This window comes from Fluviicola sp. (genome assembly GCF_039596395.1).
In the GTDB taxonomy this organism is placed as follows: Bacteria; Bacteroidota; Bacteroidia; order Flavobacteriales_D; family Crocinitomicaceae; genus Fluviicola.
The window spans coordinates 1,153,428-1,382,240 of record NZ_JBCNJT010000001.1; the positions used below are offsets into that span (position 1 = coordinate 1,153,428).

Consider the following 228,813-nt stretch of genomic DNA (forward strand, 5'->3'; position numbering starts at 1 on the left):
CGCCGTTAATGGTCCAGATCACCGTGTCGATCGGAGGAGAAACCATCGGGGAGAAATTTCCAAGCGGATTGACGATCAGATCGATTCCATGAAATTCTACCGGAATACCCTGACAAACAACAATGGAGTCGCCAGTAGGAACGGGTGTATTCATAGCAATGGAAAGCGATATGCTGTCGGGCTCTTCTGCAACGTCCTGTTCAAATGTAAAGCTTCCGATATTGATACAATATTGATTGACAGCCTGTACAAAATACTGGTATTCCTGGTTCAGGGTATGCGGTCCCGGGCCACTGAACGAAACTACGTTCCCGATTGTTGTGATAGTTGTTCCGGGATCGATGTTGGTGTAGTTGATAATTGCGCCTTCCGGGTAGCAAAAATGATAGTTGTTGTATTGCGGCCCGGGGTTATTGACATTGATACCATGATCGTCCGTTAAAAAAGGAAGATCCGGAATAGTTTCCTTGATTCCGTATATGGAGTCCATATCCATGTAACAGGCGTCGTCGCGCTCGTGCTCTATCCAGTACGTGCCAGTTGCAGAAATGATGTTTGTCTGTGTATGGGTTCCGTCGTACCAGGTGCTGGTGTAGCTTGGCCCGAAATGCGGGTATGTCAATGTGCGGTAGTACAATTCCGCTTCGCTGCAAAAATGAACGGTATCTCCGTTTGCAGAGAGTGTGACATAATTAGCAGCCTCGTATGCACTGAGATATCCTGCCAGAGAATCGGAAGTCGGTACGGAATAATAGTTGTAGTTCCCGTAATTGGCATTCACCTGGTTGCTTAAAAAAGAGTTCCGGCTTTGATCCCCCACCAAGTAAACATGATAAGGTTCCATAGCCAAATAGGGATTGAACGTAAAATTGTCGTATCCGAGGGAAGCTGCTACCGGAAGGAAATTCAAATCATCCGTATAACTTCCGCAAAGCAGCGGATTGTCATTTTGTTTCACCGCAACGCCTTTTCCTTCATCGTCCAGTTTACTTCCGAATTGTTTGATGTAGGTGCGGGAGCCGCTGTTGGATACTTTCAACAGGTAAGGATCTCTGAACCCGACAGAATTAAACAAAGTTTCCGTGCTGTCCTGTATTTGGGAAAGATCACATTTGAAATAACCGGTTACGTATATGCTGTTTCCGGGGTCAATGGAAAGGGTTCGTGCGGAAAGTTCATTGTCCGATCCGAGTGTATTGTTCCAGATGTATTGACCGGGATTGCTCGTTTTCAGTACGAAAATCTGTTTGTCATAAGGATTTTGGATGCTGTTGCTGCCATTGATGTCGTAGTAAAGCATGTTTCCCAGGAAATCCCCCACAACGATCGGTTCGTTATTCTGGTTGACTTCCACATCGTAAGGCATCACGTAGCCGGCTTTCATTAAGTTCATGAATTGGACCTGTCCTGCAGGATTCAGTTTACAGAGAAACCCGACATTTATCCCGTTATTGACATAGGTATTTGATGCAAACGTGAGGGTATTGGAAAACTGCCCGGTAAAGAAAATGTTATTCGAAGCATCAACCGCTACGGAAAGTCCCCGGTCGTCCAGGTTCGCATTTCCACTCAAAGACCAAACGGGTGCTCCGGCGGAAGTATATTTGGCAATAAACAAGTCAAAAGAAGGCTGGCCGGTATTTACATCGTTTGTGCTGGTGAAAGTATTGGCACCGATAGTTGCCGTTCCCTGGAATTCACCTGTGAGGATGACATTATTGGCATTGTCGACAGTTACTTTATAAGAGTTGTCGGGTGAACTTCCTCCTTCTTTTCTTGCCCAGAGTACGTTTCCTGCAGGATCCAGTTTTACGATGAAAATATCTTTGGAATTGGAACTGGAAACAAGCGTGGTGCTTCCAAAACTAACGCTTCCGAAAAACGAACCGGTAACGACGATGTTCTGATCGGGCCCAACTGCCAGGTCAACAGCCCGGTCCGCTCCCAATCCTCCGAATTGCTTTATCCAGATGATTGCTCCTGAAGCCGAATATTTGGCAACGTAAGCATCGGTGTTTCCCTGTGTGCCTGAAAGGGAAGTAGACGGCCCGAAAGATGTTTGCCCGGAAAAGTAACCTGCAACGTAGGATTCATTGGCGGTATTTAGCTCGATATCTACAGCTTCGTTGGTCGTTTGGCTGAATGTACTGGCTCCCCAGGTTTGGGACCAGCTCCAGGATACCGAAAAACAAAGTGAGCAAATAATGATGATTAGCTTCATGGTATTAGCGATTTTACAGGATAAAGACGCGGGAAACCACAAAAAGTTGGACAGGCGAAGAAGTCTTTTTTTCGCTGTAGTATTCGGGTTTAGCGTAGGGCTCAAAATAATAGTTCTCAACTTACTGTTATTAAATCCGTTAGTTTGGAAAAAAGGAAATAACGAATGTTGAAGAGCGTGTTCTATCCGGTCAATGCTGTAGGAAAGATAATCATTCCTGACTCACTAACAGACGGTTTTTGTTCAGAAAAGGTTGCCCGAACGAAAAAATCAGACACATCTTTCCGCTTTGTTAGAAGAATCACGAAATAATTGAAATGAATTGTTTTTTGCTGTCAAAAGCGGTATGATACCAATAAATCCATGTTGTAGTCACTGAAAATGAGTGAGTAGTCGAAAGACGCCCCGGCCTGGAAATGCTTCCCGATATTTCCCCGGAGGGCAAAAATGTTCCGAAGCTCCAAAATACGCATGGCGTAGGAAACGCTCACTTTCTGGAAGAGTCCCAGGTTTAAACCTGCGTCGACGTTCCAGTTCCGTTCTTTGTAAAACAGGAAGAAAGGCGCCAATTCGACTTTGCGTTTAAACAATCCGAAGTTATAGGAAAGGTTCCCGTAAATTTCCCGCTGGTCTTTGATCAGGTCTAATCCATTTACTTTGACCGAACTTGCAAAAAGGTTTTTGGTTGCGAATCCCAACGTTAACCCTTTTACCTGGTATTGAATGCCGAGATCCAGGTCGGCATTTAGTTTGAGCCGGGCCGAAGGCGGGGAGGAAATTTGCCCCAGTTTGTCCCAATTGATCGCATTGAAGTTGAATACTGTTCGTGCACCCAGGTTCAGCCTGCTGGATTTTCCCCAGCGGAACATGCGCGTATACCCGAGGTAAATAATATTCCGGCTGTAAAAAGAGTACCCGTCGTAGATGTATGAGGCATTGACCGAATTCTTGGCGTTCAGGTTGTAAATGTGATTGAAGTAGAGGTTTACCGGTTTTACCCACACTTCGTCATTTTCAGCAGGAACGTATTTGTACTTCGCATAGGCTCCGAATGATGCACGGGAAGAAGTGTCTTCTATTCCGGCTGCAGTATTGTAATAATGCATGTTCCGGAAATAAATATTCGGACGCAGGGTGTTTTGAGCGAATAATCCGGCTGATGCGGAAAAGAGAATAAGTATAAACAGGCTGAATGTTCTCATGGGTTTATTTTAACGCATTAAAATCGTTGAGCGTATTTTGGGTGTAAAGCCCCACGTCGGAAAGGTGCGTGCCTCCTAAATAGGTGTACAGCGTGACATCTCCGCCGGCGTTGCCAAGTCCTTCCATAGCATCTGTAGCATTGTAATAATAAACGATCTCGTCCGCATCACCGTGGTGCAAAAAGACTTTCCCGACCGGGTTCCAGCCACTGCTGAATGTGTTGCGGTTAATGACCTGGTTCATGGCTGCATCCGAGCCGTCAATAATGTTGGCAAGAAAATATGCTTTGAATGTCTGTGAAGGAATTTGGGAAGGAGTGAAGATGGCCGAATATTGATCATAAACCGGGTAGGAATAGAATTGATCAGTCGGGCGTTTCAATTCCGGGCTGAATTTGTTCAGACTGTAAAGTCCCCAGGAGAAAATATTGTTGGTAATCAACTCTTCATCTTTCCTGGAAAGAATATCGTCCATAAAACCTCTTAGATTGTAAGGCCCTGCCAATGATGAACTTGCCGTAACCGTAAATTCCGAAGCGTATTGTTCCTGGATAAATTTGTGTGCCGAAAGAGAAGCTCCGCCACCCTGCGACCAACCCGAAAGGAATAAACGATTGTCGTAGGTAATTCCTTTTTCCGCCAGGAATTGTTTTACTGCCAACAATCCGTCAATATTGGATTTGAACAATTCATCGTAAGCCAGGTAAGGATGTTCTTTGTTTTCGGTAGCTCCGAAACCGATGTAATCCGGGAGAAAGACAATGTATCCCGCCGAAGCCCATGCCAGGCCAATGTTGCGCGTTTCGATGAAATTATTGCCCTGGCCTTCGTAATTGGAAGGGGTTTCGTATTTGGATTCGTAGAAAGCACTTAAGTTGATGGGGATTTGCGTTCCGTGAAAATAGGCAATGAGGTACGCAGAATCCACATGCTCCGGAACAAGCAGCAGCCCGCGGGAATTGATCTGTTTTCCTTCGTAGATCGTCCGGTAGGTGATGGAATAATAATTCACACCGTTCTGCACAATATCCTGGGCGTCGAATTCATTGATCCGCGGTACAATTCCACTTTCGGGAATAGTGCCTTTCAGATTATACTCGATGAGTGTTCCGCGTTCCTTGTATTCAAGTTCAGCAATTTTCTTTTTGCAGGATTGAGTTCCAAGAAGGAACAAAATTACCAGTATCCGGGTAGAAAGCGTTTTCATAAGAAATATATACTTGCAACTAAATATAGGTTACAAGTAATTCATATACAAAAACAGAACTTGATTTTCAGGAATTTTAACCAAATAATTACCCGGGTCTATTTTTTTATTGGTACATCTTTTCGTTTAAACGTGAATATTAGTTTGTTGGTCGAAATTAAAAATCCGATGCACGCATAAAGGTGTATTTTTGCAGTGAATTTAATCTTCTGAAATGCGTAAGAGTCTGAAACCAGCAATGCTGGGCTTCATGGTAAGCCTGTATTCCCTTTTTTTTGTAAATCAGTTACATGCACAATGTTCCGTTGTTTCTGCAAACGGATATGTAGTCAATGTATCCATTATTCCTAAAACGATCGTGGTCAGTTCTTCGAATTGTCCGTGGGGATATAACTACAACGTGAATTTCGATTACAACATTTCGATTACAGGACCGGGAGCAGCGGCTCAGTACACGCTTCAGGCTTTGATCTATTGTGTGAACAACCAAATAAACGGAGCTTATTCATTGCCTTTGGGAGGAGGTTCAGGTTCTGCCGTAACGACTACCAATCCTTCTATTCCGCACAACGGAACGGCTTATGGCTACAATGCTCCTTACGTAAACTGTACCAATGCAACGGTTGCAACGATGCAATGTAATTCCATTGATCTGATTATCCAGGGACCTGGAATTCCTTACCAGCAAATTCATTGCAACAATACCATTTCGGTACTTCCGGTTGAATTCCTGTATCTGGAAGGAGAAAAGAAAGAAAACGGGAATTTGCTAACCTGGGCGGTAGAATCCGAAAGCCGGAACGATTATTTCACCCTTGAAACCAGTACAGACGGGACCAATTGGAAAGAATTTGCGAAAGTGAAAGGAGCCGGTAATTCGACTGAAGCAAAAACGTATACCTTCCTGGATACCAAGAACGGCAAGGAATCTACTTATTATAAATTGAGTCAAACGGATTTCGACGGAACCCGTAACGAACTGGCTTTAAAATTCATCCCGCAGAGCGAAGTAGAGTTCCGTGTGTATCCGAATCCGTCTTCCGACAGCAAAGTACATATTGATTTCTCCAACACTTCGGATGATGAATCCTCTGTGACTGTCAAAAACGAATTGGGACAAATCGTGTTTCAGTCCGGTTTGGAAGCAGCCGAGAGATCTGGCAAGAAGACCTATTACAGTACGGACCTGGATTTGGAACAACCTGCAGGAGTTTACCTGGTGGAAGTGTATTCGGGCAATCAAGTAGTGGAGCGGTCGAAGCTTGTTATCCGATGATAAATTATCAATGATGAATGATTCAATTATCAAGAAGGTTTAATTTCTTGATAATTCATAATTGATAATTCAGAGTCCTGACTCAATATTCCTAACTTCGGATCAATGAAAGAAAAAGCGATTGTTCTTTGGTCGGGAGGAAAAGACTGCAACCTGGCTTTGCATTTGGCTAAGGAGGAAGGTTATGAGATTACGGCATTGGTCACGTTCTATTCCAAATCGACGGAATTCAGGGCGCATCCGAAAACGTGGATGGATCTGCAATCCAGATCTTTGGGAATTCCACACCTTCTGCTGGAAATCGAAGAACCGTTTGCGGCCAATTACGAGATCCAATTGCGCAAACTGAAAAATCAACTGGGAATTTCAAGGGTTGTTTCGGGAGATATTTCAGAAGTACACGGAAACACCAATTGGGTCAGTGATCGCGCGGCAGCTGCCGGGCTGAATGTTTTTCTCCCGTTATGGCACAGGAAACGGGAAGAGGTGATGGATCTTTTGTTGAAATCACACTTCGAAGTAGTTCTGACACTCGTAAAATCTCCCTGGCTGAACGAATCAGTTGTGGGCAGAACGATCAATCCGGAATTAATAGAAACATTCAAACTTCTTGGAAAAGAAAACGGATTGGATTTGTGCGGAGAAAAAGGGGAATACCATACGATGGCAGTAAACGGTCCGGGATATCGCTCACGTGTTTCCCTGAATAAGTACGAAGTTGTTCAACACGAAGAAATGTCTCATATGACGAAAATTGAACTTTCCCTGGACGGCGATTACGAAGTTCCTGCGCTTGAAAAGCATAAAATCTGCGTGACCTGCGGAATCCCTTTTTCCTGTTATACACAGGGCTGCTGGTGTGCCGAATTGCCCATGATCATGCCGATGGAAAATATCACGGATTGTATGTGTCCGGTTTGTTTGAAAGCTGCGATTGATAAGAGATTAGGGCAAATACATAAATAGTAGGTGCGCGATTAATCGGGAATTAATCACAATACGCACCCAGACTTAATGTCTCCCACAAATGCGCAAATTTTTAGCTCGGCTACCGCACTCGCGTTGAACTGTATAAATACAAAATTTTACAGTGTTTACAGGGTAAGAGGCGACCGGTAAGCGCCTCCAACATTTGTGCATTTATGGGAAAATATAATAAAGTTTTTATTGTAAAATGGTTTGGGTGCGAATAATACATATATCCTGATTAATCGCGCACCTACTGGGTTTTATTCTATTTTTGTACTAATAAATTATTAGACTATTCTCAAATGACAATTCTTTTCGGCTGGAACCGTTTCCGACTTAAATCATTCACTTTCCAGGAGTTAAACCTTCCGGAACTCGAACAATTTCCAAATGCAACCTTCCAGGTAGCGCAATCTTACTTTCACCTGTTTTACATCCCGGTTTTTCCCATGGGGAAACGTTATGACCTGGTGATGGACAAACAGTTGTACCATGTTCCACCGAGTTTAATGAAAATGGTAAATCCGGAACAAATTAAGACGCGCGGAAAGTGGTACGCGTGGAGTTTACCGATCCTGGTATTGGCGATATTTCTCGGTATTAAGGTGAGTAGTTACCTAAAGGAGAGTCAAGCTCATGCAGATGCGATTGAATTGGCTCAGGCGGACCTGAAGTTCTTCGATGACCCGGAGGAGGGAGACCATATCTGGTTTACAAATGATGTCGATTTGAAATTTGATGCGGAAATATTCATCGTTGGAAAGAAAAAAATAACCTTGTTCGTAAACCTGATGCAACAATTGGATGAATTGGCACTGGAAAATGCGCGAAACGGAAAAGCATCTGTTGATGCAGATTCCATGCAGGTCCTGATCGACCAGCGAGAGGAATTACTGGATATTTCACCATTCTATGATTCTCTTATTCAGGAACATCCTTTTCAACCGGTTTATCGAAGAGTACTTCTTTTTGAATTACACCATTATCCGATTGATTATAAGTTTGTTGAAATGACCTACAAGGAGTACGAAGCTTTGAAAAAATCACTGGGAGACGGAGATACGAAAAAAGCGAAGAAAATCAAGATCCCTGCTTTTCATGAAATTACCGGTCAGGCACTTTTTGTACAGCCTGATTAATGTCGATTTGCCGCTAAAACAGTAGGCGCGCGATTAATCCGCATACCTACTGTTTACAGCTGTTATTCAATTAATTAACAATAACTTGCATTTTTATTAACAACGATCGAAAAAAAGGTCGTACCTTTGCGCCAAATTTTAGATTTATTTTATGACCTTTAAAGAACTCGGGTTAAGAGTTGAGGTTCTGCAGTCGATAGAAGCAATGGGTTTTGCAGAACCAACTCCGATCCAACAAAGTGCGATCCCGCACTTGTTACAATTAGAAAGCGATTTTGTCGGACTCGCTCAAACTGGGACAGGAAAAACAGCAGCATTCGGTTTGCCGTTAATTCACAAAGTAACAGACCGCCCCACTGAAACACAAGGTTTAATCATCGCTCCAACGCGTGAATTGTGTTTACAAATCTCCAAAGACTTAGAAGCATTTGCTCAATTCGATCGTCAGATTAAAGTAGTTGCCGTTTACGGTGGTACCGATATCCGTCGTCAGATGAGTGATATCAAGCGCGGAGCAACGATTATTGTTGCAACTCCGGGTCGTTTGGTGGATTTAATTAATCGTCGTGCCGTAAACCTGCAAACTGTTGAGACAGTAGTATTGGATGAGGCTGACGAAATGCTGAACATGGGTTTCAAAGAAGACATCGATGAAATTCTGGACGCAACACCTGATACAAAAAGTGTGTGGTTATTCTCTGCAACAATGCCGAAAGAAGTGGCTGAAATTGCTAAGAACTACATGACAGATCCTTTGGAAGTTTCCATCGGACACAAAAACCAAAGTAACGAGAACATCGAGCACATTTACTACTCGGTGAAAGAAAAAGACCGTTACGATGCATTGAAACGTTTGATCGATGCCAGCCCCGAGATTTTCGGATTGGTATTCTGTCGTACACGTAATGAAACTGCAACTGTTGCCGAGAAATTGGCTAAAGACGGATATAGTGCAGAACCGCTTCACGGAGATTTATCGCAGGCAATGCGTGACCGTGTAATGGAGCGTTTCCGTGAGCGTTCAATCCAGTTGTTGGTGGCAACAGACGTTGCAGCCCGTGGTATTGACGTAGATAATATTACTCACGTAATCAACTACAACCTGCCGGATGATATCGAGAACTACACGCACCGTTCAGGTCGTACAGCTCGTGCAGGCCGCCAGGGGAAATCGTTGGTATTGATCAACACACGTGAAGCTTACAAGATTAAAGCAATCGAGCGCCAGATCCGTATGGATTTCACTGCTGCTTTGATTCCTTCCGCTCAGGAAATTTGCGGAATCCAGTTGAATAAACTGATCGCAAAAGTAAAAGACACAGAAGTGAAGGAAAAAGACATCGAGCCTTTCTTAGAAGGAATGATGGCAGACTTTGCTGATTTGTCGAAAGAAGAAGTGATCAAAAAATTCGTTTCTGCGGAGTTTAACCGTTTCATCGAGTACTATGACCGTGCAGGAGATCTGAACGTGTCTTCAGGAAGAGGTGAGCGCGGAGACCGCAAGGAAAGAGGAGATCGCAATGATCGTTTTGACCGCAAGGACCGTTTCGAAAGAAGCGACAGGGGAGAACGCGGAGACCGCGGGCCAAGAGATTCAGGAAACAGAACACGTTTCTTTGTAAGTCTTGGAAAGCGCGACGGATTGAACCCGGGAGGTTTATTGCGTGTGATCTGTGACTCTACAGGTTTGAAATCAGCATCTATCGGAAGAATCGATGTGATGCCGAACTTCTCCTTCTTTGAAGCAGACAAAACAGACGAAGGAGCAATCCTTTCCAAAGTAAACGGTGCTGATTACGAAGGACACACGGTGAATGTGGAAATCACGCAGAAGAAAGACGGTGGTGAACGCAGAAGCGGTGGAGAACGCAAAGGCGGATTCTCAGGAGGAAAATCCGGAGGTTTCGGTGAGCGCAAATCTTTCGGAGGAAGTGAGCGTCGTTCATCCGGTGGTTTCAGAGGAAATTCCAGCTATGGGAAATCCGAAGGCCGTTCAGGTGGAAGTGACCGCAGAAGCAGCGGAAGCTCAGATCGCCGTTCTTCAGGAGGCGGACGTAAATTCAGTTCAAACAGCTACAAGTAATTAACAATTATCAATTATCAAGTGAGTGACTTCGGAATCTCGCTTGATAATTGATAATTAAAGAATTTATAATTCAAAAAATGGAAATTAGAAACATCGCAATTATTGCACACGTTGACCACGGAAAAACAACATTGGTTGACAAAATGATTGAGGCAGGAATGGTAATCAATGAGCGTGACCGTCCGACAGGAGAATTGATCATGGATAACAATGACCTGGAGCGCGAACGCGGAATTACTATCGTGTCTAAAAACGTTTCCGTTTCTTACAAAGGAACAAAGATCAATATCATCGACACTCCCGGACACGCCGACTTCGGTGGGGAGGTAGAGCGTGTATTGAACATGGCAGACGGAGTTTGTTTGTTGGTGGATGCTTTTGAAGGTCCGATGCCGCAAACACGTTTCGTATTAGGAAAAGCACTTTCAATGGGAATCAAACCATTGCTGGTTATCAATAAAGTAGATAAAGACAACTGTACTCCTGACGAGGTTCATGAGAAAGTATTCGATTTGATGTTCGAATTGGACGCAAACGAAGAGCAGTTGGAATTCCCTACCATTTATGGTTCTGCTAAAAACGGATGGATGTCAACAGACTGGAAACAGCCTACCGATTCCATTACTCCGTTATTGGACGAAATTTTGAACTATTTCCCTCCGCGTAAAATCGAAGAAGGAAATACACAAATGCTGATCACATCTTTGGATTTCTCTACATACGTAGGTCGTATCGCTATCGGTCGTTTGAACCGTGGTACATTGAAGGAAAACCAACAGATCGTATTGGCAAAACGCGATGGTTCTCAAGAAAAACACCGTGTGAAAGAAGCATTCGTATTCGAAGGATTGGAGCGTAAGAAAGTAACGGAAGTTCAGGCCGGAGATATTTGTGCGATCACAGGAATCGAAGGATTCGAGATCGGTGACGTAATCTGTGATTTCGAAAATCCGGAACCGCTTCCAACTATCGAATTGGATGAGCCGACAATGTCTATGACATTCTCGATCAATGATTCCCCATTCTTCGGAAAAGAAGGAAAATTCGTAACATCCCGTCACATCCAGGAGCGTTTGACCAAGGAATTGGAGAAAAACCTGGCAATGCGTGTGCACGATACAGATAAAGCAGATAAGTGGTTGGTTTACGGTCGCGGAGTATTGCATTTGTCTGTTTTGATCGAAACTATGCGTCGTGAAGGATATGAATTGCAAGTAGGGCAGCCTCAGGTAATTATCAAGGAAATCGACGGGCAGAAATGTGAGCCGATTGAAGAATTGACCATCGACTTACCGGAAGAACACTCCGGAACAGCGGTTGAAGCAGTGACTAAGCGTAAAGGTGAAATGACGAACATGGAGCCGAAAGGTGACCGTATGGTAATCCAGTTCCTGATCCCTTCCCGTGGAATTATCGGATTACGTAACTACTTGCTGACACAAACTGCCGGTGAAGCAATCATGACACACCGTTTCTTAGAATACCAACCATACAAGGGTGAAATTCCGGGACGTCAGAACGGTTCTTTGATCTCATTGGAATTGGGAACTTCGATTCCTTTCTCCATGAACAACCTGCAGGATCGTGGTAAATTCTTCATTTTCCCGAACGAAAATATCTACGAAGGACAGGTAATCGGTGAGAACTCCCGCGCAGGTGACTTGTGTGTGAACGTTACGAAAACGAAAAAGTTGACGAACATGCGTTCATCCGGAGCAGACGACAAAGTGCGTTTGGCACCACCGAAAGTATTCTCATTGGAAGAATGTCTGGAGTACATCCAGGGTGATGAGTACGTAGAAGTAACACCGCAAAACCTGCGTATCCGTAAAATCTTGTTGAAAGAAACAGATCGTAAGCGCGCTGGTAAGTAATTAGCAATGATCAATTACTAACTGATCAAGTGAATACCCTTGATTATTGATAATTAGATAATTAATAATTGAAAGCGTCCCGTATTTACGGGACGCTTTTTTTAATACACGAAACATGATCGAATCAAAACTCACATTGGACATTATTACCGAAACACTGAAAGGTGAAAAGTACGAAGAGCAGATTACCAAACAACTGGAGCATTTGGAAGAAGTGGAATACGAGCACACCGATACCGGGTTGTTGATTTTCATCGAATACAGGAAGGCTGCAAAAGAATTTTGGTTAACAGACAAACAGTTGTATGAAACTTTCGGTGAAGCAGAACATGAGTTATCGAAAGTTGCCTTGATTAATTCAGATCAAAATATTCATGCGGAAACATCGGTTCATTTCAAAAACGGGCTCATAGAGCGTGTGGAGATTTGGAATACTTTGGGAGATTATCCGGAAGAGGATTTGAAAACCTGGGAAGTGAAACGGATTGATTAACAATGATCAATTGCTTAATAATTGATCATTAAGACATTTATAATTGAAAAGCGAAGCCTAAGCTTCGCTTTTGTTTTATTCGTTTAATGACCTACAAAGCTCACTTGCTTGCGGGAAATTGCATTTCCGGTACTGATTTCAATCAGATAACTTCCGGATGGAAGATTCGTATTTACCTGAACTGAAGTTTGATTCGAAACCTTTAATGCTTTTTGTACTTTCTTCCCGGTCATATCATATAATTCGATGGAATAATTGAATTCCGGCTGTAAGCCCGAAATAGAGAAAGCTCCATTCGATGGATTCGGATAAACCGTCCAATTCAATGTTTCAGTCAAATCGGACACCGAAAGCATGGGATCAATAGTTACCATATAATCTTCTGCAACCAAATCTGACTGAATACCGGCAGAATCGATCGAAACGGCATTCGTAACGGTTAAATTCACAGCTCCATTCAGGTTAGATGTCAGAAAACTAACTCGTCCGATAATTCCGTATCCCGTAACATTGGAATGATCTGTTCTGCTGAAAGCCAAACTGAAGTGACTGTCATCATTCGAAGGAACTCCCAACCGAATAGCATTGCTGTTGACAGTTCCCAACCAATTCGCATCATTCATGCGTATTTGGAGACTTCCCGAAACAATACCTGTTGCAGTATAACCGACTTTAAAACCAAGCCCGTAAATATCTTCGAGCGGCAGAGCGGCCGTTCCCGCTAAAATATCAATGGTTACCAGCTGATTCGCGCCGTATGCTGTTGCAGACGAATTGAAATAAATACTTGCTTCTTCATCCAGGTTTTGTTCTTCCTGCTGCACAGGTTTTGCATGCAACTGACCGAAATTGTCGTAAACCGCAACGGTATCACTAACATCCACAGTTCCGTCTCCATTGCAATCCGCATAAGCCATGTTCAAACCGGCTCCTGTTCCTGTGCTCATGATAGAATCCCAGATTGGTGCAGGAAGTGCTTCCCATAAAGTTGAAATGGTATTTCTAGGCAGACCGGTCTGACCATAATTCAACCCGATGTTGAAGAAGTCATTTAAGTCAACTTCGGCGTTGTTATCACTATCTCCGGGCCATACAATCTGGCAGGTATCCATGAAAACCGTCAATGTATCTGTGTAAGAACACCCGGCTGCATTAAAACCTCTTACAACAACTTGTTGCGTAGCGTCAATGATGATTGATCCACCGTCATTGATGGTATCGTTCCAAACATAACTCACAGCATCTCCCGAACCGTAAAATGTTGCAGGTGTCAGGTAACAGACAGTAGTGTCAGATCCTGCGTGGACAACCGGGGTAATTGCAACGGTAACAGTATCGGTATTTGTACATCCCAATGAATCCGTTCCCGTAACAACATAGGTGGCATTCTCTGTGACTGAGAAAGCGGTTCCATCTGTAATTCCTCCTGACCAGGCATAAGAAACCCCGGTTCCGCTAGCTGTTAGAGTCGTCAATGAATCATTACAAATGTGCTGATCCGTACCTGCGTTGATAACTGGTTGTGGTAAAATGGTCAGGTACAAGGAATCGCTGATCACTTCGCGACAACCATTGGAAACAATACAGTAATAAGCTCCCGTATCAGACGGAGAGAAATTCGCAAGCGATAAGGTGATTCCGGTTTGACCGCTAAGAAGCGTCGTATCTTTTACCCATTGGAAAGCCAGGGAATCTCCTGTTGCTGTAGAGGTGTAATTAAACGTTGAAAACGGGCAAACATCGATTGAATCTACCGTAGAGGTCACAAAAATATCGTGGCAAACGGAAGTATATCCATAAAAATTACCGCAGTTCAGTTCCGTATTTATATTGAAATTGTAAACTAGTTCATGTTGTGTTGTCAGCGGATCTACCGCGAAAAATCGCAGGGAGTAACTATCCGAGAATCCGTAAAGTTTTCCGTTTGTTCCCATGAATACTGCTTTGGGATAGAATCCTGTGACATTTTCTTCGAAACTGAAGGCAGTCTGAATCGCATTATTAACCGGGTTCAAAGAAATGATAGCTCCGTCATAGTTTTGTCCACCGTATCGGAAGCTGGCATATAAATTTCCACCAGGGCCTTCAACGAACGATCCCATAGCATAACTGAAGGCGTTAAGGGTATAGATCTCCTCGAAAGTATTGGTAGCCGGGTCAAAAGAATAAATATATCCATCAGCACCGTTTACATCACCGGGAGTGATTCCGTATAGTTTTCCGTTGGAAGCCTGGACCACGGCATGTTTGTAAGGGAATCCATCGTAACTGCTGAAGCTATGTAAAAGGGTGTATGTTCCGGTTGTAACATCGAAACTGAATAATGTTCCGTACGTATTAGCACCTCCAAAATCGGAAACTCCATAAATCAGTCCGTCATCTCCTACGATTAGTTCGGCAGTGGTAGACACCATGGTATTGGTATTAACCGGGAAATTGTACACATTCGTATAGGTCGTTGCGCCCGGAACGTACTCCAGCAGGAATAATTCCAAAGAATTCCCGTTGTTATAAGTGGTATATAATTTCCCGTTAGGATGCAATACAAAGCTCTTTTCGATAGAATTCATTCCCGAATTCATATTCCAGATATCCATGTCTACCATCACTTCGATGCTATCCGTATCAATATCGTAGCGGTAAATGGTCCCATCGTTATATTTTCCTCCGCTTCCGATTCCGTATAGTTTGCGGTCTACCTGAACCAGGTTGGATGTAGAGCTTCCTACCAATGATTGGACGCTGAACCTGATTTCGGGCCTGATTTGAGTTCCATATCCCTGGTAAGAGAATAACGCGCCGCCATGATAATCGGAATCCTGACCTGTAATCCCATATAAACGATTATTGGATGCTAATAATAACCCGTTGCAAGGCATTGTTCCGCAGCCATCATTTGTTTGCCCGATCCCGCTGGCAAAATAAGCCACTGCCTGAATGTTGGTGCTATATTTAGCGATTGCTCCGTTTACGTACATATTTCCGGTGGTCGCAGTTCTGGAATAAAACATAATTTCTCCGTAGGCATTTTGAACCGGTGTTCCGTCAAGGGTAAAAGAAGAAGTAATGGTTTCAATAGCCGAAGTCGCAAGGGTGTATTTGATCAGACGGTTTTTGGTAAGTCCATAGAGTTTCCCGTCTGTGCTTGACTGAATAAATGATCCGATAGGAGTTCTGCTTGCGTAAACCAAGTCCAGGATTTTAGAGTAAGTAGAGGACACAGGATCAAAAGAAAACATAACTCCGTAATTCGAAGCACCGCCATACATCGTAAAAGCATACATTAACCCATTAGAAGCCTGGAACAAATCTGCCTGAGGAGTTGCACCGTTATTGGTACCGTCAAAATCCATCAGTTTGGTAAAAATACCTGTTGAAAGGTCGTAGTTAAAAATAACACCCTTGGCGTTAGCACCACCTGAACTGGTCATTCCGTATAATTTTCCGTCAGTTGCCTGGATCAGGCTTCCTTTTGGTTCTTCACCGTTTGCGGAACCGAAATCGAAGAGTTTCTGAACATTTTGGGTAGCAAGGTCATATTCGAAAATGACTCCCTTATCATAAACTCCCCCGTTTTTCGTCATTCCGTAAAGTTTCCCGTTAGAAGCTAAAACCAAAGAACCGTTCGGATTTTTCCCGTTCACACTATCGAAAGAATGTTTGATCCGGTAAGCCTCGGTGCTGATGTTGTATTCCCAAATCACTCCGTGGTCGTTATCTCCTCCTAAAGAAGTCATCCCGTAAAGGATACCGGTTACCGGTTCAATCGGGTTGGCATACACAGAAGCGCGCTCCTTGTACTTCGTAAAAGGTTTTATCTGGTGATTATTCCCCTGTCCGTCGGTTTTAACAATCGCTCCGAGGTTATACTGCGAACCAGTTCCGGTGGTGATATAAAAATCAACAGGAGCCTGAGCACGTGCGATTAAAAAGGAAAAGAATAAAATTGGAAGTAAGCTGATTTTTTTCATTATTCAGGTTTGATCAGAAGTTTAATTTAAGTGCTTCATTGTTAGCGGGAATAAAATTAATTAATTTATTGAATCTATCTGTTATTAATACCTGATTTTAACCTGATCATCCGCTTTCATTCAAGAGGAATGTTCTGTTCTGAATCAGGGAATTTTAACCGTTTGTAAAGGGATTATATTCGCCGGAAAAAGATTTACCAACTATATAAATGAATTCATACTGATGGATTTAACCCATTTTTAGGTTAATTTAGCCGGAAACAACCACGTTTGTACTCTTTAATCTAAATCAATGAAAACAAGCTTACTACTGATTACCTGTTTGTTAGCAACAACGTTAAAGGCCCAGACCTTTCATTGGGCGAAGCCTTTGGGCGGAACTTCCGATGACCAGGGACGTTCTGTTACAACAGATGCTTCCGGAAATGTATATACTACGGGAATTTTTAAAGGAACCGGTGATTTTAATCCGGGAACAGGAGTTGCCACTCTCACTTCGAATGGCGGTCAGGATGTGTTTGTGCAGAAAATGGATGCTGCCGGAAATTTCCTGTGGGCTAAGTCCTTCGGGGGATCCAGTGATGAATACTGCCACTCCATCGCTATTGATGCTGCCGGAAATGTTTACACAACCGGAAGTTTCGGAATGACGGTGGATTTTGATCCGGGGCCGGGAACTGCCAATTTCACCTCGGTAAATGGGAACCGGGTTTTTATACAAAAAATGGATGCCTCCGGGAATTTCGTATGGGCAAAAGCCTGCGGAGGCATTGAAGCGTTATCCATTTTTGCCGATGCTTCCGGAAATATTTACACAACCGGAGATTTCAGTTTTGCAGCAGATTTTGATCCGGGACCGGGAACAACTACGCTTACTCCGGCAGGTGACTACGACATTTTTGTACAGAAAATGGATGTTTCGGGGAATCTTCTCTGGGCAAAAGCCCTGGGTGGTTCGGGAAACGACTTTAGCCAGTCTGTGAAGACCGATGCCTCCGGAAACGTATATATCACAGGCTACTTTACAGGTACAGCTGATTTCGACCCGGGAGCAGGGGTTGCAAATCGTACTTCTGCCGGAGGTGACGATATCTTTGTACAAAAAATGGATGCTTCGGGAAATTTCATTTGGGCAAAATCCTTTGGTGGAACTTCGAATGACCATGCTTATTGCATTACCGTGGATGCTTCCGGAAATGCATGTACCACCGGAAACTATGGAGGAGTAGCGGATTTTGATCCGGGTACGGGAACAGCCAACCTTACTTCAAGTGGTAGTTTTTCGAATGCTTTTATACAGAAAATGGACGATTCCGGAAATTACCTGTGGGCAAAATCCTTCGGTGGAACAAATGATGAACGGGGATACTCGATTACGCAGGATGCTTCCGGGAACGTTTATGCGATCGGGTATTACTCCGGAACCGTGGATTTCGATCCGGGACCGGGAACGCTGAATCTTTCTTCAAACGCCAGCTTAGATCTTTTCATTGTGAAACTGAGTATTTCCGGAGGGCTGGTATGGGCGAAATCTTTCGGAGGGACCAGTTCTGAAATTGGTTACGGGATTGCTGTAGATACGCATGAAAATGTCTATACCACCGGATGGTTTGCTGCTACAGCAGATTTTGACCCGGGAACCGGAACTGCTAATCTTACTTCTGCCGGAGGAGGCGATGTGTTTGTACAAAAGTTGAGGCAATGTCTTTCAACATACGGAACAGACGTTGTTGCAACCTGCGGTCCGTATACCTGGATCAATGGAATTACCTACACGGCATCCAACAATACTGCGACGCATATTTTAACGAACGCTGCCACTTGCGATTCGATAATCACCCTGAATCTGACCATCCTTTCCAATACCGGCACGGATGTTCAAACAGCTTGCAATTCCTACACCTGGATCGACGGAAATACGTATACATCTTCCAACAATACGGCTACACATACACTAACCAATACTGCAGGCTGCGACAGTGTGGTAACACTGAATCTGACCATTCTTTCCAATACCGGCACAGATGTTCAAACGGCTTGCGATTCCTACACCTGGATCGACGGAAATACCTATACAGCTTCCAACAATACGGCTACGCATACACTCACCAACGCAGCAGGATGTGATTCCGTGGTAACACTGAATTTAACGATCAACCATTCCAATACCGGCACGGATGTCATCACTGCTTGTAATTCTTACACGTGGATAGATGGAAATACCTATACGGCTTCCAACAACACCGCCACGCATACACTCACGAATGCTGCAGGTTGTGACAGCGTGGTAACCCTGAATTTAACGATTCTCCATTCGAGTACCGGTACGGATGTTCAAACCACGTGTGATTCCTATACCTGGATTGACGGGAATACGTATACCGCTTCTAACAGCACTGCTACACATACATTGACGAATGCAGCCGGTTGCGATTCTGTTGTTACTTTGCAGTTAACAATCACTCACTCCAATACAGGCACAGATCTTGTCAATGCCTGTGATTCGTATACCTGGATTGACGGCAATACTTATACAACATCCAACAACACTGCAACGCATACATTGACCAATGCAGCAGGATGTGATTCGGTAGTTACCTTGCAGTTAACAATCCATCACTTCAACACCGGTACGGATATTCAAAACGCCTGCAACTCCTATACGTGGATTGACGGCAATACTTATACAGCCTCCAACAACACTGCGACACATACGTTGACCAATGCGGCAGGATGTGATTCGGTAGTTACCTTGCAGTTAACAATCCATCATTCCAACACCGGCACGGATATTCAAAATGTCTGCAACTCCTATACGTGGATTGACGGAATCACCTACACAGCATCCAATAACACTGCAACATATACTTTGACCAATGCTGCCGGGTGTGACAGTGTGATCACGCTGAATCTGACCATTCAGGGTGTTTCTGATACGACAACCGTTTTAAATGGGATTACCATTCATGCCAACAACGATAACGCGACTTACCAGTGGCTGAATTGTGATATTGACTACGCTGTCATTAGCGGAGCAACCAACCAGAACTTTACGGCTACGGCGAATGGAAACTATGCGGTTCAATTAACTGAAAACGGATGTACAGACACTTCTGCTTGCGTGGAAATTAAAACGGTGGGCATTCCGGAGAATGATTTCGGCAATGCGGTAACTATTTATCCCAATCCGACAGAGGGGAAATTCTTTGTGGACTTCGGGACGGTGCGTGAACAAGCTGAAATCTCAATCATGGATATAACCGGTAAAATAATTGAAACAAAATCTGTAACTCAATCCCAGATAGTAAAACTCACCATCAATGAGCCGGCAGGATTTTATTTGGTGAGCATTCGTTCCGGTGAAAGAGAGGCTGTTTTTAAAGTGATAAAAGAATAAAAATTTACTATACTTGTTAGGCTCATGCCTGGAGAACGTTATGAATAATACAGAGATAAAACCGAAAGAGATTTTATAGTCGGTCAATGAACAAGAAACAAGCTGGATCTAATAAGATGTATTCAAAAGACAAAATTATACTTGAGCAACTTACTGAAAATGACGCCGAATTCTTTTACGATATCACTTCACGTTTAAATTACGGAGATAACCCTTTTTTACCGTTCGAATCCCAGAAAGAATTTACAAAAAGAATAATTTCTTTCTGCGAATTCACATTTACTATAAGGATGAAAGATAATCCTGATATAATTATCGGGGAATGTGCTTTACATAGCTGGGATAAAGAAATGAAGGAAATAGAAATTGGAGGCTCTTTATATCCTGATTATTGGGGGAAAGGTTTGATGCGATCTGCATTTGACCTGTTGGCAGCAATTGCCAAACAAAATCTGGGTATAGAAATTTTGAGAGGACAAACTAAAATTAATAATGTAGCGGCAATAAGGCTTGTTGAAAAAATGGGGTTTGAAAAATACCGCATTGACGGCGATAATGTAATAATGCGAAAAATGATGTCCTAACTGCTATGACCGAAACAAAAGTTTATAGAGACAAACAGGATCGAACCAGTAAGGAATGGCAGCTTCTTTTGGACTATATTGACAAAGTTGCCGAAACCGGGCAGGAAGAATTTCATCCGCGCAGGGATTTGGGATTGGAAGTATGGGAACGGATCACCGTTTTACCCAACGAAATCGGGAAATTGACAGATGTGAAACATTTAATGCTTTACAATAGCCATTTAGAGCGGATTCCACCGGTTATTGCGAACATGCGATCGCTGGAAGTTTTCACACCTTATACTTCGCCAAGGCTGCGCTGGTTTCCCTATGAAATCACGAAATGCAGTAATCTGAAAGAAAGCACTATCAGTACGCGTAAATTATACGGTAATTATAAAATCAAGCTGCCTTTTCCTGATCTGACCCAGGCAAGAGTTGAATTCGAAGGATTAAAAACCACTTGTGGAATCTGTGAAAAAGTCCAGCAGGAAAATGAGTTGTATGAACAATATTGGGTTTCACTGAGAGTTGCTACAGACGTTGTTCCGTTGTTAATCAGTGTTTGCTCGGAAGCCTGTTTTTCACTCATTCCGAAAGGCGCGGATGGATATATCCCGGAACCGCACAAAGGTGGTCGGTACAAATAAACTTGTAATACAGGAATGTCACAAATCGCATTAATAATAAAACAACGTACGATTGATAACAGCACGCTTTTGGCTGTAAAGAATTTTTCCGGGCAAAGCTTGTCGCAGGTGAATGAGCGTATCCGGAGTGGAAGTCCCGTTTTTCAGGCGCTCCTGTTTGGTAATGATCACGACGAAATAGCTGATGTATTGTTGAAGATTGTAAACGTTCTTCAGATAGGGAAAGTAAAATTTGATCTCTATGAATTGGAGGAGAATGAAGTACTTGACAAAGGAAAACATCAGCACTACATCCTGTCTGTTGAAACCTTGAAGAATATCCTGGCGCGTTGATCGGTGTTTTAATCCCTGAAATGATGCGGAAATGATTCATCGGATGAGTTTGTAAAAGCCTTATTTTTGACTCATGAAAAATGGGAAAAGATTCAGCCGGTTACATCTTTTTGAATTCGAAGATTTCTCCTGGTTTCCCGATGTGATAAGAACAGGCGGCACGGACTATTTGCGTTATTTCCTTATCCGTACAGAACTTTATCAGCCCGTCATTCCATTGATCTATGAAACACTGAAAACTACGGGAGAAACCAAAATCATTGACTTGTGTTCCGGCGGAGGCGGCTACATGGAACAAGTGTGCGAAGGATTGAATAAACTTGAAAAAGACAACCCTTTTACCATCACGTTGACAGATAAATACCCGAATATTCCAACCTATCAGTTCATTCGAGAAAGAACCAACCATCAAATTGATTACAGCGATCTGAGTGTGGATGTTTTTCACGTTCCGGAAGACCTGCGTGGATTCAGGGTGTTGTTTTCAGCGATACACCATTTCAAGCCCGACCAGGTAACCAAAATCCTGGAAGATGCCGTTAAATCAAATGCACCTGTTGCCTTCTTTGACGGAGGTGAAAAAGGTGTTTTGGCCATTCTTGGCCTGTTGATCATACACCCGGTTGCGTTTTTAATTTTTACTCCTTTTTTCAAGCCTTTCAAATTGTCCAGGCTGCTTTTCACCTATATCATTCCGTTGATACCCTTATACACCATTTGGGATGGAGTTGTATCTGTTTTGAGAATGTATAAACCCGGAGAATTGCAGGAAATAGCAGAGGCTTTAAATGCTGGTAACTACGTTTGGAAAAGCGGGAAAACAAAAAACCGTTTTGGTATCCGTGCGGCTTATCTGGTTGGTTATCCTCTGAATAAGGAATAAGCGAATAGGTACTGCTGCCAATCCAATTCCATTGCTTTTTCTTATATTTGAAGGAAACCTTTGTCTTGTTGCAAAGCCACATTCAACAAAAAACCTATGGGATTACTCGATTTGTTTAAGAAAAAGAAAAACCGTTCTTCGTTTCCTGAAAACGAATTGGAACAATGCCTCATGCAGGCTTCGTCAGATGTTGCTGCTCAAAAAGAGTTCTACCAGAAATTGTTGTGGTCCCAATTGGTTGTGTTGACAGATAAAAATCCGGATATGGAGGACGGAATTCATACACTGGAAAAGAATACGCAATTACGGCTTGTGACTTTTGAGAACGGATATATTCCGGTATTTACTTCTCCGAACAGGATTTTCGACAATGGAATTGTGAAGGAAGAAGTACCAGTGATGGGAATCAAGGGACAGGATTTATTCGGAGTTGCAAAAGGAGCTACATTTGTTTTGAACCCGTATTCGGATTATGTAAAAGAATTGCTCCCGGAAGAAATCGAAAACCTGATGAATGGTACGATCTATGACAAAATTGATGCTTACGAAGCGGAAAAGGACCTCTTCGAAAGATTCAATCAATTGTTCAAAGAAGCCGGGAAAAAGCAGGAAGGCTTGATTGCCCTGGACGGGTATCACCTGAAGAAACTAAGCGCTGCCGAAAAATCGAGGCTGGAAGATTCGGTGAATGGTTTCCGGAAATGCCTCGAACTGGTTCCTGATAACTGGCAAAGCATGTTCCTGATGGGAAAAGCATTGCAGCGTTTGGAACGGCATGCCGATGCCCTGGAACAGATGGAAGCAGCCTTTAAACTGGAGCCTTCGAATCCTGCCCTTCCGATGGAGGCTTCCCTGGAAGCAATGCATCTCAAAAACCTCGATAAAGCCTTGTTCTATTCGGAAGAATCGTTGAGAATAAGGCCCAACGATTATGCCTTGATGGGAAATCATGCCATGAACCTGCTTCTTGCCCAAAGAGATGCGGAAGCTCAAAATATGATTCAGGAAGCACTTAGCATGCAGCCCGATGATACCATCAACCAAAACATCGATGCCACGATCAAAGATGTGATTTCCGGCAAACGGCCACGACCTGCTTTTGAGGATACGATAAAATAGAATCCCAATGATCCCTCATTTACCAATATACATTCCCGTAATTTTTGGGTTGACAACCATTGCTACTTTATGGATGTTCACCGTGGCAATGAAAAAATCAAGTTCTGAAGTCACTAAAAAAAGAGCGATACCGGTTTTAATTGGTTTGCTGATTTGGCTGGTCATCCAGGCAGCTTTGACTTTGACTAATAGTTATAACACAGATCCCGATTCTTTTCCGCCCAGGATTATGCTTCTTGGAATTTTTCCGGCAATCCTGGCCATTGTCCTATTGTTTTCCACACGAGGAGGGCGCCGGTTTATAGATAGTTTACCTTTAAGAAACCTCACATACCTGCACACTATAAGAATCCCCGTGGAAATCGTATTGTACTGGCTGTCTATTCAAAAGGCAATCCCTGAACTGATGACTTTCGAAGGGCGGAACCTGGATATATTTGCAGGAATTACAGCACCATTCATTGCTTATTTTGGAGTGGTAAAATCAAAGTTGAACAAACAACTATTACTGGCCTGGAACATCATCTGTTTAGGCTTGTTGCTGAACATTGTCATGAATGCATTGTTATCAGCACCGTCTCCGATCCAAAAATTTGCTTTCGACCAACCCAACATTGCAATCCTGAATTTTCCATTCAGCTGGTTACCAACTGTTATCGTTCCAATCGTGTTGTTCAGTCATTTGTCGGCAATCCGGCAATTGCTTCAAAGAAGCAGCAAATAATGAAACAACTTAAAATAAATTTTGGTTTTTGTTCACGCTGACATTGGGATTATGTGTGAAATCGCGGAAGTTGCATGGATAATTAAGTATGAATCAAGTTAAACGGCATGAAAGAACAGCATTCTATTGACAATTACAGCAGGAGTTTATTATACTCTCAAGAGATCGAAAAAGCCATAGCTAATCAACTTGGTCTTCCGGAGCTTAAAAGTGGCGGGGTAACTATCCGAAATGAAAAAGGCTGGCGGGAAAACGAAAAAGTAATAGACTACGTTTGGATTGTTCAAGTGTCCCGCTCTTTCGTTGGTTTTGGAGGCGTTTTTGCAATCAAATTTAAACAAAATGAATTCCGGGATTATTCCAATAAAGAGGAACTCATTCATGGGATTTTTGACTTGTCAGAAAAAGGCCTTGATCACTTTTATACAGAAAGTATGACAGGTACATTCGACGAGAAAACGAACCTTTTTCGTCTGAATTTATTGGCTGCCAATGAAGGAATTACGCTGGATGGTGTTAGTTATCAAATACGGATCATCGCCTGGAATATAGACTCGTTCATTCGGGTAAGCAATCCCAAAACGGATGATTGGAAAAAGTGGGAAGCTGAAATATGGGAGATGGGAAAACAATTGGCGAAAAAATCAGGTTATCAGGAATTAATAACTTTGTTTGAATAATTATAAAACACGGGAAGATATTGATGAAAATTCCAACTAATTTGTTAAACTAGCAATCTGAATGGCTACAATTGAACAACTATACCAAACCTTAGACGAGCGCAGAAGACCAGAAGATGTTGCGGAATTAGTGCAGAAACTTTTGGACGGCTCTTTGACACCTAAAGAAACAGCAATTCTTGAAAAAGCTGCTAAAGGTTCATTATCCAGGAATGCCTACGGCTATACTTCTATGCTGCAAACTTTTGCTGCGGCACAGGGTGCAGAATCCCAAATTGCCAAGGCTGTTGAGTTGTTTAAATTGAATAAAAACGATCAGGCGGATTACAACAACCCGAGAGATATCGAGGATTTTATCCGGGCCGTTTCACCGGTTCTTCACAAAACAGTTGGTGCCAACAACTTTATCGGAGATCGATTAAATAAAGAAAAGCGTAAAGAAGCAGGTCTGGATCTGTCGAAACGCAGTTATAATAAAAGATGGCGTTTATTGAAACGCATAGAACAAAAATTACAACGGTTTATTGGTGAAACGAAGAAGTCGGAAATCCAAAAAATCGCGAAACACGGCCTGGCACATACGTTAGATTTTGAAAACTTTTCATCGGACCTGAATACGGCTTGTTTTATTGCTTATTACAATGCCAGATGTAACCTGAGAAGTGTTTTTACAAATCAGAGCCAGGATCGGCCGTTTGATGAGATCAGCGAAATGCTTTTGAACAGATGCAGGACTACAGAAACCAAATTCGGGGGACTGTTCCGAAAAACGAAACCGGAAGTTGTTAATACCAATTGGTGGGCAATCGCTCAGATTTATACTAGCCAGGAAGTATTGTCGTATTTAACGGACGAACAAAAAGGAATGCTCCTGGGAAAATGGACAGGGATTTTACAGGAAATTGCCGGATTACTCGCAAAAGTCTGGGAAGAAAACGATATAAACAGGCAAACGATGATTGTGAAGAGAGGAAATGATTCTTCGACTTGGAACAATACTGCCGGAGCATGGAATAAAGCGCGGGACAACTGGATGAACCTGATTTATTCCATGGGACTTGATTTTGTTTTAGAAACAGTTTGTTTTGGAAAAGTTCTGAGATTGATGGCTGCAGATGTGGTTGCCTGGCATGCCTCAAGTGGTGGCAAACTCGACCCCAATACTCATGTTTGGAATCAATTACCTTTACCATGGGAAGTTTTTCAGAATAAAGCAGATTGCAATAAAGAACGGGTGATGAAGTGCTGTAAAGAAGCGGGTATTGATGCAGAAAAATCGGGGTGGGTGGCACCAAGAATTCATGGAATAGCAGCCTTTAAACCGACGCCGGAATTGGTGCATGGAGTTGTTGTTTCCAATCCTTTTTTGGCAACGGTACTTAAAAAGCACAGGTATTTTTCAGGAAAAAACGGAACGTGGTTTTTCCCAGGAAATAATTAGGATGAGTTAGCTCAGTGGCAGAGCATCCGGCTCTCGGTCCGGATGGACGCAGGTTCGAGCCCTGCACTTATCCTGGTTCTGATATAGCTCAGTGGTAGAGCACCCGGCTCTTAACCGGGTGGACGCAGGTTCGAGCCCTGTTATCGGAACAACAAATAAAGCGATTTGTCTTCGGATGAATCGCTTTTGCTTTTAATGGGTGAAATCGCTGCATGGATAAACATTTATCCTATGAGTGCCAGGTTCATCCTTGCTAAAAATGAACCAGATAGGTTTTTTACACTTTTAAAACACAAATTTCTTCCTGATTGGCATGCTGATTGTTAGTTTAGTCCCGAAGAAAAATTTAAAACACACAAACATGAAAAAGCTTCTTTTGATACTCGCTCTTGCATCAGGAACGGTATACGGTCAAACAGATCAACAACCTTCAAAATCTACTATTTCGGTAAACGGAACTTCCAAAGTTTCTATCATTCCGGATATGACGGAGCTGAATATTCATGTGTCTTCCCTGAAAATGAATATGGCAGACGCCACCAAAACATTGGGTGATCAGACTCAGAAGTACTTGAAGATACTCAAAGATTTAGGCTTCAAGGAAACAGATGTGAAGACTACTCACTTTTCAGCATCGAAGAACCGGATTTACCGCGAAAACGGGCCGGTTGACAGCGGATATGTGGTTTCACAAAACCTGACGGTCAAATTTGCCTACAACCAGGTTACTCTGCAGAAGATCGCAGCGCGTTTTTCAGAAGTGAAAGATCCGGTAGATTTCAATATCGGTTTCTACATTTCCGATCAATTGCGTGATAATACAGCAGCCGAGCTTCAGGCAAAAGCAGTTGCAGATGCACGTATGAAAGCAAATAACCTGTCAAAAGCTGCGGGAGTAAAAATGACCACGGTAAAAGCAATCGTTTATGGAAACGATGTTTCAAACCCGGTTTACTACAAGGACGTGCGCATGTTTGCCAACACGGAAATGGCTGCTGATGGAGCGAACCTGAGCTTTGCTCCGCAGGAAATGGAATTACAGGAAAACGTAACAGTAGTTTGGGTGATTGAATAACTACCTGATCATTGATAATTAAGCAACGACTTGTCTGCTCCGGCGGATGAGTCGTTTTTTTTGTTGGATACTGATGGGCTCTTATAAAGAAAGAATAAATTAAAAAACGATTGCTCCAATCCGGTTTTTACAACGATATTTAACCGTTCCAAAAATCTAAATAAAAAACCATGAAAACCAACTTTGAAAAACTGGAAGAGACCAAACACATGCTGGAATGGTTTTCCGGCAACCCGTATGAAGAAATTACCGGTACGCTGGAAAATATGTTTAAAAAGCAATCTGCCGGTACACAGATGCTTTCTTTTGAAGTGACCAGTGAGCCGCAATGGTTGACGGGAGGAAGAAAAACCGATGACGAAACGAAGGTCATTTTAGTCAGATGCGGAATGGCTGTTGCCTGCGATTTTACATTGAAGGATGACAACGGAGTGTATGATCTGAACGGCATTTTTACCTGGGTTGGGGTAAATTTGGATAATGAGCCGGCAACAAGGATTTGGATGGACCTGGACGGAACACTGGATGAATTCGGTTCGGAAGGAGCATTGAGGGAACGGGTATTTGAAATGGACAGGTAGAAAAGCGCAGTATCGTCTCAAAAAATCCTAACTTCGTCCCGAATAAAAACAACCAACTACATCGATCATGACAGCCGATCAGCGAATACTCTGGGATAAAGCGAAACAGTTCGATTTGGATCATCCGCCGAGTGAGTACGGTTTTTCAATCCGACTTGCGAAAGAGAATTATTGGACCAAAAGTTTCACCGAACGGGCAATCCTAGAATACAAGAAATTCATGTTTCTGGCTGCAACTTCCGACATGATGGTTTCGCCTTCCGCTATTGTGGATACAGTTTGGCACCAGCATTTGATTTTTACGCAGTCTTACCAGGAATTTTGCACCTTGCTCGGAAAACAGATCCAGCACATTCCTTCTACACACAACCGGGAAGATTTTCAAAAGTTCCGGCAGGCAAAAGAAAGAACAACTGTTCTCTATGAATCTGTTTTTGGCAAGCAGCCGCATGCGATCTGGCATTACAACGACATGTACGAGAGTTTAAACCTGCAAAAAGCAAAACTCAAGTTACGAAGCTTCATTATTATCGGAATAGGTGCTTTCATCGTCTTAACAGCTCCGTTTTATTTTTTGCTGAGACCGCTTTACATCACGATTGGAAATCCTGCCTTTATGCTCGGATTCATCTTTCTCGCAGGCATTACTTTCCTGGTATTGGAACTGTACAACCGGTCGCGGCTTAACCGAATAACCCGTCAGTTTGATCCGGAATCGTTTGTTTACGAACTACAACCTTATGAATTGATTTACCTCAAAACACAGAAACTTTCAAATGTCATTCATGGCGTAGTGAATGAACTGGTTAAAAACAAAACAATCGCCGTTCTCTCAAACAACACGATGGAGCTTTCAAAAAATGGACAGGCAGAATCGATAGAACAGCTTCACGTGACTTCCATGTTGAGCCTGCTTGGTCGCACGGTTTACCCGAAACTCATGTACCAGTTGGTCCGGAAACCGCTTTTTGGAAACATTGTTAACAGCATGGAAGCATTTAAGAAGTATTTCAATAAATCACTGAAATTCGGGAAGTTATTTTACTTCAATTTCAGTGTTCTCGCGGTTCTTTTATTACTGGCTTTCACGCGTTTGACAACCGGGATTTTGAGAGATAAACCCGTTGTGTTTATTGCAATTACGATCGTTGTTTTAGCCGCACTGATTTACCTTTATCTGAACCGGCTTACGCGGCTTGTTTGTACTAAGACCATTCCCGGCAGGTACCGGGAAGAGATTGTACCGACGCTGCATGATAAGAATAGTCCGGCATGGAGGTATTTCCTGTTGGGATCGGCCGTTTTAACAGCATCACTGGCAACCCTGATTGATTACTTCAACAATTCAAACTCAATTGGTGGCAGCGGAACTTCCGATATGGGAGGTGGCTGCGGAAGCAGTTGCGGTAGTTCTTGCAGCAGTTGCGGCGGCTGCGGCGGTTCTGGGGGAGGAGATTAAACCCGGAAGAATGATCACAATACTATTTTTAACTAGCTAAATACATCATGGTTGCAAGGAGAAAACCATCAAATGGACCGGTTGAACCGGGTTTGAAATTATACATAACGATTGCAGGGATAATCGGAGCTTTACTAACGGTTTATATTGCATACCGGGCTTCAATCAGTGAGCGAAACTTTTTTAGCATAGGCATGCTTGCCATGTTGGCGGGACTTTTGTTTGAAAGTTTTCGTGTATTGGAAAACAAGCGCTCGATTTTCGGGACTTTTATTTTTGCTTACCTGTTTAGCTTAATTGCTTTTATTCCGGGTAAACGCGAGCACAATTACAATTTTGAGCAACATCTGGAAGGATGGCCTTATTTCTTCCTGGTTATTTACGCCTTGTTTTTTGTAATCATTCATAAAGATCGCTTCACTGCTAAATTGAATGAGGGAATTACATTGGTGCTTTCACTTTCACTCATTTATTGGGCACTTGATTTCGGTGTTACCAGGTATCACAACTGGTTTTCAATCTCGGTGATGACTATTGGAATACTACTGTGCATGTTTTCCATCGCGCATGCAGTAACTTATATGCCTTTAACGAGAACCGTTCGTTTGACCTTAAGTATTTGGAGCAGCATCATTTTAAGTGCTTTTGCCATTGATAATATGGCTCACGTGTTCAGCAATCCGGAAATTGAAAATTCAAAATACCTGTCGGAAGCTGTGTTTACAGGGATTCAGTATTTTTTAGTGGGCGTTGCAGCGATTTATATCATGAGAAATTTCTTATTGCTGGTGTCCTTTTTGCCGAGTAAAAACGGAAACTACAAAAGAGAGATCAGAGAAGGTAAACAGGAACACATGGAGCGTTATTCGGATAAACAGGCGAGGATTGTTTATTCGGTTGTGTGTATTGTTTTTGTTGGGCTTGCTTATTGGTTAAATCACCGGTATCAGATATTGCCAGGGCATACGGCAATTTTGCTGGTATTCTTTGCAGGTACCATCATCTGGAGATTCCTGGATAAGCCCAGCGAGTATTGATACAGTCGGGAAAGATCCGGATATTTTCCCGTTTTTGAATTAATCATTTTTAACGGAGCAGTTTCGAAATCCAAAAATTATGTAAGTGTTTTCCGAGTGGATTCCCGCATATTCAACTATCAATTTGTTGGATATGAAAAAGTCTCTTATCGCTTTAAATCTGCTTGCAATTTTTTTAGTTGGATGTCAACCCAATAAAGAAGCTCCGAAGGATGAAAAAAACATGCTTCCGAAAAGAAAGCAACCGAAAACAATCGCTTACGAACTAAAGGATGCCAAACAATGGCTCCTGGATTCTACGCTCACAGATACCGAAAAAGAACTGGTTTTTGCTGTAAACCGCACAGATGCTTCCAATTTCAAACGGATGGATACGGTCATTGTGCCCAAAGACCGAAGCGGGGATGTGGCCTATTACTTCCCGTTTCCGTTGAGTGTTCCTTATTTGAAGGATGTCGACAAGATCATTTATTTTTCGTATCCCACACAAACGTTCGCAGCTTATGAATGCGGGGAATTGGTACGTACCGGTCCCACGAATATGGGCAGGGAAGATGCGCAAACACCAAACGGTCTGTTTTTCACCAACTGGAAAGCTAAAAAGACTATCAGTACGGTAAATGACGAGTGGGAGTTAAAGTGGAACTTTAATATCCTGAACAAAGGCGGAATCGGTTGGCACCAATACACCATGCCTGGATATCCGGCGTCTCATTCCTGTTTGAGGCTTGTAACAAAAGATGCAAAATACCTCTACAATTGGGCCGATCAGTGGGTATTGGCGGATAAATCAACGGTCCTGGTAAAGGGAACTCCTGTCATTGTCTTTGGAAGCTATGATTTTAAGGCGGAAAAACCCTGGCTGAAGCTGGTAAATGATCCCCATGCATTGGATATTTCGGAAAATGAGATCCGGCAGATCACGGAGCCGTTCTTAAATGAAATCCTGGCCGAACAGGAAAACCGGGTGAATTCAAAATTAAAAGTGCAAAATATAAAAGCAGATACTTAGTTTTGTTATCAATAAAAGAATAGTGATCGAAACATATAATTGATTGACTACCTTTTACCTTTTTCCATTTGAATTCATATGGGTTTTGCAGAAAAAGTAATCGCTTTCAATCGTCAATTGCACTTTCCGGGGAAATTACCGGAGGGCTTCGGTGTCCTGAATCCTTATTTGGATAACCCGGAAACGATGGAGGTGATGCAGCAATTCTATCAGAAATACTACAACGACGATCTGCAGCGGAAATTTATTGTCGGGATTAATCCGAGCAGGCACGGTGCTGGTGTAACCGGAGTTCCGTTTACCGATACCAAACGCCTGGAATCTGTTTGCGGAATTACCATGCATTCAGCGCATACGCACGAGCTTTCTTCTGTTTTTATCTACGATCTGATTGCAGAATATGGCGGTCCGGAAGCGTTCTACAAACACTTTTACATCAATTCGCCGTTTCCGTTGGCAATTGTAAAGCAGGCAAAGAACGGACAATGGCTGAATGCAAACTATTACGATGATCCGGCTCTTTTCGAGGCTGTGAAAGATTTTATGATTTTCTCCCTGGAAAAGCACATCGGTATGGGCTTAGATACTTCTAAAGTCTTTGTATTAGGGAAGAAAAATGCCGGTTTCATTCAAAAGCTGAATAAACAGGCTCGTCTGTTCGGCGAAATAGAAATCCTCGAGCATCCGCGCTTCATCCAGCAATACAAGCTGAAAGAAAAACAGGCGTATATTGATAAGTATCTGTTAGCTTTTGAGGGATAATTTCAACCTGCCAATCCAATCTCCTCAAATTCAAAAGTATTTACGTCTTTTTCATAACAGGAATTCCAACCTGCCGGATATTTTTGCTTCATAACTTAAATGAAAAACTACGTTATGCTCTCCAAAAAAACACGTCTTTTAAGTGCAGCCTTTTTCTCCTTGCTAATAAATGGTGTAAATGCACAATTGTTCCTGTCGGAAGACTTCAATGCCGTAAGCAATCCGGGATTACCGGCCGGCTGGACTTCTGAACCCGCAACTCAATGGGTTACGGGAGTTCCCAATACCATTGCTCCCAATGCCGTAAATGCGTTGTTTCATTCACTCAATGATGCCGCACACATGAAAGCGGTAGGTATTGACGGAATGCAGGCTACGGCCGATAATGCACTATTGTCTTCTCCGCTTGTTTCTCTTCCTTCTTCCGCGGGTAATGCCGTATTGAATTTCGATGTCGCCTACTTTTATTATGTCTCCAATAACAATCCTCCTGAGATTGAGTCTTTGGACCTGGTGGTATCAACGGATGGCGGTTCGTCCTGGTCGTCCATTTCGCTTGTTGGCCCTGTAAACGCATCTACCGGTGTATGGGAAACCAGGTCGGTACCTGTAGGAGCTTATGCGGGGCAAAACAACCTCAAATTCGGTTTCCGTTATAACAATCAGGGAGCGGCCCTGGTAGGCGCTGTGTTCGACAATATCCGGTTGGTGAACGGCACGGACGGTTCTGTTATCAGTGCGTTTGCCGGAGATCACCCGGATCCTTCTACCGGAACTGGTTATCAGCTTTCCGGATCAAATGCCACACTTACCGGGAAGGTTAAAAACACCGGTGCACTTACCATCAACAGTTATTACATCAAATACAAAGCAGGAAACGGCGCGGTGCAGTCATCTCCCTTAATTTCCACTCCGCTCGCGTCTATGGCAACTGCAGATTTCCCCTCAGGACTCACGGTTGCCATCCCTGCGAATGTCAGTTATTCTATTAAAGCATGGATAGAAACTTCCAACGATACGGACCATAGTAATGATACTGCCACAGCTATAACTGTAGGTGTTCCTGTTATTCCTTTAAAAAGGCCGGTGTTTGAAGAAGGAACGGGGACCTGGTGCGGATGGTGTCCGAGAGGCGCTGTGTATATGGACCATTTTGCGGCCACACATCCCAATGGAGTTGCGGCACAGATTACCGTTCATAATGAGGATCCCATGACACTTCCGGCCTACGACAATTACATGTTTAATTATGTGAGCGGTTTTCCCAATCTGGTGGTTGACCGCACGATTGTAAAAGACCCGATGACTATTGATACGGCTTTTAATACAGCACAAAACAATTTCGGGTTTGCAGATTTCACACTTGGTACACCGGTGATTACTGGAAATTCAGTTTCCGTAACGGTAACTATAAAACCGGTGGTGGACATTCCTAATCCCAAACTGGCGTTGGTGATCACCGAAAGTAATGTGAAAGGCTCAGGAACCGATTGGCCGCAAAACAACTATTATTCCGGCGGTGGAAGCGGCGTGATGGCAGGCTGGGAAAATGAAGCGGGCCACGTAGATGATGTGAATTTTCATTTTGTAGCACGAAGCATTACACCCGCTCCCGGGGGTGGGACTTTTAATTTACCGGCGACACTCATTGCCGGTACGGTATATACCAGTACATTGACCGCAACTTTGGACAATAACTGGAAAATGAATGACCTGCAGTACAACGCGCTGTTGATCAACGGGAACAATACTTCTATCATGAACAGTGCATTTACCGCGTTGCCTCACTTATCACCAACATTGGCAAATACCGCAGGTGTATCAAGTCTTGAAAATACGATCGAACAAATGGTGCTATATCCGAACCCGGCATCCGGTAAAAGCTTCCTTGCCGTTCAATTGAAAGAAGGCGGAAATGCCGTGTTGACCATCACTGATGCAGCGGGTAAACAAGTTCTGAGAACTACACAGCAAACCCAGGCAGGAAATAATATCCTTGAGATTGATAGCAGTGATTTTGCTTCGGGATACTACCTGGTACATTTGGCAACTGAAAAAGCAACCAGGTCTATCAAATTACAGGTGATTAAATAGCCTGTTTAAAGTTGGCAGCTGAATGTTCTGTAGAAAGCTGCTTGCCAATTAGTGCAGATAAGCTCGAAAACCCCGTCTTTCAATTGAGATTAATGGCGGGGTTATTACCATTTTATCCGTGAATGAAATATATTTGCCTCAACCGTCTTTGACCGTATGAATATTGTAAGTCTTCCGCATCCGAATAATTTCCTGGTAGTTGAACCTTTGAACTATCCAAATCCTTACGATTTCAGTATTCCGCACCGGCACGATTATTTTGAAATTATTCTCGTTCGCGAAGGAGGAGGGGAACAGCAGATCGATTTTACACAAACCGGTTTGCGGTCAAACAATGTTTATACTGTTTATCCCGGACAAATCCATCACCTGAAACGGGAAACAGCAGAAGGACTCATCCTGCAATTCCGAAAAGATATTTTCGATTTTATCTTTCCCATCAAATACCATTACCTGTATTTCCCGAATGCAGGCGTGCAATTGGAAGCAGGTACTTTTGAGCATTTGTATGAGATCACTCAAAGTATTTTAAATCTCACCAAAGAACCGCAATTGTCACCACTTTCCATCCATAAGTCATACAGTTACCTGCAAATCGTGCTGATAACACTTATCGAACAGCACCAGTTGCATGCTAAGAATAATGCAGGAAGTTTCGGTGGAGAATTCCTGCAACTGCTGGGGCAGCATATCCAGGAGAAAAGAAAAGTAGCCGATTATGCGGAATTCATGAACCTGAGTACCGACCGCCTGACCGCTTTGTGTAAGGAAACCTTCGGAACAACGCCTTTGAGGTTGATACACGAGTCATTGATACTGGAAATAAAACGCCTGATGGTTTCCGGGGATCTGACTTTAAAGGAAATTGCCTTCGAACTGAATTTCGACAGCACGGCCAATTTTAGTTCGTTTGTCAAAACAGCCACCACTTTTACACCTTCGGAACTGCAGGAACAATTAAAAAAGAGCCTGATTCCCTAAATTCAAAAGCTTTCACGTCTTTTTCATAATAAGAAAGGTGCTTTGATGACTTAACTTTGAATCTGTAATTCTTCATAAGTAAATACAACAGGTTTAGTACAGTTATTTACGTTGGTTAGTGGATAAGGACGGATAGTTAATCTGTCCTTTTTTTAATTGTATTGAAAAAAGAAACCAAATAGTTGCAGGAAATCAAATTTGTTTTATATTTGCAATTAAATGGTTGCGTAATGGAAACACGAAGAGATATCTTTCAGGCAATAGCGGATCCCACCAGACGGGCAATTATTGCACTGATTGCACTGCAGGCAATGACCCCGAATGCACTAGCAGAACATTTTGACTCTACGCGCCAGGCTGTGTCCAAACACCTGCGCATTTTGTCGGAATGTGACCTGATCGCTCAAAAACAACAAGGCCGGGAAATTTATTATTCACTGGAGGTGAACAAGATGAAAGAGATCGATCAGTGGCTGGAGCAATTTCGTGCTATTTGGGAAACTCAGTTCAATCAATTGGATGAGGTATTGGAAAAAATGAAAAAGCAAAGAGATGAAAAATGAACTGATATTTGACTTTGCAGTCGACAAGGAGAACCAAACAATTACCGTAAAACGCGAGTTTGACGCAGACCTGGAATTGGTTTGGGAAGCCTGGACAACTCCGGAATTCCTGGAGAAATGGATTGCTCCCAAACCGTGGAAGGCGGAAACCAAAACCATGGATTTCCGGGAAGGTGGTCATTGGCATTACGCGATGGTGAGCCCGCAGGGAGAAAAACACTGGACGCGTTACGATTACCAAATCATAGAATCTCGGAAAAGGATTGTGGAACTGAGAGGTTTCAGCAATGAAGCAGGAACAATTAATCCGGATTTTCCACGAACCGAGTGCACGAATCTTTTCAGGGAGTCTGATGGCCGTACATATGTTGAAATCAAAGCAGTCTATGGAAACCTTGAAGTACTGGAATACCTGGTGAAAAACGGTTTCAAAGAAGGCATGTCGGCAAGTCTCGCTAACCTGGACGAATTATTGGAAACATTCAAGCAATGAGACTGATCTTCAGATGTCTGGCAAAATTGCTGAAGTTGTTCTCAATAAGTATTACTTCCGTATTTTAAGAATATTGGCTGCCACTCGATAAAAGTTTGGGTACATTTATGGAATACCGGCTAAAGATTCATCTTGTTGAGGAGTAACCGGTATAACAACAGGAACATGGCATCAATTCCAAGACCGAAACATTGCGGACAAAACTGGCTCGATATGGCTCCGGTTCCCGGTGGCCGTATTTGCGCACAATGTGAGAAAAAAATCGTAGACTTTTCAAAATCCAGCTGGGCTGAAATTGAAAAACAGCAAAAAGAGCACAACAACAGCCTGTGCGGCATGTACCATCCCAAACAGTTGGAGAATTGGGGGAGGGAAATCCCTAAATCCGGGAATTCATTGTTAAAAGCGGCGGCAATTACCGGAATAACTGTTTCTATTGCCACAACTTCCTATGGACAAAACCATTCAGATAGTTTAGTCATTGAAGGAAGAGTGATCGATAAGGAAACCGGCGAAGAATTGCCGTTTGCGATTGTCCGGTTAAAAAGCAATTCCTTGAAAACAGCGACTGATATGGATGGGAATTTCAGGTTGGTTTTAAAAAATGTTCCGTCAACTTCGATGCCCGATACCCTGGAAATTGATTGTGTCGGTTATCCGAAAGAGGAACTTGTATTTAGGGATTTAAAAAAACTGGAGGATCCTCAAAATGACGTTCCGCTGAAAAATGGAAAATTGGATATAATGCTCCATTCAGAAAGTGAAATCACCACATTTTATGTACATATGCCCTCCCGTAAGGAACGCATGAAACGGAAAATCAGAAGCTGGTTCGGAAAATAGGAACGACTTATGCAACTATTCTTCCAGGATCTTTTTCCGGTGAGCAATTCCCCAGGAGGTCAGATGATTTATAATTGTTTTTAACGTAAGACCGTGTTCGGTCAATTCATATTGAACCGTAATCGGCTGCGTATCCAGGATGGTTCTGCTAATGAGTTTATTGACCTCCAATTCTTTCAGTTCCTTGCTCAGCATTTTGTTTGAAATACCTTCCACATCGTTGAGGATATCCGAAAATCTTCGCTTGTTGTAATAGCAAATGGAAGAGATAATGGCAATTTTCCACTTTCCGTTCAATACATCCATGGAGTCCTGAACGGCTCGCATTTCCTTTTTGTGTTCTTCTGTTCGTATCGGTTTACATTCCATAAAAGGTTACTCTGTTACTTCGGGGTTACTGTTACTTTTTGTAACAAAGTTACGAAAGTAAATAATTGCTGCCTAACTTTGTGGCATAAACACATACAAAGTAATATTAAAATGAACTTTACAAACAAAAACGTAGTTATTACCGGTGGAAGTACCGGGATCGGACTGGCAAGCGCAAAAGCATTCATCAACGCAGGAGCAAGTGTTTGGATCACCAGCCGGAGTGCTGACAACCTGAAAAAAGCAGCAGAAGAAATCAATAGCCCGAAATTGCATACGGTTGTATCTGATACCGCTAATCTGGCTGGTATTTCGGCTTTGGAAAAGGCTGTTTCGGAAAGCGGACAGAAAATAGATGTGCTTTTCCTGAATGCAGGAATTGCCCTGTTTGCACCCATTGAAACTGCCAGTGAAGCAGATTTTGATGCACAGTTCAATACCAATGTCAAAGGACCGTATTTCACGCTTCAAAAAATGATTCCGTTTCTAGCGGAAGGATCAGCCGTGCTGTTTACTTCTTCAACAGTTGCAACAGCAACCAATATCGGTACCAGCGGATATTCTGCTACCAAAGGAGCATTGAATAAAATTGCTCAAATTGCGGCGAACGAATTGGCAGAAAGAAAGATCCGTGTAAATATTGTAAGTCCGGGACCTACCGAAACTCCGGGCTTCGATAAAGCAACGCAGGGAACTTCCAGGGATTTGTTTGCAGGAGCTACAGCTATGCAGCGAATGGGTAGAGCAGAGGAGATCGCTAAAACCGTCTTATTCCTCGCTTCGGATGATGCAAGCTTTATCACAGGAACCGAACTGTTAGTGGATGGCGGATACATCAATTACGCGCTGAAATAAATTCTCAATCACCTGTGTTAGAATGCCGCAGAATTAATCTGCGGCATTTTTTTATGGAGTAAAATGGAAAAGTATGTTAATTTACTTTGTAATTCAAAGTACTTTAATAAATTTGGATTCTAGAATCATTTAAATCCATTCCAATGAAAATTTTAATAATCAACCCGCCCCATTTATCCATAGGAAGCAGAATGGCTAACGAACATTTACCGCCATTGGGCCTGTTGTCCATCGGAGGGCCGTTACTAGATGCCGGGCACGAGGTCACGCTGCTGGATGCCGATTACTACAATTATAAAATCCAAAAAGTAGTTGCTTTGATCCTGGAACAAAACCCGGATTCAATCTTGCTGGGACATTCCGGTTCTACTTCGGCGCAGCCAATCATTGACGAGATTACCAAACGCGTCAGACTGCAAAACGGACGTGTCAAGATCATTATCGGAGGCGTTTTTCCTACCTATCACTGGAAAGAAATCCTGGAAGACAATCCGCAAATCGACTACATTGTTTGTGGAGAAGGCGAGGAGATTGTCTTAAACTTGGTGGCGGCTTTGGAAAACGATTCAGATCCGGAAACTGTGAAAGGATTAGCATTCAACCGACATGGTGTACCGATTAAAACTGCGGCAGCAGATCTCATACAAAACCTGGACGATTACCACATCGGTTGGGAATTGATGAAAGGCTACAATTACACCTATTGGGGAAAACGGAAAGCCGTCGTGATCCAATTTTCAAGAGGTTGTCCGTATCCGTGCACTTATTGCGGACAGAGCTTGTTCTGGAAGAAGTGGCGGCACCGGAGTGCACAATCTTTGGCAGATGAAATGGAAATGCTGCACAAAGAATACGGGGTACTGGTCTTTAATTTCGCAGATGAGAATCCTTCTTCCAACCCGAAAGCCTGGCGGGAATTCCTGGAAGCCCTGGTGGCAAAGAACCTGAAACTGATCCTGGTGGGTTCCATTCGTGCGGATAATATTGTCCGGGATGCCGCCTTTCTTCACTTATACAAACAAGCGGGGTTCGAGCGCTTCCTGCTGGGAATCGAAAATTACGATGAAGTAGTGCTTGAACGGATTAAAAAAGCGGGAACGGTTTCCAAAGACAAAGAAGCCATTCAACTGCTGCGAAAATACAACATCCTTTCCATGGCGACATACGTAGTTGGTTTCGGGGAAGAAAAAACGCGCGATTTTTACAACAGCTGGAAGCAATTGGTTTCGTATGATCCCGACCAGATACAATTACTCTATGCAACTCCGCACAAATGGACACCCTATTTTGAAGAAGTGAAAGAAAAGGAAATCATCCTGACCGATCAGCGAAAATGGGATTACAAGCACCAGGTACTCAAAACGCAATACCTGAAACCCTGGAAAGTGATTTTGTATGTGAAGCTCATCGAGATCACCGTTCAATTGCGGCCTAAAGCGTTGAAACGGCTGTTTTTTCACAAAGAAGCAAGGTTGCGGAGTGCCATGCGCTGGTACACCAATATCGGCAGACGCGTTTGGTTCTGGGAATTATACCAGTTCTTTTTCGTCACGAAATTGCTGCGTCACAACGAAAAGGTAAAAATGAAGGACTTTTGGAAGTGATTCAGGGATTGCTTTAAAAAGTGTCGTACATTTATCGTATACTTTCGTATATCTCACCATAAATCAATGAAAGAACATACGTACCAACTGGAATTTAGTAAGGCTATTAAGGAGTCTTTACTTGTTTGGGTCACTTTAATTTTACAGGTAAGTCTTTCTTTTTTTCTTATCTGTAATGAAGGTGAAATGGTAGCTTTGATTATTTCAAATTTAGTCCTGTCTCTTTTCTCTATTCCAGGGCTGATCATTCATTTAAATCATTTGAACTATTCAAGAAATGCTAAATTGATACTAAGACGTGACACGATTACCTTCATTAATCGGGCAGAAGAGATCACTCTAAAAACTTTCGAAGTAATTAAAGTAGTCCTTCATCAAAGTCCGTCAGGTTCCAGGCTTCCCTGGTGGAATTTCAGTTGGTTCGAACTGATTGACAAGGAAGGTCAAAGCATTAAAGTGAGTTGTTACTTTTTGGAAATAGGTGAATTTTGGCAAGATACACTTAGTCACCGTGTTGATTCTAACAATTTTGTCCGGAAAGAAGTATTTTTTCCGTTGATGAAATAGACCGATTTGTTTTTCGACCTTTCCTTTTAAGATCTCCCGGGATTCTGTTACGAAATACCGGAATACGGTTAGGAAGAGCTGTACCTCCTTGTCGACTTTTGTATTTCAAATAAGAAATATAATAAGCAATGAAAAAAGTATTGATTACAGGAGCAAACAAGGGAATTGGTTTCGAAATGGCCCGGCAATTGGCTCGAAAAGGGTATTACATTTATATGGGAACCCGGGATCTCAAAAATGGATCGGAAGCCGTGAAAAAACTTCAGGAAGAAGGAATAAACAGTGTGGAGGCTATACAACTGGATGTCACTGATGCCGGTTCCGTAATGAGCGCGCGTGAACAAATCGGGCGAAAAACAGACGTACTGGATATCCTGATCAACAACGCGGGTATTAACGGAATTGAGTTTGAAGGCGATAAACCGTTGATGCACACCGCTCTTGGTACCGGCATAGCGAAATACAAAGAAGTCTATGAAGTAAATGTTTTTGGTGTTATCCGTACCACGCAAGCCTTTATAGACTTGTTGCAGAAATCCCCGGAACCCCGTATCGTGAATGTAAGTTCCAGCCAGGGATCTCTCACTTTGCACAGCGATCCTTCCTACAAATACTACCACGCAAAAGGAGCCGTTTATCAATCTTCCAAGTCGGCCCTCAATATGTATACGATTGCGCTGGCTTTTGAATTACGCGATACGAATTTTAAAGTAAATGCAGTAAGCCCGCCATCAACCGCTACCGATTTCAATCACCACCTGGGAACCAGCAGTGTGGAAGTTGGGGCCGAACACATTCTTCGATACGCAATCATGGATAACGATGGCCCGACAGGACGGTTTTTCTGCCTGGATAACAATCCGGAAAGTGGCGAAATTCCATGGTAAAACAAGCGGAATTTTATACATTCATGCAATGAAAAAGGACGCACATATTCCTTACAATTACGATTCATTGTCAGACTTACATCGGTTGCTGGGGTTGCCAAAACCCTTGCACCCTTTGATCAGTTTGATAAAAAATACCGGCAACCGGTTGGCTATAACCAATCTGCCTGATACGCATACCTCTGTTTTTTACAAACTATCGTTCAAGCAAGCCTTAAAAGGAAAATTGAAATATGGCCGGCAATACTACGATTTCGATGAGGGCGGATTGTTTTTTGTTTCACCGAACCAGGTAACGGCCAGGGCAGAAAATAACGGAGATTATTCGGGATATACGTTGATTGTTCATCCCGATTTCTTTTTAAACTACCCACTTGCAGCGAAGATCAAACAATACGGTTTTTTCGCTTATACGGCCAATGAAGCATTGCACCTGTCTGCTAAAGAAAAAGATACCATCATTTCCATTTTTGAAAATATCGAAGAGGAATTGCAAAGCCGGCTGGACGATTTTACGCAGGATGTGATCATTTCACAGATCGAATCGCTGTTGAATTACAGCAATCGTTTTTACAAACGGCAATTCCTGACCCGGAAATCGGTCCATATCGACCTGCTGCAAAAGATGGAACAATTGCTGGATAATTACTTCAACAACGAAAAAGGATTGGATCAGGGAATTCCGACCGTTCAGTATATAGCCGACCAATTGAATTTATCGCCCAATTATCTGAGCGATATGCTCCGCAGCCTGACCGGACAAAATGCCCAGCAGCATATTCAGAACAGGCTCATTGAAAAAGCCAAGGAAGTGCTTTCCACCACTCAATTATCCATCGGTGAAATCGCCTTTGGTCTGGGATTTGAACACGCACAATCATTCAGCCGCCTGTTTAAAAGCAAAACCAAACAAACTCCGCTGGAATTCAGGCAATCGTTTAACTGAAAAGTGGGTTTTTGAATCTGATCGGGGGAAATCAATCAACGGTTTCAAAAAAATACCGAATTTTACGCGCGCAATGATAAACGGAATTTTGAATCGTTTTTCAGCGTAACCTCATTCATAACATTCAATAATAACCCATTATGGTAATCAGAAAATCATACTTCAAAAATGAAAAACAGGACCGCGATTATTTTGAAAATTGGGTCAGTCAACTGGAAAAAGAGAATAACAGGAAGTATGAGCGTTACGAAATCGAAACATCATTGGGAAAAACGCATGTTTGGGGACTTCACACCAAAGAGGAACAGTTAGATACGCTGGTTATTTTTCCGGGTGCAAGAACCACATCCTTAATCTGGGATTTTGATAAGGGATTGGATAATCTCCACCATAAAATGCGCGTATTTATGGTTGAAACAAACGGACTGCCGAATTTAAGTAAAGGAGATACGCCCGATATTAAAGGCCTGGATTATGGAGTTTGGGCTTCGGAAGTCTTTGAAAAACTCCACATTGAAAAAGCATTTATAGCAGGAGCATCATTCGGCGGATTGGTTTGTATGAAACTGGGAATTGTTCATCCGGAGAAGGTGCATGCTGCGTTTTTGTTGAATCCGGGTTGCTTACAGCCTTTTTCTCTGACACTGAAAAATCTTTATTTCAACCTGCTGCCCATTATTAAACCCAGTAAAAAGAATGTGGCCAGATTCCTGGATAAAGCAGTCTTTTCAAAACCGAATCACCAATTATCGGAATTCTCAGAAAATATGCTGATCGATTATGAAGTTTTTGCGATAAGCCGTTACAAGGATAAAACGCAAAAACCGTATTACATGAACGAGCAGCTGGAGGAAGTGAAAGTGGACACTTACCTGCTTTTGGGAGATAAAGACTTGTTGTTTCCGTATCAGAAATCGGGAGATAATGCTAAAAGACAGCTGAAAAAACTGAAAGAGACAAAAGTGTATGAAAACGTGGGGCATGGAATTGAAACTTACGATAAAGCGCTCCGGTACATCGGAGAAAAAATCAAACACCTTCGTTCCTTTCAAAAAGCTGATAACGGGAATAACTAAGAGTTGTCATGTGTGAAAACGCTGCGAATATTACGTTTTGTACCTGCGAAGTGGAGCCGGAAACGATCCACAACAAAAACTCCCGCAGAAACAGGGGAAATAATGCCACTGAGCAGAGAAGTTACCGCTGGACTTTAAACAAAATCACCGGCTTGTCTGAGCAAACCATGGACGGCTTGCTGATGGAACCGGATCAGGCATTTAACCGGGAACTCACGGATGAAACTATTTTGACGGAACTGAACGATCGGAATTGCTTCGATTTTGAATACGAACCGAATGAAGGGGATAGCCTGACGCTTTCCGAAAAGCATTCAGGCAGGTTCATGTCGTTTTTGTTTGAGAACGGTAAATGGCGAATCGGCAGCCCGAACCCGTTTACGCATCGGATTACAACGGTTAATTCAGGAAGCGTTCGGTTTGAAAAATAATGAGAATGGATACAATCAGAGATATCACGATCAAAAGAACCGATTCAGACAATCCCGATTTCCGGCTGCTGGTTTCGGAACTGGACCGTTATTTGGCAATCCGCAACGGAGAAATGAATGATTTCTTTGCATCCTTCAACAAAGTGGATCAGATCAAACACGTGGTGCTCGCTTATGAAAACAATACCGTTGTGGGATGCGGGGCCATGAAAGAGTATGCTCCGGATTCGATGGAAATAAAACGCATGTTTGTGCCCCTGGAACAACGCGGAAAAGGAATTGCTTCGGCAGTTCTGAAGGAATTGGAAAGTTGGGCAAAAGAATTGGAATACCGAAAATGTATCCTCGAAACGGGCAATGATATGAAAGAAGCAATAGCTTTGTATCAGAAATGCAAATACAGCGTTATTCCCAACTACGGACAATATGCATCTGTGGCCGATAGTGTCTGTTTTGAAAAAAGAATAGAAAGATGATGTTGCTGGAACACCATACGCATGAATTGTTCGGGAAAATGCTCTTTCAGAAGGTAGTGGTAAAACCTCCTTTTGAATTCCCGTTTCCTGTTACTGATAATGCCTGCTTTCTGTACATGCAGCAAGGGAATATGCAGTATTCGTTTGACAATGAAGCGAAAGAATTTCCTGCAAAACATTCCCTGTTGTTAAATTGCGTCACTACCGACAAACAAATAAGCAACTCCGAAACAACCGATCCGGTAGAAATTGTGATTATCCATTTTCATCCTTCCATCCTGAAGAAAATCTACGATAAAGAATTACCGGAATTGCTCCTGAAACCCCAAAATATCATTTCCAATCAATCCATTGAACAGATAAACAATGATTTCCTGATCCAAAAATACATCGAGGGATTGATGTTCTATTTTGAGAATCCGTCCATATTCCAGGAAGATATCCTCATCCTGAAACTGAAGGAAATCATATTGCTGCTATCTCTCACACCGAATGCAGAAAAAATCCGCATCATTCTTTCCCAGCTTTTCTCCCGGGCTGCATATTCCTTCAAACAGGTCGTTGAAGCGCATTTGTTTTCACAATTAACCATCGAGGAACTGGCGCAGCATACGAACCTGAGTGTCTCGTCCTTCAAACGCGAGTTTGCAAAGTGGTATAACGACACTCCGGCCAGTTATATCAAAACCAAAAAACTGGAAAGGGCTGCCGAATTGCTTTTAAAATCTGATCTGCGTATAACAGAGATCGCTTTTGACTGTGGATTCAACGATGTGGCTAATTTCTCCAAAAGCTTCACGGACCAATTCGGATACTCACCGAGCAACTTCCGCCTGACGCAAAAAAACGCTTAAGCGATTAGTTGGTTCCCGTTTTTTAGCTTTTCTTCCTCTTTTTGACCGCCAATTCATCCCATATGGCTGTTTGAACCGAATTGCCAATTTTTTGAACGAATTCACAAAATAGATTGTGTTTTTCCGCGACACCTTTGCCGAGTCAATAATGGCAAAGTATCATTAAATCTTAAACATGGCGGGATTAAAAAAAGTGTTCGCAGGATCACTATTCGTGATGGGAATAATGTCGCTAACAAATCAATCAGTTATTATGAGACAGGCAAAAGTAAAAGAACAACAGGCGGCTCCGGTTTTTACAACAACCGATGTGAACGGCAAAACCATGAGTCTTGCAGATTTGAAAGGGAAGAAAGTGCTGCTGACATTCTACCGGAACGTAGGATGTCCGATTTGTAACCTGCGTTTTCATGAAATTCAGGAACAAGCGGCCTACTTCAAATCGAGAAACCTGGTAGTGCTGGCTGTTTACGAAAGTTCGGCAGAGAATATGAAAACCTATCTGGACGGAGAAAATCCGTATGCAGTGCTGATCCCGAATCCGGATCAAAGCCTGTATAAATTGTATGACATTGAAAGAAGTACCGGGAAAGTGTTCAAATCGTTGTTTCACGGAGCAATCGGCAAGGCAAAAGAAGGAAAGAAGTTATACAAAACCCCGATGAAACAGGATGGAAATGCGAATACGATCGGTGGAGATTTCCTGATCGATGAGAACGGAACGGTCAAAAAAGCTTATTACGGAAAGTACATCGGTGATCATTTACCGCTTGAACAAATCAAAGCATTCTTAAATTAATTGTTTCCGGATTCAGTTGTTTTTCAGATGCATAAACGCGCTCCGATCCGCATGTACGTGAGAGAAAAAGATGAGTCGCATGTCATCTGCGCAATCAGCGCCATCTGCGTGAAAAATTAATTGATCAATACCCGGAAGTACTTTAAACTAATTCATACATCAATCAAAAATCATAAAAAAATGGGATTAACAGGTTTAGGCATTTTTCATACCGTTATCGGTGTTATTGCCATCGTTGCAGCGATCGTGTCTTTCATCCGGTTCGGTAAAATCGATCTGAAACACCTCACCGGCAAAATCTATTTCTACTTCACAGCAATTACTTCTTTAACAGCATTGGGAATTTCCAAAATGGGTGGCTTCAATCCGGGACACATCCTTTCATTGGTCATCCTGCTTTTGATAGGTACTGCTTATTTATTGTCACTCAAGAAACCGGGAAAAAACGGTTCCAGGTACGTGGAGAATTTCCTGCTTTCGTTTAGCTTTTTCCTGTCCATGCTTCCTACCGTGAACGAAACCCTGACACGAATTCCGGTTGGACATCCCCTGGCCAAAGACATCACAGATCCGTTGATCGGTAAAACGCTGTTTGTGATTTTACTGCTCTTTATCGGTGGTTCCGTTTACCAGGTTTTCAAACAAAGGTCGGTCAACAGAAGTTAAAGACTAGTAAAAAACGGTATTTTGGAAAGCCATGCGCAAATCATTGTGCATGGCTTTATTTGATTAAATTAGTTGGTCATATGCTGGACGGGATTTACTATAACGGGGTGAAATTTTTTCGGTTCTATAAAGACGGAACATTACTGGACTGCCTGATAAAAGGAGAAGGAGACAGGAAACAGGTTGCCGGTTGGCTGAAGAAAGAAAACGTGATAAGCGGAGTCATCAAGGGACGATACACCAGTCGTAACGGGATTATCAGTTTTAGCACACCGGACCGTTTCGGCGACGGAAGAATGATTAATTATACCGGTAAGGCAAACGGTGGAAAGGAAATTCTCTTGACCAGTCTCAATCACAATACCGGGAGGAAAATAGTCAACGAACGATTTGTTCGATTGCTATAAACCGAAGACTTTGCTTCCTGCGCTATTTTATAGCTTTTTAGAAGCATGGTTAACATTCAATCACTAACTTAATGGTCTAAAAACAAAACGCATGGAAGTAAGATTGATTTGGGGAAATTATGTCTCCGCTGATTTGAAGAAAACAGCCGCTTTTTATACGGCACTGGGTTTTAAACGGAATGACAACCAACAGAATGATGAATTCGTGAGCTTCATTTTCGGGGAAACGAGTCATTTTATCATCAATTTCTTCACGGAAGAGCGTTTATCCAAACCGGTAAACGGCGGACTTTCCATCCCGGTATCTTCCAATGAGGTCATTTTCTCATTATCTGCCGAAAGCAGGGAAGAAGTAGACCAATGGGCGGAAAAAGTGATGCAGGCCGGCGGAACCATCTTTTCAGAACCGCAGCCTTACGAACAGGGATATACCTTCGGGTTCGCCGATCCCGACGGACATAAATTCAATTTCCTCTATTGGCCCGGAATGTAAACACTAAATTCAACCTATATACTATGAAAATTCTTGTCAATAAAAAACGATACACCCAAAGAGTGTTCTTCCTGGTTCTTTCCACACTTGCACTCGGAACCGGAACTGTTTTGATCCTGGTACTGAATGACGGGCTTTCCATCGGGCGTATTTTATTAGCCTCCTTTTTGGGATTGCTCTTTTCATTTGCGATCGTAAATGCGATCTTCTACATCTCGAATCGAAAGCTCGAAATTGCCTTTACCTATGAAAATGGAGAATTCTACGATTATTCAAAGCCTTTCAGCAAAGCTCGCGGCATAAAAGTAGCGGACATGAAGTCCATTACAAATTGGTCCGATAGAATGGGGATAAACCAGTATATCCTGATCAAAAAGAATTTCGGATTAGGCGGCAATTCAACTGTTCACCGGCTGAAAGGAAATCACATTTATTTCAGTGATTACATTGTAGACCCGGAGGAATTGAAGCAACTCATTCAACTCATGCAATCAGAACAAACACCGGAAGAAATCAATCACGACGAATTAGCCCGTTAACTTTGTTACAAGATCGGGAAAACAATCGGGAAATGCAATAGCAGAAAAAAGAAGGTTACGGCTTAATTTTAAAGCCTGTTTAATCATTATTTTTAATACAATATGGAATCCGGAAACAAGGCAGCTACTCAAACAAATGTGCTCGATTCAGGCCCGTTTTATCATGGAACAAAAGCAGATCTGAAAGTGGGGGATTTGCTGACGGCAGGTTTTAAATCGAATTACAAACCCGAAATCATCATGAACCACATTTACTTCACAGCTTTACCGAACGGAGCAGGATTGGCTGCTGAACTAGCGGCCGGAGAAGGAGAGGGACGGGTTTACATCGTGGAACCCACAGGAGAATTTGAGAATGACCCGAATGTAACGGATAAGAAATTTCCCGGGAACCCGACACGCTCTTACCGCAGTCAGCATCCGTTGAAAGTGGTGGGAGAATTAACAGACTGGATTCGTTTAACACCGGAAGAGTTGCAGCAGTGGCGCGAGCGGATTGCTAAAATAAACGAAGATCCGAATGCGGAAATTATCAATTAAATGGAAACCATTATGAAAGAAACCATTCAACAACTCGACGTTCTTTTGGCGACTTTGAGATCTGAATTTTACCAGTACCTGAAAGATCCTCTGAACGATCAGCAAATAACGTCATTGGAAGAGCACTATCAAGTGAAATTGCCGGCTGATCTCCGGGCGCTTTATGCCTGGAAAAACGGTCAGCAGGACGATTGCTACGAAGCTTTTGTAAACAATGCGACCTTTCTTCCGTTGGAAGAAGCCCTGGAAATAGCGAAGGAAAATACTTCCATGATCGGGCTGGATTTTGAAATCAACAATTGGTGGAATGAGCAATGGATTCCCATCTTCCACAATGGCGGCGGAGATTATATTTGTTACGACCTCGGAGGAATTTTCACCGGGCAGGAAGGACAGCTGATCGAATTCTGGCATGCCGATAACGACCGGAATGTCATTGCTCCGTCCCTGGAATCCTTTCTGGGAAAACTGAAGGAATATTATGAGAACACACCTCCGGAAGATTTTGACGAATACTTTCAGATCGCTGACGTGGAGAATTATCCGAAACGATTTAGGGTGGAATAATTGAGTGAATCAATGAAACTGGACATCAGGCAGGTTTTGGATATGACGGATGAATGCGGATTTGTTTTGCTTGAAAAAGGAAAACCGCAGTCAAAAAACCATTGGAACGTAGATTCGGTTTACGAATTGGAGAATGAATTTAAAAAAGTGACGCTGAGTTTTACGATTGATCCGACACCTGGTTATTTGTCTTCTGTAAATGCGAGGCGCAGCAAAAAACCTGTAAACACACTGGATGAAGTGCTGGTTCACATAGTGGATAAAACCACCGGAGAAGTGCATGAAGAAGCATTCGATTTGAGAAATTCTGACTCACAGGAAGTAGCGCGGTTAAAACGGCTCCTTATTTTTTAGAAAAACAATGATAAATAGAAACAAACAGTTGCTTTTCGGAATTACTTTGATTGCCCTGTTCAATACTGCCTGCGGTGAATCAAAAACAAGCAGGAGCAAAGATTCCGGAGAAAAAGACAATTCGAGAGTACAAGTCGAAAAAACTTCTGAAAAGGAAGTTCCGGTCATTGCACTGAAAAAAGATCCTTTAGATTACATCCCGAAAGGAATGGTGCTGTTTGATAAAGTGAGCGGAGATTTGAACAAGGACGGAATCCCTGATTTGGTTCTGATGATCAAGGGAACAGACAAAAATAATTTTGTTCAGGACGAATACCGCGGCGAATTGGACCGCAACCGCAGGGGAATCCTGGTGCTTTTTAAGCATAAGGACGGTTACGAACTGGTCTCAAAGAATGCAGATTGTTTCTCTTCCGAAAACGAAGATGGTGGTGTGTATTATCCGCCGGAATTGTCCCTGGATATCCGGAAAGGAAACCTGTACGTGGAATACCGGCACGGCAGATATGGGTACTGGACGTATACATTCCGCTATCAAAACGGGGAGTTGGAATTGATTGGTTACGATAGTACGAGTGCCCACGGACCGGTAATTGAACATATTACAAGTATCAATTTCGTTACCAAAAGAAAACAGGACAAAGTCAATACTAATGAATTGGCTGAACCGGAGGAAGAAGTATACAAAGAAACCTGGAAGGATATCAAACAGGATAAACGGATGAAATTATCTGAAATCAAAGACTTTGACGAGCTTTATTTCCCGGAATACGACTAAAAGAATAATCGGAATGAACAACAATGACGCACAAATAACAAAAACGGACATACAAGAGTTGGAACAACTGCTCCTGGAGGCAATCAAAAAAAGTGATACGGTCTTTTTAGACAAAGTACTCCACGATGATTTATTGTTCATAGTTCCCGGTGGAAACGTGATTACCAAAGAAATGGATCTGGCTTCGCACCGGGCCGGCGAAATGGTCGTAGAAGAAATCATCCCCGAAATCGAACAGGTTACTATTATCGGCGACACAGGGGTTGTTACAATTGTCTATGATTCGAAAGGAAGCATGCTCGGTAATCCCATCCGGGGAAAGTTTCGCTACATCCGGTTCTGGAAACAATTTCCCGATGGCTTGAAAGTAATTGGAGGCAGCTGCACACAACTGCAATAAGCTTTAGAGTAACGCCTCGATTGTGACGAATAAGTGAAAAGAAGAATGACAGATGAAGACGTCAACGGAAGATTTCTACAGCGAACTGGGATCCGGTCTTCCGGCAAGTACCGAAGCTCAGCGTCAAAGCTGGGCGCTAACAATTGTTGACCGCGATATTGATCTGGAAGAACTTTCCGGGTTGCTGCAAGCCGAAAAGAAAGTGGCAACACGTTTTCTATGGATGTTGAGTGGAATTGGAATCATCAGCCCGGAAAAGTTACACCGGTCACTTCCGTTCTTGCTGGAAAAAATGTCAGAAATCAATCCGGCTTACCTCACCGCTTTTGCGAATTACTGGCTCATTGCCGGTATTCCCGTTGAAAACGAAGGAAAAGCAATCGATTTGTCGTTTGAATGGCTGTTGTCGGCAGAAACAAATGTTACGATCAAATCACGGGCAGCTTTCGTGCTGTTCAAATTGTGCAAAAAGTATCCTGAAATCAAAAACGAATTGAGGCTTTGCCTGCTGGATCAAAAGGATAAGTACAGCAAAGATTTCCGGAAAAGGGCCGATAAGATCTTACAGCAATTGGATCAGGAGTGAATCACAGGAATTAACCTACCTTTGCATACAAAACAGCATACACCGTTTTGATAAAAACGCATACACATTAAAAAAGAACAACATGTCAATCACACGAGAAGAAGAATTAACCGGTATGCAGCAGGCCAGCGAAGCAGTTGCGGTCACTTTGCGGGAAATGAGCAAATATGCCAAACCGGGAATCAGCACCAAAGAACTGGACGAATATGGAGCACAGATCCTGGCCGGTTTCGGTGCGAAGTCAGCGCCGTATTTAACTTACGGATTTCCGGGGTTTACGTGCATCAGCGTCAATAAGGAGTTTTGTCACGGCATTCCATCCGCTAAACGCATCCTGCAGGAAGGCGATTTGATCAACATAGATGTTTCGGCAGAACTGAACGGGTTTTGGTCGGATAACGGGAACTCATTCGTTATCGGCGAAGACATTCACGGACACCAGAAATTGATCGATGCTTCCAAAGATATTCTGCATAAAGCAATCCACGCCATTCGGGGCGGAGTAAAAATTGCAGACATCGGATTTTTGATGGAAACCGAAGCCAAAAAGCAAGGCTACAAGGTCATTAAGAACCTGGGCGGACACGGAATCGGCAGAAGTCTGCATGAGCAACCCGACGAATTACTGAACTATAAAAATCGCCTGGACCACCGACGCTTTAAGAAGAATTCTGTCGTAGCCATCGAAACCTTTATTTCAACGACTTCCACATACGCAGATACACTCAACGACGGCTGGACCATGGTCGGCAACAAAGGCGGTTTCATGGCTCAGCATGAACACACCATCGTCATCACCGACGGAAAACCGATGATCCTGACCGAAATGAATGGTCTTTGGAATTAGAAGTGATGAACGATTCGGACAATGAGTATGAATGAAGTTGAAATTATCCCCTACAGGTATAAATACCGGGAGCAGCTGTTGAACGTATGGGAAAAGTCTGTGCTGGCTACCCATCATTTTTTAAGTCCTGCGGATTTTGAAGCAATTAAGTTACTGGTGAAGACAATAGACTTTAATGAGTTAAACGTATTCTGTCTTTTAAGAGAAGAAGAGGTGCTTGGTTTTATCGGAATTTCCGGTCGCAAAATAGAAATGCTCTTCATCTCACCTGAATATTTTGGTCAGGGACTTGGATGGAAGCTGATGAATTTTGCAATCAAAGAGCAAAAAGCAGACAAGGTAGATGTGAATGAGCAAAATAGTCAGGCAGTCGCATTCTATCAAAAATGTGGTTTTGAAGTAGTTGAGCGGACAGAAAAAGACGATCAGGGAATGAATTATCCTATTTTAAGAATGAAACTCCGGGAAAGCTTATAAAGCCTGACTTTGCAGTTTGCCTTTACTTTTACCATTTTAGTTAATTCAGTTACAACACCCGTTGAAACGGTTACATCCGCCGAAAGGATTCGTCCCAACTTTGCAGTGTACAAATCTTTAAACATAAAATCATGGACACAAACAAAGTATGGCTCGTAACAGGAGCATCCAAAGGATTGGGATTAGCACTTGTAAAACAATTGATCGCACAGGGATACCGCGTAGCAGGAACTTCCCGTTCGTTGGGAAGCCTGGAAAAAGTGATCGAAAAATCAGATCGTTTCCTTCCGCTTGAAATGGATATTCTCAACGAAACCGATGTACGCAAAGGCGTTGAAGCCACTGTAAAGGCATTCGGGAAAATCGACGTATTGGTAAACAACGCCGGTTACGGACAATTGGGGACATTGGAAGAACTTTCAGACAAAGAAGCACGGGAGAATTTCGACGCGAATGTGTTCGGTTCTTTGAACGTAATCCGCCAGGTAATGCCATTGATGCGCACTCAGAAATCAGGTCACATCATGAACGTTGCTTCGATCGGAGGATTATTGGGAGCTTTCCCGGGCTGGGGAGTGTATTGTGCTACGAAATTCGCGGTAGCCGGATTCACAGAAGCGCTGGCAGCCGAAGTAAGCGAATTCGGAATCGCTGCAACCGTGGTTTACCCGGGTTACTTCAGAACCAACTTCCTGGAATCAGGGTCATTGAACTTGCCTCAGAATTCCATTCAGGAATACACCACAGCACGCGCCCTGGAAGTGAAACACAAAGAAGAAATTGCCGGAAACCAACCAGGCAACCCGGAATTGGCCGCAGAAGCATTCATTGCTTTGGGAAATATGCAAAATCCACCGGTTCATTTCGTCATGGGTTCCGATGCATTCGGATTGGCAGAGGCTAAGATAAATATGCTGAGAACAGATATGGCAACTCATGAAGCCTTGAGTAAGTCGACTGATTATTAATAAGCGGAAATGTCAAAGATCATACAATCTCTGATACTTCTCTTCAAAAATACGGATAGATATCTGTCTATTTGACCAGTGTGGGTAAGGGTTTGAGTTATAAAGTTTACCTGAAACACTACCCACACTTTTAATCAACCTATATTGTTATGGGATTGACAAATTATTTTATTCGTCCTATCTTTATTCTTAGAACTTATGAAAAACAAACAAGTCCTCGTATTGAATTCCATTAGTGAGTTCCACGAAATTGCCGGATTACCAGCGCCCGAGCACCCGCTGGTGAGTGTGATCGATTATGGGTTGGTGGATTATCAAACAGATGAAAAAGACATCAGCTGGTTGCAGCATTTCTACTGTATCGGTTTGAAACACGATATGAACGGCAGGTTCCGATACGGACATCAGCAATACGATTTTAACGGTGGTATCGTTTCAATGGTTTCTCCCGGACAAGTGGTGCAGATTACCGTTGATAAAAGCCTTCCCAAACCAAGCGGAATTATTCTTTGCCTGCACCCGGATTTCCTTTGGAACAACCCGATGGCTAAGAAAATCAAGCAATACGATTTCTTCGGTTATTCCGTGAATGAAGCCCTGTTCGTTTCTGAAAAGGAAGAAGAAGTGGTGGTAGACATTCTTCAAAAAATGAAGACCGAATACCACAGCAACATTGACGCGTTCACCCAGGGAATCATCATCGCGCATCTGGAAGTATTGTTGAATTACTTCGACCGCTTTTACCAGCGCCAGTTTATTACCCGCCAGAAAACCAACCATCAAATCCTGGAAAAACTCGAAGATCTGCTGGAAACCTGGTTCAGGTCCGGGAACCTGATCGAAAAAGGATTGCCCCAGGCACAGGATATCGCGTCGGAATTGAATATTTCACCCAATTACCTGGGAAGTTTATTGAAATCCCTGACAGGTCAGACCACTCAGCAGCACATCCACGGAAAACTCATCGAAGCGGCCAAGGAAAAATTAAGCACTACACAGCTTTCAGTCAGTGAAATAGCTTTCGAACTGGGATTTGAACATTCTCAATCCTTCAACCGGTTATTTAAATCCAAAACAGGCATCACACCATTGGAATACCGTTCGTGGAATTAAGGATGTGATTAAAGATTACGTTTTCTTAAACGAATTTCTTTCCCAAATCGAATATTGCGAACAATCCCAATTACACGACGGGAAAATTGAGATTATTTATTTCAATCAGTACCCGTCCATAAATTGATTTTTTGAAAATAAAAGTCTTTTATTTCGGTTGCTTATGCCGGAAAGTGCTAAATCACAGCGTTTGTAAAACAGATGTGATTTGCATTTCGGATCCTGATCCCTTCTTTTCGTGCATAAGCCCGAAAGAGAAGACTGCTTGAAAGCCGTAATTGGGATAAAGGGCATTTTTGCTTACTTTTTTTGCCCTGGAAAAAAGTAAGAACAGTAATAGTGTGGAGTGACCGGGTTTAAAGCAAGAGACTACTAAATGTAAATCATCCCAAACTCTCCAATTGTTCAAATACCGGTAGCAGTGATCTTCCGGTTTCGGTGAGATTGTACTCAATATGCAAGGGCTTTTCCCGGATGACAACTTTCTGAAGCAAACCTACTTCTTCCAGTTCCTTTAGTGCCACAGCCAAAGATTGTTTATTCGATCCGCTGATCTGCCGCAATAAACCGCTGAAACGCAAAGGACCGTCAAATGCCAGGCGGAAAATCTCCGGCTTCCATTTTCCCGAAAGCATTTTTAAAAGTGCCTGCGCCGGACAGGTTTCATTCGTTACTGCATTTTTTTTCATAGTCATAAAAAACTGACTTATTGTGAGGTGATTTTATTATGCTGACCTTTGTACAAAGGTAAAATAAATTGCACCGGACAACAGACATTCATGAAATTGACGCATCACATTTTACTCGCAGTACTCACATTTTGTACTGCCAATTGTAACTCACAAAACAACAGGAAAATGCAGGAACAAAACAATCCGTTATTGTGCGATATCGAAAGCGGTATGTGCGAAATGCCCGGAAACGAAACCGATTCGTTGGGGGCCAATCAGTTTAAATCGATCGTAAAACCCATCAAAGTAATCTACTACACCGATCCGATCTGTTCTTCCTGCTGGGGAATAGAACCGCAATTGCGCAAACTGAAACTGGAATACGGGAACAGCATTGAAATCGAATACCGGATGGGCGGCCTGCTTCCCGATTGGAGCTACAACAGCGGCGGTATCAGTAAACCATCCGATGTGGCGCATCACTGGGACGAAGTAAGCGCTTATTACGACATGCCGATCGACGGCGACCTATGGCTGGAAGATCCGCTGGCGTCTTCTTACCCGCCTTCCATTGCTTTCAAAGCCGCACAAATGCAGGATAAGGAGAAAGCCATTGTGTTCCTGCGTGAGATCCGCGAATTGGTTTTCCTGCAGAAAAAGAACATCACCAAATGGGAATACCTGGAAGCAGCAGCAAAAAAAGCTGGACTGGATATCGGGCAATTCAAAGCGGATTACGAAGGGAAAGCCAAAGAACTGTTCAACGAAGACCTGAAGCTGGGAAGAGAATTGGGTGTGAGAGGATTTCCAACCCTGTTCTTTACCGGTACATCGGGAAAAACGGAAAAAGTATACGGTTCAAAACCTTATGAAGCCTACGAAAATGCTGTTTTAGCCCTGGAACCAAAAGCTGAAAAGAAAAATTACTCCAAAGACTTCACAGCAATTTTTGATAAATATCCTTCCCTAACAGCCAGGGAATTCTCCGAATTAACGGGTACTCCAAGAAACGAAACGGAGAAAGTACTGAACGAATGGGTTGCCAAAGGCGAATTGAAAAAAGTAACGACTAAGAATGGTTCGATCTGGATGAAGAAATAAATCATTGAGCACAACCACCCTGATAATTGGAAAAAAGGAAAAGGAAAGAAATTGTCATTTTTCAATTTTCAATCAAAAAAAGCGATTTGTCCTGCCTAAGAGGACGGGTCGCTTTTTTGTTGGAATATATTGTAATTTAGATAACAGAATAATTCCATCGAAATGAACAATTCCTACGAAGAAGTAATTAAAAAGGCCTATGCTGCTTTTAACGAACGAAACATCGACAATGCCTTATCAACCATGCAATCAGATGTTCAATGGTCGAAAGCCTGGGAAGGCGGATATATCAGCGGACACGACGAAATTAAACAATACTGGACAAGACAATGGACCGAAATCAATCCGAAAGTAGAGCCCGTTGGTTTTACGGAAAGAGAGAACGGAAGCCTGGAAGTGAGAGTGCATCAATTGGTAAAAGACCTGGATGGCGGATTGCTGTTTGATGGAACGGTTAAACACATTTACACATTCCGGGAAGGACAGATCCAAACGATGGACATCGAACTCGTTGAAAATTGATTGAAGGAACCATGAATATCTACCTGTTTGGAAACGGAAACATTTCGTTTGAAGAGTTTAAGTTCCACTACGAAGCAGTCATCAATCGTTACCTGGATGATCAGAGCGTTAGGTTCTCACTCTGCGATTTCCGGGGAACAGACACCCTGGCTATGGAGCTGCTGAAATGTACGTCATCCAATGTTTCGGTGTATCACATCGCTGATAAACCACGCTACTTGCCGGATAAATTCAAAACGAAAGTCGGAAGCTGGAAAATAATAGGAGGTTTTGAAAACGACGCCCAGCGCGATATGGAAGTAATCAGCCAATGTACGCACTTCATAGCCATCGATTTTAATTCGGATGAAAAACGAACCAGTGGAACACAGAAGAACATAGAACTGTGCGAAAAACTTGGAAAAATAAGACTGACTCCATGAATATAGATATTGAACATACAATATTGAACAAGATCCGGAGAATCACAATTGGAACGATCGAAGTAATGAAAAATCACATAGCCATTTTAATAATCGGGTTGTTTTTGATGAACCCTGTTTTTGCACAGGAACACAAAATGCCGGTACTTTCTCCGTATGAATTAGGAGCGAAAGGTGATGTTGCTCTTCCCTGGGAAATTAACGGAAATGAAGATGAGATACACGCCTGGAATTCCCATAAAATGGATATAAAGGATCTCCCCGGAGATATTCCTTATCGCTCGGTAGCATTCTTTCAAAACGACCGTTTATTTTCATTGCACGTACTCTTTGGTGAAGCAGGTGATGGCTTATCTAAAGAAGATTATCAGTCCCTGAAGAATTTGTTCCACAAACTATGGAAATACCCGTCTTTAACCATGAAAGACCGGAGAGGAAAAGGAAATACTGCGGAGGTTTGGGAAACGCCTGATTTTCGCATAGAATGGATCTATAAAAACCAGGATGGTCCGGGGCTGAATAAAATGGGGTGGCTGTTTATTTATACAAGGGATCACTACATCGAGTCATACCAATAAGAACGCGAAATGAACAACCTGCTGGAAATAGTTAATCAGGCCACGTTTAGTCAACTGGTACTGCTCGCATTACTGGTGAATTTCGGTATTTACGGTTGTTCATTGAGTTTATATGCGTTATTGACCCGGTTCTCAACTTCCCGTCCCATGGGAGAGAAGCAGGCTGTTCTTCGATCAGACATTTTACTGAGCTTGTTAACCGTTCTTTGCAATACACTTGTTTTTATTTTGGGAGTATTGCTCTGGAAAGAAGGGTGGATTACCCTGAGTGAAAATCAGCAGGGATTCCGCGTTCTCCTCGAAGTTCTGATTCTGACACTGATCATGGATCTCCTGATGTATGTGTTTCACCGGAGCGTTCATCTTCTGCGTTATTTCCGGAAAGTTCATGAACGCCATCACGAGCATGAATCTACCAACCTGTTGAGTTTATTCGTGCTTCATCCCATAGAATCGATCGGTTTCGGGCTGATGATGTTGGGAGTCATTCTTTTAGTTCCTTTTTCCGCACCGGGTATTTCGCTCTATTTGATTCTCAATTCGCTGTGGGGAACAATCGGGCATCTCAATCATTCCGTTTTACCTGCTTCCTGGCTGAAATTGGCGAAAAGAAGCTACTTGTGCACATCCGAATTTCATTACCTGCATCACCAAAGTCCGGGTTACAATTTCGGGTTTTACACTTCGGTATGGGACGTCCTCTTTAAAACCATACATCCTTCATCCAGGATTTAAACCGCAAACATCGTGAAAATTACCCTCGCCATGAAACTTCTGGTTCTTTCAGGATTAATCAGTTCATTTGTACTGCAGGAATATACGCTTCCGAACGAAAACTCGTGGGCCATTGGTATCGGTAAAAAACCATTGCTGGCTTCGTGGCTGGATAATGAAATGGGCGATACCCTGGAATTGAAACGAACGCAACTGAAAGATTCGGACACTTTATTTGCGCAACGCTATTTATGCGGACAAACAGCAGATAATGAAACAGTAGTTCTAACAGTCAAAAATGCAATAGGAGAGACAATAGCCGAATCGGCAGATCAGGATGAATCACTCATGTTTCATGCCGACTTGCCGGTTCACGAACTGCTGGTTTCCCCGAAAATAAAACCGGGCGATGTGCTCGCAGTTTACTTTACGATAAAGGAGTACGACGAAAAAGAAGACTATACGGTATTACTGGGATATTTAAAATGGAAATAATGAAAAGAGGATTGACGGTCGTTTTTTGGATAGATGCAATCATTGCAGTCGCTTTTGGGATTTACTCCTGGATGTGTCCGCTGGAAACTTTCGGAACGATCCTTGAAATCCCGGAAGAACACGCGAATGAGTTCTTATCCCTTTTCGCTGTCTTGTCGCTGTTTTATGTCCTGATTGGGATGGTTTGTATCATTTGTGCAAGATCGAATTTCCAGGTGCATTTTTGGATCGGTTTGGTCATGCTGATCAGGCATTTGATTGAAGGACTCCTGAAATGGAAAGATATCGGTGAAGATTGGCTGACAGGCAACCCATACCCCGACCTGGTCATTCATACTCTGTTTACTGTAGCTTACGCAATCACCCTCTACTTCGCCTATAAAAAAAGAGTACTCTGGAAACCTTGAATGGAAATTTATATCCTGAAAAGTATAGCGATCAGCCGCGGCTGATTGCTTTGGATTCTCATTTCGGATACAAACTCCCTCAAATAGGATACAATCAAAACATAGATGTTCATGACCTTTGCTGTATAATTAAACAAACAGTAAGATGGAACATCAAAATGACAACAGAAACAACACGTCAACACCAAAGATTTGGTTTATTACAGGAACATCCCGCGGTTTTGGCCGTATCTGGACAGAAGCAATCCTGAAACGCGGCGATAAAGTAGCAGCTACCGCCCGTAAACTGGAAAGCATTGCAGATTTCAAAGAAAAATACGGCGATAACGTATTGACTTTAGAACTCGATGTGACCAACCACGATCAGGTGAAAAAAGCAGTGGAACAGGCACATGCACACTTCGGACGGTTGGATATCGTTTTCAACAACGCAGGGTATTCATTGGTCGGAACAATCGAAGAAGCAACAGCAGATGAGGTCCGCGCCATGTTTGAAACAAACGTTTACGGTCCGCTGGCAGTCATACAGGCCGCTTTACCTTTACTGCGTAAACAGGGTGGGGGACATATTTTAGGAACGTCCAGCAACCTGGGGCATGTGACATTGCCGGTAATCGGCTATTATTGTTCATCCAAATGGGCTTTTGAAGCCATTCATGAAAGTTTGGCCGAAGAAGTAAAAGCATTTGGAATCAAAGTAACGATTATCGAACCGGGAGCTTACGCCACAGAATTCGGTAGCCAGGAATCATTGAAGTTCTCACAGGGAATGGACATTTATGCAGACTACAAAGAAGCCTTTTTCGGCCAGTTAACAACCATGGAGAGAGGAAATCCCGAAGCTACTCCGGAAGCCATTTTCGCGGTAGCAGATGCAGAAAATCCACCGTTGAGATTCTTCCTGGGAAGTCACAACCTGCCTTGGGTACGCAAAGCATACGCAGAAAGAATGGAAGAGTGGGAAAAATGGGAAGCCGTTTCAAACGCCGCACAGGATTAACCTTCATGCCTCTTGCCATCTGCGACATGCGCCAATGCTGAAGCTAAGGCGTAAACGTTCTGCGAGAACTACCACTACAGTATGTGGTATATCAAAGAAACATCTGCGTTCACCTGTGTTCCTACGTGGAAAACCTGGCAACGCAGTTGCAATCTGCGTAAATCAGCGTGATCTGCGCGAACTACCACTACAGTATGTGGTTATCAAAGAAACATCTGCGTTCACCTGTCCCGACACTTCGGGGTCTGTGTTCCTCCGTGGGAAACCTGCAACGCAGTTGCCATCTGCGTGATCTGCGCGAAAAAGAAAAATGGTCTGCCGCAGGCGAACAGGCCACCTGGTAATAAAAAGTGTTAATGATAACCGGTAATCGTACATTATTCGGTTATCATTGCTTAAATTTTCAGTATGAAAAAAGAAGAAATCACCCATCAACGGTTCAACACCTTATCGGAAGCATTTCAGAGTTTTGGTCTGCCGGATCCGCAGCACCCGCTGATTGGCTTTATCAATGCAGATAAGAGTCAAACCGTGAGCAGCAATTTTCCGCAATCACACGCGCTGAATTTTTACAAAATATCCCTCAAACGCCAGTTGAACGGGAAAATCCGCTACGGACAAACTTATTACGATTTCAACGGTGGCGGCTTGCTTTTTGCCTCCCCGAACCAGATTATCGGGAACGAATCCGGAACAAACCCCGGAGAGTGCTCGCAATATACACTGCTCATTCACCCCGATTTCCTGTGGAATTACCCGTTGGCAAAAAAGATCAAACAATACGGGTTTTTCTCCTATTCCATCAATGAAGCCCTGCATTTATCAGACAAGGAAAGAGAAACCATCACATCCATCTTCAGGATCATTGAAGAAGAATTGGACAGCAGGCTCGACGATTTCAGCCAGGATGTCATCATCTCTCAAATCGAATTATTACTGAATTACGCCAACCGGTTCTACAAACGCCAGTTCCTTACACGTAAGACAGTCAATGCCGACTTGCTCCAAAAACTCGACGATATCCTGGATACTTATTTCGAAAATGAAGTGTCCCTCAAACAAGGATTGCCGACCGTTCAATACCTTTCGGAGAAACTGAATATTTCCCCGAGCTACCTGAGCGACATGCTTCGTTCGCTGACCGGCCAGAATGCCCAACAGCACATTCACGATAAACTCATCGAAAAGGCCAAGGAAAAATTATCGATTACGAACTTGTCCGTTACAGAAATCGCTTACGAACTAGGCTTCGAATATCCCCAATCATTCAGCAAGTTGTTCAAAGCAAAAACAAACCAATCGCCCCTCGAATTCCGAAGAGCTTTTAATTAAATGAAAGTGCCTGCAATCAGATTTGTTTCACTAACTTAAAGACAATACAATTAAAAGAAGATGAATCAGGAGATCGATCAGAACTACAATGCTGCCTGGATGCTCAGGGCTGTTGAGCTTTCCGAAATAGCTTATAAAAGCGGGAAAGGGCTTCCGATTGGCTGTGTGATTACCAGGAACGGAGAAATAATCGGGGAAGGGCATAACGAAGTCTTCAAGCGATTAAATCCAACTGCTCATGCGGAAATGGTTGCCATCGAGAAAGCATGTGAGAAAACAGCAAGCGTTCAGTTATCGGGGTGCGAACTGTATACGACGGTAGAACCCTGTCCGATGTGCCTTGCAGCCATATACTGGGCAAAAATAGATAAGGTTTATTATGTCAATACCAGTCAGCAAGTGGTGGAATACGGTTTTGACGATTCGTTCATATTCGGAGAACTGAAGAAAAACGCACAGGAACGTAAGATAACATCTGTTCAGGTTTCCGAACCCAACGCAATGTATGTCCTGCAACGCTGGAAAAACGCAGACGATGCCGCCGCATATCCCTGGGATGAAAAAGGAATTTAATAAACCTTCGTGAGTTTCTTTATTGTAAACCAGCAACGCTGTTCCCCTCAAAAGAATTAAAGACATCTGCGCCCACCTGTCCCGACACTTCAGGGGCTGCGTTCCTCCGTGGGAAACCAGCAACGCAGTTGCCATCTGCGTAAATCAGCGCCATCTGCGTGAACCACTGTACCATACTTCCGGGTATTCAAAAACCTTCAAATTAGCAACATACATCTGTGTTCACCTGTCCCGACACTTCGGGGTCTGCGTTCTTCCGTGGGAAACCAGCAAAGCAATTGTCATCTGCGTAAATCTGCGTGAACCACCAGAACAGTAAGTAGCGTAACACTTCCCGGCATTCAAAAGCCTTTGCGTTCTTCTTTTCTTCGCGGTAGTAACCAGCAACAGGCTTACTCTCAAAGAATTAAAATACATCTGCGTCCACCTGTCCCGACACTTCGGGGTCTGCGTTCCTCTGCGGGAACCAGCAACGAAGTTGCCATCTGCGTAAATCAGCGCCATCTGCGTGAACCACTGCACCATACTTCCAGGTATTCAAAAACCTTCATGCACTTCTTTTCTTTTTGCGCTAAATCAGCAACGCGCTTACTCCCAAAGAATTGAAACACATCTGTGTTCCCTGCGTTCCTCCGTGGGAAACTAGCAAACGCAGTTACCATCTGCAATGAAATACCCCAACACCGAAAATAAGTAACCGGAAATAAAATGCTTCACAATCAAAAACAGTACATTCATTCGATGAAACCAAAGCAAGTGATGATACATGAAGTTTGAAACGTATTTCCCCAATGAAAAACTGAAACATTATATCAGTCATTTCGCCGTTTCTGAAAATGAATTTGCAGGTGAATACAAAGTATTTCCCTCTTCCGGGTTGGTTATTGGTTTTCAATATAAAGGGGAACTTTCCACGGTGAATGAAAACGGGGAGAATAAACTTAATGCAGCCGGGATTTCCGGCATTTTCGACACTTACAAAGTCTTTAAGAATTCATCCGGAATAGGAACTTTCCTGGTTTATTTTACTGAAATCGGTTTTGCACACTTTGCTTCTCGTCCGGTTAATGAACTATTCAATCTGAGCATTTCGCTGGAAGATGTTTTTGAAAAACAAAAAGTCAGGGAAGTCGAAGAAAAACTTTCGGCAGCATTAACAGATAAGCATCGGATCAGGGTCGTTGAACAATTTTTAGTCTCACAATTAAAAGATGTACAGACCGATAAATTGATCGTGGAAGCAGTCAGACGAATCTATGAAAGCAAGGGAACCATCCGTATTCGGGAGTTGAATGAGCAGCTATTCATCAGTCAAAGCCCGTTTGAAAAGCGCTTTCGGAAAGTGGTTGGTACAACTCCTAAGAAATTTGCTTCGATCATTCGTTTCAATGCCTTGTTGGAAGATTTAAAACATTCAAAATCATTGACTGAGATCTGCTACGAGAACCACTTTTTCGATCAGGCGCATTTTATCAAAGAATTCAAACATTTTACCGGAGATACTCCCGAAAATTTCAAACGTAAAGAATAGAAAAACGATTTTTTACAATCCCGGATGAAATCTCAGTTGCACCTTTGCAGTGTATTAAAAAACAACGCATGTTTACAGCAGATCAAATCAAAGAAGCACACAGCAAAGTGAAATCGGGAGCAGATTTCCCCTCTTATATCCGCGAAATCAAAACAATGGGCGTAACACACTATGAAAGTTACGTTTCCGACGGACACATCGATTATCACGGAGTAAATAATCACACGGCGAAAGTCCCGGCAAAGTACGAGCCGCTCAATATTGCCGCTAACCCGGACCCGGAACAGTTCAAAGCAGATTTAAAAGCCCATCAGCAGGGAAAAACAGATTACCCCGCGTTCTGCAAAGATTGCGCAAAATCAGGTATTGAGAAGTGGGTCGTTTCAATGGCACAAATGACCTGCACCTATTTCGACAAAGCCGGCAACGAACTATTGACAGAACAAATCCCGCAATAACGGCCAGGGACGCGAAACCTCGCGTCCCACTGATTCAACACAATGTGTTCTTTATAAGTTCATCATGTCCCAATATAATCCTCGTGTGCCTCGTGTCCCTTGTGGTTCAAACCCCGCGAGCAAAGCGAAACTAAAAATCCCTACCTTGAAAAACATTTAACTTCAATCACCTTTCTTGTTGAAATGGACAAAAACTATGTGTTCTAATGTGTCCTTTGTGGTTCAAAAATACAGCCTCGTGCACCTGGTGTCCTTCGTGGTTAAAACCCCGCGAGCGGAGCGAAACTACAATCACCTTCTCTGAAACACTATTACCTCAATCTCTTCGTGTCCTTTGCGCTCTTTGCGGTAAAAAAAACGAGAGCAAAGCGAAAAACTGGTTACCACTAAGTACACCTGGATCACAAGGATTTTCAAGGAATACTATATGGAAAATACAACCTCGTGCACCTCGTGTTCTTCGTGGTTCAAACCCCGCGAGCAGAGCGAAACTACAAATCCCTACCTTGAAAACACCCTAACTTCAATCACCTTGGTATCAAAATGTAAAAAACTATGTGTTCTAATGTGTCCTTTGTGGTTCAAAAATCCGCGAGCGGAGCGAAACTACAAATCTCCACCTTGAAAACATCTAACTTCAATCACCTGGTGTTCTATATTTTTTATAAACCATCAACAACCATATCCATTTCCAACCGCGATTTCGCCTTCACCGATGGCTGATTCGCATCTTCCGGGTTCCGGTAACCCAGTGCCACAGCGAAAAGCGGTTTATACCCGTCCAGTTTCAGGATTCTTGCATAAGCGTCAGCCTGGATTCCTTCCATAGGCGAAGAATCAATATCCATCGATGCACAGGCACCCAGAAAAAATCCCAGTGAAAGATAGACCTGGTGCTGCAACCACGCTTTGATTTCAGCTTCCGGCAAAGGCTTCAGGAAAGTATTGTAATACGTAACAGACCCTTCCGGCAAATGTGTTTGGATCTGGTTTTCAAATTGGGCAACATCATCAATCGAACTGAATACCACCAAATGACTGGCATCTTTGATCTTTTGCTCGTTGAAATAAGAAACAGCTGCTAATTCGGCTTTCAATGCTTCGTCGGAAACAAAAGTGAATTTCCACGGCTGACTATTGATAGAAGAAGGACTGAGCCACAGGATCTCTTTCAGTTGCTGGATCCGGTCCTCCGGAATTTTTTTGGTGGCATCATACTTTTTGGTTGTGTACCGGCTGTTTGCAAGCGTTGTAAAGTTCATTTGTTTAAAGTTTTTATTTAACTATCAATTTTATAGTTGCAAACATAATTATAGTGATTTAACTTTGCAATAACGGTTAAAAAGGATAGTAACTCATGTATTGTATAGACGATAAAGAATATCCGTGCAGCACCAGCTTCACAATGAGGTATATAGGTGGAAAATGGAAAGCAGTGATTTTAATTCACCTCGCCGAAAAAAAACGCTACAACGAACTGCGGAAAGAACTTCCCATGATCACCGAACGGACATTGAGCCTGCAATTGAAGGAACTCGAATCCGATGGATTGATCACACGAACGGTATTCACCACCAAACCTCCTTTAAGAGTAGAATACGAACTCACGGAATTCGGGCGTACGCTCATACCCTTGTTGGAAGCAATTGCCCAATGGGGAAAGGAAACTGCTGAGCGAAAGAAGAAAAACCGTATTTTGGAGGAAGCGTAAACTTTGTCCATATGAAAAGTAAGATTCTGAACTTTCTGCTCATTGTAACTTCCCTCGTAGGGTATTTGGAGTGGAGCGGGAACAGTTCTTCCTTTTTATTCCAGGCAGAAGCGGAAATCTTTTCGAAATTGGTTGCCGATCCACAAGCGGTTTTGCACCCGTTTACAATCATTCCTTTTCTGGGACAGGTCTTGCTGGTTTTTACCCTTTTCCAGAAGAAACCCTCTAAAATACTGACGTATGCCGGTATCCTGGCACTCGGATTTTTAATGGTATTTATGCTGGTGATCGGTCTCTTCAGTATGAACTGGAAGATTATCGTTTCAACAATACCATTCCTGGTTGTGGCAGTTGTGACAATTATACACATCCGGAAAACAAAAAAAACTGGAGTAATACCATGATACAAGTAACCGACAGAACCCGGCTATGGCTTTTCGGGGAAGAAACCGAACGGCTGGCATTTCGAAAAATAGATGAGAGCGATTTTGATACCTGGCTGCGGTTTTGCGAAGATTCCGGCATCATGAGATACTTTGCTTTTTCAGAAACCGATTCCCCGCGCGAAAAATGTCAAAAGTGGTTCGAAAAAGTCTTTTGGAGATACGACCACCTGTTGGGAGGAATGAATGCCTTGATCGATAAACAATCCGGTGCCTTTACCGGTCAATGCGGTTTATTGGTTCAGTTGGTCGATGAACAGGAAGAATTGGAAATCGGGTATTCACTCATGCCCGAAGCACGCGGATTCGGCTATGCACTCGAAGCTGCGAAAAAATGCCGCGACTTTGCCTTCCAAAACCACTTTTCCGATTCATTGATATCCATCATCCACCCGGAAAATGTGGATTCTCAACAAGTAGCCATCCGGAATGGAATGCAACTCTGGAAGCAAACAACCTTCAACGGCATGCCAGTGAATGTCTACCGGATCCTGAAAACCGAATGGGAAGCGTCTACATCCTCACTGTGAAACTGATCTTTCGGATATACATGCCACCAAATGAGTCCACCGCAGGCGGATAATCGTCCTCAATAAATCTGTATCATCTGGCGTGCCTCCAAAGCCACCACGGGTATACATCCGTGTTCTTCTGTGTTCAACTGTCCCGACTCTTCGGGGTCTGTGGGAAAAGAAGTCTGCCGCAGGCGGACAATAATACTACAATAAGATCTGTGACATCTGCTAAATCTGCATGCCTCCAAAGTCCACCACAGGTAGACATCCGTGCTCCTCTGTGTTCACCTGTCCCGACTCTTCGGGGTCCGTGGGAAAAAGAAAGGGTCTGCCGCAGGCGTACATGAAATAGCCTCAAATAATCTGACTATTCACCGCCACAGCCAATGCCTCCACAATATTATTTACAGATAACCGCTCAAAAATCTTCCTCCTGTAATACTTCACCGTATCCGGGGACACATATATCTTCTCTGCAATTTGAGTAATGGTCAATCCTTGTGCATAAAGCCTCAAAACTTCCTTTTCACGCTCTGAAAGCGCAGGTTTGACAGACTTACGCCAAATCCCGATTTCAGGATCCAATTCCCACTGCTCATCCGAATTTTGACGTTTGATGAATACATTTCCCGGCTGCGAATGGTGAGCAAGGGAAACAACACACATCGCCTTCCACAGTTTCGAATCACCGGTTAAAAATAAAGGAGTCAGTTTATGGTTGATCAGAATAGTTTTACCATTCTTATGTGTCAAATGAAAATCATACGTAATGCTGTATTCTTTCTTGCTGCCGGCCGGTAATTTCTCATAAAAATCAAACCCCGCCTCATTGATTTGTTCCAGTAATTTCAATTCACCCTCAGGAACATGCCTGAAATAGAAATCATACCCCATCTGTAAAACTTCTTCCGGGGAATAACCACACAGGAACAGCGGGTTTTCAGAAACGTATTCAAACGACATGTTTTCATAATTGATCACATAGACACTTTCATAGGTCAACCGCGCAAACGATCTTACCGCTTCCAGGTAATCGGTTTGCTGAAGCTGATCGGTCTCGGAAACGTTTACAACTTTATTCCTGGTAAGCAGGGAAGAGGTGTGTTTATTTTTCATGAACGGAATTCAGACTCCAAATTTACACTAAAGTGTAGTGCCTGAATCCATTCCTTGAGGGAATTTTGTAAAGAAAATAGTGAATCGGGAGGAACATGACAACCTGTACAAATTGTAATCAGGCATTTAATAACAATTACTGCGGCAGCTGCGGACAAGCGGCGAAATTGAAACGAATTGACGGCAAATACGTGTTACATGAAATCATTCACGTACTGCATCTGGAGAAAGGAATCCTCTACACCATCAGGGAATTGCTGCTCCGTCCGGGGAAAAGCGTGAGGGAATATATCTCTGAAAACAGGACCAGGCTGGTAAAGCCCGTCATATTTGTCATCGTTGCCTCGCTGATCTACACGGTAATTTCTCATTGGTTCCATGGATCAGAAAATGAAGTTTCCCACCAAAAACAGCCCGAAGCAGTAACCGCCATTTTCGAATGGATCTCACATCATTTCGGATATGCGAATATGATGATGGGAGTATTCATTGCGCTATGGCTGAAAGTGTTTTTCAGGAAACAACCCTTCAATTTCTTCGAGGTATTGATTCTCCTGTGCTTTGTGATGGGAATGGGAATGCTGCTGCTGGCACTTTTGTCATTAATTGGAAATCTTTCAGGCTATCATCTTTCACCGGTAGCGGATACCATCAGTATCATTTACTGCAGCTGGGCCATCGGCCAGTTTTTCAATCCTTCCAAAGTAGGAAGCTATCTCAAAGCATTTTGTGCGTATTCCCTGGGAATGCTCACCTTTTACACACTTGTCACACTAATAGCAATCCTGGCAGCAGTACTCCAACAATTAATCCGGTGATTTCAAATCTGAATACCCTCTAAGTCCACCGCAAAAGGATCATTATAGACATCTGCATGTCTCCAAAGTCCACTACAAGCAGACTCTTGTATAGACATCTGCGTTCACCTGTCCCGACCTTTCGGGATCTGTGTTCCTCCGTGGGAAAAGAAAGAGTCTGCCGCAGGCGGACAATCATCCTCCATTATAAATCAGCGTTCTTCTGCGGCCAATAATACTACAATAAATCTGCGTCATCTGCTAAATCTGCGTGCCCCCAAAGCCCACCACAACCAGCCGTTTGTATAGATATCTGTGCTCTTCTGTGTTCCTCCGTGGGAAAAAGAAAGAGTCTGCCGCAGGCGGACATAATACTACAATAAGATCTGCGTCATCTGCTAAATCCGCGTGCCTTCAAGTCCACCACAAGCAGCCCCTTGTATAGATATCTGTGCTCTTCTGTGTTCCTCTGTGGGAAAAGAAAGAGTCTGCCGTAGGCGGACGATAATACTATAATAAAATCTGCGTCATCTGCTAAATCTGCGTGCTTTCAAGTTCACCACAAGCAGGCATCAGCGCTCACCTATGTTCTTCCGTGGGAAAAGAAGTCTGCGCAGGCGGACATAAGTTCAGCGAAGCAACCCAAAAAAATCTGCCGGAAAATTCTTTATTATCCATATTTTGCAGCATTATAATAACATCCCATGTCACAAGAAGAAGAAACATACCTGGCAATCGGCCACAAAATGGAAGGCGCAGTACAAAGCCAAATGTTCGGCAAACCCTGCTTTAAAGTCAACGGGAAAGCCTTCATGAGCCTGTTTGATAACCAATTGGCTTTTAAATTATCAGGAGAAGCACATTTAGAAGCTTTAAGCCTGGACGGAAGCAAGAGATTCGATCCATCGGGCAAAAGGCCCATGAAAGAATGGGTACAGGTTCCATTTCATTACGCAGACAAATGGGAAGAATTCGCCAGGGAAGCATTGGAATATGTCCGATTCGGAACTACTAATTGATGCGTGCAAAGTCACCGGCTTTTAATACAAATCGAAACAAAAATGAACTTCAAACTCATAGAAACAAACCGTTTATTGCTCAAAGGATTAACACCCGAAGACATGACAGAGATCTTTGAACGAAATCACAAACCAAAGATCAAAACCATCCTGGGCCATCGTTCCGAAGAAGATTATGAGAAAGAACTTCACAAATACAAAAACGGCTATTCAAGCTATAACCGCAGTTTCATGCTGTTTTTACTGGAAGACAAGGCAAGCGGAAAGATCATCGGGCGTTGTGGATTGCACAACTGGAACCGCGACCATTGGCGTGCGGAGATCGGTTATTCCATGGAAGATGAAAGCTTTAAACAGCAGGGATTAATGTCGGAAGCTGTTGAAGCAATCATCGATTACGGATTCAAACAGATGAACCTGAACCGCATCGAAGCCCTCGTTGCCGATTACAATACAGCCTCCTTGCGACTGCTGGAAAAGAATGGTTTTATTAAAGAAGGAATCATGAGAAAACACTACTACGTAAACGGCGTTTTTGAAGATTCCGTGGTGTTCGCAATCCTCCGGGAAGAATACACGAAGTAAATTGAGATAAAAATCTACCGCAGGCGGACAATCTCCTCCACTATAAATCAGCGTTCCTCTGCGTCCCTTTACGGGCCATCAAAGAGTCTGCCGCAGGCGGACGATAATACTACAATAAGATCTGCGCCATCCGCGCAATCTGCGTGCCTCCAAAGTCCACCATAAGCAGGCATCTTGTATAGACATCTGCGTTCACCTGTGTTCCTCCGTGGAAAAAAGAAAGAGTCTGCCGCAGGCGGACAATCACATTCCACTATAAAATCTGCATCATCTGCTAAATCTGCGTGCCCCCAAAGCCACCACAGGTAGACATCCGTGTTCACCTGTCCCGACCTTTCGGGATCTGTGTTCCTCCGTGGGAAAAAGAAAGAGTCTGCAGCAGGCGGACAATTATAAATCCGCGTAACTTGTCCCGACTCTTCTGGAATCTGCGTAACTTGTCCCGACACTTCGGGACTGCCGGAAATAAAACAAACAAAATGACAATTCAAATCATCCCCTTCGAAAACCGGTACCAGGAAGCAATCTGTAACATGATGGACCAGATCCAGGACGAATTCGATATTCCCTTCCGAAATCCCCACGGCAAACAAATTTCAGACATCGTAGACTCCGAAAACCGCTTCTGGATCGCACTGGATGGAGATCATGTCCTTGGCACTATCGGCCTGTCGCGTATTAAACCCGGGCACGCTTTCCTCAGGCATTTATTCGTAGCCAAAGAAGGACGTGGAGAAACCGGGACCGCAAAATTACTGCTGGATACCGCACTCCAGGAAGCAAAGAAATTGCACTACACACATATTTACCTCGGGACTATGGAACAATTCAAAGCCGCCCAAAAATTCTACGCCAAAAATCAGTTTATTTGTATTCCCAAAGAAGCTTTGCCGGCTGAAATGCCCGTAAGCCCCATGGATACCTTATTTTACCTCTTGAAAAATGAATCGAATTAAACTATTGACCGCATTTCTCTCCATCTTCCTGGTGATTTCCTGCAAAGAAGAAACCAACCCCGAATCAGTAACCGTTACAGACGATATTGTTCGAAATGAGAATCCCGTAAACCCTCAGGAATTAAAAGAGATAAAGAAAATTTCATCCAATAATGAAAACCCGGCAGACAGCCTGTTTGATCTGGCTAAAAAAGCCGGAGATATCACCATGGAAACACTGGGAAAAGAATCCCGGATCATCAATATGTGGTACGGAGGGTCCTATGAAGATATTTTCGCCTACGCACAAAACAAAAGCGGTTCATACAAGAAAGTGCTTTCACTGGCCGGAGCGCTCCATTTTAAAGTGCTGGATAAAACAGATCACGGGTTGAAACGCATACAAATAATCAATACCCGCAACATGGAGACTGTTGTCTTTCAGTACAATGGAAAAACGTATTCAGATTACTTTTACAAAGGCTCCAAAAAGAGTCTGGCAGATTCAAGCGGAGTAAATACACTCAATCGCATAGAAATTTACAGCAACATTGATTGAAAAAAACGGAATGCGAATAATCCAAACAATTACTCACTTTTGAGTAATAAAACGCAGCCTTCAGTACCTCTGAAAAGGGTTAAAAATGGAATCATACAGGTCATGTACGGGTCAAGTATGGGTCAAGGCTAGGTCAAGTATGGATATAGTATTAAAACGTTATTCCTGTAACAAATCACCATATTCTTAACAAAACTGACGAATGCCTGGTAAGCCTTACTGCAACTGGGAAATTGCTAACACATCAAAACCACAAATCAACATAAAACGGAATTGAAAACTCACAGGACACCAACTTTGCCGAATAACACACAGCGTAAAAACTTTCTGATATCACTTCTCAAATATGTAACCTGTTTATAATCGTCATTAAAGGAAGATTCATGAATTCTTCCCGTGCTAAAGGATTTTGAGTTATTTTAAAGGAACAAAATACCCTTCAGCATGGCAGAAAAGAAACCAAAGTTAGCAGAGATCAAAACAAAACCCACAGCAATAAGTGCTGCCGAATTCATCCGGACCCTCGAAGACGAACAACAACGAAAAGACAGTTTGGTCCTCATTGAAATGATGAAAAAAGCAACCGGGGAAGAACCTGTTATGTGGGGCGGATCCATCATCGGTTTTGGAAATATGCGCTACGAAAGCCCCAAAACCGGCCGGCAAGTTGATTGGTTCCTAGTTGGATTCTCACCGCGCAAAGCAAATTTAACCCTCTACATCGGAGCAGGAAGCGAAGCCCATGCAGACGCCCTGAAAATATTGGGCAAACACAAAGTCTCCGGCGGCTGTTTACACATCAAAAAACTATCCGATGTAGACCTGAACGTCCTGCAGGGAATGATAAATACTTATCTTAGCCGGAAATAATTCGCGATGGATAATTACATGATCGGCCTTTTTTCCATGCTACTAATCATTCTTGTTTCAAGAGTACTAAGTAATAATGCACTCAAAAAACTGGATAAGGAAAAGAAAGTAGAACTATTGGACTTGTTTTCAGGAAAAGCAGTTTATACCTACATCGCTCTAATTCTGATTATTGGCTTCTTCTACGCATGTAATAAGTTAGAACTGTTTTCCCCTATGATCAATGTGGTAATTTATGTGTGCCTCATTACACTATATATCGTGTTGGCAGCCTTCCGTTCCTACCGGATTTTGAAAAACAACGATTTCCCGGAGTTTTACATCAGCAATTATTTATTCACAACATCCCTTCGTATCGTTGGTTTAGTGGTGTTCTTCGCTTTTATGGTACTTTGATTTTCCGTATTTCACTGCTAATCATTAGGATAACAAGATTGAGATCTGTCCCTTGTTTTTTGTTCGCTTCCGGATCTGCCCGGTAATAAAATAAAACGAACAATTTAGGTCTTGATATTTAAACTCGTTTAGCTTAGTTTTGAATAAAAAGAAATTCACGCATGTCGGGAAAACTGAAGATAGTACTCACATTTGCACTAAGCATCCTTGTTCTTGTAATCGTGGGGGCATACGCCTACCAAAGCACAAAACAGTATAAAAACTCGTCCGAATGGGTAAATCACACCCAGGAAGTAATCAACGAAGCCCAGTCCATTTTACTGAACGTGGAAGACATTGAAACCGCTCAGCGTGGTTACGTCATTACCGCTGATGAAAAGTTCCTGATCCCGTATAAAGATGGCGTTGCCGAATTACCCAAAGCCCATTTAAAACTGAACCAGCTGGTCCATGATAACCCTCCGCAAAGAGAATTGCTTGCAAAAATCAATAGCTTGATTATCCAAAAAACCACCTTTGCAGAACAGGTAATCAGTGTTCGCTCAAAAGTAGGGTTTAGCGCGGCTCAGGATCTTATTGAATCGGGAGAAGGAGAAAGCCTCATGGCTTCCATCCGGAGTTTACTCGAACGCTTTATCGCGAATGAAGAAAGCTATCTGACAACCCGTTTCAGCGATTCAAACGAACAATTCGCACATACAGCAACAATTATCCTGGCAAGCATTTCCCTGGCAATACTTTTCGTGGCAATTACCCTTTATTTCTTCCTCAAAGACTACAACCGCAGATTGCGTTCAGAAAAACAACTAAAAGCCAGTGAAGCGCGTATCAAGAAGTTTCTGGAAAGTCTTCCGCTGGGCGTATACGTAGTGGATGCAGATGGAGTTCCGTTTTTTACAAACAGTGAAGCAGTGCGGATCCTGGGAGAAGGAATTATTTCCGGCAATAATTACTCAAATGTCAGAGAGTTCTATAAAAGTTACATTATCGGAACCAATGAACCTTACCCGGTTGAAAAACGTCCGGTTGTCCGCGTGCTCAACGGTGAAAGCAATATCTGCGTGGAAGATGTGGAAACCGACAAAGATGGAGTACGTATTCCTCTGCGCATCAACGCTACACACATTGCAGATGAAGAAGGGAATATCGAATTTGCCATAGCCGTTTTTGAAGACATTACCAGCGTCAAGGAAGCAGAAAACGAACTGCGTAAAGCCAAAAAACAGGCAGAAGAATCTTCCGAACTGAAAGAAATGTTCCTGGCAAATATGAGCCACGAAATCCGCACTCCGATGAATGCTGTAATCGGTTTTACAGACCTGCTGCTGAAACGCAACCTCAACGAGGAGGAAATGGGATACGTGCGGATCATTAAAACTTCCGGTGAGAATTTGCTGCGTATTATCAACGATGTACTCGATATTTCCAAGATAGAATCCGGGTTAATGACCTTTGAGATTCACCCGATTGCTATCAACGGGCTTTTTTCCTCCATTAAAGTCATGTTTGCCCAGAAAGCCAGGGAAAAGAACCTGCAGCTGACTTTTACGGACGATCCGAACATTCCGGCCTCCATTTTGGGAGATCCGACCCGCCTCACACAGATCATTATGAACTTGGTGGGGAATGCCATTAAGTTTACCCAGGAAGGCTCGGTAGAAGTTTCAGCGAAATTGATCGGCAGGGAAGAAGAACATATCCAGATCGAATTCTCCGTAAAAGATACCGGGATTGGTATTCCGGCAGAGAAACTGGACACTATTTTCGAACGGTTCACACAAGCAGAAAAACACACCACCCGCAAATTCGGTGGCACCGGCCTGGGACTGAACATTGTGAAACAGCTGGTGGAACTGCAGGGCGGAACCATTACCGTAAACAGCAGGGAGGGAGCCGGCTCCGAATTCAAATTCCTGTTGTCGTTCTCAACCACCGCTGAAATTGCTTCCGTAAAACCGCAGAAGTACGAAGAATGCGATATCGAACGGTTAAGAGAATTGAAAATCCTCCTGGTAGAAGACAGCCCGATCAACGTGAAATTCATTTCGGCCCTGTTTGACAACCACGACCTGAAAGTGGATCATGCCGAAAATGGCAAAGTGGCCATCAAAAAAATGGCAGAAATATCCTATGACATCATCCTGATGGATATCGAAATGCCGGAAATGAACGGTTATGAAACCACCACATACATTCGGAATGAACTGAAAAGCTCCGTTCCGATTATTGCCATGACCGCGCATACAATGGCAGGAGAAAGCGAAAAATGCCTGCAGATGGGAATGAACGGCTACCTGTCCAAACCGATCCGTGAAGACCTGCTTTTCCGCACATTGATTCACATCGGGTTGGAAAATCCAAAACCGGTTTCAGAAGCACCTGCTAACCTGGTCGACCTCAGTTCCCTGGAAAAAACCATGCGCGGCAATAAGAAAGTGATCCTGGAAACCCTGGAAATCTTCCTGCATCACTTACCGGAAAACCTGGAAGGAATTGAACAAGGGGTGAAGGAAAATAATTTTGCAATGATCCGCAGAAATGCACATACCATGAAATCATCCGTATCCATATTGGGGATTAATAAGATACAAACACTCCTGGAAGAAATGGAAAGGCTGGCAACCTCGGAGTCGGATATGGAACGCATCATTGAACTGGAAAATTCGTTAGTTTTACTCAGCGGTCACGCAGTAAAAGAAATAGAACAACTAAAAGAAAAATTCAAGGAATCATGAGTTTTTGGAAAGATTTATTCAAATCAAAAGAACAGGAAAAAACAGGATTGGTTTTTATTGTAGAAGATAACAAACCGTATGCAGAGACGCTGAAAGTCTTTTTGAGTGCAGAAGTTCCTGCGATCAAAGAAATCAAAACTTTCCCTGTTGGAGAAACGTGCCTGCTGGAATTGAAAAAAAATCCGGATATCATCATCATCGATTATTTTCTGGATTCCAAATACTTCGATGCGGAAACAGGATTGGAGATCATCAAACAGATCCGCGCTGAAAAACCGGAAGTCAATATCATCGTGCTGAGCTCACAGGAAAACATTGATGTGGTACTGGAAATGGTGAAGAAATACAATTGCAGCTATGTGCAGAAAGATGGAGATGCTTTTGAAAAAGTAGGCGAAATCGTAACAGAGATTTTTAAATAAGTTCGAAATCGAATAGTAGGGAATTTTCGGTACGTGCTTTCGTGCGGATCATCAATTTGTGTGCGTGGAAATTTGTAAGCTGGATTATTTAACCGATATTGAATCCATCATTGAAAGTATTTGAACTTAAAAACAGACACATGGCCCGATACAAACTACTTTTTGCTGCACTGTTTTCCGGATGCATACTGATTAGTTATTCCTTCTCCGGGAATCCCGGAGTAAAACCGGTTCATCCAATGGCTCGCCGGCAGGCAGATTTTCCGTCTTGCCCGGAAATAGATAAATACCCGATCATTTTCTCGTACGTAACAGACGACCTGAAAAAAGAACTGGAAGCCAAATGCATCACGCCTCTCATACTTTCAGAGAAAACAACGGCCTTTCAAAACCGTGAATCTTTCCCGGACGAAATTTACAGCGACTTTTACCGTGTCTTTGCAGTCAATAAAATCAATTACACCACCGCCACGCTCATGATCTACCTGATCGAAGAAGAACAAACAGAATCGATGCATGAAACGGACCGCCTGCTGCTGGTGATCTACGACAAAGACGGAGTCGCACGGGATGTCCTGAGTAAAAACCTCCAGGATGTTTTCAGTACCCGCGAATTCAAATTCACCTCCAACCGCGAATTCAATGTCGTAGATACCGATTCGGAATATTCTCCCGACCCGGAGTCCGAAGCAGAGGACAGAAGAAACGGACGTGCGCCGGAACCAAGCGTTTCAACCTTGTATTACCAAGTAGATCCGGTTGCCATGAAATTCAAAATGCTGGATTGATTCCAATCATAAACAGTCACAATTAACTAATGTACAAATCCACACTCTTAGCAGTAATACTGGCCTTTTCCTCAACCATCTTCGGGCAAAAACAGGCAAACAAGGAACAGCTTTACTTCATGTATTTCAAAACGTGGAATTTCCTGAAATACTACCATCCCGATCTGGCTTCCGGGAAACGGGATGCGGACAGCTTGTTTTTCAGCAACCTTTCCAAACTTCCGGCTGCAGAAGACCAGGAGGCGGTTCATAAGTTCTTCCGGACAATGGTCACTGATCTTTCAGTACCCAAATCGCAGGCGGGTTCCATCAAACCAAAAGACGGTTTAGTAAGTAATATCGATTTTTCCTGGAGAGAACGGCCCGAATTCTTTGACCCGGGAACAATACAGAAATTATCCGCGGTTTTTGAGAATCGCTACATCGGGAATAACCATTATTACCTGCCGGAACAAAGTTTCAATGCCGAACTTCCGCATGAGAAAGAATATGCTTTCGGGAAAGACGAAAACATTCCGTTGGAATACCGGTTACTCGCTTTGGCTAAAATCCAGGGCGTAGTGGATTATTTGTATCCGCATAAATACCTCATGACGCCTGCGAATGAATTTGATTTCCTGCTGCGGTCAGTGATCGCAAGGATGTTCCGCTACGATGACCGTGTGTCTTATGAATTGGTATTACTGAAATTAAGTGCCTGCCTGCAGGATTCCCATTCCTACAATTTTTACAGGCAAATGACCGCGAAAAAGAAGATTTTCAATAGTTCCGTATATCCTCCGTTTGCTTATAAGGTCTTTGAGGACGGAATCCTGGTTACACAGTTGATCGTTCCCCAGGTTTGTCAGCAAGCGGACATCAAAGAAGGAGATTATATTACGAAGATAAACGGAAGGCCGGTGAAGAGGAAAATCGAAGAATTGGCCAAACTATTGTCAACTTCAAACCGCGCCACCCTGTTGCATCATCTCTCAAATTATGCCGATAATCTGGTTTGGGGCTCGGAGAGTAAAGATGTATCGGTGGAAATTACGAGGAATTCCGGCAACCAGATGAAAAAGATTTTGTTTATCGCCAGTGGCGACTCCAACCTGAAATTGCTGAATGAATACCTCACTTCTTTGCCGTCGAACAAAGCAGAAGACGGATCTTTGATCGTTTTGAATAATGAAATAGCTTACTTCCGGATTGATAACGTCTTTCGCTTGATCGAACACGTTGAAGATGCACGGATCGATCACCAGATGGATTCGATTTTAGACCTGGCCGGAAATAAGAAAGGAATCATTTTCGACATGCGTGGTTACCCGGATTGGGGCGGTTTCGTGCCGGCTTACGTGGTAAAACATTTCGGGAAAGACCTTGTTCCGTACGCAAAATACTTCCAGGCCAATAAACAACAAATCGGAACCTACACTCTGAAAGAAGCTTTGGACACGTATTACAATCCGGACTTAAAACCGGAAGGTGCGGCTTACAAAGGGAAAGTAGTAATGATAGTGAATCCGGCGACCCAGAGCATGAGCGAATGGAATACCATGTGCCTGCAGCATGTGTTCCCGGATGCTGTTACAATCGGTGAGCAAAGCGCAGGTGCCGACGGTGATCTGAAAACCATGAATCTGCCCGGTGGCTATACCTTTGATTTTACCGGGAATGCCATTTTCTACCCGGATGGAACGGAAGCACAGAGAAAAGGTGTTAAAATCAACATCCCGGTCCGCCTCACGAAAGAGAATTATTCCAAAGACAGCGATTATCTATTGCAAAGAGCCATTGAATTAATCGAAAAATGAGCGGAATAAGCTGTTTGATCTTACCTTTATCCGGAAAAGACTGTAAACAAATTAAATTATCTAAATCATGAATAAATCCATTCTGATTATTTTGATTATCCTGTTGAACGCCGTAGCATTCGGTCAAAATCAATCTTACTCGAAGATTTATTTCGTGAGAAGCAGGAACTTTTTTGCATCTAATGCCATAAGTTATATCGGGGTAGAAAATCAGAAAAAATTCGAACTTCCTTTAGGTGGAGTTGTTGAATATAAGATTTACTCCGAAGGAGAGATTTCAGTAGAAGCTGATTATTCCGGATTCATGAAATTTTATTGTAATTTAAATGTAAAAAGAGGAAAGGAATATTTTGTATTACTGGATTCGAAACAATTCCACCAGGTAGAAGAAGAAAAGGTCGCTAAATTTTTAAAAGTTCCTTCCAGCTTTGAAACAAGAGAAGAGGAAATTGATTCCAGGGAGGTTATTAATGTAACACCAAAAGAAGAAAAGACATCATCACCGGGGCAAGGAACATGTTTCCTGGTGAGTTCTGAAGGATATTTCGTTACAAATTATCACTGTATTGAAAATGCAAAGGGCATTACGATCAGAGGTATTGGCAATAATCCTTTAGCAAAGCACAATGCTGTGGTAATCGCATCTGATGTTTCCAATGATCTGGCTTTAATAAAGATAAACAATCCTGATCTGAAATTTCCGGACCCCCCTTTTTCAATTCGGAAAGAAAGATTGTTACTGGCCGAAAAATATTATGCATTGGGATTCTTCGGATCGGGCTTGTCAGAGAAAGGAATGAATATTTCCGAGGGAATCATCAGTTCAAAAACAGGATTGAATAACGATGTGAGTATATTTTTAGTTTCCCAGGCATTAGATCCCGGAACCAGTGGTGGACCGATTATAGATGAAAATGGTAATTTGATTGGTGTTGTTTATTCAAAAATAAACGGAGAATGGTTTGGAATTAAAGCAGATTATTTAGAAACTTTTTTAAAGAATGTGGAAGGGTTCGTATTACCTGTCTATAAGAATGAATTAAAGGACATGCCATTGCCACAAAAGGTTGAGACTTTGAAAAAGATAGTTTTTGCTTTGGAAGTAAGCTAATATCAACTTCAAAATAATTACTACATTTCAGCGGTAAAAAGAAACTATTCACATACAAAAAACCGCTATGAAACTATCCGCTAGTTGGCTCAACAGGGTAGAGGGAATCGGACTGATCCTGATCCTCTTCTCTTTCTTCGTACAAATTTTCCAGAACAACACGGAAGAATCTTTCCGGGAATCACAGAATTACCACATCAATAAAAAGCTTGATCATATCTGGGCTTTAATAGAGAATAAGTATGCCGAAGAACATCCCGAAAAGAAATTAAAACCCTTGATCCGGCTGAAATCACTGGACCACGATTGGGAATTGTATTCCACCCAGGCGAAGGAAATGAAGGCTTGGGAAGACCAGATAGACTTCTTCGCAGATATCAGTACCTGGATTTTTGTACTGGGAACGATCCTGGCTATTTTGCCCAAATTCATCCCGGAGAAAACAGAATGAGAAAGTGGTTGAATGCTTACGCTGAGGCTACAGCAAAGGAGCAGCGAAGTCGAAACCACCTTTATTGCTAATTTAGTTATCATAAAATCATACTAAACCATGAACATACAGGCATTCAAAGAAAACCTCGGAGTGAGTGATCTTCCGGAAGCATTGGAAAAACTCATTCAGTTTCAAAACGAGCATTCCGGTTTTGAAGAATATGCACAAGGTTTCGGAGTGTTGATTGACGACAAGTCGGGAATCAAGAGCTGGAGCGAAGACGAAGCTTTCCTGGAACGTGTGCATCCTTTCGCCCAGGCAAATGGTTCGGGTTCGATCTATGCTTTGTGGGATAAAGATGCTTCCGGTAATCTGGACGGCCTCCCGGTTGTTGTTTTCGGTGATGAAGGAGGAGTTCATGTAGTTGCATCCAACATCCTGGAATTGATGCAGATGCTGTTATTCGATTCGGAGATTTCCGTCGATTTCGATGAAGTGTATTTCTACAAAGATGAAGACGATTACGAAGAAAGCGAAGGCCATGCAACGTTTAAGGATTGGTTGAAGAAAGAGTTCAATTTGGATCCGGTGGAAGATCCCGATACCTTGGTACAAGAGGCCGAAGAAAAGTACAAGGAAAACTTTGACCGGTGGTTCGAACAGTATTACGCGGATTAGAAATGACTATCTACTTCGAACTAAGTTCGCATGAACTGAATGACATCAGTTATTTCTCGATGGGAAATTTCACTTTTGAAAAAGAGGGAGTTTGTTTTACAAGTAAAAACCGGAAGCCCGATCAAAGTTGTATGTTGCTGGCTTCCTTGCCGGATTTGTTCTTTCGGCTCATGAAGGTGAAAAAAGGGGAGATCCGGAAGTTTGTATTTTCACCGGTCGATTGTTCGTACCAACTGCTCTTCGAAAAGCAAAAGAATAAGCTGCTGATCAGCGAATTTTCCAGGGAAAAATTGATCTGTGGGGTCGATGAATTTGCGGAAGCTCTTCACAAAGAAGTCAGGGATCTGCTTATCCGTTATGATATTGAGATTGAATATATGGATATTGCAAGACAGGATTTTGTGGAGTGTTGGAGTGAATTTAAAACACTGTTCCCCGATCAATAACTTCAAAAGCGACCTGGTTCTACAAGTCGCCTTCACTTAAATTCTATCTGCAAAAGAAATGACCGGAGCTTGTTCCAGTTTTTCCGCTGCCATCTCCCGGAATGCCTGGATATAGGGCTGTTGGTTGTGTGTTTCCAACGCTTCTTTGCTCTCCCAGATTTCCCAGAAAACGAACTGGTTTTTATTTTCTACGCCCTGGTGCAGGTCGTAACGAAGACAAGTTGCTTCTTTGCGGCTTTCAATGACCATGTTTTGAAGCACTGCTTTTACTTCTTCGGTGAATTCCGGTTTGCTTTTAATGATTGCTGTGAGATAAACTTTCATGATTCTGAGTATTGACTGATTGGAACTTATTTGCTAAATGATTTAAATACTGAATGCGGTAATTCTCAATGCGTTCCGGAGTAGCGTTTTTTTCCAGGTCGTGGAAATGGAACCCGTCAATGCGCTGCATACCGGTAAATTGGTTCATCTTGTGAAAACCGAATAATACACCGTCGTCTACAGATCGCTGGTCGAAGAATTCTCCTTCCAGGGTAAAGGCTGTGTTGGGCGCATTCCAGGTACTGGTCACCATGTATTGCTTGCCGTGCATGAGTCCGCCTGTTCCGTAATTGATCTCAGGATTGGACCGGCTTCTTCCGTCACTGGAATAAATCCCGTTCTGATGTCCTGCCGTAAATACTTCATCGATGTATTTCTTCAGGAGGTTCGGTACGTGGAACCACCAGATCGGCGTGTGATAAATAACCACATCCGCCCATTTGAAATTTTCTGCTTCCTGCACCGGATCATACGGATCGTTGATGTCCGTGATCCGGACGTCATAATGCTGCTGCTCTAAAAAAGAAGAGGTCCAGTGAGTCAGTGTTTCGTTGAATTTACCTCCTGAATGTGCAAAGTGCTGGCCTCCGTTTAGAATGAATACTTTTTCCATTGTCTGATTTGTTTCTGCAAAGTTCAGGGCTTTTGATGTATTATGAAAATAACTTAAATTGTATATTTGTATCATAATTGTAATAGTTATGCAAATCAATTTGGAATGGTTCAGAACCTTCAAAGCCATTTATGAAACGGGAACACTGTCCGCAGCAGCCAAGGAATTATTTGTTTCACAACCCGGTGTAAGCCTGCATTTGAATTCCCTGGAAGCTTTTACAGGCTACAAATTGTTTGACCGTTCTGCAAGGAAAATGGTTCCAACGGAAAAGGGAAAGATCCTCTACAATTTTATCTTGGATCCGATTAAAAAACTGGAAACCGCCGAACAGCATTTTCACAAACGTTCCCAGTCGGAAAGAGCAACCATTAGTGTGGGCATGTGTTTTGAAACTTTTCAGTATACGCTGGAGGAACACATTCCGTCCCTGTCATTTAACCTGATCATTAAATTCGGCGAATACCCGCAAATGCAGCAGGATCTGGATAATGGCTTATTGGATCTGATCGTAACTCCGCACAAGGGAAGCCAGAAAAACCTGGTTTACGAACCTTTCTCCAAAGAGCGGATTGTACTCGTTGCCGGGAATAATACCGATACCGAGGCATTGGAACTGTTTTTGAAAAGCGGGGAAATCCGGGAAGCAGGTGACTTTTTGAAACAGCAATTGTGGTACAGCACCGCAGCCGATATGGAGCATTTAAAGAATTTCTGGCTGAAGAATTTCGGGGAACACCCGGATTTTCGTCCGAATTTCATTGTGCCGAACATCAGTTCGATCATTCGCTGCCTGAGTGATGGGAACGGATTCTCAGTGGTGCCTGATTTCCTGTGCCGCGAAGCAATCGAAGCCGGAAAACTCCATTTGATCTGGGAAGGAACGGAGCCCTGGGAAAACACACTGTATTTTGGGTCGCGGAAAAATACCATGTATCAAGCCGAATTGGATCAGTTAAAATACCTGTTTAAAGAAAAATGGGAGCGCGAGTGGGTTTAGTGCTTATCTTTATCATTCACAACAACATAAACCATGAAAGTCGCATTTAAATTAGTGGAACACGGAAGTGAAGAGTGGAAAGCTGCTGTCCGCTTGCGTGAAGACATTCTTCGAAAACCACTGGGAAGTTATTTCACCGACGAAGAACTGGAAGAAGAAAAGAACCACATTCAAATTGTAGGATTAGTAGACGGCGAAATAATTGCTACTACGGTTCTGGTTCCTGAAAATCAATGGATGAAAATGCAGCGTGTCGTTGTGAAAGAGGAATTACGCAGTTCCGGTATCGGATCTGAAATGATGGCGTTTTGCGAAAAGATATCATCCGGGAAAGGCAAGCATCGCATTTTTTGCCATGCAAGGGATACTGCCGTAAACTTTTACCTGAACAACCATTACCTGGTTGAAGGCGCATACTTTCCCGAAGATGGAATTCCGCACGTCAAAATGGTGAAGCAAATCAATAACCTTTAGGCTTTTCGATTTTCAGTTCCGTAAATACCTGGTCGAATCCCTTCGTGTCATAACGGTGTTCCTTAAAATACATGTAATCGCTTTTTAAGCCGTCTTCCCAGGTGTATCCCGGACGGATCATTTTTCCTTTGTTTGCCTTGTAAATTGCCAGGGCATTCTTAGAATCATTATGGAACAGGTAAACGTGCGCCAGGTTTAATTTGGCATTCAAATCTTCGGGGTACAGTTCAACGCTGCGTTTGAAATAAGCGATCGATTCCTCATACCTTTTGATTTCCATCAAGTGCCACCCGATACTGGTCAACAGGTATTCCGGCAGTTCCAGTTTGGCAGGATTTTCCACTTTTACGGCTTTTGGGAATTCCTTCCCGTCAACCATTCGGGTGTAACCGGTTACTTTCCCTTTTTTATCGGTTTCAAATTCTTTGACCGCCTGGAATTCCCGGTTCATGAAGCGTTTAACGGAAGTGAAATACATCTTGGCATAGCGGCCGTCTGTGTAGAAATAAGGTTCTCCACCTTTCCATTCTACAGAAGCCCATTGATCATCAAATAAATAAATCCCCTGGTATTTTTCCAGAATATTGTCCGGAACCTTCATTTCATTCTCCAATTCCTTCCGTTGAGGCTCACGGTAGAAGTTCTTCCAGTTGTAAGCTTTGGCAACACTTTTAATCACATCGTAGATTAATGTTCCGTCATCTGTATTGAGGAAGATTGCTACACCATAACCATCCTCCATACTTCCGTAGAATTGCCCGCAAAAACCGTCATTTCCTGCTCCGTGCTCAAAATATTTTGCACCATCAATGTCTAAGATGAAAGTTCCCATTCCTGTGGGACCATTGTTGTAAGGGCTCAAATGCAGATTCACCATTTCCTGGTTCAGAACTTTGGATTTGCCGCCTTTCAGGGCCAGTTGCATGTCGATGATGTAGTTACACAAGTCACTGGGAGTCATCCACAAACCTGCTGCAGCTTGTTCGGGATACAGGCGGAATTTGTTCAATACGGGAGAACCGTCCGAATAGTAACCGGAAGCGTAGTTGCTGAGATCTCCGTCCGGATTTGGGAAAGCATAGGAACTATGTGTCATGCCGATCGGTTTCAGGACGTTCTCGTACATCCATTCGTCGTAAGGTTTGCCGGTAATGTCTGTCAAAATAACCTGCGAAATAGTGGTTCCGCCTCCCGAATACTGGAATTTCAGGTTCGGTTCAAATTCACTTCTTACAGCCGGAGTAACTGCCGGTGCTAAGCCGTCCAGGACCTGGTACACAGTTGGAATATCACCCAACCGGTTGTGCCCGGGAAATCCATGGACGGTTAAACCTGCCTGGTGGCTTAAAATTTCTGCCAGTGTAATCTTTTTTCCTTTGGAAAGCGAGTCGTAGGGAAACTTCCAGGATTTCAGGTATTGATTGATATCCGTGTTCAGGTCGAGCTTGTGTTCCTGCGCCAATTTCAAAATACCCAGTGCATTCAGTGTTTTACTGATAGAACCCGGTTCGAACAGCGTTTCGGTTGTCACCGGTCTTTTTTCGGCTTCATCTGCCCAGCCATATCCTTTTGCCCATGCGATCTTGTAATCCCGGATAACAGCGATACTCATTCCTTTCACACCATAGAGTTTCATTTGCTCTTCGATCGTTCGTGGCTTCTCATTACCGATGATTACATTCCCGGTAATGTTGTTTTCCACTTCTTTGATTTTTTCAAGCGTTGCCCCGGAATAATTTTCCTGGGAGAAAAGGGGAGAACTGATCAGTAAAGCGGAAATGAATAAAGCAGCTGTTTTCATAATTCGGATTTGGTTAATGCAAGGTAAATGAATTTTAGCTGGGAAGTAACAGGAGAAGTGTAAAAGGATGTAAATTAGGATCAATGACTGTATTCCTAAAAAATAAGAACGCTGCAAAACAAAGGTTTTACAGCGTTCTTAAAAAATTGTCCGGTTGAGAATTACTGGATATCACATTCCCGGGTATAATTCCCGAAAACATCTGTTCCTGTTTCTTCCAGGTCATTACACTTTTTCTCTGCACGAACACGGGAATCTTTGAAGGAATAATTTCCATCCGTTGATGAATTCCTGTTCCCGTCACTGTCTGTCCGTACTTTGGTACATTCGCAGACATAGTCTTTTTTGCAGGATGCCAGTGTAAAACCCGACAATACTACTAATGTTAAAATTACTGCTTTCATAATCGTCATTTTTAAGGTATTTCCAGAAAAAGTGTTCCTTCAAACAGTCGGAACTAAATATGAATGATTTACAACACAAATCTGTTATATAAGTTATGAAAAAACTTACATAATTCACAGGTTATCAACGTGTTTATGAATGCCGGGTCTTCTCAATCCGTTTTTTAAATGTCACATTCTCTGGTGTATTCTCCAAGGATATCTGTTCCTGAATCTTCCAGATCGTTGCAACGGTCTTCAGCGCGTGCACGTGAATCTTTAAACGTATACGTTCCATCGGAAGAAGTAACGGTACTGCCGTCATCATCCGTACGGATCATTCTGCATTCGCACGTATAATCTTTTTTACAGGATGCAAGTGCCAGGCCTGACAATGCCACCACTGCTACAACTACTCTTTTCATGATTGTCTTTTTTAAAGTGTTCAGCACAAAGATGGACGATCATCGACGGACTTCTGTTACAAAATTTTTCAGAAAACTTGTATGAATCCCAGATGTGGGATTTATGTAAGCCTTTCAAATAATTTCGTAACAACTTCTGCTATTTCTTCGTCAACTTTACCCCAACGAAGTATAGACAGAAGGTGAAGCATCTCATGTATTAAAGGATGTGAACTGGACCGATATAAGTTGTGATTGGAGCACAAATATCAATTTGTGCGGGTGTAGTAGGTGAAAAGGTGTATCAAGCTTTTATCTGATACACCTTTTTGATTTGAACGAATCCCGGAAAGAATGTGTATCTTTCGTTTCGTTGAACCAGAAGATACAAACCACAGAAATATGGCATCGGTAACTGCTAACATTAAGAAGGAACTTTACAGAATTGAAATTGAGTCCCCAACGGGAAATGTTCTAATCTCGGACGAACCCCTGGAAAGAGGTGGGAAAGACCTGGGATTTTCTCCTACCGAATTACTGGCTTCTTCGCTTGCGGCATGTACCAGTGCAACTTTGCGCATATATGCTGACCAGAAGGGCTGGGACTTGCAGGAAGTAAAAGTGGAAATCGGTCTGGACCGGGATGAAAAGGAGAATAAAACCATCTTTACACGCAAATTACAGCTTTTTGGTAACCTGGATGAAAAGCAACGCGAACGCCTGTTCAAAGTGGCAAATGCCTGTCCCGTTCACAAAATTCTCACCAATCCCATTGAGATCAATACCGAGGTAATTCCCTGAAATGAATTTTTTTTCGAAAAATAATTGGAAAGTAGCTATTTAATTTTTTACTTTGTTTTTCAAAGTACTTTTATTTAAGTTTTAAAAAAGAACAACTATGAAAAACAAAAGATTGATGATTATTCTGTCAATAGTGGGAGTGCTGTTGTTGATTCCGTTTGTAGCCATGCAATTTACAAACGAAGTAAACTGGTCGGGATCTGACTTCCTGATCATGGGAATTTTATTGTCGGTTTCCGGACTGGTGTGCGAACTGATTCTGCGCAAAGTCAAAAAACGTGAGAATAGAATCATACTTTGCCTGGCCGTATTGGGAATGTTCCTGCTGGTGTGGATGGAACTTGCGGTGGGTATCTTTGGAACTCCGTTTGCAGGATCTTGATGAGTGCGTTAAAACAAGTGTTAATTTCGGCAAACATTCTTTATGGATTAATTCTGCTGATATTCCTGTTGGATTTTTTTGGAATAATGGAAATGAAAGGGCGGGAATTTAGTTCCTTTATCTATATTATTACGACTTTATTCATGCCGCTCATTTTAATTGGTAATTTGATAGTATTCAGAAAATATGGAATTTTTCTGACCTGGAGGTTTTGGTCTTCGTTAGTGACACTTACGATCTGTTTTTATTCGCTTGCATTCTTGGCCTATCGTTTTTCATCAACAAACTTTCAAACTCAAACCATTTATTACGTAAGCTTCCAGGATTGTTTCAGGACCATTGAATTCCAAATGGAAGACATTGGAGTATTTGGATATAACAAACGCTATGTGGAGGTAACTTATTTAACTCCGTGGTTGATGATTACCAAACAAGTTGATCCAAAGAATGACCCGGGAGAAGGATGGGTAAGAATTGATTGGGATGTGAATGAATTGGAGCTTAAATATTAGTATGTTTAGGCCTGAATAGCTTTTACCAAGATGACTGAAACAACCAAACGATTGGAAGAACTCCTGAAAACCGGGTTGGCTTACCTGGTGAATGCTTCCGAAGCGGAACTGAAATACCAGCGTGCACCGGGGAAATGGTCCAAACAAGAATTGTTGGGGCATTTGATTGATTCGGGAATGAATAACCTGCAGCGTTTTACGGAAATTCAATTCGCTGAAAAACCTTACAAAATCCGAAAATACAACCAGGATGAACTGGTGCTTGCCAACGATTATCAGCATGCAGACATCAGTGAATTAGCAGAATTCTGGCTGGCACTGAACAGGAGGATTGCAATCATCATGCAACAGCAAACGGAAGAAACACTGAGTTTCGCTATCGGATTACCCGACGGACAACTTTCAGACCTCCGTTTTTTGATGGTCGATTATGTGGATCACCTGGAATATCATGTGAAACAGATCCTGACGGAATTACCACAATCCTAAAAAGTCTTGTTTCTCACATCTGAAAGCGGTATATTAGGTAGATGAAAGTTCATACAACCAATTATACGAATACATTCATCGCTATTGCAGATGATTGCCCCATGGGAAACGGAACGGTTCCGCCCCTGAAAGGAGATGCTTTGACGATTGCCAACAGGCAGTTTGACCTGATCAGCAAAAATCCGTACAAATACACGTCGGATGAAGTATTGTTCCAGGTTTTTGCAGATAAAAATGAGTTGGCCCAAAGCGAATATGAAGCCGCCAGGGCTCAGTTTTTCTCAAAAGGACAAGCTTGTTTACGGGCTTCTCCGTTGACAAAACGCTACGGTTGGGGAATTCATTTTGATCACGAAGGGAAAATGGCGCTTTACGGTTCGGAAAGTGAGGAATACAAACGATACCTGGAAGACAAGACCTTAAATGTAGTCAAAGCGATGAAGTCTTCGCGATGAACATAAACAGAACCTTTTAATTATTTTCGAAGAAATAATCTTCACGCTTGCGCAGAACTTGTATGTTGAAAATGAACCGTATCCACTTATTGCTTTTGTTGCTTCCTTTCGGAATACTGTTTTCCTGTACCGATAACAAAACAGAACACAACCTCATGACCGGTGAACGTAAATTTATCGAAGGATTGGGAATCCTGGATCAGAAAGAGCAAATCCAGTTATTCGAGAACAATGATGGTTTCGACGATGTGACAAAATCGGGGAATTTTATCACCGACAAAAGAATTGCAGCTTATTGGATCAAAGACGGCAACCGGGAAATATACTCGGCATTTTTTACGAATGAGATCGATTCCATCGCTCAAACAGATAACCACACAGCCTTAACATACGCTTCTTACCTGACGGTTTACAAAACCGACGGAAGTTCCTTCAATGTCTACGTGGATGCGGACAGTACACGCACCTATGAGTTTTTCAATAAAGCGCTTTCCAATTGGGAAGCCCTGAGAAAAAATAAGTGATTTATTAATCCTCAATAATCATTTTGCGGTGCTCGCTTCCCCATAAAGCCAGGTTGTCGATCATGGGTTTCAGTTTCTGGCCGTAAGGAGTTAATTCGTACTGAACCGTTACCGGTTGCGTGTCCAAAACTGTGCGTTTCACCAGCTTGTTGATCTCCAGTTCTTTCAATTCCCGGCTGAGCATTTTCCCGGAAATTCCCTGTACATCTTTCAATACGTCCGAATACCGTTTCGGATGGAAGCAAAGGGCCGTAATAATGGAAATTTTCCATTTGCCACCAAGCATGTACATCGCATCGTGTACAGCCATAATGGTCTTTTTGCATTCGTAACTTTTTTCGGGAGTAATTGCCATATTTTACTGTTTGTTACCTTTATGTCACTATTACTTTTTGACTCTAAGTGACAAAAGTAAACCAGGTGAGTCTAATTTTGCCATATAAACAAACAAATTTTTACAAAATGGCATTAAATGACGATTTGCAGTGGCGTTACGCAACCAAGAAAATGAACGGACAAAAAGTACCGGCTGAAAAATTGGATTACATCCTGGAAGCAGCAAGATTGGCTCCATCTTCATCCGGTTTACAGCCTTACCGGATTTTTGTGATCAGTGATCGGTCAATCCTTGAAAAAATTCGGTCTTTCTCCTTCGATCAAAGCCAGATCACAGATTGTTCCCACTTATTGGTTTGGGCAGCCTGGGACGGTTATTCGGAAGAACGCATCAGTGGCGAAATGCTGAAAACTTCCCGGGAAAGAGGATTGCCCGATAATGCAACCGAAGACTACCGCAAAATGTTGTGGGGATTATACGAACCTTTGGGACAACAATGGCACCAGGTTCACAGCGCGAAACAGGCTTACATTTCCTTCGGGCTGGCCATTGCGGCGGCTGCTGAACAAAAAGTTGATGCTACACCAATGGAAGGATTCGATCCGGCAAAAATGGACGAATTGCTCGGGTTGGAGAAACTGGGATTGAAAAGTGTGGTGATTATGCCGCTTGGTTACAGAGATCCGGAAGGAGACTGGTTGGTGAACTTGAAAAAAGTACGCGTTCCTAAAACCGAATTTGTGACGGAAATAGCTTAATGATGCTAGGATATCTTGAAAAGACCGGTTCGACTTCAGTTGGGCCGGTCTTTCCTGATTTAAGTGCTTGTATCCGGTTATCACAACATCAAAAATTGGATTAATTTTATCACTGTGCATGAAACTGCTTAACTAATAGTTTATGATCCGGGTACTTCATATCTTCAAAAAAAATGCGGTGATTCCTAAACCCGAATATACACCCGGGATACGGAAATCCTTTTTTGAATGGGGAAATCAATTGGTTTCCCGCCTGGGAATGATTGAGAATAATCATTTGCTTCTGGCAAATGAATATAAGGATCAGATCCATATTTCCCGTACCGGAACCGTTATTATCCAGGATATTATCGGGTATTCCGGGACTTCTGCTAAAAGCGATTACTTGCGGTATGCCAAAATGAACGATATTCCCGGTTGGTATGTAGATAGCTGGCTGAGAAGATTCCCGGAAATAATCACCTTTAATAAAGAAGACCGCATGCAGCAGTTCGAATCGTTTTCATTGAATCTTCAGAGCCTGGAACTATACCTGAAAGATGCCCACAAAATAGCTGATCTGAAATCAGGCAATCCCGTTCTTGTCCGTAAAAACGGTAAATGGGACTTTTCAGCTACCGGTAGAAGACAACGCAACTATTTTGAATCGGAATACATTATTCAATATTTGGGAGAAGTGGAAAACATTGCATTTGTTCCGGAGAATAAATTGGAAATACAGCGTGAAATTCCCTGGAAAACGGCAAAAACAATAGATTTGCGCACACCCTTTTATTAAGCGATGCTAAAAACAGATAGACTAACCCTGAAAGAACTGGAATTAAGTGATTTGAACCAGATTCACGAACTGCATTCCTTGCCGGAAACCGATGAGTTCAATACGATGGGAATTCCGGCCGATATCGGTGTTACGGAGCGTTTGCTGGCCGATTGGCTGGGAATGCGGGAATTGGTTCCCCGTACGAAATACGTCTTCCGGATCGAAGATGCTGCGAACAATTTTATCGGGTTGATTGGTCTTAACCTGGGAAAGCCCCATTACAGGAACGGAGAAATCTGGTACAAGCTTCACAAGGATTCCTGGAACAAAGGATATGCTACCGAAGCAGTGAAACGGTTATTGGAATTTTGCTTTACGGATTTGAACCTGCACCGCGTTGAAGCAGGTTGTGCAGTTGAAAATAGCGCTTCTGTAAAAGTGCTCGAAAAAGCCGGTATGATCCTGGAAGGAAGGACCCGTAAACTTTTGCCGATTCGCGGAGAGTGGAAAGACAATTATTTTTACGCGATTTTGGAAGAGGATTTCTTTGGGATAGCAAATCATTCATGAATCAGCAGGAAACAGTAAGCGTGGAAAAAGCCTTGAAAAAAGGTAGGAGTACGATTACGGTTCCGGCATCTGTAGGATCGAAGGCTATACTCGGAATCTTCATCCTGTTTTCTGTTTTTAAAGTCATTCCCTGGCAGGTCACACTTTACGCGATTCCGGTTGTTTTATTGGTTTTTCCATGGGTATATAAAAGCCGGATGATAACCAAATGGAAATTGTGGGCATACGAATATTGCGCAAACGTTCACGAATTGAAAGCAAAGGCGATCATGCAGGGAATAATCACTGAAACACCCGGTTTCCTGGAAGAATGGTTCCAAAATTCTGCAGAAAAACAGCAATTGAAAATCCTTCAGCAGAAGTTTGCTGTTCCGGATCGCTTTATTGACAGGCCGGATGTTCCGCCCGAAACCATTTTTTATTTTCCCCGGAAAAAACACCTGTTGCCAATCACATTATTGGGCATTGCTTCGGTCATTTCAGCTATCGCTTTTTGTTTGACGGGCAGAGTAGTTAGTTTAATCATTCCTGCCATAACGGTTTGTTTTATCCTCTTCGTTGTTTTTCGGCGAAGGGAAGATATCATTTACCTCGTTTTAACTGAAAAGGGAATGGAAGGATTTGAGCTTCCGTTTACTTCCTGGGCGGTTATTTCCAGGGAGAGAATCATCCGCGGAGAAGGTGAAGATAGCGATTATTTCTATTGGGTGTTTGATGGCCCGGATGGAGAAAAACGGGTGTGCATCGATACGATTGAAATGAAACCGGCTGATTTTTATGACTTGGTTAAAATTTACAGGGGCAGGTTTGAAAAGCAAAGGGAAGAACTGTAATTTTCCGTATGTTCGTTAAATTTACGCATGAAATTTTTGTTGACTTATTTGTTTTTGGTTTCAGTAGTTGTTTCCGGACAAGAAAAAATTACACTTACAAAACTCACCAAATCAGAACTTCCCAAAGAAATCACGTATAAAGGAAACCTGAAAGAAGCTGTTCGCTGGATGGATGAATCGGGAGTGAACCTGGTGGTTACAAGCGAAACGGAAGAAGCCGTCAGCAAATCTGCTCCTTCTGAAGATTACCGCGAAAAGTACTTGTTTGCGCATCATTACCTGTTATTCGAAGACAGTATCAGTCAAACCTGGAAAGTCACCGATTTTACCAAAGAATGTCCGCTGGATTTGGCAGCCGATTTCGTCAAAAATATCCAGGTCACGGATCTGGACAAAGACGGAATGGGTGAGGTCTGGTTGATGTATATCGTTACTTGTAAAGGAGATGTAAGTCCGGCCGAAATGAAAATTATCCTGTACGAAGGAACACAAAAATTTGCCCTGCGTGGCCACAACCAGGTAGATATCGGCAACGGACAGTTGGAAGGCGGTGATTACAAATTCGACAAAGCCTTTAACCAGGGGCCGGAAGTATTCAGGGATTTTGCAAAGAAATTGTGGAAAGCGAATATCCGCGCAAAATGGTATTGATTCAGACAGATGAAAAGAAGCCTGTTTTTAGGACTGTTCCTGTCAATAACTCCATTTCTCATGGGACAAAACAATGATTCATTGAAATTGAACAAGCTGGAAGGGCAATGGTTTGTTGTCCGGTCCAACTTTCCCATGTGGGTGAAGGGTAACAAGATCAATCCTTCCTTTAATTATATCGTTACAACAAAAAGGGGAAAAGAGGTATTGCTCGATGAAGTTGTTTACGCGAAGCAGACCAAATCCAAAAACATAGTCGGGTATGACAAACCCGTTGATGAAAACAATCGGTCTTTTGTGTGGAGGGGAAAAGGAATCCTGTTCTTTTTGAAAAGCCGATGGGATATTGTTTACCTGGATAAAGACGGAAAATGGATGATCATTCACTTCCGGAAAACACTTTTCACACCGGAAGGATACGATGTCATATCAAGGTCGAAAAAGATGGACGCGCAAACTGAAAAGCAGGTTTTGCTGAAGCTGACGAAACTGAAAATCGAAGAACTAACGGTTATTCACCAGGATTAAGGGCTGAATATAGAAACAGCTTGAAAGGAGAATTAATCAGCTTCTTCTTTGATCATCTTTCGGTGTTCTCTTCCCCAGTGAATCATTTCCGAAATAATATTCCCGAAAGTGCGGCAATAAGCGGTCGGTTCATATTCGATCAATACCGGTATGTCATCGTAAACCGTTCGTTTGACCAGTTTATTCAATTCCATGTCTTTCAATTCCCGTGCAAGCATCCGGGTAGTTATTCCCGGAATACTCCGTTCAATTTCCCGGAACCGCTTGTGGCCGTTACACAAGGAGTTAATAACGGGAATCCGCCACTTTCCCCCGATAAAATAAAGTGTGTCCTGCAATGCTCTGAGTTCTTCCGCCTGATCCCGTTCCATAATTATTCTGATATCATTAGTGATACTGATTACAAAAGTATATCATCTAGGAATACCTTTGTAAAAAAAACAGACAAATGAATAAATTCAGTAACAAAACAGCAGTTGTAACAGGCGGTAATAGTGGAATTGGTTACGCTACAGCAAAGGAATTGGCAGCACAAGGAGCAAACGTGATCATTACCGGACGCAGAAAAGAAGCAATCGAACAGGCAGCAGAAGAACTGGGAGTAATTCCATTTGTGGCCGATCAGTCACAATTGACAGACATTGAAGCTTTAAAAGGTGAAATAGAACAGCAATTCGGGAAAATAGACATTATGTTCATCAATGCGGGCATAACAGGTGAGAGCCTGGCAATTTCAGACATGACAGAAGAAAATTTCGATTCAGTGATGGATATCAATTTCAAAGGAGCCTATTTTACATTGAGTAAACTGGTACCGGTGTTAAATGACGGTGCATCGGTGGTGTTTCTCTCTTCCATGGTATCGGGTACATATAAACCAAATAGTTCGGTCTATCAATCCAGTAAAGCGGCTTTGAATTCGATTGCAAAAACAGCGGCCATGGAATTGGCTCCCCGCAAAATCCGTGTAAATATGGTTAGCCCCGGACCGACTAAGACAGAAGTCTTAAGTAAAAACGGAGCGGACAAGGAAACGGTAGACGGAATCTTTGATTACCTGAGAGAAATCATTCCTTTGAAAAAGATCGGAGTTCCTGAAGATGTGGCGAAACTGGTGGTTTATTTATCAGATGATGCAGCATCCTATATTACAGGTTCCGATTTTGTCATAGACGGAGGATTGGTTCTTAACTAAGTGATGTAAACTTTCAAAATCCCGTTTGCTCCCGCAGGCGGGATGAATGTTGGTTCTATCGTCCGAAAAACAGATTATTGTTACTAACTTGCCCGGACAAAGAAAACGACATGAAAATCACCATTCCGGACGACTATCAACAAGCCATTGAAAAGCTGGACTGCTTTGCCTTGCTGAAAGGCCAGGATGTTAAGATCCTTCACGAAACCGAAAAAGATCCCCGCAAACTGGCAAAGCTACTGCACGACACAGAAATACTCGTACTTACCCGCGAACGCACAGCTATTTCAAATGAATTACTGAGCTTGCTTCCTCATTTGAAATTGATTAGTCAGACCGGGAAAATTTCCAATCACCTGGATTTGGAAAGCTGTACCAGACATGGAATTGCAGTTGCGGAAGGAATCGGTTCGCCTGTTGCTCCGGCAGAATTGGCCTGGGCACTTTTGATGAATACCGTGAGAAAAATTCCGCAAGCCATTGAAGCCATGAAACAAGGAAAATGGCAGATCAATATCGGTTCAGCTGTTTACGGCAAAACCATCGGGATTTGGGGATACGGAAAGATCGGAAAACGCATGGCGCAGTATGCCAAAGCTTTTGGGGCGGAAATACTCGTTTGGGGTAGTGAAAATTCCCGGAATGAAGCCTTGAAAGACGGATTTCAAGCCGCTGAAAGCAAATCCTTTTTCTTCAAAAATGCGGATATTGTTACTTTACATTTACGTTTAACTGAACAAACGCAAGGCATTGTAAAAGAGGAAGATTTGATGAGCATGAAAGAAAATGCCTGCCTGATCAATACTGCGAGAGCCGAACTGATTGAACCGGGAGCTTTGCTGCGCGTTTTGAAAAGCGGAAAGCAATTGTTTGCCGGATTGGATGTCTACGAAGAAGAACCTGTTACCGATCCGGGGTTCGAATTACTGAACATGGAAAATGTCATTTGCACACCGCATTTGGGATACGTAGAAAAAGCCGGCTATGAACTCTATTTCGGGAAAGCCTTTGAAAATGTGATTCATTTTATCAATGGAAATCCGGTGAATATCACGAATCCGGAAGTGTTGCGTCAAAAATAGTCTATGGGAACATTATTGAAAGAAGAATTGGAAGATCAGATCTTACACACAAAGATCAACTACCTGAACGGATATTTAAGTGCTTTGGCAATGATGTCGTCCTATTCGATTGTTGGGATGGACTTCAAACTCTACCTTTACCCGTTTTATGCAGGAGACATAGAGCGAGCCATACAATACAATTCCTATGAATTATTCGGAGTACATACGAATGAATGGAATATAGAGTTGGTGAAAACGGATCATTGGAAAGCACGTTTGAAAGAAGAATTATACATGAACTTTAAACGAAGCATTCCGGTTGATCATACAACAAGGATTCCTAAACCGGATTATTCCCAAAATGACCTGACTGATCAGTTACGCGACCGTTTCTACGCTTCCATCAACTATTTTGTGGAATTACTGGAAGATGAATTTGTGACCAGTCAAACAGATGTTTACGAAATGAAGGTGAAAGCGGATGCATATTATCGAATTGTTGGAATAGACTTGATTTTTGAAATAAGCGACACGAAATTAGTGGTGCTTCAGATCATGGGGAATGATTGAGGCAAAACGGATTAATAATGAAAGATGTAATGATTTTTTTGCTTATAGCGTGTTTCCTGCTCGTTCCAATGTTTTTTCTTTTTTGTAGAAAGTTATTATTCAAAACGAAGATGATTCAATATTTAATGATTGTTTCTTTCGCTCTTGCAATTATTGGAGTATGTGTTCCTAATAATCTGTCTGATAATAAACCTAATCTGTCTCTTGCTTTAATTCTTCCGTTATATGACCTGATTATTCTTGTTATTTCACTTCGAGTATTTCGAAAAATAAAAAAACGTGATCCGAGAGATACAGGAAAACCAAAAATGTTTTTGGATTACGATGACGGGTTCCTGTCTGATCGACTATTTGATTTTGTAATGTTTACCTGTTGGCTATTCGCACCAATGGCGATGCTAGTGTTCTTTTTCACTTAAGAGTGATCCAGTGATCCTTTCGTCTACAGAAATTTTATAGTACGAAATCTTTATTATACCTGTTGAAAACAGCTTTTATTGTTAAATTGGCTGTATCAAAACAAGAATCAACAGTTTAATTTCCCCTGATGGATTTCGAAAAAAAATACCCGATCACCCAAAAACCAACTGAATATTTAGTAGTCCAATGGACACGAGGTTACAAAGAAGTGGCTGTTTATTATCACGACCAGCTGATTGGCTCCGTGCAGGGATCGGCCAAATTAGTAAAAGGAACCTCATTCACTTCCGATTTGGGACTGATCTCACTTAAATTATCCGAGAAGCCGGTGACGCTCGACGTCATTGTAGATGGGTATCACAGTCGTGTGAACGTTTCCCATCCGGTTAAGGAATTGAAACGCACAGGAACTTACTTTTGGATTATTTCCGCTTTTGCAGTTATTGCTGGTATTCTTGAAGTAGGAATTTTCCGCGGTTGGGATGAAGTACAAACCATAGCTCTTGGAATTAATTTGGTTGTTTTCGCCCTTTATATCATCAGCGCAGTATTTGTGGGAAAAGGAAAGCCCTGGGCTTTTTACCTGGGTTTTTCGGTTTTCAGTTTCTGCACGTTGATTTCACTGTTGGTTCTTCTAACGGGAATGGCCTGGGGATTCCTGTTGTACATTTTCATGGCCGTCCGAATTGGGGGAGAAGTGATTTTAATCCTGAACCTGAAAACAGCGAATGCCGCTGTAAAACATTTGAAGTATCAGGATCCGTTTATCGAAGATTTGCTCGATTCCAAACTGTAAACGAATGAAAATGAAAGTTTTTTTAGTTGTTATACTTGCTTTCATGCACATAAATGTGTTTTCCCAATATGTAGTACCTCTGTATGAAGATTCAGAAGTAAAAATCTGTTTTAAAAGATACAATGATAAATATGGATACATCACGGAACAATACGAGGGAGCTTATCATGGAGCTCTGGTACACTATGAGCTGAAAGGAGAAATATTCATGCTCACTGAATTGGATGATACTGTAATACTGGCGGATTCATTAATTGTATACTCAAAAAGTAAATCTGAAAATGATTCGCTGCTTCTTTCATCTTATTCGAGTGTTCAGGAATTTCCAAATGCGCATGGTTTTTTTTCCGGTCTGACTTACATCATTAATGATACGCTGAAAGTTAACCTGCCCCAGGGGAATAATGATCCTGATCACCAGATTGCTATCAGAAAAGTAAATACTCCTTATAAGTTGGAAATGAGCGGGCACAATTATCACTATGGTCCGTTCACTGTAGATTCTGATATGGATGTGAAAGTGATAATTGTCCATTTATTATCGATTCCAAATGAATATGATTTTGCAAAGTTATTACCTGAAACAATCAATCTGGATGGGAAAAGATACAAGCTTAAGCATACTTTTGAACCATGGGATTAGGTATTAATTGATTTTAATGCAATTTAGTTGCATTAATACTCTGAAAGTGTATATTTGTATTACAAACAAACTTTCAGGAACATGACAAACAAGATTTACGACGCAATCATTATCGGGGGAAGTTATTCCGGGCTGGCAGCAGGAATGGCTTTGGGAAGAGCATTAAGAAATGTATTGATCATTGACAGCGGGAAACCGTGCAATGTCCAAACGCCTCATTCACACAATTTTTTGACACAAGACGGTGAAACACCGCGGGCAATCGCAGTTAAAGCGAGGGAACAGGTGGCGAAATACGAAAATGTAGAATTCTATTCCGGATTAGCAGTTGGTGGAGAGAAAACGGAAATTGGGTTTACTATAACGACCGAAAGCGGGGAGAATTTCGCTTCCAGGAAACTGATTTTTGCAACTGGAGTCAGAGATATCATGCCGGAAATAAAAGGAGCGGCCGACTGCTGGGGAATTTCCATGATTCACTGTCCGTATTGTCACGGATATGAAGTGCGAAATGAAAAAACGGGGATTCATGCAAATGCGGAAGTTGCCTTTGAGTTTTCGAAACTGATCAACAATTGGACGAAAGAACTGACCGTGTTTACCAATGGTCAGTCGACCCTGCTACCTGAAAAGGCTTCAACCATGAAAGCACACGGAATTGATATTAATGAACAGGAAATAGAAGCTTTTGAACACACCGGCGGATACCTGAACAAAGTTCGTTTTAAAGATGGAAGCAGCGTAGAACTGAAAGCGATGTATGTGAAATTGCCTTTCGTACAGCATTCGGACCTCCCGGAGAAATTGGGATGCGCCTTTTCAGAACACGGATACATTGAGGTTGATAAATTCCAGAAAACGACCGTTCCTGGTGTATACGCCTGCGGAGACAACGTAACGCCCATGCGCTCGGTGGCAAATGCCGTAGCTGCAGGAACATTGGCAGGAGCTATGCTGAACAGAGAACTTATAGACGACGATTTTTGACAAATGCATTTTACCGCAAAGAAAATAAGGACGCAAAGTTGATATTATTTAGTTCTTTGCGCTCTTTCCTTCTTTGCGGTTGAAAAGAAAATAGTTCGCCACGGCCGACAGGTAGAGATTGCATCAAAATGGTTTCTCTGAGTCCTTTGCTCGAAAAGTAAAGACGATGCGTTTACAGCATTTACAGTACGAAATCTTTGTTATACCTTGCCTTGTATTCCACGGGAGACATTCCTGTAAACTTCCGGAAAACTTCCCGGAAGGCTTTCAGATCGGAATAACCGGTTTCATACATAATCTCACTGACTGTTTTGCGGCTTATTTCCAGCGCTTTTTTGGCAGATTCCACTTTGACGCGTTGGATGTATTCAATGGGAGTGTTGCCTGTTGCTTTGATAAAACGGCGGTCAAAATTTCTCCTTCCCACCGAAAAACGGGAAGACAATTCTTCGATGGAAATCTTTTCCCTGAAATGCTGTTCGATATAGCTCTGAACTTCCTTCACAACTTCGTCTTCGTGCTGTTTTTGTCCTCTGAAAATGGTGAAGGCGGATTGACTTTTTCGATCGGGTTCTATCTGGAAGACTTTGGAACAGTAAATCGCAGTTTGCCTGTCGAAATACTTTTCTATCAGGTAAATAATCAGGTTCAGGAACGAATATGCACCGCCGTTGGTGTAAATTCCCTGTTCATCGGTGATGAGTTGATCGATTTGCAGGTTCACTTTTGGAAAGCGCAATCTGAAATCTTCTGCCGCACTCCAATGAGTGGAACAATTTTTCCCGTCCAGCAATCCGGAAGCAGCAAGTAGAAAAGCTCCCGTACAAATACTGGCAATTTCAGCACCTTCTTTATACTGTTGTTGTATCCACGGAATGAGCGCTTTATTGAGCGGTAATGATTCGGTATAATTGTGGTTCAGGGAAGGAATGACTATCAGATCCGTTTTTGAAATAGTCGAAACAGAAGTGTGCGGTTTTACTGAAAACAGGCCTTCGTAGAAATCTACCTGGTCCGAAAGTCCGGCGAGCTGGATTTGAAATACCGCTTCATTGCCTCTTTCTTTCCAGTAAGCATTCGCCCGGGAAAATAGTTTGTAAGTGCCTGCAATACTGCTCAAATTGTTTTCTCCTTCCGGAACAATAATCGTCACATGTTTCATCCGATTCTTTTTTACAAAAGTAGGAAAGCGAAGTGTCCAAATCAACCCGCCAGATTGTCTTTTTCACACCTTTTGAGATTCGGTTCCGGAACTTACATTTGTCGAAATAAATAACACTAAAACAGAAAAATATGGATACAACACAAACAGCGGTGAAACTAATCCTGGACAGATGGGAAGCCTCAATGCACAATTACGATGTGCTGCTGCAATCCTTGTCGGATGATCAGTTGCAAAAAGAAGCTTCGCCGGGAAAGAACAGGGGAGTTTATTTATTGGGTCATTTGATAGCCGTACACGACAGCATGTTTCCGCTCCTGAATTTCGGAGAGAAACAATACCCGGAACTGACGAAGATTTTCATCGAATCGCCCGACAAAGCTGTTGCTGAACTTCCTTCCGTACAGGAATTACGAACTATTTGGAGTAAACAACGCACTTCTTTGAAAGAGAAAGTGGATCAGCTAAAAGCCGAAGACTGGTTTGGCAGACACACGGCGGTTTCCGAAGAAGATTTTGCAAAAGAACCGCACCGGAATAAATTGAACATTATTTTGACGCGGACAACACACCTGGCTTATCACACCGGTCAAATGATTTACCTAAAGTAAGCAGCATGGCAACAACAGATTTCACATTTACCATTCTTACCGGTCAAAGCCCGGAATATGTTTTTAACGCGATCAGGGATGTGCGCTCCTGGTGGTCGGGACTTTACAACGAATCGTTTTCGGGAGAAACCAAAGAACTAAACGACGAATTCAGTTTCCGTGCAGGAGACGGGGCTCATTATTCCAGACAAAAACTGGTGGAAGTGGTTCCGAACAAAAAAGTGGTTTGGCTGATCACCGAAAGCGAACTGAGTTTCCTCGAACAAAAAGACGAATGGGTTGGAACTAAAGTCATTTTCGACATTTCAGAGAAAGACGGAAAAACCGAATTGGTGTTTACTCACCAGGGACTAACTCCCGAAATTGAATGCTACGATTCATGCGCTCCGGCCTGGTCCATGTACCTGGAAGACAAATTAACACCGCTCCTGAAATAGAACGTAGGGATGAAAATTTTTCATCCTTACTGTTTTTAATCATTAATTTTACCGCATGAATAACTCCAAACTTTCCATGCGTGTTCTTCACAGATACCTGGGTTTTTTCCTGGCCGGGATTATGGCCGTTTATGCAATCAGCGGAATTGTACTGATTTTTCGGGATACGGATTTTCTAAAAAGCGAACACACGGAAGAAATCAGGATTGAACCGAATGTGAAGAATGAAAACATCGGTAAAGCACTTGAATTGCGCCGCTATACCTTCGAAAGAGAAGCAGGCGACATGGTTTACTTCAAAAACGGAGATTACAACCGGAAAACGGGAGTTGCTCACATTACCACCAAAGAACTTCCGTATATCCTGGATAAAATGACGCATCTGCACAAGGCTTCCACGGATGATCCGCTTTACTGGCTGAATATTTTCTTCGGTGTATCGCTGCTTTTCTTCGTGATTTCTGCCTTTTGGATGTACTTGCCTAAAACCAAAGTCTTTAAGGCCGGTTTGCTGTATTCCCTGGCAGGAATAGTATTGACATTGATTTTATTGTTCGTGTGAATTGGGTCATTCTAATCATCGCCGGACTGTTTGAAGTGGCATTTGCTTCCTGTCTGGAAAAAGCCAAAACTGCAACGGGAAGCGCAATGTATTGGTGGTACACCGGATTCGGGATCTCGCTGGTGCTGAGCATGCTTTTACTGATGAAAGCTATACAGACTTTGCCCATCGGAACTGCTTATGCCGTTTGGACAGGAATAGGAGCTGTGGGAACAGTACTTGTGAGTATTTTCGTCTTTAAAGACCCAATGAGTTTTTGGAAATTGTTCTTTATCACCACGCTGATCGGATCGATTATCGGGTTGAAAGCGGTTTCTCATTGATCCCGTTTGATAAAGGATGATATATTTGCCGGGATAAATGCCTGAATGTATGATCGACGAACAATCAAAAGCCTATCAAACCTGGAAAAGCTTTTATGGAATTGCTTATTTCGAAGAAAAGAGCGGATCGAAATTCCTGTATTACGGTGATTCAAAAGGCACAGCATGGAATGTCGACAATATTAGCCTGAAGGATTCCGGAGACGTACACTATCTTTCCTGGACGGAAGAGACCGGTACACTAACCAAATTGATCGTAGTAGAACTGGAACCACACAATCACCGCCGATTGGAGTGGGTGATCGAACCGGCAAAAGGAAATTGCCTGTTTTGGGTAAACCGATGGACGGAGGATGGATTGTTTATCGTTTACAGGGATAACCAAACCAATTATGCGCTGCATTTATTCCTATCCAAAAAGCCGAAAGGATTTTCGCTGCGTGTAACGGAACTGGGAGAAATGCTGGCGATCAAAAAGAATTGGACCATCGGGTATAAATTTTACACGGATAAAGAAGTGAAATTATTTGACCTCCGGAATTTTGTCTACCAGGGAACAATCAGTGACGAAGAAGCTGCAGAGCGCGGAATCATTCCTGCCGAACTAGATAATGATTTTGAAGAGTTGGAATAATTAAAAAAGTCCTGGCAATCTGCCAGGACTTTTTTAATAGATGGAATTCCCTTATGCTTCCAGGATTCGGATCATTTTTTCGGCTACTCCTTTCGCAGAAGCCGGGTTTTGCCCTGTCACCATGTTTCCGTCAGCAACACTGTTTGCTCCCCACGGTGCAACTCCGTGAAAGATGGCGCCCTGGTTTACCAAGGCTGTTTCCAATTCGAACGGAACATCTCCTTTGGCATAATTCTCTTCTTCTTCATTGGTGAAAGAAGCAATGTTTTTGCCGTTAACCAGGTAAGAACCGTCACTTAGTTTCACATTCAGCAAAGAAACCGGGCCGTGACACACTGCACCTACAACTGCATGTCGTTCGTAGGTTTCTTTGATCACTTGTTTCAGTAAAGGGTTTTCCGGCATGTCTACCATTGGGGCCAGTCCTCCTGGAACGAACACCGCGTCGTATTTACTGACATCGACATCTGACAGTTTCACTGCTTTCTGCATATCAGCCCATCCCTTTCCGGTTAAGAAAGCCAGGTTTTGCGGATCGTCGGCCAGGTTCAGGGCATCCAGATATGGAGTATCGCCGGTTAGACTGGCAAAGTGGATTTCGTAATTGGCAGCGCTGAATTCTGCATAGGGGTGAGCTACTTCGGGTAAAAATGTTCCTGTTCTTCTGTTGTTAGGACCGATAGTGTTTGCGTTTGAAACGATGATTAAAATTGTTTTCATGACTTTGAATTTTAAATTGTTAGTATTTATTGTTTTAAAAGAGTTTTTTGACGATTACGACCTCCCGGATTTCGAGATGCGGGATGATTTCTTTGACCACGATGTTTTGATAGTGTTCCGAATTTTTGTGCAGGTCCACAGCAGACTGATCAACATATTTTTCATGCAGGATCAATTCGTTGGGATTGTTTTCTGATTGGTAAATGGTGTAAGAGATATTGCCCGGTTCTTTGCAGGTTTGTTCTGCCAATACAGGAAGCAGTTCCAAAATCCGGCCGGTTTCTGTTTCCCGGATTTTCCATTTTACGATGAGTTCTTTTTCCATGAGTTTGTGCATTAAATTGATAACACAAATCTCCGGATGTTCTGCCGCAAAAAAATTGATCTAGGATAATTTCGAATACAAAGTGACTTTTTTTGATCCAAGGCAAACGAGGCCAACGAAAATTATTGGAAGATTGAATCAAACAGGTTTTAATCGGATAATGGCTTAAATATGGAGCGTATAAATAGCTCTGTACTCCTGGTGTGCTTAATGGTTACTCATGGGCCAACTCCGCACGCAACCTGCTTAAACTTTCGGGCGTGATTCCCAGATAAGAAGCCAGGTGGTAATTTTTAATACTTGCTTCGATATTCGGATAAGTCTTTAAAAAAGTTTTGTATTTCTCCTTTGCCGACATAGCCAGATTAGATAGGATCCTTTTTTGAAAACTGGCGAAAAAACGTTCCATCTTGATCCGGAAAAAAGATTCGATTTGCGGAATTTGCGGATACAATGCCTCCATGCTGTCTTTGGAGATTTTGTAAATAACCGCATCCTGAACACACTCAATGTTCAAAAGCGCTTTTCCTCCGGTAAAAAATACCGTGTAATCACTGATCCACCAATCCGAAATGGCAAACTGGATGGTAATATCCTTTCCGCCTTCTGTCAGGTAATAGGTTCTCAGGCAGCCGTTGAATACATAGTACTGGGAAGGGACCAATTGTCCGGCATGCAAAATTACGTCGCCCTTTTTGACGCGGATTTCCTCAAATACTGTTTCAATAAGGGCCATTTCCCCGGTGGAAAGACCGGTTCCCTGAAAGATAGTTGATACAGGTATTGTTTGCATGTTCCTAAAAATAGAGAAAAGAATGAAAAGAAATCGAAATACCTGCTCAATCCTTCCTCATTCTGTTTCTCATTCTGTTTTCCCGTATCTTTGCGCCATGTTACAAAAACTGTTCGGTTCCTATAAGCTCATTTTGATTTACAGCGTTTCGCTGGCGGGCTTACTGTTCCTGATGCGCTGGCTTGAATTCCGGTTGCTGGTAATCAGTCATGCTACGGAACTGTATGTTGCCGCCATTGCGATCGTGTTCCTGATTTTGGGGATTTGGGTGGCAAAACAGCTTACGAAACCTAAAACGGTATTGGTAGAAAAAACGGTCTATGTTTCTCCTTCCGAAAACTTCATCCGCAATGAAAAAGCGGTGGAAGAATTAGGGATCAGCAAGCGTGAACTGGAAGTATTGGAATTAATTGCACAGGGCTTGAGCAACAATGAAATTGCAGAACGCTTATTCGTTTCCCTGAATACGATCAAAACACACAGCTCGAAGTTATTCGAAAAACTGGAAGTGAATCGCAGGACTCAAGCCGTTGAAGCGGGCAAACGATTGGGAATTATTCCGCTTTAAAACCCAAAATCACCCGAAAGTATGAGCGGGAAAACCGCACGGAACCTCACTTTTGCCGAAATTTAAAAATTGAAAACTATGAAAAGAAATGTATTGGTTTACGGAGGAATCGGAGGATTAATTACTATCGCGTGGGTATTTGTGGCTATGATTGGCTTCGGTCATGAATTGGACATGACACTGGGCATGGTGCTGGGATATGCCTCGATGTTAATTGCAAATATTTTCCTGGTGATCGGGGTGAAAAATTACCGCGATAAATACAACGGCGGAGTGATTACTTTCGGGAAAGCGCTTAAAGTTGGTCTTCTGATCACTTTACTGGCTTCGAGTATTTACGTGGTAAACTGGTTGATTTACGATTATGCAACAGGTTCGCGGTTTATCGGAGAATACATCGAATGTACGCACAACCAATTGGTAGCAAGCGGGGCAAGTGCAGCTGTTATTGCTAAAAACGATGCTGAAATGCAAGAATTTGCGGTCATGTACCAAAATCCCTTGTTTAAGGCTGCAATGACTTACATGGAAATCCTTCCGATGGGGATACTCTTTGCCCTGATTACGGCGATCGCGATGCGCAGAAAAGTGCCGAAAACGAATTGATTTTAGCACAGATCTGAAATTCTTGCTAATTTGGAACAATCATTCAGAATTTGTAATTAGTAGCTTTCCATGTATCGGATCCGGGTCATTTTTTTGTTTGCGCTGTTTGTTTTCATCACCAATCAATCCTTGTCACAAAATTCTTCGCTCAGAAAAGAATTGCGGCCGAAATTGATGAAGATTGTGAATAGTTACAAAGCAACAGTCGGTATCGGGCTGATTCATATCGAAACCGGAGATTCGTTGGACGTAAACAACCACATCCGTTTTCCGATGTTGAGCGTTTACAAATTCCCGTTGGCACTTGCCGTTCTGGACCTCGTGGACAAAGGAGATTTAAAGCTGGACCAAATCTATCATGTGAAGAAATCGGATTTGATTGATGATACCTGGAGTCCCTTAAAAAAGGAATTCCCGGAGGGAGAGGTGGACTTGACAATCGCTCAATTACTGGATTATTCGGTTTCTCAAAGTGATAATATTGCCTGCGATATTCTTTTCAGCCTGGCAAAAGGAACTCAATCGGTGAATGAGTACATACATGGGATCGGAATTCAGGGAATGGACATTCAGGCAACTGAGCACGAAATGCAGGCAGACTGGAAAATCCTTTACACGAACTGGAGTAAACCGATGCAGATGTCGCACTTGCTGGAAGGGCTTTATCGCCAGAAATACCTGTCGGATTCGAGCAATGCTTTCCTGATGAAACTGATGATCGAATCGTCGAACGATCCTGCAAGGATAAAAGCATTGCTTCCGGAAGGAACGATCGTTGCACATAAGACCGGAACTTCAGACAGACGCGGGAATATTTACGATGCCTGCAACGATGTGGGCATCATTTTTCTTCCCGATGGAACACACCTTGCTTTAAGCGTGTTTGTTTCCAAATCCGAGGAAGATTACGACACTACACGCAAACTGATCGCGGAAATTTCCAAAGCGGTTTATGATTTTTATTCAGCCAACTAAAATGTTATCGCAGAACATGAACACAACCAATCAGTCAACCGGTTTTCCAGGCATCTGGAAATTAAAGTCCATTACCAAATCAGGAGGTGAAGTACATACGAGTATGACGCATTTGGTCATTTACCCGGAATTACTCTGGGAATATTATCCGGATCATGTTTACTATGAAGGAGACCAAATTGGAAATAGTTATTCCCTGAACTGGAAAGACGGGATCGGCCATTTGGAAGTAGCGACAGGAAGAGGGCGGTCGTTTTGTTATTTTGTGACAGTTGACGGAAATTCCCTGCGAATGAAACTCGGAAGTGTCTTCGGAGATTTTCCGAAAGATAACGGAGACGGGGAGGACGGCTGCAACATTTACCGGTACGAACGGGAAACCGATCCGGAATTCATTACACAGCTTTCTCATCTTCCTGAAAAACTACCTGTTTTATCTGTCGAGCATCCGGTGCTTGGCCGTTTAATCTATGATTCAAATTACAAATATTGGGAAACAACACTAAGCGAAAGCCCTTTCGAAGACACCGTACTCAGTATCCATGTGAAAGACGGGAATTTGCCGGATGATTCTTTTTTCGATGCTATTGTTGAAACACTGAAAAAACTGAGCCTCGACGAGGTCAGGGAATTTGCAGGAGAGCAATTGCTGGAACTGAAAAATGAATCCTGGTTGGATGAAGACGAAAATGAATTGACACAACAGGATTTTACGGAAAGACTAATTCAGGTTGAAACCATCACTTACAACACGGATGGCTCGTTAACTATTTGGTTCGACGATAACGATCTGTTTTGGGGACATGGTATTGCCGTGGAATTGGATGAGCATCTGAATTGTACCGAAGCAAACATCTGATTAAGAAATGCAGCATGAAATACATCAAACTAAATAAAAACTGGAATGCGGCCCCAACTGCAACTGAGCCTCAGATTATAGAGTCGGAAAACTTCGTAGAATTGATCTTTGAACTCGATCCGGCCTTTGCGCATGTTGACGAAGGTGAAAAAGGAACACTGGAATTTTGCGAATTATTTGCTTATAAATTGACTCGAATAGATCAGGAAGCGTATTTGAAAGGCGCATTCCGGTTTCAAAATGACCAGTTGCCCTGGGGCGAATTCTATGAACTGAAAGACTCGCATTGGAAAACGGATTTCCCTTCGGATAAAGTGATCGTGAACGAATCATTGAAAGATCTCAAACTGAATCATTACTTATTTTTTCTTCCGGGCTGTATTTTCGAATGCCTGGCACTGGATTATAATTTTCACTTTGACACGACTGTTCCTGACCGGCTGGAAGAGATTTATCCGAAAGGATATTTCAATCATTACCTGACGATGTTTTCGGCACATTTTAATCAATTGAACACAGATAATTTCAAGGTGTACACGAACCTGTATATTCAGTTGGAAGGCAAAAAAGAGTTCGAGGGGCTCAAAGAAGAATTGAAGAAAATCAAGGCCAACAAGGATTTGGATTCGTATGTAAAAATCGCGAACTACCACACCCTGAATTTCGGAAGAAAGCAAATGGATGAGTTGGTCAAAGTGATCGAAACATATGATCCCAAAAGCAAATACGCATAACAAGTTCAAAAGTACAAACGATCAAAAAGTTCAACATATTTTGTTAGTTTGGAACCATTTGAACCATTTGAATCAGCCGCGGCTGAAACCATTTGAACCAACTTTTAAGAAATGAGTAAAACAGCAAACTACAATCAGCGTTTCCAGGATGTCGGTTTCACGGTTAAAAGTGTGAAAGGGAAGAAGCTGGAACAATTGATCGGGGCAGAAGACCCGGATAATCCTGAACGCGGTCCGGTAAGTATTTTCCTGAAACTGGAGAACGCGAACTGGTCGGAATACTATTTCGACGTATGTTTTGGAACCTGGGGCGATTACGAAACCAAAAAGTGGGAAGAAGTTGAAATCCATGAAGAAGATTATTCGTATCATGATTACGCAGAAAAATTCGGTGTAAAAAGCTTGATCGTCAAATCGGCTTATTGCAAAGACAATGAAATCACGCTCGAATTTGAGAACAACGAAAAGCTCGTTTTCAGGTATAAGAATCCCGATGATTGGGATAGTGATTATGAGATGGTTAAACTTCCATGAGACCAAAAAGGATCAATTGAAAGATAAATTGATATTTTTATCTCACGAGAACCGAACTTAAAATAAACCTTTGACAACATTTCCTAAAGAAGCCAAATTTAAATATAGCTGGAGAAAATACCAGCAACGCGTTCTGAATGAATTGCAGGACCATCTGAATGATAAGCATTTGCATGTGATTGCCCCTCCGGGTTCGGGGAAAACCATTTTAGGGCTGGAAGTCATGTTGCGTTTGAATAAACCAACGCTGATCCTTGCACCTACGATTGCAATCCGTAATCAATGGGCTCAACGCTTTTGTGAATTATTCCTGGAAGCCGAAAGAATACCCGAATGGATTTCATTCGATATTCGAACCCCACATTTTCTAACAATTGTTACTTATCAGGGCTTACATGCCGCCTGTAACAATTTAAATGCAGATGAACCTGAATCCGAGGAAGAAGAAATGGAAGAAAACGGCTTCGTTAAATCGTCTAATCCGAACCTGGATGCTGTTGTTGCCGGCCTGCAGTCAAAAGGAATTCAAACCATTGTTGTAGACGAAGCGCATCATTTGAAAAACGAATGGTGGAATACCCTGACGAAAGTGAAGAAAAAGCTGGACCCGGTTGTCATCGGATTAACAGCAACACCTCCTTATGATGTCTCAGTTGGTGAATGGCAAAGATATGTGGATTTAAACGGCCCTGTTGACGCTGAAATCTCTGTTCCGGAATTAGTGGTGGAAGGAGATTTATGTCCGCACCAGGATTATGTATACTTCAATCTTCCCACACCAGAAGAAAACCAGAAGATAGTTGAATTCCGGCAGCGGGTTGAAAGCCAGTACCAGGAACTCAAAAATGACCAGATATTGATCCAGGCTCTTGAAAACCATCGCATTTGGCTGGACCCGATGAACCATTTGGAGTGGATTTATGAGAACCTGCCTTATTATTCTGCAACCCTGATCTTTTTGAATGCCAACGGAAGGATAGTACCTGAAACCCACTTGGAAATTCTGGGTGATAAGGAACTGAAGATACCGGTTCTGGATTACAGCTGGACGGAAACACTCCTAAGCTTTTATTTGTTTAGTAAAGACGAACAATTTATTTCGCTGGAAGAACACCGGAAACAGTTGGAAGACCGTTTGCGTCGCTGCGGGGTGCTGGAAAGAAAACAGCTTAATTTTACTACCAATCCGAAAATTACCGGAGCATTGAGTGCGAGTCTCGGGAAATTGAACAGCATCCGGGAAATCGTCCGGTTTGAATCGGAGCAATTGGGAACAAAATTGCGGATGGTGATTCTTTCCGATTACATCCGTAAGGAGTTTTTTGTAGATGCGGCAGAGAATCGGGAAGAAATCACTAAACTTGGTGTTATCCCGGTATTCGAAAAGCTTAGAAGGGAGACTGAGTCGATAAAGCTGGGAATTTTAACCGGATCATTGATTCTTATTCCCAAATCGTCTTGTGCGGAACTGGAGAAACTGGCTTCAAATTCCGGAATAGAAAAGATTGAAATGATTCCTGTTCCGTATGATGCGGACTATGTCCAGGTACTGCAAACAGAACGGGTAAAAAATCACCTGGTCCATCTGATCACACAAATTTTCCAGCAGGGAGAGATTGAAGTGTTGATCGGAACAAAATCCCTTCTGGGAGAAGGATGGGATGCCCCGGCGATTAACTCGTTGATATTGGCCAGTTTTGTCGGTTCTTTTGTTTTGTCGAATCAGATGCGCGGGCGTGCAATCAGAAGACAACATACGAATCCTGAAAAGACTGGAAATATCTGGCATTTGGTAACCGTCGACACCAGTTCAGCCCATGGTGGCGATGATCTGGATCTTTTGAAGAGAAGATTCAAAGGATTTGTAGGAGTTTCCTTCAATAATGACCCGGTTATCGAAAATGGAATCGGAAGATTGAACCTGCCGCAGGATTTCTCCGATACTCAAACGGTTATTAATAAAAATAACGAAACAAAAACCGTTGCTGCTGATCGGGAATCCCTGAAAAAACGTTGGAAAACGGCACTTGCTTTCGGAAAAATACTTATCGAAGAAATCAAGATTCCGTTTTCAGACCCAAAGGGAAAAAGCTATGAGGATATTCAGTCATTGTACTTCACAAAGACAATTGCCAGTCTGATTGCAAGTTTGGTTTCCGGAGTACTGATTTATCTGGATGGAATTATACAGGCATTGTCGAGATCCGCAAGACATATCCGGACACTTCAGGGATTGTATATTTTTCTGACTGTCATCGGAGTTTTGGGCCTGTTGATTTTCGGTAGGCTGGCCTATAAAACATTGCGGATGTATTTGAAATACCGGGACATTTCAAAAGATATCCAACGGATCGGAGAAGCTTTGGTAAGTGCATTGATCAACTCCGGAATCATAAATACACCACACAGTGAATTGAAAGTGGAAGCAGTCAGAAATAAATATGGAGGGGTTTACTGTCATTTGTCTGGTGGTACCACCTTTGAAAAATCAACATTTATCCAGGCATTGAGAGAACTGATAGTTCCGATTAATAATCCGCGATACATCATTGAACGAAGAAGTTACCTGGCAGGAGTTCTGCAACAAATTGACTATCATTCGGTTCCGGATCTGATTTCCAGGAATAAAAGCCAGGCGGAATTTTTCGAAGCACAATGGAAACAGCGTGTAGGATCCTGTTATTTAATCTACACCCGTACTAAAGAAGGAAGGAAGCTATTACTGAAATCAAGGTTGAAATCATTATCCGCTCAAATGGATGAAATCGATCCGGAACATGTGAATAAATGGGTGTAATTTCAACTTATCCAGCGTAAATAAAACAAATGAATACACCAGATTTTCTTTTAACTCTTAATTCCCATGGTTGGAGTACTTGTTGGATTGTTGCAGACGGAAGACCGGTTGAACTGGCCATGAGCTTTGCTTTTTCCGATCCTTGCTTTGACCTGATCGACGCACTTTCCCGTTTGATAAAAGGAGAATCGTTTGTGACATTCTTTTGGTATGGCGAACCGGGAGGCGAACGTATTGAAATTGAACGGAATCCGGAACAACATCATTTATTGAAAGTCCGGATAGACGGATTTAGTGAATCATTCGGGGAGGAAATCAAGGCCTTTGAACCGACCATTCATTTTGAAATAAAACAGCGACAGTTGTTACTCGGATTTTATTTCCAGTTAAAGAAAACGGAAGTTTTGCTTCAGGATCCGTCTTTTGAGAAACACCGGACAGATCTTTTTCCGTCGGAGCGGTTTAAAGCGTTTGAATCAGAAGCGAAGCAGTATTTGAATCTGAAGTAAACGACTAATTACTTTCTATGATTTTTTTTAAAATCCCGTTCTTGTACTTTATCCTTCGGACCTCTTTTCCCGGAATATCATACTCTACACACCAACCATGAAGCAAGCCGTTTTTTACTGAAATTTGTTCTCTGCTTAATGCAGATATAAAAGTTCCTGAATAAGGTTTGTTGTCTAATGTCGTAAATGAACGTCCCGAATGATTCAATCGATCTGTTTTTTCATAGACTTTTGCCTGAAGATGTTTTGTCACTGAAACGGCTCCGTCCTTTCCGTTATGGTAACTTCCATTTCTTTCGTAGAAAGGCGTAATTACCGTATAATCGCCATTCAGGTATTCCGGAAAAAGGATTATGCCTTTCTCCATGGAATTTTTGAGAGAGTCAATGAGTGTCTCGATGTGCGGATAATCCTTTTCCTCAAATTGGTAAGTATACCTGAATGTTGTAGTTCCTTTTTTAGTGATTTGAACAATCCGGATAGTATCTGATTCCGGTTGAAATTCGAGCTCAAAACGTTGGTAATGTTCTTTATCAGTAAAGAATGTGGTGTTTTTTAGATTATCCAGATAGTAATGAGCTTCTTGTGTTATGAAACCATTTTGTTGGGTGATCGAAGTTCCGTGTTTCCGGTTGTTGTCGAAATGCTCGATAGTGACAATACTGTCCGGAAATACCTGAGTAATCCATTCTCCTGTACGAACGTTCCGGGTGTACTCACCGGTCAGCCGGATATATTGATTTTTAATGACCATGCTACTTTCCAGGACTCCGTGCAGTTTCCCGTCGACATAATTTCCGCGATCGTATCTCATAGAATCAATCCAAAAGGAATACGGGCCATTCAAAATCCCGTTCTTGTAGGTTTTTAGCTGATAGGATTTGAACCACTTTCCGGAATCTGCAGCAGGAATGTCTGAAGCTATTTTACTTGTATGGTATCCCGGATCAGAATCAGAGGATTCCTTTCCTTTTTGGTAGTATTGAATGGCTTGCCCGTCTAATTTCCCGTTTTTAAAATTCTCCACCCGGTAAACAGTATCTTTCAGCAACCCGGAAGGGATTCTGTAAATACGTGTTCCGTGCTCCAAACCATCCTGGAAAGTGGTCGTATAGAGAATGCCGTCGTGCCCGTAACGCGTGAAAATACTGTCCAGCTTTCCGGCTTTATAATAAGCCACGTACATGGTGTCCGGTGCATGGAAAAGCATACAGATTGCCTTACCGGATTTCTGTCCGTTCTGGTAATTTACCGTTTCAATAGCTAAAGGCGCATCATTGAGTGTATCCGGCGTATAGTTTTCATTGACCGATGGATCAGAATAAACCGGAACTTTGGCCAAACCTTGTTTCAATCCTTTTACATAAGAAACACTCCCGACGATTTGCCCGTTATAGGTCTGTTTTTCCGTACCAACCGGAATGTCGCGCTGCCATTGCAGTGATTTCACGACTTTTCCTTCGTTGTTGTACCATTTTTCCATGCCGTATTTCCAATGGTAGCTGTGTACGGAACTATGAATCAGTTTTCCCTGTGAATTATAATCACTTGCAGTGCCATTTAGCCTGCCGGCGCGGTAATTTTCCGTGCGTTTGATCGTTCCACCGGGGAAATAGACGATGCGTTCTCCGTCAAGCACTCCGTTTTTATAATTTGCACGGATGTTTTCTCCGTTCTCCGAAAGCTGGGTTTTACCGCCGTTCATTTGGTCAAATTTCCCGTATTTCCGGAAGACCCGGTAACGGAAATAAGCGATTTCACCTTTTCCCAGCGGATTCGCCACCGCTTCATAATCTTCCTGGACTAAAAAAGTGCCGTTGTCGTATGTCGTTGTAATGAAATTGCCGTTGATATCCGTACCGATGGATTTGAAACGCCCGCTTTTCAATCCGGAAATTACTGCTTGTTGTCCCTGAGCCCCGTAAGTATCAATCGCAATAAATTCCAAAGCCGTATCGCTTATGAGAAGGTTGATAAAAGGTTGTGTTCCGTTCTCAGTTTTTACCAGCGAATAATTCAATAAGTGAAGATTCAGCGAATCTTTTTCTCCCAGGAACTGGTAACTGTAACCTTTCAGGTAGTTATCAATAGTCGTTTTGTCAGTTTTATTAAACCAGGAAACAGCCGTGTTTAAAAGGGAGCTTTGTCCGTAAGTAAACGAACAAACGGTAAAAAACAGGATCGGGAGTAAGCGTCGCATCATCCAAAATTAGGGATTTAGATTTAGAGTCAGAAGTGGAAAAGCGTTTATATTATGTGTAACTTTAATGTATGATTGAAATAGGAATTGACAGTTTCGCTGCGGTACCGGCGAATAAAGATATCAGCAATGCACAGGCAATCAGGGAATTGCTGGAACGGATTGAATGGGCTGATCAGGTTGGCCTGGATGTATTTGGAATAGGGGAGCATCACCGGAAAGAATTCCTGGATTCGGCTCCTGCCATGATCCTTGCAGCTGCGGCTTCCAGAACGAAAAATATCAAGCTGACAAGTGCTGTAACTGTGCTCAGTGCTGCTGACCCTGTTCGTGTATTTCAGAATTTTGCAACGCTCGACCTGATTTCCAACGGAAGAGCAGAAATTGTTGCGGGCCGTGGGTCGTTTATTGAAGCATTTCCGCTGTTTGGTTACGAATTAAACGACTACGACGATTTATTCCGGGAAAAACTGGATTTGTTGCTGCAGATCCAGCAGAATGAAGTTCTGAATTGGTCCGGAAAATTCCGTGCTCCGTTGAATAACCAGGCTATTTATCCGCGTCCTTTGCAGGAAAAACTACCCATTTGGCTGGGAGTAGGAGGAACACCGTCTTCGTTTGCGCGTGCAGGAGAATTGGGATTGCCGTTGATGGTTGCGGTGATCGGAGGTGAGACACACCGGTTTCGTCCGTTGATTGATTTGTACAAGGAAGCCTGGAAAAAAGCCGGTCACGATTCGAAAGATCAGAAGGTCGGATTGCATTCTTTGGGATACGTCGCCGCAACAAAAGAAGAAGCCATTGCGGATTACTACCCGGGCTACGCCGAAATGTTTACCAATATTGGTAAAGAACGCGGCTTCGGCGCGGTGACTCCGGAACGTTTCAATATGCAGAACGGAACTTTCGGAGCATTGCTGGTGGCAGATCCGCAGGAAGTAGCAGAGAAAATTTTGCGTCACAGCGAAGCTTTGGGAGGAATTTCCCGTTTCACGTTCCAGATGGACGTTGGAATGCCGCATGAGAAACTGATGAAAGCCATCGAACTGATCGGAACCAAAGTTTCACCGATAGTGAAAGCGGGAGGGAAATAGTTCAAGGGATCAAGAGTTTCAAATGTTCAAATTTGACTTTAGATACCAGTAGTAAACTCTTTGAATCAGCCACGGCCGAAATTTTTTAAACCTTTTTGAACTAGTTTTGAACTTCATCATGCTATGAATGACAACGAAACATCCCGGCTTTCCCGTTTAACGGCCATTTTGCTGCAGTTACAGTCGAACAGGTTAGTGACGGCGACTGCTCTTGCCACGAAGTTTGAGGTAAGTGTGCGAACCATTTACCGTGATATCCGCGCTTTAGAACAATCCGGGGTGCCGGTCGTTACGGAAGAAGGCAAAGGCTACTCGCTGATGGAAGGTTACCGCATTCCGCCGGTTACATTCAGTGAACGGGAAGCAAATGCATTGATCACTGCTGAGCAATTCGTGTTGAAAAACAAAGATGCTTCTTTTATTAAAGACTACACGGATGCCATTACGAAAATCAAAGCGGTTCTTCGGGAAAGCACAAAAGATGGTGCAAATCTCTTGTCTGACCGCATTGCAATCGGTCAAAACAGTTCAAGTGACCGGACAAGTAATTACCTGTCCTCGCTGCAATTGGCATTGACGAATTTCAACCTGGTGCGTCTGCATTATCAAAAAGCAGAAAGTGAGGAAATCAGTGAACGTATGATCGAACCTTTTGCGATGCTTACAGCGAATGAGAATTGGTTGTTGCTGGCTTATTGCCGCCTGCGCAAAGAATTCCGTTTTTTCCGGTTGGACCGCATTCGGAATTTACAAGTTCACAACGATCGTTTCGAACCGCACAATATGACTTTACAGGAGTATTTTGATAAACAGGGATAGTTAGATCTCAGATGCAGGGTTAATCTTGGTAACGTTGACGGCACTTATGGGAGATTCATTCAGTCGTTTATATAAATCGTCGGTAAATTTTGCGGGATCAATTTCCAGTGCTTCATACAGGCGGTTCATCCAAAATAAAGACGGACACCTTTCTCCTCTTTCGTAACTGGAGATATTTTGGGCATTTACATTCATTCGTGAAGCCAATTCTTCCTGGGTAATTCCTTTTTCTTCCCTCACACGCTTAATTTCTCTACCCAAAACGTCATTAAATGACTTCGTATTCATAGTTGGCAAAGTCGAAATATTTAACAGCTCTTCTGTAACACGATTGTGTTTATTTGTTACTTTTACCAAAATAAAACCAGTTTATTCAATTGATCAGGATTGCAATATATGAATTCAATTTTCACTCGAGAAATGTCTAAAAATCCGGACAGGACCAGAAACCACAAATACTGAAAAACAGTATGTCTTCATTAATATGTGCTTTTAATTAACTATCAGGGAAATAAGTCTGCAAATAATTATTCACTAGACTGAAATCATGAAAAACAAAAATTTGATAGTCACACAATTAGAAAATTACGAAAAATCCTACGAGGAAACAAAGGATTTTGAAAGATTTAAAATTAACATCTACCAAACGATCCAGGATATCGAAAGCATTACACCGGTAAACCCGGTTTATTCTTCTTATTTGTTCCAGATCAAATTGGATTATGAGAATCTTGACAGGAATAGCTCACCAACTCTGGTATCATCTCTTAAAACATTTCTCAAGCGCCTGGAATAATAGATTTCCGGGCAGATTACTGATGTAATTGGATTCCCCGAATAGTAGAAAATCTGTAATTTTCATTCCGGATACCCGATTATCGGAGCATCCTCGTATTTTGATTTTATGGGAAAAGGATTTAACAAATTTACAGAGGGAATTGCCTGGCTTCAAATTGCTGCTTCTCCCACATTAATCGGAGTGATTATCGGGGTGATCATCGGACTGGCAGGAAATGCCGGACTTGGGATTGTTGTTGGCTTATTGGGTTTGGTGATCGGGATCGTCTGGGCAATGCGCGTTTCGAAAGAAGAAGGAACGAGTCAGTTTATGTCAAGAACGATGGCTACACCTGAACTGGACGAAAAAGAATCCGGTGAATCGGAAGAAATGAACGGATAATGATAAAAGGGCATTCATTCTGAAAGGAATTTCGTTTATTTGTTCCGTAACAAACCTGAAACACTATGAGCGTTCGAGCTGAAAAAGCAATCCGGAGAAAAGAATCCTCTTCCGGGAAAAATCAGATCAAAAAAGGAGATACTCCGGGCAATGAATGGCAGGATAACCGTCTGCAATCAGTCGTACAGCAAAAAATACAAGCCCTTGCAGATAGCAGTCCGCAATCACAACTGATTGATCAGGTGCAACAAAGCAGCACATCGCAAGCGAAACCCATACAGCGGATGGTGGCAATTAATGCCTATAAAAATGTGTATGTGCCGGATTATCTGAAACCGGAGACTAAAGAAGCCGAGGGAAGAATGGAAACTTCTATCAATACCCTGAGCGGAAGAGACGATAAATTGGTATTTACGGATTCCGACAATGTTCAGGAGATTTTTAAGAAAAATAGTTGGTCAACAGATTTGCTTGAATCTAAGAATAAATACACAGATAAAGACGAAGCGAATAAATTAACGGCCAAAGCCTCCCGGGAACAGCAAGACAGGAACCTGAGCCCGGAAAAACGCAAAGCAATTACAGATAAACTGGGATCTGACCTGGACGATCTGACAAATGCGACCTGGAAAAGAAACAGTGCCATTCTCCATGAGTTTTCAAAGCAAAAACAACTTTATGTTTATAAGAATGATTTAGCCTTGGATAACCCTTATGTTGATCCGGAATCCTTTAACCTGTTAGCGCCGAAAGATATGACGGATGCTCCGGGCGAGTTGGGGGAAGTTGGGAACGAGCATGATATTTGTGCCATTGAAGCGATTTCTGATTTGGGAGGAAACGTTAAAACGATGTGGGCTGACCGGGCAAGCGCCACTGACGTCGGTTCGTGGCACAAGGCCTGTAAGGCAAAAGGACTTGATTACCGGAATGACAACGAGTATATTAAGATTTTAAAAAAGCTGGGGTACAGCTTAGTTGAAAACACAAATATCGTTTTCAACGAGATTGATTGGGAAAAAGATACTCTTGGAGACGGGGAATATTTCCTGGGTACCGGTTCTGGAGATATCGGCCATGCGATTGGAGTTAAAATAACCGGCGGTGATGTGGACCAAATTTATGACAGACAGGAATTACATACCCCGGAAACGGTTGTAACGTATATTTTCAAAAAGTAGTTGTAGTAATTCCGGTGGTTTTATTTCTGACTTATTACGGAGTTTGTCTTGCAATTCGTAGGGAAGATTAACTATCTTGTGAACTGATTTTTGAAGAAATGAAACACTTAATTCTTTTTCTTTTCCCCCTTGCTGCCTTGTCTCAGCAAAAACCGGTGGGTTATGTCAATCCTTTAATGGGAACTGATTCCAAAATGGAGCTTTCCAACGGAAATACGTATCCTGCAATCGGTTTGCCATGGGGAATGAACCTGTGGACACCACAAACGAATACCATGGGAAATGGCTGGGCATATCAATACAGTGCGGATATGATGCGCGGATTCAAGCAAACACATCAGCCTTCTCCCTGGATGAATGATTACGGTCAGTTTGCGATTATGCCGGGAAGCGGGAAAGTAGTTTTCGATCAGAATGAACGAGCCAGCTGGTTCTCACATAAAGCAGAAGTTTCAAAGCCGCATTACTACAGCGTTTACCTGGCAGATTGCGACATAACAACTGAAATCACCCCTACGGAACGGGCAGCTGTTTTCCGGTTTACTTTTCCACAAAATGATAGTTCTTTTATTGTAATCGATGCGTTGGACCGCGGTTCGTATGTGAAAGTTTTCCCGAAAGAGCGGAAGATAATAGGGTATACCAAACGCTATGCACGCGGCAAACTCACGGATTTCAAGAATTACTTTGTGATTTACCTGGATCGGGATATTGAATTCTATTCGGTGGCAACGGATGGGAAACTGGCCGGTAAAAAGGACGAATCGGCCTCCAATCATTCGGGAATAGTGGTCGGATTCAAAACAAAAAAAGGGGAACAGGTGCAGTTAAAAGTTGCATCGTCTTTTATTTCACCCGAACAGGCTGAACTGAACCTGCAGCGAGAAGTTGGCAACAGCCATTTTGACGTCATAAGAAATAATGCGGAATTACGCTGGAACGAAACATTGGGGAAAATTGAGGTTTCAGGAGGAACGGACGAACAACTGCGCACATTTTACTCTTGTTTGTACCGCACGCTTTTCTTCCCGAATAAACTCTATGAGATTGATGCAAACGGGAAAGAAGTGCACTGGAGTCCATACAACGGGAAAGTTCTTCCGGGAAAAATGTTTGGCGGAACCGGTTTCTGGGATACGTTCCGGGCGCTTTATCCTTTGTTGAACCTGGTTTACCCGGAAATCAACCGGGAAATGCAGGAAGGCTTGGTGAATGATTACCTGGAAGGCGGATTTTTGCCGGAATGGTCGAGCCCCGGATACGCCGATATCATGATCGGGAATAATTCCGCGTCCATTGTTTCGGATGCATACATCAAAGGATTGCGCGGATACGATATCGAAAAACTCTATGAAGCCTTGCTTCACGGGGCAAACAACGAAGGTCCGGTGAGCGCTGTCGGGCGCTTCGGAGTGAATTATTACAACCAACTGGGCTATGTTCCTTACGATGTGAAAATCAATGAAAATGCGGCCAGAACACTGGAATATGCTTACGACGATTTCGCGATCTACCAGTTGGCGAAAGCCTTGAAACGTCCGAAAAAAGAAATTGACCTGTATGCCAAGCGCTGTCAGAATTACCGGAATTTGTTCGATCCTGAAACAGGAATGATGCGCGGAAAGAATGCAGACGGAACATTTCAGTCACCGTTTAACCCTTTCAAGTGGGGAGATGCATTTACGGAAGGAAACAGCTGGCATTACACCTGGTCTGTTTTTCACGATGTACAGGGATTAATCGGTTTGATGGGAGGAAAGGAGCGCTTTGTTTCCAAACTCGATTCGGTTTTCAGTCTTCCGCCGGTTTACGATGACAGCTATTACGGGGGAATGATCCACGAGATCAAGGAAATGCAAATTGCGAATATGGGACAATATGCGCACGGGAACCAGCCTATTCAGCACATGATTTATTTATACAATTATGCTGGTGCTCCGGCAAAATCCCAATATTGGATACGGGAAGTGTTGAATCGCCTGTACAAACCGACTCCCGACGGATATTGCGGAGACGAAGACAACGGGCAAACTTCTGCCTGGTACGTTTTTTCAGCTTTGGGATTCTACCCGGTTTGTCCGGCTACGGACGAATATGTGCTGGGGGCTCCATTGTTCCAAAAAGCAGTGGTTCATTTGGCGGAAGGGAAGCAGCTTGTTTTGAATGCGCCGCAAAATTCGGCAGAGAACCGATATGTTTCTTCCATGAGCATTAATGGCAAAGTCTATTCAAAACTCTTCCTGAAACATTCGGAATTGGTGAAAGGAACAGTGATTGATTTTAAAATGTCGGGAACACCTGCTTTGGAGCAAACATTTTCGGAAAGTGATTTGCCGTATTCCTTTTCGAGGGAAAATCTGCCTGCAAAAAAGTAGCGAAAGATTCTGTTAGTATGAATTGCTTTTGCAGAAAGTACCGAATTTTTACGGATAGCCCCGGTTTGAAAATTTAGTCTCCCGGAATCCGGGCCTGAAGCTATATTTGAACAACCTTAACGATTAAACCTCTTGTTATGAGACGAAAAATCAGTTGCTTCCTGTTTATGCTGTGTGTCGTTTGTGTTCACGGACAAAAAACATCCATCCTTGTCGATGAAATGACTGCGCATCATTTAAGACAATTACCGGAAGAAAAGCGATCTCATTTCGATAGCATTCTCCAAAACAGCATGCGAAAAAACTGGCTGTCGCGTGCGGATGAACGCTCGTTTGATGTTGCATTTATAGAAGAGGAATTTTGTGAGAAAATGCATTCAGTCACAACAACGGAATACTATTTTAACCGGGGAGACAGCATTCCGGCTTATTTATACGAACAGGGGGAAATGGTGGAAGTGAAAAACAGATATGGTTTTCCGGTTACCTGGTATTATCAACATGTGATTCATTATCAAACGTTTCAACCATTATTCGAAACATACAGCAAATTTCAACCCATGCAGGAATTGGCTTACGAGAAGGAGCAAATTTTGGATTATTCCTGCATAGGTAGAGCGAAAGATCAGGATAAACGGTTTGAAGATCAGCGAACTGCGGAACTCAAAACAACTTACCGCATTAACACCATGATCGACAAAAAATCGAATACAATCCTGGTTTCAGTTCAATATGCGCCGGAAAAACCGAAGTTTGAAATAAAAGGCTACAGTTCTGCATGGGATTGGTAAGTTCATTACTTTTAACCTCGTTGATTCCGATAATTATTGGAATTAGAACCTTTGAACTTTTAAACTTTTAAACCTTCGAAGCTCGCAACGCTTATGCTGAAGCTTCAGCGAAGGCACAGAGCGAAGAAGATTTGAACTTTCTTAAACTTTCCTTGAACCAGTAAACACCATGATAAAAACCTATTTGACCTATTCCAGGGATGCTGGAGACTTTAAGTTTGATCTTGTAGCATTGAGCCAAAACGGGCTTTCGGGAATTCGCCTGATAAACAAAGGAAAAACAGCAGAAGAATTCACTGACCGGATTGCTGAAATTTTAGCTTATGGAAAAAAGAATAACCTGGAACTGGAAATCCTGGTCGATTTGCCCGGAGAAAAGGCCTTGATCGGGAATGTTGGCAAAGGCATTCAAATTGAAAAAGGTGAAGTTTATCAATTATGCAGTGAAAACCAGGAGGAGAAATCAAGCGATATTCCAACCACCGGATTCCTGTCACAATTGGATCCGGAAATCGTTCGTGCGGGAGATGTTATTTCCATTGCTGACGGCGAACTGGATATGAAAATTCTGGAGGTCATGAAAACTTCAGTAAACTGCGAAGCGCTGAATTCCTTTTTTCTTACGTCAAACAGGTCGTTTACGATTAAAGGGAATAAATTGCCTGTTCAGCCTGTTTCAAATCACGATAAGATTCTTTTGGAGTCCTTGCAGCCAGCGGCATTTTCCGGTCCGGTGAAGATCCTGGTTTCATTTATATCGGACGTTTCACATGTGGAATACGTCAGGCAGCTGGTTCCCGGATTTCACATCGTATCTAAAGTAGAGACATTGATTCCTTCGGAGAAGCTGGAAGAAATTATACGGGCCTCAGACAGCATCATGCTAGGACGTGGAGATTTGACAAGTACCAGTAAAATGAGTGAGGTATTCCCGTTTCAAAAAGAGGTCATCAGGCTTTGTAATAGCTACCAGAAAGAATTGATCCTGGCCACAGGTTTATTCGGAGATTTAAAAAACAGCGGCAAACCGAGTATTTCCGACATGATGGATTTCGGGTTCCTGAGAAACCAGGATGTTAGTGCCTTTTTGATTGCAGGTTCCAATGCGAATCAATATCCTTTTGAAACCTTGGATTTGATTACAAATTTTGAGAACTTAGACTGAAATTCAAAGATACAGATGAGTTTATCCAAACAATTGGCAAAGCATTTAAGAGATGTTCATTTCGGAGGAAACTGGACAGAGACGGATTTGAAAAAAACATTGTCGGATGTAACCTGGAAAGATGCATTGACACAAGTCTATTCGCTGAATTCCATTGCTGCGCTTACCTTCCATGCAACTTATTATTTGGATGTACTGATTACCGTTCTGGAAGAAAACAAGCTCACCGGAAAAGATGAGATCAGCTGGATTCTGCCATCCATTCAGTCGCAGCAGGATTGGGAAGCCTTGCAGGAACGCATCTGGGAAAGGGCGGAGAAGGCCGCTTCATTGATAGAAACTTTGCCGGATGAACAGCTGACCCAGGATTTCATTGATCCGAAATATGGGACCCAATACCGCAACATCGCAGGGATTGTGGAGCATCTCCATTATCATTTAGGGCAAATTGTAATCATCAAAAAATTGCTTGTACAATAAATAACCGCGATTTGTCCACCTTTACAAGTGGTGTGTCGGACAAAAGCCAGTTGCCGAGTTTTTACTTTTGATGAAAAAAAATATGGCAGCTATTCTTAAGAAAGCCATGTCGGGGCTTTTGGATAAAATGCTCGGAACGGCTAAAGTCATCGGGGTTAATCGCTGGGAACCTGAAACGATGGTGGAAATAGACGTTCAAATGCCCGGTTTGAATATGGATAAGTGGAAAACGATCCATCGTGTCAAATGCAAGGTCGGAGAACTGGAATACCGCGATTACACGCCTTCTTGCTGGAATGCAGAAAAAGGAACCTTTAAATTGTATGTGGAAGCCGGACATGATGGCGTAGGAAGTCGCTGGGCGCAGCAAATACAGGCCGGAGATACCATTTTATTGGGATCGGTTCATGCTTCTCAAATACCGGTGAAAGAAGGGAAGGTACTTTGCTTGGTGGATTTGAGTGCTTTGGGACATGCATTGAGCCTGAAACAATTAACGGATCACACAAAATTCCCATTGGAAGTTGGGGTATTTTTACATGAATCGTATGAAATTCCCCAAGTGCTGATAAACGAAAACCCGGAATTTGAATTTCTTTACCGGGAAAATGAACACAATGTACCAGTTTTGGAAAAATGGCTGATGTCAAAAAAATTAGCTAACTATGAATCCATTTGCATAGCAGGAAATACCCCGATGGTTTCACAGCTGCGGAAAAAGCTGAAAGCCATTCCGGAAGTCGGCGCAAGGATCCTGGCACAGGGATTTTGGTCCTAGAAAAAAAGAAGATGAGTAGAGAGCAGATCCAGTTGGTTCAATTACCCGGTAAAACACGTGGAATCGAATTGTTTCGAATTACGGAAGAGCTGGTTTCTTTTGTAGAAACGGAAATGGCACTATTGCCGCACCGGCATGATCATTATACCTGTTTTTTTATTGAAAGCGGCACGCTTTACCTGGGAATCGATTTCAAATCCGTAAAAATAACCGGGCCGGCGATGCTCGTTTCTTATCCCGGACAAATGCATCACCATTTAAATGCGCTGGAATCTTCAGAGATTGAAGGATGGATTCTGGCTTTTGATCCGAAGTTCATCCATGAAAGTGCTTCCGTAGCCATTGAAGAATCCTTCTCTGAAGTAATCCTGGTTCCTTTTAGCGAGGAACAAAAAGCGTGGTTTTCCGGTTTATTTGAATTGATTCATACAGAAGTGAAACAGGCAGATCCGGCCGGGAATCCCGTAGCGGGACACTTAATAAACGGATTCTTTTCCAAAATTGCCGGGCTCTTTCAGCAGCAGGAAAAAGAACGCATTCTGGCATTTTCTTCCCGGAGCCTTGAAATTGTAAAAACGTTCCGCAGATTGGTGCGTGAAAAATACAGTTACCTGAAAAAGCCGTCCGAATACGCTGAGATCATGAATATCAGTGTCAGTTACTTAAATGATACGGTAAAGTCAATGACCGGTTTTTCAGCTACGGGTTTTATTCAACAGGAAATTTTCAGGGAATCGCAGCGTTTGCTTTGCTATACGAATAAAAGTATCAAGGAAATCGCTGTTCAATTGGGATATGAAGATTACAAATACTTCATTCGCCTGTTTTCCAAATCTGTCGGAGTTTCACCCTCAAACTTTCGTAAACAACATCAATAATCGTATTTTTAGTCCGTAATGAAAAAAGAGGACAAAGACGAAAAGGCGATTCATTTCCATGCAGTAATTGATATTATCGGGATCAATCCGTTTGTGTTTGTACCCGGGGAAATTCTCAGTGATCTGTTCTGCGAATTCGGGAAGGATAAAGGACCGGTTCCTGTAAAAGGAACCATTAACGGGAAACCATACCAACAGACATTGGTGCGTTTTGCCGGAGAATGGCGGTTGTATATCAACACCAAAATGCTGGCGAAATCTCCGGAAAGGATCGGAGAGCGGGTAGCAATAAGCATCGAAGTGGATTTTTCGGACCGTACGATTCATCCGCACCCGAAACTGGTTCAGGCTTTGAAAGAGAATTCCCGGGCGAATGCCGTTTTCGAAAGTCTGGCGCCTTCCCTTCAGAACGAAATTGTTCGCTATATTGCAAATCTGAAAACAGAAGCAAGCATAGACCGGAATGTGCTGAAAGCAATTGATTTTCTCCTCGGAAAAGAACGCTTCATCGGTCGTGACGGCATAAAATAACTTTGGAGGATTCACCCCGAATCTTTCATTCAAAACTGAAACACATGGCAAAAACAAAAACAGCAGAAACAACCAAAGATGTCTATGAGTTCATCCTGGAATTCACTGATTCCGAGCAAAAACGGAAAGACAGCCGGGAACTCATTCAATTGATGGAGGAGGTTTCCGGTTTCAAAGCCAAAATGTGGGGACCGAGCATCATCGGTTTCGGAACCTATCATTACAAATATGCTAGCGGACACGAGGGCGACGCTCCTTTACTGGGTTTTTCTCCGCGAAAAGCAGCCATTTCGCTGTATGTTTCAACGGGCGAGCAGGGACAGGAAGCCCTGATAAACGACCTGGGAAAGTTTACCATGGGAAAGGCCTGTATTTACATCAAGAAATTGGCAGATATCAATCCCGAAAGCCTGGTGAAGCTCATGAAAGATACGATGGCGCGAACTACTGAAAAATACGGATCATGAAGTTGATAGCGATTTTAGGGCTTCTGTTGAGCTTTCAGCTAATTGCTCAGGAACAGCATGTCCGATTATTGAAGGGGCAGAAAAATTACCGCCTGGTTTCAAAAAATGAACAGTCCGATCTCAAGTACAAGTTGTTCAACCAATTCGGTTCAGTGAAAATTTATTCCGGCGGGAAAATCGAAAAAGCTTTTCAGCCGAAAAAGGGGAAATTCACGGTCTATGTATTCGTTGCGGAATACCAGGGAGATTCATTCGACGGCACGCGTAAAACATTCCACGACAAACTGATCCTGAAAGTAAATCCGGAAACCAGCGAAGTCCTGGACGGATTCCAGTATACTATGGAATGGGCGGAGCCACCGGCAGCCTACGATTTGTATCGTGTAACGGAAGATGGCGTTGTGCTCACTCATCATATGGATTTGGATGAGCTTCAAATGCGGGTTGATGATAAATTTCAGGGTGAGTACATGGATCTGGAAGATCACGGAATTGTTTGGTTGGAATAACCGTAAAAGATGGAACTGAACTTGATCGCAGACAAATTTCCGAAGGAAAATGAATAGGGAAGATATAAAAAAACACTTTGAAAGTAATGGCTATACCGGATGGCATACACTGATTGATATCGTTTATGACAGAAAACCGGATCATATTGAAATCAAAGAAGTTTTTGAAAAATATGCATGGTTGGAAGTACGTTATAATGGAGAAGATGAAGATTACAAGTATCTGCTTCAGGCAATCAAAACAATCAGTGAGTGCATGTGCCAGGTTTGTGGAGAAAGCGGCGGACATTCGCTGATAGATGGCTGGGAAACGACGCTTTGTGATAAGCACTTCGAAAGTGCGGATGCTGCATTAAAGTTGCGCGGATAATAAGCGCGACCAGGCTTAAAGAATTTTCATGCCATTAGTCGGATCAATCTGTTTTTGTAATTATTACTGAATTACCATTTATTAACTCTGGCGGTTTTGTATCGGAAATTGGTTTCCCTAACTTGAAGATAATTATTAAAAATTTTCAGTTATGGAATTCAAAAAGTTACTTTTTATCGTTTCGCTTGGGTTTGCACCGATGGTCCATTCTCAAACGACACAAGTTATCGGTACTACGACTTTGACTATCGATACCTTGTCAAACGAAGTGTCCATTCCATGGGAAATTCAAGTGGAAGGGGAGAGTTACCTGTGGGTAACGGAGCGTGCAGGAATTGTTAGCCGGATAGATTTGCTGACCGGGGAAAAAGATACGTTGCTGGATTTGACAGCTGACGTTCATGCAGCAGGAGAAGGAGGTTTATTGGGAATGGCGTTGCATCCGGATTTTCCGGTGATCGCAGAAGTATTCCTGGTGTATACCTACGGAACCGAAGACAGTCAGGGATTTTTCAAAGAACGATTGGTGAAATACACGTTTGATAATACAGACCTGGTTACACCGGATACGTTGATTGATGATATTTTGGCTTATAGTAATCACAACGGGTCACGGTTGCATTTCCTTCCGGATAAAACCCTGCTGATGTCGACCGGAGAATGTTCTCAAAGTCAGTTGTCACAAGATACCAGTTCGCTTTCAGGGAAATACCTGCGTTTGAATACAGACGGAACTATTCCGGCAGACAACCCAACGCCCGGATCTTACATTTATACTATGGGGCATCGAAACTCGCAGGGAATTTGTACCCTTCCGAACGGGAAAGTGATTATTTCGGAGCACGGACCTTCAACGGATGATGAGTTGCAGGTACTCGAAGCCGGAAACAACTACGGCTGGCCGCTCATTCATGGTTTTTGCGATGAACCGTTTGAAGATGCTCCGTGTGCAACCGGTTTGTATACCGAACCTATTCGCGCCTGGACACCGACGATTGCAACCTCCGACCTGGTTTATTATCAAAACACCTTATTTCCGGAATGGAATAACCGCGTGCTGATGGTTACGCTTAACGGCCAACGGTTGGTAGCGATGGAATTAAACGCACAAACAACGGCTGTTACAGACGAAGATCAGTATTTCCAGGGACTTTTCGGACGCTTGCGAGATATCGCGATCGGTCCGAATAAGGAAATTTATATTGCCACGAATTCCGGTACCAATCCGATTATTCGTTTGACACCTTCCAACCCATTAAGCATTACGCAATTGGAAGATCAGCCGCCGTTAATCATTCCGAATCCGGCAGAAAGCTATATTCAGTTGGCAAACTATCAGCAGGCCGACCAGGTTTCTATCCTGGATCTGACCGGGAAAACGGTATTGGAATTGAAAAATGTGGAAAGCGGGAACCAGATCGATATTACCAAACTACCGACGGGAACTTATTCCGTGGAAGTAAAATATACGGGAAATGATCAGGTTGTGCGCTCTAAGCTGATTAAAGAAAGATAAAGAATGAATCTGAGGATCTGTGAAGGATGATACTTTGCAGATCCTTAAACTTTTCCTTCCTTTGTAAAAAAGGAAGGATTATCGTTATGAAAAAAGCGGAAGCAACACGCTTAACCATTCTGCAAAAAGCATTTGAGCTCATTTATGTCAAAGGATATCAAACCACCAGTATTGATGATATCCTGGCCACCACGCAAGTAACGAAAGGAGCTTTCTATTATCATTTCAAGAATAAGGACGAAATGGGATTAGCGATCATTAACGAGGTCCTGAAACCGACCATGACCGAAAGCTTCATTCTTCCTTTACAAAGTCAGGGCGATCCATTGGAGTTTATTTACGATATGATGTATCATTTGCTGATCGGAAATCCATTCCTGAAACCGGAATTCGGTTGCCCCGCGTCCAACATGACCCAGGAAATGACTCCCTGGAATGCAGATTTCGGCCGGGCAATGAACGAACTCGTCGTGGAATGGGAACAAACACTGATTCATGCGCTGGAAACCGGCAAACAGAATGGTTTTGTAAGAACTGATGTTCAGTCGAAACAAGTCACGGTTATGGTCATGTCGGGATATTGGGGCGTGCGGAATTTGGGCAAACTGGATCATGGAAAAGAATCATATCACCTTTATTTAAAAGAGCTTAAGAATTATTTGACAAGTCTGAAATAATTTTTTTGACCAAAAACATACTAAGTAGTATGTTTTTGAATTATTTTTGCATCGATAACTGATTTTCGATGTATTCAACGCTCATATTTCTGCATTCTTTAACCCGCTGGCTGGTAGTTATCAGTTTGCTCCTGGCCATTTATCGGGGTTATACCGGATTTAAATTCCAAAAGACATTTACCAAAAGTGATAATTCTATCAGGCACTGGACCGCCACCATTGCGCATGTGCAATTGATCATCGGAATTTTGGTTTATACCCAAAGTCCGGCCATTCAATATTTTTGGAAACACACCAGGGAAGCACTACACAATTGGGATGTTACGTTCTATTCACTCGTTCACGCATTGCTCATGCTGCTTGCAATTGTAATCTTAACGATTGGTTCGGCCAAAGCCAAGCGTATGCAAACCGATTCCGATAAGTTCAGAACGATGTTTCTTTGGTTCCTCATAGCTTTCATCCTCATTTTTATTGCCATTCCGTGGCCATTCTCCCCGTTGTCAAACAGACCTTTTTTCAGATAATATGTTACAGATCATTCAATCAAAAGTAGGCCGCTTGCGCCTCATCGGATTCCTGGAAGGAATTTCCCTGCTCATTCTTTTATTCATAGCACTTCCTCTGAAATACGGTTACGGAATACCCGAAGTTTCCAAAGTAATGGGAACCGTTCACGGGGCTTTATTCCTGCTTTTTGTTTTCAACACTTTGAGCGTGGGAGTAGAGTATCAATGGAAATTCCGGGAAACAACCTGGAAAGTATTGCTGGCTTGTATCGTTCCGCTGGGAACGTTTTACATCGATCAGAAAATTTTAAAACGAATGGATCCTTCAAACAGCAAGTAATATGAAAACCATTGGAATTATTTTGGGAGTTTGCCTGGTTCTTTATATCGGCTATCGCACGTACCGTTTTTTGAATCTCGATAAAGGATTGGGGAAGAAAATAGAACAAGGAGCAGTAATCCTGGATGTAAGAACACCGTCTGAATATAAAACCGGGCACATTGAAGGATCTGTCAATTTGCAGTTGAGCCGCTTGCATGCAGACAAGCTTCCTCTGGACAAGGACAAAACTTATATCACCGTTTGTTCGCACGGACTCAGAAGTGTCAAAGCCATGAACTTACTGAAGGAAAAAGGATACAAAGTGTTCAATGGCGGTGCTTTAGCCGACCTGGAAAGCGAAATTAAACAAACAGAAAAGTAAGCCCTGCATGCAATATTTGCGTACTTTCAGAGGGTAATTTGAAAGTAAGGAAAGTGGATATTGAAGCAATCAGAAGTATTTGCCGGCAATTTCCCGGAGTAACAGAAGATGTGAAATGGGAACATGACCTGGTTTTTTCCGTGGGGTTGAAAATGTTTTGTGTAGTGGGGCTGGATGAAACACCCGTTTCAGCTTCTTTCAAAGTCAGGGATGAAGAATTTGAAGAAATGGCCGGCCGGCCGGGGTTTAAACCGGCACCTTACGTAGCTAAATACAAATGGGTGCTTATCGATGACATTACCCGGATGAAACGAAGCGACTGGGAATTTTACCTGAAACAATCTTATGAACTGGTTAAAGCAAAACTTCCGGCTAAAACACGAAAAGCTTTGGATTCCAATGGTTAGTAAAAGCTGAAACATTTTAAACCTTTAAAACAAAACCTTCTGCTATGAAAAAAATCTGGTTATTATTCCTGGTTTCAGCGTTGTTCTCTTGCGGGAATTCCATAGAAACAAAAAAAGAAAACACTGCCCGGGAAAGCGAAGTTGACCGGAAAATCGCATTGGAAGTACTGAATGATTATGTGGCTAGCTGCAATGCGCTGGAAGATCCGGAAAAATGGGTTTCAACGAATCCCTTACTGACAGCGGATTTCAAGTCAGCGTATCAAAAAATGATCAAAGATGCCCGGGAAGAAGATCCGGAATTGGGCCTTGGTTTCGATCCGATATTCAACGCACAGGATTACCCCGACAAAGGTTTCACAATTGCTTCCGGTAAATCTTCGGATGATTCAGTGGTCGTTTTAGAAGGAATTGATATGAAAATGACCGTGAAAGTGAGGTTGAAAGCAGTGAACGGGAAATGGCTGGTTGACGGAGCAGGAGTTATCCGGATGGATGATAAATAAACCTGTTTCCGCGGAAATGGATAGTTTTGAGCTATATTTGGGATCTAAAATCAATACTAATGAATCGAATTAAATTATTCACGTTAGGTGTGTTTGCAATAACTGCACTTGCGTCAAAAGCTCAAACACTTGTTTTCCAGGCAAAAACCGTTGAAAACCAACTTTGGGGTTATTCAAACATGGAAGGAGAACTCGTTATCCCGGCTGAATACGACAAATGTTATCCGTTCTCATCCAATGGGCTTGCTGTAATTTACGACGAAAAAGAGCGTCAGTACCATTTCATTGATGTGAAAAACCAGCGATTAACAACCAATCCTGCCAAGTTTAAGATCAAAGACGGGCTGGGATTCAATGTAAGTGGTTTCAACGATCATTTGTTCCTGGTTCAGGTGAACAACAAATGGGGCTACATGAATGATGAGGGAAGCCTGGCCATTCCCGCAAATTATGATAACGGAAGTGATTTTAACGGAGGTTTTGCTACGGTTACCAAAGGAAAGCAATTTTTAGTAATAGATAAAGACGGAAATGAAACACCTCTTGAGAGCGGAATAACCGAAGTAAAAGAGTTTTCGGATGGGCTTGCACCGGTGAGAATGAGTAGCAAAAAATATGGATTCATTGATACCAAAGGGAAACTGGTAGTTCCGGCTGAGTACGAAACCGTGGGATATTTTGTAGACGGATTGGCATGGGTGAAGACTGCAGCTGGGAAATTGGGATACATTGACAAAAGCGGCCAGTGGATCATCAAGCCTGAATTTGAAGCAGGAAAGGATTTCGACCATACTAGCGGACTTGCGCGTGTTAAGAAGGGCGAAACCTGGTGTTATGTGGATAAATCCGGCAAGATCCTGTATGTGAAAGATACCGAAAGCTGGGGTGATTTTTCAGAAGGTTTGGCAGATGGGAAAAAAGGCGGAATGCGAGGATTTTACGATCATACCGGTAAATGGGTAATTGAGCCTAAATTCCTGGCTGTTCGTGATTTTCACAATGGCTATGCAGCTGCCAAGTCGGCTGACAATAAATGGGGAATTATCGATAAAACCGGAAAATGGGCGGTAGAACCCAAATTTGATTCAGTGAAAGATGTAACCCGGATTAAATAAAATGATTTCAACAGATAGAAAGCCCTGGCGATAAATGCCGGGGCTTTTTGTTTACGGTGGGTAAATTTCGGTCTTTAAATCGTATTGAACGTCAGGAACAAATTCCTCAAACGAATTAAAATGGCCAGATAACGTTAAATTGTTTGTCAGCTAAACGGTAATTGGTAACTTAACTCCTCTTAGAACCCAAATTCACACAAATGAGCAGATCCTTGAGTGTTGCTGTTATTACTTTACTGTCCTTCGGATGCTATTTTTTCTTATCACAGGCCTATTTTTCGGAACTCAGGATATGGATCAACGGATATATCCCGGATTTGGGAATTAGCCATTTGCTGGTATATCTGCTGGTTTCCCTTCCGGTTGTTTTAGGCGCTTCCGTTATCAATGAATTCAAGCGCTGCCAAACAACATTGGGACTGAACCGTTCCATAGTCAAAGGAGTTTTGTTCCCGCTGGTTTGTACCCTTCCAATGTTTATAGGCTTTGCCTTGTGTTTTTCAATTAACAAGCATTTGACCGCTGATGAGATCCTGATTACAGCAGTTGCGGCTGCATTTTTTGAAGAGTTTATTTTCCGGGGTTTTCTTTTCGGGCAATTATTCCGGTTCACGAAACTGGGCTTCATTCCGGCTATTTTGCTCGGAGCGTTCTTATTTGCAGCCATGCATTTGTACCAAAGCAATGATTTACCGGTTTTGATCGGAGTGTTCTCCACCACCTTTATGGGGGCGGTGCTTTTTGCTTGGCTTTTTGCCGAATGGAATTTCAACTTGTGGATTCCGGTTTTCCTGCATTTCTTCATGAACCTGGCCTGGATGCTTTTTGCGGTTTCAGATAACGCTTTCGGAGGTTTTTATGCCAATATTTTTCGTTTGCTCACCATTGCGTTGGCTATTACTTTGACGCTGGTTTATAAACGCCGGAAACAGCTTCCCCTCAAAATCAATAAGGAAACTATCTGGATCAAGAACCGGAATTAATGATTAATATTGAGTGATGAAACACACGATCAGCTTCTTGTTAATTGCCTTGTTGTTTGCCTGCAATTCTACCGAAACTCCAAAGGTAAAAACGCTTAAACAAATCCTTGTCTTTGAATCCCGTTTTGAATTAGGGAAGGAGCTGGAACCACGCCTGGTTGAACGGGAAGTATACAATGAAAAAGGATTACTGATTTCGCAAGTGGCCTATGAAGAATCGGGAACCGTAGATTACCGAAGCGAATTGGTTTACGACGCGAAAGGACGGAAAATAAAGGATACTTATTTCCTGGGAAATAAATGCCATTCCATTTCAGAGTTTCTCTATAAACCAAACGATAGCCTTCACATCATTGTGGTTTACCAACCGGATATGAAACTGGATTTTACCATTCAGCCGCTTTACGATAAAAAGGGATTTAATTACAGGGATGTTTGCCGGGAAACGGATCATAAGCTGCGTTTTTGGGATACCTACGAACGGTATAAATCCGGGAGGCTCAAAAAATGGACGCGTTTTAATCCTGACTCAACAGTCCAGTCCAAAGCTATTTATTACTACGACCGGAAAGGACGGGAAATCAAAAATGTGTGTTCGGGAGAATTAGGCGGGACTTATCTTCACAAATACAGCAAGAAAGGATTGGTAACAGAAGAAATCGGCTACAACACGCTGGATCATTCGTTTTTGTGGCTAAAGGTTTTCCGATACGATAAATCGGATAACCTGGTTAAAATCATAGAATACGACAGCCTGAAGGACCGTCCTAAAAATCCGTGGAGAGTACGCTATTACAAATACGAGTTTTGGGAGCCTTAAAAGAAAAAGATTGTAGATTTGAATGAAACCAATAGAATAGGACCTATGAAAAAAACAATCCGTTTGGCAATGAGTCTGGCGCTGATTTTTTCTCTTGCAGCCTGCTCATCAGGAGAGAGTTCCGCTCAAACGACTAAACGCGAGAAAAACCTGTTTCCTGATAACAGCGGTTTATACCCGATTATACAGGACAGCCTTTTCGGATATATCAATACAAAAGGCGAGGTAGTGATCAAACCACAGTTTGAAAAAGCTGCCCAATTCAGTGAAGGATTGGCGTATTTTGAAAAAGACGGAAAATACGGATTTATCAACACAAAAGGAGAAGTGGTTATTGAACCTGTTTACACCAAAAAGTCGAGAGGATGGCTCAAATTGGCTATTGAACCATTGGGAGAAACCTATTTCAAGGAAGGGTTGGCCGCAGTGAATAAAAATGGCTTATTCGGCTACATCGACAAAAAAGGACAGGAAGTAATTCCTGCTCAATTTTCAGAAGCAAATGCGTTTTCACAGGGATTCGCGTATGTCAGAAACGGTCAGCAAATCTATTTTATCAATCAAAAAGGAGAAAAGCAATTCGGAAGAGATTTTGAATGGACATCAGGTTTCAACGACAGCCTGGCCCTGGTAATGACCGATCAAAAAGTGGGTTACATCAATACTTCCGGGAAATGGGTCATTCCAAACAAATACTACACCGGCGGAATCTTTATGGATGGATATGCGGCAGTAAAAGATACCCGCGAGGGAAAAACCTGGAAATTGATTGATAAAAAAGGAAAAGTCCTGTTTGAAAAAGAAGCTGACAGGATGCATAAGGGATTCGGAAATTATGTTTACTTCAATGAGGGGAGAAACGAAGGACTGCTGGATTTGAAGGGACAGGTGGTTATTCCGGCTAAGTACGATGTACTATTTTTCCTGGACGAGGTAATTATTGTAAAAACAGATTCGAAAGAAGACCGTTTCGGGCTTATCAACAAAAAAGGAGAATGGGTGACTGAAGCTAAATACCACGCATTGTTTCCGGCGGGAGATAATATGATCCTGATGGGAACTGAAAACAGGGAGTTGGGATACATTGATTTTTCCGGGAAAGTAATCTGGAAACCAACGAAATGATCACTGAATTTGCGAATTTATTCATATGAGTTGAACCGATTGTTGAAATAGCTGTATCGTTGTCATATGAAAAATTACCTGGTTGTTATTTTGCTTTTCCTGGTGAAAACAGGCTTTTCACAAAATCAGGAAGTGTATTACCAAACTTCTGAGAAGAATTATGCCTTTAAACTGTATGGAAATACCTGCAGCTTGTATGAACTTTCAAACTATGGCAGTTGGGTTAACCGGGAATGGGAGCTTCCAGCCGTTTACAGACCTGAAAGTGCACTGGATAGTTTGGGAATTCTTTTTTCAAACGAACAATACGCCATTTCATACGATTACAAGTATTTCCGGGTGTGTAAACTGAAAAACGGGAAGATTAAAGAGCGTCATACCTATGTAGCAAAAAAGCTGGAAAATCCTGCTAAACTCTATGAAGCGATCAACCATTCTTACTGGGAAGTGCTTTACCGCACAACAATTGATGAAATGAGAAATAATTATCCCGGTTTCCATGCATACAGGTATCCATATTACCGGTATGGAAGTCCGGAAGCCTGGGAGTCACTAACCTTTAAACAGGCTGAACCTTCGGAGTTTGAAGTACTTTCACGAAAGCAAAATCAATTCATAAAAGACAGTTTAATCCGAACAAACAACCGGTTGATTTTCCTGAATGATTCCATTGAAACCCATATTTCTACATTAACACTTGAAGCATTGAAAAGCAATTTCATGAGCCGTCCGATACACGTAAATGCTTATGACGAATACCAGCAGGTCATGCTGAAATTTGTTGCCGAAAAGCGCCCGGATTTGTTTTATGACCTGGTAGAATCGTTACCGGAAGAGAAGAAATACCTGTTCCACAAAGTTTCATACGGGGATTCGTTTAAATCACTGAAGAAATTTGAGACCGTTTCTCCTGTTAAAAGAGAATTCCTGAAATACAAACGAAAAGAGAGCTTAAAAGCAGGCTTAATGGTAACAGGTGCCGGATTGCTGGAAGTAGGTGTAATCGGAGGAGCGATTACCGGAATTGTTTACTGGATCCGGAAATAATCAACCGGATTTTTTACTTTAGCTGCTATGAGTGTAATCCATGAATTGGCAAGTTCTCTCAATCGCAGAGATGAAGTTCCGAACCAGGAGTTGGCAGCAAAAATAGCGTCTTCAAAAGACATGCAAGGAGTAAAGGAACTGATCGAAAACCTGCAATCGAATAGCAAGGATATTCAAAACGATTGCATTAAGGTGTTATATGAAATCGGCGCATTGGATCCGACATTGATTGCAGCATATGCGCAAACATTCCTGGATTTGTTAAAGCACAAAAACAATCGTTTGCAATGGGGCGGAATGGCAGCCCTGGACAATATTGTTTCTGAAAAACCGGATTTCATGTACGAATCTGTTCCTTCAATCCTGGACGCGGTTTCCAGGGGGTCGGTTATTACAATGGATGGTGCGGTGAATATTTTTATCAAACTGTGCGGCATTGCAAAATATGCCGATCATGCTTTCGATGTATTGCTGGAAGTGATCCGGAAAGCGCCTGTGAACCAGTTTCCCATGTATGCAGAGCGCGCAATGCCAATAGTAACGCCTCCAAACAAGACGCGTTTCGTAACCATTTTAAGCAGTCGGCTGCAGGAAATTGAAAAGGAATCGAAGCGCAAACGGGTAGAGAAAGTAATGCAGAAACTAGCGAAGGCCGGGTAGGCAATGAATATAAAATCATCTGAATTAAAAAGTTAAACATGGAAAAATCAGAATCAGGATCACCGATTTACAGGTATCAGGAAAACGACAGGAATGAATTTCAAGCACCTTCCGGAGAAGGGAACCTTGAAGAAATTTCTAAACACATTGAAAAATATGTAGGTGAGGTGAATATGGTGTTTCATGAGTTGATCTCAGACCAGGTACATATTGACCTTCATTGGATAAAACCTACTTCGGAACGTCCTTATCATACATTAGTAACTTCAGGGATGAGCGATAAGCCGATGACAACTCCTTATGAAATGAATGGCTCCCGGTATGCCGAGTTGAGTATTTGTTTACCGGCAGACTGGAAAATTTCGCAGGAAGATTTTGAAGACGAAGAAAATTACTGGCCTTTGAGATGGTTGAAAATACTTTCACGTTTTCCGCATGAATACAATACCTGGTTAGGGTATGGACATACGATTCCAAATGGAAATCCACCCGCACCATTTTCGAACAGGACCAACTTGAATACGATGGTTTTGCTTCCTTCAATCCTTTTTGATCCGGAGTTTCATGAGTTGAAGATCAATGATGAAAAAACGATTTGTTTTTATACAATCTACCCGCTTTATACGGAAGAAGTTGACTTGAAGATGAAAAAAGGAGTAGATGCCTTATTCGATGGATTTGAACGAATCGGATTAACAGATGTCCTGGAAATAAACCGGGAAAATTCGGTTAAACGTAAAAAACTGTTCGGATTATTTTGAAGACCTTAAAATCGATTTAGTCACAAAAATTGTTTAAAAAGTGAAGTTTCAAACATTCTGTTCTAACTTAATAGAACACAAAAACAGATGTTATGGAAACGACTTTATGGCAGCCGCGGCTTGAAAATGAGTTAGTACTTCTACGTCCGTTGGAACACTCAGATTACGAAGCATTGTATCAGGCCGCATCAGATCCGTTGATCTGGGAGCAGCATCCGGCATATAACAGGCACGAGCGTGAAGAATTCGATTCTTTCTTCGGGGAATCCATTGCCTGCGGAAAAAGCTTTGTGATCATTGATAGAAAAACAAACAAAATTATCGGCAGTACCCGTTATTACGATTACGATCCGGAAGATTCATCGATTAAGATCGGGTTTACATTCCTGGACCGCGCACATTGGGGCGGAAGTTTCAATTTTGCGAACAAGCAGTTACTGGTTGAATACGCCTTCCGCTATGTAGACAAGATTATTTTTGAAATTGCGGAAGTGAACATTCGTTCGCAGAAGGGAAATACCCGGTTGGGACTGGAAGAAGCAGGACATTTTATGAAAGACATCAAAGGGAAACAGTATCCGTATATTACGTATCTGCTGACCCCCGAAATGTGGGCAAACGCCAAGCGCATGCGTGCATGATTTTTTATTGACCGCAAAGAAATGGAGAACGCAGGGTTGCTCGTTTTACTAGCGTTTTTTCACTTTTGTGTTTCTGTCTTTCAGAAGAAATTCCGTCTTGATCAGCTATGCAGGCCGTTCTTTGCGGTTAATTTTCCGGTATTCTCAGTACTCCGGGAAAAGCATCTTCCGGGACGTCATTGCCATATTACAACATTGAGATATTGCAATATTTAAACTTTGCAACTTTGCAACATTGCAATATAGCCATGTCCGATTCATCGGTCGCAAGCTGTAATATTTATTTTTTCTTTATAGGATTACCTGTACTTTTGTTTAGATTTTGACCTTTGAAGTACACGAAAACCCGTCATATTTCCCTGTTCAGGCAATTTATCCTCAATTGTTTTCTGGTGCTTTCCGTATCGGGGCTTTGCTATTATTTCAATCACCTGATCGACAATCGGATTGTTGCGCTGATCCTGCTGATGACCGTTTCAATCTCAGCCATGATCTTCAATATCTGGCCGGTTTTGTTGGGGGCAACCTTAAGCGCTTTTATCTGGAACTTCTTTTTCATCGAGCCGCTGTTTACCTTTCATATCAACGAGGCAGAAGATTTCCTGACCTTCCTGATGTATTTCGTGATTGCTTTTATCAATGCGGTACTGACCTTCCAGATCCGGAGAGCAGAACGAAAAGCGCGTGATAAGGAGGAAAAAGAGAAGGAAGTGAAATTGTACAATACGCTCTTCAATTCACTTTCCCACGAATTGAAAACACCTTTGTCCACCATTCTTGGTTCAGTAGATATCCTGAAGGAAAACGGGTCAAAACTGACTGCTGAACAGCAACTGGATTTGTTGCGTGAAATAGATAAATCGGGGATGCGCCTGAAGCGGCAAGTTGAAAACCTGCTGAATATGAGCCGGCTGGAGAACGGAATGCTGCAACTGAAACTGGACTGGGTGGATATAAACGAGTTGATACATCAATTAATCCAGCGTCACGAAGAGTTTTCCGATCAACGGATTTTATACCGGTCAAACGAAGGATTACCGCTCATGAAGCTCGATTCCGGCCTGTTGGAAACAGTGCTTGATAACATTGTCTACAATGCAGCCCAGTATACTCCCGATCACTTGCCGGTAGAAATAGCCGTACAATGTGAGGACAACCGGTGTACCATTTTAATTTCCGATTCAGGACCGGGTTTCCCGGAAGCATCCATGGATCACATTTTTGAAAAGTTTTACCGTTTACCGGAATCGAAAGCCGGCGGAACAGGCCTTGGATTATCCATCGTGAAAGGTTTCGTGGAAGCACATGGCGGAAGGGTGGAAGTGAAAAACAAACCGCAGGGAGGTGCGGAATTTAGCATACATTTACCGGTGGAAACTTCCTTTATGCATCATCTGAACAATGAATAAAGCAGAAATACTGGTTATTGATGACGAACCGCAGATTCGTAAATTGCTCGAGATTACGCTTGAAAGCAACGATTACAAGGTTATTTTAGCCGAAACTGCCAAAGAAGGCATCCTGAAAGCCGCCAATCATCCGCCGGAATTGATCCTTCTCGATTTAGGACTTCCGGATAAGAGCGGCCATGAAGTCATCCGTGAACTGAGGACCTGGTACAACAAAGCGCTCATTGTGCTTTCCGTGCAGGATTCGGAGGAAGATATTGTACGAGCTTTGGACGACGGAGCAACCGATTACCTCACCAAACCTTTCCGGAATGCGGAATTGCTGGCCCGGATCCGTTCTGCCATTCGCAGGAACCATTCTTCCAATGCAAAAACCGTCCTGCAGTTGTGCGACCTGGAACTGGATATTCCGGGAAGAGTGCTGAAGAAAGGCGGAGAGATTGTGAAACTAACCTCTACGGAATTCAACCTCATCGTCCTGTTTTTCAAGAATGAAGGAAGGGTACTGACCCACCAGTTTATCCTGAAAGAGATCTGGGGAGTTGGTTACCAGACAGAAACGCAATACCTGCGTGTTTTCGTGAATACGCTGCGGAAAAAAATCGAAGACGATCCGAACCATCCGAAATACATTGTGACCCAAAGCCGGGTGGGATACCGGTTTTCTTAATGATCAATTATCAATTATCAATGAATCAAGCCCATTCTTGATAATTCCAGCATTTATAATTGATCATTTCATTTATGTTTTCTTTATAAATCCGCACAATCCTTTAATATTTCCCCAAGGTCTGAACCCCCAACTTTGACGTATCAAATGAAGATACATGAAAAAGATGTCAAACGGACTGAAAGCCAGGGTCACCGCAGGATCTCTGCTGATCGCATTGGGAATTATTTATGGGGATATCGGTACGAGCCCGCTCTATGTACTGAAAGCAATTGTAGGAGACAGGACCATCACGGAAGACCTGGTTCTGGGAGGAATATCCTGTGTGTTTTGGACTTTATTGCTGCAAACGACCGTTAAATATATCTGGCTGACCTTAAAAGCAGATAACCAGGGTGAAGGAGGAATCTTTTCCCTGTATGCACTGGTTCAGAAAAGGGGCAAATGGCTGGTTATTCCTACGATTCTCGGAGCAACTACACTCCTGGCCGACGGAATAATCACTCCGCCCATTTCAGTGGCATCTGCAGTAGAAGGATTAACGATGGTGAAATCACTGGGAGAAATCCCGGTTGTACCGATTGTTATTGTCGTCTTATCGCTCCTGTTTTATTTCCAGCGTTTCGGTACCCAAAAAGTAGGCTCTGCATTTGGCCCGATCATGGTGATCTGGTTTACCATGCTGCTGGTTTTGGGATTGAACCAGATTGTGCATTTTCCCAGTGTTTTCAAAGCATTGAGTCCGCATTATGCTTACAACCTGTTGGTGAATTACCCGCATGGATTCTGGATTTTGGGAGCGGTATTCCTGGCAACAACCGGAGCAGAAGCCCTTTATTCGGATTTGGGGCATTGCGGGCGTAAAAATATCCGCATTACCTGGGGATTCGTGAAGCTGAGCCTGGTTTTGAACTATTTGGGACAAGGAGCGTGGCTGCTGCACCAAGGCGCTGACAAACTGGATGGTATCAACCCGTTTTTCGGGATTGTTCCACCGTGGTTCCTGTTGCCAAGTATCCTGATCGCAACAGCTGCTGCAATCATTGCATCACAAGCTTTAATCAGCGGTAGTTATACGCTTATCAATGAAGCAATTAATTTGAATTTCTGGCCGCGGGTTTCTGTCAGACAACCTTCCGACAACAAAGGACAGATTTACATTCCAAGTGTCAACAACATTCTGTGGATCGGTTGTGTACTGATGATCCTTTATTTCAAATCATCCACGCACATGGAAGCGGCTTACGGATTCAGTATCACGGTTGCCATGATGATGACTACGATCCTGCTTTGTTACTTCCTGATTTACCACCTGAAATGGCATTGGTTACTGGTTTTATCCGTTCTGTTGGTATTCTCTGCGGTAGAGATTTCTTTCTTCGTAGCGAATGTTGCCAAGATTAAAGAGCGATGGATGTTCCTGTTCTTCGAATTGTTTATTTTCCTGGTGATGTATGTGTGGTTTTACGCCCGCAAGATCAACAACAAGTACATGCGTTTTGTAGACCTGGGGAAATTTGCTCCGCAGATCAAGGAATTGAGCGAGGATGAATCCGTTCCGAAATTTGCAACACACCTGATTTATTTGACGAAGGCCAATCACCGCCACGAAATAGAGGACAAGATCATCAAATCTATTTTTGCGAAAAAGCCGAAACGCGCGGATGTTTATTGGTTTGTGCATATCAACCGGACAGAGCATCCGTCCACGCTGGAATACGATGTGACCGAACTGATTGACGACAAGCTTATCAAGATCAATATTCACGTGGGATTCCGGGTGCAGCCCAAGACCGAATTGTACTTCAAGAAAATAGTACAGGATTTGGTGCAGAACAAGGAACTGAACCTGCACAACCGGCCCGATGGTTCGACTAAATACAACCAGGAACCGGATTTCAAGTTCATTGTGTTCAAGAAATACCTTTCGGTGGAAAACGAACTGGGAATCAAAGACGGGTTCCTGCTGAAGTCCTATTTCCAACTCAAAAAACTGGGGCAAAGCGACGAGCGTGCCTTCGGGTTGGATAAAAGCGACACGGAGGTGGAAAAAGTACCGTTGCTGCTTTCAAACTGTACGCAATTCCATTTAATACGTAATCAAAATTAATATCAAATAAAAAAATGAAAACACTTGTTTTTACAGGCTTTTTATTGGCAGCCTTGACCGGTTCTGCGCAATCAGAACCCGATACCATTATTCCCAATAAACAAAAGGGAGAACCGTTCAACAATGCCGATATGAGCTGGGCCAACGGGAGTGATCGCCGGACTTCCAATATCTGGAAGAACCTGAAGTATTTTACTCCAAGCGTTTTAGTCGACGTGAATTATACCTATTCGTTCAATAACCCGAATGACAACACAGTAGTCGGATCGACAGCTTTGGCACGGAACAATGAATTTCAGCTTTCGGCACTTCATTTCGGAGGAGATCTCGAATACAAGGGAGCAAGAGCGCGCTTCATGACCCAGTTCGGTACACGTTCAACCGTCATTCCAAGAAATGATTACAGTCCGTATAAAGGCCAGTACCAATTGGCAAACATTTACCGCTATGTGAGCGAAGCTTATGCAGGGTATCACATCAACCGGCTTCACGGAATCAATATCGACGCCGGTTTATTCATGTCCTATATCGGTTTGAACTCCTTCTACCAGGCAGAAAACTGGGAATACCAGGCATCCTTTACATCGGATAATACGCCGTGGTTCTTCAACGGGTTGCGCACCCAGATCTATCCCAACAGCCAATTGAAAATAGAAGCCTGGATTATCAACGGCTGGCAAAGTTACGGACGTTTCAATGCAATGCCCGGTTTCGGGGGAAACCTGACCTGGATCCCGAACGACAAACTGAAATTGCTGACCAATGATTATTACGGAACGGATGCAGCCGGAATCAAGGACCGCAAGCGTTTCCACAGCGACAACAGCTTATTGTACAAATACTTCGACAGACCGAATTCGAAGGGGATTTCCAGGATGGCCTTTTCCCTGACAGCCGATTTCGGGTTTGAGAAAGGAGGAGGAGTAAACGGGTTGAAAGATGGAGACAGCATTGCCGGACCTGCGCAGTATTTTGCCAGTGCCATGTTTTACAACCGGATCTGGTTCTTTAAAAACAAGTTTGCCTGGACAATCGGAGGAGGAGTGATGACCAACCCCGGACGTTACCTGGTGCTGTACCCGACAGGGCAGGCGAGTCCGCTCCCGAATCCCAATAATCCGACACAAACGGAAGGTGCGTTTCCTTTTTCTGCAAATCCCGGAGATCAGTTTAAGGGATGGGATTGTTCTACAAACATTGATTTTATGCCGAACCAGAGTATTACTTTCCGGGTGGAGTTTGTTTACCGGGCTTCGAGTGTTCCTTATTTTGCGGGAAGAGGAGGTGTGACTTCCCAAACCGGTTATGCCACAACGCCTTTGGATCCTAACTGGAAACCTGACCTGGTGAAGCATGAAAACCGGATTATTTTTGCGCTGCTGTTCCGGATATAGAGAGGGTTCAAGGGTTCAAAGGGGTCAAAAGGTTCAAATGTTCAAAGAGTTCAACTAAATTGATTAAACTTTTGAACTCTTTTTGAACTCTTTTTTTTCTAACTCCGACAAAAAACCATCAAACTCCTCAATTGTTTTGCGAGGCTTTGGGCTGTGCTTAATTTTGGTTCAGTGAATAAGTTAGGTGTAAGCATTTTTATTTTCTCAAATCGTAAAAATGACTTAAGATTATTGATTAAAAGTTAGCACTAAAATCAAACGTTTCAGTTTTCTCACCAAGATTCTGAAATGCAAAATGGAGCTAATATTTGTAGTATTTAGGTGGTTAGGTTAAGGAAAAGTTCGCTTAGGCGGACTTTTTCGTTTTAACGAGGTTACGGTTGTGAGAAGTGGAAACGGTACTTTGACTCCCGCTCAGCAACTTTTCCGTCTTCTCTTATTTTGCACTTTAAACCTTTGAGATTTGTTTCATATCCCTGTTGTGTTCCGATTATATCCGGTTTTCCGATCGTTTTCAGCCGGATTGTTAAAAATAAGGTGATTTGTTGGAGGAATAACGTTTTCATACTATACCCGTACTTGACCTATACTTGACCCGTACATGACCCGTACTTAACCCTCGCAGTTCCGGATTTGATTTTGGCTATCACTTCTCTGGTTACACATTTGATAAGTGCGACGGTTGGTTTCTTTTATGATACCAGCTACAAAAATTAACGCTTTGCGGTTTGCCGGGAGTTCCTCAATCCGTAATTTTAACGCATGAAAAAGATCAAATATTCCGTCCTGGATTTATCCGTGATTACCAAGGACGGCAACGCAGCAACAGCCATTCAACGAACAGTAGATTTAGCACAAAAAGCAGAGGAATTGGGGTATGAACGCGTTTGGCTGGCAGAACACCACAACATGGAGTTCATTGCCAGTTCGGCAACTTCTGTATTGATCGGACACGTGGCTTCTAAAACCAAAAGCATTCGCGTGGGGTCGGGAGGAATTATGCTTCCTAACCATGCGCCCTTAGCCATTGCAGAACAATTCGGGACGCTGGAAACTTTGTATCCTTCACGGATTGACCTGGGATTGGGAAGAGCACCGGGGACGGATCAGCAAACGGCCATGGCTCTGAGAAGGGGAGATTTGAATACGGCTTATCAATTCCCCAACGATGTTACGGCGCTTCAAACATATTTCAGTGAAGCCAACAAAACAGCAGCTGTGCGCGCTTTTCCCGCCGAAGGGTTGAATATCCCGATCTGGATTCTGGGTTCCAGTACGGACAGCGCTTATTTAGCGGCGGAAATGGGATTGCCTTATGCATTTGCGTCGCATTTCGCCCCGAAACAATTCAAGATCGCTATACAGATTTACCGGACTAATTTCCGTCCGTCTCAATACCTGGAAAAGCCTTATGTGCTGGCCTGTGTAAACGGGATTGCAGCGGACAGCAACGAGGAAGCAGAATTGTTGTCGATGAGTTTGTACCAGATGTTTTCAGGTATTCTGACCAACTCGCGGAAACCTTTGTCGCCACCTATCCCGAATCTGCTGGCATCCTGGCCACAGGAATTACTGGATGCCGTACAGGGAATGACTGCTTGTACGTTTGTGGGCGATAAAGATACGCTGATTGAGCAATTCAGCCGCTTTGTTGAAGAGCATGGTGTGGATGAACTGATGATTACCGGGAATATTTTTGACAATGAAAAGCGGTTGAGGTCTTACGAAATCCTCTCAGAGGTTTTCAATGCGATCAACCTGTCTTAGAATTGAGGGAAATTGATTAGCTTGCGGAACCAATCGATGTTCATGCGTACTATTCAATTTCCCGTCCTTTTAATCATTATCCTCACCGGATTCCTTATTTCATGCGAAGATAACACACCTGTTTCGAAACAGCCTGCAGCAACAGAAGCTACTCCTGGAAAAGACAGTTTGATCGGCGAACAGAAAAGCAGTTTTGAAAGCCTTCTCAACAAATACCGGACTATTTCCTTTGATACGCTGAAAGTGTATTACGGATTTGATGAAAACGACAAGCGATTTGCCGGGCAGGAACTGACTTTTAAAGAAGCGAAGAGCTTGCCGATCGGATTCCGGGAACGGTATTTCGGAAAACTATCGGGAGTGTATGCCTGTTACCGGTTTGCACTGGATTCCACGCGTTTAGGACTCATCACGCGAATTCCTTCGGAGTACGAATCTTCTTCACTTGTTTTATTGGTTTTTGATCGCATAAAAGACCGGTTCCAGGACGAATATTTCTATTTGGGAACTTCAAACGGGGATGCGGGTGAGATCTATACACGGGTTTCCTGGTTATTCCAAACGAAGAAGAAGCAATTCCAGGCATTTGTTTATACTTACCGGTCTTCCCATGAGATAGATGATACGCTTACAACCGAATCACACTATTACTTCCTGGTGGATTGCATGAAACCAACATTCGATTCGGTATCCACCAACCAGACACAACTCAAGAAACGCTTCAAAGGGCTTTTGCGAACGGAAGAAGAAGGAATTTAACGAAACCGCTCATTAATTCAATCGAATTGATTAAGTTCATGATCAAAAAATCAAACCGACAATACATGGAAACCGGATCTATTAACGAACAAGCAAATATCCTTCACTTAGAAGCAAGGGAAGCCGGTCAGGCGGGAAATTACCAACTGGCGATCGAAAAATTACTGGAAGCAATGAGTATAGAACCTGCGTGGGCTTATCCGGTTTATGACCTGGCATTTACTTATTTGTTAATGGGTGATTTTGGGAATGCCCTGAAATATTACCGGGAAACAGACGCTTTGGAGCCGGATGGATTTTTTACCACCAAAACCGCAATCTATACACTGGAAGGTGAACAGGAGGGATTGTTCCCAGAAGGATTGTATACGTATTACATGCAGATCGAATGGACGGATGAGCCCGAAAAGAAGTACCACATAGCCAAACAAATTGCAGACAATGTACCTGGATTTGCACCGGCCTGGAAAGAGATCGCTTATTTGCAGACAGACCCGGAAGAACGCTTGTATTGTATCGAACAGGGACTTGCAGGAAACCCGGACCGTGAAACCAAAGGCATTTTATTGCTGAATAAAGCCATGATCTTCAGCGAAAGAGGAGATAAGGAAACCGCGAAAAAATTACTTTCCGAGATTATTGATTCGCAGGAAACCACGCTTGCCAACAGTGAGATAGCGCGGGTGGCGCTGAAATCGATTAAGGATAATTAAAATCAAAAGGGATCGTAAAATTTTATGGCCCTGGTGATTTTTGTCTGGCTGTAGCTAAGGTTCGTCGAATTGACTTTTTTTAACATTCAATTCTACCGGTTCTTTAAGGGGCTGGACACCAAATCTTTTATTTGAGAATTTTCAATTATTGATGTGTTAATGAAAAATTAGCATCCTCTTGCCACATTGCAAAGCCTGCCATGAACCAGTATTTTTGCGGGAAATTTTTAAATAATCGATATGAAATCACCTTTACAATGGCTCGTAGTAGCCTCCGTCACGATGGTTTCCGGTATCAGCTTTTCTCAGACGCGTTATGTTTCCGCCACCGGATCAGATGCGTCTAATGACTGCCAAACTCCGGGAAGTCCATGTGGAACAATTCAACATGCGTATTCGCAGGCTTTGGCAGACGATACGATCAAAATTGCTCCGGGGAACTACAACCTTACTTCTACACTTAGTTTATTACAACCTGTAGTAATTACGGCTCTTGATCCGTCAAACAGACCCGTACTTACTACAACTGCATCTGATGTAATTTCTGTCGGAGCTGCGAATGTGACTATTTCGCATTTGCAACTGAACATGGGCCTTACTGCAGCAAACGGTTTGAGAGGTATTGTGGGAACGGCAGATTATGATGGGTTGAATGTACATCATAACCAGTTCATCTCTACCAAAGCCGTTTCTACCGGGATGGTTTTCGGTGCTTATGCTGTGGATTTAACCGCTCCGGTGGGAGATTCTTACAGTGTAACACTGGACAACAACACGGTTGCAACAGCCGGTCCGGTTGGTTACGATATCTTCGGAAGAGGATTCGGATTGGGGAAAGGTGCAACTGACGGCCCTTCAGGAGAAGTGTCAAACAACACGATCCTGGCGTATTATGCTATGCAGGCAGTGAGAAATACGGCTAACCTGACTGTTTCCGACAACATCCTGATGGGAATTACGATGGTCAATTACCCGATTCTCGGAGCGCAAATTCATTTGAATAATAACACATTTACAGGTGTTGCTGCTGCTTTGGCGGATAATTTATACGCGATCCTGGACATTCGTGCCATCGAAGAAGGCGCTGTATTCGTAGAGGGGAATACTATTTCCAACTACACGAATATCGGGTTGTTGAGCATGGCTTCCAAAAACGTAAACGTTTCCGGGAACAACTTCAATCCTTTAACTACGGCAAACAACTTCATTTCATTAATGGCGAACACGAAATTAATGACAAACGGAGTTCAGGGAAACACCTTCAGCGATGAAATCTCCATCAAAGGAAATACCTTCAATGCCGGTGTTGCAGGAACCGGAAAAGCAATCGTTTTTGCGGATCATTACGGAGCAAACACCCCGGCATTCGCAAACATCACCATCGGTGGTGAAACGGTTTCCGATAAGAATGTTTTTGTAGCTTCACTGGGGAATTACATTGTCCTGGACGAATTGTCAGGAGCAAGTACTTCTTACCCGTTATGGGCTCCATATACGGCAACAACCATGGTTCCGTTTGACCAGGACGTAAATGCCTATGCGGTTTACAATACTTACAACCAGGCCGATTTTGCTTCCGTAGATGCCAAGAACTACCAGCAATTAAACAATCCGGTACTGGGAACCGTGAACTTATCACCGGCAGGAAATATCCGCTATGTTTCCGCAACAGGATCCGATGATTTGAATACCTGTACACTTCCGGGAAGCCCGTGTTTGACTCTTGCACATGCTATTTCCGTAGCAGCAATCGGAGACTCCGTTTTGGTTGCCCCGGGTAACTACGCGCAAACAAGTATCCTGACGATTACCCAGCATGATTTAACACTTGCTGCACAAGACCTGAATGATAAGCCTGTTTTGACAACGAATCAATCTACAATGATCGATATCAATGCGGAGGGTGTGCACATCGACGGATTCCGCCTGGAATTAGGTTTGACCGCAACAACCGGGAAATATGGAATCATTTCCACTTCCAATACATTTGACAGCCTGAGCCTGACTAACAATGAGATCGTTTCTACTTCCCCGATTATTCCTTATGGAATGGTTTGGGATGCGTTTGCAGTTCGTTTGAATGCGAATACCGGTGAGAATACCAGTGTAAACATCCAGAATAACGTAATCGGAGAAGCGGTTGCAGGAACAAACAACATCTTTGGGCGTGGAATCAGCCTCGGTTCTGCCATTTTTGACGGTCCGGGCGGAGTGATCGCGAACAACGAGATCATGGCATACTATACGGTTCAGGCTATCCGTTCTCAAAACGAACTGGCAGTGAACAACAATGATTTTGCAGGAATCATGATGGTGAATACACCATTGTCTGACATTCACGTACACAATAACAACTTTGACGGCCAGACACCGATGTCAATGGACAGTTTGTATGCATTGGCAGAATTGCGTTCCGTAGAGAATGCATCTGTTATGCTGGAGAACAACGTATTTACAAACTACACCCGCATTGCTTTGTTGAGCGAAGCGTCAAAAAATGTGGTGGTAAACGCCAATGAATTCAACCCGAGTACAACTGCAACAGCTTTCGTTTCCGTAATGGCAAACACGAAGTTGATGACGAATGGTGTTCAGGGCAATACATACGCTGATGAGATCGAGATTACAGCAAACGACTTTCATGCAGGTACAGCGGGGGTTGGAACAGCAATCGTTTTCGCGGACCACTACGGAGCAAATACTCCGGCATTCGGAACAATTACCATCGGAGGAACAACAGCAGCGGCGAAAAATACTTTTGATACAGATTTGGGATCATTCATCGCTTTGGATGAATTGACAGGAGCCAGTACTTCTTTCCCGTTATGGGCTCCGTACCCGGCTACAACGATGGTTCCTGTATCCCAGGATGTTGTTGCATTGGCAATTGAGAACAACTATGGGTTGGCTGATTTCGCAGCAATCGAAGCAAAAAACCACGACGAACTGGAAAATGCAGCTTTGGGTAAAGTGATCATTAAAGCAGCAGGAGACAACCGTTACGTTGCAAATACAGGAGTTGACGTTTCAAACGACTGTACATTGCCCGGAAATCCATGTGCTACTATTGCACAAGCCATTTCAGTTGCGGCAGTGAATGACACCGTTTTCGTAGCAGGCGGTGCATATCCACAAACAAGCGTACTAAACGTGAATGTGGACGGATTGACTATTCTTGCACAGGACATTACAGACAAGCCGGTAATCACCACCAATCAACCAACCGTATTTGATATAGACGGAACAGATGTTTCCATTTACGGAATGAGAATGGAACTGGGATTAACTGCAACAACCGGGAAATACGGGATCGTTTCCACGACATCCAATTTCGATGGTGCTGTGATCCAAAAAAACGAGATCGTTTCCACTTCCCCGGTTATTCCTTACGGAATGGTTTGGGATGCGTTTGCAATCCGTTTGAATGCCCCGGCTTCCACATCTACTTTTGTGGCTATTTTGGATAATACCATCGGAACAGCTACACCGGCAGGAAACAACATCTTCGGTCGGGGAATCAGTCTTGGTTCCGGTTCTTCAGATGGTCCGGGCGGAACAGTGATCAGCAACGACGTAAAAGCATATTATACAATCCAGGCGATCCGCACCAACCAGGATATGAACATCGCGAACAACAACTTCAGCGGTATTGCCATGTTGAATGCACCATTGACAGGAACAGATATCCAATTCAGTTCAAACGATGTAGATGCAGTAACTCCGATGACAGCAGACAGCCTTTACGCTTTAATAGATGTTCGTGCTATTGAGAACGGAACAGTTTCGATCGTTGATAACCATTTGACAAACTATACACGTATCGGTTTATTGAGCATGGCTTCCAAAAATGTAAGCGTTATAAACAACCAGTTCACTCCTGAAGCTTCCGCTGCTGCGTTTACATCGGTAATGGCAAACACCAAACTGATGACAAACGGAGTACAGGGAAATACTTATTCCGATGAGATTTCTCTTAAAGGAAATACTTTTGATGCAGGTGCAGCAAACGGAGGAACAGCAATTGTTTTTGCAGATCATTACGGGGTAAATACTCCTGCATTTGCAGCTGTTACAATCGGTGGAACGGCAGCGTCTGAGAAAAACACCTTCAACGCATCTTTAGGAAACTACATCGTATTGGATGATAAAACAGGAACAAGTGCAGCCGTTTCTTTATGGGCACCTTATTCCGTGACTACAATGAAGCCATTCACGCAGGATGTTGAAGCATTGTACATCCACAACACTTACAACCTTCCGAACGTAGCATCTGTTGAATTGAAAAATACCGATTCAGTAGACAACACGATTTTAGGAAAAGTGATTTTGGCTTATACCTTCTTAGGATTGGATGAAGCAGTAACTGTTGAAGCAAAACTTTACCCGAACCCGGCAATCAGTAACTTGACAATCGAGTTGACAGATAACGTTGCAATTGCAGAACTAACCGTGGTTGATTTGTCAGGGAAGGTGGTTTACACTTCTACGATCACTGGTTCTGAAACTATCGATGTCAGCAACCTGACTTCCGGAGTTTATGTGGTTCGTTTGAACAATAACGGACAGGTTTCAAGCACACGATTCGTGAAGAAGTAAGATCGTTTCTTTAAATAATGCACGTATGAGACGTGCCAGTAAGGGTGAAAAATTTTTCACCCTTACTTTTTTTTAACCTGACAGCCAACCATTTATAGAATCCTGCGTCTTTTTGACAAGCTATAATACTTGTACTTATGAAAAGATTCATACTATTCATTGCCTTGAGTTCACCTGTTGCGTTCGGTCAAACCACGGTGATTATTCCGCAGGAAACCTACAACCAGATGAAAGCGAACGGAGCATTGGATCCTTCGGTGACTTACCAGCTCACTTCCAATACAACCGATCCGGTGGTTCATTATTCCGGAAGCCCGGAGAAAAACGGAGTTTGTAACTGCATGGTGCCGCTGGACAGCACCTTTATCCTTGCCATGCAGCCGAATGACGATTACTATTCCAACCTGATCTCGCTTCCGTTTACCTTTGATTTCTACGGAAACACTTATAATTCCCTGTACATCAATAATAACGGGAATATTTCCTTCCTGGCGCAGTACCCGACATTTACAGCAAATCCTTTCCCGGATGCACAATACAACATGATTGCGCCTTTCTGGGGAGATGTGGATACCCGTGATTCTTTGATGATGGGAGGAAGTAACGGAAATGTGTGGTACAAAATGACACCGAATGCGCTGGTGGTTGTCTGGGACCAGGTAGGATACTACAATGTGCACGGAGATAAAAGAAATACTTTCCAGCTGGTTATTTCGGATGGAACCGACCCGTTGATCCCGATCGGCAACAACGTTTCTTTCTGTTACGGAGATATGCAATGGACAACCGGTGATGCATCCAGTGGAATCAATGGATTCGGAGGTGTTCCGGCTACGGTAGGAGTGAATTACGGAAACGGGATCGATTACTTCCAGGTAGGAACATTCGATCAGCCGGGAACAGGCTTCGACGGGCCATACAATGCTCCTGACGAGGTTGATTTCCTGGATAACATGGAAATGTATTTCAATGTAGCGGGAGCAAGTTCTTCCAATACGCCTCCGATGGTGATTGCAGCAGGGATTTGTGATACGATCGATGTGTATTCCGGAGATACGCTGAAATCCATCCACACCGCAGATTTCACTGTGATGGTAGCAACTCCGGAGATCAACCAGTCATTACAGGTGGATGTTACCTGTCCGGATTACCCGAACGCAATCGCGGTAACACAAACACCGATCGGGAATGAATTTGTAACGGTTGACATTACATTTGATGCAACTTTGGTTCCCTCGGGAATGTATAACGTTCTAATCACTGCAACGGACAACGGTGTGCCGGCAGCTACAACCGTGAAATCCATTCCTATCCACGTTCAGCTGGACGAGTCACTTGGCCTGAAGGAGTTTGAGAATACGTTCTCTGTTTACCCGAATCCGGCATTTGACAAGCTGAATATTCAGTTGAATAACGGCAAACAGGCATCTGTAGAGATGATCGACTTGTTGGGAAATACCGTTTATTCAGGAGAAGTGGGTGCTACCAAATCCATCGACATTGCACATTTGAATGCAGGAGTTTATTTGGTGAAAGTAACCATGGATAACCAGGTTTCAAGCACGCGTTTCGTGAAGAATTAATAGTTTTTTTAATAAAATAAAACAGTTAGGCACGCAATTAATCGCGTGCCTAACTGTTTTTAAATGAATTCGCAAGCCGGCATTCGTAATGGCAAATTGTTTAATAACCTGTTCATAAACTTTCCTAAAACTTTTCGCCAGGGCTCCGATTTTCGCTAATTTTATAGAAACACAACGATAGCGTATGTTTGACTGGGAAGACGATAACGACAATTTTGAGAACCACCTGAATGATGATTTGGCGCGTTTCGAATCACAGCTTGAAACAAACTCGGTGGGCTTTTTTGACAGTGATCGTCTGGAGGCGATTATTGATCATTACCTGATGAACGGGAATTACTCCAAGGGAGAATTAGCCGCAGAGGTCGGAATACAGCAATATCCTTTCAATACCTTATTCCAGATTCGCAGGGCGCAGGCCATGTCGGGTTTGGGAAAACTGAAAGAAGCATTGGAATTACTGGATGCAGCTGAGCAGATCGACTCGGAATCCATGGAGCTTTACCTGACAAAAGCAACTATTTTCAGCCAGTTGAGAGACAGCAAAAGGGCGGTAAACTTTTTCCGTCGTGCACTCGAACTGGCCGACCGGGAGGAAAAGGACGAGATTTTCCTGGACCTGGCAACCGAATTGGAGCAATTAAAAGACTTTAAAGGTGCTGTAGAAGTACTGGAGGAGGCAATGCGTTCCAATCCGAAGAACGAGGGGGCTTTGTACGAACTGGCGTTCTGTTTTGACCAGCTTGGAAATAATGCCCGTGCGATTCAAACATACCGTCGCTTTCTGGACGATAATCCTTATTCATTCACCGCCTGGTATAATTTAGGGAATACCTATTCGAAAGAAGAAAAATTTCACGATGCCATTACGGCTTACGAATATTGCGTGGCCATTAACGACCGTTTTTCGCCTGCATATTTCAACATGGGAAATGCCCAGCTGACAGTAGAGCAATACAAAGAATCAATCGACTCTTTTGAGCGCTGCATTGAGATTGACGGAGACGATCCGCTGACTTATTGTTATTTGGGAGAAGCAAACGAGCAGTTAAACAATTTAACTGTTGCCTGGGATTTTTACCAGAAAGCCTTGTCCATGTCACCGACACTGGCAGAAGCCTGGCTGGGATTGGGGATCGTTAAGGATTTGCAGGGGCAGCCGAAAGAAAGCCTTCACTACATCGAAAGAGCATTGGAGCTGGAACCGAACATGGACGGATACTATCACGTTTATGCAGGAGCGCTTGAAAATGCAGGATTGATACCTGAAGCGGAAGAAGCTTACCTGGCATGTTTAACATTGGACCCGGAAAACGAAGATTGTTTCTTTGATTACGTGGACTTTTTGCTGGAACATAAGGTAGGAGAGGCGCGCACTTTCGTGGAAAATTACATTTTGAGACATCAATTGTTTTTCTCGGTGCTTCCGATTATTTATTTCAATTGGGTAGCTGGAAATGAGGAAGGTGCTAAGTTAGTGCTAGTTGAGTCCCTGAATAAAGACCGTGAAAAAACAAAAGAAGTATTTATTCGCTATCCCGAATTGGCAGATGTGCAAGAATTAGTAAATTTGACACGCTCATAGAGTATTAGTTTGACATGTGTCGATAGTACCCAATTACACAAAACATGAATTTTAGTTTACCACACATTCCGGAACGTACACAACAACCGCGTAATAACGGTATTACCATGATGATGGATAAAGGCCTGAGTTTGAATGAAGCAGAAAACTTCATCCAGGCAAACGGTCATTTGACGGATATAATCAAATTTGGTTTCGGAACTGCTTTTGTTACAAACAACCTGGAAGAAAAACTTAAATTATACCGTTCTGCGGGTTTAAGGCCTTATTTCGGAGGAACTCTTTTTGAAGCCTTTTATGCGCGTGGCCGTTTTGAAGACTACCTGCGTTTACTGGATAAATACGATCTGGATCTTGCTGAGATCTCTGATGGTTCGATCATTATCAACCACGACGAGAAACTGGAACTGATCCAGCGCTTGGCAAAAACGAGAACGGTACTTTCAGAAGTCGGGTCGAAGGATTCCGGGATTTTGATCAGCCCGGGAAGATGGATCAAGATGATGAGCTCGGAACTGGAAGCGGGATCCTGGAAGGTGATCGCAGAAGGGCGTGAAGCGGGGAACGTCGGTGTTTTCCGTCCGAACGGAACTGCGCACACGATGCTGATCAACAAGATCATTGCGAAGGTGAAGCCGGAAGATATTTTGTGGGAAGCCCCGCAGAAAAATCAGCAGGTTTGGTTCATTAAATTATTCGGAGCAAACGTAAACCTGGGGAATATTGCACCGAACGAGGTTATTCCGCTGGAATGCCTGCGTTTGGGACTTCGCGGGGACACTTTCTTTGAATTCCTTCCGGAAGATTACGCACAGCGCTTAAAACAAGTCGATTCAGACGAGCCTGAAGAGGAAGAAGAAGCATAATGTTTCAGTCAAAAGTTGTATTGAACGGACATGCGGGACCGGTTTACGCGGCTTCCCTGGACGGACATTTTCTATACAGCTCTTCGGGTGATAAATACGTCACACGCTGGGACCTTTCCAAAGGCCTGCAGGATTCTTCGTTTACCGTAAAACTGGAGCATGCGGCATATACCCTGCAAGCAGGAAATCACTTTTGTTTTATCGGGTGTACGGACGGCACCTTGTCAGGGATCAATACGGAAACCAAACAACTGGTTTGGGAACACAATTTCTTCGGGAATGCCTGGTTTTCCCTGTTGATCGATCCGGAGCGAAACTGGCTGATAGCCGGTGATTCGGAAGGAAACCTGGTTGTTTTGGAATTGCAGACCGGCAAACGGATTTTACACCTTCCGCTGGCAGCCGGGAAAATCCGGTCGATAGTGATAGCCGGTGACCGTTGTTATGTAAGCACCCAGCTGATCGGCATCCTGGTATTTTCCTGTGAGAACTGGAACGAACTGGCTTCCTGGGAACCCAACGAATTGGGAAGTAATGTCTTACTGGTGAACCCTGCACAAGGAGAAGTGATTACCGGTGGAAGAGATGCACATCTTGTTATCAGCAATACGCATTACGAAATCCTGAAAAGAATTCCGGCTCATTACCAGACTGTTTACGGCCTGATACGAACAGGGAAGCAATTCGTCACCGCATCCATGGATAAAACCATTAAGGTTTGGAATGCTGACTTTTCCAAAGTAGAGCAGCGTATTGAATTTAAGCATGGCGGGCACAACCGCTCAGTCAACGGTTTAGTGGCTATTGACGACCAAACTTTTGCCAGTTACGGCGACGATAAAAAAATCATAATCTGGAAAAAAGCTCCTGTAATTTTGCCATCCGATAATTGATTCTGAGAAAGTTATTTTGTACATTAGTATTATTATGGACAACGACTTTAATTCTCTGTATCCGCCAAAACCTTTTTTGGAAAAGGAGCCCGTAAGGCAAGGGCACATTGCTGTTACGGTATTTTCTCTGATGCTCTTTATCCTGAGTTTTTTGGTGTTCTTTAATAACCAGCTTCTTTTTTTGATTGAATTGGTAGCTGTATTAATCCTTCACGAAGGCGGACATTATTTATTCATGAAATTGTATAAGTATGAAAATGTCCGGATGCTGTTCCTGCCTTTGATGGGTGCTTTTGTTCACGGGCACAAAGAATCTTACCGCCAAAGGGAAAGTTTGATGGTGGTACTTGCCGGGCCGCTTCCTGGAATTATTGTCGGAATTGCCCTGTGGTTGCTGGGATTCCACTATGAAATCCACTGGATGGTCGAAACGGCAATGATCCTGTTTGCCGTAAATATTCTGAACCTGCTTCCGATCCTTCCATTGGACGGCGGACGCATGCTGAGCATTTTGTTTTTCGAACGCATCGAATTATTCCAGGTTATTTTCTCGTTCATCTCGTCTTTAGCTTTAATTGCGATCGGTTATTTCTTTGAATTTTATGTGATTATGATCTTCGGGTTTTTGATGGGATTCCAGGTAAGAAGTTTGCACCGCCGGTATTTGATCCACAAAGGACTGAAAGAAGACGATGTGAACTTCAATTCGACTTATGATAACCTTTCCGATCGTTCGTATCATTTTGTGAAGAATCATGTATTGGAAAACACGCCGGGCCTTCGCCGCTTTGTGGAAAACATGGAAGGCGAGGACACCAAAACGGTGGTTGCCAATGAAGTGAAGAACATGCTTGTTCCGCCAATGGTGCAGGATGTGAATGCATTTATGAAAGTGATCGTGATCATTGCCTGGATTTTGGCTATTTTTGGCCCGATTTACCTGATGTGGAGTCGGGGTGTTTTTAACGCAATATATGTTTAAGGTCGGACAGAAAGTATCTTTTTTATACGAAAAGGGAGACGGGATTATTTTGAGCCTGGAGAAAAACCGGGCGCAGGTCACGGATGATTCCGGGTTTGACCGTTGGTTTCCCCTGAATGAATTGGTTTTCATTCATTCCGAAAAGTATGCAGACGATGAAATAACGATTTCCAAAGAAGACCTGGAACCGGAAACGACGTTCCGTGTGATCCAGGAGCGAACAGGAGCAAAGAAGCCGCGAACTGTCTGGGAAATCGACCTGCACATTGAGGAAATCCTGGAGTCTACGCAAGGAATGTCGAATACGGAGATCTTACTCAAGCAAATGGCCGAATTCCGTGCTACTTTCAAAAAAGCAAAAAATCAATCCATTCATAAATTGGTAGTGATCCATGGAGTAGGAGAAGGAGTTCTGAAAAACGAGATCCGCACCTATCTGGCGCAGCAGGATCAAATTGAAGTATATGATGCGGATTTCCTGGAATACGGAAAAGGAGCTACAGCTATTGAGTTTCACCCGAATTGGTGATTGAAATGGAAAGTCGACCAATCGATGAACTGAATTTTAGTCAACCGAACCTTCGCAAAAAAGATCCGGCTGTAAAAATTGTTGCGATAGTTCTTTGCGTAATTTTCCTGCTATTCAGTTTTCTATGTTTCAGAGATATTTTTGATGTAATCAGAGACTATTTTACTTTCAGACATAAATTCGTCATCTACTTTGATCTTCACCGGATGATAACAGCGGTTGCCATTTCGAGTATACCCTTGACAGCCTATTCGGCCTGGCGAAGACGGTTTAACAAAGAACGCTTTACTTCCTATTTAGTTTTATTGACCATACTACTTTTCTTGTTTATAGTACTAGGTATTATTGGAATTGAAGTGATTTTTTCTTTTTCTGTAACAAGGTTTGTTGGAAATTCTTTCTCTCCGAGTTATACTCTTTATCCACCAATTCCAACTCTTTGCTTCAACCTGTTGTTTATCCTGGATGCATTGATTCTGTATTTAGTGTTCTTAATTGTTAGCAGAAGAAAAAACTCGATTTAAAATACCTAATCACATAAACAATACGTAGAATCCTCCGTTCCGAATTTGAATTCGCCCTGGTGTTCCCAGAAAATGTATTTCTCGTCTTTGGAGGCGTATTTCACGCCGCTTGCTGCGCGAACCTGCTTCATGTCGAATTTGCGGTTTAGTTCCGGGCTTTTCACTTTTACGGTAATTTTCCCGGTGCTGTCGGAAGCGGTGATCGTGATGCTTTCTGTGAAAACTACGTGAAAATCATTGCTGCAATCGAACTCCATGTGGCGGTTCTTGTTCATGACCGTGTTTCCTGCGCATGCTCCCAAAACGAGCGTTAATGCAATTCCCGAAATAAGTTGTTTCATCGATTTTGATTTCAGGCAAGTTACAAAAAATCAGGATAGGTGTTTGACCATGATGAAATCATCCATGACATACCCGTTCCCGATATCCAACACTTCTTCGTGATCTATCACAAAACCGTGTTTCCGGTAAAAACCAACCGCGTTATTTCCTTTGTTGACATTTAAATGAAGTGTGTTGTTGCCATGTTTGCCGGCTTGATCTTCCACGTGGTCCATGAACAATTTCCCCAGGCCGGAACCTTGTGTATCGGGGAGAATGTACAATTTGTGGATGCGGGTAATTCCAGCTTCCGGGTATCCGTGTTCAATTCCGCAAAAACCCAGCACTTTTCCATGTTCTTCGGCCAGCCAGAAAGCTTGGTTGGGATCAGTAATTGCCGTTTCCAGTTTTTGGTTGCTGTACATCAAATCCAGCATGTAACGGATTTGTTCGGGCGAAATAATTTCCTGGTAGGAAACGGGCCAGGTGCTTTCTGCAACCTGTTGTATCGAAGAAATGTCTGCCAGTGCAGCTAAGCGGAGAGTAATCATGTTTTTAAACGTCTTTTCCGAAGGAATACATGTCGTTGTGGTTGAATTCAATTTTGTCTTTCACGTTTTTGATCGTTTTGATCAAGCCGAAAATGAATTCATCGGTGTGGAGATTGAGCCATTTGAAGCCGGATTCTTCGCCTTCAATGGCCATGGCTGCCTGGTATAAAAATTCGAATCCGTGTACCTGGAGCCAGTGCTGAGCGCTTTCATTTCCTTCTGCAGCATTAACAAAAGCCATTAAATGCGGGTATCCGTTGGCAAGCAACCAGTCGCGTGCTTCCTGTTTCAGCGTTAAAGCCTGGTTTAAAAAGAAGATTTCCTGGTAACCATTGTCGTAGAGGAATTTTTCGAGGTCTTTGTGTCCTTCCAGCGCTTTGATCCAGGCTAGAATAATTTTGGTCGGGTAATTAAACTCCGCAAATGCAATGTCAGCCTTTTTCACCTCTACCTTTTTCTTTTCCTCTAAAGGCTCTTTTCCAAATATGCGTTTAAACCAATTCATATTATGAGAAGAATAAATAGGCGATCAGAATCGCAGCTACTGCACCTACTAAATCACAGAATAATCCTGCTGTAGCTGCATAACGCGTTTTTTTGATCCCTACAGAACCGAAATATACGGATAAAACGTAGAAAGTAGTCTCTGTACTTCCCTGGAAAGTTGCGGATAAATTACTGACAAAGGAATCAGGTCCGAAAGCTTTCATATTTTCAACCATGAGGCCACGTGCTCCGGAACCGGAAAAGGGTTTCATTAGCATCACCGGTAATGCATCGATAAACTCAGTTGATTTGACACCCATTTGAATAACCAACCATTTCAGGCTATTCATTAAATCGGTCAAAGCTCCGCAAGATTTAAATAAGCTGATGGCGCACAACATGGCAACCAGGAAAGGGAGAATATTTATAGCAACCTGGAATCCACCTTTTGCACCTTCCACAAAGGATTCGAATGCGGCGATTTTGCTTTTGATCGCCATGATGATAAAGAAGGTGATAAAACCGAACATGATCGTGTTGCTCAATATTCGCGAAATGAAATTGACCTGGTCCGGATGTGAGTTCAGGTACCAAAGTAGTAAAACGATCAGGGAAGTCAATCCTCCGATATATGCCAGAATTGTGGTGTTTAATAAATTAATTTTTTGCCGGATGGCAACGAAAAGAAGTCCGCCGAGTGTGGCGAAATAAGTTGTCAACAAGATTGGGATAAACACGGATGTGGGGCTAGCTGAACCAGCGCTGGCGCGTGCTGCAATGATTGATACCGGGATGATCGTTAACCCGGAAGCATTCAGTACCAGGAACATGATCTGTGCATTGGATGCTTTGTCTTTTTCCGGGTTAATTTCCTGTAATTGCTGCATGGCTCTTAGTCCGGCTGGAGTTGCTGCATTATCCAATCCCAGCATATTTGCAGAAAAGTTGAGCATGATACTACCCATCGCAGGGTGGTTTTTGGGAACTTCCGGAAATAGTTTGGAAAAGAGCGGGTTTACCAGTTTCGACATCACGGTTACAGCGCCGCTATCTTCCCCGATTTTCATCAATCCCATCCAGAGACATAAAATCCCGGTCATCCCGATCGCAAGGGTAAAAGCAGTTTCTGCAGTCTCAAAAAGACCGTCCATCATGTGTTTCAGTATCCAGGTGTCTTGCCAGAAGATAAACTTCGAAAACCCCATAATGATTGCAATGACAAACATTCCAATCCAAACCCGATTCAATACCATGCATCAAAAATCGGAAATAATCGGGTTTCTATTGCGGATGGCGTTCGCAAATATGAACAAAGTTTTCAAGAATAATAACGCCGTGATTCCCGGATACTTCCGGGTGGAACTGAACACCGTACAATGGGAGCGTTTTATGCATCATTCCTTCATTGACCGTTGCATCGGAAACGGCTACGTGGATGAAGTCTTTTGGAATACTGATAGCTTCGCAGTGGTCTTCCATCAATTCAACCTCTTCCGGGAGTTTATCAAAAAGCGGACAATCTGCAATTACAGCGATGATCTGCCAGTCGCGGTCTTCCCGCTGACGGTTTGAAAGCGCGCCGAAAGTCAGTCCCAGCATCTGGTGCCCGAAGCAAATTCCCAATACAGGCAGGGTTTCGGTTTTTAACCATTCGAATTGTTTCAGATATGGCTCGGTATCTACTTCGGTAATCAGGATGGGAGCTCCTGAGATCACGAAGCCAAGCGCGTCGTTATGCAATTCTCTTTGAAATTCAAACAGAGGAACAACGCGCGTATCCATGAATTCATAAACAATGGATTCAATCAGGGGTGTTTTCGAGCTTCCGCAATCAATAATGACAATCATAAATCTATCTGGCCAACTCCCTGACGAATAATTTCCGTGTTCCCGTTTGTGCAATCAACAATGGTGGAAGCATCCAGTTTTCCCGGACCACCATCGATAATCATGGCTACTTCATCGTCGTAACGTTCGTAAATAGAAGCCGGGTCCACGAAGTAATCCATGATCTCATCTTCCGAATCGTGGAGTGAGGTAACTGCCATTGGATTTCCGAGTTGTTCTACAATTGCCTGAACAATTTTATTATCCGGGATACGGATACCGATTTCTTTTTTGCTGGAATCGAATAATTTGGATACTTCATTGGTGGCATCCAGGATAAACGTAAACGGACCGGGCAGGTAATGTTTCAATAAACGGAAAGTATTCCTGTCGAGTTGTTTGACGTATTCGGAAACCTGGCTCATGTCCGAGCAGATAATGGAAAAGTTGGCTTTCGACAATTTCACATCTTTCCATTTGGCCAATTCCGCCAATCCTTTTTTGTTCATCACATCACAAGCTACCGCATAAACCGCATCGGTCGGAATGATGATGATGCCGCCTTTCTTTAATTCATCAACTACTTGCTGGATGAGACGGTTGTCAATATTATCCGGATTAATTTCTATGAACATCTCTGTGTAATTTCTAGTATAAATTTAATGAAAATCGGAGAGAAAAAGTTGTAAAAATCCTACTTCTCTTATTTGGTTTAGTTTTTGCAATCCACGTGACTTCGGCATTTCGATCAGCTGCGGCTGACTCAATGACCGAAGTTCAGCACTTTCCATGAATTTGTGTTAATGATTGGATACTGAGCGGAGTCGAAGTGTTAATTATGAAGTATCTTTGCACAAAATTGAAAACATGAAATACCTGATTCTTATTTTGATAGCTGTAGTGAGTTTGAGCTCGTATTCCCAATTGGACCGTAAAGCCATTTATAGCGCTTTGGCGAGCGATTCCAAAGACATCGTTCAAAAACAACTGGACGGGGTACAAGGCCTGAAAGAATCTTCGGAAGTGAAAGCATTTAAAGGAGCGTTGCAAATGAAAGCTGCACAGTTCCAGAAAACAGCAAAAGATAAGTTGAACCTGTTCAATGCGGGAAAGAAATTATTGGAATCGGAAATTAAATCCAATGATTCCAATGTGGAATACCGCTTTTTGCGTTTGCTGATCCAGGAGAATGCGCCCAAGCAGTTGAAATACAACGGAAACATCGAAGAAGATGCGTTGAATATTGCGGCGGGTTATAGCAAGTTGAAAGAATCAACTAAAGCTGCGATTGAATCGTATGCGAAGAAATCGGCTTCGTTGAAAGGATTGTTGTAAAATATGCAGGCACACGATTAATCGCGTGCCTGCATGGGTTATTGTACATCCGCCTTCACTTTCACCACGGTAATTCGCGGATTGGTATTGGCTGTGATCGTAATTGTTTTTTCACTGACTCCTTTGCCGTTCGGTTTGAAACCTACCTCAATTTTGTCAGACTTTCCCGGAGCGATCGGGCCTTCCGGCTTGCTTGGTGTTGTACAGCCGCAGCTTGCTTTTACATCTGAAAGTACCAAAGGCTTGTCACCGGTGTTTGTTACGGTAAATGTACAGTGGTTTTCAACTCCTTCAGTAACTTTCCCGAAATCGTGGATTTCTTTGTCGATGGTCATGGAAGTTACAGATGCCGCTTCAATGCGCTGTTGTTCTTTTAATTCCTTTAAAGCTTGTTCGTTTGCTTTGATGGTTTCCGGATCATCCGCAACTTCCATCAAAGGAGCGTCGGAGTCTTCGGTTTTTTCTGTGTTATTTGAACAAGCGCTTGTCATTCCGCCTAAGATTAGAAGGCCGATAAAGAAACTTTTCTTTTTCATGGTTTAGTTTAATGCCAGTTTTTGTTTGTCGTATTCGTTGGATTGAAGCAATTGAATTGCTTTCTGCAGAATTTCATTCTTTTGGTTGTAGATCATGTAGAAGGCTTCAATGCCATATAAATCATTGGCAATAGTCGCTTTCAATCTCAATTCCATGATGTTCTGACTGATCTTATATTCATCTTCCTTGAACTCGAAATCCTTGTTTTCTTTCTTGACATATGCAAAGAACTCGTCCATCAGTTTTTTATCGACTTTAAAATTAGCGATGAACTGTTCCACTGTTTCGTATTTTTTATGCAATTCGTCCCGGTTCTTATCTACATAAGTCAGAGGGAAACTGGTAAATGCTCCGTTTTGAACGGTATTTCGGTAAAGGTCCGTGATTTCGGAAGTATCAATCGGCACAAAGAAATCCGGCATAATTCCACCACCGCCGTAAACCGGTCTTTTGGTCACACGCGTTTCAAATTTCAGGGAATCCGGAAGCTTGATGCTGTCGATATGGGAGAATTCTCCGTGCATGAATCGACGCATGTATTCGTTCTTGTAATCGTCGATGTTTTCGTAAGGACGTTGAATGAAACGCCCGGAAGGAGTGAAGTATCGTGCAATTGTGAGACGCATTTGAGAGCCATCGGAAAGATCGATCGGCCGTTGTACCAATCCTTTTCCATAGCTTCTTCGGCCTACAATGAGTCCGCGGTCCCAGTCCTGGATTGCACCTGAAAGAATTTCGGAAGCAGAAGCAGAGTTGTCATCGATCAAAACGATCACTTTCCCTTTTTCCCACGAACCGCTTCTTCCTGCGCTCAGATCCTGGCGTGGTTGAGCACGGCCTTCCGAGTAAACGATCAGTTTGTTATCCGACAGGAATTCATCAGCAATTAATTGTGCTGCGTAAAGCAACCCTCCGCCATTTCCCTGTAAATCCAGGATCAGGCTTTCCATTCCCTGTGCTTTCAGCTTTTCAAGGCCTTTTTTGATTTCGTCGTGTGAACTGCGCGAAAAGGAAGTCAGTTTCAAATAACCGATTTTCGGACCTACCATGTAGGCACAATCTACCGAGTTTACAGGAACTTTGTCACGTGTAATGACATAGTTGATCGGTTTTTTCTGAGCTTTACGCATGATATCCACACGTACTTTCGTTCCGGCTTCGCCCAATAATTTTTCACGCACCTGGTTGTTCTTCAACCCGATTCCGGCTACGTTTTGTCCATCAATTGTAACAATCTTATCGCCGGCACGGATACCCAGTTTTTCAGACGGGCCGCCCACAATCGTTTCAACCACCATCAAGGTGTCTTTCAGGATCTGGAAGCGAACACCGATGCCCACAAAACTTCCGTCGATAGCTACGTTTGCAGCTTCCACTTCATCTTTGGGAATATAAACCGTGTGCGGATCCAGTTTCTCCAGCATGCCGATGATTGCGGCATCCATTAACTCTTTATCATTTACCGGATCGACATATAATTTGTCGACATAAGTGAAAATTTCGTCCAAGCGCTGACCGTTCGTAGGTGTTTTTGGTTCGGATGGAACCTTTTGAGCGGTGGATGTGAAGGTGTTGATACTTAATCCAAGTACCAGCAAAACGCCATAATATTTCATACCATTTTCTTAAGAATACTAATATAGTTATAAAACGTTCAAACGACTTGTTAGAAACGGTCTAAGTTGTTGAATCGTGTTAAAAAAACAAAATGAGAATGAGAGCGAGAATGCGTGAAAAACCTTCAGTGGACAAGCTAAGAGAAGAGAAAGCAGGATTCCTGGAAATTATACTGTTTTTCCTTTCCTCATTCTCATTCCCTGTTCTCATTCTGTTGTGTGAGTTACGAACAATTGGCTGTTGGTCTTTTATTGGATTGACAAAGAGGTGCTTTTTGTAATTTTAAAGCGTATAGTTCAGATATGAAGCACTTAAAAAGCATCTTTTTATTGACCGCCCTTGTTTTTATTTCATTGACTTCTTTCGGGCAGGTAAAAGCGTTGGATAAACTGGAAGTCCTTTACGATCAGGGGCATTACAAGATGGTTTTGCGGAAGGCGAACCGTTTGCTGGACCAGCCGGACTATGATTATTCATTCAAACCTGAATTCTACAAAAGTCTGGCACTTTTCCAGTTGGCCGACAAAGGGCTTTGGGCTGAGTTTCACCCGAAAGCTTTGCAGGAAGCCCGCGAATTATTCAGCCAGGTATTGGCTTCTCCCGACGGAATTAAAGTATTCAATACGCATTTGAACCACGTTTCCCAATTGAAACGCGATCTGGTTCAGAAAGCTTTGGCATACAAGGCTGAAGGGAAACAAGCAAAATACGACGAAATCCAGCAAATCCTGTTCGGTTTGTTTGACCGCATTCCGGATTTGGATGTTCCGGGAGAAATCCAGCCGCCGGTTGTGGATGCACCTGAGATTAAGGAAACAGCAGCAAGTACGGAAGAACGCGAGAAAATTGTGAAGTATGCGAAGAAATACCTGGGAGTTCCGTATAAATGGGCCGGGGTAGATGCCAATGGTTTTGACTGCAGCGGATTTACCAGCTTCGTGATGAAGGAGTTCAAAGTGACTTTGAGCAGAAGGGCAGAAGACCAGTACAATTCTTCCGCGAAGGTGAAACAGAAAAATGCTCAAAAAGGAGATTTGGTGTTCTTTAACAATGGATCGGGAATTTCCCACGTGGGAATTATTGTTTCTGCAAAAGGAGAACCTTTGACAATGATCCATGCCAGTTCCAGCAAAGGAGTGATTATTACCAATATTGAAGATTCCGAATACTGGCTGAAGCGTTTGTATGCAATCGGGACATACGTAAAGGGAGAGTAATTATCAATTATAAATGCAGAAATTATCAAGAGCATTTTGTTTCTCTTGATAATTCATAATTCAGTCATTTATAATTATATCTTCTCTTTTGGGGTTGAACAGGAAAATATTCATGAGCACTATCAATCCGGAGATAATAGCACTGATGAACCCGATGTTCATTAAATACGGGGATTTATCGATGAACAGGAAGGCAACAAGGCTGGTTACCAATAAAGCCAGCAACAGCCATTTCGAGAATAATCTTCTTTGAATAAACCGGTTATTGAGATCGAGCAGATACACATGTGTGGCCGCCAGCAGGAACAGCATATTCAATTTCCAGATCTGGGCGATTTCTACTATAGCCAGCAGAAAAGAAGCCAGGAAAAGTACCTGCACGACCAGTAGCGAAGTGTTGATCAGCCTGAATGTGCGTGAATTGATCTTGCTAACCGTTAATACCTGGAAAAACAGGAACAGGCAACTGATGAAAAACGGAAGTACCCTGGTCAGTCTCCAGGAAAATTCACTCCATCCCAAATAAAGTAAGATCATAAGTGCCAGGAACACCCATGCTAATAATGCGGGCCATTTAGCTCTCATGTGAAGGTTTTATATATTTTACAGCAAAGACGCAGACATCATCCACCTGGTCTACATCGTGTTTCCAGGAATCAAACGTTCGTTGGATTTCTTTGTATTGTTCATCCATATCCAGGTGATAAATGGTTGAAAGCAAGGTTTTGAAAGGCCGGGACTTGAATTTTTTCAGTCGGTCACCACCAAACTGATCCACGTACCCATCGGTGTACAAATACACACAATCTCCGTGTTCCAGCTGGAATTCCTGCATATCGAACGGTTTTGCATCGATAAACTGGCCGATCGGTTGTTTGTTCGGTTTCAATTCAATGACTTCCCCGTTGCGAATGATGACACATTCGTTATTTGCGCCGGCGAATTTTAATATTCCTGTTTTCTGATCAATGGAACAAAGCGCGATGTCCATCCCGTCTTTTACGTCGGATTGACCTTCGGCACGGAATGCATCAATTACAATCTCGCGTAATTTGTTCAGGATATCATTCGGCTCGGTCAGTTTGAATTCATTGATTGCGCGCAATAAACCGTTGTTACCGACAATACTCACCAATGCGCCCGGAACTCCGTGCCCGGTACAATCGACAGCAGAGAAAATCACTTTCCCCTGAACTTCGCGTGCCCAGTAGAAATCACCCGAAACGATGTCTTTCGGGCGGTAGAACACAAAGTGTTGGCGGAACAATTCGTTCAAGCGGGAAGTAGTCGGAAGGATCGTGGATTGAATCCGTTTCGCATAGTGGATACTATCCAGGATATCCATTGTTTTAGCGGTAATTTCTTCTTTCTGGATTTCCAGCTGGTGATTTTGTTCTGCAATTTCTTTTGTTCGCTGCTGTACAATCTCTTCCAGTTTCTGATTTTGTCTTTTCACACGCTGCGTAGAAAGCTGCACTACGAAATAGATCAGGAAGATTAACAAGATGACATAGAAAATATAGGCCCAAACTGTTCGGTACCAAGGGGGACGCACAATTATTTCATACGTCAGTACTTCGCTTTCAATTCCATAAGCGGATTTTGCTTTTACCTTGAAGGTGTAGGTTCCTTCCGGAATTTTCTCGAAGTTGGCAAAGTTCAATGGCGACCATTGCGACCACTGATCACTAAAGCCTTCGAGTTTGTAGCTGAAAGTTGTAGGCCCTAAGCAGGAGAAAGAATTGGCGTGGAAAATCAGTTTGAAGGAATTTTGGGCGTAATCCAGGCCTTCCAGTTTTTTGCTTTTTGAAATGTCGAACAGGAAACTTTTTCCATTGACCTCGAAACGATCGATCTGCACTTTGAACGGATTCCGGTTTTTGCGGATCGCATCCAGGTTCAAAACAAATAATCCGTCGTTTGCACCGATCCAGACTTCGTTTGCTGCAGGATTCTTTTCAACGGCAAAGACCAATCCGGCGTTTTTCAAACCGGTCAAAGGCCATGCTGTCCATTCCCATTCGGAGCCGCGTTTGCGGAACCACCCGAAAATATTTTCAAACTTTCCGTCTTTTTTATCCTGGTAAACAACCACCCAGAGTTGTTCGTCGTTCACATTGATAATCCGGTGAATGGTATTCTTGTAATTTTTCGTTTTGAAGGCTTTCGAAGGTTCGAACGGATCAATTTTCCCGGTTTTTTCGTTGTAAACGAACATTCCGTTTGCCGTTCCTACAAAGATTTGCCCTTTAAACTCTTCCACATAGAAGTTGTTGTTCTGATCCTCTTTACTCAGGCTCGGAATGTTTACCGATTTAAATTTCTTGGTAGCCAGGTCATAAATCCCGACTCCTTTTGAGCGGATACTGAAGTAAACCTTGTTGTGCAGGTAAGCGAGACTCACCGTTTCACCGCCGGCATCTCCGACCAATTCTTCGAAATCCCATTTCCCATTCGGGAGCAGGGTCATTTTTGCCAGCCCGCCTTCCAGCGTGAGGTAAATGGAATTCGGGTCTTTGGGATTTTTCTCGAAAGCAATGGCATACCGGTAAGATGCTGAAATGTGCTTCGAAGTCGCAGGATTCAGATCGAAAACCCCGTTGTACCCGATGATCATGGATTTATTCCCTTCGCGGGTTTTGATCGTTTCGATGTCGAAAATAATCTCGTTCAGTGATCCGTAAGGAACCAGTTTTGTTCCCGATTCGCTTTTCTGAGGAGAAATAAGCCCGTTGTGTGTCCCGATCAAAGGAATCCCGGAATTGAAATCAATGGTCTCAATTTGTGAGATGACTCCTTCGTTCTTGTGAAAGTAGGAGAGCGGAGAACCTGTTTCAATGAACTGGATCCCGTTTCCAAGACAAAGCCACAGGTTGAAATCGTTGTCAAAAAAAGATTGATTGATCGTTAAGTTTGCCAGGTCATCGTCGAGGTTGTATTCGCGGATGATTTTCCCGGAAAGGTCACCAATCACCAACCCGTCGTTTTCGGTACTTACCAGCAGGTAATTCCCGGCTTTTGTAACGGTATTCACGAAATATTTGCTCAGGCACGGGAATTTGGTACGCGGCACCGAATCCCAGCGCTGTGTATTCCCGGCAGAATTGCTGACACTGTAAATTTTACTGCGGGCATCGACTACATACCAGATATTATCGATCTGGAAACTTCCGCGGATATTCTTAATGTGTACCGAATGCGGCAATTTGATTTCTTTCAGTTTCGAATTGACTACATCGTAGTACAAATAGTTCTCTACCCGTGATTTGAATTCGGCTTTTGACTGGAAGGTCATTAGAACACCGTTCAGCACCCTGCAGGAAGTTTTGCATTCCAATTCCTGGTAAGCAGCCGGCAGTTGAAGCGCAGTAGCTTTCCCGTTCTTAAAAACGTACAATCCTTTTTCAGCAGCGAAGAGCATGGAATTGTCTCCCAGTTCAAAGATGTTCCAAACCTGCCCGATATTGTTCTTTAATCCGCCGTAAAACACCGGGTAATAAACCAATTCGCCTTTGCTGGAATAATCCAGGTAACCGAAGTTATTATCGCGGCCCACGTACACGCGGTCGTCGGAAGCCAGGTATAATTTGGAAACGTAAGTATCCGTACAACTTTCCTGGATGGCTTTCTTTGTTTTTTCCTTATCGGTTTTGATTTTGGACCATTCGATCCCGTTGAAAGAAAGGATGTCCTGGCGGTTCCCGAAAAGTACATTTCCGTTGGCAGCTTGTAACCCGGTCCAGATCTGACCTGCACTACCGTAATCGTTAATCGAAAAGTGTTTCGTATTGATCCGCCCCTGCAGGGTAATGTTCTGAGCGGGGGAAAGTACCGCAAAATGAACAGTAAAAAGAATCAATAAGAGTACCAGCTTGTTTTTCAGCATTTCTTTCCGTTATACGATACGAATATATAAATAAAAAAACACCTGAAGTCTATTTTTCTTCAGGTGTTTCCCTCACTGTTTGAAGTGAAATATCAGTAGTTTAACTTTCTGCTTTTTTCTGTTGCACAAACCAGATTCCACAAGGCTCTTGCACCAACGTTGGCGTCCCAGTCACTGTCTTTTCCGGGAGCAACTTCGTTCAGGTCAAAACCAATAATTTTCTTCCCGGATTCTACCAACCGGAAGAATAAATAATTGATCTGCTCCAATTCAAATCCTCCTACAACCGGAGTTCCGGTATTCGGGCACAAAGACGGAAGCAATCCGTCGATATCAAAGGAAATGTAAACGCGTTCCGGCAATTCGTTCAGGATCATGGAAACCTGCTCTTTCCAGGTTTGACCTTCGTATAGTCCTTTTTTCAAGTCCCAGTCGTAGAATGTTTTCACCCGCGGGTCCGAATCGGAAAGCATGACTTCTGAATGTGCAATATCGCGAATCCCGACCTGAACCAGTTTTTCCAGGTTGTTGCACGATTGCAATACATTGTACATGATACTTGCATGTGACTGCTGAAAACCTTCGTAAGCTTCTCTTAAATCTGCATGCGCATCAATCTGAAGAATACCAAATGGTTGTCCCTGGTCATTTAAAGCTTCCATTAAACCCAAAGGAGTACTGTGTTCACCTCCCAGAACCGCTACAATTTTATTCTCAGCGAGTAATTTCGTGGCACGTTCTTTCAGGTTGTTTCTCAGCAAATCCGAAGTGGCGTTCACTTTTTCAAGTACTTCCACATACGGGCTGTTTTCCTCCAATTCGCCACCTTCTTCCAGGAAACCAATGTACTGAACGGTATCAATACACATCTGATCGTTGATCTGTTTCATTTCTGCGGAAATAGGAGTCATGAAAACCTGCGTATTCCATGCTTCCGGCAATTGCGGATGATAAAAATCCAGCTGGGTACTTGCGTCCAGGATTGCTTTCGGGCCATCGCTTGTTCCTTTTCCGTAAGATGCGGTTGCATCCCATGGAACGGGGATAATCACAATATTTGCATCCTGTTCTTCCACCGGAAAACCAAAAATGTTCCCGTTTGCTATACCAACTCCGTTCGGATCGAATTTCTTATCCATTAATCAGGCTTTTCACGAAATTAGGTAAGGCGAAACTTGCTTTGTGAATATCCGAATTGTAGTATTTCAATCCTTTCGCGCTTACAAACTCGTCGATTTGAGCATCGTTTGTAATGGATTTTGGCTGAGCACTTCCTTTTAATCCGTACTGGAAGCTCCACATTCCAGTTGGGTATGTAGGAACGAAGAACAAAGACACCGGTGCATTTTCTTTTCCGAAAATATGCTGAAGGGTAATGTTCAATTCGGTAAATGCCTGCTCGTTGAATTTAGGAGATTCTCCCTGGGCAACCAAAATTCCTCCCGGTTTCAAAATACGGTGACAGTTTCTGTAGAATTCTACGGAGAATAATCCTTCAGCCGGTCCTACAGGATCCGATCCGTCAACGATTACCAGATCAAACTCTTCGTTTGCAGCTTCTTTTGCGAAAGCAATTCCGTCGCCAACGATCAGGTTCAATTTCGGATGGTCGAATGAAGCAGCAATTCCCGGTAAATGTTCTTTACATGCTTTGATTACTTCCCCGTCGATTTCCACCATTGTTACTTTCTCCACACCTTCATGGCGTAAGAACTCACGTACAGTTCCACCGTCGCCACCACCGATCACCAAAATGTTCTTGGCATTTCCATGAGTAAACATAGCAGGGTGGGAGATCATTTCGTGGTAATGGAATTCATCTTTTTCAGTTGTCATGAACATATCGTCCAAAGTCAGCAACTTTCCGTACTTAGGAGATTCCAAAATACGCACGCGCTGGAACGGAGATTGAACATCGTAGAACACTTCACCTGTATAGCGTAAAGACAGCGCCTGGTTATCGTCCTTGTCTGTAAACCACACGTTACGGGTATACATTTCAGGATTTGTCCATTCACCGGCTTTCTGACGCATCGAAGAGATATCGAAGTCATTTCTTGTTAATAACTGAACTGCTCCACGCTTCATTTCCAAAGCAGAATAGTTCTTGGCACCAAAACATTCTTTCAGGTAATCGAATGAAATCCAGGCATCCATTTCCCCGCAAGTGAATAAATCCACTGCAGCATACCCGTATTCCGGCCATGTATGAATCGCCAAATGGCTTTCTTGAATTACCACTACACCTGAAACTCCGTATGGAGAAAAATGGTGGAATGTAGAATTAATCACAGTTGCACCTGCTTTCAAAGCCGCGTCTACCATGTCGCGCTCGATCGAAGATACATCATTCATAATGTGCGGATCGCACCCCATAAACTCAACCAGAATATGGTTCCCCAATGCATTACTCATTAGCTATTCAGTATAAATTATAAAAACGAGCGCAAAGGTACTGGTTTTAGATGGTTTAGAGGCGAATAATTTGAAAAAATAACAGAGAGTTAATTCCGAACTGCGAATTCCGAATTGCGAATGATTGGATTGGCTGTTAAAATGCAATTTTTCCACCAGGTGTTGATTTGATTAATGAGCTCATTTTTAGTGGATAAAAGAAGAAATAAAGAAAGGGCGTTTAATCCGGAATTAAGAATTCGTCATTCGCAATTGGTTAAACCCGTTTTCAATTTCCCGGATGATCAGGTCTTTCTTTTCCAGGTGCGGATGATGGCCGCAATTCGGAACCATTATTCCCTTCCGGTTTATCTTGTCCAGGACAATAGAATTTACCTGTTCTTCTGTTCCGTATTGATCGTTTGTTCCCTGCATGGCTAAAACGGGAATGTTGAACGATTGGATTTCTTCCCGGATGCCCCAGTTTCTGAATTCCGGATTTAGCCACGTGTTTGCCCAGGCATAAAACAATTCTTTGGTCTTTTCTCCGTGAATGCGGTACAAACCGTCCAGCTTACCGGATTCAAACGCTTCGATTGCGGGATGGATTCCAGCCAGGGTTTCTTCTTCTACAAAAGTATGCGCAGCCATTGTTACAACAGCCAACAGGTTTTTCAGTTGTCGTGAAGCGAGGATCAGGGCAATACTTCCACCGTCGCTGTGACCGACCAGGATGATTTTTTGGTCCGGGTTCAGGATTTCTTTCAGGACGTCCTGCGTTTCATCCGCATAATTGTGCAGGTAACGGATATCGCGCTCACCGGCCAAATCGCTTGATTTTCCGTGTCCGCTCCGTTCAATAACAATTCCCGGAAGGTTGAGCGCGTGGCATAATTCTGCCGGGAAACTTTTCCACTGGATAATGCTTCCCAGGGCTTCGTGAAGAAATACCAGAACCGGTTTTGGTCCGTTCAAAAGATTTGAATTGATCCATTGAATGTTGATTTCTTTGGTGCCTGATCGAATGATTTTTTCCATTTCCGGATCGTTATATATGGGTAGGGGCGGAAAATTTTCCGCCCCTACCATCATTATTTATTCAGAATGTATTCGAATCAGTTCTTCACGCGCTCTACGTAAACACCTGTTCTTGTGTCGATTTTAATGACTTCTCCCATGTCGATGAACAAAGGAACTTTCACTTCAGCACCTGTTGCAATAGTTGCAGCTTTCATAGAGTTTGTAGCTGTATCGCCCTTCACTCCCGGCTCCGTGTAAGTTACTTCGGAAATCAGGTACATCGGTAATTCAACTACCAAAGGAACTTCGTCGTTTGCATCGTATAAAATATTACAAACCATTCCTTCCATTAAGAATGCAGGTTTTTCGATCATCTTTGCAGGAATAGTCACTTGCTCGAATGTTTCGTTGTTCATGAAAATGAAATCCTGATCTTCCTGGTACAAGTATTGGTATTCGCGGTTCTCCACACGAACGATCTCAATTTTGTGACCTGCAGAAAAGGTGTTGTCAATTACTTTCCCTGTTTCGATAATACGCATTTTAGTACGTACGAAAGCAGGACCTTTTCCTGGTTTTACGTGTTGGAATTCAATGATCTGGCTGATCTTGTCATTGAACTTGATACATAACCCGTTTCGAATATCTGCGGTAGTTGCCATGCTTTTTGTTTATTGTTTTCGGGCGCAAATATAACCAAATTTTCATCCGCAACCCGATTAAAAATTAACGTTTCATAAGACGATCCGCTAGGATAGGTCAATTAAATCGATTACTTTTGTTGTCATTATGACAGTTTTACCCTTATTTCTAAGTGATGTCGGCGGTTCTGAGATCGTCTTGATCTTACTGGTTATATTGATGTTTTTTGGTTCAAAGAGCATCCCGGGAATCGCCCGTACCATGGGGAAAACAATGCATCAGATCAGACAAGCTTCACAAGATGTTCAAAACGAGATTAAAAAATCGGCAGGAGATGTGAAGACGGATTTCGATTTGCAGAAAATGGTCCGTGAAACGACCGATATCATTGAAAAACCGCTTTTGGAAGAATCGGTAAAAATGGATCAGATTATCCAAACTCCGACTCAATTCTCCAAACCTTTCGGTGCAATGCCGAATCCTTCATCGACCCCGGTCACAGATACGGATGTAAAGCCAACACTGGACCAGCCGGTTGCGGAACCCAATAAAGATTTAGCACAGGAATAATATTTAATATGTAGGTTCGCGATTAATCGCGAACCTACTGTTTTATATTAGCTAGTCATTTGAAATACCAGATCCTGGTAAACCTGCGCATTTCCCTTTTGCAGGTATTCGATTTCTTCCGCGCCTCCAAATGCAAGAATAGGAACAAAGGTAAATACTTCGTGTTTTTTTAATTCCCCCTGTTGTTTGAATGCTTCCCTGAACAAGCTTTCGCGCAACCAAACATTGCGGTCTTCTTCGTCTAGTAAAAGATCTTCGAAAAAGCCATTCATGCTCCAGATGAGGGTTTTGATTTCGCGGTACTGAATATCAATGATGCAGACATCTTCATCTACTTCCGTCAGTCTTCGGTAATAGAACAATTCTCCGAATGCGCTGATTGCAAAAGGAACATAATTGGGAACTTCTCTTCCGAGCCAGGTCCACAAACTGTCTTCAAAATCTGCCGGATTCACAAACTCAATCAGCCCGTCGTTGTATTTCCCGAATCCGCTCGTTTTCCAAATCTCAATCAGTGATCCAGGAACTTTGTTTTCGTATTTCCGGATCGTTTCTTCCGATGCTGGAACGCAGTCTGAACCGGGTTGGTAATAGGATTTGAAATTTTCAAGCATAGGTTATAAATTATGTAGGGGCGGAAAATTTTACGCCCCTACTATTTGTTAGTCTTCGTCCTGGTAGGTCGTTTCTTTCAATTTGAAATCTTTCCGGATTTCCGGATGTGAGATCTCGCCACCGGAATTCCCGACTTCTTTGGCAAAATAGGCGGCAATAACCCCAACGATCAAAACGATGATGGAAGCAGGCATCGCCATGGATTTCTTTTTGAATTCCAGGAATAAAGCGATGATTGACAGCGCCATAATTCCCCACATAATCGGCATTAATTCTTCCGCATGTTCTTCGTGGATATGGATCAGTGTTTCTGTTTCTTCACTGTTTTCCAATGTTTGCTGGATAGCATCCGGGCAATCCTGGGAAATGGTTCGTTGCTCCACAGCTTCTTCCACGAAATGTTCTGCACCTTCACCGGTCGCATCCGAAATTTGAGCGGTAATTCCCGCAATGACGAATAATAAAAGTCCGACTCTACGAGTAACGGATGATTTTGCCAGGATCCCGATCAATAGAACGATGATTCCTAAAATCAGCCCGATAATCGGAAAATGGTTAATGATTAAGTGTGAATGTGCTGCGTTCATAAGCGTTGAATTTGGGGTCGAAAATACGAGAATAAACGAATAGTGCACCATGACAGACAATAAAAATCTGTGGGACACATCCGGCGATTTTTTTAATCATGCAGAAGCAACGCAAGCCTTTCACCTATTAATGAGCCGATTGCGACACCCATTCCTCCGAGACGTACTCCAACGGCAATGTTCGGTTTGATTTTTTCCAGGATCGGGCCTTTTTCAGTTCCGACTCCCATGGTTCCGGACCAGCGGTAATCGATCGAGAACTCTGCGTTTGGAATGATTTGTTCGCGCAGCAATTTCTCCAAAGCCTGCTGAATGAGTGCTGTTTGGTTGAGATCAAAGGTGTTTTCAGCTTTAAAATCCAGGTTCCTTCCACCGCCGAATAAAACCCGGTTCCCGACATTCCGGAAGTAGTAATAGCCTTTGTCCAGGTGAAAGGTTCCTTTGGCTCGGAGCCCTTTGATTTCCGAAGTGACCAAAACCTGTGCTCTTGCCGGTTCTACAAGTAAACCCGGTAAGAGTTTTTTAGCAAATCCATTGATGGTAACAGCTACCTTTTTCGACCGTATTTCTCCGTAATTTGTTTCTATGACCGCTTCATGATCGTCGGCATGTATTTGGGTTACTTCAATTCCATTCAGAACGATGATTCCATTTTTCGCCAGGTCTTTTTGGGTGGCTAAAAGCAATTTCCCGGTGTCGATAGCGCCTTCCAGTCGATTGAAATAACCGCCTTCAAACCCGCTGAAACCAAACTTCTCATTTACGTTTTTCTCAAAAGAGTAGCAATCCTTTTTACCGGTTATGAACTCAATCTGTTGGTTCAGGTATGCCAGTTTCGGATGGTAGATGGCTAAATCTTCTTCGTCCGTGATCAGATCGTAAGAACCGCAATTTTCGTAATGAATATCCGTGGCAGAGAAGCGTTGCAGCAACCGTTCCAAACCATCGTAGCGCAGTTTTACGGTGTTCCAAACACGTTCTTCCGGCACGTTTTCCAGGTCGTCCAATAGTTCCGTAACGCTGCCGAAACAAGCGAATCCGGCATTCTTTGTACTGGCCCCGAGCGGCAGATAACTGCGTTCCAAAATCACGATTTTTGCATCCGGATGTTGCCTTCTCAATTCCAATGCGCATGCCGAGCCAACAATTCCGCTTCCAACTACCAGGAAATCAATATTTTCCAAAAGCGTAACTTTTTCCCAGAAACTGAGTTGTTTAAATTGAATCATAGCAGCGAAAATGAACTTTTTTTACCGATATTTGTATGAATATACGCAGCGAATTTAAACCAAAATCAATTTCGGTTGTACTACGACTAGAATAAACTAAAAACATGAGAGTGAAACTCCTTATTTTAATTTCCTTTTTCTTTCTGACCAACCTGGTTTTTGGGCAGATTGACATGAATTTCTTCATCAAAACTACCAACTATACCACAGGTAAGAAGGAATCCGGTGTTACCGTAAAGTTGATGGAAGGTGCCAATACGGTATCTACTGCAACGACAGACGCTTCCGGTGAAGTAAAGCTATTACTCAAAGCCGGTAAAAAATACAAAGTCGAAGTTTCGAAAGCCGGAAAAGTTTCCCGCTTATTGAATATCAATGTTTCCAATGTCAATGATGAATTGCTGCAAGGAACTTCCAAGCCGGAGGGCCAGGCGCAGATTTCCCTCTTTGACGAACAGCCGAATGTCGATTACAGCTACGTAAAAACCAACCCGATTACGGAATTTTACTTTGACGGTCAAAATACCGTTTTGCAATACGACCAGATCCTTGCCGATAAAATGGCCAAGCGGATCGAGAAAATCATGAAAGATGCGGAAGGCGCTGCGAAACAGGGAGAAGCAAACTACAATTCCATTATCAAACAGGCAGATGCCTTGTTTACGGCTAAGAAATACGAAGAAGCTTTGACTCAGTATGAAGCGGCTGTAAAAATCAAACCGACCGAAAAACACCCGAATGACCGTTTGATTGAAATTGACGGAATTTTGAAAGCGGCTAAATCTGCGAATTTAGCAAATGCTCAATTAGACAGCGAATACAAAGCTTTGATTGCCTCTGCAGATGCGCTTAGAGATCAGAAGAAATACGAGGATGCGATCAAGCGTTATCAGGAAGCATTGGCTAAAAAGCAGGAGCAATACCCGAAAGACGAGATTCAGAAAGCAGAAGCTGCAATCGAAGCAGCTAAAAATGAAGCTGCCAATGCCGAGAAGTACAATGCTGCAATGAAAGCAGGGGATGGATTCTACGGTCAGAAAAGCTGGATGGCGGCACGCGATAAATACAAGGAAGCCTTAAAGATCAAACCCGGTGATGCAGCTGCAACAGCTAAATTGACGGATCTGGACGGAAAACTGAATGCACAGAAAGCAGAACAGGACAAGAAACAAAAATACAACGATGCTGTTGCGGCCGGTGACGCATTGATGGGAGAAGAAAAGTGGACAGAAGCAGTTGCCAAGTACACCGAGGCTTTGACTTTTGAAGCATCAGCGACTTACCCGAAGGATAAAATTGCGGAAGCAAAAGTAAAACTGGATGAGATTGCAAAAGCAAACGCCCTGAAAGAACAAATTACGAAATTACTTGCAGAAGGAACAACCGCACTTACAGCTAAACAGTACCCGGGAGCAAAAGCCAAGTTCGAACAGGTGCTGACTTTGGACAAAGACAATGCGGAGGCGAAAACCAAATTGGCAGAAGTTGAAAAGCAACTGGAATTTGAAAAAGCAAATGCGGAGAAAATTGCCAAAGCAAAACAATTGGTTACAGAAGGTGATGCACTTGACAAAGCCTTAAAATATGCGGATGCAAAAGCCAAATACCAGGAATCGATTGCATTAATCCCTGATGCCGCGGTTCAGGCAAAAATCGACGCTGTTGATGCGAAAATCCTGGCTGAAGGCAAGAAAGCGGAAAACAAAGCGAAATTCGACCAGGCAATCCTGGACGGAGATGCAAATCTGGCTACATCCAATTTCGAAGCAGCGAAGAAGAAATACGAGGAAGCTCAATTGCTGGATCCTGCTTCACAGGTTCCGAAACAAAAATTGATCGAGCTTGGTAAAAAAGAAGCGGCGGCTAATGCGGAGAAAGATAAGAACCAGAAATACCAGGAAGCGTTCAATGCCGGAGTAGCTGCATTGAGTGCGAAAGATTATACCACAGCGAAAGAGAAGCTTACACTAGCTACAAGCATTGACAATACCAAGCAGGAAGCAAAGGATAAGCTGGCGGAAGTGACTAAGATCCTGGCAGACAATGCGCAGGCTGCTGCTCAAAAAGAGAAATACGATGCAGCTTTAAAAGCAGGGAACGATTTGCTCGGACAAAACAAATTAGCTGAAGCGAAGAAGAAATTTGAAGAAGCATCCGTTTTAGATCCTTCACAGGCTGAACCTAAAGAGAAAATCAAGGAAGTAGACGCTTTATTGGCAAAAGCGGATAAAGAAAAACAAATTACGCAATTGCTTGCAGACGGTTCTGCTGCCTTGACTAAAAAAGATCTGAACGGCGCAAAAGGAAAGTTCCAGCAGGTACTGGCTTTGGATCCAACAAACAATACAGCATCCGAAAAGATGACTGAGATTCTGAAACTGGAAAATGACCAGGCCAGTGAAGCTCAGAAACAAGCTGCTTTTGATAAATTGAAAGGTGAAGGAATGTCTTTCCAGAACCAAAATAAATATGCAGAAGCAAAGCAGAAATACCTGGAAGCGAAAGCTATCAAATCGGATGAAGAAGTGGAAAAAGCAATCATTTGGTGCGATAAGAAAATTGCGGAAGAACTAAAAGATGCTGAGTTGAACAAGAAATACAATGCGATCCTGACCGAGGCAAAAGACCTGGAAGCTGCTAAAAAATATGACGAAGCAATCACAAAGTACGGGGAAGCTTTGGCGGTGAAAAACGAGCAGGAACCGAAAAACCGCATTGAGGCAATCAAAGCGTTGAAGGCTCAGAATGCCGAGCAGCAGAAAGTGGAAGAAGAATACCAGGCAGCAATCAAAAAAGGGGATGACCTTGTTTTGGCGAAGAAATATACGGATGCCATTCAAGCCTACAACTCTGCTTTGGTATTGAAGCCTTATGAGAAATTACCGGTTGAAAAAGCTGAAAATGCGAAGAAACTTTCCGAGCAGGAAACATTTGACGGTGATCAGGCTTATCAAAAGATCATTGATGTAGGAAACAAAGCTTTCGAAGAAAAGAATTACGTGAAAGCAAAAGAGATGTTTAACCGTGCGGCTAACTTCAGACCTGCCGATCAGTATCCGAAGCAAAAACTACAGGAAATCGGTGATTTGGAGAAAGCTGAAAAACTGGCTTTGGATCAGCAAAACCAATTCGCAAAGAAAATGGCTGAAGCGGATGGTTTGGCAAAAGCAAACAAGATCCCTGAAGCAATCAGCACTTATAAAGCAGCAAAAACGATCAAACCGGATGATTTGGCACCGGACCAGAAAATTGCAGAACTGGAAGCGTTGTTGAATGCAAGTAAAGTTGATCCCGCTGTAGAAGAGCAAAAACTGTACGATGCGGCCATGTCGAGAGGAAACAATGCAGCCTCTTCAAAAGATTACAACGGAGCAATCACACAATACGAAGAAGCACTCAGACACAAAGCAAAAGACCAGACGGCGCAAAATAAGATTGCTGAAATGCGTCAGATCCTGGATGACCTCGCAAAAGAGAATGCGGCGAATAAAGAACTTCAGGGGCTGATCGCTGCTGCGGACCAGGAATTCAATAACAGCAAGTGGTCGGCTGCGAAGTCTGCTTATGACAATATTCTTGCAAAATTCCCAAGCAATGCATATGCTTACGAGCAATCGAAGAAGTGTGAGATCAAGTTGAGAGAAGAGGCGGATGCAGACAAAGAACGTGCTTACAGAAATATTATCAGTGGGGCAGACGATAAGTTTGATACTAAAAACTACGCCAAGGCAAAAGAATTATATGAACGTGCAAGCGGATTGAGACCTTCTGATCCATATCCAAAACAGCGATTGAGAGAAATCCAGAATATTACCAGCCAACCGGTAGCAAGTAAAACGAAAGTGGAATCGAAGTCGCAAACTGTTGAACTGGCGAGTTTGGGAGAAGAAACGGATAATTCCCTGGTAGAAGGTGCTAAAAGATTGCAAAAGACAACCGAAACCCGTAAAGCCAAACGCACCAATAAAATGAATGAAAAACTTCGTGGTGTTACTGATAAAACAGGGGAATTGGCCGCGTCTCAAAATAACCAGGCATTAGCTACCGACAGTGTTTTCGGGGAGATCAGGATCGATAACAGTGCGCGTGATGCTGCTGCGACTGCAAAAGTTCAGAACAATGTGGATGTGATAGTCGAAAAGGAGAAAGAGCTAATCAAAAGTAATGAGGAGAACAGAACGATCAATGAGTTGAATATTGTCAACCAGAAACAACAACTGGATGCAGCAACCCAGGCAGTAATTGTATCCAATAGTGCTTTGGACGGTGTTGCAATAGATAACAATGAAGTGCTTAAAAAATCATCATCCAATCTGAATACTACGAGTGTTGAAAAGACAAATGAGGCTTATTCGGATATTACGAAAAATGATCAGGCCTTTACAACGATCCGAATTGACCAGGAGAAAAATACCATTGATGATATGGCAGAAAGACTGGCTGAAGAACAAAAAGTGAAGGATGCCGCCATTGTTCAAACGGATCTGATGCGCAAGAACTCGGAACAAGCTTCGGAAAGAACCGTTGAAACCAAGGAGGTGTTAAAAGCTGTGGATAACAACATAACTCTTAAAACGATTGAAGAAAAACAACTTTCCCTGAACAATGACATAAAGCTCACTGAGATTGAAAAGGTTCAGGCGGAAAATAAACTTGCAAATGATAAGGCACATGCTGAAAACACACAGCGCTTTGCAGATAAAAACGCGGAAACTTCAAAAGTAGTTGCAGAAGCAATGGCAAGCAGGGTTGAGAAGCATAGTGAGAATATCAATATAATAGAGGGTAAAAGAGATGAGAAAACGGAGGTCGAAAGAGCTGATTTCAATAAAGCTTACCTGAAGAATATCGAAAACAAGAACATACTGAATGAGAAAGCAATTGGAATGGAAAAACGCAATGAACTTCCTTCAATAGCTGCTGTGGAAAACAAAAAGAGTTTTACCGAAATTCAGGATGCAAGCAATCAGTCAAAACTTGATTATCAAAAAGCGAATGATCAGAAAGTAGTAGAGAACAATAGCAGAATTGTAAGTTCTCAAAAAGAGATTCAGGATAATGCCGGTAAAAAAGATCACTCTGTAGAAAATGATTTATTGCTTAAGAATTCCGAAAAAGAATTGGGAACTACCAATAAGATCATTGCTGAAAAAAGTGATGACAGAGCAGTGGCTGCCAAGAAAACGATCGACGAAATTCAGTCTGCCCAACCTGTAAAAACAACGTCAGGTGCTTATGAAGTAGATTTGACGAAATATAAGGAAGGGGTAAACCAGGAGCAGTTCGATCAAATGGGGTCTGACGGATTGGTTTCTGCAATTGTTACAAGACGTGTGGTTGTAACTAATGGAAAAGCGAATGTATACGTCCGTACACAAACGATGAACATTGTAACGTACCAAAAGAACGGAGAACCATCTACCGAATTAGTTTGGCAAAAAGAGACACAAGACGCAAAATTGAAGCGTAATTATTAAATCAGTAATATTATTATGAACAAGTGAGGGCGGAAAATTTTCCGCCCTCACTTGTTTTATTGACTTTCAATTCGACTAATTTCGGGCTCAAATTAAATTCCTGTTTATGAATGTTCATTTTATTGCAATTGGAGGGAGCGCGATGCATAATTTAGCTATTGCTTTATCCCGGAAAGGAGCACAGGTAACCGGTTCCGATGATGAGATATTTGAACCTTCCCGGACGCGCTTGGAGAAACAGGGAATTTTACCGGCTGCAATTGGCTGGTTTCCTGAAAAGATTACTTCGGAACTGGATGCCGTTATCCTGGGAATGCATGCCCGTGAAGACAATCCGGAATTGTTGAAAGCAAAGGAACTGAATATTCCCATTTATTCTTACCCGGAATACCTCTACGAGCAGAGTAAAGACCAGTACCGCATAGTCATCGGTGGGAGCCATGGTAAAACAACCATTACCTCTATGTTGCTTCACGTGGTGAATGAATTGGGACTGAATGTGGATTACATGGTGGGCGCGCAACTGGAAGGCTACGATTGCATGGTCAAGCTTTCCGAAGATGCTGCATTTATGATCCTTGAAGGTGACGAGTATTTGAGTTCTCCGATTGACAGAAGGCCAAAGTTTCATTTATATAAGCCGGATACTGCTTTAATCAGTGGCATTGCCTGGGATCATATCAATGTATTCCCGACCTGGGAGAATTATGTGGACCAGTTCCGTAAATTCTGTGAAGTGATCGAACCGGGAGGAAAATTGATCTACAATGTTGAAGATCCGACAGTGAAAAGCCTGGGAGAAGAGTTTGCATCTAAACTGGAAACGAAACCTTACCAAACTCCGGAATACCGGATAACGGAAACCGGAACCATCCTGATCCATGAAGGGAAAGAATATGAATTACAGGTTTTCGGAGCTCACAACCTGCAAAACCTCGTCGGAGCCATGCGTTTGGCAGAATCGATGCATATTCCCAATCACGATTTCCTGACAGCTATCAAAACATTCAAAGGAGCAGGAAAGAGGCTTCAAAAAGTTGCAGAACAAGGATCTTTTACGATGTTTAAGGATTTTGCGCATTCACCTTCTAAATTGAAAGCGACCACTTCTGCCGTGAAAGAACAATATCCGAACCGGAATGTAGTTGCGTGTATGGAGTTGCATACTTTTTCATCGTTGAGAAAAGAGTTTTTACCCTTATACGACGGAGCAATGAATGCAGCGGACGAAGCTCTGGTGTATTTTAGTCCGGCGGTAGTTGCACACAAGAAGCTGGAGCCTTTGACAATCGAACAGGTTCAGACGGCTTTCGGCGGAAAAGTAAAGGTCGTAAATAACACGGAAGATGTACTGGAATTTATCCGCTCAAAGAATTGGGATAACTCGGTTTTACTGATGATGTCGTCGGGGAATTTTGACGGGATCGATTATGAGAAATTGGGAGAGGAGTTGGTTGAGTAGACGAGACATTCGATATTTATATAAAACAATAAGGGCGTAAAATTTTACGCCCTTATTGTTTATTTCGGTTGCCGGAATAATACCCGGCGATAAATGACTGTCAGGACGAGTGCATTGATTACGGAAAGCATTAGCATTCCCAAAAGAGAAATGGTCATGGTAGTACTTGCCTGGTACCACGGACGGATACTTTCTGCAGATTTCTCCAGGATTTCTTCTTTGGAATAAGCTTCAAATTCAGGCCGTTCTGCTTTGAATTTTTTCAATTCTTCCGGGTTGTCGACCATTTTCTCCATGGATTCCTGGATCACGGCGATTTGGTTCTCGTTGTAAGAAGGATCGATTTTCGCATAATACAGGTAAATCAAACCACCTACAACCAATGTATAGATCATCCCGATACCCAAAATGGATTTGATATCACCGAGCGCCGTGCTTTCACTTCGGTTTTCTTTTCTTTTTTCAACGATACTCCCGATAGACATGGCAAGAAGCAAACAAAGGATATTCCACATGACCTGGATCGGGTATTTTTCCGGAGTTTGAAGTACCTGGAAATAAAAGAAGCAATATTTTCCTAAAAACCAGATACCTGCAAATAGCAAGGCAATTTTTGTTGATGTGCGCATGTGATAAAAGAAAAAAATCCCACCCTTGGAAGAATGGGATTTGAAATTTATTATGAATTCATTGATACTAAAAACTCTTCGTTGGAGCGGGTATTGTCCATGTGTCCTTTTACGAACTCCATAGCTTCTACCGGGTTCATGTCTGCGATGAATTTGCGAAGTAACCAAACTCTCTGAAGCACGTCTTTTCCTACCAGCAAATCTTCGCGGCGTGTTCCGGAAGCAATAATGTCGATTGCCGGGTAAATTCTTCTGTTGGAAATCTTACGATCCAATTGAAGTTCCATGTTACCGGTTCCTTTAAATTCTTCGAAGATGACTTCATCCATTTTAGAACCTGTTTCCGTCAATGCAGTTGCAAGAATGGAAAGGGAACCACCGTTTTCGATCTTACGCGCAGCTCCGAAGAAACGTTTTGGTTTGTGTAATGCATTTGCGTCCACACCACCGGAAAGTACTTTCCCGGAAGCAGGAGAAACGGTATTGTATGCACGGGCCAAGCGTGTGATGGAATCCAATAGGATTACTACATCGTGACCGCATTCTACCATGCGTTTTGCTTTTTCCAATACGATGTTTGCAACTTTTACGTGACGGTCAGCCGGCTCATCGAACGTGGAAGCAACTACTTCTGCTTTTACGCTGCGAGCCATGTCTGTAACCTCTTCCGGACGTTCGTCGATCAATAACACGATCAAATATACTTCCGGGTGATTTGCTGCAATGGCATTCGCCACATCTTTCAACAACATGGTTTTACCCGTTTTAGGCTGAGCCACGATCATTCCACGCTGTCCTTTTCCAATCGGAGCAAATAAGTCCATTACACGTGTCGACATGGATTCGTCCTTGTGACCGGTTAATTTGAACTTTTCATCCGGGAATAAAGGAGTGAGGTATTCAAAAGGAACGCGATCGCGGATATAACCCGGATCTCTTCCGTTAATGGAATCTACTTTTACAAGCGGGAAGAATTTCTCACCTTCTCTTGGCGGGCGAATCGTTCCTCGTACGGTATCACCGGTTTTCAGACCGAATAACTTGATCTGGCTCTGAGAAACATACACATCATCCGGAGACGGAAGGTAGTTGTAATCAGAAGAACGCAGGAATCCGTAGCCATCCTGGATCACTTCCAGTACACCTTCAGCCGTAACAATCCCCACCAGGTTGTAAGCTTCCTCATCCACTTTTTCCTCTTGCTGAGCCTGGTTTTGATGTTGCTGACGATTCTGGTTTTGGTTCTGATTGCGCTGATTGTTATTCTGGCGATCCTGATTTCCGGGATTATTTTGGTTGCGATTCTGATTATTGTTCGGACGCTCCTGGTTACCAGAGTTGTTTTGGTTTTGGGAAGCGTTTTGAGTATTTTGATTTTCGCCTTGATTATTCTGGTTCTGCTGATTCTGGCGATTCTGATTTTGGTTCTGGTTTCGCTGATTCTGCTGGTTTTGAGGTTTTTTATTTAATAAACGCTCAAAAGGTTTTGGTTTCTCAGCAGGTTTCTCTTCCTGATTTGCCGCCTCGGTCTTTGGTGCTTCTGTATTTTCAGTAGCTGCCGCTTCTGATTTTACTTCGGTTACCGTTGCTTCAGTGGCAGCAGGAGTTGAAATGCGTTTGCGTTTTTCCTTAGGGGCATTCGCTGTATCTTGCTTGATATCTTCTGTCTTTGGTGCTTCCGGAGCCTCTGTAGAAAACAGATCGGCAGCAGGAGCATCTGCTTTTGGTTCAGTAGCTTTTTTCACCTTTGATTTAGCCGGAGCTTTTGGGGTTTCAGTAGTTGTAGTGCCCGCTGAATTCGCCTGGATCTGCTCGATCAATTCATTTTTCTTGAATGATTCCACCTTCTTAACTCCAAGAGATTTAGCAATTTCCCTTAATTCTGGTAATAACTTACCGTCTAAGTCTTTATTATTCATATAAAATTTTGGACTAGTTTTTTGTATTCGACTGAATACTTGCGAAAAGCAATGTGATTTTAATAACGATGATGCAATATTACAAATATTCCTTACACAAGCACTATCTATTCACTTTTTTTCGAAAAAAAAAGCATTTTGTTTTCAGCATTATCCTGTTAAATTTGTGCCCGTTGCCCAAATCTGTTTAAAAATCCTTCATGAAAAATAAAAAAATCATTGCTCTGCTTCTTGCCCTGGCTGTTTTTTACGCCGTTTTGGTATTGGTGAGAATCTTTAACCATGAAGTAGATCCTGTAGGATTATTGATCCTTGGAACTTTGGTAGGGGCTTTTACCGGTGGTGCAATTGCAGGATGGTATTTGTTCAGAACCAACCGGAATTTAATCTACTACCTGGCTCTATACCTTGTTGTTGCCGGTTTGCTCTACGTGGAGCGGATGGTTGGAAGTAATCTCGCATTCGGCGCATTTCTGTTGAAAATCGTATTGATGGGAGGCTTGATTGCATATTCCATGCGGAGCAAGAAATTATCCCTTTGGATCTTCTCGTCTATGATAATAGGCGTTTCGTTCGGGTTGGATTTCCCGGAAGCATCGCTGGAAATGAAGCGTTTCGGAGATATTTTCCTGCGTTTGATCAAAACGCTGGTAGCTCCATTGTTGTTTTCCACACTGGTTGTAGGTATTGCAGGACACGGAAACCTGAAGCAGGTTGGGCGTATCGGTTTGAAGAGTATTATTTATTTTGAGATCGTAACCACTTTTGCGCTTTTCCTCGGATTGGCGGCAATCAATCTTTCCCAGGCAGGAAAAGGAGTACAGCAGGTAGAAGTTTCCGAGAAAATGAAGGAAAAATCTGCGGACCTGCTTGCGCAATTGGAAAAACCAAAAGATCACCTGGTGGATATTTTTCCGGAGAACTTTGCGAAATCCATTGTAGAGAACCAGGTATTACAGATCGTAGTATTCTCCCTGATTTTTGCAATTGCCCTGAGTTTGGTTCATAACCTGAAGCACAAGGAAACGATGCTCAACTGGATGGAGAGTTTATCGGAAGTGATGTTCAAGTTTACGGACCTGGTAATGTATGTCGCGCCACTGGCTGTTTTCGGCTCCATTGCATATACCGTAGCTAATTCCGGAACGGAAGTTCTGGGGAACCTCATGAAGCTGGTTGCCACTTTATATGTAACGCTGATCATTTTTGTCCTGGTGGTATTGCTTCCGATAGCTTTGTTTGCAAAAGTTCCAATCCGCAATTTTTTGAAAGCTGTAACAGAACCGATTTCCATCGCGTTTGCAACTGCCAGTAGTGAGGCTGCTTTGCCGAAGGCACTGGAAAATATGGAGCGATTCGGCGTACCGAAAAAGATCGTTGGATTTGTTATTCCGACGGGGTATTCTTTCAACCTCGACGGAACAACTTTGTATTTATCCATGGCAACGGTTTTTGTGGCCCAAATGAGCGGAGTGGATTTAACAATCGGCCAGCAGATCGCTATTTGTTTAACGCTGATGCTTACCAGTAAAGGTGTAGCAGGAGTGAGGGGAGCTTCTTTCGTGATCCTGACAACTACTTTAATGGATTACAAGCATTTGGGAATCAGCGTGGAAAAAGCCGGAATCATTCTGGGAATCGACGCACTGATGGATATGGCGCGAACTTCTGTGAATGTATTGGGGAATTGCCTGGCATCTGCTGTCATAGCACGAAGTGAAGGTGAACTTTCTGTTATAAAAAACGACGAATAACCCAGGTTATCCGTCGTTTCAAAACTTTGGTTGAGGTTCTATTGATGCGCTTTACAACCGTGGAACTGCGTTTTTAAATCCTCAGCCGAAGCTACGTAATCATTCGTTTCTTCTTCGGCGATATAGTCCTTAACGGAAAGCGAAGAAACTTCCTGATCATGCCTTTCTGATTCAGTAGAACAGGACTGTAATCCGTTTACAATGAATAGTGTGAAGCAAACTATTTTTAACCTCGTAATCATGTACCTAAGGTAACGTATTCTCTTCGCACCCTCAAGAAGATTTATATTTTTGGCAGATTTCGTCGAATGAAATACCTGTTTCATCGATTATAAAACACACTTAAAGTTTTGCTTTAAGCATGTGTTTCCGGTGTAACTATCTCTATTTCAACTTATGCTTTAAGTGCATCCCGGTATAATTGTCTTTTTCTTTCACCAATTCTTCCGGAGTTCCTGTAAACTGGATATTTCCGCCGTTGATTCCACCTTCCGGCCCGATATCTATAATCCAGTCGGCAGCTTTGATCACATCCATATTGTGCTCGATCACTATAATGGAATGTCCGTCGTCTACCAAACGGTTGAAGGCAATCAATAATTTCTCAATATCGAAGAAGTGCAAACCGGTTGTCGGTTCGTCAAAAATGAATAAGGTCTTATTGCTTTTTTGTGCGCCTTTGATCAGGAAAGAAGCCAGTTTTACACGCTGAGCTTCACCACCGCTCAAAGAACTGCTGGATTGTCCCATTTGCAGGTAGCCCAAACCAACATCTTCCAAAGGCTGGATTTTCTGTACGATCTTTTCATCCAGCTTGTCTTTTCCTTCTTTGAAAAATGCCAAAGCGGAAGAAATATCCATATTCAGGATGTCTGAAATGTTTTTGTCGCGGTAATAGACTTCCAGGGCTTCCTGACGGTAACGCGTTCCTCCGCAGGACTCACAAACCAGGTGAACATCTGCCATAAACTGCATACTTACCGTCACCACACCTTCACCTTCACACATTTCACAGCGTCCGCCTTCCACGTTGAATGAGAAGAATCCGGGCTTATAACCGTTGTGTTTCGCCGCATTTTGCTTGGCAAACAATTCGCGGATATCGTCGAAAGCTTTCACATATGTTACCGGGTTACTTCGCGAAGATTTTCCAATCGGGTTCTGATCGATCAATTCGATTTCCGCAATGCTGGAAAGATCTCCTTCAATGCGTTTCACATTTCCCTGGTGGTCTCCGAATTGACCTAAATACTTACGGATTCCCGGGTAAAGAATTTCTTTTACCAGAGTAGATTTACCCGAACCACTCACGCCGGTAACAGCTACAATCCGGTTCAACGGAAAGTCAACCGAAACGTTCTTCAGGTTGTGTTCCTTCGCACCGATCACGGAAATTTTGTTCTTCCCGTTTCTGCGTTTTGCCGGAACAGGGATTTCACGAACTCCGGTCAGATATTGGGTAGTGAGGCTGGTGTCGTTCTTTTTCAAAGCATCAAATTTCCCCTGGAAAACCACTTCGCCACCAAATTTTCCTGCAGCAGGGCCAATGTCAATGATTTCGTCGGCGTGAAGCATCATGTCTTCCTCGTGCTCCACCACGATCACCGTATTCCCGATATCGCGCAGTTTCTTTAATACTCCGATCAGTCGTTCGGTATCTCTCGGGTGCAGCCCGATACTCGGTTCATCTAAAATATACATGGAACCAACCAAACTACTTCCCAGGGATGTTGCCAGGTTGATTCGCTGGGATTCTCCTCCTGAAAGTGTGTTTGCTGCACGGTTCAGTGTCAGGTAACCCAGTCCGACTTCTGTCAGGAAGGATAAGCGCTGAGTGATTTCCGGTAAAATGCGGTTGGTAATTTTCAATTCCAACGGATCAACTTCCAGGTCCTGGAAAAACTTCAAGGCATTTTCGATCGGCATCAGAACCAGTTCTTTGATGCTGATCCCGCCTACTTTTACGTAATTGGCGTCTTCTCTCAGACGTGTTCCGTGACATTCCGGGCAAAGCGTTTTTCCGCGGTAGCGTGAAAGCAATACGCGGTACTGGATTTTATAGGATTGGCTTTCAACAAATTTGAAGAAGCCGTTGATTCCTGCAAAATGGCTGTTTCCGTTCCAAAGGGCATCGAGTTGTTCCTCCGTGAGTTCTTCAACCGGGCGATGAATCGGGAAATCAAATTTGCGGGCATTGCGAACAAGCTGATCCTTGTATTCACTCATGACTTCACCTTTCCAGGGAACAACCGCGCCTTCGTAGACACTTAAACTCGGGTCCGGAATTACCAGGTTCGGATCGATTCCTATAATGGAACCGTAACCTTCACAGGTTTTACATGCTCCGAAGGGGTTGTTAAAAGTAAACAAGTGAGGAGAAGGTTCCACGAAAGTCATGTTATCCAGTTCAAAGCGATTGGAAAATGTGCGTTCTTCCATGCTTCCCATCTGGATCACGGAACAATCTCCATGACCTTCCATAAATGCCAGTTGAATGGAATCTCCCAGTCGACCCGAAAAATCGGTATCCATTTCCTGTGTAACGATCCGGTCGATCACAATCTGGATCGAATCGGAAAGCCGGATATCTTTTGCGGAGATATCTTCCAGCTGCTTGAGTTCGTGGTTGTGCAGAATGCGCACATAACCCTGTTCTTTGAGCAGTTTCAATGTTTTTTCGACCCCGTATTTCTCCAGGGAAGGAAAAGGTGCTGTAATTAATAAGCGGAGATCGTGCTCTAAACCCGCGATGTAATTGATCACATCCGTTACGGAATCTTTTTTGACCTCGTTTCCTGAAATGGGAGAGAAGGTTCTACCGATCCGTGCGAATAATATTTTCAGGTAATCGTAGATCTCGGTGGTTGTACCAACCGTTGATCTCGGATTGTTTGTAATGACTTTTTGCTGAATGGCAATTGCCGGAGCGATTCCTTTGATGAAATCCGTTTCCGGTTTGTCCAGTTTTCCTAAGAACTGACGTGCATAGGAAGATAAACTTTCGATATAACGTCTTTGCCCTTCTGCGTAAAGGGTATCAAATGCTAAAGAAGATTTCCCGGAACCAGACAATCCTGTGATGACTGTAAACTTTCCGTGTTCGATCTTAACTTCCAGATTTTTAAGGTTATTGACGCGTGCACCTTTGATGTGAATGTATCTTTCAGACATACTACAAATTTCGGGAATAATTACGAATTATTGAGTCCCGGAATCCGAATTTGTAGCGGTATTTTGAAGTTATTATTCCTTGTTTAACAAAGTTTGTAATCAATCCATTCCATTCCGGCGAATACTTGTAAACTAAAATGATCATTTGCTGCCTGGTTTTGATCAATGACAAACCTGTTTTGTATCCGGAGACGGGGAATTCGCTCATTTGGAACTGTAAATTTTTAAGCTTTTTTTTGATTTTAGTCGAAATAGTTCTATCTTTCCAAAAATAATTCATAGAGCCTATAGAGAAAATTCTACTTTAAACTGTTAATAAACAACTGGTTACACCCTTAAGAGTAGAGTTATGGCTATGAAATTTCTAGACGATCAAGTCCTTATTCATTATTATTTAGAAGGAAACGAACAAGCTTTTGAAGTTCTGTTGATGCGTCATAAAGACAAAATATACCGTTCCATTTATCATAAAATCCGCGAGCGCGAGATTGCAGAAGATATTTTCCAGGAAACATTTGTAAAGATTATTCAAACATTGAAGTTGGGGAATTACAATGAAGAAGGAAAATTCCTGCCATGGGCTATGCGCATCGCTCAAAACCTGGTGATCGATTACTTTCGTAAGCACGGAAGAATGAAGCTGGTAAGTGAGCGCAATGCGAAGAGCGAGGATTTCAATATCTTTTCTGTCCTGAAAATGGACGATCTGAATATTGAACAAAGTATTTCCAAAACGGAACTGGAAAAACAAATGATCGAACTGATCCAGCATTTGCCGGAAAGTCAGAAAGAGATCATTGAAAAACGGATTTTCCAGGACCTTTCCTTCAAGGATATTGCTGAAATGGAAGACATTTCCATCAATACAGCGTTGGGAAGAATGCGTTATGCACTAATTAATTTGAGAAAATTGATCGAGAAGCACCAGTTAGTTACAGATCTCGATTAATTGTTAGCTACCACAATAAAATAGGATCCTCCCGGTTGAACCGGGGGGATTTTTTTATTTAAGCAGATTGTGTTTTTTAGGGCTTGAATTACTTGGCCGGTTGGAACAATCCGCTGATTGCAATGCGGTTCCAGGAGTTGATTCCTACAATCGCTACAAGGATTTGTGCCAGGTAATTAGCGTCGAAGGTTTCACTTGCTTCTTTGTATAATCCGGAAGGAATTCCTTCGTGACTGATAAGCGTTACAGCTTCCGTCAGCGCCAGAATAATACGTTCTTCTTTGGTGTACAAGTCATTCACTTCTCTCCAGGCATTCAATAAAACAATGCGATCGATTGTTTCTCCGTGTTTTAAAGCATCTTTCGTATGCATATCGATACAGAAAGCGCAACCGTTGATTTGGGATGCACGGATTTTAATGAGTTCCTGATGCGTTTTTGTCAACGCTGTTTTGTCAATGTAGCCGGCTAACCCGTAAAAGGCTTTTTTTGCTTCCGGTTCTGTTTCCAGGATATTGATTCTCTTTTCCATTTGTTTGATTGTTTTGATGAAGCAAAGTTCCGGAACAAACAACGGAAAAAACTTAAACTGGTTTAAGAACGCTTTTTTCTGCGTAATTCACTTAAATATTCGGGGGTAAGGCCCAGGAACGAGGCAAGCAGGTATTGCGGAACACGTTGTACGAAACCGGGATACAAATCGTAGAAATGAAAGAAGTAATCTTCTTTGGACATCGTATACAGGTATTTGAGCCGCATCTGATAAGCGGCAAACGCACGTTGGTAAACGAACCGGAAATAACGTTCCATAACCGGGAAATCGCGGTAAAGCTTCTCCTGCGATTCAAGATCAATGGTCAGTATTTCTGAATTTTCAACCGCCTGGATACTGAACAGCGCTTCGGTTTGGAATTCAAAAGCCCTGTTGTCCGACATCCACCAGGTTTCAAGAGCAAATTCGGTTGTTACCTCGACTCCTTTTTCATTGAGCAGGAATTTCCGCAGGCATCCGGTGAGAACAAAGAATTGATAGCGGCACAGATTTCCTTCCTGCTGCAGGATTTCTTTCTTCGGAACACGGATCGTTTTGAAATAGCTTAAAATTTGTTCGAATTCCTCGTCCGAAACGGAAATGAATTTTTCAAGGTGCTTTTTGAATACCTGTGACATCGGAAGCTCAATTAAATTCAGTGATTCGTTCCAATACTAAAGTATCGCGAATTCCTTCAATGGTTAGTTTGTTTGGCTCAACAGCCACAAAACTCAAAGGGGTAACCAGACAACCGTCACGTAGATTGATACGGTCTTCAAAAACCAGGTAATTGAATAATAATGCCGATTGAGTTTTGTAATTTTCAAACACTTCCGCCATTCCGTCTTCGCGAATATGCAGTATGAAAGAACGATACAGGAACGATTTCGGATAGTACATCTCTTCGGGATCTTCGTCTGTTTTTTTATACTTCCACCAACCGAGCACTTTAGACCTCATTTTATGACTGAGCAGGGCTTCTTTCAAACGTTTCCCGGTGTTTTTATCCGGTGATTTTTCGTAGACGAGATCCTGCCGGTTTAATTCATCGTGTAAAATTAATTTACTGGAATCCAGCTGAATGATTGAATATTCTGTGTCGTATTGATTGAATAGCTTTTGATTTTTATAGCATCCGTAAAGCACCAATTCATTTCCAAGTGAATAGGAGAACAACTTGAATTGATGATTTTTGGTAATAAAGAGCCGTTGGAAATCAGAGGTGCCGTTTGACACGGAGTCCAGACGCCATTCGCCCCACAGTAAACCGGTATTAAACGGGGCAGGAGAACTGGTTTCCGTTTTGCTGTTATTGCAGGAGCAATTTATCACGATCAAAATACAGCCTAAGAGTATGTTCCTCATACGGTATTCCTAATTAATGCTTCGCCTTTTTCTTATCCTGTTTCCGGCCTTTGTAATTTTTCCGGGCAAGTTTCAGGGTGTGCTTCAGTGCTTTTTTGCCCGGTGCAATTTTCTGGTGTCCGGGAATGACAATTTTCACTTTCGGGTATTTTTTGATCAGCGTTTTAGCCGCAACCGGCCACATGCCGATATTCGCATCCGAAAGATTTCCCAGGTCCTGCGCTTCAACTGATTTTACAAAACAACCACCGACCAAAATCCTGTCTTTGGGGAAGTAAACGACAATATTATCCGAAGTATGTCCTGCTCCCGGGTAGAAGGTTTCGAAAACGGTATTGTAAATGGTGAAAACGGTATCTCCTTCAAACGTGTATTGAGCTTCCGGAAAATTATTTTCCCGGCACAGGTTTTTGGTTGCATACGTACTGTAAGTGGCAATTCCCTGTTTTTTGTAGTAATCCAATCCGGCGGAACGGTCTTCGTGCCAGTGTGTAGCAATAACCAGTACTACTTTTTTGTGGAATTTGAGAGTGATCGAATCCAGTATGGGTTGAAATTGGGTGGTGTCCCAGGGAGTGTCAATCATCACAACGCCTCCGGGAGTAATTTTCAATAATCCATGAGCTGAAATCCGGGCTTCCTTATAGGTTTGGTAAGTAGTGAAAATGTATGAACTGTCTGAAATTTTCGTGAAATCCAGCTGAGCATTCAATCCGGATGAAACCAAACAAACCATTGAAAAAAGAAGCGCTTTCATGTTTGTAAACTTACGATTTTTACCGCAAAGAAAAGGAGAGCGCAAAGGTGAATGAGTAAAAATTTGCACTCTTTTTCTTTTCTCTTTGCGGTTATTTAAAACAAAAAAAGCCCTTCGACAAGCGAAGAGCTTTTATGCTAAATAATAAAACTAGATTAAACAGTCACTTTAGGCGCTGCTGCTAAAATGTCTGAAGACGTTTCTGCCGCATACTGTTCAAAGTTCTTAACGAACTGATCAGCCAAATGGTTGGCAGTTTTGTCATAAGCTGATTTATCTGCCCATGTTTCACGCGGATTTAAGATCTCGCTTGGAACTTCCGGACAAGAAGTAGGGAATGATAATTCGAATACCGGCAATGTTTCGTAAACCGCATTGTCCAGTTTCCCTGTCAATGCTGCTGTAATCATTGCTCGTGTGTAAGACAATTTCATACGGCTTCCTACTCCGTAAGAACCTCCTGACCAACCGGTGTTGATCAACCACACTTTAATGTCTGTTCCCTGCAATTTTTCACCCAATAATTTAGCGTATTTCGCAGGGTGCAGCGGTAAGAATGCTTTTCCGAAACAAGCTGAGAATGTCGTTGTCGGTTCTGTAATACCAACCTCTGTACCGGCAACTTTTGCAGTATATCCGGACATGAAGTGGTACATTGCCTGCTCATTCGTTAAACGGGAGATCGGAGGCAATACACCAAAAGCATCAGCTGTAAGGAAGAAAATATTTTTTGGTCCTGATCCGATAGAAGGAATCATGATGTTGTCGATGAAATCGATTGGGTAGGAAACACGGGTATTTTCCGTGATAGAACCATCTGTGTAATCAGGCGTTGAAGTTCCTTCGTGGAACCCGATGTTTTCCAGGATTGCACCGAACTTGATCGCATTGTAAATCTGCGGTTCTTTTTCTTTGGAAAGATCGATTGTTTTTGCGTAACAACCTCCCTCGAAGTTGAATACGGTATTGTCTGACCAACCGTGCTCATCGTCACCGATCAAACGACGGTTAGGATCTGAAGATAAAGTCGTTTTTCCTGTTCCGGATAATCCGAAGAAAATAGCTGTGTCGCCATTCTCTCCCACGTTTGCAGAACAGTGCATGGAAAGTACGTTCTTCTCATGAGGCAATACGTAGTTCAATACAGAGAAAATCCCTTTTTTGATCTCTCCTGTATATCCCGTACCACCGATAATGATCATTTTACGGGTAAAGTTCAAAATTGCGAAATTCGACTGGCGTGTTCCGTCAATTGCCGGATCAGCTTTGAATCCCGGAGCACAAACGATGTTCCACTCAGCTTCAAAATTTTCGATCTCGGCATCCGTCGGACGCAGGAACATGTTGTATGCAAACATGTTTGACCACGGGAACTCCGTAGTTACACGGATGTTCATTCTGAATTTGTCGTCAGCACAAGCATAAGCATCACGCACGTACAGGTCTTTCCCGATCAGGTAAGACTTCATGCGGTTGTATAACGCATCAAATTGTTGGGTAGAAACAGGAATGTTCACATCACCCCACCAAACACTTTCTTCCGTGTTAGCATCGCGAACAACAAAACGATCTTTAGGGGATCTTCCAGTGAATTCACCTGTTTCGATTGCGATTGCCCCGGTGTCTGTCAATACACCCTGACCACCGATAATAGTGTCTTCTACTAGCTCTGCCGGCGTTAAATTCCAAAATACGTTACCGAGATTTTCCAATCCGATAGTTGCTTTTAAATCGGCATTTTTTCCTCGTTTACCAAATTCATTCATAAAATGTCTTTTTGTTTTGCCCTTGCGGCTAACTTATTTCGGTGCAAAAGTACACGTATCCGTCAAAAATTCACCCTTTTTTCGGGATAAATATTAACAGAATAAGAACAATTGCTTTTACTCATCTTTGATAACGCCTTTATTCCTAGGTTATTGCGGGTAATACGGGGTTAATAACTTCTTAAAGCTACTTTACCAGTTCCCAGTCTTCCGCGATTTGGTAGGTACTGAAAAAATCCCCGTCTTTTGCGTGATTGGAAACCACACCGCCTTGTTTCGGGCCTGGCCCCGGATCGATCAGCAGGTAATGTCCCCACATGTCGGCGGTGTAAAAAATAATGACCGAACGTCCTGTCGCATCTTTGTAATCTTTCCTTGTAATGACCGGAGAATTTTCCCGACAGGAACCTTTTCCTCGCTTTCAGATACAATATCGAAGGCTGTTTTCCATTGTTTAACCAATACTTCGCTGTTGGCGTAATTCACCACTTTATCATCTGTTCCGTGAACCACGATCAGCTGCGGAAATTCACCGGTGTAAAGTGAATCCTGTGAATATAGCCTGCGGTGAAGGATCTCATCATCGGCAACGGTTGGCTTTCTCATTTCGGAGAATGACTGTTTCGGGGAATCGACCTGTTTGTATGCCGAGCCGGCCAAAATTGCTCCCGATTTGATCTGAGCCGGGTAACAGGCCATGTAACTGACGCTCATCATTGCCCCGGCACTTACGCCGTAAATGTAAACCCGCGATTCGTCGATGGAATAGTGCGATACCGCGTATTGCACCATTTCATGAATGCTGGCCATTTCCCCTTTATCTTTTTCCTGGTCGTCTTTCAGGAACCAGTTGAAGCAGCGGAAGAGGTTGTTGGCCGATTTTTGTTCCGGGTAAATCACATAAAAACCAAAAGCATCTGCCAGTTCATTCCATCCGGAACCTTCCGAAATTTCTTTGGCATCCTGGTTACATCCGTGGAGAACCAAAATCAAGGGGCGTTTTCCGTTCTGTTTCGAAGCAGGTTCGTGCAGATAACCGTTTAAATTTCCTTTGTTTTCGGTTAATTGGCTTGAAATGTCCGTTAATTGGGAAAACAAAGCCGAAGGAGCCGCTATTAGCAGCGCGATGATGAATGTTGCTTTCAAATTACCTGGTATTTTTTCATAATGAAGGTAGCACTTTTATTCTGACAAATTCCATCCCGAAGGGTATAATCAAAGAAAAGATCGTTGTCACGGATTTCCACTTCGAAGCATTTGTTCTTTAAATACGCCGGATGTGAGCGGGTGGTTTCGCAAACTTCCAGGTCGTGCGTGGCAATCATCCCGATTGCATTCAAGCGGACCATTTGCTCTACAATACCGATTGTTCCGTTTTGCTTGTCGTCTGAATTCGTTCCGCGCAGAATCTCATCCAGAAGCACAAAAGCCGGTCCTTCGTTCAAGTTGTCTATGATCAGCTTCAGTCGTTTTACTTCGGAAAAGAAATAGGAAGTGCTTTCTTCCAGGGAGTCACTCAAACGCATGGAAACCAACAGTGGGCTCGGGTAGAAGCGGGCGCTTTTAGCAGGAACAACCGAGCCTGCATTGGATAAAATGACCCCGATTCCAAGTGTTCGCAGGAAAGTACTTTTCCCCGACATATTGGAGCCGGTCAGAATTACAAAACGTTCCCGGTCGAAAGAAATGGAATTGGAAACACGCTTGTTTTTGGCAATTAAGGGATGTCCCAATTCTTCAAAAGAAATTTGTTCGCTGTCTAAATCCGGGAAGCAATATTCCGGGTTATTGACCTTGAAATTGCTGAATGAAAGAATACTTTCCACTTCCGCAATCTGTTCGATCCATTGACTGATAGACTCTCGGTGATTCTTCTTCCACCTCACTAATTGCCGGAAAATATGCACGTGGAATTGAACGGTTCCATTCAGCATAAAAACAGCCATTCCGTTGTTGATGCTATCCATATTTCCGTAGATTTTAGATGCTTCTTTCAACAGGGCGCTTGCAGCCTGGTTCTTTGAATGGACTTTTGAGTGGATTTCTTTCAGTTTGGCCGATTTCCATTCCCTGCTCTCGATCAATGAGAGCATTTCACTGTAAGCCAGCAATGCGGCACCAATCCGTTCTGTTTTGCCTATTTCGTTCCGGATTTTGCCCACTACGGCACCGAATAAAAGCATGTTTACTACGTAAAGGATTACGGCGACATTGAACCAGTAGACTTGTCCTGTTTGCCAGAGCAAAATCATGCTTGTCAATCCCAACGCGGGAAAGATGAAAGCCAATATGCTGGAAATGATGGAAATCGATTGTTTGGAATCCTGCCAATGTTCAATGTAGTTGCGAATCTCCCGGCTGTCCTTTCCCAATTTGGCATACACCTGGAAAGCTTGCCGCCATTCAAGGTCTTCCGCAACTTCCGAGATAGCTTCCTGGGATTTTCGGAGTGATTCTTTGTCCTGGGTTTGAAGCAATGCAGCCGCCAGTTTTTCACTTCCTATGACGGTTGATGTGCGGTTCAGGTGTTCGAACAACGAATGTGGCCCGAATAAATCGATGTCGAAAGAATAAGGATGCTTCGTATCCAGGAATTCTTCCCCGTTTTCATAATAGGGTTTTGATTCCTTCAGAAATAAGTCTTCCGATTCATTCAACCATTGATAAGTGGCTGCAACCTGCAATTTGCGTTTTACCCGGAAATGATAATTGACCAGAAAGAGGAAAAATCCCAAAAAGATAATTGCACCGATCAAAAAGGGAAGGCCATTTCCGTCTCGTGAAAAATAAAAACCTGCTCCGGAAAGGAGTAATACCAATAACCTTGACCAACCAATTAACTGAAGTCGTTTATTGATTTGATTAACAGCATTTTTGTAATGCTTCGCACGTTCCGGATAATCTGGAATCATAGAGTTGCCAGTTTTTTCAATTCACCGACAGCCTGGTGGATGTTTTTCCAGACTTCACTGATGGTTGCATCCATCATATAACAAGGTGCAGTAATGATTTTGTTTGCGGTGTCCACGTGAATCTCTTTAACCGTTTTATAAGTCGTTGTAGCGCCGGTTTTTTCCAATCCCTGAGAAAATGCTTCGATATCGTAAGGGGAGGATTCTGCAGTTGTTCCCAAAGTCAATGAGGGATGGATATCCGAACCTTCCAGTGCTTTTGCCAAAACTACCGGGCTCACGCACAAAGCAGCGATCGGTTTGCCAATATTGATCAGGTTTACGAGCAATAATTTCACTTCCGGCAAAATAGCTCCTTCCGGTCCTTCAAATGCCCATTTAGTGAAGTTTTTTGCACTCCCGAATCCTCCGGGAATAATCAACCCGTCTAAATCTGCCGGTTGCACATCCTGGATAGGAACAATGTTACCACGTGCAATGCGTGCAGCTTCCACGAACATATTGCGGGATTCGTTCATCGGTTCCCCGGTTACGTGATTGATTACGTGAAACTGATCGGCATTCACCCCGATACACGTATAAGTATCTCCTGATTCGGACACGGCAAGCATGCTCAATACTGCTTCCTGGATTTCAGCTCCGTCATAAACTCCGGACCCGGAAAGTAAAATTCCAAAATTCATTTTATTGTTTTATAAATTAGCACAGGAAGAAAACCTTCAGTCCTTTGCGTTCTTTCACTCTTTGCGGTTAAATATGCTTTTTTACTTACCGCAAAGAAAAGGAGGCCGCAGAGATGCTCAAACTTTCCTGCTTTTTGTTTTTAAATCTTTGTTTCTCCAAAAATACGATTCTCCGGCTATTTCGTATCTTTGTTATCATGAACAAACCAATAATATTTTACGACGGAGATTGCGGCTTTTGCAATAAAACAGTCCAGTTTGTTCTGAACCATGAAAAGAACCGGGAGATCTATTTCTGTGCACTTCAGAGTGATTATGCCAGGGAGTTCTTACTAAAATCCGGGATTTCGAAGATTGACCTTTCCACCTTTTACTTTTGGGACGGGAAGAAGCTGAATAACCGGTCTACGGCAGCATTGAAAGTGTTGAATTATTTGCGCTTTCCATATACTTTGGGAAAAATCGGCTGGATTTGTCCGCGTTTTATCCGGGATGGCATTTACAACATGATTGCTAAGCGAAGAATGCGTTTGGCACCTGCTTTTTGTGCACTTCCTACACCGGCACAGGCAGTCCGGTTTTTGTCCTAAAAAGGCCGTTAATTTTGTACTTTCTATCAGGAAGTATTAAATAAAACCGGATGTTAAAATACCGATCAAATTTTGTGTAAATTCTGTTGATATCATTCTCGAAATAGGAGTGGTGTAGGGAATTCTTTCCTTATTTTTGTCTTATGAGAATATCTGCTTCGATTTATTCGGATAAGAAACGTGAATTGTCGGAAACAATCCGGGATCTGGCCGCTCACCATGTAGATTTGCTGCATGTTGACTGCAACGACGATCCATCTGTTTTTGAGGATATCAGCAAGATCAGAACCTGGTGCAACATCCCGGTCGATTTGCACATCATTACCAAAAAACCTTCCAATTATTACGACCTGCTTCGCACCGTTCCGGTTGAATATGTGACCTTTCAAGTCGAAGACCTGGAAGAAGAATTGTTGATTCCGGCAGATATCAGCGGAAAGAAAGGATTGGCAATTATCACTCCGACACCCATTGAAGCATTTGATAAATACAGCAATTTCGATTTCATCCTGATCATGGCAACCATTCCCGGACAAAGCGGAGGTGTTTTTGATGCGGTGAATTTTAAGAAAATCCGTGATTTCCAAAAGAAATATCCGTCGAAATCCGTTCATGTAGATGGAGGCGTAAACGGAGAAGTTTCATTTATCCTGCGAAACATGGGGGTTCATACTTCTGTTTCCGGTTCTTACCTGTTCAATGCGCCAAGTGTCGGCCATGCATTGATGGATTTAACGAAACGTACGATAGATTCCCAGTTTTTGGTCAAGGATTTTATGATTCCGCTTACAGAATCACCGGCTATCGGGGAGAACGCCTCGATTTCCGAAGTGCTGAATTCGATTGAAGACGGAAAATTGGGATTCACGCTGGTGGTTGATGAAACTTCCAACTTAAGAGGGTTGATTTCCAATGCGGATATTCGTAAAAGCCTGATCCGTACGGGCGGAAACCTGAATAATGAATCCATCGCTGAGATCATGAATTCCAAACCGTTGGTGATTGCTGAAACGGCAACTGTGAACGACTTACTGCAACAAATTAAAAAATACACTTTCCCGATTCTTTATTTACCCGTTGTTGATAACAACCATAAAGCAAAAGGGATCTTAACATTCGTAAACCTGATTAAAGGGGAAATATGATCATTCATTTAAAAAATTCTGTCAGCTCAGCTGATGCGGCTAAACTGGCTGCGGAAAACAAAGCATTTCACCTGGTTTCACAGGGAGTAAATGTATTGGTAACGGGATCCGGTGTAAAAGAAGTACCTGCTGCACTGGAAGCGGTAACGGAACAACATTGGGTATTCCCGAACGACATGCAATTGGCTTCGCGCAACTACCGTTCCGAAACCCGTGAAGTAAAAATCGGAAATGTAACGATAGGTGGAAACACCGGAAATACGATCATGATCTCTGGTCCTTGTTCCGTTGAATCGGAAGAACAGATCCGTGAATCATCTGATTTATTGAAATCTTTGGGTTTGACGGCACTTCGCGGAGGATGCTACAAACCGCGCACTAGCCCTTACAGTTTCCAGGGATTGGGACTGGAAGGATTGAAGTTGCTGGCAAAAATGCGTGACGAATACGGTTTTGCGGTAGTGACGGAAGCACGTGATGCTACACATATCGACGAAATCATCGAACATGCGGATGTAATCCAGGTTGGAGCGAAAGCCATGTACGACCAGGGGATTTTGCGCGCTTGTGCAAAAACGCAAAAGACCGTTCTGATCAAGCGCGGTTTCGGTACTACTTTGCAGGAATTTGTTCAGGCAGCCGAATTCGTTCTTTCCGGAGGAAATGAAAACGTAGTTTTATGTGAAAGAGGAATCCGCACATTTGAAACCGGTACGCGTTTTACATTGGATTTATGCGGGGTGGAATGGTTGAAACATTATACAAACCTTCCGGTGATCCTGGATCCGAGCCACGCAATGGGTTACGCTTATGGTGTTGCAGGATTGTCGAGAGCTTGCATTGCTTTGGGAGTTGACGGATTATTGGTGGAAGTTCACCCGAACCCGAAAGTTGCCAAATCGGATGCTTCCCAGCAATTGAACCACGAGGAGTTCAAGCAATTGTTACAAACACTTGATCCGATTGCAGCAAGCGTTGGATATAAAATGAGATAACCTTGTTTTTAGAGCAAAATATAAAAGGCCTTTGCGCAAAGTTCGGCGTTGATTTCTATCAGATGCTGAAAGATTTTGACGTAGACGGTGTGACTGAATTGTCTATCCTGGACCTGGAGGCGATCGCAGAAGAATACGAAGTGGATTTCTATTCGCTGCTTTTCAAGCCTTTATTCGTCTTCGACCATTTAAAAGCCAAGATCTCGAAGATCAAATTGCTGATACTGGATGTGGACGGTGTAATGACGGATGCCGGAATGTATTATACGGAATCCGGGGACCAGATGAAGAAGTATAATTCCAAGGATGGAATGGGGATTATGAAAGCGCAGGAGCAAGGCTTGCTGTGCGGGATCATTTCTTCTGCATTTGTAGACCGAATGGTTCGTAACAGGGCTGAAACTTTGAACATCAAATATGTTTACGTAGGCCGCGATCAGAAAATCACGATTCTGAAACAATGGTGTGAGGAATTGTCCATTACCCTGAATGAAGTGGCAATGATCGGAGATGATATCAATGATTTGTCCATTATGCGTGAAATCGGGCTCACTGCATGTCCGAAAGATGCTGTTCAGGAAGTCAAGAAAGAGGTAGATATTGTACTAACAAAAAACGGGGGAACAGGAGTTGTCAGAGAATTTATCGATAATTTTCTCCTTCCTGAACCGATAAAAGAATTTTAATAAGACATGAATCAAGTGAAATTGGGCATTATACGCGAAGGAAAAGTGCCGCCCGACAAACGGGTTCCACTTACTCCCAAACAATGCAAGCTGGTTGAGATGAAGTTTCCGCAAGTCAAAGTACTTGTACAGGAAAGCGAAGTCCGTGCATTTAAGGATGAGGAATACCGGGCGGAAGGAATTGAAGTGGTGAAAGATCTGTCGGATTGTGATATCATCATGGGCGTGAAGGAAGTGAATATCGAAGACCTGATTCCCGGAAAGAAATTCCTGTTCTTCTCACACACGATCAAAAAACAACCTTACAACAGAAAGTTGCTTCGTGCAATTTTAGATAAGAAAATCCAGCTGATTGATTACGAGGTGCTGAAATCCAAAGAAAACAAACGCATTATCGGTTTCGGGCGTTATGCCGGGATTGTCGGAGCTTACAACGGAATCCGTGCTTACGGCGAGAAGACAAATACCTTTCATTTGAAACCGGCCAACGAATGTTCCGGCAGAAAGGAAATGGAAGACGAATTACACAAAGCGGTGTTTCCTCAAAACATGAAATTGGTGTTGACCGGTTTCGGGCGGGTAGGTTACGGAGCGCGTGAAATCATGGACTTATTGCCGTTTACAGAAGTAAGCCCGGAAGAATTCCTGAGCGAAGAATTTGATACTCCTGTGTTTACCCATCTGGAAATTGAGGACTATTACAAGCGCAAGGACGGAAAACCGTTCAGTAAATCCGAATTCTATGCAACACCTGATATTTACGAATCAAGTTTCAAACGTTACTCGGAAGCAGCTGATATTTATGTGGCTTGTCACTTTTGGAGCAGTAAATCACCGTTTATCCTGACGGAAGAAGATTTGCGATCCGATAAAAATAAGATCCGCGTTATTGCAGATGTTTCCTGTGATATCCAGGGTCCGATCGCTTCTACAATCCGTTCTTCCAAGATCGCCGATCCTTTCTACGGATACGATCCGAAAACAGGTCAGGAATGCGATTGGGCACAACCGGATGCGATCATGGTGATGGCGGTAGATAATTTACCGTGTGAATTGCCGAAAGATGCTTCGGAGGATTTTGGAAATGAATTGATTAAATCTGTTTTCCCGCATTTGTTCGGTGATGATCCGGATAATATCATCGGAAGAGGTTCCGAAACGGACCTGAATGGAAATTTAACATCTTACTTTGCATACCTGAACGATTATGTCAATCAGGTGACAGCTTAAAAACCGGCTATGGCAATACAGAAAGGCGACAAAAAGGTAATCAGGGGATGGGTGATGTATGACTGGGCAAATTCGGTCTACAACTTAGTAATTTCATCGGCAATCTTCCCGATTTTTTATGACAATGTAACTACGAAGTATTTCAAGCAAACGCATCATTATGATTTGGAAAAGAGTTTGCCGGACGGAGTTAACGTGACGGTCAATTTCTTCGGATGGGAACTTTCCAACTCCGCATTGATGAGTTTCGTGCTTTCTGCCTCGTTCCTATGTGTATCCTTCTTTTCACCTTTCTTATCAGGAATTGCAGATTACCTGGGAAATAAAAAACGGTTCCTGCAGTTTTTCTGCTACCTGGGAGCGGCTTCCTGTATGACGCTTTACTTCTTTGATCCGGCTAAAATTGAATTGGGCCTCACCAGTTTGTTCTTTGCCAGTATTGGGTTTTGGAACAGTTTGGTATTTTACAATGCCTATTTGCCTGAAATCGCCGAACCGAAAGACCACGATAAAATTTCGGCAAGAGGTTTCTCCATGGGATATTTCGGATCAATGCTCTTATTGATCATTTGTCTGGTGTTGATTCAAACAAAAACACTTGAGGCAAGATGGTGTTTTGTCCTTGTTGGAATCTGGTGGTTGTTCTTCTCACAGTTTACCTACCGCGTACTTCCGAATTCGGGTAAAAAAGAAATCCGTGAAAAAGGATATATCTGGAAAGGATTCCGTGAATTGCGGCATGTTTTTGTGGAATTCAGACAAACGATCCGCCTGAAAAAATACCTGACTGCGTTTTTCTTCTTCAATACCGGTGTTCAAACCGTGATGTTGATGGCTACTTTTTTTGCCAAAAAAGAAATTGACTGGCCTATGAAAGACGGAAAACCGGATGACAGCGGATTAATCATTGCTATTTTGTTGATCCAGCTATTAGGAGCAGGAGGGGCATTCCTGATGTCCCGGATTTCAAGAAGCATCGGAAATATCCGCACATTGGGAATTTCCATTGTGATATGGATTGGTATTTGCGTTGCGGCATTTTTCATTAAAACACCGGTTCAGTTTTATGCGCTTGCGGCAACCGTTGGTTTGGTAATGGGAGGCGTACAGGCCATGGCACGTTCGACTTATTCTAAATTTTTACCGGAAACAGAAGATCACGCCAGTTATTTCTCATTCTACGATGCTACTGAGAAAATCGGTATTGTGACCGGAACACTGTTCTTCGGGGTAATGGAGATCATTTTCAACGACATGCGTTTCTCGGTTGTATCTGTGGCATTCTTCTTTGTAGTGGGATTGCTGATGCTGTTCCGCGTGCCGAAGAATGAGCGCAGTGACCTGGAAGCAGTTTACGATTAACACCTCTGAAACCTACAGTCTCACTGGGCAAATAGACAGATATCTATCCGTATATTGGCATACCGATACGCGGGATGCTTCGTGTTATCAAACGTAGGCTGACTTGAATAATTAATACCTGATAAGCGATAATTTGAAAGAATTTACTTCACCACAACCCGCATTACTTCCGTTTTCTTTGAATTATTGATCCGCAATACATAAACTCCCGGTTTCTCTTTCAGGTGAAAAGAAATCACACCATCGTCCGTTTCTTTTGTTTCCAGCACTTTTCCATGCAGATCGGATAATTCCAGACTGTTTATCCCGCTAAGGCCAATGACCTGGAAACTACCGTCATTCGGATTGGGAACAATTTGAATGGAATAACCGGATCTTTTACTGGAAATAACAGAAGAATAACGACTACTCCCGTTCAGATCAACCATTTTCAACCGGTAATAAGACGTTTCCGGCAAAGGATCGGTATCTGTAAACTGGTAGAATTGTCTGTGATCACTGTTTCCTTTCGCATCCGCCATTCCGATAGCTGTAAAATCACTTCCTCCCTGAGAGCGTTCAACGATGAAATAATCACTATTCTCTTCACTTTCTGTTTCCCACAATATAAGCGAAACCGTTTCGGAGTTTTCCACCCTGAAATTGGTCAAACCTACAGGTAGTGGTGTCGAAATACAATTGTCAATATCCGATTGTGAAACCGTCACACAAACCGTTCTTACGCAATCCAGGCATTGAGCCGGACTAGTTGGTGTTTGCCCGGTCAGGAAATAATCCCCGGCAATTACAATCGGATTGGTTCCCGCAGAACCTGCGGTGATGGTTTCCGAAAAACCACCCGGACCGCTAACTGAAATGGCCGCAGAACCGGTAAAACTACTTGCAGAACAATAGGCGACATCTGCCGTAAAAACAAGGTCATTCCCACTGCAAACCGTGTAATTCGGAGCTCCCGTTACCATCGTAGGAACAGCAATAGGAGCAAAGGTAGGTCCGTTGAAGTAATGACTGCAGCTGGTTGCTCCGTAATACGACCAGGCTTGCCCGAGACTATTGGTTGCCAGTCCGTAAAATCCGCGGCCGAATTGAGTCGGCAAGGAATTGGATAAGAATAAATAACCGTTGCATCCTGAATTCAGGTCACTCGTTCCGCCACAACTTACAAAACGTGATCCGCTGTATCGCCAGCCAATAGCAGCAGTTTTCCCGGATGCAGTTACTTTTGTGAGCCCGAACGATTGCGGGGTCGTCCCCTTGTAATAATTCACGTTAATCCCGGAAGTAGGAGCTTCCCAGTCTGTAATGCATTCGTAAACAGCCGTGTAAAAGTTGTTATTACTTTGCCAGTCAATGCACTGCTGATCGCCGCCTTCCGCGTTGCACAAATCGTAATTCGTGGCAAAAGCAGAACCGGATAAGTTCTGGCTTGAGAATGCTGAAGTTTGTGAAGTCAGGATTTCAACACCTCTTTCAGCCTGGTTCACACTGCGTTTAACGGTTGAAAAAGCGGTAGTTTGCGTGGTTGCAGAGTTTGATCCGACTCCATCATCGTTATCGTCCATTCCATAACCGCACATGTTGGCAAAGGAAATCCCGCAAGGAATCATTTCGTCACCGGAAGTAATTACCGGGTAATCGATCGCCAGATAACGTCCCGGGTTGGTTGTTGTAATTCCGGATGTACAGCTTGCTGTTTGGGAGTAACGGATCCGGAATTTAAAATTGGCGGTAAAATAAGCACTGCTGACCATGATTCCAGAAGCAGCTGTTGTTCCGGTAGCTGCCGTGTAGTAATTCCCCGGAGAAGTCGTTGACTTAAAAACCGTCAAACAAACCCTTGACCAGGCGCTTTCTGTCAGCCACTTGGTATTGGTGGAATTGTTGATACACATATCGGTATTGGACGAACTGATATCCATCTGAAGGATTTGCGTCCAGCTGGTGCCGCCATTGGCTGAAAAATCCAGGTAAGCAACGTTTCCGACACAGGATCCCCAGGAATTGCTTTGTCCGCAGGAAGTTTCAGAAGGAAAAAGCCAGAATTGCACTTTAAACCCTTCTACTCCCGACATGTCAAAGGTGGGAGAAACCAATGTAGGACTACTTTGTCCGCGGAGAACAGCATAACTGAGGTTTTGATTGGTATTTGTTCTTCCGTCGAAATTAGCACCCAGTTTCCCGTTAGCTCCGCCAGAACCGACAGCCACGCTATTCGCCAGGTTCCCGATACAAAATCCATTCGTTGAAGTACAGCTTCCGCTACAGTTTGGCTGAATCAATCCGGCTTTTGCTCCGTAAGCATCTGCTGCCGGAAGTGCGCCCGCAGTTGTAGCTGAAGGAGCTCCTGCAAATGTCCACCCGCTTGGGAGTCCTGCTGTTGACCAGGTTGTTGTTCCCGTAAAATCGAATGCCTGGCGTATTCCTGCCGCTGATTCAAAAGAACCAGGTTGTGCACAAGGACTCGTACAGCTTGCACTGTGTGATACATCTGAAGGACAATTGGAGTTGGTTTCTCCGGCATCCACAACACCGTTTCCACAGGTTGGACATTGGGCATTTAAGAAAGAAGAAGGCAGGAGCACCAACAATAGCAGGGTAAGAGTAGTATTCATAGGAAAATGTAGCGTTGGTCTAAGATACTGAATAATAGCATAAGCACTCTAAAAAGCATAAGATATTTTCAGGTCAGCAAACTTTTTCCGGGAAAAGCGCGTTCTATTTCTAAACGCTGCCTTTTCTATGAAGTCTTGGTCTCTTTTACTGGTAATGAGTTTGAGTTGTTTACTCAATCAGTTCTATGCACAGATATCTGGAGTAATCAATCAATACACGCCCGTAACAGCCATTTCCTGCAACCAGGTTGATGTACTGGATGCTTCTTTTCTTTCGGTGGGAGATCGTGTATTGATCATTCAGATGAAAGGAGCTACAATTAATACCACCAATAGCGCCAATTTCGGTACGATAACCAATTACAATGATTGCGGAAATTATGAATTTGCCAATGTCACAGCGATTAACGGAACCAGCGTTACACTTCAATACCAACTGCTGAAAACCTATACCATCGCAGGCCTTGTACAGCTTATCCGGGTTCCTCAATACACGAATACAACCGTTGTAAATACGCTTACTGCACAAGATTGGGATGGAAGTACGGGAGGCGTTCTTGTGATGGAAGTTTCCGGGACCTTAACTTTAAATGCTCCGATTTCTGTCAACGGAAAAGGGTTCAGGGGTTCGTTTTCTTCCTCAAATCCCGATGGCGGATGCGGAAATTACCAGGATTACTTTTATCCTGTTTCATCCGGATTCGGAGCATTGAAAGGTGAAGGAATTGCTGTAGTAACGAATGCCATGAACGGAGGGCGCGGAGCTCTTGGAAATGGTGGCGGCGGTGGAAATAAACACAACACCGGTGGCGGTGGCGGTTCCAATGGAACAAGAGGCGGTCGTGGCGGAGATCAGGCAGCTTTTTGCGGGCAACAACCCATTGGCGGAGAAGGTGGAATGGCATTGAATTACAGCACGGGCCGGCTTTTCATGGGAGGCGGTGGTGGTTCCCCGGATTTCAATGATGGAGTGGGAAGTTCCGGTGCAAACGGTGGTGGCATTGTCATTATACGTGCGGCAACGCTGCAATCCAATAACACGTTTATCGAATCCTGTGGAGGAAATGTGGTTACAACTTCCAACAGTATCGGTGATGGTGCCGGAGGTGGCGGGGCAGGTGGTGCCATAGCTTTGGACGTGACTACCTTTAGCGGGAATGTGATTTTAAGAGTAGATGGCGGTGACGGAGGAAACATACAAACAACTTATCCTTCTTGTTTCGGTCCCGGAGGTGGCGGCGGAACGGGTATGATCCAGCATTCGGGAAGTGTGCTGCCGGCAGCAAATGTAACAACCTCTTTTGTGCCGGGAGATCCCGGAATCAATGTATCCAATTCCAGTTGTGCTCAACAATCCTACGGCGCCTCTCCTGGTGAATGGGGCCCGCTTTATTCATTCAATCTTCCTTTTCCGGAAGGCAATATATTGCCCGGGACATTCGATATGGGACCTGACATTGAAGTGTGTGAGCAAAGCCTGATTCTCACCACAAACGTAATGGCCGATTCTTATTTATGGTCTACAGGAGAAACAACAGGTTATGCACACGCTACTGTTTCCGGACAATATTGGCTTTCTGTACAAATTAGTGCTACCGGCTGTTGGTTGACAGATACTATTTCAGTGAATTTAAATAGTTTGGATGTAGATGCGGGACCGGATCAAACGATTTGTATGGGGGAAAATGTGACGCTGCACGCCTCTTCGTTAAGCAGCAATTCCACTTTGACCTGGAATAACGGAATTATAAATGATCAGCCTTTTACACCTCAGGCAACGACTATTTATACAGTTGTCGCAACTAGCTCAAATGGAAATTGTACGGCTACAGACAGCGTGCTGGTTACCGTAAATCCTTTGCCGCCTGTTACGGTAATTCCTTCCGTAACTTCCGGTTGTGTACCTGTTACCGTTTCATTCACTCATGCAAACACGAATTGTGCTTCTGCAAACTGGGCTTTTTCGGATGGAACAATAGTTTCGGGTTGCGGGAATCAGTTAGTGACATTTGATACCCCCGGCTGCTATGACCTGACCCTGGAAGTAACTTCCAATGAAGGATGCATCGATTCTGCTGATTTCACTTCAATTGTCTGCGTTTCAGCTTCTCCGACGGCTTCATTTTCACCGGTGCCATCCATGCTGGATGCAGAAAACCCTACAACAACGATGGTTAATAATTCTGTCGGAGGAGATTTCTACGAGTGGAATTTCGGGGACAATACGGTGCACTCAACTCTTTTTGAACCGGCACACAGTTATTCTCCCGCTACGTTTGGTTCCTATTCAATCAGTTTAACCGTTACCAATGAAGACGGCTGCAGTGATACTGCCTATGGAATAGTCTACATGGAGGGTGGAAGTGTTTATTACGTTCCGAATACCTTCACACCGGACGGAAACGAATTCAACCAGGTTTTCCGGCCTGTTTTTGAATCGGGAATTGATCCGTCGGAATACAATCTGAAAGTATTTAACCGTTGGGGAGAACTTATTTTCGAATCAAATGATCCGGCGACAGGGTGGGATGGAACCTATCATGATCAATTGGCCCAGGAAGGTGTTTATACCTGGAGAATTAAATTCGGGTCGATGTGGACCAGCGAGCGCGAAGTGGTACACGGTCATGTGAATCTGCTTAAATAAACCACATAGGTACATAGAACACAGAGCTTTTGTTTTGATTAATGCTATTCAAGCTGGCAATTTGTCGTTTCGCTCCGCTCTCATTTTCTTTTAACCACATAGGTTATTTCACACAAACGAGCGCAGGTGAACGCGGAAGGTTTTTCTTTTGTTGGTTAAAAAAAGAACTCTATAATCCCCGGTGTTCTTTGTACCTATGTGACAAAAAAAGACCGGTATCTCTACCAGTCTTCTATTATCAATGAGCTTCTTCTTCCGGGTCAGGAGGGAAGATCTTCTCAGGATTCTTAATGTTTTGCATGCGGTCAATGAAATCTTCCAATTGGGAGATCGTCAATTGTTTCGCGATGATTTTTTTGTCTTTATCCAGCACAAAGATTCGCGGCGTTGCATAAATATCGTAAGTGTCGTGGTAATTCAATGCTTCTAGTGTGGTATACTTCGGAACAAATTGTCTTGGGTCGGCCGTAGCATCTTCAAACAATTTCTTCGTCAAACCAACATTGATAAACTCCAGTTTGTTGTCACGGATGAATTTTTTCCACTTTTCGAAATCATCTCCCGTTGCTTTTCCAACCGCAAAGATTTCTACGTTGCGTGCTTTGAATTTTTTCTCGTACAAAGTCTGAAGTTTCGGAGTTGTTTTCTTACAATGCCCGCATTCCGGATCCCAGAAGTAAAGAATGGTGTAATCACTTTTCAGACTGTAAAAATCTTTCCATTTCGTATCTGTTGTGTCACGTAAACTGATATTCGGAGGGCGAACACCCTGAACCAGGTTCATTTTAACTTTGTTCTCCTCGCACAATTCTTTCAGCTTGTCTTTTTTGTCATTCATCCAGAAAGCCACTGAATTTCCTTCCGAATCAAACTGGCAGTAATAGCGGTTAACCATGTAGACATACACTTTGTCCATTCCCATGATGTTTGACTTCGCAAATGTATTGGTGACGTAGTCTACCGAATACTTGAACATTTCCGATTTCTTGTCCATTTGATCAATGAAAGGGAAGGCGAAAGCCAAAACCGTATCCGGGTGCTGGATCAGCATGTTTTTCCCAAAGAAATATTCTACTTTCGAACCAAAAACAGGTGTGTTTACTAGGCGGTCATCTTTCAGGTCGATGTTGTCCCAGTAATGCTTGCGGTAATATTCGTACCGGAAGTTTTCATTGATTACTTTCCCGTTTGCATCTTTCGGAGCTTCAGGAACCACCACGTCCATAGACATTTTGATGATTTTAGCAACCAGTTTTGTCGGGTTGTTTTTCTGAAGATCGGTTTGATAAGCAGCAACCAGTTTGGAAACCGAGTCCATTTTCTCGCCCAAACGTTTGTATTGAGGATCGCCTTCTTTGTGTTTTTTGCGTTCTTCGGCAAAACCGTTAGCTACTTTGCGCTGGTCCTGCAAATAGTTGATGTAAGCAACGAATACTTTGTTTTCTTCGGATTTCTTCACTTTCATGTTGGAAACGAAATCAGGACCTTTTGTCTCGATGTTGATTTCCTCGTTGTTGTAAATAACCTCGAAGTATTTTTGTCCGGGCATCAATAATGCAACGATACCTGGTTTCAAATCTTTTTTTGCGGTGAATTCAACAACTCCGCCTTTCATTTGGGCCGTGTCTGCGTAAAACAGTTTAGAGCCGTAATATTTCGTCAGGAAAACGGTGGTGTCTTTCGCTCCTTCTACTTTGAAGCGCAGTTTCTGACTGAATCCAACCGTTGATACAAGCAACAGGGCAATTACTAAAAGTTGTTTCATGTTTGAAGGTTTATTTTTAATCATGACGTAGCAAAATTAATAAAGTCATTCGTTTAACAGAAAATTAACCATTGTTCTGTTCGTAAATTCCCTTGCGGGCGCTCAGGTAAGAAGCCAGTGCGAATAAGGAATAAGCAAAAACCAATGCCAGAATGCTTAAAACGCTTAGTCGTGTATCGATATACAATCCTCCCGACTCAAATACCGCATCTAAAATTAGTTTAAATCCGATAAAAGCCGCCATGCTGAGGATCGCAATTATTCCAAAAACTTTGGAGAAATAGACGAAGAAATTCTTAACCAAGGTGTTAGGATGGTGTCCCAGGCGCATTAAAGTCCGTACTTCGTATAAATTCTTACTTAATAGTAGTTGCAGGTACTGAATTAAAACCAATCCGGAAAGGAATACGGCAATGATCGAGATTCCCAATACAACGAGAATCAATGTTCCCACCATACTTTTCAGGCGGCCAACTACAACCTGCGCGTTTTTGGATTCCAGGTGTTTTTCTTCCAGCATTTGTTCCACCAGGCCGAATTCATTCTCTTTCCCGGAAATCATGATCTGGGTGATTTTTTGTTCTGCGTCGGGTGCGAAACGGTTGTTTGCCCAATTCATAAAGTTTTGTGGAACAAGCACGGAAGGAACTTCATTCGTGAAACCGATAATGCGGCACGAAATGTATTCTTTCATGGTGTCGTTTTTCAGGGCAAACTTGAACTTGATGTCCATAGCGAGTTCGTCACTGATCTGAGGCATTCCCTTGGAGCTCATAAACATGTTCATCATTACCAGCAAATCGCGCGGCATGAGAATAGGAACGAGTGTGTCGCCTTGTTTCCAGTGAAAATTATTCGATTTGATATCCAGGAAATCCGGGTCAACGGTTTGAATGAAAATATCTCCCCTGAATCGCGGAACGGAAGGGTCCGCCGTTTCGATCGTAATGTTGAAGTTATTCGATTCTACGGGCTGTACATCCAAAATGAATGGTTTCTTTTTCATTTCTTCAATTTCTGCCAGGGAAAAATCGGTTTTAGCAAGATTGAGTGTGTTGAAACTGGAAACCTTCTTTTGTACGATTACCGTATTAGGTCCCAGGATTTCTGCTCCTTTCCCGAAATCATTGACCTTGATCAGGTAGTGAATGGAAGTAATGAGAAAAGTCATTCCCAAAAAAGCCCCGACAACAGCAATAATCAATTGCCGTTTGTCCTGGTATTGAAATAATAGTTTGCGTAACATGGCTCAGAGCTTTAATTCGTAATCGTAAGAGAACCGGCTGTCGTCATCCAGGGATGTCAGTACAAAACCTGCTTGTTGTCTGGTACATTCAGCATCGATCATGGAAAGACAGCGCAAACTGTTGCGTTCATCCAAATGGGAGAAAGGTTCGTCCAAAATCAACCAATTGAACGGCTGGCACAAAGAACGGACAATGGCAACACGCTGTTGCTGTCCCATGGACAACAAACCACAGGGATCGTTCCATTTGTGATCGATTTCCAGTTCGGCAAGCATGTTTTTGATTTCCTGCTCCGATTTGAAATCGGTTAAGTGGTTTTTGAGTTGCAGGTTTTCGGCCACCGTCAGTTTATGAAAGAGCTGTAAATCCTGGAATACCGTGGAGATTTTTCGCTGGCGGATTTCAACCCATTCATCCACTGAAAAGGTTTTAATGTCTCTGCCGTCGTATAAAATCGTTCCGTCGTAATCTTTCCGTATTCCGAATACTGTCATTGAAAAGGTCGATTTCCCTTTCCCGGAAGAGGCGTTCAGCAGGATCTTTTTGCCGGATTCAAGTTTTGCGCTGTTTCCCCAGATGCTGTCAGTCCCATGGTTAATGGATGCAAGCGGAAAGGGCATAACCTGATTAAATTGGATGTTCATCTTAGCTAGTTTTCGCGATCAATTTCAAATATCATTCCAAGATTACAAAATACTACTTTTGAACGATTTTCAGAATCTCATCCCGCATTTCATCGGTTGATTTTGCATCCAGCCAACTGGTGCCGGGATGTTTTTTGAACCAGGTCAGCTGGCGTTTGGCGTAATTCCGTGTGTGTTGTTTGATCTTTTCGACGCAGGTTTCCAAATCCCACTTTCCATCCAGGTAATCGAAAACTTCCTTATAACCAACGGTTTGCAAAGCGGTGAAGTTGCGGTATTCCGATACATTTTTCACTTCTTCGATCAACCCCGATTCGATCATCTGATCTACCCGCCGGTTGATACGTTCGTACAGAACTTCTCTCGGATGATTGATCACAAAGCGAATGACTTCAAAAGGACGTTTGGGAAGTTCGTTTTTACGCCAGGTACTGAAAGGAATCCCGGTCAAACGGATCACTTCCAGAGCTCTCAAAATGCGCATCGGATTTTGTTGGTCGACCTGCGCATAGAATTCCGGATCTACGGCTTTTAATTCGTCCAGCAAAGCATCCAATCCTTTTTCGAAAAGTTCATTTCTCAAAACGTCCTGGATAGCAGCATCGGTTGGAATAGGATCAAGGCCAATGCATAACGCATCGATAAACATTCCCGAACCACCTACCAAAATCAGTTGTTTGTGAGCAGCTAATTCTCCCCGGATCAATTCCATAGCTTCAGACTCAAACTGCGCTGCACTTACCGGTGTTGAAATGTGGTGTGAATCGATGAAGTAATGTGGAATTCCTTCCAATTCTTCCAAAGCAGGTTTGGCGGTCCCGATGGATAATTCCTTGTAAAATTGCCGGGAATCTGCTGAAAGAACGACGGTGTTCAGGCTTTTTGCCAAAGCCACGGCCAACGAAGTTTTTCCACTGGCTGTCGGACCTTCAATAACGATCAGTTGCTGCATGCGCAAATGTACGATTTCTCCCTGAAATCAGCGCTTAACGAGTGTTTTGTAAGTTTCGTAGCGGGAAGTAATTCCTCGAACGTATCGAATACAAATATTTCCTCTGAAAGCACCGCTTTTCACCACTTCGTCGGTATAGTAGGAATGTTTTCCCAGGTTCATGACCATGGTTTCCACGTTGTCTGCCCAAATATGCGGATTCAATCCTTTCTTTTCGGCCAGGCGCTGTGCATCAAGAATGTGTCCGGCACCGGCATTGTAACTTGCCAGGATGAATTTATTCCGTTCTTCTTCATTCTTGATACTTGTCCAGAGTTTTGAAATACGGTTCAGGTACTTGAAACCGCCTTTGATTTGAACTTCGGGAGGTGAAGTAGGATAGACCCCGAATTTCGGACCGGTTCCCGGCATAAACTGCATCAAGCCGTAAGCTCCACCAAATGCACGTGCATTCGGATTGAATTTGCTTTCGTGGTAGATCAATGCGGCAACCATTCGCCAGTCGATGTTGTATTTTTCTCCTTCTGTTTTCAAAATGGCGTCAAAAGGAGAAATACTTCCTCTCCTGGATTTGAAATTGCTTTCAACGCCCAAAGAACTGTTGATCTGCTCGAAGTATTTGCGTTTGATGTAGGAAAAAGCTTCCTTGTTCATGAATTTGGAAAGCCAGACATTCAGCCGTTTTTGAAGGATCGGCGATTTTTTATTCAACCCGAAAGCAATGTTTTGTTTGAATGAAATCGGCAGGCTGACATCCAAATTGTCGTAAAAGCGTTCATTGATTTCCGCCACATTCCGTTCTGCAACCGTGTAATCGATTACACCGTTTGAAACCTGTTCGATTAATTCTTCCACACCTTCCTGTGCTTGTGTAGGGCGGATCATAATCGTGTCACCGATTTCATCCTGCAGGTGAAGTAAACGGGTGTAGTAACTGGAACGTTCCCAAACGACTACTTTTTTACGTCCTAATTGGATCGGGTCGGTAATAAAAGTAACTTTCTGATCTTTTGTTTCCGGGGTTAGTTTTCGCTGAACCAATACCTGGTTGGTTTGCAGGAAAGGATCGGAGAAATTGATTTCCGCTCTTCTTTCACGCGTTACCGTATAATTACAGGCCACGATATCACCTTCTCCGCGGTTCAGGATGTCGTTGATTTCATCGAGGTTGTTGACGATCTTTACTTCGAGGCTTACACCCAATTCTTCGGCAAATTCTTTCAGGATTTCGTATTCGAATCCCATTTTTTTGCCTTTGTAAATAAAGAAGGATGTAGAGCTGTTTTCTGCCAGAACTACCAAGGTACCACGCTTGTAGATACCGGGTAAATCGAAATCATGCGCATCAAGAGGCTTCTTCCTGGAATCTATTTTTTCTGACGAACAGGACGCCATGATCAGACATCCGATTAGAAAGATTAGTCGTAAAATTCCCGTTTTGATTTGCGGCATAATGATCAAACTTACGAACAAATTACGAGAAAAAGGTTTAAACCTTCCCCATTAAATATTCATTTGCATCGCGCATATATTCATGAAAGCAACTAGTAATTTCGTTCTCATAGCGCTGAAACACGGTGTGTCCGTTCGTTAGCGCGTTTTCAAAAGATAGCTTGCGGCTCACTCCCTGACACATTCTGTAGAGTCCTTCTTCCGTGTGGTAAAGACTGATCCAGTTCCGTTCGACTAACAAGTTTATAAACTGCTTGAAATCTGACGGATAAGGCTCATTGGTTAAATCAATATTTGAATAAAAGCCGGCTAAAAACTCCTGAAGTTTGGTTTTGTGATAGAGGTTCCAGTTTCGCGCCAATAAATGGTCAAAGTAAATATCTATGGCGATCGGCGCCACTTTCGGCAATTCACCGCGAATGGTATGAATTAACTGAATGACTTCAAAATGATGGTCAATGTAATCATCTATTTTCCGGTGAAGCAAAACTCCTTTCTGGATGTGTTCCGGGTATTCCAGGTATTTCTTTCCTTTCACGAAATCCCCGAACAAATTAGCCACGGCCAGTTGCGGATCGTTGTTGGAAAAGTAGATGTGACCGAGATAGTTCATGGTGTTAAGATAATTAATTATCAATTATGAATTTGGAAATTATCAAGCTATCCCCACGGATTAAGCAGATACAAAAAGGTTCGATTCAACTTTTACCCAAAAGCCCAATGATTGCTCCCAAACAGAATTTCGTAGATTGTAGCTAGTATTACCAATGCTTTGACAGGAAAACAAAGCACGTAAAGGATAATCCCCCAAACCCTGTACCGTTCACTATTTTCTTTTTCTGATTTTTTGAGGAAATACATAGACATAAAAAAGGGAACTAAAGAAGTGATAATGCTTGCGAAAGCAATTCCGGCCAAAACAGTGCTATCAATTTGATCGCCACCTGCATGTAAAAGGGAAATCGCGGTAATCACTAGTAAACAAGCAATGACTAACAGGTATATCAAGCGAAGCTTTTTTCTCATTTCAGCTGTTTTTTAGAGACAAGTTACTCAAAACCAATTGGCTAATTCATTCCGCAACTCCGTCAGGAAAGGCGATGTTTCCTGACGGACACTGATACCATTCTTTTTGTTACTCAGTAATTCACTGAAATAGGAGTCTTCAATGTTCACTTCCACGACCATTCCGTTCCTTGAAAGCACGTTTTCGGTTACCGTACGTGGCAAATTCGTTGCGCCGGATGTTCCGAGAATAAAGAGGATCCCGGTTTCTTTGGAGATTCTCAGCACACTGTCTCTACGGAAATATTTTTCGTTGTAGTATTCATCGAACCAAAGCACATGCGGACGCAAATCTTCCCTGCATTTCGGACAGCGCAGCGCTTCCCATTCCTCCGGCGTGATCACATCTTTATCACGGTCGGTCAAACGGATTTGCGCAGGAAAGGGGTAGAGCTCGCTGGAGCATTCATCGCCGCAACGCACGAAATCAAAGTCGCCGTGAATCAGGTACGTTCTTTCTTCCGAAGATCCTGCTTTTCGGTGGAGGCTGTCTACGTTTTGCGAAATCAAAGCAAACCGGTCGCCAACAAGGTCCTCGATTTCTTTGAGCATGAAATGGCTTTGATTCGGTTTGGCAGCTTCCGTAACGGACTTGCGGTACAAAAACCACTTCCAGACTTCTTGCGAAGCGAGTTGAAACATACGGTAAGTACCGATTTCCTCCGCTTTGTAGTTTTTGGAGCCGGAAACCCAATAGCCATCTTTTCCCCTGAAAGTAGGAATGCCGCTTTCAGCAGATAAACCCGCGCCGACCAGGAAGGTAATACGTTTATTAGTCTCCTTGCAAAATTGAAGACGTTCAATGATTCTGTTATCCATAGTCAATTTTTTGCAGTTAGGTTATTCCAGTGTTCTTTCGTAATCTCGTAAATGAAATTCAATTTCGGGACTTCTCCAAAATAGGTAACGTCTTCTTCTCCGGTCTTTTCTGCACCTAAACGGCTAACCGCTATCTGGGAACGCAGGTTGGTTGCTCCGACATGGAAATGCACTTTCGGCACGAATTGAAAGATGTAGTCCAGCATGAGTTTCTTTACCTGCGGATTGATGCCTTTTCCCCAGGAATCTGTTCCGTAGAACGTGTAACCGATCAGAATACCGTTTTCCGATTCGTTGTAATCGTAGTAGCGCGTGCATCCGATAATCTTTCCGGTCGATTTATCTACTATTTTGAAAGCACCTTTGCTTTCCATAGCACCGGTGAAGAAGTTTTGAAAAACTTCACGTTTCCAGCGGTCCTTGTTCGGGTGCTGTTCCCACACTTTCGGGTCCGAAGCAACGGAGTATAGTTCTTCAAAATCACTTTCCTGAAGCGGGTAGAGTATGATTTGTTCGTTTTGTAATGTGGGTTGGATGGAGAAGTTCATGGTGTCTATTTTGTGATGAATGATTCAATATCCATTCTTTTGTGAAGAATTCTAATGATCAAAAGCTCTTCGTTTTTCAGATCTAATTTATAAAAGATCACATGTGATTTTACCGGTGAAAGGAAATACCCTTTTCTAACCTCATTTAAATTCTTTCCCGAATAAGGGTTTTCAGCGAGGTACTCGATTTCATTTAACAGCAAATTGAGATATCTATCAGCCTGATCAACGGACCAGTTTTCAAAAGTATAGATCCAAATTCCTTCTAAATCGATTGTAGCATCTTTACTTATTTTGTAATTCATTATTTTGAATGATACTTCTGATGGAGATCGTTTAAGAAAGACTGGCGATCAAAGTTTTCTACAAAACCCGATTTCTCACCTTTTTTTAATTCATTGATTAATTCTGCTTTTTTTGATTCTTCGTATTCAAACAATCTTAAAGCAGCACGAATGACCTCACTTGCCGATGAAAATTTTCCTGACTTTATCTGCTGATTAATAAAACTATCGAAGTAATCGCCTAATAAGATGGATGTGTTCTTTGCCATGAAGTGTAAATTTACCCGAAGATACCAAGAATTGGTATTTAAGCAAAAAAACAATTGTTAAATGATTGAATCAAAATCGTTTCCGGGAGCGGGTGGAGGATGATTTGTTTGTTTTTCAAGATGGGTTGGATGGAGAAAGCCATATGGTGCTATTCGGTTCGCTAGTTATCGCTTTTCAGGTAAAACTTTTACCAAAAAAGACCCAAAATCGAAATCTACCGGCTGCACTCTGCCTCTATTATAGCTAATAGAACCATTGGAAGTATAGGATATGCCATTATGACCGGAATCGGCTGCGGATAAATACATTGGCTGTCTGCCTTCTTCTCCTGTAACCGACATTTTTGCTCCCCTGGGCCCCCGAACACAGACAATCGTCTGTTCATCTACCTGGTTTTGGTAAGAAACATATTCCAGTGGTTTCAAGTCCATATTCGTATCGTTAATCTGGATCTTTTCACTTGCTTTACGTTTATCTATATTTCCGAAGACATAGATCTTATTTCTCGGATACTTATCCCGGTTTGCTTTTAATTCCGCTTCTGTTAACGAATAGATCGATATTTCAATGGATATGTTGTCTTCGTGATGAATGATGCTGTCGATCGTAAAGGAATTGGCCCCTTGTTTATTCGCTTCGTTCCAAAACGAATGAAATAAATGCGAAAGGGTGGAGTTACCCGTATTTGCAGAATTACCGCTTAAGTTCCCGATTTTGGTTTTTCCGGAAAGGTTAAAGGATTCATCGATCAGATCGAATGTTTTGGAATGATATTGTGGAGAAGAAGTGTTTTGCCCGAAACCGGATTTGAATAGAAGGGTAAAAAGTAATAAAGTAACGATTTTGTTCATTTCAATGGACTTGGTGACACTCAAAATTAATTAATTTTTAAGGGTATTGTTTTGAATCTGCAATACTTTTTCAAAGGCTTTTCTTGCCGAACCGCGAAAGAACACTTCCCCGCAATAGGTATAATCCAATTTGTCCAGGATCTTCAGCATGGCGGGATTGTCAAAGTTCGTATCCACTTTGATGCTGAATACATGAGCATTTATTGCCAGATCTTCGATCAATTGAAACAAACGCGTTGCAATTCCTTTCCCTATTGCTTCATTGGACGTCGCAACCCGGTGAATAACGACGTACTCACCGTTGGTCAGCCATTTTCCCTGAATATCCGTGTAAGCGGGTTCGATATCAAAAATGATGGCGGCATACCCCAAAATCTGATCATTTTCGACAAGAACATACCCATACCCGTTTGCCAGGTCGTTCTCAATGGTTTGTTCATTCGGATAACCGTCCTGCCATTGAGCACTGCCATCCTGTTTTCTGCGTTCAATCGCTTGCTGCAGGATTTTCCAGATAACAGGGATTTCTGAAAGGGTAGCTTTGCGTAAATTCATTTTATCTTAACTCAAGTGTGATCGTTGCTTATTAAGTTCTTTGTCCTGTTTAATACAAGAAGCTGTAATTCTTCCCGTAATACAACATCTGCTCAATGAACGTTTGCTTGTTCTCCAGTTTGATGTCTTTGATCTTTCCGTTATCGTCCATAACCGGAACAAAAACCGGGTAAACAAATCCGTTGTATGGGGCAATGTTCAGCGGTTTTACGCGACGCAATACTTCTGCATGTGCTTTTTGGTCGACTTTCACTCCGTAGGTTTCCACCAATGCTTTTCCGGCCTTGTAATCTCCTTCGGATTTGATGCGCTGGATTTCTCGCAGCAACTCACCGAAAAGTGTGCGCAGTTTGTTGTAATCCTTGATGTCGTAATAGGTTTTTCCGTTTCGCGTGATTTTCTCGATCACTTTGTCTTTCTGACCTTTTTCAAACACCCAGGCACTCACCAACTGACGGTTTTGCATGTGTTCTTCTTCCACGTTTTGTCCAATTTCCAGGCGCTGCAATTGCGTTAATAAGCCATTGCGGATATAGCCGTCGTATTCTGCTTTCCCGACTTCCAGCGTTTCGATCAATCCCAGATCCACCATTTTCTGATCCATAATGAAATACAATCCGACTAAATCTGCACGCGCTTCTTCCAGGGTTGATGCATAATTCTGCAAGGTTTCGGAAGGCTGGCCAACTCCTTTATTGATTTGTCCGCTGGCATGTCCGACTACTTCATGCAACGCTGTGTGCATTTTTCCGGCAATTGCCCCGTATTTGTTTGCGCGGTCAATTTCTTCCTGGTCATTCGCAAATTCTTCGGTTACAGCAGGCCCGCCGGCTTTGTTGTACGCTTCGATAATATTCCCGAGAGAAACCGATTTGGAACCGTGAATTTCGCGGATCCAGTTGTTGTTCGGAAGGTTTACACCGATCGGAGTGGAAGGAGCAGCATCACCTGATTCGCTGGCCACTTCAACTACCTTGTAGGAAACGCCAACTACTTTCTTTTTCTTGTGTTCCGGCAACAACGGGGAATTATCCTCGAACCACTGCGCATTTTTTGCAACCGTTGCCATGCGTTTGGAAGCTTCAAAATCGTTGATCTGAACGATGGATTCGTAATTTGCACGCTTTCCTAAAGCATCACCATACGTTTCAATGAACCCGTTGATGTAATCGATATCGCCTTTTGTAGCTGTGGACCACAATACATTGTATTCATCCCATTTTTTCAGATTGCCCGTTTTATAGTATTCGATTAATACTTTCAATGCTTCGGCCTGTTGATCGTTTTCTGCAACTTTTACCGCTTTTCTCAGCCAGAAAATAATCTGGTCAATTGCATGCCCGTATTTCCCTTTGCTCTTCCAGACATCTTCATGCAGTTTTCCGTTTTTCAGGATCAGCGTAGAGTTCAATCCCAGTTCAATCGGTTTCGGATCATTCAGGTCCTGTTTTTGGGCATAAAAGTCTTCCACCATTTTCTGGGTAACGCCTTTTCCGTAGAAATTATTTGCAGAAGCCACGATCATATCCACGTCCGGATCTTTTACCTTGCGTTTTTTCTCCCGGTCCGGTTTAAAAATAGCATCCATGGCTTCCCGGCTTAAATTGTGTTCTACCGCAAGCATCAGTTCTTTCAGGTAAGCCGAGCTGAATTTCGGCTGAATTTTGTCCATGCTGTAATGGTGATGAATCCCATTGGAAAAGAACACCTGCTTACTCCATTCGTCGAATTTCTTCCACTCGGCAGCATGCTTATCTCCTGTATATTTTTCATGGATCGCTTCCAGTGTTCTGCGAATTTCCAGGTTGAACCGGTTATTCTGATCGTAATTGATATCTCTTCCGGCTAATCCTGCCTGGGAAAGGTAATAAACCAATTCTTTTTGCTTCAAAGAAAGCTTGTTCCAGCTTGGAACTTCAAATCGGAGGATTTGAACATCCGCAAATCGTTCAACAGTTGTTTCCATAGGTCCGTTTTCTTCCGTTGCTGATTCTTCATTACTTCCACAAGCTGTACTTAGCGTCAGAAGAGAAGTGAAGGCGATCATATTGTGTATTCTCATATTATTCGGTTATCTGCTTGAAATTACTCAAATAAATTGGATTTGACCGGTAGAATCAAAACCGCTCAACACATTTGCTCTAAAAGATGTTTGACAGGAAGAAGCATTCGATTGCTATATTTGTTGAATCATGTGTTTTAACATTCAATCACTCAAAAAAGGAATAATCGGAGCAATTTTGCTTCTGACGGTTGTTTCGTGTGAGTCGAAAAAGAAAATTCCCATTGAAAATCTGAGAATCGTCATGCTGGGAGATAGTGAAACCCGCAGGATCAATCATTATTGGGGACCGGACACGAATTGGAATACTTTGACCGGCTACAAGCACATTTTTAACTTGGGATTTGACGGTTATACCACCGAAGATTTACGTTATTTTAAACGCGATTCAGTGACTCCCATTGACCTGGCTTTGAAGAAGAAGCCGCATATTGTGTTTTTGATGGCAGGAATTAACGATGCCGGACAGTCGAGGCCGCTTTCAAAAACACTTGCCAATATCCGGGCAATCATTGATACGATGCAGGCTCACCATATTGAGATCGTGATTCAATCGGTTATTCCTACAACGAATTACTACGACACCTTGTATGGCGGATTTCAGGAAAATGGGGTAATCGCAGCGCGGGTAAAGGAATTAAATCAAAAACTGATCAGGCTCTGTAACGCGAAGAACATTGATTTCCTCGATGTAAGACCCGGAATGCTGTTGGAAGACACATATTTAAAAAAAGAACTGACCATGGACGGAATTCATTTAAATTATGCAGGATACGTAATCTGGAAGGATCACTTAAAAGCCTTCTTTCAGCAATATTACGAATGATCCTGGATTCTCAGTCGTGCTGAACGTAACACTCTCCGGCTGCAATCGAAACGGGGATGGTGTTTTCTTTCGGAACGATCGGGCAGGAGTAACGGTCTGAATAGGCACAATACGGGTGATAGGAAGTGTTGAAATCCAGTTTGACCTTTTTGGCTTTTTTGCTGAAATAACAATCCAGGTATTTTCCCGCACCATACGTTGAAATGGCTGTTGTTCCGTCTTTGAAGGGAACGAAATAATAATTTTTGTACTCTTTTCTTCCCGCCAGATCCAGGTTTTGGTACACATTCAGGGTGCAAAGCGTGTCGTTTATTTTGAACGAAAGCGTTCCCATTTTCCGGTAATAGACTGTCCGTTCTTTTGTCATAGGCATCACAAAAGCCGGTCCGACTTCTTTCACAAAATCTGCTTCAACAATGAATGCGGTATTGATTGGGAAGAAGCAAATTTCCGGGTGAATTTTACGCTCTTCTTCATTCAGGACAGTCGACAAGAATTCTTTTTCGTGTTTTTGACGTTCGGCTGTCAGGCTGTCTGCATAGGTATTCTGGGAAAATGCTCCGGATGCAGCATACACCATGCATAAAACGATCAGGCATCTTTTCATCTGCTTCCGAATAATGAACTACCTACACGAATCATCGTACTTCCTTCCTCAATGGCAAGCGTATAGTCTCCGCTCATTCCCATGGAAAGCACTTTGAAATCCGGGTTGTATTTGAAATAATTGCTTTTCAGGATCATGAAATAATTGTGCAGGTTCCGGAATTCATCGCGGATTTGTTCTTCATCTTCCACAAAGCTGGCCATTCCCATTAATCCGACTACGGAAACATGATGCATTTCAACAAATTCGCGGCTTTGCAGGATTTCTTCCGCTTCCTCAAACGAAAGCCCGAACTTGGTTTCCTCCTGCGCAATGTGGAATTGAAGCAGGCAGGGAATTACCCGGTTGTTTTTCTCTCCCTGTTTATTGATTTCCTGCAACAGTTTAAAGCTGTCAACCGAATGGATCAGCGAAACAAACGGAGCGATGTATTTGACCTTGTTACTTTGTAAATGGCCGATCAGATGCCACTCAATATCTTTGGGCAGAACTTCCCACTTGTCAACGAGTTCCTGGACTTTATTTTCCCCGAAAACGCGCTGTCCGGCATCGTAAGCTTCCTGTATAAGCGAAGCAGGTTTGGTTTTTGAAACTGCCACCAGAACGACATCCTGTGGAATTTCTTCTTTCAATAAATGAATTCTATCTGCTAAAGACATATTTATTCGTTGATATTGTAAATCGTCAATCCGCTGCGCATTTTGGGTTCTACCCAGGTCGATTTGGGAGGCATGATTCCTCCCTGGTCCGCAACTTCTTTTACTTCGTTGATGGATGCGGGGTAGAGCAGGAATCCGACTTTAAATTCCTCCTTTTTGATCCGGTCTACGATCTTTTTCAATTCTTTTGTTCCCGGGATAAATTCAATTTCCCTGCTGGTTTTCAGGTCTTCAATTCCCAGGATCGGACTCAGGATGTAATCCGTCAGGATTTGTGCGTCCAATTGCCTGACAACGTCTTTGACACTGGTAATGTGTGCTTTTGCTTTGAACGAATACGCTTCTTTACCCAATAGACATACAATTTCATGTCTTTCAAGCGGTCTGCGTGCTTTTTTCAGTTCTTCAATTTCGAAATGTTCCGAGCAAGCCTTCAGGAAGTTTTTACCGGAAAGGCCGTTCAACGTTTTTACCAGGCGCTGAAATTCCAGGATTTCAAGTTTTTGCTCATCAATCAGGTAAGCTAAAAAGAAATCGTGATTCGGGAATTCCGGCTGTTTGTTTTTGATGATAGTGTCTTTCAAGCGGGCAGAGGAGGCCGAGCGGTGATGGCCGTCGGCAATATAAAGCTCATTGAGCGAAGCATAAATCGCAATTAACTTCGGGTCTTTTTTCGCGTCGATCACCCACAATTCATGCTTGATCTTATCGGTTGTCGAAAATTCGTATTCCGGCCGCGCTTTCGTAACTTT

240 protein-coding genes and 2 tRNA genes (2 of these 242 running past the window's edge) are annotated in these 228,813 nt (G+C 42.9%); 174 read left to right on the forward strand and 68 right to left on the reverse strand.

Features of this window, described 5'->3' with window-relative positions:
* From ABDW02_RS04840 to ABDW02_RS04850, 3 genes are all read right to left on the reverse strand, one after another.
* On the reverse strand, positions 1-2,221 hold the beginning of the coding sequence (locus tag ABDW02_RS04840; RefSeq protein ID WP_343632666.1) for a gliding motility-associated C-terminal domain-containing protein. The gene continues 2,477 nt to the left of window position 1, outside the view; the window shows 2,221 of its 4,698 coding nt (coding positions 1-2,221); its start codon is at positions 2,219-2,221; the stop codon falls past the left edge of the window.
* 335 nt (positions 2,222-2,556) lie between these two features.
* On the reverse strand, positions 2,557-3,423 hold the full coding sequence (locus ABDW02_RS04845) for a type IX secretion system membrane protein PorP/SprF (protein ID WP_343632668.1): 867 nt from the start codon (positions 3,421-3,423) through the stop codon (positions 2,557-2,559).
* 4 nt (positions 3,424-3,427) lie between these two features.
* The gene (locus ABDW02_RS04850; RefSeq protein ID WP_343632670.1) at positions 3,428-4,630 is read right to left on the reverse strand and encodes a lipase family protein; all 1,203 of its coding nucleotides are present in this window, start codon (positions 4,628-4,630) and stop codon (positions 3,428-3,430) included.
* Positions 4,631-4,844: 214 nt separating this feature from the next.
* On the opposite strand from ABDW02_RS04850, the gene ABDW02_RS04855 reads away from it, so the two are divergent.
* The 6 genes from ABDW02_RS04855 (at position 4,845) to ABDW02_RS04880 (ending at position 12,467) form a co-directional block, all read left to right on the forward strand.
* Positions 4,845-5,906, forward strand: a complete 1,062-nt coding sequence (locus ABDW02_RS04855) for a T9SS type A sorting domain-containing protein (protein WP_343632672.1) — start codon at positions 4,845-4,847, stop codon at positions 5,904-5,906.
* Positions 5,907-6,011: 105 nt separating this feature from the next.
* Positions 6,012-6,872 (forward strand): diphthine--ammonia ligase, encoded by an 861-nt coding sequence (locus tag ABDW02_RS04860; RefSeq protein WP_343632674.1) that lies wholly within the window; start codon positions 6,012-6,014, stop codon positions 6,870-6,872.
* Positions 6,873-7,177: 305 nt separating this feature from the next.
* Complete coding sequence (locus ABDW02_RS04865; protein ID WP_343632676.1) at positions 7,178-8,014, forward strand: hypothetical protein; 837 nt, start codon at positions 7,178-7,180, stop codon at positions 8,012-8,014.
* Positions 8,015-8,165: 151 nt separating this feature from the next.
* Positions 8,166-10,097 (forward strand): DEAD/DEAH box helicase, encoded by a 1,932-nt coding sequence (locus tag ABDW02_RS04870; RefSeq protein ID WP_343632677.1) that lies wholly within the window; start codon positions 8,166-8,168, stop codon positions 10,095-10,097.
* 80 nt (positions 10,098-10,177) lie between these two features.
* Positions 10,178-11,974: a translational GTPase TypA gene (gene typA / locus ABDW02_RS04875; protein ID WP_343632679.1), complete on the forward strand. Its 1,797-nt coding sequence runs from the start codon at positions 10,178-10,180 to the stop codon at positions 11,972-11,974.
* 115 nt (positions 11,975-12,089) lie between these two features.
* The gene (locus ABDW02_RS04880; protein WP_343632681.1) at positions 12,090-12,467 is read left to right on the forward strand and encodes a hypothetical protein; all 378 of its coding nucleotides are present in this window, start codon (positions 12,090-12,092) and stop codon (positions 12,465-12,467) included.
* A gap of 83 nt (positions 12,468-12,550) precedes the next feature.
* Here the strand turns inward: ABDW02_RS04880 and ABDW02_RS04885 are convergent, their stop codons facing one another.
* Positions 12,551-16,438 (reverse strand): choice-of-anchor tandem repeat GloVer-containing protein, encoded by a 3,888-nt coding sequence (locus tag ABDW02_RS04885; protein ID WP_343632683.1) that lies wholly within the window; start codon positions 16,436-16,438, stop codon positions 12,551-12,553.
* Positions 16,439-16,730: 292 nt separating this feature from the next.
* Between ABDW02_RS04885 and ABDW02_RS04890 the strand changes: the two genes are divergently transcribed.
* From ABDW02_RS04890 to ABDW02_RS04995, 22 genes are all read left to right on the forward strand, one after another.
* On the forward strand, positions 16,731-19,835 hold the full coding sequence (locus ABDW02_RS04890) for an SBBP repeat-containing protein (protein WP_343632685.1): 3,105 nt from the start codon (positions 16,731-16,733) through the stop codon (positions 19,833-19,835).
* Between the two features lie 86 nt (positions 19,836-19,921).
* Positions 19,922-20,419 carry a GNAT family N-acetyltransferase gene (locus tag ABDW02_RS04895; RefSeq protein WP_343632688.1) on the forward strand — a complete coding sequence of 166 codons (498 nt, stop codon included), beginning with the start codon at positions 19,922-19,924 and terminating at the stop codon, positions 20,417-20,419.
* A 5-nt stretch (positions 20,420-20,424) separates the two neighbouring features.
* Complete coding sequence (locus ABDW02_RS04900; RefSeq protein ID WP_343632690.1) at positions 20,425-21,048, forward strand: hypothetical protein; 624 nt, start codon at positions 20,425-20,427, stop codon at positions 21,046-21,048.
* A 15-nt stretch (positions 21,049-21,063) separates the two neighbouring features.
* Positions 21,064-21,381, forward strand: a complete 318-nt coding sequence (locus tag ABDW02_RS04905) for a hypothetical protein (RefSeq protein ID WP_343632692.1) — start codon at positions 21,064-21,066, stop codon at positions 21,379-21,381.
* 73 nt (positions 21,382-21,454) lie between these two features.
* Complete coding sequence (locus ABDW02_RS04910; RefSeq protein ID WP_343632694.1) at positions 21,455-22,264, forward strand: hypothetical protein; 810 nt, start codon at positions 21,455-21,457, stop codon at positions 22,262-22,264.
* A gap of 96 nt (positions 22,265-22,360) precedes the next feature.
* Entirely contained in the window at positions 22,361-23,383 is a 1,023-nt protein-coding gene (locus ABDW02_RS04915) for an SseB family protein (protein ID WP_343632696.1), read from the forward strand.
* A gap of 7 nt (positions 23,384-23,390) precedes the next feature.
* Positions 23,391-24,107 (forward strand): hypothetical protein, encoded by a 717-nt coding sequence (locus ABDW02_RS04920; protein ID WP_343632698.1) that lies wholly within the window; start codon positions 23,391-23,393, stop codon positions 24,105-24,107.
* 107 nt (positions 24,108-24,214) lie between these two features.
* Entirely contained in the window at positions 24,215-24,787 is a 573-nt protein-coding gene (locus ABDW02_RS04925; protein WP_343632700.1) for a hypothetical protein, read from the forward strand.
* Between the two features lie 61 nt (positions 24,788-24,848).
* Complete coding sequence (locus ABDW02_RS04930; RefSeq protein WP_343632702.1) at positions 24,849-26,228, forward strand: hypothetical protein; 1,380 nt, start codon at positions 24,849-24,851, stop codon at positions 26,226-26,228.
* Positions 26,228-26,302, forward strand: a tRNA-Glu gene (locus ABDW02_RS04935). The genes ABDW02_RS04930 and ABDW02_RS04935 overlap by 1 nt, the downstream gene beginning before the upstream one ends.
* A gap of 3 nt (positions 26,303-26,305) precedes the next feature.
* Positions 26,306-26,377, forward strand: a tRNA-Lys gene (locus ABDW02_RS04940).
* A gap of 212 nt (positions 26,378-26,589) precedes the next feature.
* Positions 26,590-27,303: an SIMPL domain-containing protein gene (locus ABDW02_RS04945; protein WP_343632704.1), complete on the forward strand. Its 714-nt coding sequence runs from the start codon at positions 26,590-26,592 to the stop codon at positions 27,301-27,303.
* 170 nt (positions 27,304-27,473) lie between these two features.
* Positions 27,474-27,884, forward strand: coding sequence for a hypothetical protein (locus tag ABDW02_RS04950; protein ID WP_343632706.1), 411 nt, complete (start codon positions 27,474-27,476; stop codon positions 27,882-27,884).
* Positions 27,885-27,951: 67 nt separating this feature from the next.
* On the forward strand, positions 27,952-29,343 hold the full coding sequence (locus tag ABDW02_RS04955; RefSeq protein WP_343632708.1) for a DUF1399 domain-containing protein: 1,392 nt from the start codon (positions 27,952-27,954) through the stop codon (positions 29,341-29,343).
* Between the two features lie 47 nt (positions 29,344-29,390).
* Positions 29,391-30,380: a hypothetical protein gene (locus tag ABDW02_RS04960; protein ID WP_343632710.1), complete on the forward strand. Its 990-nt coding sequence runs from the start codon at positions 29,391-29,393 to the stop codon at positions 30,378-30,380.
* Positions 30,381-30,513: 133 nt separating this feature from the next.
* Positions 30,514-31,392 (forward strand): L,D-transpeptidase, encoded by an 879-nt coding sequence (locus ABDW02_RS04965; protein WP_343632712.1) that lies wholly within the window; start codon positions 30,514-30,516, stop codon positions 31,390-31,392.
* Positions 31,393-31,470: 78 nt separating this feature from the next.
* Positions 31,471-32,154, forward strand: coding sequence for an SMUG2 DNA glycosylase family protein (locus ABDW02_RS04970; protein WP_343632714.1), 684 nt, complete (start codon positions 31,471-31,473; stop codon positions 32,152-32,154).
* Between the two features lie 99 nt (positions 32,155-32,253).
* Positions 32,254-34,248, forward strand: a complete 1,995-nt coding sequence (locus ABDW02_RS04975) for a T9SS type A sorting domain-containing protein (protein ID WP_343632716.1) — start codon at positions 32,254-32,256, stop codon at positions 34,246-34,248.
* Positions 34,249-34,404: 156 nt separating this feature from the next.
* A complete protein-coding gene (locus tag ABDW02_RS04980) occupies positions 34,405-35,229 on the forward strand; it encodes an AraC family transcriptional regulator (RefSeq protein ID WP_343632718.1) in 825 nt (274 codons plus the stop codon).
* A 230-nt stretch (positions 35,230-35,459) separates the two neighbouring features.
* Positions 35,460-35,792: a metalloregulator ArsR/SmtB family transcription factor gene (locus tag ABDW02_RS04985; protein WP_343632720.1), complete on the forward strand. Its 333-nt coding sequence runs from the start codon at positions 35,460-35,462 to the stop codon at positions 35,790-35,792.
* On the forward strand, positions 35,782-36,285 hold the full coding sequence (locus tag ABDW02_RS04990) for an SRPBCC domain-containing protein (RefSeq protein WP_343632722.1): 504 nt from the start codon (positions 35,782-35,784) through the stop codon (positions 36,283-36,285). The genes ABDW02_RS04985 and ABDW02_RS04990 overlap by 11 nt, the downstream gene beginning before the upstream one ends.
* 165 nt (positions 36,286-36,450) lie before the next feature.
* Positions 36,451-37,128 (forward strand): carboxypeptidase-like regulatory domain-containing protein, encoded by a 678-nt coding sequence (locus tag ABDW02_RS04995; RefSeq protein ID WP_343632724.1) that lies wholly within the window; start codon positions 36,451-36,453, stop codon positions 37,126-37,128.
* Between the two features lie 15 nt (positions 37,129-37,143).
* On the opposite strand, the gene ABDW02_RS05000 is transcribed toward ABDW02_RS04995, so the two are convergent.
* Positions 37,144-37,455 (reverse strand): helix-turn-helix domain-containing protein, encoded by a 312-nt coding sequence (locus ABDW02_RS05000; RefSeq protein ID WP_343632726.1) that lies wholly within the window; start codon positions 37,453-37,455, stop codon positions 37,144-37,146.
* A 153-nt stretch (positions 37,456-37,608) separates the two neighbouring features.
* On the opposite strand from ABDW02_RS05000, the gene ABDW02_RS05005 reads away from it, so the two are divergent.
* The 24 genes from ABDW02_RS05005 to ABDW02_RS05120 all read left to right on the forward strand — a co-directional run bounded on the left by ABDW02_RS05005 (position 37,609) and on the right by ABDW02_RS05120 (position 54,727).
* Positions 37,609-38,352 (forward strand): SDR family oxidoreductase, encoded by a 744-nt coding sequence (locus tag ABDW02_RS05005; RefSeq protein WP_343632728.1) that lies wholly within the window; start codon positions 37,609-37,611, stop codon positions 38,350-38,352.
* A 143-nt stretch (positions 38,353-38,495) separates the two neighbouring features.
* The gene (gene bchE / locus ABDW02_RS05010) at positions 38,496-39,956 is read left to right on the forward strand and encodes a magnesium-protoporphyrin IX monomethyl ester anaerobic oxidative cyclase (protein ID WP_343632730.1); all 1,461 of its coding nucleotides are present in this window, start codon (positions 38,496-38,498) and stop codon (positions 39,954-39,956) included.
* 66 nt (positions 39,957-40,022) lie between these two features.
* Positions 40,023-40,523 (forward strand): hypothetical protein, encoded by a 501-nt coding sequence (locus tag ABDW02_RS05015; RefSeq protein ID WP_343632732.1) that lies wholly within the window; start codon positions 40,023-40,025, stop codon positions 40,521-40,523.
* A 128-nt stretch (positions 40,524-40,651) separates the two neighbouring features.
* A complete protein-coding gene (locus ABDW02_RS05020) occupies positions 40,652-41,410 on the forward strand; it encodes an SDR family oxidoreductase (protein WP_343632734.1) in 759 nt (252 codons plus the stop codon).
* Positions 41,346-42,356 carry an AraC family transcriptional regulator gene (locus ABDW02_RS05025; protein ID WP_343632736.1) on the forward strand — a complete coding sequence of 337 codons (1,011 nt, stop codon included), beginning with the start codon at positions 41,346-41,348 and terminating at the stop codon, positions 42,354-42,356. The genes ABDW02_RS05020 and ABDW02_RS05025 overlap by 65 nt, the downstream gene beginning before the upstream one ends.
* A gap of 140 nt (positions 42,357-42,496) precedes the next feature.
* A complete protein-coding gene (locus ABDW02_RS05030; RefSeq protein ID WP_343632738.1) occupies positions 42,497-43,432 on the forward strand; it encodes an alpha/beta hydrolase in 936 nt (311 codons plus the stop codon).
* Between the two features lie 8 nt (positions 43,433-43,440).
* Complete coding sequence (locus ABDW02_RS05035) at positions 43,441-43,863, forward strand: hypothetical protein (protein ID WP_343632740.1); 423 nt, start codon at positions 43,441-43,443, stop codon at positions 43,861-43,863.
* A 5-nt stretch (positions 43,864-43,868) separates the two neighbouring features.
* Positions 43,869-44,339: a GNAT family N-acetyltransferase gene (locus ABDW02_RS05040; RefSeq protein WP_343632742.1), complete on the forward strand. Its 471-nt coding sequence runs from the start codon at positions 43,869-43,871 to the stop codon at positions 44,337-44,339.
* On the forward strand, positions 44,336-45,193 hold the full coding sequence (locus tag ABDW02_RS05045) for an AraC family transcriptional regulator (protein ID WP_343632744.1): 858 nt from the start codon (positions 44,336-44,338) through the stop codon (positions 45,191-45,193). Before ABDW02_RS05040 ends, ABDW02_RS05045 begins: the two co-directional genes overlap by 4 nt.
* A gap of 253 nt (positions 45,194-45,446) precedes the next feature.
* Positions 45,447-45,992 carry a redoxin domain-containing protein gene (locus ABDW02_RS05050; RefSeq protein ID WP_343632746.1) on the forward strand — a complete coding sequence of 182 codons (546 nt, stop codon included), beginning with the start codon at positions 45,447-45,449 and terminating at the stop codon, positions 45,990-45,992.
* A 180-nt stretch (positions 45,993-46,172) separates the two neighbouring features.
* On the forward strand, positions 46,173-46,658 hold the full coding sequence (locus ABDW02_RS05055) for a hypothetical protein (protein WP_343632747.1): 486 nt from the start codon (positions 46,173-46,175) through the stop codon (positions 46,656-46,658).
* 80 nt (positions 46,659-46,738) lie between these two features.
* Positions 46,739-47,065 (forward strand): hypothetical protein, encoded by a 327-nt coding sequence (locus ABDW02_RS05060; protein ID WP_343632749.1) that lies wholly within the window; start codon positions 46,739-46,741, stop codon positions 47,063-47,065.
* 91 nt (positions 47,066-47,156) lie between these two features.
* Positions 47,157-47,558 (forward strand): VOC family protein, encoded by a 402-nt coding sequence (locus tag ABDW02_RS05065; protein WP_343632751.1) that lies wholly within the window; start codon positions 47,157-47,159, stop codon positions 47,556-47,558.
* A 23-nt stretch (positions 47,559-47,581) separates the two neighbouring features.
* Positions 47,582-48,097, forward strand: coding sequence for a hypothetical protein (locus tag ABDW02_RS05070; RefSeq protein ID WP_343632753.1), 516 nt, complete (start codon positions 47,582-47,584; stop codon positions 48,095-48,097).
* A 102-nt stretch (positions 48,098-48,199) separates the two neighbouring features.
* Positions 48,200-48,637, forward strand: a complete 438-nt coding sequence (gene arr / locus ABDW02_RS05075) for an NAD(+)--rifampin ADP-ribosyltransferase (protein ID WP_343632755.1) — start codon at positions 48,200-48,202, stop codon at positions 48,635-48,637.
* On the forward strand, positions 48,638-49,204 hold the full coding sequence (locus ABDW02_RS05080) for an SMI1/KNR4 family protein (RefSeq protein ID WP_343632756.1): 567 nt from the start codon (positions 48,638-48,640) through the stop codon (positions 49,202-49,204).
* A gap of 12 nt (positions 49,205-49,216) precedes the next feature.
* Positions 49,217-49,558, forward strand: a complete 342-nt coding sequence (locus ABDW02_RS05085) for a hypothetical protein (protein ID WP_343632758.1) — start codon at positions 49,217-49,219, stop codon at positions 49,556-49,558.
* Positions 49,559-49,565: 7 nt separating this feature from the next.
* Complete coding sequence (locus ABDW02_RS05090; protein ID WP_343632760.1) at positions 49,566-50,336, forward strand: hypothetical protein; 771 nt, start codon at positions 49,566-49,568, stop codon at positions 50,334-50,336.
* A gap of 13 nt (positions 50,337-50,349) precedes the next feature.
* A complete protein-coding gene (locus ABDW02_RS05095) occupies positions 50,350-50,736 on the forward strand; it encodes a nuclear transport factor 2 family protein (RefSeq protein ID WP_343632762.1) in 387 nt (128 codons plus the stop codon).
* A gap of 52 nt (positions 50,737-50,788) precedes the next feature.
* Complete coding sequence (locus tag ABDW02_RS05100; RefSeq protein ID WP_343632764.1) at positions 50,789-51,322, forward strand: hypothetical protein; 534 nt, start codon at positions 50,789-50,791, stop codon at positions 51,320-51,322.
* Between the two features lie 82 nt (positions 51,323-51,404).
* A complete protein-coding gene (gene map, locus ABDW02_RS05105) occupies positions 51,405-52,169 on the forward strand; it encodes a type I methionyl aminopeptidase (protein WP_343632766.1) in 765 nt (254 codons plus the stop codon).
* Between the two features lie 27 nt (positions 52,170-52,196).
* The gene (locus ABDW02_RS05110) at positions 52,197-52,646 is read left to right on the forward strand and encodes a GNAT family N-acetyltransferase (protein ID WP_343632767.1); all 450 of its coding nucleotides are present in this window, start codon (positions 52,197-52,199) and stop codon (positions 52,644-52,646) included.
* A gap of 131 nt (positions 52,647-52,777) precedes the next feature.
* Positions 52,778-53,614 (forward strand): SDR family NAD(P)-dependent oxidoreductase, encoded by an 837-nt coding sequence (locus tag ABDW02_RS05115; RefSeq protein ID WP_343632769.1) that lies wholly within the window; start codon positions 52,778-52,780, stop codon positions 53,612-53,614.
* A gap of 198 nt (positions 53,615-53,812) precedes the next feature.
* Positions 53,813-54,727 carry a helix-turn-helix transcriptional regulator gene (locus tag ABDW02_RS05120; protein ID WP_343632771.1) on the forward strand — a complete coding sequence of 305 codons (915 nt, stop codon included), beginning with the start codon at positions 53,813-53,815 and terminating at the stop codon, positions 54,725-54,727.
* A 383-nt stretch (positions 54,728-55,110) separates the two neighbouring features.
* Here ABDW02_RS05120 and ABDW02_RS05125 read toward each other — a convergent pair whose 3' ends face one another.
* The gene (locus ABDW02_RS05125) at positions 55,111-55,416 is read right to left on the reverse strand and encodes a helix-turn-helix domain-containing protein (protein ID WP_343632773.1); all 306 of its coding nucleotides are present in this window, start codon (positions 55,414-55,416) and stop codon (positions 55,111-55,113) included.
* Positions 55,417-55,584: 168 nt separating this feature from the next.
* Here ABDW02_RS05125 and ABDW02_RS05130 point away from each other — a divergent pair, with 168 nt between their 5' ends.
* The 12 genes from ABDW02_RS05130 (at position 55,585) to ABDW02_RS05185 (ending at position 64,531) form a co-directional block, all read left to right on the forward strand.
* Positions 55,585-56,499: a ClpXP adapter SpxH family protein gene (locus ABDW02_RS05130; RefSeq protein ID WP_343634249.1), complete on the forward strand. Its 915-nt coding sequence runs from the start codon at positions 55,585-55,587 to the stop codon at positions 56,497-56,499.
* A gap of 162 nt (positions 56,500-56,661) precedes the next feature.
* Positions 56,662-57,021, forward strand: a complete 360-nt coding sequence (locus ABDW02_RS05135; RefSeq protein WP_343632775.1) for a nuclear transport factor 2 family protein — start codon at positions 56,662-56,664, stop codon at positions 57,019-57,021.
* An 11-nt stretch (positions 57,022-57,032) separates the two neighbouring features.
* Entirely contained in the window at positions 57,033-57,443 is a 411-nt protein-coding gene (locus tag ABDW02_RS05140) for a hypothetical protein (protein WP_343632778.1), read from the forward strand.
* Positions 57,440-58,021 (forward strand): hypothetical protein, encoded by a 582-nt coding sequence (locus tag ABDW02_RS05145; protein WP_343632780.1) that lies wholly within the window; start codon positions 57,440-57,442, stop codon positions 58,019-58,021. The genes ABDW02_RS05140 and ABDW02_RS05145 overlap by 4 nt, the downstream gene beginning before the upstream one ends.
* Before the next feature lie 9 nt (positions 58,022-58,030).
* Positions 58,031-58,756: a sterol desaturase family protein gene (locus tag ABDW02_RS05150; RefSeq protein ID WP_343632782.1), complete on the forward strand. Its 726-nt coding sequence runs from the start codon at positions 58,031-58,033 to the stop codon at positions 58,754-58,756.
* 30 nt (positions 58,757-58,786) lie between these two features.
* The gene (locus ABDW02_RS05155; protein ID WP_343632784.1) at positions 58,787-59,230 is read left to right on the forward strand and encodes a hypothetical protein; all 444 of its coding nucleotides are present in this window, start codon (positions 58,787-58,789) and stop codon (positions 59,228-59,230) included.
* Positions 59,230-59,637, forward strand: coding sequence for a hypothetical protein (locus ABDW02_RS05160; RefSeq protein ID WP_343632786.1), 408 nt, complete (start codon positions 59,230-59,232; stop codon positions 59,635-59,637). The genes ABDW02_RS05155 and ABDW02_RS05160 overlap by 1 nt, the downstream gene beginning before the upstream one ends.
* 145 nt (positions 59,638-59,782) lie before the next feature.
* Positions 59,783-60,637 carry an SDR family NAD(P)-dependent oxidoreductase gene (locus tag ABDW02_RS05165; protein ID WP_343632788.1) on the forward strand — a complete coding sequence of 285 codons (855 nt, stop codon included), beginning with the start codon at positions 59,783-59,785 and terminating at the stop codon, positions 60,635-60,637.
* A 408-nt stretch (positions 60,638-61,045) separates the two neighbouring features.
* A complete protein-coding gene (locus ABDW02_RS05170; protein WP_343632790.1) occupies positions 61,046-61,969 on the forward strand; it encodes a helix-turn-helix transcriptional regulator in 924 nt (307 codons plus the stop codon).
* Positions 61,970-62,029: 60 nt separating this feature from the next.
* Complete coding sequence (locus ABDW02_RS05175) at positions 62,030-62,542, forward strand: nucleoside deaminase (RefSeq protein WP_343632792.1); 513 nt, start codon at positions 62,030-62,032, stop codon at positions 62,540-62,542.
* 766 nt (positions 62,543-63,308) lie between these two features.
* Positions 63,309-64,073 (forward strand): helix-turn-helix transcriptional regulator, encoded by a 765-nt coding sequence (locus tag ABDW02_RS05180; RefSeq protein ID WP_343632794.1) that lies wholly within the window; start codon positions 63,309-63,311, stop codon positions 64,071-64,073.
* A 68-nt stretch (positions 64,074-64,141) separates the two neighbouring features.
* Positions 64,142-64,531, forward strand: coding sequence for a DUF1398 domain-containing protein (locus ABDW02_RS05185; protein ID WP_343632796.1), 390 nt, complete (start codon positions 64,142-64,144; stop codon positions 64,529-64,531).
* A gap of 662 nt (positions 64,532-65,193) precedes the next feature.
* On the opposite strand, the gene ABDW02_RS05190 is transcribed toward ABDW02_RS05185, so the two are convergent.
* Positions 65,194-65,793 carry an NAD(P)H-dependent oxidoreductase gene (locus ABDW02_RS05190; RefSeq protein WP_343632798.1) on the reverse strand — a complete coding sequence of 200 codons (600 nt, stop codon included), beginning with the start codon at positions 65,791-65,793 and terminating at the stop codon, positions 65,194-65,196.
* A 95-nt stretch (positions 65,794-65,888) separates the two neighbouring features.
* On the opposite strand from ABDW02_RS05190, the gene ABDW02_RS05195 reads away from it, so the two are divergent.
* Genes ABDW02_RS05195 through ABDW02_RS05205 form a run of 3 tightly spaced genes read left to right on the forward strand, consistent with a single transcriptional unit; the run spans position 65,889 to position 67,215 of the window.
* On the forward strand, positions 65,889-66,242 hold the full coding sequence (locus ABDW02_RS05195) for a helix-turn-helix domain-containing protein (protein WP_343632800.1): 354 nt from the start codon (positions 65,889-65,891) through the stop codon (positions 66,240-66,242).
* Positions 66,243-66,253: 11 nt separating this feature from the next.
* Positions 66,254-66,646 (forward strand): hypothetical protein, encoded by a 393-nt coding sequence (locus ABDW02_RS05200; protein ID WP_343632802.1) that lies wholly within the window; start codon positions 66,254-66,256, stop codon positions 66,644-66,646.
* Positions 66,643-67,215 (forward strand): GNAT family N-acetyltransferase, encoded by a 573-nt coding sequence (locus ABDW02_RS05205; RefSeq protein WP_343632803.1) that lies wholly within the window; start codon positions 66,643-66,645, stop codon positions 67,213-67,215. Before ABDW02_RS05200 ends, ABDW02_RS05205 begins: the two co-directional genes overlap by 4 nt.
* Positions 67,216-67,554: 339 nt before the next feature.
* Here the strand turns inward: ABDW02_RS05205 and ABDW02_RS05210 are convergent, their stop codons facing one another.
* Entirely contained in the window at positions 67,555-68,316 is a 762-nt protein-coding gene (locus ABDW02_RS05210) for a PAS and helix-turn-helix domain-containing protein (RefSeq protein WP_343632805.1), read from the reverse strand.
* Between the two features lie 95 nt (positions 68,317-68,411).
* Between ABDW02_RS05210 and ABDW02_RS05215 the strand changes: the two genes are divergently transcribed.
* The 15 genes from ABDW02_RS05215 to ABDW02_RS05285 all read left to right on the forward strand — a co-directional run bounded on the left by ABDW02_RS05215 (position 68,412) and on the right by ABDW02_RS05285 (position 81,886).
* Positions 68,412-69,134: a DUF3667 domain-containing protein gene (locus ABDW02_RS05215; protein ID WP_343632807.1), complete on the forward strand. Its 723-nt coding sequence runs from the start codon at positions 68,412-68,414 to the stop codon at positions 69,132-69,134.
* Between the two features lie 683 nt (positions 69,135-69,817).
* Positions 69,818-70,132 (forward strand): hypothetical protein, encoded by a 315-nt coding sequence (locus ABDW02_RS05220; RefSeq protein WP_343632809.1) that lies wholly within the window; start codon positions 69,818-69,820, stop codon positions 70,130-70,132.
* A 42-nt stretch (positions 70,133-70,174) separates the two neighbouring features.
* Positions 70,175-70,717 (forward strand): GNAT family protein, encoded by a 543-nt coding sequence (locus ABDW02_RS05225; protein WP_343632811.1) that lies wholly within the window; start codon positions 70,175-70,177, stop codon positions 70,715-70,717.
* A 479-nt stretch (positions 70,718-71,196) separates the two neighbouring features.
* A complete protein-coding gene (locus tag ABDW02_RS05230; protein ID WP_343632813.1) occupies positions 71,197-71,673 on the forward strand; it encodes a GNAT family N-acetyltransferase in 477 nt (158 codons plus the stop codon).
* On the forward strand, positions 71,660-72,211 hold the full coding sequence (locus ABDW02_RS05235; protein WP_343632815.1) for a hypothetical protein: 552 nt from the start codon (positions 71,660-71,662) through the stop codon (positions 72,209-72,211). The genes ABDW02_RS05230 and ABDW02_RS05235 overlap by 14 nt, the downstream gene beginning before the upstream one ends.
* Before the next feature lie 444 nt (positions 72,212-72,655).
* Entirely contained in the window at positions 72,656-73,081 is a 426-nt protein-coding gene (locus ABDW02_RS05240) for a DUF1801 domain-containing protein (RefSeq protein WP_343632817.1), read from the forward strand.
* A 6-nt stretch (positions 73,082-73,087) separates the two neighbouring features.
* Positions 73,088-73,477, forward strand: coding sequence for a hypothetical protein (locus tag ABDW02_RS05245; protein ID WP_343632819.1), 390 nt, complete (start codon positions 73,088-73,090; stop codon positions 73,475-73,477).
* A gap of 161 nt (positions 73,478-73,638) precedes the next feature.
* The gene (locus ABDW02_RS05250; protein WP_343632821.1) at positions 73,639-76,212 is read left to right on the forward strand and encodes a CHASE3 domain-containing protein; all 2,574 of its coding nucleotides are present in this window, start codon (positions 73,639-73,641) and stop codon (positions 76,210-76,212) included.
* Positions 76,209-76,634 carry a response regulator gene (locus ABDW02_RS05255; RefSeq protein WP_343632823.1) on the forward strand — a complete coding sequence of 142 codons (426 nt, stop codon included), beginning with the start codon at positions 76,209-76,211 and terminating at the stop codon, positions 76,632-76,634. The genes ABDW02_RS05250 and ABDW02_RS05255 overlap by 4 nt, the downstream gene beginning before the upstream one ends.
* Before the next feature lie 140 nt (positions 76,635-76,774).
* Positions 76,775-77,422 carry a hypothetical protein gene (locus tag ABDW02_RS05260; RefSeq protein ID WP_343632825.1) on the forward strand — a complete coding sequence of 216 codons (648 nt, stop codon included), beginning with the start codon at positions 76,775-76,777 and terminating at the stop codon, positions 77,420-77,422.
* A 29-nt stretch (positions 77,423-77,451) separates the two neighbouring features.
* A complete protein-coding gene (locus tag ABDW02_RS05265; RefSeq protein ID WP_343632827.1) occupies positions 77,452-79,218 on the forward strand; it encodes a S41 family peptidase in 1,767 nt (588 codons plus the stop codon).
* Between the two features lie 67 nt (positions 79,219-79,285).
* The gene (locus tag ABDW02_RS05270) at positions 79,286-80,329 is read left to right on the forward strand and encodes a serine protease (RefSeq protein ID WP_343632829.1); all 1,044 of its coding nucleotides are present in this window, start codon (positions 79,286-79,288) and stop codon (positions 80,327-80,329) included.
* A 67-nt stretch (positions 80,330-80,396) separates the two neighbouring features.
* On the forward strand, positions 80,397-80,780 hold the full coding sequence (locus tag ABDW02_RS05275) for a hypothetical protein (protein ID WP_343632831.1): 384 nt from the start codon (positions 80,397-80,399) through the stop codon (positions 80,778-80,780).
* Positions 80,781-80,879: 99 nt separating this feature from the next.
* Positions 80,880-81,440, forward strand: coding sequence for a hypothetical protein (locus ABDW02_RS05280; RefSeq protein ID WP_343632833.1), 561 nt, complete (start codon positions 80,880-80,882; stop codon positions 81,438-81,440).
* On the forward strand, positions 81,413-81,886 hold the full coding sequence (locus ABDW02_RS05285; RefSeq protein ID WP_343632835.1) for a hypothetical protein: 474 nt from the start codon (positions 81,413-81,415) through the stop codon (positions 81,884-81,886). Before ABDW02_RS05280 ends, ABDW02_RS05285 begins: the two co-directional genes overlap by 28 nt.
* A gap of 36 nt (positions 81,887-81,922) precedes the next feature.
* Here ABDW02_RS05285 and ABDW02_RS05290 read toward each other — a convergent pair whose 3' ends face one another.
* Positions 81,923-82,210 (reverse strand): putative quinol monooxygenase, encoded by a 288-nt coding sequence (locus ABDW02_RS05290; RefSeq protein WP_343632837.1) that lies wholly within the window; start codon positions 82,208-82,210, stop codon positions 81,923-81,925.
* Complete coding sequence (locus tag ABDW02_RS05295) at positions 82,182-82,823, reverse strand: NAD(P)H-dependent oxidoreductase (RefSeq protein WP_343632839.1); 642 nt, start codon at positions 82,821-82,823, stop codon at positions 82,182-82,184. The genes ABDW02_RS05290 and ABDW02_RS05295 overlap by 29 nt, the downstream gene beginning before the upstream one ends.
* 88 nt (positions 82,824-82,911) lie before the next feature.
* Between ABDW02_RS05295 and ABDW02_RS05300 the strand changes: the two genes are divergently transcribed.
* A complete protein-coding gene (locus tag ABDW02_RS05300; RefSeq protein WP_343632840.1) occupies positions 82,912-83,823 on the forward strand; it encodes a LysR family transcriptional regulator in 912 nt (303 codons plus the stop codon).
* 33 nt (positions 83,824-83,856) lie between these two features.
* On the forward strand, positions 83,857-84,297 hold the full coding sequence (locus tag ABDW02_RS05305) for a GNAT family N-acetyltransferase (RefSeq protein WP_343632842.1): 441 nt from the start codon (positions 83,857-83,859) through the stop codon (positions 84,295-84,297).
* Here the strand turns inward: ABDW02_RS05305 and ABDW02_RS05310 are convergent.
* From ABDW02_RS05310 to ABDW02_RS05320, 3 genes are all read right to left on the reverse strand, one after another.
* On the reverse strand, positions 84,284-86,098 hold the full coding sequence (locus ABDW02_RS05310; protein ID WP_343632844.1) for a serine hydrolase: 1,815 nt from the start codon (positions 86,096-86,098) through the stop codon (positions 84,284-84,286). The two genes, ABDW02_RS05305 and ABDW02_RS05310, sit on opposite strands and share 14 nt — an antisense overlap.
* Positions 86,099-86,259: 161 nt before the next feature.
* Positions 86,260-86,502: a hypothetical protein gene (locus ABDW02_RS05315; RefSeq protein ID WP_343632846.1), complete on the reverse strand. Its 243-nt coding sequence runs from the start codon at positions 86,500-86,502 to the stop codon at positions 86,260-86,262.
* A 164-nt stretch (positions 86,503-86,666) separates the two neighbouring features.
* Positions 86,667-86,906, reverse strand: coding sequence for a hypothetical protein (locus ABDW02_RS05320; protein ID WP_343632848.1), 240 nt, complete (start codon positions 86,904-86,906; stop codon positions 86,667-86,669).
* Between the two features lie 381 nt (positions 86,907-87,287).
* Here ABDW02_RS05320 and ABDW02_RS05325 point away from each other — a divergent pair, with 381 nt between their 5' ends.
* The 6 genes from ABDW02_RS05325 (at position 87,288) to ABDW02_RS05350 (ending at position 90,048) form a co-directional block, all read left to right on the forward strand.
* The gene (locus ABDW02_RS05325) at positions 87,288-87,686 is read left to right on the forward strand and encodes an OsmC family protein (protein WP_343632850.1); all 399 of its coding nucleotides are present in this window, start codon (positions 87,288-87,290) and stop codon (positions 87,684-87,686) included.
* Between the two features lie 97 nt (positions 87,687-87,783).
* Positions 87,784-88,068: a hypothetical protein gene (locus ABDW02_RS05330; RefSeq protein WP_343632852.1), complete on the forward strand. Its 285-nt coding sequence runs from the start codon at positions 87,784-87,786 to the stop codon at positions 88,066-88,068.
* A 350-nt stretch (positions 88,069-88,418) separates the two neighbouring features.
* The gene (locus ABDW02_RS05335; protein WP_343632854.1) at positions 88,419-88,580 is read left to right on the forward strand and encodes a hypothetical protein; all 162 of its coding nucleotides are present in this window, start codon (positions 88,419-88,421) and stop codon (positions 88,578-88,580) included.
* Between the two features lie 30 nt (positions 88,581-88,610).
* Positions 88,611-89,069 (forward strand): DinB family protein, encoded by a 459-nt coding sequence (locus tag ABDW02_RS05340; RefSeq protein ID WP_343632856.1) that lies wholly within the window; start codon positions 88,611-88,613, stop codon positions 89,067-89,069.
* 41 nt (positions 89,070-89,110) lie between these two features.
* Entirely contained in the window at positions 89,111-89,524 is a 414-nt protein-coding gene (locus tag ABDW02_RS05345; RefSeq protein ID WP_343632857.1) for a DUF6157 family protein, read from the forward strand.
* A 71-nt stretch (positions 89,525-89,595) separates the two neighbouring features.
* Entirely contained in the window at positions 89,596-90,048 is a 453-nt protein-coding gene (locus ABDW02_RS05350) for a hypothetical protein (protein WP_343632859.1), read from the forward strand.
* Between the two features lie 4 nt (positions 90,049-90,052).
* Here ABDW02_RS05350 and ABDW02_RS05355 read toward each other — a convergent pair whose 3' ends face one another.
* Complete coding sequence (locus ABDW02_RS05355; protein WP_343632861.1) at positions 90,053-90,403, reverse strand: helix-turn-helix domain-containing protein; 351 nt, start codon at positions 90,401-90,403, stop codon at positions 90,053-90,055.
* A 107-nt stretch (positions 90,404-90,510) separates the two neighbouring features.
* Here ABDW02_RS05355 and ABDW02_RS05360 point away from each other — a divergent pair, with 107 nt between their 5' ends.
* The 6 genes from ABDW02_RS05360 to ABDW02_RS05385 all read left to right on the forward strand — a co-directional run bounded on the left by ABDW02_RS05360 (position 90,511) and on the right by ABDW02_RS05385 (position 94,485).
* Positions 90,511-91,143 carry a nitroreductase family protein gene (locus tag ABDW02_RS05360; protein WP_343632863.1) on the forward strand — a complete coding sequence of 211 codons (633 nt, stop codon included), beginning with the start codon at positions 90,511-90,513 and terminating at the stop codon, positions 91,141-91,143.
* A 142-nt stretch (positions 91,144-91,285) separates the two neighbouring features.
* Complete coding sequence (locus ABDW02_RS05365) at positions 91,286-91,921, forward strand: hypothetical protein (RefSeq protein ID WP_343632865.1); 636 nt, start codon at positions 91,286-91,288, stop codon at positions 91,919-91,921.
* A 3-nt stretch (positions 91,922-91,924) separates the two neighbouring features.
* On the forward strand, positions 91,925-92,473 hold the full coding sequence (locus tag ABDW02_RS05370; RefSeq protein WP_343632867.1) for a GNAT family N-acetyltransferase: 549 nt from the start codon (positions 91,925-91,927) through the stop codon (positions 92,471-92,473).
* On the forward strand, positions 92,470-93,306 hold the full coding sequence (locus tag ABDW02_RS05375) for a hypothetical protein (protein WP_343632869.1): 837 nt from the start codon (positions 92,470-92,472) through the stop codon (positions 93,304-93,306). The genes ABDW02_RS05370 and ABDW02_RS05375 overlap by 4 nt, the downstream gene beginning before the upstream one ends.
* Positions 93,307-93,333: 27 nt before the next feature.
* On the forward strand, positions 93,334-93,957 hold the full coding sequence (locus ABDW02_RS05380) for a hypothetical protein (protein WP_343632871.1): 624 nt from the start codon (positions 93,334-93,336) through the stop codon (positions 93,955-93,957).
* Between the two features lie 9 nt (positions 93,958-93,966).
* Entirely contained in the window at positions 93,967-94,485 is a 519-nt protein-coding gene (locus ABDW02_RS05385; RefSeq protein ID WP_343632873.1) for a hypothetical protein, read from the forward strand.
* A gap of 32 nt (positions 94,486-94,517) precedes the next feature.
* Here the strand turns inward: ABDW02_RS05385 and ABDW02_RS05390 are convergent, their stop codons facing one another.
* Positions 94,518-94,856, reverse strand: a complete 339-nt coding sequence (locus ABDW02_RS05390) for a helix-turn-helix domain-containing protein (protein ID WP_343632875.1) — start codon at positions 94,854-94,856, stop codon at positions 94,518-94,520.
* Positions 94,857-94,933: 77 nt separating this feature from the next.
* On the opposite strand from ABDW02_RS05390, the gene ABDW02_RS05395 reads away from it, so the two are divergent.
* From ABDW02_RS05395 to ABDW02_RS05420, 6 genes are all read left to right on the forward strand, one after another.
* On the forward strand, positions 94,934-95,680 hold the full coding sequence (locus ABDW02_RS05395; RefSeq protein WP_343632877.1) for a glucose 1-dehydrogenase: 747 nt from the start codon (positions 94,934-94,936) through the stop codon (positions 95,678-95,680).
* Positions 95,681-95,790: 110 nt separating this feature from the next.
* Positions 95,791-96,762 carry a D-2-hydroxyacid dehydrogenase family protein gene (locus ABDW02_RS05400; protein WP_343632879.1) on the forward strand — a complete coding sequence of 324 codons (972 nt, stop codon included), beginning with the start codon at positions 95,791-95,793 and terminating at the stop codon, positions 96,760-96,762.
* Between the two features lie 3 nt (positions 96,763-96,765).
* The gene (locus ABDW02_RS05405; RefSeq protein WP_343632881.1) at positions 96,766-97,314 is read left to right on the forward strand and encodes a hypothetical protein; all 549 of its coding nucleotides are present in this window, start codon (positions 96,766-96,768) and stop codon (positions 97,312-97,314) included.
* A 547-nt stretch (positions 97,315-97,861) separates the two neighbouring features.
* The gene (locus ABDW02_RS05410; RefSeq protein WP_343632883.1) at positions 97,862-98,530 is read left to right on the forward strand and encodes a hypothetical protein; all 669 of its coding nucleotides are present in this window, start codon (positions 97,862-97,864) and stop codon (positions 98,528-98,530) included.
* Positions 98,531-98,534: 4 nt separating this feature from the next.
* On the forward strand, positions 98,535-99,173 hold the full coding sequence (locus ABDW02_RS05415) for a hypothetical protein (protein ID WP_343632885.1): 639 nt from the start codon (positions 98,535-98,537) through the stop codon (positions 99,171-99,173).
* 81 nt (positions 99,174-99,254) lie between these two features.
* A complete protein-coding gene (locus ABDW02_RS05420) occupies positions 99,255-100,160 on the forward strand; it encodes an NAD(P)/FAD-dependent oxidoreductase (RefSeq protein WP_343632887.1) in 906 nt (301 codons plus the stop codon).
* A 181-nt stretch (positions 100,161-100,341) separates the two neighbouring features.
* Here ABDW02_RS05420 and ABDW02_RS05425 read toward each other — a convergent pair whose 3' ends face one another.
* On the reverse strand, positions 100,342-101,322 hold the full coding sequence (locus tag ABDW02_RS05425) for a helix-turn-helix domain-containing protein (RefSeq protein ID WP_343632889.1): 981 nt from the start codon (positions 101,320-101,322) through the stop codon (positions 100,342-100,344).
* A gap of 131 nt (positions 101,323-101,453) precedes the next feature.
* Here ABDW02_RS05425 and ABDW02_RS05430 point away from each other — a divergent pair, with 131 nt between their 5' ends.
* Genes ABDW02_RS05430 through ABDW02_RS05450 form a run of 5 tightly spaced genes read left to right on the forward strand, consistent with a single transcriptional unit; the run spans position 101,454 to position 103,889 of the window.
* A complete protein-coding gene (locus tag ABDW02_RS05430) occupies positions 101,454-101,933 on the forward strand; it encodes a DinB family protein (RefSeq protein ID WP_343632891.1) in 480 nt (159 codons plus the stop codon).
* A gap of 5 nt (positions 101,934-101,938) precedes the next feature.
* Positions 101,939-102,370 carry an SRPBCC domain-containing protein gene (locus ABDW02_RS05435; RefSeq protein ID WP_343632893.1) on the forward strand — a complete coding sequence of 144 codons (432 nt, stop codon included), beginning with the start codon at positions 101,939-101,941 and terminating at the stop codon, positions 102,368-102,370.
* 55 nt (positions 102,371-102,425) lie between these two features.
* Complete coding sequence (locus tag ABDW02_RS05440) at positions 102,426-102,932, forward strand: hypothetical protein (protein WP_343632895.1); 507 nt, start codon at positions 102,426-102,428, stop codon at positions 102,930-102,932.
* Complete coding sequence (locus ABDW02_RS05445) at positions 102,929-103,255, forward strand: multidrug efflux SMR transporter (protein WP_343632897.1); 327 nt, start codon at positions 102,929-102,931, stop codon at positions 103,253-103,255. Before ABDW02_RS05440 ends, ABDW02_RS05445 begins: the two co-directional genes overlap by 4 nt.
* Positions 103,256-103,304: 49 nt before the next feature.
* Complete coding sequence (locus ABDW02_RS05450) at positions 103,305-103,889, forward strand: hypothetical protein (RefSeq protein ID WP_343632899.1); 585 nt, start codon at positions 103,305-103,307, stop codon at positions 103,887-103,889.
* A 51-nt stretch (positions 103,890-103,940) separates the two neighbouring features.
* Here the strand turns inward: ABDW02_RS05450 and ABDW02_RS05455 are convergent, their stop codons facing one another.
* From ABDW02_RS05455 to ABDW02_RS05465, 3 genes are all read right to left on the reverse strand, one after another.
* Positions 103,941-104,609 (reverse strand): type 1 glutamine amidotransferase domain-containing protein, encoded by a 669-nt coding sequence (locus ABDW02_RS05455; RefSeq protein WP_343632901.1) that lies wholly within the window; start codon positions 104,607-104,609, stop codon positions 103,941-103,943.
* A 34-nt stretch (positions 104,610-104,643) separates the two neighbouring features.
* Positions 104,644-104,934: a putative quinol monooxygenase gene (locus ABDW02_RS05460; RefSeq protein WP_343632903.1), complete on the reverse strand. Its 291-nt coding sequence runs from the start codon at positions 104,932-104,934 to the stop codon at positions 104,644-104,646.
* 214 nt (positions 104,935-105,148) lie between these two features.
* Positions 105,149-105,727: a Crp/Fnr family transcriptional regulator gene (locus ABDW02_RS05465; protein ID WP_343632905.1), complete on the reverse strand. Its 579-nt coding sequence runs from the start codon at positions 105,725-105,727 to the stop codon at positions 105,149-105,151.
* A 22-nt stretch (positions 105,728-105,749) separates the two neighbouring features.
* On the opposite strand from ABDW02_RS05465, the gene ABDW02_RS05470 reads away from it, so the two are divergent.
* The 8 genes from ABDW02_RS05470 (at position 105,750) to ABDW02_RS05505 (ending at position 113,309) form a co-directional block, all read left to right on the forward strand.
* A complete protein-coding gene (locus ABDW02_RS05470; protein WP_343632907.1) occupies positions 105,750-106,295 on the forward strand; it encodes a LuxR C-terminal-related transcriptional regulator in 546 nt (181 codons plus the stop codon).
* A gap of 78 nt (positions 106,296-106,373) precedes the next feature.
* A complete protein-coding gene (locus tag ABDW02_RS05475) occupies positions 106,374-106,901 on the forward strand; it encodes a DUF4199 domain-containing protein (protein WP_343632909.1) in 528 nt (175 codons plus the stop codon).
* A 69-nt stretch (positions 106,902-106,970) separates the two neighbouring features.
* Positions 106,971-107,876 carry a class A beta-lactamase, subclass A2 gene (bla, locus tag ABDW02_RS05480; RefSeq protein ID WP_343632911.1) on the forward strand — a complete coding sequence of 302 codons (906 nt, stop codon included), beginning with the start codon at positions 106,971-106,973 and terminating at the stop codon, positions 107,874-107,876.
* Between the two features lie 16 nt (positions 107,877-107,892).
* Positions 107,893-108,735, forward strand: a complete 843-nt coding sequence (locus tag ABDW02_RS05485) for a DUF2262 domain-containing protein (protein WP_343632913.1) — start codon at positions 107,893-107,895, stop codon at positions 108,733-108,735.
* Positions 108,736-108,749: 14 nt separating this feature from the next.
* Positions 108,750-109,469, forward strand: a complete 720-nt coding sequence (locus ABDW02_RS05490) for a hypothetical protein (protein ID WP_343632915.1) — start codon at positions 108,750-108,752, stop codon at positions 109,467-109,469.
* Between the two features lie 111 nt (positions 109,470-109,580).
* Complete coding sequence (locus tag ABDW02_RS05495; RefSeq protein WP_343632917.1) at positions 109,581-110,003, forward strand: hypothetical protein; 423 nt, start codon at positions 109,581-109,583, stop codon at positions 110,001-110,003.
* A 70-nt stretch (positions 110,004-110,073) separates the two neighbouring features.
* A complete protein-coding gene (locus ABDW02_RS05500; protein ID WP_343632919.1) occupies positions 110,074-112,800 on the forward strand; it encodes a DEAD/DEAH box helicase family protein in 2,727 nt (908 codons plus the stop codon).
* 29 nt (positions 112,801-112,829) lie between these two features.
* Positions 112,830-113,309: a hypothetical protein gene (locus ABDW02_RS05505; protein ID WP_343632921.1), complete on the forward strand. Its 480-nt coding sequence runs from the start codon at positions 112,830-112,832 to the stop codon at positions 113,307-113,309.
* A gap of 4 nt (positions 113,310-113,313) precedes the next feature.
* Here ABDW02_RS05505 and ABDW02_RS05510 read toward each other — a convergent pair whose 3' ends face one another.
* Complete coding sequence (locus ABDW02_RS05510) at positions 113,314-115,509, reverse strand: hypothetical protein (RefSeq protein WP_343632923.1); 2,196 nt, start codon at positions 115,507-115,509, stop codon at positions 113,314-113,316.
* 74 nt (positions 115,510-115,583) lie between these two features.
* Between ABDW02_RS05510 and ABDW02_RS05515 the strand changes: the two genes are divergently transcribed.
* Together ABDW02_RS05515 and ABDW02_RS05520 are read left to right on the forward strand one after the other, a co-directional pair.
* The gene (locus ABDW02_RS05515) at positions 115,584-116,603 is read left to right on the forward strand and encodes an LLM class flavin-dependent oxidoreductase (RefSeq protein ID WP_343634250.1); all 1,020 of its coding nucleotides are present in this window, start codon (positions 115,584-115,586) and stop codon (positions 116,601-116,603) included.
* A 123-nt stretch (positions 116,604-116,726) separates the two neighbouring features.
* Positions 116,727-117,422 carry a YafY family protein gene (locus ABDW02_RS05520; protein WP_343632925.1) on the forward strand — a complete coding sequence of 232 codons (696 nt, stop codon included), beginning with the start codon at positions 116,727-116,729 and terminating at the stop codon, positions 117,420-117,422.
* Here the strand turns inward: ABDW02_RS05520 and ABDW02_RS05525 are convergent, their stop codons facing one another.
* Positions 117,423-117,710 (reverse strand): helix-turn-helix transcriptional regulator, encoded by a 288-nt coding sequence (locus tag ABDW02_RS05525; protein WP_343632927.1) that lies wholly within the window; start codon positions 117,708-117,710, stop codon positions 117,423-117,425.
* 259 nt (positions 117,711-117,969) lie between these two features.
* Here ABDW02_RS05525 and ABDW02_RS05530 point away from each other — a divergent pair, with 259 nt between their 5' ends.
* From ABDW02_RS05530 to ABDW02_RS05735, 42 genes are all read left to right on the forward strand, one after another.
* The gene (locus ABDW02_RS05530; protein ID WP_343632929.1) at positions 117,970-118,218 is read left to right on the forward strand and encodes a hypothetical protein; all 249 of its coding nucleotides are present in this window, start codon (positions 117,970-117,972) and stop codon (positions 118,216-118,218) included.
* A gap of 108 nt (positions 118,219-118,326) precedes the next feature.
* Positions 118,327-118,602, forward strand: a complete 276-nt coding sequence (locus ABDW02_RS05535; RefSeq protein WP_343632932.1) for a hypothetical protein — start codon at positions 118,327-118,329, stop codon at positions 118,600-118,602.
* A gap of 65 nt (positions 118,603-118,667) precedes the next feature.
* Entirely contained in the window at positions 118,668-119,783 is a 1,116-nt protein-coding gene (locus ABDW02_RS05540) for a hypothetical protein (protein ID WP_343632934.1), read from the forward strand.
* 98 nt (positions 119,784-119,881) lie between these two features.
* Positions 119,882-122,158 carry a GH92 family glycosyl hydrolase gene (locus ABDW02_RS05545; RefSeq protein ID WP_343632936.1) on the forward strand — a complete coding sequence of 759 codons (2,277 nt, stop codon included), beginning with the start codon at positions 119,882-119,884 and terminating at the stop codon, positions 122,156-122,158.
* Positions 122,159-122,295: 137 nt separating this feature from the next.
* Positions 122,296-122,949 carry a hypothetical protein gene (locus tag ABDW02_RS05550; protein WP_343632938.1) on the forward strand — a complete coding sequence of 218 codons (654 nt, stop codon included), beginning with the start codon at positions 122,296-122,298 and terminating at the stop codon, positions 122,947-122,949.
* A gap of 169 nt (positions 122,950-123,118) precedes the next feature.
* On the forward strand, positions 123,119-124,114 hold the full coding sequence (locus ABDW02_RS05555; protein WP_343632940.1) for a pyruvate kinase: 996 nt from the start codon (positions 123,119-123,121) through the stop codon (positions 124,112-124,114).
* 15 nt (positions 124,115-124,129) lie between these two features.
* Entirely contained in the window at positions 124,130-124,594 is a 465-nt protein-coding gene (locus ABDW02_RS05560) for a DinB family protein (protein ID WP_343632942.1), read from the forward strand.
* Between the two features lie 82 nt (positions 124,595-124,676).
* Positions 124,677-125,372: a siderophore-interacting protein gene (locus tag ABDW02_RS05565; protein WP_343632944.1), complete on the forward strand. Its 696-nt coding sequence runs from the start codon at positions 124,677-124,679 to the stop codon at positions 125,370-125,372.
* Positions 125,373-125,383: 11 nt separating this feature from the next.
* Positions 125,384-126,250: an AraC family transcriptional regulator gene (locus ABDW02_RS05570; protein ID WP_343632946.1), complete on the forward strand. Its 867-nt coding sequence runs from the start codon at positions 125,384-125,386 to the stop codon at positions 126,248-126,250.
* 18 nt (positions 126,251-126,268) lie between these two features.
* Positions 126,269-126,781: a YdeI/OmpD-associated family protein gene (locus ABDW02_RS05575; protein WP_343632948.1), complete on the forward strand. Its 513-nt coding sequence runs from the start codon at positions 126,269-126,271 to the stop codon at positions 126,779-126,781.
* 44 nt (positions 126,782-126,825) lie between these two features.
* A complete protein-coding gene (locus tag ABDW02_RS05580; RefSeq protein ID WP_343632950.1) occupies positions 126,826-127,248 on the forward strand; it encodes a DUF1801 domain-containing protein in 423 nt (140 codons plus the stop codon).
* A complete protein-coding gene (locus tag ABDW02_RS05585; protein WP_343632952.1) occupies positions 127,245-127,757 on the forward strand; it encodes a hypothetical protein in 513 nt (170 codons plus the stop codon). The genes ABDW02_RS05580 and ABDW02_RS05585 overlap by 4 nt, the downstream gene beginning before the upstream one ends.
* 49 nt (positions 127,758-127,806) lie before the next feature.
* Positions 127,807-128,127: a hypothetical protein gene (locus ABDW02_RS05590; protein ID WP_343632954.1), complete on the forward strand. Its 321-nt coding sequence runs from the start codon at positions 127,807-127,809 to the stop codon at positions 128,125-128,127.
* 151 nt (positions 128,128-128,278) lie between these two features.
* Complete coding sequence (locus ABDW02_RS05595; protein WP_343632956.1) at positions 128,279-129,643, forward strand: PQQ-dependent sugar dehydrogenase; 1,365 nt, start codon at positions 128,279-128,281, stop codon at positions 129,641-129,643.
* Positions 129,644-129,729: 86 nt separating this feature from the next.
* Positions 129,730-130,320 carry a TetR/AcrR family transcriptional regulator gene (locus ABDW02_RS05600; RefSeq protein WP_343632958.1) on the forward strand — a complete coding sequence of 197 codons (591 nt, stop codon included), beginning with the start codon at positions 129,730-129,732 and terminating at the stop codon, positions 130,318-130,320.
* A gap of 68 nt (positions 130,321-130,388) precedes the next feature.
* Positions 130,389-130,847: a hypothetical protein gene (locus ABDW02_RS05605; RefSeq protein WP_343632960.1), complete on the forward strand. Its 459-nt coding sequence runs from the start codon at positions 130,389-130,391 to the stop codon at positions 130,845-130,847.
* 1 nt (position 130,848) lies between these two features.
* Positions 130,849-131,169 carry a DUF3817 domain-containing protein gene (locus ABDW02_RS05610; protein ID WP_343632962.1) on the forward strand — a complete coding sequence of 107 codons (321 nt, stop codon included), beginning with the start codon at positions 130,849-130,851 and terminating at the stop codon, positions 131,167-131,169.
* A gap of 1 nt (position 131,170) precedes the next feature.
* Positions 131,171-131,533 (forward strand): rhodanese-like domain-containing protein, encoded by a 363-nt coding sequence (locus tag ABDW02_RS05615; RefSeq protein ID WP_343632964.1) that lies wholly within the window; start codon positions 131,171-131,173, stop codon positions 131,531-131,533.
* A 53-nt stretch (positions 131,534-131,586) separates the two neighbouring features.
* Positions 131,587-131,940: an MmcQ/YjbR family DNA-binding protein gene (locus tag ABDW02_RS05620; RefSeq protein ID WP_343632966.1), complete on the forward strand. Its 354-nt coding sequence runs from the start codon at positions 131,587-131,589 to the stop codon at positions 131,938-131,940.
* A 44-nt stretch (positions 131,941-131,984) separates the two neighbouring features.
* The gene (locus ABDW02_RS05625; protein ID WP_343632968.1) at positions 131,985-132,446 is read left to right on the forward strand and encodes a hypothetical protein; all 462 of its coding nucleotides are present in this window, start codon (positions 131,985-131,987) and stop codon (positions 132,444-132,446) included.
* Positions 132,447-132,505: 59 nt separating this feature from the next.
* Positions 132,506-133,561, forward strand: coding sequence for a WG repeat-containing protein (locus tag ABDW02_RS05630; protein ID WP_343632970.1), 1,056 nt, complete (start codon positions 132,506-132,508; stop codon positions 133,559-133,561).
* Positions 133,562-133,761: 200 nt separating this feature from the next.
* Positions 133,762-134,544: a type II CAAX endopeptidase family protein gene (locus ABDW02_RS05635; RefSeq protein WP_343632972.1), complete on the forward strand. Its 783-nt coding sequence runs from the start codon at positions 133,762-133,764 to the stop codon at positions 134,542-134,544.
* 16 nt (positions 134,545-134,560) lie between these two features.
* Positions 134,561-135,364 (forward strand): hypothetical protein, encoded by an 804-nt coding sequence (locus tag ABDW02_RS05640; RefSeq protein WP_343632974.1) that lies wholly within the window; start codon positions 134,561-134,563, stop codon positions 135,362-135,364.
* Between the two features lie 45 nt (positions 135,365-135,409).
* Positions 135,410-136,489 carry a WG repeat-containing protein gene (locus ABDW02_RS05645; protein WP_343632976.1) on the forward strand — a complete coding sequence of 360 codons (1,080 nt, stop codon included), beginning with the start codon at positions 135,410-135,412 and terminating at the stop codon, positions 136,487-136,489.
* A 66-nt stretch (positions 136,490-136,555) separates the two neighbouring features.
* A complete protein-coding gene (locus tag ABDW02_RS05650; RefSeq protein WP_343632978.1) occupies positions 136,556-137,536 on the forward strand; it encodes a hypothetical protein in 981 nt (326 codons plus the stop codon).
* Positions 137,537-137,563: 27 nt separating this feature from the next.
* Positions 137,564-138,196 carry a hypothetical protein gene (locus tag ABDW02_RS05655; RefSeq protein ID WP_343632980.1) on the forward strand — a complete coding sequence of 211 codons (633 nt, stop codon included), beginning with the start codon at positions 137,564-137,566 and terminating at the stop codon, positions 138,194-138,196.
* 38 nt (positions 138,197-138,234) lie between these two features.
* On the forward strand, positions 138,235-138,957 hold the full coding sequence (locus tag ABDW02_RS05660; RefSeq protein ID WP_343632982.1) for a suppressor of fused domain protein: 723 nt from the start codon (positions 138,235-138,237) through the stop codon (positions 138,955-138,957).
* Between the two features lie 92 nt (positions 138,958-139,049).
* The gene (locus ABDW02_RS05665) at positions 139,050-139,598 is read left to right on the forward strand and encodes a GNAT family N-acetyltransferase (RefSeq protein ID WP_343632984.1); all 549 of its coding nucleotides are present in this window, start codon (positions 139,050-139,052) and stop codon (positions 139,596-139,598) included.
* Between the two features lie 329 nt (positions 139,599-139,927).
* Positions 139,928-141,007 carry an ATP-binding protein gene (locus ABDW02_RS05670; RefSeq protein WP_343632986.1) on the forward strand — a complete coding sequence of 360 codons (1,080 nt, stop codon included), beginning with the start codon at positions 139,928-139,930 and terminating at the stop codon, positions 141,005-141,007.
* On the forward strand, positions 141,000-141,677 hold the full coding sequence (locus ABDW02_RS05675) for a response regulator transcription factor (protein ID WP_343632988.1): 678 nt from the start codon (positions 141,000-141,002) through the stop codon (positions 141,675-141,677). Before ABDW02_RS05670 ends, ABDW02_RS05675 begins: the two co-directional genes overlap by 8 nt.
* Before the next feature lie 157 nt (positions 141,678-141,834).
* The gene (locus ABDW02_RS05680) at positions 141,835-143,787 is read left to right on the forward strand and encodes a KUP/HAK/KT family potassium transporter (protein ID WP_343632990.1); all 1,953 of its coding nucleotides are present in this window, start codon (positions 141,835-141,837) and stop codon (positions 143,785-143,787) included.
* Between the two features lie 14 nt (positions 143,788-143,801).
* On the forward strand, positions 143,802-145,181 hold the full coding sequence (locus ABDW02_RS05685; RefSeq protein ID WP_343632992.1) for a porin: 1,380 nt from the start codon (positions 143,802-143,804) through the stop codon (positions 145,179-145,181).
* Positions 145,182-145,943: 762 nt separating this feature from the next.
* Complete coding sequence (locus ABDW02_RS05690; protein ID WP_343632994.1) at positions 145,944-146,948, forward strand: LLM class flavin-dependent oxidoreductase; 1,005 nt, start codon at positions 145,944-145,946, stop codon at positions 146,946-146,948.
* Positions 146,949-146,990: 42 nt separating this feature from the next.
* A complete protein-coding gene (locus ABDW02_RS05695; protein ID WP_343632996.1) occupies positions 146,991-147,707 on the forward strand; it encodes a hypothetical protein in 717 nt (238 codons plus the stop codon).
* 38 nt (positions 147,708-147,745) lie between these two features.
* Entirely contained in the window at positions 147,746-148,420 is a 675-nt protein-coding gene (locus tag ABDW02_RS05700; protein ID WP_343632998.1) for a hypothetical protein, read from the forward strand.
* Between the two features lie 240 nt (positions 148,421-148,660).
* Positions 148,661-153,016: a T9SS type A sorting domain-containing protein gene (locus tag ABDW02_RS05705; protein ID WP_343633000.1), complete on the forward strand. Its 4,356-nt coding sequence runs from the start codon at positions 148,661-148,663 to the stop codon at positions 153,014-153,016.
* Positions 153,017-153,153: 137 nt separating this feature from the next.
* Positions 153,154-154,599 (forward strand): nidogen-like domain-containing protein, encoded by a 1,446-nt coding sequence (locus ABDW02_RS05710; protein WP_343633002.1) that lies wholly within the window; start codon positions 153,154-153,156, stop codon positions 154,597-154,599.
* A 184-nt stretch (positions 154,600-154,783) separates the two neighbouring features.
* Complete coding sequence (locus ABDW02_RS05715) at positions 154,784-156,184, forward strand: tetratricopeptide repeat protein (RefSeq protein ID WP_343633004.1); 1,401 nt, start codon at positions 154,784-154,786, stop codon at positions 156,182-156,184.
* 44 nt (positions 156,185-156,228) lie between these two features.
* Entirely contained in the window at positions 156,229-157,050 is an 822-nt protein-coding gene (locus ABDW02_RS05720) for a phosphosulfolactate synthase (RefSeq protein WP_343633005.1), read from the forward strand.
* On the forward strand, positions 157,050-157,943 hold the full coding sequence (locus ABDW02_RS05725) for a hypothetical protein (protein ID WP_343633007.1): 894 nt from the start codon (positions 157,050-157,052) through the stop codon (positions 157,941-157,943). Before ABDW02_RS05720 ends, ABDW02_RS05725 begins: the two co-directional genes overlap by 1 nt.
* A 76-nt stretch (positions 157,944-158,019) precedes the next feature.
* A complete protein-coding gene (locus tag ABDW02_RS05730) occupies positions 158,020-158,925 on the forward strand; it encodes a site-2 protease family protein (RefSeq protein WP_343633010.1) in 906 nt (301 codons plus the stop codon).
* Entirely contained in the window at positions 158,918-159,454 is a 537-nt protein-coding gene (locus tag ABDW02_RS05735) for a Smr/MutS family protein (protein ID WP_343633012.1), read from the forward strand. The genes ABDW02_RS05730 and ABDW02_RS05735 overlap by 8 nt, the downstream gene beginning before the upstream one ends.
* Before the next feature lie 529 nt (positions 159,455-159,983).
* Here ABDW02_RS05735 and ABDW02_RS05740 read toward each other — a convergent pair.
* Genes ABDW02_RS05740 through ABDW02_RS05765 form a run of 6 tightly spaced genes read right to left on the reverse strand, consistent with a single transcriptional unit; the run spans position 159,984 to position 163,798 of the window.
* Complete coding sequence (locus ABDW02_RS05740; protein WP_343633014.1) at positions 159,984-160,319, reverse strand: MliC family protein; 336 nt, start codon at positions 160,317-160,319, stop codon at positions 159,984-159,986.
* Positions 160,320-160,349: 30 nt separating this feature from the next.
* The gene (locus ABDW02_RS05745) at positions 160,350-160,850 is read right to left on the reverse strand and encodes a GNAT family N-acetyltransferase (RefSeq protein ID WP_343633016.1); all 501 of its coding nucleotides are present in this window, start codon (positions 160,848-160,850) and stop codon (positions 160,350-160,352) included.
* A gap of 4 nt (positions 160,851-160,854) precedes the next feature.
* Complete coding sequence (locus ABDW02_RS05750) at positions 160,855-161,355, reverse strand: hypothetical protein (RefSeq protein WP_343633018.1); 501 nt, start codon at positions 161,353-161,355, stop codon at positions 160,855-160,857.
* Position 161,356: 1 nt separating this feature from the next.
* Positions 161,357-162,589, reverse strand: coding sequence for a nucleoside recognition domain-containing protein (locus tag ABDW02_RS05755; RefSeq protein WP_343633021.1), 1,233 nt, complete (start codon positions 162,587-162,589; stop codon positions 161,357-161,359).
* 28 nt (positions 162,590-162,617) lie between these two features.
* On the reverse strand, positions 162,618-163,184 hold the full coding sequence (locus ABDW02_RS05760) for a gamma-glutamyl-gamma-aminobutyrate hydrolase family protein (protein WP_343633023.1): 567 nt from the start codon (positions 163,182-163,184) through the stop codon (positions 162,618-162,620).
* Positions 163,181-163,798 carry an L-threonylcarbamoyladenylate synthase gene (locus tag ABDW02_RS05765; RefSeq protein ID WP_343633025.1) on the reverse strand — a complete coding sequence of 206 codons (618 nt, stop codon included), beginning with the start codon at positions 163,796-163,798 and terminating at the stop codon, positions 163,181-163,183. Before ABDW02_RS05765 ends, ABDW02_RS05760 begins: the two co-directional genes overlap by 4 nt.
* A gap of 232 nt (positions 163,799-164,030) precedes the next feature.
* Here ABDW02_RS05765 and ABDW02_RS05770 point away from each other — a divergent pair, with 232 nt between their 5' ends.
* Positions 164,031-164,498: a hypothetical protein gene (locus tag ABDW02_RS05770; RefSeq protein WP_343633027.1), complete on the forward strand. Its 468-nt coding sequence runs from the start codon at positions 164,031-164,033 to the stop codon at positions 164,496-164,498.
* Positions 164,499-164,536: 38 nt separating this feature from the next.
* On the opposite strand, the gene ABDW02_RS05775 is transcribed toward ABDW02_RS05770, so the two are convergent.
* Together ABDW02_RS05775 and ABDW02_RS05780 are read right to left on the reverse strand one after the other, a co-directional pair.
* On the reverse strand, positions 164,537-165,034 hold the full coding sequence (locus ABDW02_RS05775) for a DUF1573 domain-containing protein (protein ID WP_343633029.1): 498 nt from the start codon (positions 165,032-165,034) through the stop codon (positions 164,537-164,539).
* A gap of 3 nt (positions 165,035-165,037) precedes the next feature.
* On the reverse strand, positions 165,038-166,651 hold the full coding sequence (locus tag ABDW02_RS05780; RefSeq protein ID WP_343633031.1) for a S41 family peptidase: 1,614 nt from the start codon (positions 166,649-166,651) through the stop codon (positions 165,038-165,040).
* A gap of 303 nt (positions 166,652-166,954) precedes the next feature.
* On the opposite strand from ABDW02_RS05780, the gene ABDW02_RS05785 reads away from it, so the two are divergent.
* On the forward strand, positions 166,955-167,869 hold the full coding sequence (locus ABDW02_RS05785; protein WP_343633033.1) for a C40 family peptidase: 915 nt from the start codon (positions 166,955-166,957) through the stop codon (positions 167,867-167,869).
* Positions 167,870-167,929: 60 nt separating this feature from the next.
* On the opposite strand, the gene ABDW02_RS05790 is transcribed toward ABDW02_RS05785, so the two are convergent.
* The 6 genes from ABDW02_RS05790 to efp all read right to left on the reverse strand — a co-directional run bounded on the left by ABDW02_RS05790 (position 167,930) and on the right by efp (position 175,831).
* Positions 167,930-168,454, reverse strand: coding sequence for a hypothetical protein (locus tag ABDW02_RS05790; RefSeq protein WP_343633035.1), 525 nt, complete (start codon positions 168,452-168,454; stop codon positions 167,930-167,932).
* Positions 168,444-171,755: a SpoIIE family protein phosphatase gene (locus ABDW02_RS05795; RefSeq protein WP_343633037.1), complete on the reverse strand. Its 3,312-nt coding sequence runs from the start codon at positions 171,753-171,755 to the stop codon at positions 168,444-168,446. Before ABDW02_RS05795 ends, ABDW02_RS05790 begins: the two co-directional genes overlap by 11 nt.
* 92 nt (positions 171,756-171,847) lie before the next feature.
* Positions 171,848-172,894, reverse strand: coding sequence for an agmatinase family protein (locus tag ABDW02_RS05800; RefSeq protein ID WP_343633039.1), 1,047 nt, complete (start codon positions 172,892-172,894; stop codon positions 171,848-171,850).
* Complete coding sequence (gene speE / locus ABDW02_RS05805; RefSeq protein WP_343633041.1) at positions 172,887-174,170, reverse strand: polyamine aminopropyltransferase; 1,284 nt, start codon at positions 174,168-174,170, stop codon at positions 172,887-172,889. Before speE ends, ABDW02_RS05800 begins: the two co-directional genes overlap by 8 nt.
* A gap of 231 nt (positions 174,171-174,401) precedes the next feature.
* The gene (locus tag ABDW02_RS05810) at positions 174,402-175,187 is read right to left on the reverse strand and encodes an alpha/beta hydrolase (RefSeq protein WP_343633043.1); all 786 of its coding nucleotides are present in this window, start codon (positions 175,185-175,187) and stop codon (positions 174,402-174,404) included.
* A 77-nt stretch (positions 175,188-175,264) separates the two neighbouring features.
* The gene (gene efp, locus ABDW02_RS05815; protein ID WP_343633046.1) at positions 175,265-175,831 is read right to left on the reverse strand and encodes an elongation factor P; all 567 of its coding nucleotides are present in this window, start codon (positions 175,829-175,831) and stop codon (positions 175,265-175,267) included.
* A 127-nt stretch (positions 175,832-175,958) separates the two neighbouring features.
* On the opposite strand from efp, the gene ABDW02_RS05820 reads away from it, so the two are divergent.
* A complete protein-coding gene (locus ABDW02_RS05820) occupies positions 175,959-176,381 on the forward strand; it encodes a twin-arginine translocase TatA/TatE family subunit (RefSeq protein WP_343633048.1) in 423 nt (140 codons plus the stop codon).
* A 47-nt stretch (positions 176,382-176,428) separates the two neighbouring features.
* Here ABDW02_RS05820 and ABDW02_RS05825 read toward each other — a convergent pair whose 3' ends face one another.
* The 3 genes from ABDW02_RS05825 to ABDW02_RS05835 all read right to left on the reverse strand — a co-directional run bounded on the left by ABDW02_RS05825 (position 176,429) and on the right by ABDW02_RS05835 (position 178,812).
* Positions 176,429-176,995, reverse strand: coding sequence for a T6SS immunity protein Tdi1 domain-containing protein (locus ABDW02_RS05825; protein ID WP_343633050.1), 567 nt, complete (start codon positions 176,993-176,995; stop codon positions 176,429-176,431).
* Positions 176,996-177,043: 48 nt separating this feature from the next.
* The gene (locus ABDW02_RS05830) at positions 177,044-177,583 is read right to left on the reverse strand and encodes a hypothetical protein (RefSeq protein ID WP_343633052.1); all 540 of its coding nucleotides are present in this window, start codon (positions 177,581-177,583) and stop codon (positions 177,044-177,046) included.
* 92 nt (positions 177,584-177,675) lie between these two features.
* A complete protein-coding gene (locus tag ABDW02_RS05835) occupies positions 177,676-178,812 on the reverse strand; it encodes an FAD-dependent oxidoreductase (RefSeq protein WP_343633054.1) in 1,137 nt (378 codons plus the stop codon).
* 104 nt (positions 178,813-178,916) lie between these two features.
* Between ABDW02_RS05835 and ABDW02_RS05840 the strand changes: the two genes are divergently transcribed.
* Together ABDW02_RS05840 and ABDW02_RS05845 are read left to right on the forward strand one after the other, a co-directional pair.
* Complete coding sequence (locus tag ABDW02_RS05840) at positions 178,917-184,289, forward strand: hypothetical protein (protein WP_343633056.1); 5,373 nt, start codon at positions 178,917-178,919, stop codon at positions 184,287-184,289.
* Positions 184,290-184,395: 106 nt separating this feature from the next.
* Positions 184,396-185,751, forward strand: a complete 1,356-nt coding sequence (locus ABDW02_RS05845; RefSeq protein ID WP_343633058.1) for a Mur ligase family protein — start codon at positions 184,396-184,398, stop codon at positions 185,749-185,751.
* A 59-nt stretch (positions 185,752-185,810) separates the two neighbouring features.
* Here the strand turns inward: ABDW02_RS05845 and ABDW02_RS05850 are convergent, their stop codons facing one another.
* Both ABDW02_RS05850 and rho read right to left on the reverse strand, forming a co-directional pair.
* Positions 185,811-186,380 carry a DUF4199 domain-containing protein gene (locus ABDW02_RS05850; RefSeq protein ID WP_343633060.1) on the reverse strand — a complete coding sequence of 190 codons (570 nt, stop codon included), beginning with the start codon at positions 186,378-186,380 and terminating at the stop codon, positions 185,811-185,813.
* Positions 186,381-186,430: 50 nt separating this feature from the next.
* Positions 186,431-188,299 carry a transcription termination factor Rho gene (gene rho, locus ABDW02_RS05855; protein ID WP_343633062.1) on the reverse strand — a complete coding sequence of 623 codons (1,869 nt, stop codon included), beginning with the start codon at positions 188,297-188,299 and terminating at the stop codon, positions 186,431-186,433.
* A 200-nt stretch (positions 188,300-188,499) separates the two neighbouring features.
* Here rho and ABDW02_RS05860 point away from each other — a divergent pair, with 200 nt between their 5' ends.
* Positions 188,500-190,053, forward strand: coding sequence for a cation:dicarboxylase symporter family transporter (locus tag ABDW02_RS05860; RefSeq protein ID WP_343633064.1), 1,554 nt, complete (start codon positions 188,500-188,502; stop codon positions 190,051-190,053).
* 384 nt (positions 190,054-190,437) lie between these two features.
* Here ABDW02_RS05860 and uvrA read toward each other — a convergent pair whose 3' ends face one another.
* The gene (gene uvrA, locus ABDW02_RS05865) at positions 190,438-193,224 is read right to left on the reverse strand and encodes an excinuclease ABC subunit UvrA (protein WP_343633066.1); all 2,787 of its coding nucleotides are present in this window, start codon (positions 193,222-193,224) and stop codon (positions 190,438-190,440) included.
* Between the two features lie 349 nt (positions 193,225-193,573).
* Here uvrA and ABDW02_RS05870 point away from each other — a divergent pair, with 349 nt between their 5' ends.
* A complete protein-coding gene (locus ABDW02_RS05870; RefSeq protein WP_343633068.1) occupies positions 193,574-194,173 on the forward strand; it encodes a sigma-70 family RNA polymerase sigma factor in 600 nt (199 codons plus the stop codon).
* A gap of 88 nt (positions 194,174-194,261) precedes the next feature.
* On the opposite strand, the gene ABDW02_RS05875 is transcribed toward ABDW02_RS05870, so the two are convergent.
* From ABDW02_RS05875 to elbB, 9 genes are all read right to left on the reverse strand, one after another.
* Entirely contained in the window at positions 194,262-194,705 is a 444-nt protein-coding gene (locus tag ABDW02_RS05875) for a carboxymuconolactone decarboxylase family protein (RefSeq protein ID WP_343633070.1), read from the reverse strand.
* A 62-nt stretch (positions 194,706-194,767) separates the two neighbouring features.
* A complete protein-coding gene (locus tag ABDW02_RS05880; protein ID WP_343633072.1) occupies positions 194,768-195,343 on the reverse strand; it encodes a Crp/Fnr family transcriptional regulator in 576 nt (191 codons plus the stop codon).
* A 7-nt stretch (positions 195,344-195,350) separates the two neighbouring features.
* Complete coding sequence (locus tag ABDW02_RS05885) at positions 195,351-196,070, reverse strand: hypothetical protein (RefSeq protein ID WP_343633073.1); 720 nt, start codon at positions 196,068-196,070, stop codon at positions 195,351-195,353.
* 13 nt (positions 196,071-196,083) lie between these two features.
* On the reverse strand, positions 196,084-196,827 hold the full coding sequence (gene bla, locus ABDW02_RS05890) for a subclass B1 metallo-beta-lactamase (RefSeq protein ID WP_343633075.1): 744 nt from the start codon (positions 196,825-196,827) through the stop codon (positions 196,084-196,086).
* 155 nt (positions 196,828-196,982) lie between these two features.
* Positions 196,983-198,593: a phosphoenolpyruvate carboxykinase (ATP) gene (pckA, locus tag ABDW02_RS05895; protein WP_343633076.1), complete on the reverse strand. Its 1,611-nt coding sequence runs from the start codon at positions 198,591-198,593 to the stop codon at positions 196,983-196,985.
* Between the two features lie 187 nt (positions 198,594-198,780).
* Positions 198,781-198,912: a hypothetical protein gene (locus ABDW02_RS05900; RefSeq protein WP_343633078.1), complete on the reverse strand. Its 132-nt coding sequence runs from the start codon at positions 198,910-198,912 to the stop codon at positions 198,781-198,783.
* Positions 198,891-199,739 carry a PHB depolymerase family esterase gene (locus ABDW02_RS05905; RefSeq protein WP_343633080.1) on the reverse strand — a complete coding sequence of 283 codons (849 nt, stop codon included), beginning with the start codon at positions 199,737-199,739 and terminating at the stop codon, positions 198,891-198,893. The genes ABDW02_RS05900 and ABDW02_RS05905 overlap by 22 nt, the downstream gene beginning before the upstream one ends.
* Entirely contained in the window at positions 199,736-201,505 is a 1,770-nt protein-coding gene (locus tag ABDW02_RS05910) for a DNA mismatch repair protein (RefSeq protein ID WP_343633082.1), read from the reverse strand. The genes ABDW02_RS05905 and ABDW02_RS05910 overlap by 4 nt, the downstream gene beginning before the upstream one ends.
* Positions 201,502-202,188, reverse strand: coding sequence for an isoprenoid biosynthesis glyoxalase ElbB (gene elbB, locus ABDW02_RS05915; protein WP_343633084.1), 687 nt, complete (start codon positions 202,186-202,188; stop codon positions 201,502-201,504). The genes ABDW02_RS05910 and elbB overlap by 4 nt, the downstream gene beginning before the upstream one ends.
* Before the next feature lie 197 nt (positions 202,189-202,385).
* Here elbB and ABDW02_RS05920 point away from each other — a divergent pair, with 197 nt between their 5' ends.
* From ABDW02_RS05920 to ABDW02_RS05945, 6 genes are all read left to right on the forward strand, one after another.
* The gene (locus ABDW02_RS05920) at positions 202,386-202,778 is read left to right on the forward strand and encodes a DCC1-like thiol-disulfide oxidoreductase family protein (RefSeq protein ID WP_343633086.1); all 393 of its coding nucleotides are present in this window, start codon (positions 202,386-202,388) and stop codon (positions 202,776-202,778) included.
* 143 nt (positions 202,779-202,921) lie between these two features.
* Positions 202,922-203,923 (forward strand): CBS domain-containing protein, encoded by a 1,002-nt coding sequence (locus ABDW02_RS05925; RefSeq protein WP_343633088.1) that lies wholly within the window; start codon positions 202,922-202,924, stop codon positions 203,921-203,923.
* Positions 203,920-204,918: a 3-deoxy-7-phosphoheptulonate synthase gene (gene aroF, locus ABDW02_RS05930; protein ID WP_343633090.1), complete on the forward strand. Its 999-nt coding sequence runs from the start codon at positions 203,920-203,922 to the stop codon at positions 204,916-204,918. Before ABDW02_RS05925 ends, aroF begins: the two co-directional genes overlap by 4 nt.
* A 62-nt stretch (positions 204,919-204,980) precedes the next feature.
* Positions 204,981-205,604, forward strand: coding sequence for an HAD hydrolase family protein (locus ABDW02_RS05935; protein WP_343633092.1), 624 nt, complete (start codon positions 204,981-204,983; stop codon positions 205,602-205,604).
* 6 nt (positions 205,605-205,610) lie between these two features.
* Positions 205,611-206,834 carry an NAD(P)-dependent oxidoreductase gene (locus ABDW02_RS05940; RefSeq protein ID WP_343633094.1) on the forward strand — a complete coding sequence of 408 codons (1,224 nt, stop codon included), beginning with the start codon at positions 205,611-205,613 and terminating at the stop codon, positions 206,832-206,834.
* Positions 206,835-206,843: 9 nt separating this feature from the next.
* On the forward strand, positions 206,844-208,196 hold the full coding sequence (locus tag ABDW02_RS05945; RefSeq protein ID WP_343633096.1) for an MFS transporter: 1,353 nt from the start codon (positions 206,844-206,846) through the stop codon (positions 208,194-208,196).
* Between the two features lie 143 nt (positions 208,197-208,339).
* On the opposite strand, the gene ABDW02_RS05950 is transcribed toward ABDW02_RS05945, so the two are convergent.
* Positions 208,340-210,808, reverse strand: a complete 2,469-nt coding sequence (locus tag ABDW02_RS05950; protein WP_343633098.1) for a T9SS type A sorting domain-containing protein — start codon at positions 210,806-210,808, stop codon at positions 208,340-208,342.
* Between the two features lie 127 nt (positions 210,809-210,935).
* Here ABDW02_RS05950 and ABDW02_RS05955 point away from each other — a divergent pair, with 127 nt between their 5' ends.
* Positions 210,936-213,455 (forward strand): PKD domain-containing protein, encoded by a 2,520-nt coding sequence (locus ABDW02_RS05955; RefSeq protein WP_343633100.1) that lies wholly within the window; start codon positions 210,936-210,938, stop codon positions 213,453-213,455.
* A gap of 238 nt (positions 213,456-213,693) precedes the next feature.
* On the opposite strand, the gene ABDW02_RS05960 is transcribed toward ABDW02_RS05955, so the two are convergent.
* From ABDW02_RS05960 to ABDW02_RS06025, 14 genes are all read right to left on the reverse strand, one after another.
* Positions 213,694-215,220 carry a thioredoxin-like domain-containing protein gene (locus tag ABDW02_RS05960; RefSeq protein WP_343633102.1) on the reverse strand — a complete coding sequence of 509 codons (1,527 nt, stop codon included), beginning with the start codon at positions 215,218-215,220 and terminating at the stop codon, positions 213,694-213,696.
* Positions 215,221-215,284: 64 nt separating this feature from the next.
* Entirely contained in the window at positions 215,285-216,466 is a 1,182-nt protein-coding gene (locus ABDW02_RS05965; RefSeq protein ID WP_343633104.1) for a hypothetical protein, read from the reverse strand.
* A 3-nt stretch (positions 216,467-216,469) separates the two neighbouring features.
* Positions 216,470-217,111, reverse strand: a complete 642-nt coding sequence (locus ABDW02_RS05970; protein ID WP_343633106.1) for an ATP-binding cassette domain-containing protein — start codon at positions 217,109-217,111, stop codon at positions 216,470-216,472.
* A gap of 52 nt (positions 217,112-217,163) precedes the next feature.
* Entirely contained in the window at positions 217,164-218,063 is a 900-nt protein-coding gene (gene miaA / locus ABDW02_RS05975) for a tRNA (adenosine(37)-N6)-dimethylallyltransferase MiaA (RefSeq protein WP_343633108.1), read from the reverse strand.
* A gap of 27 nt (positions 218,064-218,090) precedes the next feature.
* Complete coding sequence (locus ABDW02_RS05980) at positions 218,091-219,515, reverse strand: transporter substrate-binding domain-containing protein (protein WP_343633111.1); 1,425 nt, start codon at positions 219,513-219,515, stop codon at positions 218,091-218,093.
* Positions 219,516-219,552: 37 nt separating this feature from the next.
* Positions 219,553-220,128 (reverse strand): ACP phosphodiesterase, encoded by a 576-nt coding sequence (locus tag ABDW02_RS05985; protein ID WP_343633113.1) that lies wholly within the window; start codon positions 220,126-220,128, stop codon positions 219,553-219,555.
* A 92-nt stretch (positions 220,129-220,220) separates the two neighbouring features.
* Complete coding sequence (locus ABDW02_RS05990) at positions 220,221-220,541, reverse strand: hypothetical protein (RefSeq protein ID WP_343633115.1); 321 nt, start codon at positions 220,539-220,541, stop codon at positions 220,221-220,223.
* A 27-nt stretch (positions 220,542-220,568) separates the two neighbouring features.
* Complete coding sequence (locus tag ABDW02_RS05995; RefSeq protein WP_343633117.1) at positions 220,569-221,399, reverse strand: Sir2 family NAD-dependent protein deacetylase; 831 nt, start codon at positions 221,397-221,399, stop codon at positions 220,569-220,571.
* Between the two features lie 2 nt (positions 221,400-221,401).
* Positions 221,402-221,947: a GNAT family N-acetyltransferase gene (locus ABDW02_RS06000; protein WP_343633119.1), complete on the reverse strand. Its 546-nt coding sequence runs from the start codon at positions 221,945-221,947 to the stop codon at positions 221,402-221,404.
* Positions 221,948-221,952: 5 nt separating this feature from the next.
* Positions 221,953-222,252, reverse strand: coding sequence for a type II toxin-antitoxin system RelE/ParE family toxin (locus tag ABDW02_RS06005; RefSeq protein WP_343633121.1), 300 nt, complete (start codon positions 222,250-222,252; stop codon positions 221,953-221,955).
* Positions 222,252-222,500 carry a type II toxin-antitoxin system ParD family antitoxin gene (locus ABDW02_RS06010; RefSeq protein ID WP_343633123.1) on the reverse strand — a complete coding sequence of 83 codons (249 nt, stop codon included), beginning with the start codon at positions 222,498-222,500 and terminating at the stop codon, positions 222,252-222,254. The genes ABDW02_RS06005 and ABDW02_RS06010 overlap by 1 nt, the downstream gene beginning before the upstream one ends.
* Before the next feature lie 165 nt (positions 222,501-222,665).
* Positions 222,666-223,352 carry a hypothetical protein gene (locus ABDW02_RS06015; RefSeq protein ID WP_343633125.1) on the reverse strand — a complete coding sequence of 229 codons (687 nt, stop codon included), beginning with the start codon at positions 223,350-223,352 and terminating at the stop codon, positions 222,666-222,668.
* 30 nt (positions 223,353-223,382) lie between these two features.
* A complete protein-coding gene (locus tag ABDW02_RS06020; RefSeq protein WP_343633127.1) occupies positions 223,383-223,907 on the reverse strand; it encodes a GNAT family N-acetyltransferase in 525 nt (174 codons plus the stop codon).
* 49 nt (positions 223,908-223,956) lie between these two features.
* The gene (locus ABDW02_RS06025; protein WP_343633129.1) at positions 223,957-225,969 is read right to left on the reverse strand and encodes a dihydrofolate reductase; all 2,013 of its coding nucleotides are present in this window, start codon (positions 225,967-225,969) and stop codon (positions 223,957-223,959) included.
* A 130-nt stretch (positions 225,970-226,099) separates the two neighbouring features.
* On the opposite strand from ABDW02_RS06025, the gene ABDW02_RS06030 reads away from it, so the two are divergent.
* Positions 226,100-226,795, forward strand: coding sequence for a GDSL-type esterase/lipase family protein (locus ABDW02_RS06030; RefSeq protein WP_343633131.1), 696 nt, complete (start codon positions 226,100-226,102; stop codon positions 226,793-226,795).
* Positions 226,796-226,805: 10 nt separating this feature from the next.
* Here ABDW02_RS06030 and ABDW02_RS06035 read toward each other — a convergent pair whose 3' ends face one another.
* The 3 genes in view from ABDW02_RS06035 to ABDW02_RS06045 are tightly spaced (at most 2 nt apart) and all read right to left on the reverse strand, a layout consistent with a single transcriptional unit that may run on beyond the window.
* Entirely contained in the window at positions 226,806-227,402 is a 597-nt protein-coding gene (locus ABDW02_RS06035; RefSeq protein WP_343633133.1) for a DUF1684 domain-containing protein, read from the reverse strand.
* Entirely contained in the window at positions 227,399-228,061 is a 663-nt protein-coding gene (locus ABDW02_RS06040) for a YggS family pyridoxal phosphate-dependent enzyme (protein WP_343633135.1), read from the reverse strand. The genes ABDW02_RS06035 and ABDW02_RS06040 overlap by 4 nt, the downstream gene beginning before the upstream one ends.
* Positions 228,062-228,063: 2 nt before the next feature.
* On the reverse strand, positions 228,064-228,813 hold the 3' portion of the coding sequence (locus tag ABDW02_RS06045; RefSeq protein ID WP_343633137.1) for a DUF1015 domain-containing protein. It continues 486 nt past the right edge of the window; only the last 750 of its 1,236 coding nucleotides appear in the window; its start codon lies off the right edge, out of view — the gene reads right to left on this strand; the stop codon is at positions 228,064-228,066.

What these genes read in the sequence shown, in the direction of transcription:
- ABDW02_RS04845 (WP_343632668.1), bottom strand. Translation starts at nt 3,423, where the DNA reads ATGAGAACATTCAGCCTGTTTATACTTATTCTCTTTTCCGCATCAGCC.
- ABDW02_RS04850 (WP_343632670.1), bottom strand. Translation starts at nt 4,630, where the DNA reads ATGAAAACGCTTTCTACCCGGATACTGGTAATTTTGTTCCTTCTTGGA.
- ABDW02_RS04855 (WP_343632672.1), top strand. Translation starts at nt 4,845, where the DNA reads ATGCGTAAGAGTCTGAAACCAGCAATGCTGGGCTTCATGGTAAGCCTG.
- ABDW02_RS04860 (WP_343632674.1), top strand. Translation starts at nt 6,012, where the DNA reads ATGAAAGAAAAAGCGATTGTTCTTTGGTCGGGAGGAAAAGACTGCAAC.
- ABDW02_RS04865 (WP_343632676.1), top strand. Translation starts at nt 7,178, where the DNA reads ATGACAATTCTTTTCGGCTGGAACCGTTTCCGACTTAAATCATTCACT.
- ABDW02_RS04870 (WP_343632677.1), top strand. Translation starts at nt 8,166, where the DNA reads ATGACCTTTAAAGAACTCGGGTTAAGAGTTGAGGTTCTGCAGTCGATA.
- typA (WP_343632679.1), top strand. Translation starts at nt 10,178, where the DNA reads ATGGAAATTAGAAACATCGCAATTATTGCACACGTTGACCACGGAAAA.
- ABDW02_RS04880 (WP_343632681.1), top strand. Translation starts at nt 12,090, where the DNA reads ATGATCGAATCAAAACTCACATTGGACATTATTACCGAAACACTGAAA.
- ABDW02_RS04885 (WP_343632683.1), bottom strand. Translation starts at nt 16,438, where the DNA reads ATGAAAAAAATCAGCTTACTTCCAATTTTATTCTTTTCCTTTTTAATC.
- ABDW02_RS04890 (WP_343632685.1), top strand. Translation starts at nt 16,731, where the DNA reads ATGAAAACAAGCTTACTACTGATTACCTGTTTGTTAGCAACAACGTTA.
- ABDW02_RS04895 (WP_343632688.1), top strand. Translation starts at nt 19,922, where the DNA reads ATGAACAAGAAACAAGCTGGATCTAATAAGATGTATTCAAAAGACAAA.
- ABDW02_RS04900 (WP_343632690.1), top strand. Translation starts at nt 20,425, where the DNA reads ATGACCGAAACAAAAGTTTATAGAGACAAACAGGATCGAACCAGTAAG.
- ABDW02_RS04905 (WP_343632692.1), top strand. Translation starts at nt 21,064, where the DNA reads ATGTCACAAATCGCATTAATAATAAAACAACGTACGATTGATAACAGC.
- ABDW02_RS04910 (WP_343632694.1), top strand. Translation starts at nt 21,455, where the DNA reads ATGAAAAATGGGAAAAGATTCAGCCGGTTACATCTTTTTGAATTCGAA.
- ABDW02_RS04915 (WP_343632696.1), top strand. Translation starts at nt 22,361, where the DNA reads ATGGGATTACTCGATTTGTTTAAGAAAAAGAAAAACCGTTCTTCGTTT.
- ABDW02_RS04920 (WP_343632698.1), top strand. Translation starts at nt 23,391, where the DNA reads ATGATCCCTCATTTACCAATATACATTCCCGTAATTTTTGGGTTGACA.
- ABDW02_RS04925 (WP_343632700.1), top strand. Translation starts at nt 24,215, where the DNA reads ATGAAAGAACAGCATTCTATTGACAATTACAGCAGGAGTTTATTATAC.
- ABDW02_RS04930 (WP_343632702.1), top strand. Translation starts at nt 24,849, where the DNA reads ATGGCTACAATTGAACAACTATACCAAACCTTAGACGAGCGCAGAAGA.
- ABDW02_RS04945 (WP_343632704.1), top strand. Translation starts at nt 26,590, where the DNA reads ATGAAAAAGCTTCTTTTGATACTCGCTCTTGCATCAGGAACGGTATAC.
- ABDW02_RS04950 (WP_343632706.1), top strand. Translation starts at nt 27,474, where the DNA reads ATGAAAACCAACTTTGAAAAACTGGAAGAGACCAAACACATGCTGGAA.
- ABDW02_RS04955 (WP_343632708.1), top strand. Translation starts at nt 27,952, where the DNA reads ATGACAGCCGATCAGCGAATACTCTGGGATAAAGCGAAACAGTTCGAT.
- ABDW02_RS04960 (WP_343632710.1), top strand. Translation starts at nt 29,391, where the DNA reads ATGGTTGCAAGGAGAAAACCATCAAATGGACCGGTTGAACCGGGTTTG.
- ABDW02_RS04965 (WP_343632712.1), top strand. Translation starts at nt 30,514, where the DNA reads ATGAAAAAGTCTCTTATCGCTTTAAATCTGCTTGCAATTTTTTTAGTT.
- ABDW02_RS04970 (WP_343632714.1), top strand. Translation starts at nt 31,471, where the DNA reads ATGGGTTTTGCAGAAAAAGTAATCGCTTTCAATCGTCAATTGCACTTT.
- ABDW02_RS04975 (WP_343632716.1), top strand. Translation starts at nt 32,254, where the DNA reads ATGAAAAACTACGTTATGCTCTCCAAAAAAACACGTCTTTTAAGTGCA.
- ABDW02_RS04980 (WP_343632718.1), top strand. Translation starts at nt 34,405, where the DNA reads ATGAATATTGTAAGTCTTCCGCATCCGAATAATTTCCTGGTAGTTGAA.
- ABDW02_RS04985 (WP_343632720.1), top strand. Translation starts at nt 35,460, where the DNA reads ATGGAAACACGAAGAGATATCTTTCAGGCAATAGCGGATCCCACCAGA.
- ABDW02_RS04990 (WP_343632722.1), top strand. Translation starts at nt 35,782, where the DNA reads ATGAAAAATGAACTGATATTTGACTTTGCAGTCGACAAGGAGAACCAA.
- ABDW02_RS04995 (WP_343632724.1), top strand. Translation starts at nt 36,451, where the DNA reads ATGGCATCAATTCCAAGACCGAAACATTGCGGACAAAACTGGCTCGAT.
- ABDW02_RS05000 (WP_343632726.1), bottom strand. Translation starts at nt 37,455, where the DNA reads ATGCGAGCCGTTCAGGACTCCATGGATGTATTGAACGGAAAGTGGAAA.
- ABDW02_RS05005 (WP_343632728.1), top strand. Translation starts at nt 37,609, where the DNA reads ATGAACTTTACAAACAAAAACGTAGTTATTACCGGTGGAAGTACCGGG.
- bchE (WP_343632730.1), top strand. Translation starts at nt 38,496, where the DNA reads ATGAAAATTTTAATAATCAACCCGCCCCATTTATCCATAGGAAGCAGA.
- ABDW02_RS05015 (WP_343632732.1), top strand. Translation starts at nt 40,023, where the DNA reads ATGAAAGAACATACGTACCAACTGGAATTTAGTAAGGCTATTAAGGAG.
- ABDW02_RS05020 (WP_343632734.1), top strand. Translation starts at nt 40,652, where the DNA reads ATGAAAAAAGTATTGATTACAGGAGCAAACAAGGGAATTGGTTTCGAA.
- ABDW02_RS05025 (WP_343632736.1), top strand. Translation starts at nt 41,346, where the DNA reads ATGGCCCGACAGGACGGTTTTTCTGCCTGGATAACAATCCGGAAAGTG.
- ABDW02_RS05030 (WP_343632738.1), top strand. Translation starts at nt 42,497, where the DNA reads ATGGTAATCAGAAAATCATACTTCAAAAATGAAAAACAGGACCGCGAT.
- ABDW02_RS05035 (WP_343632740.1), top strand. Translation starts at nt 43,441, where the DNA reads ATGTGTGAAAACGCTGCGAATATTACGTTTTGTACCTGCGAAGTGGAG.
- ABDW02_RS05040 (WP_343632742.1), top strand. Translation starts at nt 43,869, where the DNA reads ATGGATACAATCAGAGATATCACGATCAAAAGAACCGATTCAGACAAT.
- ABDW02_RS05045 (WP_343632744.1), top strand. Translation starts at nt 44,336, where the DNA reads ATGATGTTGCTGGAACACCATACGCATGAATTGTTCGGGAAAATGCTC.
- ABDW02_RS05050 (WP_343632746.1), top strand. Translation starts at nt 45,447, where the DNA reads ATGAGACAGGCAAAAGTAAAAGAACAACAGGCGGCTCCGGTTTTTACA.
- ABDW02_RS05055 (WP_343632747.1), top strand. Translation starts at nt 46,173, where the DNA reads ATGGGATTAACAGGTTTAGGCATTTTTCATACCGTTATCGGTGTTATT.
- ABDW02_RS05060 (WP_343632749.1), top strand. Translation starts at nt 46,739, where the DNA reads ATGCTGGACGGGATTTACTATAACGGGGTGAAATTTTTTCGGTTCTAT.
- ABDW02_RS05065 (WP_343632751.1), top strand. Translation starts at nt 47,157, where the DNA reads ATGGAAGTAAGATTGATTTGGGGAAATTATGTCTCCGCTGATTTGAAG.
- ABDW02_RS05070 (WP_343632753.1), top strand. Translation starts at nt 47,582, where the DNA reads ATGAAAATTCTTGTCAATAAAAAACGATACACCCAAAGAGTGTTCTTC.
- arr (WP_343632755.1), top strand. Translation starts at nt 48,200, where the DNA reads ATGGAATCCGGAAACAAGGCAGCTACTCAAACAAATGTGCTCGATTCA.
- ABDW02_RS05080 (WP_343632756.1), top strand. Translation starts at nt 48,638, where the DNA reads ATGGAAACCATTATGAAAGAAACCATTCAACAACTCGACGTTCTTTTG.
- ABDW02_RS05085 (WP_343632758.1), top strand. Translation starts at nt 49,217, where the DNA reads ATGAAACTGGACATCAGGCAGGTTTTGGATATGACGGATGAATGCGGA.
- ABDW02_RS05090 (WP_343632760.1), top strand. Translation starts at nt 49,566, where the DNA reads ATGATAAATAGAAACAAACAGTTGCTTTTCGGAATTACTTTGATTGCC.
- ABDW02_RS05095 (WP_343632762.1), top strand. Translation starts at nt 50,350, where the DNA reads ATGAACAACAATGACGCACAAATAACAAAAACGGACATACAAGAGTTG.
- ABDW02_RS05100 (WP_343632764.1), top strand. Translation starts at nt 50,789, where the DNA reads ATGAAGACGTCAACGGAAGATTTCTACAGCGAACTGGGATCCGGTCTT.
- map (WP_343632766.1), top strand. Translation starts at nt 51,405, where the DNA reads ATGTCAATCACACGAGAAGAAGAATTAACCGGTATGCAGCAGGCCAGC.
- ABDW02_RS05110 (WP_343632767.1), top strand. Translation starts at nt 52,197, where the DNA reads ATGAATGAAGTTGAAATTATCCCCTACAGGTATAAATACCGGGAGCAG.
- ABDW02_RS05115 (WP_343632769.1), top strand. Translation starts at nt 52,778, where the DNA reads ATGGACACAAACAAAGTATGGCTCGTAACAGGAGCATCCAAAGGATTG.
- ABDW02_RS05120 (WP_343632771.1), top strand. Translation starts at nt 53,813, where the DNA reads ATGAAAAACAAACAAGTCCTCGTATTGAATTCCATTAGTGAGTTCCAC.
- ABDW02_RS05125 (WP_343632773.1), bottom strand. Translation starts at nt 55,416, where the DNA reads ATGAAAAAAAATGCAGTAACGAATGAAACCTGTCCGGCGCAGGCACTT.
- ABDW02_RS05130 (WP_343634249.1), top strand. Translation starts at nt 55,585, where the DNA reads ATGCAGGAACAAAACAATCCGTTATTGTGCGATATCGAAAGCGGTATG.
- ABDW02_RS05135 (WP_343632775.1), top strand. Translation starts at nt 56,662, where the DNA reads ATGAACAATTCCTACGAAGAAGTAATTAAAAAGGCCTATGCTGCTTTT.
- ABDW02_RS05140 (WP_343632778.1), top strand. Translation starts at nt 57,033, where the DNA reads ATGAATATCTACCTGTTTGGAAACGGAAACATTTCGTTTGAAGAGTTT.
- ABDW02_RS05145 (WP_343632780.1), top strand. Translation starts at nt 57,440, where the DNA reads ATGAATATAGATATTGAACATACAATATTGAACAAGATCCGGAGAATC.
- ABDW02_RS05150 (WP_343632782.1), top strand. Translation starts at nt 58,031, where the DNA reads ATGAACAACCTGCTGGAAATAGTTAATCAGGCCACGTTTAGTCAACTG.
- ABDW02_RS05155 (WP_343632784.1), top strand. Translation starts at nt 58,787, where the DNA reads ATGAAACTTCTGGTTCTTTCAGGATTAATCAGTTCATTTGTACTGCAG.
- ABDW02_RS05160 (WP_343632786.1), top strand. Translation starts at nt 59,230, where the DNA reads ATGAAAAGAGGATTGACGGTCGTTTTTTGGATAGATGCAATCATTGCA.
- ABDW02_RS05165 (WP_343632788.1), top strand. Translation starts at nt 59,783, where the DNA reads ATGGAACATCAAAATGACAACAGAAACAACACGTCAACACCAAAGATT.
- ABDW02_RS05170 (WP_343632790.1), top strand. Translation starts at nt 61,046, where the DNA reads ATGAAAAAAGAAGAAATCACCCATCAACGGTTCAACACCTTATCGGAA.
- ABDW02_RS05175 (WP_343632792.1), top strand. Translation starts at nt 62,030, where the DNA reads ATGAATCAGGAGATCGATCAGAACTACAATGCTGCCTGGATGCTCAGG.
- ABDW02_RS05180 (WP_343632794.1), top strand. Translation starts at nt 63,309, where the DNA reads ATGAAGTTTGAAACGTATTTCCCCAATGAAAAACTGAAACATTATATC.
- ABDW02_RS05185 (WP_343632796.1), top strand. Translation starts at nt 64,142, where the DNA reads ATGTTTACAGCAGATCAAATCAAAGAAGCACACAGCAAAGTGAAATCG.
- ABDW02_RS05190 (WP_343632798.1), bottom strand. Translation starts at nt 65,793, where the DNA reads ATGAACTTTACAACGCTTGCAAACAGCCGGTACACAACCAAAAAGTAT.
- ABDW02_RS05195 (WP_343632800.1), top strand. Translation starts at nt 65,889, where the DNA reads ATGTATTGTATAGACGATAAAGAATATCCGTGCAGCACCAGCTTCACA.
- ABDW02_RS05200 (WP_343632802.1), top strand. Translation starts at nt 66,254, where the DNA reads ATGAAAAGTAAGATTCTGAACTTTCTGCTCATTGTAACTTCCCTCGTA.
- ABDW02_RS05205 (WP_343632803.1), top strand. Translation starts at nt 66,643, where the DNA reads ATGATACAAGTAACCGACAGAACCCGGCTATGGCTTTTCGGGGAAGAA.
- ABDW02_RS05210 (WP_343632805.1), bottom strand. Translation starts at nt 68,316, where the DNA reads ATGAAAAATAAACACACCTCTTCCCTGCTTACCAGGAATAAAGTTGTA.
- ABDW02_RS05215 (WP_343632807.1), top strand. Translation starts at nt 68,412, where the DNA reads ATGACAACCTGTACAAATTGTAATCAGGCATTTAATAACAATTACTGC.
- ABDW02_RS05220 (WP_343632809.1), top strand. Translation starts at nt 69,818, where the DNA reads ATGTCACAAGAAGAAGAAACATACCTGGCAATCGGCCACAAAATGGAA.
- ABDW02_RS05225 (WP_343632811.1), top strand. Translation starts at nt 70,175, where the DNA reads ATGAACTTCAAACTCATAGAAACAAACCGTTTATTGCTCAAAGGATTA.
- ABDW02_RS05230 (WP_343632813.1), top strand. Translation starts at nt 71,197, where the DNA reads ATGACAATTCAAATCATCCCCTTCGAAAACCGGTACCAGGAAGCAATC.
- ABDW02_RS05235 (WP_343632815.1), top strand. Translation starts at nt 71,660, where the DNA reads ATGAATCGAATTAAACTATTGACCGCATTTCTCTCCATCTTCCTGGTG.
- ABDW02_RS05240 (WP_343632817.1), top strand. Translation starts at nt 72,656, where the DNA reads ATGGCAGAAAAGAAACCAAAGTTAGCAGAGATCAAAACAAAACCCACA.
- ABDW02_RS05245 (WP_343632819.1), top strand. Translation starts at nt 73,088, where the DNA reads ATGGATAATTACATGATCGGCCTTTTTTCCATGCTACTAATCATTCTT.
- ABDW02_RS05250 (WP_343632821.1), top strand. Translation starts at nt 73,639, where the DNA reads ATGTCGGGAAAACTGAAGATAGTACTCACATTTGCACTAAGCATCCTT.
- ABDW02_RS05255 (WP_343632823.1), top strand. Translation starts at nt 76,209, where the DNA reads ATGAGTTTTTGGAAAGATTTATTCAAATCAAAAGAACAGGAAAAAACA.
- ABDW02_RS05260 (WP_343632825.1), top strand. Translation starts at nt 76,775, where the DNA reads ATGGCCCGATACAAACTACTTTTTGCTGCACTGTTTTCCGGATGCATA.
- ABDW02_RS05265 (WP_343632827.1), top strand. Translation starts at nt 77,452, where the DNA reads ATGTACAAATCCACACTCTTAGCAGTAATACTGGCCTTTTCCTCAACC.
- ABDW02_RS05270 (WP_343632829.1), top strand. Translation starts at nt 79,286, where the DNA reads ATGAATAAATCCATTCTGATTATTTTGATTATCCTGTTGAACGCCGTA.
- ABDW02_RS05275 (WP_343632831.1), top strand. Translation starts at nt 80,397, where the DNA reads ATGAAACTATCCGCTAGTTGGCTCAACAGGGTAGAGGGAATCGGACTG.
- ABDW02_RS05280 (WP_343632833.1), top strand. Translation starts at nt 80,880, where the DNA reads ATGAACATACAGGCATTCAAAGAAAACCTCGGAGTGAGTGATCTTCCG.
- ABDW02_RS05290 (WP_343632837.1), bottom strand. Translation starts at nt 82,210, where the DNA reads ATGAAAGTTTATCTCACAGCAATCATTAAAAGCAAACCGGAATTCACC.
- ABDW02_RS05295 (WP_343632839.1), bottom strand. Translation starts at nt 82,823, where the DNA reads ATGGAAAAAGTATTCATTCTAAACGGAGGCCAGCACTTTGCACATTCA.
- ABDW02_RS05300 (WP_343632840.1), top strand. Translation starts at nt 82,912, where the DNA reads ATGCAAATCAATTTGGAATGGTTCAGAACCTTCAAAGCCATTTATGAA.
- ABDW02_RS05305 (WP_343632842.1), top strand. Translation starts at nt 83,857, where the DNA reads ATGAAAGTCGCATTTAAATTAGTGGAACACGGAAGTGAAGAGTGGAAA.
- ABDW02_RS05310 (WP_343632844.1), bottom strand. Translation starts at nt 86,098, where the DNA reads ATGAAAACAGCTGCTTTATTCATTTCCGCTTTACTGATCAGTTCTCCC.
- ABDW02_RS05315 (WP_343632846.1), bottom strand. Translation starts at nt 86,502, where the DNA reads ATGAAAGCAGTAATTTTAACATTAGTAGTATTGTCGGGTTTTACACTG.
- ABDW02_RS05320 (WP_343632848.1), bottom strand. Translation starts at nt 86,906, where the DNA reads ATGAAAAGAGTAGTTGTAGCAGTGGTGGCATTGTCAGGCCTGGCACTT.
- ABDW02_RS05325 (WP_343632850.1), top strand. Translation starts at nt 87,288, where the DNA reads ATGGCATCGGTAACTGCTAACATTAAGAAGGAACTTTACAGAATTGAA.
- ABDW02_RS05330 (WP_343632852.1), top strand. Translation starts at nt 87,784, where the DNA reads ATGAAAAACAAAAGATTGATGATTATTCTGTCAATAGTGGGAGTGCTG.
- ABDW02_RS05335 (WP_343632854.1), top strand. Translation starts at nt 88,419, where the DNA reads ATGGAAGACATTGGAGTATTTGGATATAACAAACGCTATGTGGAGGTA.
- ABDW02_RS05340 (WP_343632856.1), top strand. Translation starts at nt 88,611, where the DNA reads ATGACTGAAACAACCAAACGATTGGAAGAACTCCTGAAAACCGGGTTG.
- ABDW02_RS05345 (WP_343632857.1), top strand. Translation starts at nt 89,111, where the DNA reads ATGAAAGTTCATACAACCAATTATACGAATACATTCATCGCTATTGCA.
- ABDW02_RS05350 (WP_343632859.1), top strand. Translation starts at nt 89,596, where the DNA reads ATGAACCGTATCCACTTATTGCTTTTGTTGCTTCCTTTCGGAATACTG.
- ABDW02_RS05355 (WP_343632861.1), bottom strand. Translation starts at nt 90,403, where the DNA reads ATGGCAATTACTCCCGAAAAAAGTTACGAATGCAAAAAGACCATTATG.
- ABDW02_RS05360 (WP_343632863.1), top strand. Translation starts at nt 90,511, where the DNA reads ATGGCATTAAATGACGATTTGCAGTGGCGTTACGCAACCAAGAAAATG.
- ABDW02_RS05365 (WP_343632865.1), top strand. Translation starts at nt 91,286, where the DNA reads ATGATCCGGGTACTTCATATCTTCAAAAAAAATGCGGTGATTCCTAAA.
- ABDW02_RS05370 (WP_343632867.1), top strand. Translation starts at nt 91,925, where the DNA reads ATGCTAAAAACAGATAGACTAACCCTGAAAGAACTGGAATTAAGTGAT.
- ABDW02_RS05375 (WP_343632869.1), top strand. Translation starts at nt 92,470, where the DNA reads ATGAATCAGCAGGAAACAGTAAGCGTGGAAAAAGCCTTGAAAAAAGGT.
- ABDW02_RS05380 (WP_343632871.1), top strand. Translation starts at nt 93,334, where the DNA reads ATGAAATTTTTGTTGACTTATTTGTTTTTGGTTTCAGTAGTTGTTTCC.
- ABDW02_RS05385 (WP_343632873.1), top strand. Translation starts at nt 93,967, where the DNA reads ATGAAAAGAAGCCTGTTTTTAGGACTGTTCCTGTCAATAACTCCATTT.
- ABDW02_RS05390 (WP_343632875.1), bottom strand. Translation starts at nt 94,856, where the DNA reads ATGGAACGGGATCAGGCGGAAGAACTCAGAGCATTGCAGGACACACTT.
- ABDW02_RS05395 (WP_343632877.1), top strand. Translation starts at nt 94,934, where the DNA reads ATGAATAAATTCAGTAACAAAACAGCAGTTGTAACAGGCGGTAATAGT.
- ABDW02_RS05400 (WP_343632879.1), top strand. Translation starts at nt 95,791, where the DNA reads ATGAAAATCACCATTCCGGACGACTATCAACAAGCCATTGAAAAGCTG.
- ABDW02_RS05405 (WP_343632881.1), top strand. Translation starts at nt 96,766, where the DNA reads ATGGGAACATTATTGAAAGAAGAATTGGAAGATCAGATCTTACACACA.
- ABDW02_RS05410 (WP_343632883.1), top strand. Translation starts at nt 97,862, where the DNA reads ATGGATTTCGAAAAAAAATACCCGATCACCCAAAAACCAACTGAATAT.
- ABDW02_RS05415 (WP_343632885.1), top strand. Translation starts at nt 98,535, where the DNA reads ATGAAAATGAAAGTTTTTTTAGTTGTTATACTTGCTTTCATGCACATA.
- ABDW02_RS05420 (WP_343632887.1), top strand. Translation starts at nt 99,255, where the DNA reads ATGACAAACAAGATTTACGACGCAATCATTATCGGGGGAAGTTATTCC.
- ABDW02_RS05425 (WP_343632889.1), bottom strand. Translation starts at nt 101,322, where the DNA reads ATGAAACATGTGACGATTATTGTTCCGGAAGGAGAAAACAATTTGAGC.
- ABDW02_RS05430 (WP_343632891.1), top strand. Translation starts at nt 101,454, where the DNA reads ATGGATACAACACAAACAGCGGTGAAACTAATCCTGGACAGATGGGAA.
- ABDW02_RS05435 (WP_343632893.1), top strand. Translation starts at nt 101,939, where the DNA reads ATGGCAACAACAGATTTCACATTTACCATTCTTACCGGTCAAAGCCCG.
- ABDW02_RS05440 (WP_343632895.1), top strand. Translation starts at nt 102,426, where the DNA reads ATGAATAACTCCAAACTTTCCATGCGTGTTCTTCACAGATACCTGGGT.
- ABDW02_RS05450 (WP_343632899.1), top strand. Translation starts at nt 103,305, where the DNA reads ATGATCGACGAACAATCAAAAGCCTATCAAACCTGGAAAAGCTTTTAT.
- ABDW02_RS05455 (WP_343632901.1), bottom strand. Translation starts at nt 104,609, where the DNA reads ATGAAAACAATTTTAATCATCGTTTCAAACGCAAACACTATCGGTCCT.
- ABDW02_RS05460 (WP_343632903.1), bottom strand. Translation starts at nt 104,934, where the DNA reads ATGGAAAAAGAACTCATCGTAAAATGGAAAATCCGGGAAACAGAAACC.
- ABDW02_RS05465 (WP_343632905.1), bottom strand. Translation starts at nt 105,727, where the DNA reads ATGCAAACAATACCTGTATCAACTATCTTTCAGGGAACCGGTCTTTCC.
- ABDW02_RS05470 (WP_343632907.1), top strand. Translation starts at nt 105,750, where the DNA reads ATGAAAAGAAATCGAAATACCTGCTCAATCCTTCCTCATTCTGTTTCT.
- ABDW02_RS05475 (WP_343632909.1), top strand. Translation starts at nt 106,374, where the DNA reads ATGAAAAGAAATGTATTGGTTTACGGAGGAATCGGAGGATTAATTACT.
- bla (WP_343632911.1), top strand. Translation starts at nt 106,971, where the DNA reads ATGTATCGGATCCGGGTCATTTTTTTGTTTGCGCTGTTTGTTTTCATC.
- ABDW02_RS05485 (WP_343632913.1), top strand. Translation starts at nt 107,893, where the DNA reads ATGAACACAACCAATCAGTCAACCGGTTTTCCAGGCATCTGGAAATTA.
- ABDW02_RS05490 (WP_343632915.1), top strand. Translation starts at nt 108,750, where the DNA reads ATGAAATACATCAAACTAAATAAAAACTGGAATGCGGCCCCAACTGCA.
- ABDW02_RS05495 (WP_343632917.1), top strand. Translation starts at nt 109,581, where the DNA reads ATGAGTAAAACAGCAAACTACAATCAGCGTTTCCAGGATGTCGGTTTC.
- ABDW02_RS05505 (WP_343632921.1), top strand. Translation starts at nt 112,830, where the DNA reads ATGAATACACCAGATTTTCTTTTAACTCTTAATTCCCATGGTTGGAGT.
- ABDW02_RS05510 (WP_343632923.1), bottom strand. Translation starts at nt 115,509, where the DNA reads ATGCGACGCTTACTCCCGATCCTGTTTTTTACCGTTTGTTCGTTTACT.
- ABDW02_RS05520 (WP_343632925.1), top strand. Translation starts at nt 116,727, where the DNA reads ATGAATGACAACGAAACATCCCGGCTTTCCCGTTTAACGGCCATTTTG.
- ABDW02_RS05525 (WP_343632927.1), bottom strand. Translation starts at nt 117,710, where the DNA reads ATGAATACGAAGTCATTTAATGACGTTTTGGGTAGAGAAATTAAGCGT.
- ABDW02_RS05530 (WP_343632929.1), top strand. Translation starts at nt 117,970, where the DNA reads ATGAAAAACAAAAATTTGATAGTCACACAATTAGAAAATTACGAAAAA.
- ABDW02_RS05535 (WP_343632932.1), top strand. Translation starts at nt 118,327, where the DNA reads ATGGGAAAAGGATTTAACAAATTTACAGAGGGAATTGCCTGGCTTCAA.
- ABDW02_RS05540 (WP_343632934.1), top strand. Translation starts at nt 118,668, where the DNA reads ATGAGCGTTCGAGCTGAAAAAGCAATCCGGAGAAAAGAATCCTCTTCC.
- ABDW02_RS05545 (WP_343632936.1), top strand. Translation starts at nt 119,882, where the DNA reads ATGAAACACTTAATTCTTTTTCTTTTCCCCCTTGCTGCCTTGTCTCAG.
- ABDW02_RS05550 (WP_343632938.1), top strand. Translation starts at nt 122,296, where the DNA reads ATGAGACGAAAAATCAGTTGCTTCCTGTTTATGCTGTGTGTCGTTTGT.
- ABDW02_RS05555 (WP_343632940.1), top strand. Translation starts at nt 123,119, where the DNA reads ATGATAAAAACCTATTTGACCTATTCCAGGGATGCTGGAGACTTTAAG.
- ABDW02_RS05560 (WP_343632942.1), top strand. Translation starts at nt 124,130, where the DNA reads ATGAGTTTATCCAAACAATTGGCAAAGCATTTAAGAGATGTTCATTTC.
- ABDW02_RS05565 (WP_343632944.1), top strand. Translation starts at nt 124,677, where the DNA reads ATGGCAGCTATTCTTAAGAAAGCCATGTCGGGGCTTTTGGATAAAATG.
- ABDW02_RS05570 (WP_343632946.1), top strand. Translation starts at nt 125,384, where the DNA reads ATGAGTAGAGAGCAGATCCAGTTGGTTCAATTACCCGGTAAAACACGT.
- ABDW02_RS05575 (WP_343632948.1), top strand. Translation starts at nt 126,269, where the DNA reads ATGAAAAAAGAGGACAAAGACGAAAAGGCGATTCATTTCCATGCAGTA.
- ABDW02_RS05580 (WP_343632950.1), top strand. Translation starts at nt 126,826, where the DNA reads ATGGCAAAAACAAAAACAGCAGAAACAACCAAAGATGTCTATGAGTTC.
- ABDW02_RS05585 (WP_343632952.1), top strand. Translation starts at nt 127,245, where the DNA reads ATGAAGTTGATAGCGATTTTAGGGCTTCTGTTGAGCTTTCAGCTAATT.
- ABDW02_RS05590 (WP_343632954.1), top strand. Translation starts at nt 127,807, where the DNA reads ATGAATAGGGAAGATATAAAAAAACACTTTGAAAGTAATGGCTATACC.
- ABDW02_RS05595 (WP_343632956.1), top strand. Translation starts at nt 128,279, where the DNA reads ATGGAATTCAAAAAGTTACTTTTTATCGTTTCGCTTGGGTTTGCACCG.
- ABDW02_RS05600 (WP_343632958.1), top strand. Translation starts at nt 129,730, where the DNA reads ATGAAAAAAGCGGAAGCAACACGCTTAACCATTCTGCAAAAAGCATTT.
- ABDW02_RS05605 (WP_343632960.1), top strand. Translation starts at nt 130,389, where the DNA reads ATGTATTCAACGCTCATATTTCTGCATTCTTTAACCCGCTGGCTGGTA.
- ABDW02_RS05610 (WP_343632962.1), top strand. Translation starts at nt 130,849, where the DNA reads ATGTTACAGATCATTCAATCAAAAGTAGGCCGCTTGCGCCTCATCGGA.
- ABDW02_RS05615 (WP_343632964.1), top strand. Translation starts at nt 131,171, where the DNA reads ATGAAAACCATTGGAATTATTTTGGGAGTTTGCCTGGTTCTTTATATC.
- ABDW02_RS05625 (WP_343632968.1), top strand. Translation starts at nt 131,985, where the DNA reads ATGAAAAAAATCTGGTTATTATTCCTGGTTTCAGCGTTGTTCTCTTGC.
- ABDW02_RS05630 (WP_343632970.1), top strand. Translation starts at nt 132,506, where the DNA reads ATGAATCGAATTAAATTATTCACGTTAGGTGTGTTTGCAATAACTGCA.
- ABDW02_RS05635 (WP_343632972.1), top strand. Translation starts at nt 133,762, where the DNA reads ATGAGCAGATCCTTGAGTGTTGCTGTTATTACTTTACTGTCCTTCGGA.
- ABDW02_RS05640 (WP_343632974.1), top strand. Translation starts at nt 134,561, where the DNA reads ATGAAACACACGATCAGCTTCTTGTTAATTGCCTTGTTGTTTGCCTGC.
- ABDW02_RS05645 (WP_343632976.1), top strand. Translation starts at nt 135,410, where the DNA reads ATGAAAAAAACAATCCGTTTGGCAATGAGTCTGGCGCTGATTTTTTCT.
- ABDW02_RS05650 (WP_343632978.1), top strand. Translation starts at nt 136,556, where the DNA reads ATGAAAAATTACCTGGTTGTTATTTTGCTTTTCCTGGTGAAAACAGGC.
- ABDW02_RS05655 (WP_343632980.1), top strand. Translation starts at nt 137,564, where the DNA reads ATGAGTGTAATCCATGAATTGGCAAGTTCTCTCAATCGCAGAGATGAA.
- ABDW02_RS05660 (WP_343632982.1), top strand. Translation starts at nt 138,235, where the DNA reads ATGGAAAAATCAGAATCAGGATCACCGATTTACAGGTATCAGGAAAAC.
- ABDW02_RS05665 (WP_343632984.1), top strand. Translation starts at nt 139,050, where the DNA reads ATGGAAACGACTTTATGGCAGCCGCGGCTTGAAAATGAGTTAGTACTT.
- ABDW02_RS05675 (WP_343632988.1), top strand. Translation starts at nt 141,000, where the DNA reads ATGAATAAAGCAGAAATACTGGTTATTGATGACGAACCGCAGATTCGT.
- ABDW02_RS05680 (WP_343632990.1), top strand. Translation starts at nt 141,835, where the DNA reads ATGAAAAAGATGTCAAACGGACTGAAAGCCAGGGTCACCGCAGGATCT.
- ABDW02_RS05685 (WP_343632992.1), top strand. Translation starts at nt 143,802, where the DNA reads ATGAAAACACTTGTTTTTACAGGCTTTTTATTGGCAGCCTTGACCGGT.
- ABDW02_RS05690 (WP_343632994.1), top strand. Translation starts at nt 145,944, where the DNA reads ATGAAAAAGATCAAATATTCCGTCCTGGATTTATCCGTGATTACCAAG.
- ABDW02_RS05695 (WP_343632996.1), top strand. Translation starts at nt 146,991, where the DNA reads ATGCGTACTATTCAATTTCCCGTCCTTTTAATCATTATCCTCACCGGA.
- ABDW02_RS05700 (WP_343632998.1), top strand. Translation starts at nt 147,746, where the DNA reads ATGATCAAAAAATCAAACCGACAATACATGGAAACCGGATCTATTAAC.
- ABDW02_RS05705 (WP_343633000.1), top strand. Translation starts at nt 148,661, where the DNA reads ATGAAATCACCTTTACAATGGCTCGTAGTAGCCTCCGTCACGATGGTT.
- ABDW02_RS05710 (WP_343633002.1), top strand. Translation starts at nt 153,154, where the DNA reads ATGAAAAGATTCATACTATTCATTGCCTTGAGTTCACCTGTTGCGTTC.
- ABDW02_RS05715 (WP_343633004.1), top strand. Translation starts at nt 154,784, where the DNA reads ATGTTTGACTGGGAAGACGATAACGACAATTTTGAGAACCACCTGAAT.
- ABDW02_RS05720 (WP_343633005.1), top strand. Translation starts at nt 156,229, where the DNA reads ATGAATTTTAGTTTACCACACATTCCGGAACGTACACAACAACCGCGT.
- ABDW02_RS05725 (WP_343633007.1), top strand. Translation starts at nt 157,050, where the DNA reads ATGTTTCAGTCAAAAGTTGTATTGAACGGACATGCGGGACCGGTTTAC.
- ABDW02_RS05735 (WP_343633012.1), top strand. Translation starts at nt 158,918, where the DNA reads ATGTTTAAGGTCGGACAGAAAGTATCTTTTTTATACGAAAAGGGAGAC.
- ABDW02_RS05740 (WP_343633014.1), bottom strand. Translation starts at nt 160,319, where the DNA reads ATGAAACAACTTATTTCGGGAATTGCATTAACGCTCGTTTTGGGAGCA.
- ABDW02_RS05745 (WP_343633016.1), bottom strand. Translation starts at nt 160,850, where the DNA reads ATGATTACTCTCCGCTTAGCTGCACTGGCAGACATTTCTTCGATACAA.
- ABDW02_RS05750 (WP_343633018.1), bottom strand. Translation starts at nt 161,355, where the DNA reads ATGAATTGGTTTAAACGCATATTTGGAAAAGAGCCTTTAGAGGAAAAG.
- ABDW02_RS05755 (WP_343633021.1), bottom strand. Translation starts at nt 162,589, where the DNA reads ATGGTATTGAATCGGGTTTGGATTGGAATGTTTGTCATTGCAATCATT.
- ABDW02_RS05760 (WP_343633023.1), bottom strand. Translation starts at nt 163,184, where the DNA reads ATGATTGTCATTATTGATTGCGGAAGCTCGAAAACACCCCTGATTGAA.
- ABDW02_RS05765 (WP_343633025.1), bottom strand. Translation starts at nt 163,798, where the DNA reads ATGTTCATAGAAATTAATCCGGATAATATTGACAACCGTCTCATCCAG.
- ABDW02_RS05770 (WP_343633027.1), top strand. Translation starts at nt 164,031, where the DNA reads ATGAAATACCTGATTCTTATTTTGATAGCTGTAGTGAGTTTGAGCTCG.
- ABDW02_RS05775 (WP_343633029.1), bottom strand. Translation starts at nt 165,034, where the DNA reads ATGAAAAAGAAAAGTTTCTTTATCGGCCTTCTAATCTTAGGCGGAATG.
- ABDW02_RS05780 (WP_343633031.1), bottom strand. Translation starts at nt 166,651, where the DNA reads ATGAAATATTATGGCGTTTTGCTGGTACTTGGATTAAGTATCAACACC.
- ABDW02_RS05785 (WP_343633033.1), top strand. Translation starts at nt 166,955, where the DNA reads ATGAAGCACTTAAAAAGCATCTTTTTATTGACCGCCCTTGTTTTTATT.
- ABDW02_RS05790 (WP_343633035.1), bottom strand. Translation starts at nt 168,454, where the DNA reads ATGAGAGCTAAATGGCCCGCATTATTAGCATGGGTGTTCCTGGCACTT.
- ABDW02_RS05795 (WP_343633037.1), bottom strand. Translation starts at nt 171,755, where the DNA reads ATGCTGAAAAACAAGCTGGTACTCTTATTGATTCTTTTTACTGTTCAT.
- ABDW02_RS05800 (WP_343633039.1), bottom strand. Translation starts at nt 172,894, where the DNA reads ATGGATAAGAAATTCGATCCGAACGGAGTTGGTATAGCAAACGGGAAC.
- speE (WP_343633041.1), bottom strand. Translation starts at nt 174,170, where the DNA reads ATGAGTAATGCATTGGGGAACCATATTCTGGTTGAGTTTATGGGGTGC.
- ABDW02_RS05810 (WP_343633043.1), bottom strand. Translation starts at nt 175,187, where the DNA reads ATGGAAAAAATCATTCGATCAGGCACCAAAGAAATCAACATTCAATGG.
- efp (WP_343633046.1), bottom strand. Translation starts at nt 175,831, where the DNA reads ATGGCAACTACCGCAGATATTCGAAACGGGTTATGTATCAAGTTCAAT.
- ABDW02_RS05820 (WP_343633048.1), top strand. Translation starts at nt 175,959, where the DNA reads ATGACAGTTTTACCCTTATTTCTAAGTGATGTCGGCGGTTCTGAGATC.
- ABDW02_RS05825 (WP_343633050.1), bottom strand. Translation starts at nt 176,995, where the DNA reads ATGCTTGAAAATTTCAAATCCTATTACCAACCCGGTTCAGACTGCGTT.
- ABDW02_RS05830 (WP_343633052.1), bottom strand. Translation starts at nt 177,583, where the DNA reads ATGAACGCAGCACATTCACACTTAATCATTAACCATTTTCCGATTATC.
- ABDW02_RS05835 (WP_343633054.1), bottom strand. Translation starts at nt 178,812, where the DNA reads ATGATTCAATTTAAACAACTCAGTTTCTGGGAAAAAGTTACGCTTTTG.
- ABDW02_RS05840 (WP_343633056.1), top strand. Translation starts at nt 178,917, where the DNA reads ATGAGAGTGAAACTCCTTATTTTAATTTCCTTTTTCTTTCTGACCAAC.
- ABDW02_RS05845 (WP_343633058.1), top strand. Translation starts at nt 184,396, where the DNA reads ATGAATGTTCATTTTATTGCAATTGGAGGGAGCGCGATGCATAATTTA.
- ABDW02_RS05850 (WP_343633060.1), bottom strand. Translation starts at nt 186,380, where the DNA reads ATGCGCACATCAACAAAAATTGCCTTGCTATTTGCAGGTATCTGGTTT.
- rho (WP_343633062.1), bottom strand. Translation starts at nt 188,299, where the DNA reads ATGAATAATAAAGACTTAGACGGTAAGTTATTACCAGAATTAAGGGAA.
- ABDW02_RS05860 (WP_343633064.1), top strand. Translation starts at nt 188,500, where the DNA reads ATGAAAAATAAAAAAATCATTGCTCTGCTTCTTGCCCTGGCTGTTTTT.
- uvrA (WP_343633066.1), bottom strand. Translation starts at nt 193,224, where the DNA reads ATGTCTGAAAGATACATTCACATCAAAGGTGCACGCGTCAATAACCTT.
- ABDW02_RS05870 (WP_343633068.1), top strand. Translation starts at nt 193,574, where the DNA reads ATGGCTATGAAATTTCTAGACGATCAAGTCCTTATTCATTATTATTTA.
- ABDW02_RS05875 (WP_343633070.1), bottom strand. Translation starts at nt 194,705, where the DNA reads ATGGAAAAGAGAATCAATATCCTGGAAACAGAACCGGAAGCAAAAAAA.
- ABDW02_RS05880 (WP_343633072.1), bottom strand. Translation starts at nt 195,343, where the DNA reads ATGTCACAGGTATTCAAAAAGCACCTTGAAAAATTCATTTCCGTTTCG.
- ABDW02_RS05885 (WP_343633073.1), bottom strand. Translation starts at nt 196,070, where the DNA reads ATGAGGAACATACTCTTAGGCTGTATTTTGATCGTGATAAATTGCTCC.
- bla (WP_343633075.1), bottom strand. Translation starts at nt 196,827, where the DNA reads ATGAAAGCGCTTCTTTTTTCAATGGTTTGTTTGGTTTCATCCGGATTG.
- pckA (WP_343633076.1), bottom strand. Translation starts at nt 198,593, where the DNA reads ATGAATGAATTTGGTAAACGAGGAAAAAATGCCGATTTAAAAGCAACT.
- ABDW02_RS05900 (WP_343633078.1), bottom strand. Translation starts at nt 198,912, where the DNA reads ATGTGGGGACATTACCTGCTGATCGATCCGGGGCCAGGCCCGAAACAA.
- ABDW02_RS05910 (WP_343633082.1), bottom strand. Translation starts at nt 201,505, where the DNA reads ATGATTCCAGATTATCCGGAACGTGCGAAGCATTACAAAAATGCTGTT.
- elbB (WP_343633084.1), bottom strand. Translation starts at nt 202,188, where the DNA reads ATGAATTTTGGAATTTTACTTTCCGGGTCCGGAGTTTATGACGGAGCT.
- ABDW02_RS05920 (WP_343633086.1), top strand. Translation starts at nt 202,386, where the DNA reads ATGAACAAACCAATAATATTTTACGACGGAGATTGCGGCTTTTGCAAT.
- ABDW02_RS05925 (WP_343633088.1), top strand. Translation starts at nt 202,922, where the DNA reads ATGAGAATATCTGCTTCGATTTATTCGGATAAGAAACGTGAATTGTCG.
- aroF (WP_343633090.1), top strand. Translation starts at nt 203,920, where the DNA reads ATGATCATTCATTTAAAAAATTCTGTCAGCTCAGCTGATGCGGCTAAA.
- ABDW02_RS05935 (WP_343633092.1), top strand. Translation starts at nt 204,981, where the DNA reads ATGCTGAAAGATTTTGACGTAGACGGTGTGACTGAATTGTCTATCCTG.
- ABDW02_RS05940 (WP_343633094.1), top strand. Translation starts at nt 205,611, where the DNA reads ATGAATCAAGTGAAATTGGGCATTATACGCGAAGGAAAAGTGCCGCCC.
- ABDW02_RS05945 (WP_343633096.1), top strand. Translation starts at nt 206,844, where the DNA reads ATGGCAATACAGAAAGGCGACAAAAAGGTAATCAGGGGATGGGTGATG.
- ABDW02_RS05950 (WP_343633098.1), bottom strand. Translation starts at nt 210,808, where the DNA reads ATGAATACTACTCTTACCCTGCTATTGTTGGTGCTCCTGCCTTCTTCT.
- ABDW02_RS05955 (WP_343633100.1), top strand. Translation starts at nt 210,936, where the DNA reads ATGAAGTCTTGGTCTCTTTTACTGGTAATGAGTTTGAGTTGTTTACTC.
- ABDW02_RS05960 (WP_343633102.1), bottom strand. Translation starts at nt 215,220, where the DNA reads ATGAAACAACTTTTAGTAATTGCCCTGTTGCTTGTATCAACGGTTGGA.
- ABDW02_RS05965 (WP_343633104.1), bottom strand. Translation starts at nt 216,466, where the DNA reads ATGTTACGCAAACTATTATTTCAATACCAGGACAAACGGCAATTGATT.
- ABDW02_RS05970 (WP_343633106.1), bottom strand. Translation starts at nt 217,111, where the DNA reads ATGAACATCCAATTTAATCAGGTTATGCCCTTTCCGCTTGCATCCATT.
- miaA (WP_343633108.1), bottom strand. Translation starts at nt 218,063, where the DNA reads ATGCAGCAACTGATCGTTATTGAAGGTCCGACAGCCAGTGGAAAAACT.
- ABDW02_RS05980 (WP_343633111.1), bottom strand. Translation starts at nt 219,515, where the DNA reads ATGCCGCAAATCAAAACGGGAATTTTACGACTAATCTTTCTAATCGGA.
- ABDW02_RS05985 (WP_343633113.1), bottom strand. Translation starts at nt 220,128, where the DNA reads ATGAACTATCTCGGTCACATCTACTTTTCCAACAACGATCCGCAACTG.
- ABDW02_RS05990 (WP_343633115.1), bottom strand. Translation starts at nt 220,541, where the DNA reads ATGAGAAAAAAGCTTCGCTTGATATACCTGTTAGTCATTGCTTGTTTA.
- ABDW02_RS05995 (WP_343633117.1), bottom strand. Translation starts at nt 221,399, where the DNA reads ATGGATAACAGAATCATTGAACGTCTTCAATTTTGCAAGGAGACTAAT.
- ABDW02_RS06000 (WP_343633119.1), bottom strand. Translation starts at nt 221,947, where the DNA reads ATGAACTTCTCCATCCAACCCACATTACAAAACGAACAAATCATACTC.
- ABDW02_RS06005 (WP_343633121.1), bottom strand. Translation starts at nt 222,252, where the DNA reads ATGAATTACAAAATAAGTAAAGATGCTACAATCGATTTAGAAGGAATT.
- ABDW02_RS06010 (WP_343633123.1), bottom strand. Translation starts at nt 222,500, where the DNA reads ATGGCAAAGAACACATCCATCTTATTAGGCGATTACTTCGATAGTTTT.
- ABDW02_RS06015 (WP_343633125.1), bottom strand. Translation starts at nt 223,352, where the DNA reads ATGAACAAAATCGTTACTTTATTACTTTTTACCCTTCTATTCAAATCC.
- ABDW02_RS06020 (WP_343633127.1), bottom strand. Translation starts at nt 223,907, where the DNA reads ATGAATTTACGCAAAGCTACCCTTTCAGAAATCCCTGTTATCTGGAAA.
- ABDW02_RS06025 (WP_343633129.1), bottom strand. Translation starts at nt 225,969, where the DNA reads ATGAGAATACACAATATGATCGCCTTCACTTCTCTTCTGACGCTAAGT.
- ABDW02_RS06030 (WP_343633131.1), top strand. Translation starts at nt 226,100, where the DNA reads ATGTGTTTTAACATTCAATCACTCAAAAAAGGAATAATCGGAGCAATT.
- ABDW02_RS06035 (WP_343633133.1), bottom strand. Translation starts at nt 227,402, where the DNA reads ATGAAAAGATGCCTGATCGTTTTATGCATGGTGTATGCTGCATCCGGA.
- ABDW02_RS06040 (WP_343633135.1), bottom strand. Translation starts at nt 228,061, where the DNA reads ATGTCTTTAGCAGATAGAATTCATTTATTGAAAGAAGAAATTCCACAG.